Genomic DNA, 230,686 nt, shown 5'->3' on the forward strand with positions numbered 1-230,686 from the left:
AAATGATTTACCTCCAAATAGAAGTCAGTCGAAAAAATCAATCAGAGTTTACCTCCATGATTGATTTTAAAGATATCCAACAAAGAATTACCAAGCTTTTTTCCCTATTAGCCATCGCCATTTGGGGGTATTATTTCTTTGAAAGTCTTTCCTTGCTTGATACGCTTTTGGAAGCAATCGGGAATTCTCTAGCCAAACCTCGCAACATCCTCAATGCCTCTTTTACCTTTGGGCAAGTAGCGGTGTTTATTTTAGTGGTCTATATTTCCTCCTTTTTAGCCAATAACGTAGCATATTTTGCTTCTATCAAAGACCAACAATATGCCGCGGCAAAGAAAAAAAGACTGGGTTCTGCAATCCTTTTATTACGACTGGGGGTGCTTTCTGTTGGCTTTCTGATTGCTATAGCAGCATCTGGCATTCCGGTAGATAAAATAGCCATAGTCTTGGGAGCTTTGTCAGTTGGAATTGGTTTTGGTCTTCAGACTATTGTCAATAACTTAGTTTCGGGCATTATTTTAGCTTTCGAAAAACCCATAGAAATTGGCGATATCATTCAGGTAGGCACTATAGAAGGAACCGTCAGTGATATAGGGATCCGTGCATCCAAAATCAAAAATTACGATGGGGCAGAAATCATTATCCCCAACGGAGACCTACTAGCACAACAACTGACCAACTGGACGCTTTCAGATAAAAAAAGAAGGGTTGAATTAATTATTGGAGTCGCCTATCAATCAGATCCTGATTTAGTCACACAACTCATCTATGAGCAACTGACACGAGAAGGAATCTTGACACTACCTGTACCAAGGGTATATTTACAAACCTTTGCAGATAACTCAATAAATTTCCGAGTGCTATTTTGGGTTGATGACATTGATGTATGGATCATCATCCGGGATGAAGTCATGCGCGCTATATTCAAATCTTTTAAGACAAATAACATTGAAATTCCTTTCCCTCAGCGCGACCTACATATCAAATCCTATCCTGGAGTAATCAAAGAATCAGTAATCAAACCCACAGACCAAAAAGGACCATCAGAAGAAGATAGTCAATAAAAAGCATCCTCAAAATGCTTGAAATGATAGTTGTTGCGCTGATCCTTGTATACACCAACTATATCAAAGCGGATATCCCTGTGCCAATCCTTCTGATGAATGTAATGGTCGGCAGCTTTGACGAGAAGTTTACGTTTGGTGCCATCCACAAATTCTTCTGCATAGCCAAAGCCTGTCCCACTCCTGAACTTCACTTCCACAAATACTAACAATCCCTGGTATTCAAAAATCAGATCTATCTCAGCATGTCCGTGCCTGTAATTGGCATCTCTGAAAATATAGCCCTTGCCCGTCAACCATTCCTTGGTCAATTCTTCCGCAAGCTTTCCTTGTTCGTTGTGTGCTGCCATCGGTATTATTGTTACTTTTGAAAAATAGTTGAAAATAGATCCTGAAAACACATTTCAGAACCTACCTTCGTCTGTACGTGTTTCCTAACAAACTTCTACGAAATCCGTGAATCAAGTTATCAATAAAAAAGTAAAATTTCTAGACCTGGGCCTCAAGGACTACAAAGATTGTTGGGATTATCAAGAATCCATCTTTGGAAGTATTGTCACCCGAAAGATAGACAATAGAAAAGCTGCTCCAGAAGCGCAGGTAGCTACGGAAAACTATCTGCTTTTTGTGGAGCACCCACATGTCTACACCTTGGGTAAAAGCGGCGAGCTTTCCCACTTACTATTGGACGAAAAAGGTTTAGAAGAAAAACATGCTACTTTTTACAAAATCAACCGAGGGGGTGACATCACTTATCATGGGCCTGGTCAATTGGTAGGGTACCCCATTTTGGATTTGGAAAACTTTTTTACCGATATCCATAAGTATTTACGATTGCTGGAAGAAGCAATTATATTGACCTTAGCTGACTATGGCATAGCTGCTGGGAGAATCGATGGACTCACTGGTGTATGGTTAGATCATGTGGAACAAAAGAATCCACGGAAAATCTGCGCCATGGGTGTCAAATCCAGTCGCTGGGTGACCATGCACGGCTTTGCCTTCAACGTCAATGCTGACCTCACTTATTTTGGCAATATAGTCCCATGTGGCATCGCCGATAAGGCCGTAACCTCCTTACATCTGGAATTGGGAAGGCCCATGGATGAGTCAGAAGTCAAGGAAAAAGTCAAAAATCACTTGGTAGAGTTGTTTGGGATGGAGTTGATTTGAGATTTTAGATTTCAGATTTTAGGGGACCGAACGTTGAGAAAATGTTCAGTGAGCATTTTTTGTGAGGGGCCAGGCAGCAGGGGAGGAAACAATTTTTTAGTTTCATATTTATTTTTTAGTTTAGAGAAATTAAATTTTATGCTGATTCAATTTTCTCAGTTTTTAGAAGTTATTGTGAAAAATCTGTCACGTTATCTGGCTTTACTAGTGTTTGCAGCTTGTTCCTCAGGGAATAATCAAAAAACTGCGGTGGTCATCAAACTATCCCCCGAAACAATAGAAGTCCCAACTATCGACTTCGCCTCCTCTAACCCTGGAATGATTCACCTTTTTGATTCAGATTCGGGCGAACATGTAATGATTTACAATCACGTTATTAAAAAACTTCAGATTTCTTCATTTCCAGAAGGAAAACTCAAACTTACTATCCCTCTTGAATTTGACAACGAAAAACGGTCAAGGCGCTTTACTGGAGGAACCTTAATAGGAAATGATTCCATTTTTGTTACATTTTACCCTCCTGCATTAGGGATGATCAACTTTGATGGTGAATTGCTTTGGGAACAGACCTTACCCGAGGGAAACTATAGAGTTTCTCATATCGGAAATGGAAGCATGATTCCACTATTCAAGTCTCATAACAGGATATTTGGAGCCCAACCATTTCTCATGGACCATCATCGGATGAGCACAAGTGATATCCAAAAACAATCACTAGTGTACAGCGCTAGTTTAACAAGTGATGAGGCTGCATGGCATGAAGTCTACTATGCTTTAGATTACTGGGAACAGGGGAAAAAACTATCTTACTTCTCTTGGGCAAAGCGGGCTGACTTGATTTATATCGCCCCCTTTTATGACCATAGCATTCAGGTTTTTGACACCAAAACCAACCTAGTAGTGGCCACAAAAGAAGTGAAGTCCAAGCATATTGAAAAATTCAATGTTGTAAATGAACTACCTGCCAATCCCGATAAGGCCATTATCGAAACACTGGAATCCGATCAATACGAAACATTTTTGTACGATCCTTATCGAGACGTGTTTTATAGAATCTTTCTCCCGGGTTATCCCATAGAAAAAGCCTTCAACACTGATCAGCTTCGTTTGATGGAGCGATCCAGGCCATTGACAGGGATTATGGTTTTGGATAAGGAATTGAATGTCCTAGCGGAACACCTATTTGAAGCCTTTGAAGTACATTCTTCGGACAACTTCCTCGTTGGAAAAGCAGGCCTGTACGTTTCTACTAACAATATGAATCGGGATGATTTCAGTGATGACTTGATGAGCTATAAGCTTCTGACATTGGAGTTTTGAGTAAATTAGCAGATTATGAAAACCGTGGAAATAAACTTGGACGAGAGTAAGCTCAATGAAACCAATGAACTACGAAAAAGAATGGGAATGACGATGGCCGAATATGTCTCAGAAGCATTGACCCTATACAATCAATCTCAAAGCCGAAGACTATTAGAAGAAAAACTTCACTTTGAATCCAAGTTGGTATGGAAGGAATCCATCAAGGTATGTAGGGAGTTTGATGAACTTAGTTAGAATTTTCAAACCTATCCATTAATCTCACAATTGTCCTTGACCTTTCAAATCCCTAACTTTGGGGCCTGATTAAATTACTGCATGAAAAAAGATATTAACTTTCACCCGGTTACGGGGGTGAAACTTGCCATAGCCAAAGAGGAAGTTGAGGGACAGACAGAATGGGGCGTGTATATCATCAACCATAACCTGATCGAGCTACATACGGTCATGATCACCTCCAAAGGCTATGGGACCATAGACGGAGAAGAGCGTAAGACTTCTACGCTCCGACATGTCATCAAAGAACTAGGAGCCCAGTCTATCGCAAAAATCGAACCTATTGACCCTGCCTTGTTTGCTTTGACCAATGAGTTTTGGGTCAGCTACTATATCCTCGACCAAATTTTTGATAAAAAATTCGTCTTTGTCCAAGGCAGCATGGAGCCCCAACATATTCAACATATCCAAGAGCTCGGCCTGGATGGCGTGTTGCATAGCTGATAGATTAAGTACTTAAGTTACATACTCGGCTAGGAAACTTCTTCAAGTTGCGTTAATTTCAATCAATCAATAAGAGCAGCTATGAACGATTTTTTAGGACAGTTAGCAGAAATTCTTTTTTTGGACATCGAGACTGCAAGTTTGGAGGAAAGCTTTGATACACTCCCTCCAAGGTTGCAAGAGGAATGGCTCAAAAAAGAAAAACTTATACAAGCAGATCCTACACAAGAGCGAGAACCTGGCAGCTTATTCTTCCAAAAAGCGGGCATCTATGCCGAGTTTGGAAAGGTCATCTGCATAGGTGTTGGCTATTTCCATTTTGTAAAGGGTGAGGACAAACTGGAATTCCGTACCAAAAGCTTCTATGGAGATGATGAATATGAGCTACTAGCAGACTTTTGCACGCTCCTCAGCAAAAAGCGCTGGACTCTATGCGCACACAATGGAAAGGAATTTGACTTCCCCTACCTGAGCAGACGAATCCTGATCAACCGCTTACCACTGCCCGAGCCCTTGCAGTTGGCTGGGAAAAAACCTTGGGAAATCCGACATTTGGACACCCTGGAGTTATGGAAATTTGGAGATTACAAGCACTATACCCGCTTAGAGCTATTAGCTTCTGTTTTTGACATACCTACCTCCAAAGACAGCATCGATGGTTCACAAGTCAATCAGACCTATTATCAGGACAAAAACCTTCACCTCATCAAAGATTACTGTCTCAAAGATGTCCTCGTAACTGCTCAAATCTACCTGGCCTTCCAGGGCTTACCCCCCGACCTCGATATGGAAATCATCAATAGAGACGAGGATTAACTCCAGTTTTGAACTCGTTCATACTTTTTATCAAAAAAACATACCATATTGTTTTACAGCAATTTAACTCGTGATAGTTCAAAATTTAGTACGAGATATTTCAAAATAACCTAAAATACAAATCAAAATTATCTATGATATATTTCAAAGTTATATGTATGATAATTCAAAATTCAACTTGTGATATTTCAAAATTCAATGTACATTTGAAGCACAAATGACACTGATTACCAGACATATAGTCCAGACAATAAAAGATACCCTCCAGATGTATCCCATATTGGCGCTCACCGGCCCAAGACAATCCGGTAAAACAACACTTTTGAAAGAGCTATTCCCAGATTTTAGATACATAAGTTTAGAGAATCCCGACAACAGAAACTTTGCCTCCACTGATCCCAATGGTTTTTTGGAAGAGTTTCATTCTAAAGTAATTTTCGACGAAGTACAACGAGTGCCCGAACTATTTTCTTATTTGCAAAGCAGCGTTGACAATAGAAATCGAGCAATGGGACTGTATGTCCTTTCGGGCTCTCAAAACTTCCACTTGATGCACAGCATCACGCAGAGTTTGGCTGGCAGAGTCGCAATTTTCAAGCTGTTTCCCTTAGATTTCAATGAAATGAAAGGGGCACAACTCATGGAAGATGACTTAATCGACTTATCAATCAAAGGCTTCTACCCGGGCGTCTACGACCGAAATATCCCGCCAAAAGTATTCTATTCCAACTATATAGAAACCTACTTAAATAGGGACATTGGAGAATTGGTCGCCATCAGAGATTTAAAGCTATTCCAAAACTTTATTGCACTCTGCGCGACGCGGGCTGGACAGCTCTTGAACCTGAATGGATTGGCCAATGATTGCGGAATCAGTCAACCGACTGCCAAAGCATGGCTCTCTGCATTAGATCAAAGCTACATCACATTCCAATTGTACCCCTACTACAAGAATTACAGTAAGCGGGTCATTAAAACGCCCAAGCTGTACTTCTACGATACAGGATTGCTGTGCCATCTGCTAAAAATCAATTCCCGAGAAAAACTGATCAAAAACCCCATCAAAGGTGCTGTCTTTGAAAATATGATGATTGCAGAATATGTCAAACAAATGCATCACCAAAACAACGTACAGGACATTTGGTATTGGAGAGATGTATCAGGTAATGAAGTGGATCTCTTGGTCGACCATGGCGAAAACTTGGAAATCATTGAATTCAAAGCTACCCAAACGATCAAATCAGACATGTTTGATGGTCTATCCAAATTTGAAAGCATATCTCAACTCTCCAATTTGGACAAAAAGCTTGTCTACAGTGGGACAGCTTCTCAAAATAGGTCAATGGGGAAATTAATTTCTTGGAAGGATTTTGGGCCATCATACAAGTGATTACGGCACAAGCAATGACTGACTACCTTAGGGTGAAGGCTCTCATGGAACTAATTATGACAAAATTGCCTTTTGTTACTAGCCAAAAGTTTTTCAACTTTGATACGAACTACGATATTGTTCAAATGAACTGTTTTTGAAGCATGAATATCACCCAAGGCTACAAAACAGAAGAAATCACAAAAGCTTCACCTGTTTTTTTACCATCACGGTAAAACAATCCTTATATTAAACACAAAATCAAATACTCATTTTTATGGGAAGAAAATCAGACAACAAAAGCCAACGCGGAAAGAAGAATAGCGGGAAGGTTTTAGACACCGCACAGCTGGCAAAAAAAATATTGAATTTTTTAGACAACCATTACGGGCAAGAATTCAATGCAAAACAAGTAGCTAAAAAGCTAGAAATAAGAGATAGCCTCAACAAAGGTTCAGTAGAACCTATATTGCACAAACTGACAGCAGCAGGGTCGGTTTCCAAAAACCCTCGAAATTACTTCAGTTCGACCAAAGAACCTGAATTCATTGAAGGCACAGTAGATTATGTAAACCCTAGGTTTGCTTTTATTAAGCCAGACGCCAAACATAACCTTACAGAGGATATTATGGTAAAAGAGGCGGACCTCAAGCATGCGTTGGACGGAGACAGAGTTCGTATAATGGTATTTCCTGTAAGAGGAAACAGCGGTAGACAAGAAGGAAAAGTACTTGAAATTCTCGAACGTGTACGGGATGAGTTTGTCGGAAGGGTAGAAATCTCCCCCCGTTTTGCCTTTGTAGTACCCGATTTCAGAAAAATGCACCAAGATGTATTTGTGCATAAAGGTGATCTTTTAGGGGCGGAACACAATCAAAAAGTAGTAGTCAAGCTCACCGAATGGAGGGAAGATGATAAAAATCCAACAGGAAAAGTCGTTCGCGTACTAGGTAAATCCGGAGAACATGAGGTAGAAATCCACTCCATCATGGCAGAATTCGGCTTGCCATTTGAATATCCTGAGGAGCCTGTACAGGAGGCGGAAGCTATACCTGAAGCAATACCTCAATCGGAAATCGATAACCGTCGGGATATGCGAGACGTTCCGACCTTTACCATTGACCCACACGATGCCAAAGATTTTGATGACGCCATATCTTACCGTATACTGGACAATGGCAACTATGAAATCGGCGTACATATCGCAGATGTCACTCACTATGTCAAGCCCAAAACTTCCTTGGAACGCGAAGCCTATGAACGGGCAACATCCGTGTATTTGGTAGACAGAACTATCCCCATGCTTCCCGAGCGTCTAAGTAATGGATTATGTTCGCTAAGGCCAAATGAAGATAAGTTGACCTTCTCCTGTGTCTTTGAAATGAGTGAAGAAGCCAAAGTTGTGAATTCTTGGATAGGTCGTACAGTCACACATTCCAATAGGCGATTTGCTTATGAAGAAGGGCAAGAAAATATTGATAATCAATCAGGAGACTTCTATCAAGAGTTGACTATCCTGAATGACCTAGCCAAAAAACTGCGGAAGAAACGCTTTGAAACTGGAGCTGTAAATTTTGAAACGGTGGAAGTGAAATTTAAGCTAGATGAAAAAGGAACTCCCTTGGGTCTCGTAGTTAAGGAGCGAAAAGATATCCATAAGTTGATTGAGGAGTTTATGCTCTTGGCAAACCGTACGGTGGCTGAATTTATTTATCACAAGAATAAGGGGAAGGATACCTTTGTCTACAGGACTCACGATAATCCTGATATAGAGCGTCTAGAAACCTTTGCTGGATTTGCAAAGCGTTTTGGTCATGAATTGAAAGTTGCGGAGGGTTCGCAGATATCCAAAGCACTCAATAAGCTGATGGACGCTATTATTGGCAAGCCCGAACAAAATATTTTAGAGCAATTGGCGATCCGGAGTATGGCTAAAGCCAAGTATACCACCGAACCCAAAGGGCACTTTGGATTGGCTTTTAGTCACTACACTCATTTTACCTCCCCTATCCGAAGGTATCCGGATATGATGGTGCATCGCTTGTTGCAACACTATTTGGATGGGGGTAAGTCGCCACAATCAGACGACTGGGAGGATAAATGTCTGCATTCATCTGATCGAGAAAAAAGAGCAGCTGACGCAGAGCGTGCTTCTATCAAATACAAGCAGGTGGAGTACATGTCACTAGCGGAAGACAAAGACTACGAAGGGATCATTACGGGAGTGACAGAATGGGGTGTCTATGTTGAAATCACAGAAACCAAGTGTGAAGGAATGGTGAAAGTCTCTGAAATGAACGATGACTACTACGATTTTGACGAAAAAAACATGCGATTAATTGGGAGCAGAACAAAAAAAATCATCACTTTGGGAGACAAAGTGGTAGTCAAAGTTGTTGCTACCGATATTAATAGAAGAACCATAGACCTGGAATTTGCCGATAATGAACCAACCCGCAAACGACGTTAATCAGATTTTAAAGGATTTAGAACAACATATCCAACAGTACACGTACGGAACATCCCCTCAAGAGCTTTACGAACCCATCAGCTACTTGATGAGTTTGGGAGGAAAAAGGATACGCCCCTTACTCACGCTGTTGGCCTACAGCTTGTATAAAGAGGATTACCAAAAAATCCTGACCCCTGCTGCTTCGGTGGAAGTTTTTCACAATTTCACTTTGATGCACGATGACATCATGGACAATGCTCCTTTGAGAAGAGGAAAAGCTACGGTACATGAAAAATGGAATCCCAATACAGCTATTCTCTCTGGGGATGTCATGCTTGTCAAGGCTTACGATATGCTCTTAGAAATTGAGCCAAGTTTACTCCCCCTTTGCTTGCGTCTATTCAATCAGACAGCTGCCGAAGTCTGCGAAGGACAGCAGCACGATATGAATTTTGAAAGTTTGACACAGGTAGGTGAAGAAGCTTACATCGATATGATTCGCCAAAAAACAGCGGTGTTACTAGGTTTTGCTTTACAATTCGGTGCTTTACTAGCCGGTCAGTCTGAGGCAGAGAGCCAAAAACTCTACGATTTTGGAGTCAATATAGGCATAGGATTTCAGCTGAAAGATGATTTGTTGGATGTCTATGCAGATAAAGCCAAGTTTGGGAAGCAGGTAGGTGGAGACATTATCGCCAATAAGAAAACTTTCCTCCTCATCAAAGCCAAAGAACTGGCCACAGGAGCTGATGCAGTAGCATTGCAGAACTGGATAGATGCCAAGATTTTTGACAAAGAGGAGAAAGTCCAAGCAGTTACGGCAATTTATGATCGTCTAGGCATACAAGAATTGACCGAGGTCAAAATGCAGGAATACTTTGAACAGGGATTTGCCCAGCTAGATACTGTACAGGCAGATAATCCAACTGCTTTGCAAAACTTGCGTACCATTACTCAGGACCTGATTAATCGGGAAAAATAACATGGAAATCACTGCTACGCTTGTCCTGATAGGAATCACCGTATTGACCTCCTATCAGGCATGGAACAAGCCAGACTTGCTCAATCGCTGGATGTTTACGCCCTATCTGATCAAAAACAGAAATCAATGGGATCGCTTCGTCCTATCAGGATTTATCCATAAGGATGGCATGCACCTGTTTTTCAATATGTTTACCTTTTACTTTTTTGGAAGCACGATTGAATACTTTCTCACGTATCGGTTAGGATTTGGTTTAGGTATTGTGACCTATGTACTATTTTATGTAGGAGCTATAGTGATCGCAGACATCCCCACGTTCTTGAAGCATCAAGGTAATAGCTATTACAGAGCTTTAGGAGCTTCTGGCGGTGTGGCGGCAGCTGTTTTTGGCAGCATTATCCTACGCCCTTTATCGGATATTTGCTTGTTTGGATTGATTTGCCTGCCTGGGTTTGCTTTGGGAGGGATGTTTTTGATTTACACCATTGTACAAGCTAAAAAAGGTCATGATGGAGTCAATCATGATGCGCATTTGTACGGAGCCATCGCAGGTATTCTCTTCATTCTACTCATTTTCCCATCAAGTGCGGGGATGTTTTGGGAACAATTAAAAAGCTTCCGATTATTCTAACCGGAAGCTTTTTCTAGGGTCAATATCAATCAATATCCTATATCAACTAATATCAAAAGTTCTTAGAGCCTCTAGAAGGTAAATTATTTCCCCTTCTGCAATTGCCTTACATTTTTATCCACTACAGCTCTCAACATGGTGTTCCAACGATCTTTAGCCTTCTCTTCCGAGAATACATCTGGACCTGGAATACCTACGCGCATACCTAAGGTTCTTTCTGCTGTTTTGCCTGTACCCGAGATATTTAGATAAATATCTACTGCATTGATAACAGGTGTAAATCTCAATAATTTATCAATTGACTTTCTGATTTGTTCTTGTAGCCCCGCTGGCACATCTATTTGTGGCGCTTGTACATCTACCTTAATTCCTCGGTAATTTTCTGTGTAATTCATCTCGTAAAAGGATTTATTATGTGAATCAAAATTATAAATAGTATTTAACAAAATATATGACAAAGATCATATAAGGACGTATTTCTCATACTCAGGTTTCCAAATTTGATAAATAAGCCTCCACTAAAGACCAATAGAGAAAAAGAAATCTCTTCAGTAAGCGAAGGCTCTTTTTCTCTATCTATCAACATGAATATGAGAGGTTATATTACTTCACCTCCTTCATGCTGTTTTCAATCAATAATTTTAAGTGGTCCTTATGAGCTTTGGAAGAAAGATCTCCACCTGCATTCGACACTTTCGCTTTGATATAATTCAAATTATACAAAGCAGAAGATCTTGCTAAGTGATTGTAGCGAGCACTTCCCGAACCGGCAACCATACCTTTCAGGGTGTTTACATATTCTACTTGAAGATTTTGTCTGAAAGAGTTGACATTTCCACTGATATCAGCATCAAAGATGGCTTTTGTCAAATCATTCATATAGGTCGCCAAGTTGTACTTATTGCCATACAATTCAGAATCCACCATTCTTTGTAAGGTGTTGGGGTGGGTCAAGTGTGCCAACACACTTCTTTGGGCTCCTAATACTTGCAGATGGATTTTTGGATCTTCTGGACCAGAAAAGAAGTCAAAACCTCTCCGCTGTCTAGCCAAGTAGTTGATCAAATCATTGGGAATGTCAAAGGCATTGGGAGCAAACATGTATTTATTCAAGGCGTTCAACGCTCTTTTTTGATCCTGTAAGCTTACAGGAGTGTAAGGCTGTGTAGCGCCTTCCTGACCTGCCATGGCTCTATCCACATATACACCGGCAATAAAACGTGACATCACACCACCTGCTGTCGCATACTGATTCATCAAGATACCGTATGCCTGTACCAATTCTTGATACGACTGCCCATCTTTAGTGTACTTTTCTTTAATTTCCCCCATCAACTTCTTAGAGGTTTCCATCATATGGATAGAATATCCAATTTGATCGTTGGAAAGGTCGCCAATCATCACCCGAGGGTCAATCGCTTTCCCTGGAGCTCGCATATCATCCGCATCGTTACCAAAAGTCAATTCTGGACGGGTAGACTTAGCTAAGATAGCGTCCATTTCCTGTTGGGTTTTGACAGGAGTGTACCCAAACTCGATCGCCCATACATCGTAAGGACCTACAGTGGTACTGAAGTAATGGCCCTGCTTGGATTTATCTGGCGCTAAGTTGATCGCCATATAATCCATCACAGAACCTGCCAATGCTTTCCCTTGGATAAAATCCTTATCTGCCAATTGCGCAGGTGAAAATAGCTGGGAGGCTTTCATGTTATGGTTCAAGCCTAAGGTATGACCCACTTCGTGCATCAAGAGCTCTTCCATCGCTTCCTTTTTCATTCCCTCCATCTCATAATCTGAAGCACCACTTGCTCTCAAAAATGCTTGTCCAAACATCATATTATTCTGCAAATGCATCCCCACAGTACAAAAATGCCCATTATGCCAAGTACCCATGGTTTGCTCTGAAGCGGCTGTTTCCCCGAAAAGTTCATTGTATACCACTCGGTTGGTATGGTACACAAATTCCAACATGATATCAGAACCTAGGATTTGGCCTGTTCTTGGATTGACAAAGCTAGGGCCATAACCACCAAAAGGAGGATTTGGAGAACTTGTCCAACGCAAGACATTGTATCGAATATCTCCCGCATCCCAATCTGCATCATCTGGCTGAATATTTACTTGGACTGCATTCTTAAATCCAGCTTTCTCAAAAGCCTTATTCCATTCCAATACTGCATTTTTGATCGTTTCTCTCCATTCATGAGGCGTAGAGTTCTCAATCCACCATACAATTGGCTCCACAGGCTCAGAAAGAGCCGCATTAGGATCTTTCTTTCTCAAATCCCAGCGATGAATTACATCCCTGTAAGGAGTCGCTGAGCTGGATGTCATATCTGTAACCTTGGTAGTAAAATAACCCACGCGTGGGTCTTCAAACCTTGGCTCATAGCCATTGTCAGGCAATTCAATTAAACTATGGTACACTTTGATGGAAACATTCCTACCATCCGTCACCGCATCCGAACCTCCATTCAAGACCGAAGGATTGGTATACACATACTCTACTGCCAAGTCAGAGTTTTTTTCATAGGACCTGATAGCTAGTACTTTTGTTTTCTCGCCATCCAAATTCCCTAACTTAAAAGACATGGGAGACTCCCCTGGAAAAGGAGGTCTTTTGATCATCCCAAAAGTTTCTTTCAAGAATAAATTATCAGCTTTAATTATCAGAATACCAGCATCTGCATCTTCAAATTCAATTTTAGCCGAAGCCATGATAGCTGGACTTATATTGGCATCAGCAGAGCGGCTCAGTGGGTTTTCCGGATCGAAGTAAAAGGAAGTGTTTTGCTGAACAAACTCTACTCTGTTGAAATAGCGCTCAACTTTGAAAATCTTGTTGTCCCCATAAGAACCCCTGAAGGCCCCTGCTTCTGTAACACCATCACCGATTTGAGAAAAATACAGGTACTCATTGCCCAACTGATCTTTTTTAATCAGCATTTTCATTTCTCCACTCGTGGTGTCCTGATAGAAAGTAAAAAGGCCTTCAAACTTTTGATGTCCTTTGACCACATCTTCTAATTTCTTTTTCTCTGGCTTCTTCTCAGCAGCAGGAGCAGCTGTGGCCGCAGGAGCATTTTTTTTGCTCTTTTTTTGTGCAAATGCCTCATCTGTGGGCATCATCACCACTCCCATTGCTAGCATGGCAAGCAAAAGGCAGCGTTGAGTTGTTCTCATCATAAAGTATGTTCTCTGAATTGGTTGACTTTTAACTAATCCTTAAAAATACAGCGAAAAAATTTAATATTGCCTTCTCCAGCCCTCAATCCAAGGTCAATTTTTGAAATATTAACAAAAAAATCCCCTATCTCAAGCGACAGGGGATTGGAGTTAATTGATTGAATAGTCAGACCTATCGGGAACGGTCAATTTTCAATTCCTCTTTTATCGTATCTATACTCATCAAATTAGCAATTTGATTTTTTTCAATTGCTCTGAACTTTGCCAATTGCGTATCTATCTGACGAGTAATCTCTTCTCTTACTTCCTCTGCACCGTCGGTAGGTCTGTATTCACCCGTACCCACGATCACATTCAGATGGGCCAACTTGTTATTGAGGCGGATTGGATAATTCAAAGGATCCTGTCCACTGCGATTTTGTGTTTGATACAACTCTTTTTCGATATCGGAAATGGATTTCACAAGGGGTTCTAATCTGCGTTTTTGTCTCGCATCTTTTGCCATCATTTCCTCCATTACTTCCCGATACTTACGAATCAGGATAATGGTTTCATGTGTTTCGGTTAATTTATCCCTCACTTGAAGCAAGAAATCAAACTGTGCCTGCAAATCCTCTTGGGTGGATTCATACCGCAGATCGGGTAGTACTTTGAAGCCCTGCTCTTGAGTCACTCCATCTACAATCATACGAACGGTATAGTCCCCAGGTACCACCTTAGGCCCTCTCAAAGGACCTGACCACATGATCATTCCATCAAAGCCTTTGGCATCCGGTAATCGGAGATTCCAGTTAAACTCGTTGGAGCCTACTTTGTATTTTAAGGTATCTTTTTCAATTCCTTTGGAAGAATAGGCCTTCAAGACCTGCTTTTGTTTATCCAAAAACTCTATCCTTACCTCTTCTGTTGGTTCCTGATTCAACTGATAATACACCAATACTCCTCCAGGCCTATTGGTGCCTGCCGTTTTAGATGCCCGTCTCACCCCATCTAGTCTGTATGAGTCCTGGGGACGAAACAAATGGAATGGTTTGCTAGCTACCTCATTGGAAAGCTGATGCAATACTGTCAAATCATCAATAATCCAAAAACTTCTGCCCTGAGTGGCTGCAATGAGGTTGTTTTCTTTGATTGTCAAATCGGTGATTGGTACAATAGGTAAGTTCAATTGAAATGATTGCCACGATTCTCCATCGTTGAAGGAAACATACATCCCTGTCTCTGTCCCTGCATAAAGCATCCCTTTTTTGACAGGATCTGCTCTTACCACCCTTGTGAAATGTTGTTCATCGATTCCGTCTACAATTTTGATCCAAGTTTTACCAAAATCTACTGTTTTAAATAAGTATGGTGCGTAATCTCCATTTTTATAAGCGGTGGCTGCAAAATAGAGTCCTCCTTCTTCGAAAGGATGCCCTTCCATACTATTGATTTGAGTCCATTCTGGTAAATCTTTTGGGGTTACATTTTCCCAAGTTTTCCCATTGTCTTTAGACACATGCACCAAGCCATCATCGGAACCTGCCCATAAAACCCCTTTTTTCAAAGGTGATTCGGTAGCTGCAAAAATGGTTGAATAATATTCCACGGATGTATTATCCTTGGTAATCGGTCCTCCCGACGGACCTAACTTTTCTTTAGCATTTCTGGTCAAATCCGGACTAAAAGTCTCCCAAGATTGCCCTCCATTGGTAGATCGATGAAATTGATTGGAAGTAGTATATAGTACTTTGGGATCATGAGGAGAATAGAAAATAGGGAAGTTCCACTGGAACCTATACTTCATTCCTTCTGCTCCATGACCCATAGGGTTGTCGGGATACACATTTACATTTCTTTTTGCTCCAGTACGATGATTCAACATTTGAAGTAAACCTCCATAATTACCACCGTAAACAACGTCATTGTCCAAAGGATCTACAGCCAACCATCCCGATTCAGAACCTGCACTTACTTCCCAATCATTCTCTGTAATTCCTGCACCTTCGTTTCTATGTGCAATACGCATGGTAGAATTATCTTGCTGTGCACCGTAGATTCTATAGGGGAAGTGATTATCTGTCGTCACTCTATAAAACTGTGCAGTAGGCTGATTCATATAGGTAGACCACTGCTTGCCCCCATCAAATGACACTTGTGCACCGCCATCATCGGCGATGATCATGCGCTGATTATCCGAAGGATCTATCCACAAATCATGGTGATCTCCGTGCGGTGCATTGGAACTCTTAAAGGTTTTGCCTCCATCAGTAGATTTGTGATAGCTCACATTGAGTACATATACGGTATTCTCATCCTGAGTATCCGCATAAAGACGTGTATAGTACCAAGCGCGCTGTCTGAGATTACGATCTTCATTGGTTTTTTCCCAGGTATCTCCTCCATCGTCAGAGCGATATACCCCTCCATCTAAATTCTCGACAATTGCCCACAAGCGATTAGAATTTACCGGGGAAACTGTAATCCCCATAATCCCTAAAGTCCCCTCAGGTAGACCTTTGTTCCGAGAAATCTCTGTCCAGTTTTCTCCTCCATCGGTACTTTTAAACATCTTGGAGCCGGGACCACCACTTTCCAAACTGTAAGGTGTCCGCTTCAATTCCCAGGTCGATGCATACATTACTTCCGGGTTATTAGGATCTAAAATCAAATCCACCGCTCCTGACTGCGGGTCTACAAATAATTTTCTTTCCCAAGATCTACCACCATCCGTCGATTTATATACGCCCCGCATTTGAGTGGGCTTAAAAATATCTCCCAAAACCGCAGCATATACCACATCTGGATTGGTAGGATGTACACGAATTCGAGAAATAAATCTTGTTTCTTCCATCCCTAAAGACTCCCAAGATTTCCCTGCGTCGGTACTTTTCCAAAAACCGTAGCCATAGGATACATTTCCCCGAACTGTCTTTTCGCCACCTCCTACATAAATGATATTCGGATCTGAAGGAGCTACGGTAACTGCCCCGATGGAGCCACCAAAGTAGCCATCAGACACATTGGACCAAGAACTCCCTCCATCTGTAGTCTTCCAAACACCTCCACCGGTAGCGCCAAAGTAAAAGGTATTACGGTCGCCAATAACTCCAGACACAGCCGCCGAGCGACCTCCACGGTGAGGCCCCACCAGCCTCCATTGGACTGCATCGTATAGTGTTTCATCGTACGTTTGCGCTTGCACCTCTGCAAATGCACCGAGTCCTAGCAACAGGAATGCAGCACAAAAGATCTGTAAAATTCTGTTCATAGCATGTAGGTTAATGTTTTATTAGGGAAATTAATCCAAAGGAAGGGAATTATTGCATAAAAAATGATAATTGGTCAAATGAACATATAAAAAAAGCGTGGAAAAATTTCCACGCTTCAATTTTAGCCTAGCGGACTTTATCGTAGAGTTTTTCCAAATGAGGAATCCCTCTTTCCATCCATTCGGGCGCATCTTTACCCATCAAATGATAGTCAAAATATTGCTTCATACGGATTTGAAAATCCTTTTGATTGGCTTCAATCCCTAGGTGATGGCCTTCATTAGGATAAGACAAGAAAATTACCTCTTTATCCATCCTTCTAGCTGCATTGTAAAGCTCTAAGCCTTGAGCCCAATCCACAGCTCCATCCTTGGTGCCATGCAAAATCATGAATGGGGTTTTAATATTGGGCACATGGTACATAGGGTTTTCTCGGTTATAATCTTCCCGATGTGTCCAAGGAGTCACTCCTCTACCCATGCGCACCTGACCGATTTCCATGATTCCATGATGTACCGTACCCGTACTTGCATACAGATTATTATAGAAACTTTCCAAGTTGGTCGGAGGGGCACCTGTCACAATACATTTAAACATATCTGTCTGCGTCAGGATAAAAGATGTTTGATAACCTCCCCAAGAATGACCCTGCAAGCCGATATTATCTTTATCAGCGTAGCCCAACTCAATCAGCTTATTGGCTGCAGAAGTGATGGCGTCCAACGAACTTGTACCTGGTCTGCCCTCTTCGAAGATTATATCTGGCATGAAAATCATGTACCCATTGCTCGCATAAGTAGAGAAATGTGGGCGGTCATCATACACTGGCATGGAATATTGATGATGACGATCAGACATTTTTTCATAGAAATACATGATGGTAGGATACGCCTTACCTTCTTCATAATTCGCCGGTAGGGTTAGTGTCCCTTGGAGACGCTGCCCTTTGCTGTTGGTGAATTCTACCAATTTTCTTTTGCCCCAAGCAAATTCAGTTTGTTGGGGATTGGCATCTGTTAGTTTTTGGATATTTTTAAACTTTCCATCACTCACATGATAATCCGGAAATTCCTCAAAAGTCTGTCTGGTAAAGAAATAGCGGTCGGCATTTTCTGCTTTAAGCGGATTCCCAATCATCGCATCTACAAACATCACAGGTGCTGGACTACTCCCCAGCTTTAATTCATAGAATCCGTTTTGCTTTGTCCACTCTCCATAAGCCTCCAGCCATAGCGGTTTGGAAGTATCAATCCATTCTTGTGTTCTATCAGGATTGATATAGCGAAAACGTATTTCCTGAGCATCTCCGATAGTTGTAATATTTGTTGCTTTGCTTCCATCCAATGCCAACATCCATAGGTCGTACTTGTGATTAACAATTACATGCTTTCCATCTTTAGTCCAACCTGCTACGCCATAGGGTGGCTTTTCGTGCGGATACGGGTGTTCTAAATCCATGAAAACCATCGGAGCCTTGGAAGAAACATTGATTTTTGCGTTGGTCTCCAAATTATAAGCTATCAATACCGTGTCTTTTTGGTATAAATAAAACTTACCATCAGGAGAATATTGCAAAGCTCGATTGATTAATTTTTCTACCAAAACACGTTCACCGGTAGTCACATCCACTCGATACAAATCCGCTGGTGAAACTCCCCAATTGATATCACTGATGTAAGGTTTTTCATCCCTTCCAATCTTAAATCGTGCATGTTTCGACGGTAATACAGTTTTCATATCCTCATCCGCCAACTGTACAAACTTATCTTGTGCAAAGTGAAATACAGCAGGCATGGTTTCATTACGATTTCTGTTGGCACGAACAATCTGCACTGACTGCAAATAATCATCTTTCCAATGCCATACATCTACATTGGGTAGGGTATCCTTGTCAGCTTTGAAGGCAGCAGCCTGCTCTTTGATGCCAAACCAAACGGCTTTTCCATCGTGCATGAAAGACAAAGGAGCTTTCTCACTCACAACAAAACCTGTAGTCAAACCTTTGTGATTTGGATCAAGCTCATATTTGACTGGATTACTTGCCAAATTCCCAAATACCAATAAATGATTAATCCCTTGCTCTACAGAATCTACTGAAGATCCCTTCAAAAAGGCTAATTGATTGCCTCTAGCAACTGCCTCGGATTTCATCAATAGACGATCATCCCACACCAATGACTGATAGGTCATTGCATCTCCATCAAGCATTTGAGTACTTTTAGTACTCAAATTAAATAAAAATGCACCATTTCCGATTTGGTCCTGAGCATCTACTAAGTATGCGAGATGGGTACCTTTTTTATTGACAGCAAACTCGGATACACTCCCTATCACAAATGAGCTTTTCTTCTGAATATCAAAAAGCACTAAATCTGCTCCTTTATGAGAGGTTTTGTCGTCATCAGCTTTTTTTCTGTGAACCATCCAATAGCGTTCATCGCTGGAAAAGGAAGCTGCATTTGCATTTTCCACTCGGAAAAGTTCCTCCCCTTTGACCGTCTCCAATACAGCGGTTTGTGTGATAGGCTTTCGGGCCTTTCTCAATTTATCAGCCTCCGCTTTATTAGGTCTCAAAAAATAACTGAAATAGGCACTTCCATCGGAGAAAGAAAAGTTAGAAGCATAAGGAACCTTACGAATACCCTCAGTTTGTACAGATTTTACATGAAGGGTATCGTCACCTCCATTGGGGCGAAGTGCATAAGCAAACCAAGCTCCATCAGGAGATGGGGTTGGGGATACTATTCGTGACCATTGGGAGTAATCCTTGAGGCTTAATGGCTTTTGCTGTGCATAGGAAACCTGTACACATAGCAAAAGGAGCAGGATAGAGATGCTATTGAAATACTTCATTATTCGAAACTTATTATTTTCGATGAAGTTGGTTGGGAAAAGAAAAATATCAAACCTTTTTTACACGATAGGACAAAAAAAAACCCTCTTAAGCAGAGGGTTTATGAATAGTTTGAATAGATCTTAAGCTTCAGCAGGTACTACGCTAACGTAAGACTTACCATCGAATTTTTTCTTGAATTGAACTTTGCCATCGGTCAAAGCAAACAATGTATGATCTTTACCTAGACCTACGTTGTCACCTGGGTGATGCTTCGTACCTCTTTGTCTGATGATGATGTTACCGGCAATTACTGCCTCACCACCGAATTTCTTCACACCAAGTCTCTTGGAATGTGATTCTCTACCGTTCTTGGAACTACCGACACCTTTTTTGTGAGCCATAATATTAGTTGTTTATGATTTCGGAAGAAATCTTACAATGTGATATTTTCAATCAAAATTTTAGTAAACTGTTGTCTGTGACCATTTTTCTTTTTGTAACCTTTTCTTCTTTTCTTCTTGAAAACGATTACTTTGTCACCTTTAACGTGATCTACAATTTTTGCAGATACCATTGCGCCAGAGATAATTGGAGCGCCTATTGATACCGTACCGTTGTCTTCTGCCAACAATACTTGATCAAATTCCACGGAAGCGCCAGCATCGCCTTGCATTTTTGGTGCATAGACATACTGATCTTTTGTTACTTTGAACTGCTTTCCTGCGATGTTAACAATTGCGTACATATTTGTTTTAGCTAGTATAGGAAATTGGAATGCAAAGATAGATAAAATGTTCTTAATAAAAAATTTACCCTTCTCAATTATTTAAGACTGTCAAGCTCTGTGAAATTTTTTCATTGACACCAAAGCGTTCGCTTTTGTAACTTAAAGTAACCACGTATTGACCACTTGGGATTTTCTGCCCTTGAAAACTACCATCCCAAAAGCAAAAAGCCACTCTCGACTGTACATTAAAATCTTCACAGTAATAAATCAATTCCCCCTGCCTGTTATGAATCCAGATCCTAGCCTCCTCGACAGCATCATTAACAAAGACTTCAAAATGTCTCTCAGGGTCATCTATAATCATAGCAGTTGGCATTCGATATTGAAATTCACAATCTTCAAATACTGAAAATTCTTCCACATATTGGCAACCATCCAAATTAGTAACTACCAAGGTGTAGGAACCTGTAAGTTGCGGCCTGAATATAGGTGATGTCGAAACTGGATTATCTTCCAAAAACCATTGATAGGATTCAAAGATACCCGGATTGATAATTTCACTGAGGTTTATTTTTCTACAAATAGAGTAAAAGGGGGCTAGTTCAGGTCTAGTTTGATCCACACTGCGAATCATTAATAGTTGATTTCTGCCGATTTCACACAACTGACCATTGAATAATCTACGGTAGACCACTGCTTCATATAGGCCATCCTCTTCAATAAGCACCGAGCGAATATCCTCAAAAGCAGGAATGACTTCCTGTGAACCATCAGGATTAATCCTTAACCACTCAATTCGATCTACTTTATCAAAATCTGTTAATAATCCAAGCTCAGTAGTAGGTAATTCCGGACAAAAAGGATTAACTGCAAAATCCAATTCCACTTCAAATACGGGCTGAGGGACTTGAAAAACCCTTGATTGTATTTCGCATGATGAGCTTCTTCTAGGACGCACCTCTAATCGGAACTCTTCATAAGCCGTTGGGATCCAATTCACTTGCCTCCCGACAATATTCCCTTCCCCATCAAGCCAACGAATACTCACCTCATTAGGGCTTCTACCAAAAAGATTTGCTTGATAAAAAATGTTTCCAAAACAATCCTCATTCACAATGATCGGCTCAAATTCGATTGGTGTTTCCACATTGACTTCAAACTCTCTTATCCGAGGACAATTTTCTGGGTTCTCTGAGTTTTCTCTGCCTACAATCCGATAAATGCCTGGTTGTGAAATATCAAATGCTTGTCCCGATACTTGTGTAAGTGTCGTACCATCTGGATAAGTTAAGGTAAATATAAGTTCCTGATTACTCGTTGGCGTAAATGAGAAAGTATCACAAATTGATATAGTTGCAGGAACAGAAAAATTCACACGGTTCCTTCGCTGAACTTGAATTACAGACTCCCATGGAAAAATGCAACCCGCTTCATCTATAAATTCTATGGCATACAGCCCCCCTGGTAAATCTATGGAAAACTCTAAAAGATTTGGAATAGGGGCATTAACTACTTCATCCCTACCTATAGCATTAACTAAGCGATAAGTCCAGTTGGTAAGGGGGCCATTGAGAAGTCGAATAGATATACTACCTACCTCAATACCATCGCTTGTGCACACCTCAGGCAAAGCACTTATTTCCAGAAAATCTTCAATTGCTACTTCATCAATAGGAACAATTACCACACTTGTACGAAGGCATCCAATGGATTCTGCCTGTATGGTGTAGATACCACTTTGAAGCCCTGTAACGGTTACCACTTCTCCCTCTACAATATTGTCATAGATAAGGCCAATTTCCAAAATCCTGAGCTCGTCCACTGATCCCAATACTGAAAACTCCAAAACTCCATCAAAGGCATTACAAGTCGTCGCTGGAGTGACCACTGTAAATTGATAAGTTGGGCTATCTTGAATTTGAATAGAAACAGACCTTGTAGATAGACAATCAGGGTTACGTGTATTGGACACTTCAAAAATAATCTCATAATTGCCAGGTCCATCCAAAATTTGACTTGCCTCTGCATCAATATCAAATGCACGCCCTAAACTTATTTTTTCTGCGAAACCTTCTTTTCTATAAAACCAAGCGCCTTCCATTGGATTGTCAGGCGCTATTTGAAGCCGTTGATTCAAGCAAAGAGTCGTATCCTGAATAATAAGCTCAAAATCTTCGGGCGGCCCGATGTAGGTAAAACCATTAATTACACAATCAGTGGACCCATTGGGATTATTCAAAAATGCCGAAACAGTATAGGTACCCTCTTGATCAGTTACCAAAACATTTTGGTTTCCTACTAACACACCTGCTTCATTTCTCCATTCAATGGTATATGCATTCAAATTGGGAGTTGTTGGAGGTAAGGCGGTTAGGGCCGCAGGCTCTTCCCCACACAGGAGATAATCAGGTCTTACGATCAACTGTGGCCCTTGCAATACCTCTAATGCCCGCGTAGTAGCATAAATCTCAGCATTACCTCTGGTAACTGAGACGCGGATTTCATATTGACCATTACTCGTAAAATTCACGGTAACTGATTCAAATGTAGCTCCTCCAAATCGACTAAAAATCACTGTCCCAAAAGAATCTAATACCTCCCAAGTATAACGATCCTGCTCGGGATCACCCCCTACCGAAAATGTACCCAAAACACTTCCAAAAAAATTACAAAGTTGAGAAGGTCCTATAAATTCTGGAGCTTGCTCTAAAATATCTACTATTCCTGATTTCTTGTATCTCTCTTCATCATTTACAGGATTGGGATGACTCCAAAAATTCCCAAGAACGAAAATTGACAGAAAAATCAGTTGATACATGTAAATTACTTTTTATGGGATAATGAATACAGCCAAAAATAATGCCACGACTAACTCGCACTATCACAAAATTAGAAAGTAATAAAAGCTGATTTTTCAAACTAAAAAAAAGCCTCAAAATTTACTATCTTGAAGCTTATTCTTTTTCTTCTATCTCACAAATCTCCACTCCTTCTCATCCCCAGCCCATTCGTAACCCTCAATATTAAAAAGTTTTAATTGCTCAGGGTCTTGAATGCGGTTTTTGATGATGTAATCTGTCATAAGACCTCTTGCTTGTTTAGCAAAAAGCCCAATAATCCTATATTCCCCATTTCTATATTCTTGGAAAACAGGAGAGATAATTTCGGATTTGATAATCGATGTATCCACAGCTTTAAAATACTCTTGTGAGGCGAGATTCACTAATGGAGTGCCTTTGGCTGATTCATTGATAGCTTTTGCAATTCGTTTGCCCCAAAACTCATACAAGTTTTTCCCATTCTTGTTTTGTAGCTTGGTTCCCATTTCCAGTCGATAAGGCTGTATTAAATCCAACGGCTTTAGCAAGCCATACAATCCGGAGAGGATACGGAGATTTTCTTGCGCAAAATCAAAATCTTCTTGAGAGTAATTTTCTACATCCATTTTGGTGTAGACATCTCCTTTGAAAGCAAGCAATGCTTGTTTGGAATTATCTATATCAAAAGTCTTCTGGAAATTTTTATAACGGGTTGCATTCAACTCAGCTAATTTTTCACTAATTCCCATCAACTTGATTAAATCTTCTGTTTTCTGCTTTTTCATGATACCAACCAATTCAAAAGTCTCTTTTTTGAAATCAGGCTGAGTAGTCATCTCTAATTGACTGGAACTTAAATCCAATGTTTTGGCAGGTGAAATAAGTGTAATCATACTAAATTAATTTACTCAATAACTACTAAAGCGGATCGCTGGGTGCGGGTAATACCTTGTTGTATACTACTGAACCGTAGAACAACCGCATAAGTTCCTACCGGTACAACCTGCCCTCTGTACATTCCATCCCAATTGCAAACAGGCTGATTAGCCTCAATGTTATTGGATTCACAGAAAAATATCAACTCTCCCCATCGGTTATAGATATATACCTCTAAGTTGTCAACAAAATTATTAGCATAAACAAGGAACTGTCTATTACTATCACTTGGAATCATAGCATCAGGGGCTCTTACCAGTAATCTACAATCTTCCTCCACTTCAAATGTAGTGGCAAAAATACAGCCTGCATCGTCAACCACTTCTAAGCGATAGGAGCCGGCTTCAGTTGGTATAAATGTTGGTGTATCTGCCACCAATTCATCATTTAAGAACCAAGCATAGCTATCATAAACACCTGGATCTAATACATCCGAAACATTCTCTATCGCACAGATCACATACCGCTCCCGTAATTCAGGTACAATACCGGCAGATCTTCGTACCTGCACCCGCTGCCTACCCAACTCACACAATAAGTCTGAAAGTACCACTTCGTAGAAGCCTTCCTGATCCACCTCAATCACCTCAAAATTATCAAATGGAAGTAAGGTACGTGTAGTTCCTGTAACTCTAAACCACTGGATAAGAGCTGCCTGCTCATAATCTCCTACCAACTGAATGATCGCAGGAACTGCAGGATCACAGATAGCTTCTGCTTCCACTGAGAAATCCACTTGCCCCAATACAGAAGTAACAGTGAAAGAAATTTCATTGGAATCACATTGCGTTCCTAAGCGTGGTTGTACCTCCAAGGTGTAGACCCCTGCTTCTCTTGGGAAGAAAATCGGATTTCTTCCGACAATGGTCCCTGCATCATCTCTCCAGAATATCAATACATCGACAGGATTGGCTCCAAATAAATCCACCTCATAAAAAACCCCTTCTACGCAATCATCGATCGTAGGTCCAATCAAATCAAATTGAATCGGATCATTGATAGTGACAAAGAAGCGGCGCTCCCTAGGACAATCCTCACCTGCGGGATCAAAACCAAACAAGATGTATTCCCCAGACTCAGAAAGGATAAAACTACCGTCTGCTTCCTGTGTAATCGGAACAGAAGGATTATTTACTGCCCTCAAATCAAAATTTAAAGGAACAGCAGAAGTCGGTGTAAATATAAATTGTTCGCAGGCTACCGGATTGCTAGGAACTGAGAAATCCACCTGAAACTTCCGCTCCACCACAACATTGTTTTGGAAAGGAATTGGACAATCATTTTCATCTAGAAGTTCAATAGAATATTCTCCATACGGAACGTCCACTGTAAACACCAAAGGGTCTGCCGTTGCTGCTGTAGTCAACTCATTGGTAAATTCCCTGCCATCTCCCAACCGGACAATTCTGTATCGTACGCCAAGCAAAGATGCAGGAGCTGTAGAAAACGATAGTACTATCTGACCATCTAATATCCCTGAGGTACTACAAGACTCGTCTACGGCGGTTACTACATAATCTTCTAGACCAGCAGGAGCATTTCTGTTCTGAATGATGACTGTTTGCACATTCAAACAACCAAATTCATTGATCGCCTCAAACGTATAAACTCCAGGGCCCAAATCCACAAAAAGTGGCAAAACAGTACCTGCGGTTATATTATTCACAACCTGCCCTGTTTCAATCAAAGTCAACGTTTGTATATCTGTCAAGGCTGTAACCTCCAAAGTACCATCCTCCAATATACAATCAGAATCATTGAGTACCACCAGCTCCAATAATGGAAGCGGATGAACTACGATCTCGGTAACTTTCTCTATCACGCAACCCGGAATCAAAGGATCTTCTGTAACAAAGATAATATCGTAGGTACCTGGAGCAGGTAACATGAGAAGTGGATTCAATTCCAGCTCAAAAAACTCACCAATCAAGGTTCTACCGGGCACACCTTGCAACTCATAAAACCATTCTCCAACAATTGGAGTATCTGGAGCAAAAGTAACAAGCACATCCTCGTAACAGACTTCGTCTTGTGACAAGTTGATATCAAAGTCAAAAGCGGGACCCACAAAAATGGAACGTGAAGCAGGACATCTATCAAACAAATCAGGATCCACATCCTCAGGTACACGGAATGAAACCGTCACCGTGTATATATCCTCTGAATCTACCACGATGGTATTGGAGTTGATATCCCCGATTTGAAAACCTGCTGCATTTCTCCATTCAAAATCATACAATCCATCCGCAGGATCGTATCCCTCAATAGCCGTCAATTCTACCGGGCTGCCCACACAAAGAACAGCATCATCCGGTAACGTGATTTCCGGAGCTGCAACAACCAGGACCTGTATACTATCATCAAAATATTCAGGATTTCCACATCGATCCACTTCCAAGGTCACAGTATACAAGCCCGCTCTTTGGAAATTGTGGATGTAATTTTGAAAATCCTCTCCAGCACCACCAAAACGCGTGATATCTGCTGTGCCATCCTCATGAACAATCGTCCAGAAATAGGAATCAATATCGGGCTCTCCACCCCCACCAAACTCCGCCTCTGCTCCTTCGGCTGGATCCAAACACAAACGCTCAGGACCTTCCAAAGCAGGCTCAGGAATACTACTTCCCGATTGCACTGCAAAAGATGGTAAACCTAAGTTCATACTGGTTCCAGGTAAAAGGTCTACACCAACATCATCATAGGTTGAAGCAGCACAGCCAGAACCAGGAATGATAGAAGTTACTGAGTTTTGTCCAGGTCTTGCAACATAAATCTGACCATTTGGCGCTATTTGAATGGCACCAAAAGGTCCAGCTGTAGTGACGGTATTTCTAATATCAGAATTTAAAATACATTGCTCTCGCGCCTGTCTTGTAGTGGCGTTATCAAAGCATTCACCACAAGTCAAAGGATCATCCTCATCATCGTTATTATTGGTACTGGGATTTCGGATTAAAAATTCCTCTATCCTACCCGAACCAGAGCGGTAGCTTACAAACACGCGGCTTCCATCATTGGAAAACTCCACTCCATAAACATCCTCATTCGTACAACCAAGATCTAACAAGGCATATTCGGATAACCTGCCAGTTTGCAGATCAAAATCAAATATCTCCAATCGACTACATGCTCCATCATTGATGGTAACAGCCACCTGCGAACCATCTGGGCTAAACTTCATCGTACCGACACCTGCACCAAAGCCATGACGAGAGCCAACGGAGGAAAACACAGGCTGTCCTATACCAAATTGTGTCAAAGGGTAGGCTCGAAAGGTATTGGTACCCAACTCATGAAATAGGACCCAATTGGTCGCACCTGTAGCCAACGCGGCTACCTGTTCGGTTGCAGGGCTGAATAAAAAGTTATTGCTCGTAGTAACAGCACCGGCCCCTGTAGGATTTTCTGCAGTTAGATCAACTACTGAGAATCGTACCTCATTACTTCCTGTACCTGTTGCCTGTGTGGTAAATACGTAATAAATGGTCGGGTTTTGGGGGACAGGAACGGCAATTACCCCTTGGGAAGTCTGATTGCTACCTCCAATATTATCCCCATTTTCCATCACATTTCCATTCAAGTCCCAAACGGTCTGACCATCGGTGTAGAAGAGGATTTGACCAGTTTCATCTGAGATCGTTGCTGTACCTGCTGGAATATTATTCGGATGAGAAATTGCCCTTGGACTTGGTCCATCTGGATCATCAGGATCGGGATTAAAATCCAACCCGGCACCATCCCCAAAGTGCCAAACACCATTACTTTGATCATCTAAATCCCAAATCTGCACACGGATTTCAGCATACGCATAGCAACTGGAACCAGGTTCACGCACCAGCACCCAATACAAACCAGGCAAACACACCACATTGGCAGCTTCAGGCCCCCAGCCTTCATCTCTTTTGTTGGACCAGAAGTATTCAAAATTCCCTCCAGGTCCACCAGGACCACCAACCCCGGGGCCTCCAGGTCCGCCCGGGCCACCTGGACCACCTGGACCGCCAGGACCTTCTCCTCCGCCTTGCTGAGCCTCCAGCAAAGGCATCAAATTGATGCAATTTGGCGCACAGATAGTAGTATCTTGAGGTGTGAAATTCGCTTCTAAATTATTTTCCAAAAGGTTGATTGTCTTATCAACATCCAGTGTGCTTCCATCTGCAAAAGTTACCGTCAAAGTCACATTGATACTTTCACCGGCTGTAGCCTCTTCAGGGATCAACAGATGCTCTTGATTAAAATCGATCTCTACTGGCTGTCCATCTTCATTGGTCAGGGGTGGATCGAAAGTCCATTCAAAGCTTACCGGTCGATAATTGGTAGGCGTAATCTCAGAAGTCAGCTGAATAGGGTTATTGGCACATGGAAACTCTGGTTCCCACTCAAAATCTACTGTAGGGTTGATATCCTGATTAGGCGCAAATTGAGGGAAGACAGTTCCACAAAAATCAACTCCATTGAATGGGTCCTCTTCAATTTCTAATTCGTCCAGCTCCTCTTCATCTGGATTATTCACTCTTCCTATCAAAAATGGCCCACCTGCTTCCTCTTGGTAGATATAATAAAGCCTGCCATCAGGTCCTACTCGAATATCATAAATTTGGTGAGGGGTATTAGGAATGGGAACCACTTCAGGCTCAGCTGTCAAATCATTTGTAGGCACTCTTAGCAATTGATTTCCTCTAGAGAAATACAAAAACTCCCCATCCGGTGAAAGATCTGCTCCCTCAATGGCATCGGCTCCACCCGATTGCTCCACCGTGCTAATGGAACCGAGAGAACCATCTGCCGTGTCCAATTCGATCAGTACTATATCTTCCCCCGGATCAGTTGGAATTAGTATCAACTGATTAGTACTTTCATTGAAAATGATCGCTTTGGGTGTGAAGCTAAGCGGAATACTCGCAGTTTCTGTAAACTCTCCTTGGGTTGCTTCAATTCTCCTAACGACAAGATTACCCCCATCATAGTTTACCAAGTAATTGGGGCTATTAGGAGTTTTCACCACTGCAATCGCTCCGGATACTGTACCGATTGTCTGATTGAGGGTAGTCACTGCCCCAAGAGGTGGCTGATTTGGCAAGGCTCCTCCCGGTGCATTCATATCGATCACTGCAAATTGTAACTGACCTGTGGGGGTGCGGTAAAAAATATAAAACAAGCGGTCACCTTCAGGATCATAATTGAGTGTAGCAATAGCAACCCCCTGTCTTATACCTTCTGATACTCCATTTACCCCGTTAGGAGCACCTTGAATTTGAAGTTCATCATAATTATAGACTAATATACCATTAGTAAAAAAAAGCACCTGACCGGTTATCGGATCTATCATCACAGCATTATTATCAATATTGCCGGTCTCAGACCCGATAATTATTGTATTCGGGAGATCTCGGACGATGGGATCCTCCCCTCTTCCAAATGAGAGATAACTGTTGGTTGACGCTGTCGGACAGTATCCAAATATCCACTCATTCCCATTAAAGCCTTGTGAAAAACTAAATTCTGGAGACATTAAACAGAAAACTGCCAGTATGCCACTAAAAATTACTCTAAAATGTATGGAATTCAATTGCCTTTTCATAATTTACACGCTGCATTCAAAACAAGGGCCAAGTTTCAACGTTAACCCTTTGATTTGACTTTCACAATAAACGAAGTTTTCCTTGCTTAAGTCTCAAATATATCGTCTTTTTTTGATTATTGGTTTAGGGCTGAGCTACATCCATGCCCATGCCCAGGATCCTCAGTACAGTCAATATTATGCAGCGCCTTTGTATCTAAATCCAGCATTTACTGGTTCAGAGTTTTTACCAAGGGTGGGAGTAAATTACCGAAATCAGTGGCCAGGTCTCAACGCTCAATTCACAACATTTTCAGCATATTTTGACACCTTTTTAGACGACTATAACTCTGGAGTAGGCTTCTTGGTTATGAGTGATACAGAAGGGGCTGCAAGATTACGATCCACTACACTTGCCGCATTATATTCATACGAACTACAGCTTGGCGAAAGAGCCTTTTTCAGGCCTGGTTTTAGGGCTAGCTATATCCGAAGGGAAATAGGTTTCTTTGAAAATTTAATTTTCGCTAACAATATTAATCCATCTGAACCTTTTGGTGATTTAATCCCTGGCACTGATATCCCTGGCTTAGGAGACCCGGTAAACATGCTGTCCTTATCAGCGGGAGGACTATTTTATACACCCAATTTTTGGTTAGGATTTTCCGCAGACCACTTGAATCAACCGAATCAATCATTCTTGGACGGCGTTAGTCGATTGCCTGCCAAGTACTCTTTGCATGCAGGCTACAGAATATCTCTTGGCACAGGTGGTTACCGTTCTGATTTCACACATACGTTCAAGGAGCGCTACATTGTACCCACTGTGAATTACAAAAGGCAAGGACCTTTTGAGCAGTTGGACGTGGGTGCTTACTTATATGCAGAACCGATCGTTTTAGGATTGTGGTATAGAGGTTTACCTTATAGACCTATTGAAAATCAAAGCAACCGAGATGCCATCGTCATGATGGTAGGAGTTAACCTACCTTCAGGCCTAAATGTAGGATATAGCTTTGATTACACGGTTTCACAATTGGGCATCCAATCGGGAGGTGCACATGAAATCAGTATTTCAGTACTCTTGGCTGATCGCAACAGAAACAAACTTCGAAGCAGAGATACGATGCTTCCTTGCCCAAAATTCTAATCTAGCAACATGGAAGTCGAATGGATCAAATACCTGCTTGTCGGGGTGCTTTCGCTTAGCTTTTTGTTTGAAAAAACATTAAGCTACTTGAATATCCGCCAACCCGTACCTGATATCCCTTCCAACCTAAATGAATATATCAGTTCGGACAAACTAAAGGAAAGTAAAAGCTATCAAAAAGCTAATTTTAACTTTAGCCTAATTACAGCTATATTTTCATTTTTAATCACCATTGGGCTTATTTACTGGGGAGTTTTTGGAACAATTGATCTTTGGCTTAGGCAATTCATCCAAGATCCTATCTTTCTTTCCATCGTCTATTTTGCAGTGATTTTTATGGGTTCAGATTTACTTGCAATACCTTTTGATTATTACCACACCTTTGTAATTGAAGAAAAATTTGGATTCAATAAAAGCAGTATACAAACTTATATTTCGGATAAAGTCAAAGGTTACATGCTCTCTATCATCATTGGAGGGGGGCTTTTATTTGTTTTACTTTGGTTAATTCATCAAATAGGAAAGGACTTTTGGTGGCAGTTTTGGTTGATTGCCGTCATTTTTATGGTAGGCGTCAATTTGTTTTATACCGCTTGGGTGCTTCCATTATTCAATAAGTTGACTCCTTTGGAGGAAGGGGAACTGAAAAATAAAATCTTCGCATACGCGAAATCAGTGAATTTCCCCTTAAACAATATTTTTGTAATCGATGGAAGCAAACGTTCCTCTAAAGCCAATGCATTTTTCTCAGGCTTTGGCAAAAGAAAAAAAGTGGTGCTTTACGATACCTTAATAGATCAACATACGCCTGACGAACTGGTAGCTGTCTTAGCCCATGAAATTGGACATTATAAAAAGAAACACATCATCTGGGGAATGAGTACTTCGATTGTACAAGTAGGTTTGCTGCTCTATATACTTTCTGAATTTATCTTTTCCACTACTATGAGCTTAGCCTTAGGGGGGGAGCAAATGGCCATACACCTCAATATTGTAGGCTTTACCATGCTTTTCTCTCCAATTTCCATGATTATCGGAATAGGCATGAATATGCTGAGTCGTAAACATGAGTTTGAAGCGGATGCTTTTGCGAAAACCACTTTTGACGGCAGGCCCCTGGCAGAGGCATTGAAAACCCTTTCCGTAAATTCTTTAAGTAACCTCAACCCCCATCCTTGGTATGTTTTTGTGAATTATTCGCACCCTCCTTTGATGGAAAGATTAGCTAAACTAGAGAACTGATTGAAGGATTAATCCGTAACTTTCATCAAAATAAACCCTATGAGTAATCTTGCACTAGCCCAGACCCCCATGGTTTTTGACCGTAAACATTACAGTGATCAGACTTTACTGGATTTGTATAAGTCCTTGTTGATGCCTCGAAGAATCGAAGAAAAAATGCTGATTCTACTAAGGCAAGGAAAAATATCGAAATGGTTTAGCGGTTGGGGACAAGAAGCAATTTCCATAGGTGCTGTCAATGCCTTGCAAGAGGATGAATTCATCTTACCCATGCATAGAAACTTGGGGATTTTTACTGGACGCAAGATGCCATTGGAAAAGCTCTTTGCACAGTTTCAGGGGAAAAAATCAGGATTCACCAAAGGAAGAGACCGCTCATTTCACTTCGGTAGCAAAGAACATCATATTGTAGGGATGATCTCTCATCTTGGTCCACAGCTAGCCATAGCTGATGGGATTGCTCTTGCCCATAAACTTGCGGGGGAATCTAAAGTAGCTTTGGTTTTTTCTGGAGATGGGGCTACATCTGAAGGAGATTTCCACGAAGGAGTAAATGTAGCCGCTGTTTGGAAATTACCAGTGATTTTTGTGATTGAACACAATGGATATGGGCTTTCCACTCCCAACAATGAGCAGTTTGCTTTTGAATACTTCACAGATAAAGCACCTGGATATGGAATTGAAGCTATACGAATCGATGGTAATAATGTACTGGAAGTCTATGATGCGATTTTAAATCTAGCAGATGACTTGCGCAAAAACCCTAGACCTGTATTAGTGGAGGCGATCACCTTCAGAATGAGGGGACACGAAGAAGCCTCAGGCACTAAGTATGTGCCGAAAGAATTGATGGAAACTTGGACACTGAAAGACCCTGTAGATAATTTTGAACGATATTTAGAAGAAACGGGTGTTCTGAATGCCAAAATCAAAGAAAAAATCAATATTGAAATAAAAGCGGCCATCAATCAAGGGTTAGATCTTGCATTTGGAGAAGCAGCCATAGTACCTGATACGCACGAAGAGTTGGAAGATGTATATGCCCCTTTCCAACAAAAGGTGATTGAACCTACCAATGCATCCACTCATGAAAAGCGTTTTATTGATGCTATAGCAGAAGCATTAAGTCAATCCATGGAGCGATATCCCAAGCTCGTTTTGATGGGGCAGGACATTGCAGAGTATGGAGGAGCCTTTAAAATCACAGACGGTTTTGTACAGAAGTTTGGAAAAGAACGTGTACGAAACACCCCGCTTTGCGAAAGTGCAATCATAGGCACTGCTCTCGGCTTATCCATCAAGGGATACAAATCCATGGTAGAAATGCAATTTGCAGATTTTGTCACCTGTGGATTTAATCAAATCGTCAATAATCTCGCAAAAATTCATTACCGCTGGAATCAACAGGCGGATGTGGTGGTACGGATGCCTACGGGAGCAGGTGTGGCGGCAGGTCCTTTTCACTCCCAATCCAATGAAGCTTGGTTTTTTCATACTCCGGGATTGAAGATTGTCTATCCTTCCAATCCTTATGATGCCAAAGGCTTGCTGAATGCAGCTATTGAAGATCCTAATCCATACTTGTACTTTGAGCATAAAGGCATGTACCGCTCTATAAGTGCAGCAATCCCAGAAGATTATTATACTGTCCCCATTGGTAAAGCAGCGTTAGTAGCCAGAGGGGCCGAATTGAGTATCATCACGTATGGCATGGGTGTGCATTGGGCATTGCAAGCAGTGGAAGAGTTGGGCATTCAAGCGGACATTCTTGATCTAAGAACGCTCTTACCATGGGACCAAGAGGCTGTCAAAGAAACCGTAGCAAAAACCGGAAAGGTGATCTTCCTTCAGGAAGATTGTAATACGGGAGGAATAGGCGCTGAAATATGTGCCTGGATTTCAGAAAACTGTTTTGAATACCTTGACGGTCCGGTTATGCGGGAAGGGAGTTTGGATACACCTGTACCTTTTGCTCCAAGTTTGGAGAAAAACTTTCTACCCGTTCAGCGGTTCAAAGAAAAACTCATCACCTTGAAAAACTATTAAGATGCGTATTATTCCTGTGTTGATCATTGGGTGGTTGCTTTTGCCTTTTCAACTTCAGGCACAGGATCTTTTATATACTCTCCAATTCAATGGAGGCATGCCCGTCAGAGACTTACAAAACAAAGTGGGGACACTTTTTTTTCCTGAGTTGAATCTAGCCGGGTACTACCAAGCACCATTCAAGCCCATAGAAGTGGGTATCAATCTTGGGTACAGCATTTATGGAACGCAAGTGGAGCGAAGAAATGATTTATTCGCTTCCAGTAATCAGGATTTACGCATTCGTAGGAATAATAATCTTTTGACATTCATGGGAGTGTTTCGCTATACCTTTGAATTAGATGCACGGGTAATTCCATTTATTGAAGTACAGATGGGAGCCAATTATTTTTATACCCGCTATAAAATCAGAGAAACACGATTTGCTGAACCATTTGAGCAAGGTAGGGATTTTAGCGATTGGGTCTTGGGCTACCGGGGTGGTGGAGGCATAAAAATCCCTTTTAAAAATCCTCAAAAAGGATATTCTGAGATCCGATTGCTATATCACGAATCCGGACCGGTCAGTTTCCTCCGCAGACAGGACACTTCTTTTGATCCCAATACCCGCACCTTCGATTACCATCCTACCCGCTCACCCTTTCAACTCCTGCAATTAGGCTTTGGGTTGGTGATACCAATTAATCTAGAAAATTAGGCCCTTCCAAAATATATTTCTTGAAAACAAGACCTCTTGGAAAATTCCTTCGGAATTAAGAAGTAGAGCTAAAACTAAGCTCTGCTTTTTTTGGGGACCTTAAGACAATCATTCAGTGTAAATTTCAGTATGAAAAGATACAATTTAGTCTTCGGTTTTGTATTAGTTGGCCTAATAATTATATTATTGACACACTAATCCAATGAAATTGTTTTTTGGTGATTTTTATTTATTTTTTTAGAGGTGGACTTTCCTATGCTTCTCCTATTTTTACAATATATATCCGCCTACATACAAGTAGGTAAATTTTATACTTTGACAATAAGTGTCAGTAACCTTCAAGACTGAATTGTAAGTGTTTAATTGGCCTTAAATAAATAAAAAGGCCATGAATATTTTACAATTCTATGAAAGATATCCTGATGAGACAAGTTGCATCCATTACTTGAAGGAACAAAGGGTAAGAGAAGGTGTCATTTGCAAGAATTGTAATTCCAAGGATCACTACTGGCTTAATTCTCTCAATATGTTCCAATGTAAACATTGTAAATTTAGGACAGGACTGAAAAATGGTACTATTATGGAAAACAGCAAGTTGCCATTGAGGACCTGGTTGCTTGCAATGACACTTGTTAGCGCAACCAAGAAGGGATTTAGCTGCCTTGAACTACAGAGGCAGATGGGTCATAGCAGATACGAGACTGTTTTTAGACTGTATCACAAGCACCGGGAAGCAATGGGTAAACGTGACAGCCTATATAAACTAGAGGATATGGTTGAATATGATGAGGCTTTTGTAAGCAAGGCAACAAAATCTTCCGAAAAGACGAAACTGAAGAAAGGCCGTGGAAGCCAAAAACAAGCTACTGTCGCTGTTATGGCTGAATCATCTATTCTTGAAGAAAAGATGATTCAAAACTATCTCAATAAATGCTGTTATAAACTAAACCGAAAATACTTAGGTAAAAAACACTTTGATAGGCTTGTTATTGCGAGCATTTGCCCCTACTTGTATACAAGCGGATAATCATATTTTTTTACTTTGAAACTAAATAATAATCAAAATTTCTTTGAGTATTAATTTTTTTTTTTTTTTCTTTGAAAGGATTAGTTATCCGGAGAACTTTTCTACTAAAAAATCAAACCATTCTTAAACAAAAATTGAGAAAAAATGAAAAAGTTGATTAATGCAATCTTTCTAGGATTACTGTTTTTTAGTGGTCCTTCTTTAAATGTGTCAACGGTCAAATCTGAAACCATTGTAATTTGCCCAGAAGGTGATAAGTACCTTTGCTATAGCAATAAAGACGGGTTGGAAGTAAGAAAAGGAAAAGGACGATCAGAGGTAATAATTAAATAACTTAAAATTTAAATTATGAAAAAACTATTTATAACATTGAAGACTTTAGTCTTTGTAATATTGCTACTTTCTATGTCCAAAGGTAATTTATCTGCACAAAAAATTGTATTATGCCCATCAGGAGATAAATATATTTGTTTGGATTCCCACGATCAACTTGGAACAGTTTACAGGGGTAAAGGAAAAGTAATTGTAATAGAGTAATATCTATGAAAAATTTGTTTTGGGGACCGGCAATAGTTATTGTTATTGCCGGTTTAATAACATCTTGTAAAAGAAATAGTAGTGCGAGCAGGTATGGCAGAATCTTTAACCAAATTGAATTTATCGATAGTCTTTTTTTAGATTTGCCAATATACCGCATTCAGTATGACCATGGACATGTATTCGGCTATTATTTCCCAGACAAATCCATCTACAAATTGAATGAAAAATTCGAAATTTTGGACAGTTTAGGACGATGGGGCGACGGGCCGAAGGAAAATCTAATGATTAGGAATTACCAAGTTATACATGAAAACAAACTAAAAATCTTTGATTCTGAAAAAAATAGCTTTAAAATACAAGATTTTAAAGACTCAGTCTATTTTTTTCACAAATTTTCTAAAAACTTATATGGAGGATTTCATTTGGATGATCAGAGATTTTTAATTTGGTCAAAAGCAAATAAATCGAGAATTGAATTTAACTATTATGACCTCAATCAAAACCAGTACTATCCGATAAACAATATCAATAGTTATTTTGATTCGGACAACTCAGCCCTGGTTTATGAAGGTAAAGTGCTATTAAATGGAAATGAGGTTTTATACACATCTTACTTTGCCAATTTTTGGTTTAAATACAATATCAATAGTGATGAAATATCCATTGGAAAATATATACACGACTACCCTTTACCTAAGGTCCTAGAAGTTGGCGATGGAGTGATGTTGGATGACGCTGTGGAATTGATTGTGGATAGTTTTATTTATAAAGAAAAGTTAATGATCATTTCAAATTTTGGAGAACGCAAATTTCCAGAGCAGAGAATTCTTGACATTTACGATATCATGAGCATGCAGTATGAAAAATCCTATCTCTTGCCAAAATTATTCGAAACTGCTCCTGACGAAGGATTCTTGTTTAAGGATGGGCAAATTGGGATACTTTATGAAGATTTAGTAGCTATTTTTAAATTAAAAAATTGATCTAATTGTTAAAAGTATTCAGATATTAAATTTGTTTAACCTTTTTAGGACCTCTTGGAAAATTCCTTTGGAATTAGGAAGTAGAGCTAAAACAAAGCTCTGCTTTTTTTGGGACCCTTAAGACAATCATTTAGTGTCAATTTCAGTACGAAAAGATACAATTTAGTCTTCGGCTTTGTATGCATTGGCCCAAGAATTGTAATATTGTTGCAACGAGATTACCCCCCCAATTTCTTTGTGATACTTTAACCCCAACTTGGCACAGAAATTGAAAGTTAGTTTGAACAAAGCTAAACCAACTATTTTTCTATCAAGCCGTCTTTTGGGACGGCTTTACTTTTTTCCACAGAAATACCGGAAGGGCAATGAATACACCGATGATACTGAAAATCAAGCCTCCGATAGTCCCAATAGCCAGAGAAAACCAGAATATTTCATTTTGACCTTCCATAATAAAAGGAATCAAACCGAAACAGGTAGATAGGATGGTGAGCATAATCGGAATAGCTTTTCCTGCGACAGCCTTGATCACATTCCGATTGTACAGACCCTCTCTACGATTATTCAGGTCGTTGACAATAAATATGGCAGCATTCACCGCCAGGCCTCCCAGCAACACAAATGCAGCATATCCCCCTTGATCAAAATAGAAATCAAATAATGAGAAAATCAGAAACAAGCCAATAAAAGCAATCGGAATGATCACAATAATATAAAACGGTTGTCTCAAATTTTCGAAAAGCACTGAAGTAATAAAGAAAATACCTACGATTAACACTAAAATAAGAGAATACTGACGTTTTGCTTTATCCCAAGTCCAAGACCATGTTTGCTTGGAAGCAGTGTAACCAATCGGCATTGTAGCCTTCATTTCAGTCAATACTTCATCAAGATACTCATTCCCAAACTTGGCAGAGCCCATGTATTCAAATGCTACCAATCGAATGTATTGCCGATCTTCTTTATGAAGAGCATTGGTTGTAAATTCTTTGTTAAGAGATCCGAAATTGCTGACTTTAAAAATCTTATCGTTATCTTTTATCAAACTATTTTCTTGCAAATCATATCGTGAATACGTCTGCGATTCCTTTTCCTGAACAACCACTCCATAATTTTTATCATCCAGTGTGAGATAGGTCGTTGGATTAGTTGGCTTAGTCACATCCAGCAGGGCACTTACCACCTCAAATTGATTGGTTTTACCTAAAGCCATAGAATTTTGATCCAGCCTTAAAACGTATTCTTCTGTCTTCTGCTCATCCCAACCCAATCGCTCGTTGGTGTTGACCTCCTGAATCCGTTTATGTCTCAATAATTTTTCTGCCAAAATCTCCGATTGACGTTCCAGCTCATCGTAATTATAGCCTTTCATCGTCACCCGAAAGGACGGAATTCCTTCACCTCCTGCACCTGTGTAAAAACCTTGTCCGACCCCATAAATCGACCAGCGAGCTCCAGACCAATCCGTTGACTTTACAGACAAGCGCCCTTTCAATTGATAAGGCAATGCTGACTTTTCATATTCTTCTTTGAACGTGATGATTATCCTGGCTGACTGACCTGACTGTACATAAGTTACAAATTGATCAATCCCGGCAACACCTTTCAGGAACCCCTCAAATTCTTTCATGATAAAGTCCATTTGATCTAAGGTATTTCCAAAAGGTAGTCGGGCATTGACATATAAACGGGTCTTTTCAGCTTCTCTGTAGGATGATTTTTCAAAGACTCCTCTTACAAACATCCGTAAGGATCCACCAAGCCATTTATCCACGTGTGGCCGAATATCTTCTTGATATACAGTACTACCAATCGTCTTATTGTACCATTCCTGTCCCTCCCATTTGTTTGGTAGAAAAAAAATAGGGAAGCCAAAAAGCAATAAAAGTAAGAAGACAAATGTCTTACGATAATTGGCCACAAAACCGAGACTTCTATTATAAATCCTAAAAGAACGAGCTCTCTTCCTTAACTGTGCTATACTCAATTTACGACCCTCCTTTGCTTTAGACCCAAATAAGAGTTCGTACATCGCAGGAGTAAATAATAACGCTACTAACAATGATACTGCCAACATCACCGCTACCACCACTGAGAATTCGGTCAGATTCTTTCGGTCTTCCTCCGGTAGAAAAAACACAATCATCAATGCTGCTATAGTCGTCAAAGAGGCTGCCAATAAAGCCAAAAACACCTTTCGGTTTCTATGCTTGTGCAAATGGTCTATCATAATGATCGCATTATCCACGATTAGACCGAAAGAAATGGTAAGTCCAGCAATGGTATAGAGGTGTATATCAATGCCCATCATATACAGTACCAAGGCTGTAAGACTCAAATTAACTACAATTCCCAAGAATAAGGTAGTCAGGTATTTCAGGTTTCGATTGATCAAAAAGATAAAGACAATCAATATCAAAATCGACAATCCAGATCGCTTGTAAATCTTATTGAGCTCTTTTTCCAAAAACTCCGTATCATCGCTCTCTAGACGCACCTCAAAACCTGCTGGCAGCAAACTTTTTGCATCCTCCACAGCTGCTTTGATTGATTGGGCTAAGAGTACCTTATTAACTCCATCTCTATTAAAAACAGACAGTGTAACAGAGTTATTTCCATTGATTCGGTAATAAGATGTGGGTTCAGCCTCTTCGAGGGTCAACTGGGCGAGATCACGTAGATAAACTTCTTTCCCTTCCCGTAAAGTGATGAGAAGCTGCTCCAACTGCTCCAAGGAGGTCAGAGATCGGTCAAATTGGATGAAAAGTGTTTCGTTGCGAGTATTCAGTACAGCCCCGGGGTAATTAACACCAAAGGAGCCACGAATAACCGCCTCTAAATCAGATTTACTTAACTGATAGCGCTGTAGACGCTTGATATCGTAGGTGATAAATAATTGCAAATCATTGGCGCCTCTGACAGTGACTTCTTCAATTTCTTCAAATTTGTTGAGTGATGTTTTTAAAACATCCTCAGCTATTTTTTTGATTTCAAAAGAAGCAAATGGTCCATTGACCGAATATGTCAAAATAGGGTTTTTCGCAGTCGATTTACGCTCTTCAGATTGCCTGACAATTGGATAAGACACTTTGGGGTCCAAATTCGGATAAACTTGCCGAATGATGGACGCCACCTCAAATTTCTTAAACTCCATATCTGTCTGTTTGTCAAAACGCAGCGTGATTGAGCCCATGTCATAATTGGATACCGAATTGACTTTTTTCAAATCAGCCAACTGCGAAAGTGCTCCTTCCAAAGGTGAAGTAGCTAGCTTTTCTACCAAATCAGGTGAAGATCGAGGCACACTGTAGGTAACAGAAAGCACAGGCTCTCTTTCCCGAGGATTCAAATCCACAGAAAGTCTTGGCACCAAGGCAAACCCTATGATACTGATTACTACAAACGATATGATAATCCTGAATGAAGACATATTTTTTAAATGCGAGATACTCGACGCAAGAGTTTAGACTTATCAGCTTCAAGCAGCAATTAATACTTGCGAACTACACAGCTATTCGTACTTAACTTTTCTGGCATCGAAAATTGGTTTTCGCTTTTTACTTAATTATTGGATTTACATGGTTTTTACTCCAATGAAATATTCGATGTGTTTTGATTTTAAACGTTCGCTTCTACTGTATCGGCTCTGATTTTCTCTTTTTTCGTAAGTATCCAATACGCTAGAGGCACGAAATATAGCGCTGTAAATGTACCGATTGTCAAACCACCAATAACTGAAAATACAAGTGGTCGCTGAAGATCTGCACCAAGCCCTGCACTGAAAACTACTGGCAACAAAGCCAAGATGGTAGTTACTGAAGTCATCAAGATTGGTTTCAGTCGAATTTCACCAGCTTCATACAAGGCCATTTCCAGCGCTTCTTGCATTGAAAACTTATCTTGATACGTCACCCGAAGACGATTGATAGTATCAATTTTCAAAATAGCGTCATTTACCATGATCCCCAACATTACAACAAGTCCAATCGCTGACATCACATTCAAACTTGTTCCAGTAATCAGCAATACCATAAACGCTCCTGCAACTCCTAGAGGTAAGGTAAAGATGACAATCAATGGCTGAAGAAAATTTTCGAATTGTGCCGCAAGAATAAAATAGAGAAGTAGAACCGATACCAATAAAATCCCAACCAATTCTTGAATAGTCTCTCGATCTTTGAAATACTGCCCAAAGAAACTAACCCCTAAATTATTTTCATTTGCCCATTGAGAAATCGCAGTAGTGTGAACTTCGGGCTTGGAATCCTCTAACAAGACAGATTGATAAATCCCACCCTTATCGGAGGTTACAAACTTGTAGTGATTTTCATAATCAAAGCTGATAAAATTGATTAAAGCATACTCTGTCCCATCCTTCCCAATCAATGCATTGGTTCGTAACAATCGCTCAAAATCAGCATACTCAGTTCTCAACTTGATAGGAGTGATTTCACCAAAACGCTTGATATCGGTGATAGTGAAGGAACCGAATAATTGTTTTACCTTTTCCTGTAGGTCATTTGGACTTATTCCATATAAGGCTAGCTTCCCCGCATCCAATCGAAACACTACGGAGGCTTCTTTTTGCAGGCCAGGCCCCCTAGTAAATTCAGGAACAGGAAATTGCTCTAGAAATCCATCCATCTTTTCTTCTGGAACTGGTTTTTTAGAAACCATGTCTTTCCAACGGACTTCGTAATAAGGGATATTGGTATTGAATAGCTGATCAAATGCATTAGGAGCATCCGTAATATCGAAGAACGAATTGGGATACTGTGTACTCAAATAGTTTTCCAAAACCTTCATCTTCTCAGCTTTAAGCTCTTGTGTTTCAAACAAAAAATATACACTTGCTTCCTGCAAAGAACTTTCTCCATCAAATAAGAGGAATTGACGCACGCCTACATCCGCTTCTGATTTTTCATAATTCCCTTCCAACAAACCTAACAAGCGAAGCACACGCTCTTTGTTTTCATCGACACCAATCGGTTCATTCCAATTAATTTGAACCACAGCATCAAATTTTTCAATAGGAGGTAATCCACGCACGTCCAAAAGTTGGGATAAAGCAAGTCCTAATGGGATCAGAATCAAAAAGAAGAAAAAACTGACTTTACGATACGCAAAAATATGCTTGTAAAGCTTTTTATACCCTTTCAATACCCATAAAAAAAGTTTACTATCCTCTCCTTGAACACCTTTACTTTCAGTGCTTTTAAAGAATAAATGATACAACATGGGAAGGAAAATAAAGGCAACCATCAAGGAAACCCCCAAAATAGCAGCCACAGAAATCGCTTGATCCTTGAACAAGGCTCCCGAAATCCCACTCAAAAACACCAATGGTACAAATACCGCCAAGGTAGTCAATACAGAGCTGATCAAAGCTGACATTACCTCATTGACTCCTGCAACGCAAGCCTCAAACAAAGCTAATCCTTGCTTCCGCTTACGGGTGATATTATCCAAAACAATGATGGAATTATCAATCAACATCCCAAGACCCAAGGCTAAACCTGATAAGGAAATGACATTGATAGAAACCTCAAAGAAATAAAATACCAAGAAACTAATCAGTAATGAAACAGGTAGGGAGACCCCTATGATGATGGGCATACGGTAATTTCCCATAAAAATGAACAACACCCCGAATGCAAACATCCCTCCAAAAAGGAGAGAGGTCTGCAGATTGCTGATTCCCGCATTGAGTAATACTGATTGATCTTGTGTCAATGCAAATTCAACCTGTGGGTAATCTACTTTAAAAAGCTCGACTGCTTCATAAATTTTTGGAACCAGCTCATTCATTTTGGCTGCAGCTTGCTTGTGAACGGTAATTACCAAGCCCTCTTCCTGCCCAAACAAATGATGTCCCAAGACATCTCCTATTTCATACCGGACATCAGCTACTCTACTCAAAGGTACTGTAATGCCTTCGCGTGAGGTTACTGGTAATTGACTAATGTCATCGGGATTATTGACTCGGGTAGCTAAGCGCAAATAATAGCGAAACTGCCCATCTTCTACGGATATCCCAGGAAGCTCTTCGTTCCCAAATCGAATAGCACTGATTACCTCCTGAGCAGTCATACCCAATGCACGTAAAGCAGGAATGTTTGGAGTAACAGCAATGACCCGCTCTTTTCTTCCGTTGATATCGACAAGAGATACACCCTCCAATTGCTCCAATCGCTTTTTCAAAACATTTTCTGTCAGTAAGCTGACTTCTGAATAATCAAAGCCTGTTTTGGGAACCACTTGGACGCGGATGATAGGAATATCATTGGTATTGATCCGGATCACTTGCGGTCTGGGAAGATCATTGGGTAGACTGTTGGTCAATCGGTCGATTTTTTCATTCACTTCGATGTAGGCCAACTCCATTTTGGTCCCGTAATCAAAGGTCAAGCGTACATTCCCTACTTCTGAGCCCGCCTTACTTTCCATATCTTCCAACCCACCCAAAGTCATGAGTGACTCACGGATAGGATAGAGTACGTTTTGTTCAATAGCTTCAGGAGAAGCATTGGGGTAGTTGACTTTGATGACTATTTGAGGCACATCGATAGGCGGCAGCAAACTAATAGGCAACGCACGAAATACGATGACTGCAAAAACCATCAAGGCAATAAAAATCATGCTGACCGCAATTGGCCTTTGGAGTAAGAAACGTACCATGCTTAATCCTTTACAATTTGTACAGGGGCTTGGTGAGCCAACTGAAGATTATTGGTGGTAATGACTGTAGCTCCATCATCAATTCCTGAAAGAATCTCTACTTCCTGCCCATTGTCTTTACCAACTTCTACATAATTCCATTTGGACTCATTTTTGTCTATTGTAAAAACGACAGCCCGCTGGGAGCGGTACACCAAAGCTTGCTTAGGAACAACAAGTGAATTATTCTGTGGTGCGCGAATAATTGCGCGCGCATTCATCCCTGGAAGCATTTTACTAGCTGAGGTCAAGAGAATCCCAACTTGGACTAGTCCATTTTCGTCTACTTTTGGATTGATGCTTTGTACAGCGCCAGTCAGTTGATCTCCACTACCTACCGGGTAAATTTCTGCTTTCTGACCTATACTGATCAATGCGATATCAGATTCCAAAACCTTGACTTTTAATTCCAATCGGCTAGGACTGATGATTTCCAAAAGTTCATCACCTGCCTTTACCAAACTACCCCTTTTGATTTTCAGATCTGCAACTTTTCCTGTGATAGGTGCCTTGATGATTGTTTTTTCTAAGTCCAATTCAGCTTCTTTCAGGTCAATCTCAGCAGTAAACAACCCACTTTTAGCCTTTAACTGTTCTTCGATTTGGGTAATGCGTTGGGCATCTCCTGAGTTGAGTATGGTTTCAAAACTCAATAAATCAGACTGATAGACAGATTGTGCATTTTTTAAAGCGATTTTAGCTTTTTCTAGCTTAAACTTTGCTTCTGTATCATCCAGTTTGGCTAAGATTTTTCCTTTTTCTACAAGTTCACCTTCTCTAGCATTCAATTCTAACAAATAGCCTGCTCGCTCGATGACTACCATGATTTGCTCCGGAGCTTCAATTTTACCGGATGCATTGATTAAGTAATCAAATGATTTACGCTCTGCAGTAGCTACTCTTACGGGAGTGGCCGCCACTTCCCCTCTAAAAGATTCTAATGGGATTTCCTCCCCTTTTTGTTTTTCTTCTGTACAAGCAAAGGCAACTAAAAATGCAATCCAAAGAATATGCGGAAACTTGACTTTCATAAGATAGAATTAAATTGAGTGGTTTAAATAACTAAGTTTTTAACCAAAAAACAAAATAGAAATGTTAAAAATTATTTTACACACAAAAAATTAGCTCATTTTTTGCAAAAATGAGCTTCTTTCAATTAGGAAGCAATGGTGTTGGCTACCCTTGTACCTATTATTTTATCGAATGAAGCTATTGTTGAGAAGGTATCCACTTGAAGTGGAAACGTAAAAATTTCAGGTTTGTCAAATTCTAACTCTATGGGGTTTTCATAAAGCCTCAATCGCAAATCTTCTGGCTTATCATCCTGAAAATGTTCCATCAACTTTAGGACTACTTCTTCATCTGCTACCTCCACTCGAACATGAACTATACCATCGCGCACCATATCCAACTGCTCAGCAGCTCCTCTAGACAAATCAATAATTCGTTTGGAAGATTGTGGCAATCGATCGTTGATTCGTACCCACACCTCATTTCCATTTTTCAAATTGGTCACTTTCAACATAGTTCCAAAAGGGAGATATTTATGCGCAGCTGTCAGCGCTTTCATATCATAAATCTCTCCATTAGCAGTTTTTCTCATATGGAATTTCTTTCCATAGAAACTGGCAACTCCCTCTTGGATTTTTAAACGTTCCTCCAAGGTAGGCAGCGTGTCACTAGCCCAACCCACCACTGGAATTGCAAGCAAAATCACCACTATGAGGAAAATATTTTTCATTGCGAACCAATAAGCAATTCATGTACCAAAAAACATTTATAGCAAGCGTACAATCTGTTTTTTATACCAATTCTACATGCAAAATATATACAAACAGCTGAAAATAAAACTTTTAAAATATCTAAATCAAAAATAGCTCTGAAATCACCCTAGATGTCCTGCTTTGTTTCGTTTACAATGATCCAACAAAAACTCTAAAGCATCTAGCTGCTCCTCCCATATTTGGGCACTTGAACGATAAGCAGAACCAGCCTCACGAACTCTCTGTATAGCTTCTGCGGGTTCTACAGTTAAGAAAATCACCTGAGTTTCTATCCCCAAATCTTTCGCTTGATAAATCAAATCCATAAATGGACTAGTCCCTTCGGATACTACAGGACACTCCACAACAACGGTTTTGTCATCTTCGAAAGCCATAAAAGCCTCCCATGGGATTTCATTGTAAAGCTCAATAAAAGCATCATTATCCTCTACCCTAAAGCCATCCAACACTGGTTGAAGTGTTCCGAAGCGGGCCATACTTTCCTGAAACAAATCCATTACATGAAACTTTTTATGGTCCGCATAATTTTTCTCAATAAATGTGCTTTTGCCGGATCCCTGAATCCCTATTACAAAAATCATTTTTCTCATTCTTCACTTGTTTAATTGTTTACCATAACTCCACATCACTCCCCATATTTCATGATAAGCCGCCAGTTTATCCTTCTGGGATGGTACTCTAGCCACTTTACTTTTGAAATTTGGGTAATCCAAGTCAAGGATTTTTTGAGCAACAATCGCCGCCATTTCCTTTTTTGGTACCAAGACTCTGAAGCGGTAATCCGCATCTAGAATTTCCACAATTTGCTCAGACGAAAAAAGACTGAGTAAATCCTTTTGAACTCGCGCACGGACCATTAACATATCCGGGAGTTCACGGTGTTGTACGATGGAAATAAATCCATCTGTTGACGCTATCCACATATCAATAAGAATTTGTTTTTACGCAGGTATGGAGCTTAATTTTTTCGGAGCTTGACTTTAAAAAATCAAATAAATACAGAGCTCTAGCTCAACTACATTACGAATGTACTTCTCAATTTTTCAATAAAAAAATTAATGACACTAACTGTCGAAAAAAGAATGCAATTAAGGAACTATCCAAGAACCTTCCCAGGAGTCATTTTTAAGAAAAAATTGGGCTCTTTGGTGTTCTAAACCATTCAATTGTAATACCTCAAACATGATTGGTTTCAATTCTATCACAGCAAAGTAACGGGGATCATCCAATTGGTCTTCCCAGACAAATGCCGCGCTAGGCTCCACAATGGGAGTACCTGGTGCGAGTTTGGAGTTATATGCCTTTTGTGCTTCTCCCTGTACGCGAGACCAGTGCGCATGAGCCATGTCATCCCCTTGGTGAATCAGGGCATCCGCTTGGATTCGGACCTGTGCGCGCTTTTGTGGATGATAACATGTAAGCGATACCTTTGGGTTTTGTAGTATGCTTTTCACTTTTTCTGTGCGACTATCGGAATAAAAAACCAGGTTCAATGATGCATCTATCATTCGCATAACCACATATCGAGCATCTGCTGCTTGGTTACACACAGTTGACAATACTACAAATCGAAAAGGATGCTTTTTATCTAGCGTGCCTCTCCTTAACTCATGCTTGAGATCTTGGAATACAGTATCAAGTGTGGCATCTATTGAAATAAGCATCGGAAAGGAGTTAATGTATCTACTCTTGGAACCGATCGAAGTTAAAAAAGTTTGATTAAACACTCGGTAATAAAAAAAGGCCAGTTGAAAAAATCAACTGGCCTTTTTGGTATTCATAAATCACCAAGATGTCAACATCTCTTAAACCTCAACCGAATCAATATTTTTGAAATATACTTGTCTATCTGCATCCAGATCCACCAATACCGCAGAGTCATTTTTGACATAGCCTGAAAGGATTTGTTTGGACAGTTCGTTTAAAACCAAACGTTGCATAGTCCGCTTCAAGGGTCTTGCACCAAATTGCGGATCAAAGCCAACCTCGCCCAAATAATCCAATACCTCTGGAGTTGCTTCAATTTCAATAGATGCTTGTTCTAATCGTTTTTGAATTTCTCTCCATTGGATGTCAACAATTTTTCGGGTAACAGTTTTGGTCAATGGCTCAAACATAATCGTGTCATCAATTCTATTGAGGAATTCTGGTCTGACCGACTTTTTAAGCAATTCATATACCTCCTGTTTGGTTTTTTCCAATATTAAGTCTTTGTTCCATTCTTCCATTTCAGCAAATCTCTCTTGAATCAAGTGGGAGCCAATGTTAGTAGTGAGGATAATGATGGTATTTTTAAAATTCGCGATTCTCCCCTTATTATCTGTGAGCCTACCATCATCCAATACTTGCAACAAGATATTGAATACGTCTGGATGTGCTTTTTCGATTTCGTCAAGCAAGATCACTGAATAGGGCTTTCTGCGGACTGACTCAGTCAATTGTCCTCCCTCATCATAACCTACATATCCTGGAGGTGCTCCCACCAATCGCGAAACGGAATGACGTTCTTGATATTCAGACATGTCAATCCTTACCATTGCATTTTCATCATTAAAGAGGTATTCTGCTAAGGCTTTGGCTAATTCTGTTTTCCCAACTCCCGTAGTCCCCATGAAAATAAATGACCCAATAGGTCTTCTGGGATCTTGAAGGCCTGCTCTACTTCTTCGGACGGCGTCGGATAAGGCAATGATAGCTTCGGTTTGACCAGCTACCCGTTTCTCAAGCTCATCCTCTAAGTGCAGGAGTTTTTCTCGGTCACTTTGAATCATTTTGGAAAGCGGTATACCTGTCCATTTAGAAACTACAGCAGCTATATCTTCACTATCGACTTCCTCTTTCAACAAAGGAGATCCTTGCTGCATCTCCTCCAATTGCCTTTTGAAGGATTCCAGTTTTTGTTCAGCTTCGATGATTTTCCCGTAACGGATCTCAGCCACTTTCCCAAAATCTCCAGCGCGTTCGGCTTGTTCTGCCTCTACTTTAAGTTTATCAATGGCTTCTTTCTCTCGTCGAATGCCCATAATGACAGCTTTTTCAGCCTCCCATTTAGCCTTAACAGCTTGCCTTTTTTCGGTCAAATCTGCTATTTCCTTGCTGAGGACAGTCTCTTTATCCTTGTTGTTTTCTCTTCTGATCGCCTCTCGCTCAATTTCTAATTGCATTATGCGACGATTGAGCTCATCCAATTCTTGTGGTAAGGAATCGATTTCCATCCGAAGCTTAGCGGCAGCCTCATCCATCAAATCAATGGCTTTGTCAGGTAAGAATCGATCTGAAATATATCGTTGGGACAATTCTACGGCTGCTATTACTGCATCATCCTTGATGCGGACTCCATGGTGCAACTCATATTTATCCTTGATCCCTCGTAAAATGGAAATCGCATCTGCTGCATCCGGTTCGTCCACCATTACTGCTTGGAATCTACGTTCCAGAGCTTTATCCTTTTCTATGTATTTTTGGTACTCTTTGAGGGTTGTTGCGCCGATAGCATGCAATTCACCTCTCGCCAACGCCGGTTTCAGTAAGTTGGCAGCATCCATGGCTCCTTCCCCTCCACCTCCTGCGCCAATCAAGGTATGAATCTCATCGATAAATAAGATAATTTCCCCATCGGAGTCTGTCACTTCTTTGATAACCGCTTTCAAACGTTCTTCAAATTCTCCTTTATACTTGGCACCTGCTACCAATAACCCCATATCCAACGATATTAAAGTTTTGGTTTTGAGGTTTTCGGGAACATCCCCACTTACAATCCGCTGAGCAAGGCCTTCTACGATGGCAGTTTTACCCACTCCCGGCTCACCCAACAGTATGGGATTATTTTTGGTCCTTCTGGCCAAAATTTGCAAAACTCTCCGGATCTCCTCGTCTCGACCGATGACAGGGTCTATTTTACCCTTCTTGGCTAATTCGTTCAGATTTTTGGAATATTTTTCCAAAGCTCTGTACTTGGCTTCTGCATTTTGATCTGTCACTTTATTTCCTTGTCTTAATTGCTTGATTGCTTCGATTAGGGCTTTTTCTTCAAGACCTTGATCCTTTAATAATTGGGCTGTTTTATCCGAGCCAGCCAAGATTCCTAATAAGAGATGTTCAATCGCCACGAAATCATCACCAAATCGTTTCAATTGCTCTTTGGACTTTGCTAGGGCTTGTTGAGAAGCCTGAGAAAGATAGGGCTGTTGACCGCTCACCTTGGGTAAAGAAGCAAGAACTGAATCCAACTTTTCTATCAGAATGCTTTTGTTGATTGTAGATTTTTTAAACAGAAAATCCACCACATGCTCATCATCTGCCAAAATCCCTTTAAGGATATGCGCAGGCTCAATGGCTTGCTGCTGTGCAGTCATAGCCAACTCTGCTGCCTTTTGAATAGCTTCCTGAGATTTGATTGTATATTCCTTGAAATCCATATTGATCGAATTTACTAACCTGTTGACAGCTAGCAATCAAAAAATAATCCAAGGGATAAAAAATCAAAAAAACTGAAAAAATGTCTTATTTTAAAGATTTTCTGTTTTAAAACATGCCATTTAGTCATGGAAAGTAGTGGAAAATACCACTCCTTCATGGAGACAAACACTTAATTTGAGTCTTCGACTACTTTAGTTCGTTGTTTTTCTTCATCGGTCATATACCGATCTATATCGCGTTGGTATCGCTGAATGTTCATCTCTGCCTCCTGTACTGCAATTTCAGTCTTTTTAATCGCTAACTCCATCTTTGCAAAATCAGCATCTGTCTTTTTCCCCTTTTGACGGGCCTTCTCTAGTGCTAATACCTGTTTTGAAAGTTTCAATTCAGCCTTTCCCCTTTGAGTCAAGGCTTTATCATAATTTTTCCTTGCTTTCTCTAAGTTACCAAGTCTCTTTTGCTCAGCTTTTTCAAGTGCCTGCTCTTGTTTAAGGGCCGCTTGAATCTTTTTCTCTTCGGCTTTAAGTTTGGCTAATTGCTGTTTTTCTTCTTTTTCCAGGCGCTTTTGCTCGGCAATCTCTTCCTTGCTTACTTCTTGAGCAAAAACATTAACCCCTGAACTAAAAAACAGGATTAATACAAAATAAAATGCGATTCCAATTTTCATCTTAACAATAGTTTAATTTTGCTATCTTGGCAATTTAAGTGATTTTTTTCGGCGAAAGGTCTCTTAGTTATCAAAAAAAAACACTTTCTACATTAAAATTACAATTTTTTGCTAGAATGTACTAAAGAATTTAATAATTTACGCTTTGATAGCTTGTTTTAGCAAACCATGAATCCAACCCTTGCGTTTAATCCCCTATCAGTACCTGTATTTGCCACTGGAGTTTTATTCCTAGTACTTTATTTCCTTTCTGCAAGGTCTGATAATAAACAAGGAGAAAGAAATTTTTCATTTCTTATGATCACTTGTTTCTTCTACGGTCTTTTATATGGCTTAGAATTATCTGCCGTCACAGTTGAGACATTAGTTTTATTTTTCAAGTTAGAGTTTATGGCAGGTGTGTTCATTGCACCTTTTTTACTGTTATTTATTTTAAAGTATTCCGATAAATCAAAATACATCACACCTATCAATACTTCCATTCTTTTAGGAATATCTATATTTTTCTTAATTATGATATGGACGAATGAGATTCATCATTTATTCTATCGTGAAATCTCTGGAGCACAAAATGAACTTTTCTTTGCTATTAAACTAGAATATGGGCCATTACATTGGATATATGCTATCTACAACTCTATCCTTGTTTTAATTTCAAATGTCATTTTGATCAGAATGCTTTCCTCAACACCTAGCATCTACAGAAACCAAATTTGGGTCATGTTGATAGGTACTTTGGTTCCTTGGATAGCTCATTGGGTCGCAGTAACAGGGAATTCCCCCTACAATCTGGATCTGATACCGTTTGCACTTGCATTCAGTGCGTTGATAATTTTCTGGGCACTTTACAGGTATGGTTTCTTCAAAGCTGCCCCCATCGCATTTAAAACCATCTTCAACAATATTACTGAGGGTGTAATTATTTATGATCAAACCAAGCGAATGGTTGCTTTAAATTTATCAGCAGAAACTTTTTTAAGAACACTGATGGTGAAAAATTACCAACTACTAACGAGTTTATGCGCTGAAATAAACGAGCTGTCAGAGATCATAGACGGTAAGCAAACATCAATAGTTTTAGGCAATAAAGACAACAGTCAGTTTTTTGAATTATCATCACAAGTATTTGACAACAATCAACAATCCAATAACTATTTTTTCTTGACTATCAGAAATATAACTGAGCAAAAATTTGCTGAAACGAGAATCAAAAACAATGAAGAAAAACTAAAGAACTTCAATTTAACACTCTTGAGAAGTGAGAAAATGCTCACGTCGATTGCTTTTGCTACCAAAGAACTTTTGTCTAACCCCGATTTTACGTTAGCTACTCAAAAAGCTATTACCTTATTAGGAGATGGGGCTGGAGTGGATCGTGCCTATTTATTTGAGTCTAGCAAAGATGAGGATGGAGACTATTTCATTTCCCAACGATTTGAATGGAGTGCTCATGGTGTACCCCCTGAAATCGATAATCCAAATTTACAGAATATACCATTGGGTATATTTGGAGAAACTGCCTTTTCAAAATTTCTGAAAAATCAATATTTCTATTCCATTGTAGAGAAAATACAAGAAGACAGTATTCGTGAATTCCTTCAATTTCAGGGCATTAAAACCATTTTACTAATTCCAGTTTTCGTAGAAAAAGAATTTTGGGGCTTAGTAGGATTTGATGACTGTACAGAAGAAAAAGAATGGAGTGAAGCAGAAACAGCTTTATTGATCAGCTTTGCCGACTCTATCTCCAATGCTGTAGAACGTAAGAAGTTGGAAGAAAGTCTCCGCTTTTCAATGGAGCAAGCAAAAGAAGCATCAACTGCAAAATCTGAATTTCTGGCAAATATGAGTCACGAAATCCGTACACCATTAAATGGTGTGATTGGTTTTGCCGATTTATTGATCAAAACAGACCTCAAAAAAGAGCAAAGAGAATACATCGGTTCGATTATGCAATCAGGAAAATTGCTCTTGAACCTTATCAATGATATCCTTGATTTCTCGAAAATTGAAGCCGGGAAACTAGAGTTAAGCTTGACACCATGCAATGTCAATGAAATTGCTAAGGAAAGCTTGAAACTTATTCTACCTACCGCGGATGAAAAAAATCTTCAATTAGTGCTCTCTATAGACCCTCAAGTCCCTCATTATGTGATTGCAGATATGATGCGGGTGAAGCAGATTTTGATCAACTTATTGAGCAATGCGGCAAAATTTACGACAGAAGGTGAAATCGAACTCAAGGTGACATTGAAAGCGTCAAATAAAGCAGAAAACACCAGTAAGATTGAGTTCTCCGTACGAGATACAGGAATTGGTATCTCAGATGAGAAAAAACTAATCATTTTTGAAGCTTTTGCCCAAGAAGATAATTCCACTACAAGAAAATATGGAGGAACAGGGTTGGGTCTTAGCATCTGTAATAAGTTATTGGAGTTGATGAATAGTGGCTTAACGGTACAAAGCGAGGTAAATAAAGGTAGCATTTTTGCCTTTGAACTCGAATTAGAAAACTGTCAAGAGCCTGAGGCAGCAGTTGAGAAAAAGGTTATTCCAAAAAGACAGAAAAAAAGTGAAGCGCCAAACCCCACTACACCAAAAGATGAATTAAAGATTTTACTGGTAGATGATAATCCCGTCAATATGCTTTTGGCTAAAACGATTGTCAAAAACTTGGTTCCAAAAACTCATATCCTTGAAGCAAAAAATGGAATTGAAGCCGTTGAACAATTTAAAGCTAACAAACCTTCCCTGATTTTTATGGATATTCAAATGCCAGAAATGAGTGGATATGAGGCCACCAAAATCATCAGAGAACACGAAAAAAACAGTGGAGACAGGGTTCCTATCATCGCTTTGACCGCAGGCACTGTCAAGGGAGAATATGACAAATGCCTATCCATAGGAATGGATGCTTATTTAAGTAAACCTGTATTAGTATCTGATATAGAAGCTGTCATTGAAAAATACCTTGATGTATTAGATAAAACTTCTACAGAACAGAAGCCTGTACTTTCCAGATATGAAGAGTTTAGAGAAGCAGACCCTGAATTCTTCAAAGAGTTATTAGAAATTAGCTATGGCAATCTTACTAAACTACGGACTGACCTAACGATGCATTTAGAAAATGGAGACCTAAAGCTTTTAAAGCAAACAGGCCATGCACTGAAAGGATTAGGATTGAATTTAGATCTCCCCAGCCTCACCGAATTGGCTAGTCAAGTTGAAAAAGTCTCTGAGCTAGGGACGCAAGCAACTAACAAGACAGCCGCTCTCAATGATGAAATAAGCTTTATTCTTAACAATATCGATAAAGAGTTAACTCAAATCAATTGAAAGCGGCTAATCAAAATCATTTAGCCATCGCTAACACATCTTCCCATACACGGAAGAAATTCCCATGACAAATTTTAATAATGTCTTCTTTGCTATAACCTCGTTTCATTAATTCTGCAATAATATTTGGATACATAGATGCATCTTTCAACCCTTCGGGCAAGGTATCTCCCACTCCATCAAAGTCAGATCCTAATCCCACATAATCAATCCCCACTAGGTTCACCACATGATCAATATGATCCACAACCTTTGACACATGGACAACAGGCTTGTTGGCTTCCATGTATTCGGTAATGTAAGCTACTGCTTCCTCATCTCTTCTATTGAGGTTCTTTTCAGCAAGCCAGTTTTGAACATGGGCACGGTTTGCACTGTTTTTTTCTGAAAACTCCTGATCGATAAAACTTCCTCCAAAGGTGATCATAACAAGACCATTTTTTTCAGCAATCTTTTGGATGATTTCATCCGAAACATTCCGCTCAAATCCCGGAGTAAAGTGTCGAGCAGAACTGTGGGTAGCAACAATAGGAGCTTTACTAAGAGCCGCTACATCAAAGAAGGTTTTATCGGTGATATGAGAAACATCGATGATCATTCCCAAACGATTCATTTCCAATACCACTTCTTTTCCAAATTCACTTAAACCCCCATGAGTTTCGGCGGTATCATACGATGAATCTCCAACCAAATTGTCTCTTCCATGCGTCAGCGTCATATATCGGATCCCTTTATCGAAAAAATAAGCAACATTTGATAGATCATCCTCAATAGCAGCTGCATTTTCTATTCCCATGGGAAGAGACATCAAGCCTTTATTGAAATTATCACGAACCTCTCGAGGACTTTTGGCTAAGGCCAACTTATCAGGCCAAGTATTGACCATACGTTCCACCATCATGATCAGCGTATCTGCCAAATCTTTGGCACCACCCATGGTCTGAAAAGCAGCAGGAATATAAATCGCCATGAAAGGCGCATCCATTCCTCCCTCTTTTGCCCGAACATAGTCAATATTCCCTTCCTCCTGTCTCTCTATAAAGTTATATACCGAACCATTCATATGATTCCCTAAGTTGTACATACGGAATGGTAAATCCATATGTCCATCAACGATGATGGTCTCTAGTGCGAGTGTTTTGGCTGCTTCAAGTCGCTCTTCATCGCTAAGAGAAGTATAATCAATCTCGGTCTCTGCTACGGGTCCACAAGCCCAAAAGATGGCGGATCCCACAAAGGATAATAAATACTTTTTCATAGTAAATTGATTTGGTTTTAATTGTCTACACATTTGAAAATCTATATGACGCACTTTTTTAAAAATAAAGTTTCAAAAAAGCTGCATTATAATTATTCTAAAGTATAAAATTTTGAATTTTTACGTTATCATTCTGTACAGACGGCAACAATGATGGGTAAATAGCAATCTGAAAGGACCGACCAAAGACAAAAATAAGCACTTATGGAAACCCAAAATACAAATCGGGTTTTTTAGTACACATTGTCAAGTATTGTTCTTAATTTTATAAAGTAATTGTAAATCGGTTCTGTTTGCTTGTGTCATACTAATACAAGTATTACGCCGAAAAAAAGAATATGAGTAAAGTAGAAAAAATTAATTATGAGTTGGAAAAAAACTTGGAAGTTATATCCCAGCTCGATGGCTATGTGACTCACGCTGTGGAAAACATCTTGGTGGATCCAGATGAATGCTGGCAACCAACCGATTTTCTACCGGATATGTCCAAAGCGGATGCTTTTGATGAGTTAAAAAAACTCCAAGAACGATCCGCAAATATTCCAGATACAATCATTACCTCACTTGTAGGTAACATGATAACCGAGGAGGCTTTACCAAGTTATCAAACCTACTTCAACCTACTTGAAGGTATCAATGTAGAAGGCTCTTTATTGAGCAATTCGGGTTGGGTAAGATGGTCCAAAGCTTGGACTGCTGAGGAAAACAGACATGGAGATTTGCTCAATAAGTACTTATACTTATCTGGCAGATGCGATATGAAAAAAGTGGAGCAAACGATTCATCGATTGATATACAATGGTTTTGATCCCCGCTCTGAAGGAGATCCTTATCAGGCGATTATCTATACTTCTTTTCAGGAAAGAGCCACAAAAATATCTCATGTGAATACAGGAAAGCTTGCCGATAAGGCAGGAGATGATGTATTGTCAAGAATCTGCAAAACAATTGCTGGTGACGAAGCTAGACACGAAAAAGCTTATAAGAGCTTTATGTCACAAATATTTGAAATCGATCCTAATGGTGCTATCCTAGCATTTGAAAAAATGATGAGGAAACAAATTGTCATGCCTGCCATTTTAATGGGAACAGGAGGAAGCAATCCTAGCTTATTTGATCAATTCTCTGCGATTACTCAAAAAATCGGTGTTTATACTGGATGGGATTATGCAAGAATTATCGATCACTTGGTCAAACTTTGGGATATTGAAAAACTAACCGGACTCAACGGAATGGCAGCAAAAGCCCAAGACTACCTCGCAAACCTAAGTGACCGGTATATGAGAGTAGCAGACCGAATGAAAGCACCAGAGGAAATCACCCTCGCTTGGTTAAAATAACTGATAAAAGCCTGGTTAATCCAGGCTTTTTTATTTTCCATGGAACAAATCTTACCGATTTACGCTTATTACATGTATATACATCTATTTTCTTATGAGAACGATTAAAAACATACACCAAGCTGATTATCATCCCATAGCGGACCTTACCACATACAACCCATTACCTTCTCCAAGGCTCAGACAAATTGATCCTTTTATTTTCCTTAACCATCATGGTTTACAGAAATACCCAAAAAACAACAATGGGTTACCCTTTGGACCGCATCCTCATAGAGGCATGGAAACTGTCACATTCATTTTGGAAGGTGATATCATGCACAAAGATTCCGGTGGTCATGAATCAGTGATTCAGGCTGGAGGCATTCAATGGATGACGGCTGGAAGAGGTTTGATTCATGCAGAAGTTTCTTCCAGTGAATTCAAAAAAAATGGTGGGGACTTAGAAATTCTCCAACTGTGGCTGAATCTTCCTGCAAAGTATAAAATGACTGAACCTCGGTACATAGGGCTTCAAAAAGATGAAATCACACATTTTGAACTGAATGAAGGAAAAGCGAAAGTTCAATTGATCGCAGGAGAATGGAATGGACTACAAGGTTCCTTTGAAACGTTGACACCAATCTTTTTGAGTACTATCCATCTTTCAAAAGGAGCAATCATTGAAAAAACCATCCCTAGCAATGAAAATATCTTCTTCTACATCGTCAGAGGCAAAGTGAATATTTTGGGAGAGCAAATTCCATTCAGAAACCTCGTAGAATTCAATAATAATGGAGACCTTCTGAAATTTGAAGCTTCAGAAGATGCAGTAGTTATCCTAGGCCATGCAGTTCCTTTCAATGAGCCTATGGTAGCGCAAGGCCCATTTGTGATGAATACCCAACAAGAAATCATGGAAGCTTACAGAGACTATCAATTAGGAAAATTTGGCTCATGGGAGCATTAAAAAAGGATTTGATCATCCGCAATTTCACTAGATCTACAATACTAAAAAGACTATTGCAGATGATCTCGTCCACAGCCAAGGTACCACAGTCAGCAGATGCTTGAAAACATAATGAATAGATTCACCGGATTAGCTAATGGAGTGATAACTGGTAATCAAATAAAACATTTGTTCTTCAAACCTAACACCCCGAAACAAGCTTCTTTAGAATGTTTCGGGGTGTTTTTAACTTCTAGAGTAATGACAATCACTTTTCCGTTACTTTAAGCAACTCAAACTTAAACATATCTTCTTCGTTTGCAGGATTATCAGGATGATTGATGGAGATATATAATCCATCTTGATGGATGAAAAAATTGGTTGGCAAATATCTACCAGCTTCAAAATAAGATTCCCCAAGAACATTCAACTCATCATCTAAAACCATGATAACGAAAGGGCCTGGAGAGGTTCTCAATCGTTGGATTTCATTCAGGTCAGTAAGGTCAAGTGTTGGGTAAGCAAATCTATAGTACAGATTTCTGTAGGCATCGTAAATCAGGTTATCATACCTAGAACTGGTATTCATATACTGCATGGTTTCCAATCGCTCACCTCCTGAAGGAAATAGTTTTAATTGCGCATCTAAATATTGACTAGCTGCATCTTTTGACTTCAACTCTTCTTCAAATGAAGAAGCATAGAAAAGCCGATGATCACCAAATAAGGAATAAACAATTCTGTCTTTCCCCCGAGCCATACTTGCTTCAAAATGTTTCAACCCATCTGCTAAATAGTCATTGGGATAGAGATGATTTGCAAACCTCACATCGCCACTAGTTAGATTAATTGCATAAACCATATGACTTGAACTCAAAAGCTCATTAGTAAATTCGCGGTAATTTCCATTCACATGAGTTTTTATGAGTAATTCGCCCTCCAAAACTATGGGAGGAGACAGAAAATAGGAAGGATGAACAAAAGCTGAGGAATAACCATCGGGCACATCATATTTCAGTCGCTGCTTGAGTACACCACTTGTATCTGTCAAATAAATCATAGGAGCACTTTGACCAAAAAGAAATATACTGTCCAAGGTATGGACATGAAATCCAAACAAATTTCCCACTCCTTGATCTCCTTCGATTTCAAAATTCAAGCGTTTCACTAAATCCCCATTAGCTATATCGTAGACTTGGATTTCATTTTGCTGCCAAACAATATTGAATACTAATCCATCAAAAGCTGAAAAACCTAGACTTACATTAGGAGTCCTATCATCAATATCTAAAGATATCACAACTCCCGAAGCTTCAAGCTTCTTCTCAGTTTGCTTTTTTTGGGAACAAGCAAAAGCAACGACAGTGAACAAAAAAGCTAATTTCCAAAATTTCATGGTTCATTCATTTCTTCTAGACAAACAAGGAATATGCAATAATAATAATAATACAAGACAAACTTAGTTGAAATTAACTAAATAAACACCCAAATAAAATTAGTGTATAGGTGAGAGACACTCGAGTGAAAGGTTTATGAGCTAAGAAAAAACTGATGTAAAAAAACAAGCAATAATTTCCTCTAGTGCTTTTTCATATTGCTAGTGCGAATCTATAATATCCTGGGAAATCAAGCGATATATTTCCGCAACTTGTTCGTTATAGTTTAAAAAACGATAATGTTCTTCCATCGTATCAAAGTCCTCCCGTCTAGCTGGACCAGTTTGAGCTTTTTTTGCACCTAGTTCTAAACTTTTGCTGATGCTCTCGATGATGAGGGGCTTCAACATTTCAAAGTCCAAACCCTGCCTTGCCATAATCTCCTCTGACAATCGGATCATATGATTCGAAAAGTTACTGGCAAACACTGCTGCTACATGAAGGGCTTTTCGATCTTTAGAGCGGACTACATATACTAGGTCAGAAAGACTTTTTGCAAGATTTTTTAATTTCCTTAAAACCTCCGCATCATCAGCCTCCACTAAAAATGGAACCTCACTAAAATCCAATCCTCTTCCCTTAGTAAAGGTTTGTAATGGATAAAATATACCAGTGTAACTTGCCGAGCTATATCCCAATACATCTATGGGCAAGGTACCTGAGGTATGAACCAGTATACTGTTTTCCGGAAGAATGATTGAGTCTGCCACGGAGGCAACCGCATCATCAGATACTGCCAAAATAAAAATCTCCGCTTCTGATTCAGAAAAATCGAGGGAATCAATCGCTTCTGTAGTATAAAGCTTGGACGTTATTTTAATTGCTTTTTGAATATCCCGACCATATACTTCTGTAACATTGTGCCCGGCATCTTCCAATGCACTTGAAAGATGCCAAGCAATATTACCTGTACCTATGATCGCAATAGAAAAGGCCATCTTAGTATTCCAATCCTTTATCCCTCATACTTTTAAATTCAACATATCGTCGATAAATAGCGACACAGAATCCTATTAACATTATAATCGTACCTACCCAAAGTATATTGATTTGTGGCTTAATTATCGCCTTCAAGACAACATAGTCTTTTTGATAACGATTTACTGTAAATACAAACTTATTTTCTTCAGGAATAATATTTGTCAGCTCTACCTTAACACCCAATTCACTATCAATCACTGGAATTCGACCAATTTGAGCACCTCGAATGATAAATATAGGTTCGATTTTCTTCTCAACATCATAATCCTGTACAGTCAGCTTAGCTTTTACGGCAACATCCCCGTCAAAAAGCGGAACTCCATCTACTTCTGTTAAAACTTCCCCACCTTCAAAATTGGTTACGAAATCAGCAATGAAGAAGGTATCACCAGGAGCTACTTCATACGTCTCATCATCTCTCCATTCAGGGTCCTCAAAGTCATTGATGGCAGAAACAAAGGTGTATAAATCTCTATTAACAAATCTTCTAGAATCCGGGGATGAAATCAATCCCATGGAGGTGTTGAATTGAGACATTGGATTTAGAGAAAATTGAAATTCATCCTCTTTGTAATAGTCAATTCTGAAATAATCATTCTCCTCTAATACAATGGGAACAACATCGCCTTTTTCAAAATAGGTTTTTCCTCTAATTACAATATCGGCTTTAGCAATTGCTTCGTTGGTACGATCTGTTTCCTGTAGGTATTTTACCGGAACCAATTCTGGCACACCACTTACTTTTTTCTGCCGGCCCCTGTAGACAGCTGTGTACTCCTTTATCTGAGTAGGTTTATTGATCCACAACAGCACGTGCTCTTTATTGAGTTCGTCCTCCCATGAATTACTATATACCAATCCAGACATATTCTGAGAAATCACTTCGGAATAACCCGAAGAGAACATCGTACCAATTAAAATTAAACCCAATCCAATATGTGCAAGCGAGCCACCCGCCAATTTGAATGTTGATTTTTTTAACAGACGCGTTAAAATAGTGGCATTTGCAACAATAGTAAATACCGAAGCCAACACAACAATGATATAGGTAATATCAAAAACTTTACCCGCTACAATAATGACAGCAGAAATTATTACAGAAATGATGTAAGGAACTACCAAAGCTTCACGCAAAGCTTTCGCATCCATTTTATTCCACCAAAAATACTGTCCTACTGCTGTAAGCAAGGCAACAGCTACAGCAAACCATAATTGGAATTTAGTATAAAAGCCAACCTGATCTACAGGAGGAGCGATATTGGATATCCCTCCAAAACTCTCTATGATAGCATTCCAAACTGGGATCGATGTAGGAAGGATTACTTGGAATGCCATCAAAGCCAAAGTAGTGGCGCCAATGAAAATCCAAAATTCACGGGAATAAACGTCGGCTTCTTTTTCAGATGTAGGAATATGTTTCCAATGTTTGGCCGCAAAGTAGATAGCCACCGCCAAAAAGAAGAGCATGTATATCAACAATTGACCAGATAATCCCAAATCCGTAAAGGAGTGAACGGACGAATCTCCCAATACTCCAGAACGTACCAAAAAAGTAGCATACAATACCAAAATGAAAGAAGTGATGATCAAGACAATGGACGACTTGAGAGCAGTGCTGCTTTTCTTAAAGGTAATCATAGTGTGAATACCAGCCACTAAAATCAACCAGGGTACATACACGGCATTTTCAACGGGATCCCAGTTCCAATAACCTCCAAAATTTAAAGTCACATAAGCCCAATAAGCTCCCATAATAATTCCCATACCCAATATCATGGCCGAGAATTGAGCCCAAGGAAGAGCGGGTCTTACCCATTCAGTGTATTTTCTGGTTGCTAAGCCTCCGATGAGGAATGCAAAAGGCACCAAGGTAGACGCATATCCCAAAAAAAGTGTAGGAGGGTGAATTACCATCCAAATATTTTGTAACAGTGGATTAAGTCCAGTGCCATCTTCCGGAACAAACTCAGGGTTTAGCTGGAAAATAGGAGCATTCAATGCATCTCTAAGTAAAATAAATGGAGAACTACCGATTTTCAAATCGCCTATCACCACACCTAGGATCATGGAGACCAAGAAAGCCTGCACCATCATAAACACTACCATTACTGGCCCTTCCCATTTCTTATTGGTCCGTATCAGGACTAGTCCTAAGATTACATTCCAAAATATCCAGAGGATAAAAGAGCCTTCCTGACCTTCCCAGAAGCTGGAAACCATGTAATGCACAGGTAAAGCCATGGAAGAATGCGAATAGGCATAGAAATATTCAAAGCGGTGATTGTAGATGATCTCAAACAACGCAAATACGATGGCGAAACTCGCAACAGAGTGAATGTAAAAGAAAATACGGCTAAAACGACCCCAATTAGCTTTCTCTAATTCGGGGGCATTGGTATATTGGTAGTAGCCATAAGCTGTAATCAAAGAGGTCACAAATGCTAAAATAACAGCAAAGTGACCGATATTACCGATCAGGGTATTTATCATATGTTTTGTAGTTAGTTAGGAGTTACATACCCGCTTGAGCGATATCTGTCTCCTGATACTTAGATGGGCACTTCATGAGGATTTTGTCAGCGACAAACAATTCCTCATTTTTATAGGAGCCAATTACAACAACCTGTTCTGCTCTCGCAAAATCAGGTGGAACAGGCTCATTATAAAAAACTTTTTGTTCAGTCCCATCATTATCAACCATCTTAAAATAAAATGAAGTTTTATTTGGGTTCACTTCTATTCCCTCCACGGTTCCATTTTCACCTTTTTTCAACTCACCAACCACATGAATAGGCTTTTCATCCCCTTTCATCATCATGTTTTTGGCTGTTGCAAAACTTTCGTACGTACTCGCATCACCAATCATTGAAATGATGATGATAATCGCTATTGCAATTACCCCCAAACCCAACAAATGTCCCTTTTTCATATTCGTAATTTTAATATTTTTAGTTTTTCAAAAGCTCCTCCATCCGGGCGACTTTTCTGTCCGTATTTACGACATAACCAACTATGCCTACAAAGACAATTACTATAATCCCCACCAAGACATAAATTTTGCCCTCTGAGCGCATCACATCAGCCATCTCTACACGGGTATTTTGATAATCCGCCTCGTTTATCTCAATTTTCTCCTGAGCATACACTTGCATACTCAACGCCATAAAAAGGATGATTAAATATTTTCTCATGACACTTGATTGATCAGTTTATCTTCTAGTTTTCTTTCTACTCTTCTAAGCCTTACACGTACTACGCTCAACCAAGTTCCCAAAAGTGTCCATCCAATGATTGCAGGATAAAAGACCATACGTAATTTACTATCGAGATCATAGGCATTAAAGCCAGGATTTCCACCGTTACCGGGATGAAGACTATCTGTTAATCTTGGTAAAACAAAAATTAACGGAATAAAGGCTGCAAATGCAAAAATATTATAAACAGCACCAATCCTTGCGCGCTGATGCACGTCTGTCAGTGAATTTCTTAAAATGGAATACGCAAAATACATCAATAGCCCGATGGCTGAGGCATTTTGTTTGGGGTCCCCACTCCAATAATCTCCCCAAGTAAATTTGGCCCATAACATCCCTGTTACAATGCCAAGAATACCAAACAAGATCGCTGCATTTGTAAATTCAACAGCCATATCATCATGTTTGAGGTCGTTGGTACGAAGGTATTTTACACTTTGAACCACTGCGACTACCAACAAAATGATCATCCCAAACCACATGGTCACATGGAAGTAAAGGGCTCTTATTGTTTCATTTAATATAGGAAGACGTGGTACGTCCTGCAACAACCCAACGGTTATCGTATACAGGAGCAATGCAATCGTAAGGAATTTCCACCAATTTTTTTTCATCAGCGTATTTTTTGCTAATAATTGCAAAAATACGCTATAAGTTCCTGATTACTGTGCTTTTTATCATAAACTTCCCCGCTTATTCTTTCTTACCAAGTTCCTGATTGAAAAACTGAGACAGTTTTTGTTTGTAAACCATACTGTCTGTAGGATAAACAGGGACCAAATCCTTTTTCTCAGGAAAACTCTCCATATGGAGGGTCTGTGTTGGAAATGCAAATCGAACACCCAGTACCTCTGATAATTGGACGATTTGAATTAAGATCTCATGCCTACAACGCAGCTCCTCGGGCCATGTTGGAACTTCAAAAAATATATAAAACATAATATCCTTACTGTATGAAGAAAGATTATTGAAGTAGATATTAAAGGCATCCTTTCGTGTATCGGGATGATTCAAAACGATTTCTCTTAGACCTTCCACAAAGGTTTCAACCAACTCATGAGGAGTATCATAGGTAATGGTAAGCGTAGTATAAAACCTCCGATACTTTCGCAATCCATGATTATCAATCGTAGCATCCGCAATTTTACCATTGGGGATGTAGGTTACAGAATTGCGAAAGGTCCGTATACGCGTAGATCTAAAACCCACTTCCTCTACGGTTCCATCTACGTCACCTGAAGTGATCCAATCTCCTACTTGAAAGGGCTTATCAATAAAAATCATTACCGAACCAAAAAAGTTTTTGATGGTGTCTTGAGCCGCCAAAGCAAATGCCAAACCACCAATAGATAGACCCGTTAGAAAAGGTACAATATCAACATCCAAGCCTTCTTTCAAAATAAATAAAGTACCTACGACCACCACAAAAGACTTTAAAGTCTTTCGAATCAATGGCACCAATTGGTCATCTAGCGTGGACTCTGTTTTCTCTGCAAGCTTAGCAAAGTACAAGGCAATGATGTCTACTATTTTGTAAAAAACAATAGTTAAAACAAATGGCTTGGCTGCATGAAGTATTTTAAGCACAAACGAAACTACTTCTACTGGCAATTGAAGCAATCGGATCACCAACGCAGAAACCAATAAAATCAAATAAATACTAAGCACTTTTGCTACAGGTAAAATATACCGTTCACCCAAATTCCCGTAGCCCATTCGATTAAGCGTGTAGAGAATGACGCGGTCAAAAATGAATGTGAAGAGTTTATGAGCCAAAAACAGGAGTAAAATAAATCCGAAAAGCCCAACCAATTGCCAAGTTTGAAATCCAAAATAAGTGTTAGTCCCAATCTTGGGCAGTTGGTTCATGAGTTTGTCTGTTCCAAAAGGAAAAGTAGCTTGGTGCAACTCATCAATTTGACTGACTGTAAAAGCACTGAATTTCCACTCGTTTTCATACCGCTGCAGATATACCAATGGTAATACTTTACTATCAAAAAAATACTTTGCTTGATTTGTAAATACCGTGTCTATGTAGGAGGCTTCACTCGGTATTTCTGAGAATTTTACAACCACCCCATTCCCATCAAAAATCTGCTTTAACTTGAATGCCAATTCACTGAAATCTACATCTCCAGCTAATTCCTCAGTCATCAATGCCATAGCTGCTGCTTCTGGATCGAAGTTGTCTTCTCGTAGATTTAAGAAAAAAGTCAACGATGCGGTGTACGGGGATTGAAGATTATGATAATCTTCTGGATCTATCGGAACAGGACTCCCATCGATCATCACCTGAGCAGAGACTACATTCCAGCTTAAACAAATAATCACCCAAATCCAACTAAATCTTTTCATTCAACTAAAATATAATTTAATTGCAAAAGTAAGAAATTTATACTTTTCGAGCCATTTATGAAAAATACTTCTCAAAAAGGTAACCTATACTCTGCCAGCTTATTCCCAGAAATTGTATAAATCAAGTATTCATTTTGACTTCCCGCATACACTAGTTCCATCTTTTCTGCTGCAGAAATCGGCATCGCATTCAGTAAGTCTCCTTGCAAGTTATAGAGGTATAGAAATTCCTGCTCTTTGTCCAGTAAGCCTATCAAACTCTTATCTCCCCCAAAGATAAACAACTGAAGTTCGATCTGTTCCGATACAACTTCTTTGTAGAAAAGAAGCTGATAAGATTCGTCGTAAAAAGTAACTCTATTATAACTGTGCGTCGCAATCAAATAGCGATCTTCTTTTTGATCCTTGACTAACATAAAACGAGTGTCTCGATCTTCCTTTTCCAACTGATTGCGATAGGTGAGCTCTCCATTAAAATTAACCTGAACTACTTCTCCTCCTGATGTAACTGTAACCAAACGGGTATCTTTAGCATTCCCTCGCTCAATGATAGCATAATCTGCATGAAGTGCATCTCCCAATCGGAATGGGCTACCAACCTCTGGCTCTCCCCTTCTATTGAAAAAGTACAACTCCCCTCGCTTGGAAAGGGCTATCATGCGATCACCAACACCAGCTATTCTTCGATGAGCAGGCGGTACAACTGGCTCAGCACTGATTTCTTTTGGGTTCCAGCCATCCAATGGCTTTCCAACCCGATCAAGTAGCCACAAATTACCTTCTGAAGTCCCTATAAAATATCGGTAATCTCTGTCATTATTATAGTCTACCAAATTCAAATGTGTAATTGGTTCCTGGACCGGGCGTACAGGGAATCCTGCAAGGTAATTGCCCAATCGATCTACTATATGAATCTGATTGTTGGTAGCAAAAATCATTTGAAGTTTGCCGTTTTTCAAATAATCTACTTGATAAATCTCAGAAACTATCGGCCCTTCTAAGTTTTTGGAGAAAACCTGTTCCATATCTTTGGTGACAAGATACATGGTGTAGTTTTCGTCTTGAATTACAAATTCTGGACTTTTATCGTTGAAGTTTAAGATTCGCTTAGGACCATAAATCAAGGTTGCTGGCAAAGTCAATGACTTCGTTTCCGTAAGAAACACATCTTGCCTTACTTCTGATTTAGCCACAGCTGCTTGATGCCCCAACCGAATAGTAGTATTGAATTGGTTGGATGAAAAATCCTGAAAACTGATATTCAAACTTTGAAAAGACTGAAGGTTTTTCGTGTACTTTTGAAAAAATGGAGTCCAAGAAGGCGCACTTATATCAATTAATGTACTCCATGATAGGGGAATGTCTAAATAATACTGAATAACTTGTTCAGGGTTCCTGTAATATACCTGTCTACTTACATTGGTAGAGGAAAAATCATTTAAAAACAACTTCAGCGCCTTGGAAGAGTTGGCAAATACCAAGAACCCATCTAAAGATGTCACATAGGTATCAGGAAAGCCTAGATATTTTCCTCCAAACAAATGACCTGGAAACTCCTCTACAGCCAAAACAAAGATTTCTTTCCCCTCAAAAAAGTCTACTGATCCTAATGATGGATTGGATTGACCCAAAGCAGGATTAAAAGACTTCAGAAGATCTATTTGTTTGGCCTGTTCTTTAGTTTTGACCAAAAGCACTTTATCTAATGGATTGTTACCTACTTTTTCGAAATTAAGTAATAGTAGCTGACCCTCTAATTGATCCATAAAGCCATTTTCAAACAACTTTTTTTCTATATCCCCCTTCACAGTATTTTTCTCCACAAAGCCTTGATTTTCAAAAAAATTAAGGTTTGTAACTGTATTTAAATTAAAGCTGACCCAAGAAGCTACTCGATTGGAAACAAATTGATCTACTTCAAATTTTTCTGAGCTTACTTCAGGAATCACAGAAGTATCAGGAAAAAGTGTTTTTCCAATCAACACTATTTCCCCTTCTTCAAAATCAATCGCATAATTCCCCATTAATATATTTTTAGAGAAAAGCTGATCTAGCGGTTGACTTTGATTTTTAGACAATCCTTCAATTAATCTTGCAAAACCATGGGAAGAAATTCTCAAAATCCCCAATCCGTCATGGTCAACTTTGGTTTGAAAAAGAGGCTTGTAAACCATTTTAAAGCTTGATAAGGAGTTGTTTTGGGAATGTCGGATAGCTTCCTCTACCAAAAAAGAAGTGAAACTACCTACTAACACGTCTCCTACCCAAGTAAATGAAAAATTCCTATCCAAATTAAGCGATTGAAACTCCTTAATGGTAACTCCAGAATACATCCGTTCATTAATCTGACTGAGCTCTGGAAGATTGGCCTCCAGGTAGTTTAAGAAATCTTTTTCGTTTGCTTTTTTTAAATGGAGTGTAAACAATAAATCAAAATCATCCTTTCCTACAGGATGTAAAGAAACTGTCATTTTTTTCCCTCGCAAAAGATCTGGAAATGATTGAAACCCTTCCAAAAGGGAAGAAAAGGCTGATACTTGAGCGTCCGCAGCGCTGATAGATGGGATTTCTTGTAAGTTAAACCAAAAGGGCTGTGAGGTCAGATTTTGCCAAAACTCATCCCCTTTTTGTGTTTCCAGTACAAAGATTGCATCTGCCGAGATCAATTGTAGCCCATCTGCATCCTTTTTACCAACGAGCTCTTGGTATACATAAAAGCCTCCATAAAGAAGACCTGCAAAAAACAAACTTAATGAAATGAATTTTATTATTCTCACAGAACAGTTAACGCTAAATATTAATCAATAGGATGAACTCAACCCAAAAATAGTAATAAAACAAAAATCCCGACAATCTATCGGGATTCTTGAATTCTTCGTATTAGAAATGAATTATTTGGAAGATAACTTATCCAATACGTTCATTACTTCTTTTACATGACCTCTAGACACTTCCAAAAGAGCTTTTTCGTCAGCATTTAGATCTAGTTCAATGACTTTTTCAACTCCATTTTTACCAAGGATTACAGGTACACCCAAGTAGCAATCATCGATACCGTATTCGCCATCAAGCTTGATACATACAGGGAATACCCTGCGCTGGTTTTTCAAGATAGATTCTACCATTTGAGCAGCAGCAGATCCTGGCGCATACCATGCAGAAGTACCCATCAATTTTACCAACTCGCCACCACCAAATTTGGTGCGCTCAATAATTGCATCTAGCTTATCTGCAGCAATCAACTCCGTCACGGGAATACCAGCAACTGTGGTATATCTCGGAAGAGGGACCATGGTGTCACCGTGACCACCCATCAAAATAGCTTGGATTTCTTTACCAGAGATATTTAACTCTTCGGCCAAGAATGCTCTGTAACGGGCAGTATCCAAAATTCCAGCCATTCCCAAAACTTTTGTTCTTGGAAGTTTGGACGTGATATGTGCCTGATACGTCATGACGTCCAATGGATTGGAAACCACAATAATAATAGCGTTTGGAGAATATTTTACTACATTCTCTGTAACAGTTTTAACAATACCCGCATTGGTTTCGATCAAATCATCGCGGGTCATTCCTGGCTTTCTCGGAAGACCTGAAGTAATTACGACAACGTCTGAATCTGCTGTTTTTGAGTAGTCATTTGTACTACCAACAGTTCTGCTATCATATTGATTAATTGGAGCTTTTTGCCAGATATCTAGAGCTTTACCCTCAGCCATACCTTCTTTGATGTCCAATAAAACAATTTCTTCAGCTATTTCTCTGTAAGCCAAAACATCCGCACAGGTAGCACCTACGTTACCTGCTCCAACTACAGTTACTTTTGTCATGATATATGGATTTATTTTTAGTTAATATTTGATTTTTTTACGTATCCCAAAGGTATCAAAGAGTGGAGACTTTAGGAAGCTTTTGGTACTTTAACTTGATTCAGAAAAAAAAGGATTTGCTAAATACTATAGATTTTCATTCGAACCAAACATTTCTGATAAATTGAAAAAGCCAAATGAACTTTTATAAGACTTGAAAAGCCTGTGATTGTTTTTGTTATAAAACTCTGCTAATGCGGTCATCATCTTAGCTTTGATTTTGGTATTGTTATCAAAAATTTCCTGTAAGGCAAAATGTGGAATCACCAATAAATCCGCTTGATCAGATGCAACAATCGCGGTGTAGATTCTTTTTTGATTTTCAAGTAAAGAATTTTCACCAAAAGCTTCATTTTTCCGGACCTCGTGGATTTTTTCAAAATTATCTTTGATATCAATCGATAAATTGATCAGTCCCGATCGGACCATATAGAATGCCTGACTAGGATCTCCACTGAAAAACACTACCTCGTCTTTATAGTACGTACGGTAATGCAAGGCTGGTAGAAATTTAGCCATTTCCACATGCTTGAGCTTTTCAAAAAAACCCACTTGCATGAAAAACTCAAAGATTTCTAATTCAGAAACTGAAAACGTACGTGAAAATGGATTGATCATGGGTGTGCTTTTTTCTTGAAATATATAACCTCTTGGGTACTTCCCTTTAGTTTTACGAGTTCACTGATTCGAAGGCCAATAACCCAAACAATTTTTTCTCCACTAAGCATAACCTTCACATCTCTTTTTTGAATCATTGACACTTTCAAATCTACCAAAAAATCACTGATCTTTTTTTCCTTATTCATTCCCAATGGCAAAAACCGATCACCAAGCTCCCAATTTCTGACCTTCAAAGGGAAAATCAGGCTTGAAACATCCATCATGGCATTTTCAGAAGAATGATCGACGAAACTGTTTTTCTGAATGCGCAAAATATCATATCCTTGACCATGAATCGAACATGCAACATCTGTATGCTCAATTTCAAAAGGCAAAAACTCATTTTTTCGATTACCTAATAAGAGGTTTTCTCTATCTACATTGAGCGTATGAGCAAAGGAGTGAAAGAGTTTACCAACCTGATTGTCATCAACAGCCTGTAAAATATCTTCTACCTGTGCGGAAGAAAAACCTGTATCTCTCAACCAATAAAAAAGCATGCTGTGCCTTCCTGGTATTGTTTTAAAAGAGGAAATTTTTAAATATTCGTATTCACCTTCCCTGACAACTTCTTCATTTTTCCAACGCTCATACAAATGATGAAATGCTTTCCCAGTATCTTTTATTCTTCCAAAGCTCTCTGCCATCTGCTTTAAGCCTTTTGGGAACCCCTGTTCGACCTGGGCCAATACTTGGTTGCGGATAAAATTCCGTTGATATATATCCTTTTGATTGCTTCGATCTTCTCTCCATGTAAAGCCATTACTTTCCATAAAAGTCACCAAGGATTCCTTTCGGAAATTTAAAAGAGGTCTAATAATATGACCTCGCCTCTCAGCCATTCCATAAATCCCATCAATTCCACATCCTCTCAAAAGATGCAACCAAATTGTTTCTAATTGATCTTCAAAATGATGTGCAACCAACACCGCCTCATACGCATGATGAATAACTAGATCTTCTAGCCATTCGTAGCGTAAAGTACGCGCCTTCATTTGTATGCTTTCGTTGGAAAGCTTATCCCAAACCTCCAAGGGGACTACTTGACCATGAAACCCTACACCCCAGCGAGTGGCCAATCCCTGTACAAACGTAAAATCTTCTTCACTATCTGTTCCCCGAAGATTGAAATTGACTGTTGCAACATCAAAAGTAATCCCTGATAAATGTAACAAATGACCCAAAGCAACAGAGTCAACTCCACCGCTAATCGCTAGAAGGTATTTTTTTTGAGGATCCAAAAGGTTTTTTGAACGTATATAGCTGATAAAGTCTCCGAGCATAGATCAAAAATACCAATTTTAGTTAATTTTGCCACCTATTCATTCTCAAATGCGACAACTTATCCTTCTATTTGCTTTCTATTTTTGCCTCACAAGCTATCCGCTAGCTTTTGGCCAAGGGGATAATTTATTGGAAATCCAACAAGCAGAACTGCTTCAAGGTGCTAGTGGATTTGAACGATTGTTGCTAAATGTCCGCATGAAACACCAAAACTCGCTCATCTACTGTGATTCGGCACATTTTTACAGAGAAGAAAATATGGCAAAACTATTTGGAAACGTCCGCATTGTAGACACTAAAGATCCAATAGTAACTACCAGCCGCTATGCAGAATACGATGGCAACACGCGCATGGCCAAACTCCGAAACAATGTAATCCTGAAAAATGATGGCACCACTTTATATACAGAGTTTTTGGATTACGATCGGACCACTGGGATTGCCAATTACTTCAACAATGGAAAAGTGGTCGATAGTACCAATGTGCTTACAAGTAGACTGGGGACCTATGAAACAAGCATTGAAAAAATCACTTTTACCGAGGATGTAGTACTTGTCAATCCTGATTATACGCTCAAAACTAACTTTATGATTTATCGGACGGTTCCGAAAACAGCCGAGACGGTAGGGTTGACGAATATTGTTTCCAAAGAAGGTGATCTTCTAAACGCCCAAAAAGGAAGCTTTTACGATACCGAAAATAAAATCTTCCGCTTTTTTGAGGGAGACGTAGAGAATGAACGAAGCAGAGTGTATGGTGACATTCTCTATTATGATGAAAAACTTCAATATTATGAAGGACGGAATAATGTCGCTGTCCTAAATAAAGAGCGAAATGTAGAAGTCTTTGGAGATGAGGGGAAATATTGGGAAGATAGGAAATATAGCATCGTGACAGGAAATGCGATGGTACAGCGCTACTTTGAGCGAGACACGCTATACGTAATTGCAGATACTCTAATTTCCCAGGATAGTGAGTTAGCCGAAGAACGGTTTATGAATGCATTCCGAAATGTTCAGATGATTAAAGAGGATTTTAAGGGGAAGTCAGATTCCTTGTCTTACAACTTTGCAGATTCAACCGTACACCTCTACCGCGACCCCATACTATGGAATGAGAAATCACAAATCACAGCAGATAGTATTCATTTTTTAATTGCCAACGAAGATATTGATCGGGTCTTTTTGCGCAAAAACGCCTTCAACATCACCAAAGACACCATTGGTAATTTCAATCAAATCAAAGGAAGAAAGATGACGGGCTATTTCTTAGAAGGTAAAATTAACCGTTTCCACATTGAGGGAAATGGAGAGTCTTTATATTTTGATTTGATTGGAGATTCCACCTTAAGAGGGATGAACAAAATCCTTTGCTCCAGTATAATGATGTTTTTTGAAGATGGCAATATTCAAAAAATCAATTGGTTAGTAAAACCTGAAGGTTCATTTCTTCCACCTCATATGCTCAAGGAGGAAGATAGACTATTAGAAGGCTTCGTTTGGAGAGAGGAAGAAAAGCCATCCTTAGAAGAGTTTTTCATTTGGAGAACACCCAAAAGAAAGGAAAATAAAGGCAATAGTCTCTTTGATAAACCTGAAGTAATCATACCACTCCCTTCGGATGACGAAATACAAAAAGCGTTGGACGAAAAGAAAAATTAAACTTGCAAAACAACAGGATCAACCCTTCGATTTTTGAGATGAATTCTGGAAACGATAATTAATAAAAATTATTTTGCAGAGGTTAACAAAAATTAACCCGTATATTATTATTTGTATAAATCTTATTGTTAAATTTAACGTTAAACTAGTAAAGTACTTAATTTCTGACGCTTATTGAAAAACTTTACATGAGACAAATCCTTTTGATATTAGCTTGTTTGATCATGCTGCCATGGTATTCTTGGGGTCAGGTTCGTGTGTTGTCAGAAAATACCAATTTTACAGGTAAAATCGGAACCACCCAACGCAAGTCATTAATCATTCAAAATGAATCCTCTCAGGCTAAGGAATATGCCTTAAGATCATTAAAAGGGAATGTAGGAAGTTCGCAAAACCTGAAAGTTTGTTTAGGTGATAAATGTTTCGATCCTAAAAGAGAATTGGGCAAAATCAAATTCACCTTAGGCCCTGGAGAAATATACACAGATCTTTACTTAGAGTTAGATTTGGGAATATCCGAGGTAAGAGGAAGTTTTGATCTTCAATTCATTCAAGGAACTAATAGTAGAGATATGTTTACAATCGAAGCTGTATATGACGTATATGCTCCAAATGCATCAGACACTATGCATAAGGATATATCCTTAGGTGAAATTTACCCCAATCCAAGTAACCGGATTGCTCAAATCGATTATGAATACAAAAACCCAAATGCCACAGCAAAAATTGTGGTAAATAGCTTTATTGGCAACCCAATTGCAGAATATCAATTAGACCCACTACAGAAATCCTTGGCTATCAACGTGGCTAACCTCAATCCAGGTATCTATTTTTATACCCTTTTTGTGGACAACAAAAATATAGTAACAAAAAAACTCGTTGTTAAGAAGTGATCTATTCCTCCAAAGAGTTTCAGTTTGATACCAAATAATTATACCTTATATTTGCGCCTCCAAAAATTTATGAATAAGTACCTCATCCATAGCATCCTTTTTATCAGTTCTCTTTCATTCAGTTCTTGTGGCAAGTTTTATAAACTTGAGAAAAGCACTGACTGGGAAGTGTTGTATGAAGCTGCTAACAAATATTACAACGAGGGAGAGTACAACAAGGCCATTATCTTATACGATAAGGTCTTGCCTGTAATCCGTGGAAGTGAAAAGGCTGAACTAGCAGACTTCAACTATGCATACAGCCACTTTCGAACCAAACGCTACATAGAATCTGCTGGATATTTTAATACATTCTACCAAACTTACAATCGAAGCCCATTGGCAGAGGAAGCATTGTTTATGAATGCTTATTCCCTTTATCAGGACTCCCCGGACTATAATTTGGATCAAAAAAGCAGCAAAGATGCTGTAAATGCCATTCAGCTTTTTATCAATCGTTTTCCACAATCTGACTCTTACGAGCGAGCCATGACGATGATAAATGACCTGCAAGTAAGGTTTGAAGAAAAGGCTTATCAAGAAGCAATGCTTTACTTACGAATGACAGAAGGCCTTTTCCCAGGTGATTTTTACAGAGCATGTATTATTAGTTTCCAGAATTTTGCTAAAAACTATCCTGACAGTAAGTATAACGAAGAGTTAGCATACAAATTAGTAGAGGTATCACTTAAATATGGTGCCAATTCAGCTTTTGATAAAAAGGAGGATCGTTTGAAAGATGTAGCCAAATTTACAGATCAATTCAAAAGACGATATCCTGATAGTAAATACACCTCATCCGTTGAGAATTACTTCAAAAAATCTGAAGCTGAACTTATTGCACATGCAAAAGTGAAAAAAGAATTTGAAGAAAGAAGAGCGAAAGCGGAAGAAGCAGCCGCCGCAGCCACAGTACCAGAGACCGCTACTTCTGGACCAGCAACGAACAATAACTAGAAAAACTTAACAACGAATATTATGGCAGTCAATCCATCCATCATTACCAGAGATCTGGATAAGTTAGCAACTAACACTGGCAACATTTATGAATCAATTCACACTATTGGACAGCGTGCGAAGCAGATTTCTTCCACAATGAAAGAGGAATTGAATAATAAATTATCTGAATTTGCTTCCACTGTTGATAACCTTGAAGAGGTTTTTGAAAATAAAGAGCAAATTGAAATCTCTCGCTTCTATGAAAGAATGCCAAAGCCAAGTACGCTTGCTATGGAAGAATTCTTAGAGGGAAAAGTTCATTACCGTATGCCAGAAGAATCCAGCGAAGGTTAATGCATTTAGACGGTAAAAAAATTTTATTGGGAGTCACTGGAAGTATTGCTGCTTACAAAGCCGCACACTTAACAAGACTTCTTGTAAAAGAAGGAGCAGAAGTGCAAATCATTATGAGCACTTCTGCTCTTGATTTTATAACACCTTTAACTCTGGCCACTCTCTCCAAAGGCCCGGTACATCATCAGTTTGCGGATTCCGCAACCGGTGTTTGGACCAACCATGTGGAATTAGGGATGTGGGCGGATTTATTTTTAGTGGCTCCGATTTCTGCCAATACCCTTGCTAAATTTGCTCAAGGAATCTGTGATAATTTATTAACAGCAACCTATTTATCGGCAAAATGCCCTGTTATGGTAGCCCCAGCAATGGATTTGGATATGTATCTTCATCCTGCTGTCAAAGAAAACCTTCAAAGACTAGCTGACTTTGGAAATATTATTTTAGAAGCTGAATCAGGTGAATTAGCTTCTGGACTGAATGGTCAGGGACGCTTGATGGAGCCTGAACATATCCTTGAACATGTTACTCAATTTTTTCAAGAGAGTCAGACTTTTCGAGGTAAAAAAATCTTGATCACTTCAGGTCCCACGCAAGAGGCGATCGATCCCGTACGGTTTATCTCCAATCACTCTTCCGGTAAAATGGGGGCCGCTATTGCAGAAGCTTTCGCTAGTAAGGGTGCAGATGTAACCGTAATCCTTGGGCAGGGCGCCAAAAAGCCACATCATACAGGTATTAAAATACATACTGTCAGAAGTGCTCAAGAAATGTATGAGGTGACCCAAATTCACCATCACCAAGCAGACATCTGTGTGTTTGCGGCGGCAGTTGCAGACTACACTCCTAAAGATATTGCAACTGAAAAAATCAAAAAGTCAGATGATCAGATGCAAATCACGCTAGTGAAAAATGTGGATATTGCCTTCGCTCTGGGAAAGAAGAAAAAGCAAGGACAAATTCACGTAGGCTTTGCTTTGGAAACAGAAAATGAAGTGTTTCATGCAAAATCAAAATTAGAAAAGAAAAATTTTGATCTAATTGTTCTCAACTCCATGAGAGATCAAGGTGCTGGATTTCAATATGACACGAATAAAGTCAGCATCTTTTTCAAAAATGGAAAAAGCCTCACGACAGACACCTTACATAAAGATGAAGTAGCTAAACTGATAGTTGACTGCGTGAAAGACTTACCAATTGAAATTTGATTCAGAATAATTCGTTAAATTCATGAGTCCAATGAAAAGCATGAACTTTCTACGAATCTTAGCGATCCTACTTCTTGTCTGCACACATCTATCCGCGCAAGAACTCAACTTTACTGTCATCATCAACAGTGATCGAGCGCGTACAATGGAGACGAATGTCTTCCAAGACATGAAATCCAATTTTGAACAGTTTCTGAATGGGAGATCATGGACCAACGATCAATTCAGTGCTAATGAACGCATCAAAGGGAACATGCTTCTAACCATTGGAGATATGACCCAAGCTGGAAGCTATAATGCAACAGTTCAAATTCAATCTATCCGACCCGTTTTTGGCACCAATTATGAAACTATGGTCCTCAACTTTATTGATAGAAACTGGTCTTTTGATTACATCGCCTCTCAACCAATAGAGTTTAACAGATTTTCTTTTTTGAACAACATCAGTTCCTTGCTTTCGTTCTATGCCTACATTTCACTGGGCTTTGATTACGATAGCTTTTCTTTGAAAGGCGGAGATCCTTATTTTGAAATCGCCAACACTATCGTCAATAATGCCCAATCCTCTACACGGATCGGATGGACTCCTAGCAACAGTGATCGAAGAAACAGAAATGCATTAATTACAGATGTATATACTTCTTCAGTCATGGCCCCTATCAGGGAATCCATTTATTTATACCATAGAAAAGGGCTAGATCTTTTGATTACTAATCCTGAAGAAGCTTACGCAAATATAGTGGCTGCGCTCAAATTAGTGGCAGAAGCTAATCAAATACAACCCAATAGTATACTCACCATTGCATTTATGGATGCTAAAAGTGAGGAAGTCAGCAATATTTTAAAAAGGGCACCCATGGAAATCCGAACAGAAGCTGTAGCCTTATTGTTAAAAATTGACCCCACGAATGCCAAAAGATACAATGATATATTGAAAGGCTAGGGACTATTTTACTAGATTTGTTTTTCCAAACGCTTCGTTCCTGACATGCTCAAATCACTCCGTATACAAAATTATGCCTTAATCCAAAGCCTGGAGATGAATCCAAGCAAGTCACTCAACATGATTACAGGCGAAACTGGGGCAGGTAAGTCGATTATGCTTGGAGCAGTGGGTTTATTATTAGGCAATAGAGCAGATAGCAAAACCTTGCATGATCCAGAAAACAAATGTGTGGTAGAAGGTGTTTTTGAGCTCAGTACTTATCAGCTGCAGCACTTTTTTGAACAGCATGATCTTGATTATGAGCCTGAATGCATTATCCGGAGAGAAATAAGCCCCGCAGGAAAATCAAGAGCTTTTGTCAATGATACCCCCGTAGTACTTGATATTCTCAAAGACCTTGGAAAGTCTTTGATGGATGTACACTCCCAACATGACACACTGATGCTCGGGGATGGTAGCTATCAACTTTCGTTGATCGATGCCTACGCATCTACCCAAAAAGAGCTCGAATACTATCAAGAAACATTCGCCTCGTTTGAGCAAAGCAAAAAAAGATTGCGTACCCTTCAAAAAGAAGCAGCTGATCTTCAAAAAGAAGCAGACTTCAACAAATTTCAATTAGATGAATTGGCTACTCTGCGGTTAGAAGCAGGGGAACAAGCAATGCTCGAGGAAGAGCAGGAAATCCTTGAAAATGCAGAGGAGATCAAGAGCAAAATCCAAGAGGTTCTCAATCAGTTAGAAGACGAGCAATTTGGCATTTTACGCATGCTCTCTCAAACGAGTCATGGCGTCCAACACCTGAGCAAGCTCACCCATAAATTTGACTCCTTACAGGAACGCACCCAATCTGCTTGGATTGAGTTGCAAGATATTGCCGCAAGTTTAGAAGAAGAAGACCAAAAGATCGAAGTAGATTTTGAAAGGCTTGAGGAAGTCCGCGAACGATTAAGCAAAATTTACCAACTGCAAAAGAAGCACGGGCTTGATTCGGTGGAAGCTTTGATATTATTGGAAGAATCCTTGGCAGAAAAAGTATTGAAAGCAGAAAACCTTGACGAGGATCTTGAAAAGCTTGAAAAAGAACTTCAATTGCAGGAGAAAAACATGTTGGAAGCAGGGAAAAAACTAACAAAAAAACGCACTGAAAGCTTCCTCCCTTTTGCGCAGGAGTTAACGAAGTTGTTGCAGCAATTGGGGATGGAAAATGCAGACATTCAATTAGAGCAGACATCGATTGCCCCAACCAAACTTGGATTAGATCAGCTGGATATTCTATTTTCTGCCAATAAGGGTGTAAAGCCACAAGCCTTGAAGCAAGTAGCGTCTGGTGGGGAATTTTCTAGATTGATTTTCGCCATCAAATACATCATGGCCGATAAAATGGCCTTACCAACTCTGATTTTTGATGAAATTGACACAGGTGTATCAGGGGAAGTTGCACTCAAAATGGTCAAAATGATGCAAAACATCGCAGATAAACATCAAGTTATATGTATTTCGCACCTGCCTCAAGTTGCCGCCAAGGGAGACCATCATTACTTTGTCTACAAAGATCACTCTGCTGAAAAAACTATCAGCAGGATGAAATTACTTGAAAAAGATGCGCGTGTCGAAGCAATTGCCCAGATGATTGCGGGTGCCAGTCCATCTGAAGCAGCCTTTGAAAGTGCACGTGAACTGCTTAAAAACTGATAGATCAGGTTCGCTGGGTGACTCTTTTCATACAATGCCTTATCCATCCATGAATTAGCTTCCAGATTTTTTGACTATTTTTACCGATTAATCTTAGTAACCAACCAAAAAAATATACAATGGCTGAAAATTTACTAAAAGGGAAAGTAGGCATCATTACAGGTGCCTTGGACGAAAATTCCATCGCCTGGAAAACTGCTATCAAGGCCCACGAACAAGGAGCGAAATTTGTATTGACCAATGCGCCTATAGCCATGAGAATGGGAGCTATCAAGGAATTGGCTGAGCAGTGCAACACAATCGTGATTCCCGCAGATGCTACTTCATTGGAAGATATCGAGAAACTTTACTCTGAGGCTAAAGAATTTTTAGGAGGCAACTTTGACTTTATACTCCACTCCATTGGGATGTCCCCAAATATACGTAAAGGAAGGTCTTATGGTGATCTCAACTATGATTGGGCAGTCAAATCTTATGATGTATCGGCCATCTCTTTTCATAAGATGATGCAAGTGTCTGAGAAAATGGATGTCATGAATGAATGGGGTTCTATCATGGGTCTATCTTATATCGCAGCTCAGAGAGTCTATCCTTTTTACACCGATATGGCAGATGCCAAAGCCATGTTAGAAAGCATCGCTAGAGGATACGGCTACAGATACGGTAAGTTGAAAAAAGTCCGAGTAAATACCATCTCTCAATCCCCTACCAAAACTACTGCTGGAACAGGAATTGGAGGTTTCGATACCTTCTACAACTTTGCAGATAAAATGTCTCCATTGGGCAATGCATCTGCAGAAGCTTGTGCAGATTACATCATCACCATGTTCTCAGACTTGACCAGATACGTAACTATGCAGAATCTTTTCCACGATGGAGGATACTCCACTACGGGGATTTCAGAAGAATTGATGGATCAATTTAAAGATTTATAAGATGAAAAAAGTAGTTCTTGGAGCGTTAGCTCTTGCTTTTGCGGGCCTGTTTGCTTGTACTAGTCAGGAAACAAGCAATGAAGTAGAAGTTGTTGAAGAAGAGTTAAGCAACCTTGAAAAAGAACACTTGCTGGAACGTGTGGCCTATGCAGACAGTGTGAATGCGGGGCTAATCGAAGACACCTTCAAAGGTAGTGCTCGTAGAGAGGCTTCAGCAAGCATGGGAGGAACAGATATTACCATCAATTACGGTTCCCCAGGTATGCGCGGTCGTGTCATCTGGAATGGCTTAGTTTCTTATGACCAAGTATGGGTGTCCGGTTCACATTGGGCTACGGCAGTAACCTTCTCCAAAGATGTAGCCATTAATGGCGTAACGGTACCGGCTGGCATGTATGGATTTTTCACCATTCCAGGGAGAGAAGAGTGGACATTGATTTTGAACAAGGTCTATGACCAGCATTTGGCCGATGAGTATGATGAGGCAGAAGATGTGGTAAGGGTAAAGGTAACACCGGAAACACTTGACAATCCTGTGCAACGCTTAACCTATGAAATTTTAATGGCAGGTGACTCAGAAGTTGAGATTGCCCTCTCTTGGGACACCATAAAAGTTCGGATGCCCGTAAGCCTGTAAGACTTTAAAAAAAGCTACTCAAAAGAGTAGCTTTTTTTTAGAAAACGCTTTTCAAAGGTCGAGCCAAATGATAGTTTGAGGGTTTTTTAAAAAAATTTTGTGAATTTCATCATGGATAAGTTATTAAAATACACCTTGATTGAAAAATCATGGCCACTGATAATGAAAATATCTTGAATCAAATCAGAAATCTTCTTTTTGAAGATGAAATGGATTTTTGGAATTCATTAGATGAGGAAACGAAAGAATCTATCCAAAGGGGTATAAAAGATTATCAAGATGGGAAAGTTAGACCTCATAATGAGGTTATGGAAGATCTTTATCAAAAATATAAAAAATGAGTTTTGAGGTAATTTGGACGAGAGAATCTGAAATTAGCCTTTCAGAAGTCATCGATTACCTAAGTATCAAATGGTATGACAAACAAATTCTGAATTTTCTTGAAAAATTAGACTCAACTATTTCAAAGCTAAAAGAAACCCCACAGATTTATCCTGCATTTGGACCTCTAAAAATTCGAAGAGTTCTAATAAACGGACAAACTAGTTTATTTTTTTAAATTTGAAAATTAGCAAATTATCATTCTGATTGTCAAGAGTAATAAAAAATAACCTATTTACTAAGTCTTAAACTCTACTTTAAATAGTACCAATCCATTCGCCGGTGCAGCTTGAGTAATTGGGGATTTCTCTAAACTTTTCAAGGCATCCTTGAGACCTTCTTTACTTACTTTCCCAGCTCCTAAATCTACCAAAGCCTGTACCATAATCCGGATTTGATAACGCAAAAAACCAGCACCCCTAAGTTTGATTAATAGGGATTTTTTTGGAAAATCATCAATTCCCGCCAAGGGATGATGGAGGACTTCTGCATGTAAAATCTCACGCTCATAGCTATCGCTAACCTTATCTGCTGAACAAAATCGTCTAAAATCGTGCTTCCCAATAAAGATTTTAATAGCTTCTTTCATTTCCTCTACTGCTAAATCTTCTGGAAAGAAACTAAGCGTACCCGCATGAAATGGATGAAATTTTTCCCCATAAGCCACGTGATAGTGGTATTCTTTACTAGCTACATCCTGAATGATATTGAAGGAAGCATCCACTACCCTGCCTTCCCCTACTCGAATATCAGGAGGTAGATTACGATTAATCGCTTCGTGAAAACTCCCAATATTTTCAATTTCTGAGGCTACATACAAACAGAAAAAAGCTTGATTAGCCGAAACCCCAGCATCTGTCCTGCTCGCTCCCAAGGTCCGGAATTGTTCATGCCCCAATACATATCGAATACACCGTTCCAAGGTACCCTGCACTGTTTTCGCATTGTTTTGCTTGGCCCAACCTGCATATCGGAGTCCTAGGTATTGAATGGGAAAGCGGTAAATGAATGGTTTATTTTGCATCTATAAATTTCAATTCTTTGTTTCTAACAATTCTTTAACTCCGAAATTCCCCTCCCATTCCCACACAAATGCAGGGATTTGATATTTTTCTAAGGTTTTATGCACATCTTCAAGATAATTTATTCTTGAACGTTCATCAGCATTAATAGTCACCCCATACTCCGTACACCATAGCTGTACTCTGTGCCGACGAGCCCAGTCAGCTATTTGTGAAATTTTATCTTCCACAGCTAGCAAGTTACCCGTACGCTCATAATCCCTAAAATTGACTTCAGCTGCTGTATGCATGGCTTTTTTGTCCAGATCAGGCATTCTCCCTTTTTGAAATGGGTAGGGAATCCCCATAGTAGCATGCTGATTACCTGTCCACTCCGTACCTTGATGAGTAAATATGTATGGCTCATAATAATGAAATGTATAAATCAATCCCTCAAAAGGAAATGGCTCCATCCTACTCAACTCAAACATACTATTGGAATTTGTCGCTCCTACGATGATGGGAATTTGGGAATTTTCAGCTCTGATTCCTGAGATAAGCTCAATGGCTACCTGCTCCCAAGACGTTGGTGACAGGTTCGGTTCGTTGACTATTTCTAAATAGATCCCCTGTGAATTTGATCCAATTACCTGCAACACCTTTTTCCAAAAATATAGGAGTCGCTTGGAATCTTCTTTGAAAGAATGCTCAGCTAACCCATGATCAAAAAAAGATAATACTAGTACGAGGTCATTTTTTACACTGAAATCAATCACTTTCTTCAGTTTTTTCTCAAAACTAGGATCACAAGCAAACCAATACTCGAAAGCTAATGGCATCCTTACTGCTGAAATTCCCTGTTTCTGTACTGATACCAATTGCTTTTTTACATTTTTGAATCGAAAGACAGGCCGATCCCATACACGCTCTAGGCCTGTAAGATTCATCCCTTCTATCTTAGGGAGAGGTTTGTTTTCTTGGGCCTGCAAAGGGTAGTTTCCAATCAAACAAACCCAACAAAATAAGAGTCGCGACAAGGTAAAAATTTTAGTACTTAGTTTATAAATCATTTCAGATAATTAGATAAGACCAAATATTCTGCTAGTTTTGGGTAGGATTTTTGAAATTTACTCTTTATGCACTTCACCACCAAAATAAATCCACAAATCCCTCAAGATTTACAAGACCGGTTCCAAAAAAAAGCTTGGGATGCCGCGAATTATGTATACTGGGGCACTTTGAGTATTCTTCTAGGCTTATTCATCTTAGAGTTTTTCTTGCTGAAATCCATCTGGACAACCACCCTTTATATCAAAGTAATTTTAGTTGCCTTTAGCTTTATTTCATATTTCAGCATCCGGAAAGTGAGCAAAACACCCAACGCTCTGGTGTTGATATTCTTAATGCTATTTACAGTATATTGTTTTACTATTATCCATCAAGTATCCAACTTTAGTGTGACATTTTATTTTTGTCTTTTGGCCTTAGTCTTGAGTGTAGCAAATTATTTAATGCTTTGGAATTCGACTTTTTCACTCATGGAAATTTCATTTACAGTACTTGTCTTTCTCTTATTCCAGTATTTAGATGGCTTCGAACATTTTGGGGAATACATGCAGCTAGGTGGCTACACATTTTTTTCCTTCATTTTAATTACCTCCTTTATTCCAGATGCAAGGAAAAGAAATTACCTCCTAAATTTAGAACGTGAGCTTAAAAAGCAAACCGTTGTTGACAAATTAAGTATTGAAGTCAATAGTTTACAACTACAGATGGAAGAGCTTCAACAAAGTCAAAAAATCGACAATGAAAAAGAAAAGATCCTTAGACATGACCTAAAAAACAAAATTAATAACATTATAGGATTATCTCAGCTAATTGATGGCTCTGAGATGCAAGAAGAAGATCAAATGTACATTCAATTATTGAAGGATGTAAGTACCGATCTTTTAAAATATGCAGATAACCTGTATAATAATAATGAAAATAAATTAGACCTTCCTTTAAAAATAATGCTTGAGCCGGTCAATGTCTTTGCCTTATTGAAAAAGACCAAAAACGAAATTCAAGCTAAATTAGAAACCAAAGGAGTTGATTTAGTTTTACCTGAAAAAGAAATCAACACCTACATTTTAGCTGACTTTTTAGTCATGAATAATGTATTGGAAAACATTTTTAACTACTTAATTAGATGGTCTGACCCCGGGCAGCGGATTGAAATTGAAATTATGAAACCATTGGACCATATACGGATTGAGGTCCATGCACCATCCACTTCCATCACCGTGGAAGAATTGAATAATCTCTTTAAACCTATAGAAAACTTTGAATTCAAATCGAGTTTTGATGCACCAAAAGGACTCGGTTTACAAATTGCGAAAAGTATGACTGAAAAAATCGGGGGCTACTTCAAGTATCAAAAGGATTTGAAGGGTGGAGTTACTTTCAAATTAGAATTTAAATCCACACAAATCCAAGAGTTATGAAAGTAATTCCATCCATCTTCTTACTCTTAGTTTTCCTGACAATCATCCCTCATATTGGCGTATCGGAAGCAATCAAAAGGCCCCTGAGTGAGTTTGGCTATCCTAGACAAACAATCGTTTATGGTCAAAAAAATGGAGCAATATTTTTTATAAAAGAAGATCCATTGAGGGATTATTCCAAAAGTGGCATTCATTTGGAATTAATGGTTTCTCCATTAATTGATAAAAGTAAGAGTACGATCTTACTAAAACTTGCAGACTCCCCCGTAATGTCTCTTGCGCTGGAAAATTATGGAGATACTATTCATGTTTTTGTTCCATTTAAGCAAAATGCAGCACAATTTGGTTTTATCAAATTAAGTATAGAACCCAATCTCTGGTATCCAATCTTAGATTGTATGGATATTGATCAAAAAACAGTTTGGATGAAGGTTACTGAAAATTCCTTCTTAGAAGATCACACATTGCCTCCGCCAACCACACAGACAAAATGGACCTTGGGGTCTTTTATGCCAAGTGTCCAAAAACTGCTGGTTTCCAAAAAAAGCTTTCAAGAAAACCTATCCGCAATCAGTAAAATCCATTATTATTATCAAACCACCTACGGAAAAAACCTTCAACTTCAATACTTGGAAGATTCCAGTCCTTTAGATTACTACCATGCAGTAATTGTAGGGTCCTTAGCTGCGATCCAAGATGAAATACCAGAGGTCTTACAAACAGTCAAACCTCTCCAATCTTCAGGCCTTAGCATCCATACCTTTGAGTATCTTGACTCCATAAGGAAAGAGCAGGTATTTTTAAATTCCTTGATTTTTTCGGGGAACAATCCAGAAGAGCTAGAGTCATTGATATACTCATTATTTAATGATGCAGGCGAAAGCTTCCTTCTTTCTGACTCCTTTCAACTTATTGAAGAGAACATCATGAAGGAACCTTATCAATTTTTGACCAAAAGTAGCTATACATTAGGTGAGCTAGGCTTAGATGAGCAGGTAATCAGTGGCAAAGGTAGAATTCGAAAAAATCTCACATTACCCGAATTTATCTCTAAACCATCCCTCAACAAACTGGGAATGAATATTTCAGTAGTACATAAACCTATTGAAAAGGGAGAACAAGCTTATTTAAATATTTTTCTCAATAACAAGCTCATTCAAACCTATAAACTTAACGAAACAGGAAGGCTAGAAAGAAAAATAAATCCAATTAAAGCTCAATTTGGTACTGGCAATTATCTTGGATTTGAGTTTATCTACATACCTAGTGAAGGTATGTGCGATCCAGAAAGCCCTGATTTTTATGCGCATATACTTCCGTATGATACCGATATACAGCTAAATTATCATCGAAAAATCGCTGAAACACTTCATGCATTCCCAGCTAATTTTCATAATAAATCTGTTCACCTAGTCTATGATATGGAGGCCTCACTTTCGGACATTCCAAAAATTTCAAAAATTATAGGCTTACTAAATGTTCGTGATGTTAACTTGCTAGGACACTACCTACCATCAATTATTCCTTTGGACAAGGCAACACTTCAAACATCAAACAACTCCAACTATATCTTTTTATCCAATTCACCTAATAACTGGAATGAAATTAGTGGAACGTATCCACATGTTTTGTTTTCTGATCAACAACTCGTGTATAGATCGGAACAACTTGACAGGTTTTTTGAATTTTACCAAGGAAGTGCATTAGATTATGTTCAGCTCTACAATAATGGAGGCTCCAAATTCTTACAGTTTAATTTACAGAATAATCAAGATGATTCATTTGATCGACTTTTAGATGGCTTTAGGGATCAGTTTCTTACCAATACTGGAAATGTTATGACCGCCAATACGGATCAATACTTCTTTTTTGACTTAAATCAGACAGAACTCAAAAAACAACAAGCTGAAAACAGAGTCAGGTTTGAGTCTTATTGGAATACCTATCGCATTCTAATCATCAGTTTATTGATTGGGTTGAGCATCATACTCCTCATGTATATTTACAAAAAATCTCGAATCGCTCAAAAATCCATAGAAGATGCACGCAAATAAAATAATAGGAGCATTCCTACTAGTCCTGCTATTCCCGCTTCAGGACAGTTATGCCCAAAATCCATGGCAACAAGATAAAGGCGAGTTTTTACTTTCTCCATTTGTGAGCCATTACAGAGCGAGTTCTTTTCGTACCAGGAATGGTGAGCAAATCCCCTTCAATGACAACGGTCTTTTTCAAAACTACAATCCAAGACTTTACTTTTCTTTACCACTAAATGGCTATAAACTTAATCTATTTGGTTCTCTCCCACTTTTCGTAAATCAATTTGAAGACACACAGCAGAATCAGCGAAATGTAGACTTGGGGGATATCGAGTTGGGCGCTCGATTTCATGTAAAGCAAATGAAGAATCACTTCCTCATGGGGGCCTTTACTGCTTTTATACCAGCCTATCAAAACAATCGACTCCCTTATGCAGGGTTTGGAAGGTTTGGGCTAGAAGGAAGAATCATAGTAGCGGGTAATTCTCCTTGGCTTGGAGAAAGTAATAATTTTCACAAAATAGAAGCAGCTTTACGTCAATTTATCCCAAATGGACCTACACAAATTCGAGTATTTGCCTCCGAAGGTTATCGAATCAGACCTAAAATTGTGCTCCTAGGTGAAATTGATGGTTTATTTTCTTTCAGTGATGAAAGCGAGTTTTTCGAAAACAATCTCCAATTAGTCTCCGATTTCACCATGGTAAAAGCTTCTTTAAACCTCGGATACGAGTTTACTCCGGAATTTGCCCTGTATGCAGGTGTATTTCATGATATTTTAAATAGAAATTCTGGAATAGGAAGCGGGTTCCAAATTTTCTCTATTGTTCGTTTGAAGTCAAAACCATGATAAAAAAGGAATATTACAGGAAATCCTTATTTCAAGAGGGAGCTCAACTCAACTCTATTCAAATTGCTGAAATTGAGCAATTAGAAAAAAAGTTGAACCAAAGCTTTTTGAAAATCGCGCTGAATTTCGGATACCTCAGTAGGCGAAACTGGAAACAATCCTTGGTGAAGTATGGGGTAGACTTGTATCAATTTGATTATAAAAATCTATCTGCTATTCCTAAAAAAGATATTGTTACAAAACATTTACATCAGTTTTTAGACGCATTGATTTTCCCTATAGATCAGGAGGAAAACAAGCTTCATGTTGTTTTATCAGATCCATCTGATGGAATCAACATCAATCGGATAGAGATCTTATTGGGACAAAAAATCGATAGTTTTGAAATTGCCGAAGACTTGGATATTTTAAAGGCACTCCATGTGACCTATGGAGAAGAATTTCTGGATAAAGCAGTTTTTGGAATCTATGACAGCGATCGAGAAAGTTGTGCTATCGAAACATTTACAAAAAGACAGCTATTTTTTTTAGGTGGAATATTTTTGACTGGATTAGCATTATTTTTTTTCTTTCCCATTGGAACAGCCATTATCATTAATCTCATTTTAAATCTCTTATTGCTGATATCGATTTCGTTCAAGTTTCTATTGACATTGTATGGGTCAAAGTTTGAAGTTGCCCGGAAGATCAAACCAGAAGAATTAGATGGAATCACTGACGAGGAACTGCCTTTCTATACCATCCTTCTTCCTGTATTTAAGGAATCAGAAGTCATCCATAAATTGGTGTACAATCTCAAAAATTTAGATTATCCTCTAGAAAAACTAGACATCAAGTTATTGATCGAATCAGATGATGAGATGACTTACAATGCGGTGAAAAACATGAATTTCCCCTGTGTTTTTGAGCCAGTAATTATTCCCTATGCACAACCCAAAACCAAACCCAAAGCGTGTAATTATGGCTTATACTTTAGCAAAGGTAAATACTTAACCATTTACGATGCGGAAGATATTCCCGACAATAATCAGTTGAAGCTTGTTTACGCACTTTTCAAAAAGCTAAGCCCTGAATATGTAGTTGTACAATGTGCCCTCAACTATTTCAATAAAAAAGAGAATGTCCTTACACGATTATTTACACTAGAATATTCCTACTGGTTTGATTATATGCTACCAGGATTGGATAACCTAGATGTGCCTATTCCTCTTGGCGGAACCTCCAATCATTTTCGTTTTGATAAGTTAATGGAACTTGGGGGCTGGGATGGCTTTAATGTGACAGAAGATGCGGATTTAGGACTTCGTGCCTATGCCAAATCCTACAAAGTTACTGTATTGGATTCGACGACCCTCGAAGAGGCAAACAATGACTTCTTTAACTGGATTCGGCAACGTTCCCGATGGATCAAGGGCTATATGCAGACCTATTTGGTCCATATGCGCAATCCTTTACAATTGCTTAGAAAAGTAGGATTAAAAGGATTCTTAGGGTTTCAATTCTTCATTGGCGGAACATTTTTTACATTTTTAGTATATCCTATTCTATTACTTTTCCTGCTATTTATCCTGTTCCTATACTCAGGATTATTGGATACGATGGTGTTTTGGAGTGACCAACCAATCAGTGAACCGATGTTAGAATATATTCAATTATTTTTTCCAGATTGGCTCGTAGTTATCTCTGTTTTTAATTTTGCTGTTGGAAACCTCATGATGATCTATGTCAATATGATTGCAGTTTTTAGAAGAAAAGCCTATTCCTTGATGCTTTTCGCTCTCATCAATCCTTTCTATTGGCTGATGCATTCTATTTCAGCCTATAAAGGGCTCATTCAATTAATTACCAAGCCATTTTACTGGGAAAAAACCAATCACGGTCTTACCAAAGCTACTAAAGGTCCTGTCCAATGAAACATAAAAAGTTATTGTATACCTTTTGTTGGCTACTTATTAGCTCACTTTACATCCTCCTCAGCTATTGGTTGCAGACACGAGGATTTTATAACCTAGAATCATATTTTATAGAGTACAAAAAGCTAATTCTCTGGTCCTATGACGAAAGCTTGTTAAGAACGTTCTATTTCACCAAACCCTTTTTACTCTACTTAGGATCATTCTTTTTAGGCTTTCCAACGCTTATGAATAGCACTTATATTTTTTCGGCTCTGCTGATGGGGGGGCTCACTAACCATTTGTTATTCAAAGCTTTTTCCAATCCATCCATTCCTATGTTTTTGGTTATTTATTTACTTTGTAGCCCTGTAGTGATTTATGCTGGCATCTCAGGAGGAAGTCTTGCCCTCTATCTTGTATTTTATTATCTCTTTTTTAGCTTTATCATGAAGTATACCGAATCATTTTCGGTCTTTCACCTCACCTTAATTAGCATTTTAATCGGAATATTCATCTTTTTGGATATTGAATTTTTAAAGCTCTTACTTTTATTAATCCCGATTTTCTTTTTCAGTAGTTTTTATAAAGCCAAAGGAATTAATGGCACTTTTTATAACAGAGCTTCACTTATCCTTAGTAATGATTCTCAGCGGAGAAAATTCTTCTCAAGCTTTTTCTCTTCCATATTTGTTGCTGCATTTATCCCATTAATGGCTTTTCTAACTTTTCTAATTATCAATAAAGTATTTGCTGGAAACTGGTATTACTTTTTAGAAAGTTATGGAAATGAGTGGAACACCTATGCAACCACATTTCCATTTATTTATGACATCGAATATTATAGCAAGTTTATATCAGCAAATACTTCCTACTTCCTACTTCCTTTCTTACTACTGTCGCTTCTTGCGCTCTTTCAGGTGTTCAGCTATGGAGGAGTTAAAACCAAAAGCATACTTTTGATCTTAGCGATCCTTTTTCTACTATCTGAGGTGCAGGAACATAAGCTTGAAAAATTAACCGTTCAACACCTAAGCATGCTAACGGGAGCTGGAATTGTAGCGGCTTTCTTTTCTTTCGCAAAACCTACAGATAAATCCAAATTTCGAAGAATTCTTTTAGCTATTGCGATGATAGTCGGATTATTCTTAGAATGGATTTACTTCAGCAACAGCATACAAAAAAGCGAATCTCTGTTCTTTAGTTCATTTACTGAGACTCAAAACAGTACACGCTTAGCAAGCAAAGCAAATTTTAAAGAATCATTTCGAGGTCTTACCGCTGGAAGAATCCTGATAGATGATGCTATTTTTTATCCAGAATTACTTGAGTTACCTAGAAAATTTACTTGGGAAGGGCACTTTAGCTCTACATACCAGCATGCACTACAGCAACCAGAACTGTATGCCGACTACGTAGTAATGACCAAAAGTACACATCCACTGTACCTTGATGACATAGTAGCTACTGCATACAAGCGATTGGAAATGAATCAGGTACCTAAAAATCTTACACTGCTCTACGAAGACAGTCTATTCGAAATTTATCAAATCATGAGAAATCCCATTGCGCAAAAGTGAACAAATAAAAACTTTTCCAAAGTTTGAAGCTTTGGAAAAGTTTCATTCTTAGTGTACTATAAATTAGCCGCCAACCAATCCCCTACCTCAGAGGTCTTGTAGACATTGCCGCCGTCAGCAATATCTTCTGTCACTACACCGGCCTCTAGTGAAGCATTCACCACGGCAGCTATTGCATCCGCTTCTGCCTTCAATCCAAATGCATATTCAAACATCATCGCCGCTGAAAGCACCGTAGCCAATGGATTGGCAATATCTTTTCCTGCTGCTTGAGGATAAGAACCATGGATAGGTTCAAACAACTTATTCTCCGTCCCCACAGATGCTGATGGCATCAAACCCATGGAACCAGAAATCACAGAAGCTTCATCTGTCAATATGTCTCCAAAGAGATTTTCTGTAATCAATACATCGTATGCCTTTGGCCACTGAATTAAGCGCATGGCTACTGCATCCACAAACTCATATTCAACCTTTACATCTGGATATTCTGGAGCTATCTCCTGTACAGTTTCCCTCCACAAGCGGGATGTCGCCAATACATTCGCCTTATCCACACACGTTAGATGCTTTCTACGCTTCTGAGCTGCCTGAAAACCCATACGGGCCAATCGGGCAATTTCTTCTTTAGAATAGACATTGGTATCAAAAGCCTTAGTTCCTTGTTCATTTCTTCCCCTTGGCTCACCAAAATAAATCCCTCCAGTCAACTCTCTAAAAAAGACAAAGTCCACCCCCTCTACCCGCTCAAGCTTCAAAGGTGATTTATGAATGAGGGAAGGGAACGTGAATGTGGGTCGTACATTGGCAAATAAACCCAGTTTCTGACGCATGCGAAGCAAGCCTTGCTCCGGTCTCACTTTAGCCTTCGGATCATTGTCATATTTAGGGTCTCCTATAGCTCCAAACAATACTGCATCTGCTCGAAGACATACTTCATGGGTAGCATCTGGATAGGGATCCCCCACCAAATCAATGGCAGCGGCACCAACAGGCGCTTCTTCAAAACTTACTTGATGACCAAATTTCTTGGCTACTGCCTCCACTACTTTTACTGCCTGAGCAATAACTTCAGGACCGATGCCGTCACCCGGCAGTAATGCGATTTTCATTTCCATAGTCGCTTATCTTTTCTAAATTTTTATGTGCTGTTGCTTTAAATGAAGGCTTGGAATCCGCCAACTGCTCGATAATATTGAGCATTTTCTCAGTAGCTTTCAAAGCAGCTACCGTCTGATCAGGATCCAATCCTTTGGTTTTAAAAATTCTACCCATCTCCCAAGTAATGATGGTCTCCACAAATGCATCTGTTTTACCGCCCGGAGGAATACTTACCTGATAGTTGACTAATTTGGGTAATTCCTTATTCAGGGATTTATAGATTTTCTTGATGGCTTTCATAAAAGCATCAAATTGTCCATCACCCGAAGCTGACTCCTCGTATGATTCTCCATACACCTGCAATTTGACTTGTGCAGAAGGTCTTAGCCCTTTGGAATGGCTCAGATTATAACTTGCTATGTGAATATGCTGGGTAATAGAGGTGTGCTGCAACACATCTGAGATGATATAGGGTAAATCCTCTGTAGTCACTCGCTCTTTTTTATCCCCCAATTCAATGATCCGCTGGGTCACTTTTGCCAAATCTTCCTGTTCCAAAGAAATTCCAAGCTCTTGCAGATTTTTGAGGATATTAGCCTTGCCTGAGGTCTTACCTAAGGCGTACTTCCGTTGCCTTCCAAAGCGCTCTGGCATCAAATCGTTGAAATAAAGATTTTTTTTATTATCCCCATCTGCATGAATACCGGCTGTTTGGGTAAATACATTCTCCCCTACCACAGGTTTATTGGCTGGAATATGCTGCCCAGAAAACTGTTCGACCAACTTACTTACTCTGAAAATCTTGTGTTCACGTACATTGGATTTAAAGTCCGTAAAGTCCTTAATGACGGCTATCACCGATTCCAATGGTGCATTACCTGCTCGTTCACCTAGCCCATTGACGGTGGTGTGAATACCACTGATCCCGCTAAAAATAGCTTCTAATACATTAGAAACCGATAAATCATAATCGTTGTGCGCATGAAAATCAAAATGCGTATCCTGAAACTCTGAAGTGATTAGCTTGATAAAGTGAGACACTTCTTTAGGAGAAAGCAAACCCAAAGTATCTGGCAACATGACTCTTCGTACATTCAGTTTGGCCAACATACCGATTAAGTCCATGGTATATTCCATAGAATTCCGCATGCCATTGGACCAGTCTTCCAGGTAAACATTCACGGTAATTCCTTTGCTTCGAGCATATAGTACACTTCGATGAATATCTTCAAAATGCTGCTCGGGAGTTTTCCGCAGTTGATGTACCAGATGGTTCATAGAACCTTTGGTAAGCAAATTCATCACTCGGCCACCTGCTGCTACGATCCAATCCACGGAAGCTGGTGTATCTACAAATCCCAATACCTCCACACGGTCTAAAAACCCTTTATCCTTGGCCCACTGGGTGATTTTTTTGACCCCTTCCATCTCTCCGTCGGATACTTTGGCCGAAGCCACCTCAATACGATCCACATTGAGCTCCTCAAGCAGTAGCTTGGCAATCTGGAGCTTTTCCGAGGGTAAAAAGGAAACCCCCGAGGTCTGTTCCCCATCCCGAAGGGTGGTGTCCATGATTTCTATTTTTCGTTGATTTCCCATTGGTAGTTAACAGTGAACAGTGAGCAGTAAATAAATTAGGAATGTAAAATGATGAATTTTGAATTAGTGAGTAGTGAGTAGTTAATTAGGTGATTAGTGAATAGTTGATTAGTTGATAAGGTGAGCGGTGAGTAGTGTGAGTAGTGATTAATGGACAAGTTAAATACAGGCCCTATACACACAAGACTTGAGTCTTGTATCTTGAGTCTTGGCTCTTGCTTCTTGGCTCTTGCTTCTCGCCTCTCGCTTCTCGCCTCTCGCCTCTAGTCTATCGCTTCTAAGTATCATCCTTTCAACTCAAACTCCCTGATTTCTTCCTGCATATTCAAGAGGTAGTCAATGTCATCAAAGCCATTTTTCATGTTTTCCTTTTTGTAGACATTGATATCAAAAGACTCTGATGCTCCGGTCGAAGTCAGTGTAATAGTTTGTTGGTCTATATCCACTGTGACTTCTACAGAAGGGTCTGTTTCCACTGCATCAAACAAGCTTTGAGCAAAAGCAGGGCTGACCGTGACAGGAAGTACACCGATGTTGAGACAGTTGTTTTTGAAAATATCAGCAAAGAAAGAGGAAACTACACATCGAAATCCGTAATCATAGAGAGCCCATACCGCATGTTCCCGGCTGGAGCCTGAACCGAAGTTTCTACCTGCCAAGAGGATTTTTCCTGAAAAGGTAGGATCATTGAGAACAAAGTCCGGCTTAGGATTTCCCTCCACATCGTATCTCCAATCGCGGAAGAGATTATCTCCAAACCCTTCCCGCTCAGTTGCTTTCAAGAAGCGGGCGGGAATAATTTGATCCGTATCTACATTTTCAGCCGACAAAGGAACTACCCGACTGGTCAATACATTAAATTTATCGTATGCCATAATTGTTGATTGTTAGATTAAAATACATCTCGAGGATCCGAGATTACACCTGTCACTGCCACGGCTGCTACGGTCAATGGACTAGCCAGTAAGGTTCGTGCACCGGGACCTTGTCTTCCCTCAAAATTTCGATTGGAAGTAGAGACTGCATATTTACCTGAAGGGATTTTGTCATCATTCATGGCCAAGCAAGCAGAGCAACCCGGTTGTCTCAATTCAAAACCTGCGTCTTCCAAAATTTTTACAAGTCCTTCTTCGTGTGCCATCTTCTCTACTTCTCGAGAACCTGGCACAATCCAAGCAGTGATGTTGTCTGCCTTTTTCTTCCCTTTGACAAATCCTGCCACTGCACGGATATCTTCAATCCGGCCATTAGTACAACTTCCTACGAATACATAATCCACTTTTTTGCCTTTGATGGGTTCATCAGGAGCAAAGCCCATATATTCTAAGGATTTTAAAAAACTTGTTTTATTACTTCCTTCCAGTAAATCTGCATTGGGGATGCGGTCTTTGACTTTGATGCCCATCCCGGGGTTGGTTCCATAAGTGATCATCGGCTCGATATCGGCAGCATCGTAGTGATATTCCACATCAAATGCAGCACCCTCGTCCGTTTTTAGCGATTCCCAATACGCCACAGTTTGATCCCACGCTTCACCTTTCGGAGCATAGCGCTTGCCTTTAAGATAGGCATATGTTGTCTCATCTGGCGCAATCAAGCCCCCTCTAGCTCCCATCTCAATACTCATATTGCAGATAGTCATGCGGGCTTCCATGCTGAGAGCGGTAATTGCCGAACCTGCGTATTCCACAAAATATCCAGTAGCTCCAGAAGCTGAAATTTTAGAAATGATATAAAGGATGATATCCTTGGAGGTCACCCCTTTCCCTAATTCCCCATCCACCGTAATGCGCATCTTTTTAGGCTTTACCTGCATGATGCATTGAGTGGCCAACACCATCTCGACTTCTGAAGTCCCAATACCAAAAGCTATGGCTCCAAAAGCACCATGGGTAGAGGTATGGGAATCCCCACAGACGATAGTCATTCCAGGTTGGGTCACGCCCAATTCAGGACCGATCACGTGTACAATACCATGATGTGCAGACCCAAGGTCATGGAGCTCTATTCCGTGATTTTTACAATTTTCGCGCAGTTTTTCCACCTGCATGCGGGATAATTTATCTTTGATCGTTTTGTCCTGATCCACTGTAGGTACATTGTGATCAGGAGTAGCAATAGTCCGATCTGGATACATGACACCAATCCCTCTTTTTTCCAAGTTCAAAAAAGCAACAGGACTGGTCACTTCATGTATGAAATGCTTATCGATGAAAAAAACATCCGGTCCATTAGGAACGGAACGAACGACGTGTGCATCCCAAATTTTATCAAATAGTGTTTTCTTTTCCATGGTATTTATTGGGTCACTTTTTCTTTGACGGGTATTTTATTGAGTGCATCCACAAATGCCTGAGCGGAAGCCAAGACAATGTCATGATTGGAAGCAAAGCCATGATAAGGCTTTTCTCCTTGCATCAGGCGCATATGCACTTTTGCCACATCATCACTTCCGGCTGTCATAGCCTGGATGAGAAATTCTTCCAAAACATAGGTAGGTCGAACGATCTTTTCTATGGCTTTTAAGACTGCATCTACAGGACCATTGCCGGAAGAGGATGCACTGTGTGATTGCTCACCTACTTTCAATTGGACTGTTGCTTGAATATTACCATTCGATTGGTAATTCACCTCCTCCAATTCTACAAAAGAAGATTCATCCAAGTATTTTCCTACCAAGGCCAGTAAGTCTTTTGGGCCTATATCGCGCTTTTTATCAGCAAGCAACAAGAAATCCTCATATACTTCTCTCAATGCTTCTCCTTCTAAAACAACCCCCAATGAATCTAGGTGATGCTTCAAAGCCGCCCTTCCCGAGCGGGCAGTAAGAACAATGGAGGACTCATGCACGCCTACTTCCTTAGGATCCATGATTTCATAATTCTCCCGATGCTTCAATACGCCATCCTGATGAATTCCAGAGGAGTGTGCAAAGGCATTTCTTCCCACAATGGCTTTGTTGGGCTGTACAGGCATATTCATCAACTTAGAAATCAGTCTACTAGTGCCGTAAATCCGTTCAGTTTGGATATCTGTATGCACAGGGATGCTTTGATGACATTTGATAGCCATCACTACTTCTTCCAAAGAAGTATTTCCAGCCCGCTCTCCGATACCATTGATGGTTAACTCTGCCTGCCTTGCACCGTGCTGTACACCTGCAATGGTATTGGCAGTGGCCATCCCTAAGTCATTGTGACAATGAGTAGAAATGATGGCTTTGTCAATGTTGGAGACATGTTCTTTGAGGTAGCGGATGATAGCACCGTACTGCTCAGGTAAGCAATATCCCGTGGTGTCAGGAATATTCACGACTGTAGCACCTGCCTTGATGGCTTGTTCGATAATTTGTGCAAGAAAAGGCAATTCTGCCCTACCAGCATCTTCGGCATAAAACTCAACATCCTCTACAAAACGCTTGGCGAATTTTACCGCTTTTACTCCCCGCTCAATGATATCTTCGGGAGTGGAGCGCAACTTGTATTGGATGTGATAGGGAGACACACCAATGCCCGTGTGTATTCTCCCCCTTTTGGCATATTTTAATGCCGCAGCAGCTACTTCGATATCCTTCTCCACCGCACGGGAGAGCGCACAGATGATAGGATTAGAAACTGCCTTTGAAATCTCCACTACTGAATTGAAATCGCCTGGGCTGGATATGGGAAATCCTGCCTCGATGATATCAACCCCCAATGCTTCCAAAGCTTGTGCTACCACTATCTTTTCCTGGGTGTTTAGCTGACAACCAGGTACCTGCTCTCCATCTCGGAGGGTGGTATCAAATATCCATAGCTTTTCACTCATGATATTTAATTATTTTCTGGTCTTAATTGTCTGACGACGGCACCTGCCTGCCACATTTCAGACTCTCTCAATTCTTTCAATTCCTCTTCCAACTTTTCGCGATAATCAGCCTTGGAATTGGAATCAATGGATTTTTGAGCTTCCTGACCTGTTTTTACACTGTTGTACAATTCTTCAAATACCGGCTTGGTGGCATCTCTGAAAGGCTTCCACCAATCCAAAGCCCCTCTTTGCGCTGTTGTCGAACAGTTGGCATACATCCAATCCATTCCATTTTCTGCTACCAATGGCATCAAACTTTGGGTCAATTCCTCTACCGTTTCATTGAATGCTTCGGAAGGGGTATGACCATTGGCTCTCAATACTTCGTACTGTGCCGCAAAAATTCCTTGAATAGCTCCCATCAAGGTACCTCTTTCACCTGTCAGGTCAGAAGTTACCTCTCGATAGAAATCCGTTTCAAACAAATAGCCCGAACCTACACCTATCCCAAGTGCTACGACCCTATCTTTGGCCTTGCCTGTTCCATCCTGGAAGATGGCATATGAGGAGTTCAAACCTCTGCCTTCGACAAACATTCTTCTCAAAGACGTCCCTGAACCTTTAGGTGCGACCAAAATCACATCTACATCTGCAGGCGGGATGATGCCTGTTTTTTCCTTGTAGGTAATCCCAAATCCATGAGAGAAATACAAGGCTTTACCAGGGGTAAGGTATTTCTTCACCGTAGGCCAAAGGGTAATCTGACCAGCATCCGACAATAAGAACTGAATGATGGTTCCTTTTTCGCAAGCTTCCTCGATTTCAAATAAGGTCTCGCCAGGAACCCAACCATCAGCTACTGCTTTGTCCCAAGTTTTGGAGTTTTTTCGCTGACCTACAATGACATGAAAGCCGTTATCTTTGAGATTTAACGCTTGGCCTGGCCCTTGAACACCATAGCCAATGACTGCAATTACCTCGTCTTTCAATACTTCTCTGGCCTTTTCTAAAGGAAATTCTTCCCTTGTGACAACATTTTCTTCTACTGATCCGAATTTCAGTTTCATAGTGTAAGTGTTAATGATTATAGGTTTGATTATTTAAATATTCTTGAACAGAAAACTTCGGCTTGGCAATGGCCACACGGCCCGACCTACTGAATTCCAATAAATTGAAGGGTTTGAGAATCTCCAATAAGGCCTGCGTATCTTGCTTATGCCCAGTGAATTCGACTACTACAAATTCTTTTTCCGCTGCAATGATATGCGCATTGAATTGACGGATGACCTTTTCAAGCCCTGGGTCTAAACTCTCTGTGGGAACCTTGTACAAGGCAATTTCTTGATAGACCACTTCATCATCTCGGAAATAATAGGCTTTGATGACGTCCACAATCTTTTCGATTTGGCCCGCAAGGTGTACCATTTGCTGTTCCGTGACCGAAACTTCCATGGTTATTTTATGAATGCCTTCGAGCCTGCTTTCGGAGGCTGTCAGAGCATCGATATTGATCCCTCTTCGTGTGAAAATAATGGTAATCCGGTTGAGGATTCCAATAAAATTCTCTGTGTAAATGAGTATGGTATAGCGGTTCATAGTGTTGTGATTGGGGCTTAGCTTAATCTTACTTCTTCCACAGAACAGCCAGTGGCAATCATAGGAAATACATTATCCTCTTTTTCTACGACTACTTCCAGAAAATACGGGCCATCGTGCAAAAGCATTTCAGCGACCGCTGCCTGTAAATCTTCCCTTTCGGTTACTTTGCTCGCTTTGATTTTGTAAGCTTCAGCGATTTTGATAAAGTCAGGATTTTCCAATTCCGTGAATGAATAGCGCTTATCAAAAAAGAGCTGCTGCCACTGACGGACCATTCCGAGATAGTTATTGTTCAGAAGCACCACTTTTACTGGCGCCTTCGTCTGCATGATGGTGCCTAGTTCTTGGATAGTCATCTGAATACCTCCGTCACCCACTACACATATTACCTGTTTAGAATAATCGTGTAATTGTGCCCCAAGGGCAGCGGGAAGTGCAAAGCCCATGGTGCCGAGTCCACCTGAGGTCACTTGGGTTCTGGACTGTTTGTAATCAAAATACCTCCATGCGATCATCTGATGCTGTCCTACATCGGTCACTAAAATGGCATCATCTTCTTTGTATTGATTGATCAAATGAATCACCTCTCCCATATGCAAGCCACCATGAGTGCCATGTAAATCATTGATGACGACCGCTTCCTTCTCTTGCTGCTCCAATTCCCGGAATCTGGCCATCCACTCATCATGACTGCTTACTTTTACTGCTGCTGTTAGATCAGCAAGACTATCTTTACAGTCACCCTGAATGGCTACAGCGCAGGTTACATTTTTATTGATTTCACTAGGATCCAATTCCAAATGAATCACTTGTGCTTGCTTGGCATAACGCTTCAAATCTCCCGTCACCCGGTCATCAAAACGCATCCCTACGGCAATCAAAACATCGCATTGATTGGTCAGTAAATTAGGGGCGTAATTCCCATGCATCCCTAGCTTGCCTACATAGGTTGGGTGTTCTTCGGAAAGCGCTCCTGAACCCAACAATGTGCAAGCCGCAGGAATACCCGTTTTATCTAAAAAAGCTTTCAATTCCGCTTCGGCATGGGCTAAAACCACCCCTTGACCAAATAAAAGATAGGGCTGCTTGGCTGAATCAATCAAAGCGGCAGCCTGCTTGACGGCATCTTGATCAATCTTCACATAGGGTCGATACGAACGAACCCCTAAGCAAGGCACATAATTATACTCCCCAAACTCCACTTGTGCATTTTTGGTGATATCTACCAAAACTGGTCCAGGCCTACCCGAACGGGCTATCAAAAAAGCTTTGGCGATGGCAGGTGCAATGTCCTCCACTCTTCTCACTTGAATATTCCACTTGGTCCCCGGCATAGAGAGTCCCACTACATCTGTTTCCTGAAAAGCATCCGTACCTAGTAAATGCGCCGCCACCTGCCCAGTGATACAGACCAAAGGCGTACTGTCAATCTGCGCATCTGCCAATCCTGTAATCAGGTTAGTTGCTCCGGGTCCTGAGGTAGCCAGCACCACACCGACTTTCCCAGAGACTCGTGCATAGCCTTGGGCTGCGTGAATAGCACCTTGCTCGTGCCTGGTAAGCACATGTTTGATGCGGTCGCTGTAATCATACAAAGCATCATACACCGGCATGATGGCCCCTCCCGGATAACCAAAAATAAATTCGGCATGTTCCTCAATGAGGGATTTTACTACGATATCGGCTCCTCTGATCATGGTTTTTTGGAGTTTGATGAGATGGTTTTGGTATTGGGCTTCGCAACAATCCTTTTATAGGTCAGTCACACAACCCTCGGAAGCGGATGCTACCAGTTTATTGTATTTTTTGAGTGTTCCTTGCAAATCACTTAAGTCTTTATTGACCCACGATTCTTTTCGCTTGGTAAGCTCTTCATCACTGACATGCAGATGCAAGGTCAATGAATCAGCATCGATCGTGATGGTATCCCCATCCTGCACCAATGCAATCGGACCTCCACTATACGCCTCAGGAGTTACGTGACCGACTACAAAACCGTGGGTTCCACCAGAAAACCGACCATCTGTAATCAGGGCCACATCTGCGCCCAATCCTGCACCAATAATCATGGAGGTAGGTTTTAACATTTCAGGCATCCCAGGACCACCTTTCGGGCCTATGTATCGGATGACAATTACTTCACCTTTGTTGACTAGACCTTTTTTGATGCCTTCATTGGCATCCAATTCAGAATCAAATACTTTGGCTGGACCAGAAAAAGACTTCCCTTCTTTTCCTGAAATTTTAGCGACAGATCCTTCAGGCGCCAAATTCCCCCTCAAAACACATAAGTGACCGGTCTCTTTCAAAGGTTGCTCAATAGGGTGGATAACATTCACCACCGAGGGAACCACAGGGGCAATAGCTGCCAGATTCTCCGCAACAGTTTTGCCTGTCACAGTCATGCAATCTCCATGCAGCATTCCATTATCCAAGAGGTAGCGCATAAAGGCAGGCAGCCCCCCTTGCTGATACAAGTCTTCCATCAAAAATTTTCCCGATGGCTTGAAATCTCCCAATAAAGGCGTTTCGGAATTGACACGCTTAAAATCATCTAGCGTAAACGTGATGCCTGCGGTCTTGGCGATAGCCAAAATATGCAACACTGCATTGGTACTGCCGCCTAAGGCAACCGCTACACGTACGGCATTTTCCAAACTTTTATAGGTAACAATATCTTTTGGCTTGATATTTTTTTCTAACAATACTTTGATGTAGGAACTTACCTTTTGGCATTCTTCAAGTTTTTCTGGCGCCGTCGCGGGAGTAGAAGCAGAGTAAGGCAAGGACATACCCATGGCTTCGATAGCGGAAGACATGGTATTGGCTGTATACATACCCCCACAGGCACCAGCACCAGGACAAGCGTTTTGGATGACTCCTTGATAATCTAGGTCAGACAATTCTCCTTTAATCCGCTTGCCATAAGCTTCAAATGCCGATACAATATTTAATTTTTCACCTTTATAATTACCGGATCGGATGGTACCGCCATAGACCATGATGGAAGGTCGGTTGATCCGCAGCATCCCCATGACAGCACCGGGCATGTTTTTATCGCAACCAGCTACTGCAATACAGGCATCAAAGGAGTGTCCCAAGATAAAAGACTCAATGGAATCAGCAATGATTTCTCTGGAAACCAAGGAATAACGCATCCCAGAAGTCCCCATGGATATCCCGTCCGATATCCCCATGGTATTAAAAACCAAACCGGTCAAATCATCGGCCTTAGAGGCACTTTTGATTAGACCGGCAAAATCGTTGAGGTGCATGTTGCAGGGATTACTCTCATAGCCGCAACTCGCTATTCCCAAAAAGGGTTGGTTCATTTGTTTATCCGACATGCCCGTAGCATATAACATGGCTTTACCCGCCGGATGCTCTTCATTTTGGCTGATTTCCCAACTATGTTTCTTCAAACTCATGATTTATTTCAATCGGTTAAAATAGGTTTATAAAAAAAGTGCCTCATGTTATGAGGCACTTTCGAATCTATGGTTGATGTCAAATAGTCTAGCGCCTCTTCATTTATCACAAATGAGAATAAGAATAAAGCTTAGAGGAGTGACTAGTTCAAACATGTGGTATGGTTCATCTTTTTGATGACACAATATTAGGGTACATTTCTGAGACTTACAATATTTTATTTCTTTTTTGAGACCATTGAATAATACTTATTACCCCTCAAATATTTTTACACGTTATTTTATTTTGCTTATGTCAGTTTTTAGGAATATTATATAAAATTGACTTCAAGAACACGCAGTAATTCCAAACAAAATTTTATTTTCATTTTTTTTAAGCTTTGAAAACTTTTTTTGATTTTTTGTTAATGTTTTGATTGAATTGATGAATTTTATACAATAATCAACAATTTCAACGTAAATACATTTTGCGTTGTATCTCAGTGGTTTTATGGTAATAAGTTGCGATGATTCATGATTCAGGAAAGGGAAATATGTGTGAAAAGGAATAAAATAGCATCTTTACACATAGAAAAATTAAACTCCTATGATTTGCTTCCCCAATGCCAAAATCAACCTTGGCCTTCATATTACTGCCAAAAGAAAAGATGGCTATCATGAATTGGAAACCTGCATGGTACCTATACCTTGGTTGGATGCCTTGGAAATGATCCCTGCCAAAAAGACAATTTTTGAAAGTACAGGACTACCCATCCCGGGAGAAGCCAAAGATAACCTGATAGTAAAAGCTTATAAATTGCTGAAAAAGGATTTTCCCGACATTCCGGAAGTCCACATCCACTTGCATAAAAATATTCCAATGGGTGCCGGCTTAGGGGGAGGGTCTGCTGATGCAGCCTTTGCGTTGACTTTAATGAACCAACTTTTTGAGTTGTATTTGGAAGACCTATTTTTAGAAGAATACGCCGCTCAATTGGGAAGTGATTGCGCTTTATTTATAGAAAATAAGCCAAAAATTGCCACCGGAAGAGGCGAAATCTTAGCTTCAACCGATGTCAATATCCAAGGAGATTACCTGGTTTTGGTCAAACCTCCGATCCATATCGGCACCAAAGAAGCGTACGCAGGTGTCAAGCCTCAAGCGCCAACAGTTGATCTTCAAGAGATTTTGAAAGATAAGCACACCTGGAAAGAACACTTGGTCAATGATTTTGAAAAAAGTATCTTTCCCAATCATCCAACGCTTCCCCAAATCAAAACGCAGCTCTACGAGATGGGCGCCTACTATGCTGCTATGTCTGGTTCAGGTTCTACGATGTTTGGATTATTTTCGGAGAAACCAGAGCCCACCAAGTGGCCTTCAGAATATATTGTTTTTGAGTGTGTTGTGTAATTTATATGTAAATTTTATATTTACAAAAAATACATAAATTATGACCACTATCACTACTTCACTCCCCGATGAGCTCGTGCAAAGACTAGCTGAGTATGCAAAAACCCTGGGCTTGCCCAAAAACAAACTGATAGAAAAAGCGCTGAGTCTCTATCTTGATCATCTCAAAAGGGTTGCTTATGTAAAATCCTATCAAGCTGCCGGAAAGGATCAAGATATGTTGTCCTTAGCAGAAGAAGGTATGGGAGAATATTTGAAGCAATTGGAAGATGAGACAAGGTGAGATTTGGTATGCAGACTTGAATCCTGTGAAAGGTTCTGAGCAAGCTGGATTTAGACCTGTAGTCATCATCAGTGGCAATATGCTGAACAAATACCTGAATGTAGTAATTACCGTGCCATTGACTACAAAAATCAAACATTACCAAGGCAACCCAATCCTACAGCCCAACAACACAAACAACCTAAAAGCCACTTCCGAAATGATGGTTTTCCATATCCGCTCTATATCCAAGGAGCGGTTGGTAGAAAAGATTGGAGAGATCTCCGAAGAGGAAGTTATGCAGGCATTGGAGACTTTGCAGGATATTACTACGCTACACTAACCCAAAACCACAGAAAACATGCTTCATCTCAGGCTAAATAAGGAAATAGAGACAAAACTGAATCTCATAAGTGAGATAAAAGGCATTTCCAAATCACAAATCATTCAAGATGCTTTGCAAAAGTATTTAGAAAACTATGACGCTTTTCAATCCTCTGTTGAGCTTGGAAAAGATTTATTTGGGGTTGAATGCCAAGACTCACACCTCTCCGTAGAATACAAAAGGATTATTAAGGAAAAAATTGAAAGTAAATTTCGAAATACAGATAAATAAGACTATCCGATTACTTCATATTCATTGAGAAATTCCCTAAAATTCCCTCTATTCACTAATAGATTCTGGCTTTGATAAGCCTCTGTAAACGTCTTTGGAAAATTCACTTTTCGCTTAGGATTCCATTTAAATTCATAAGCATGAAATTTTCCTGTAAGCTCCTCTACATAATCAATCTCTTGTTGCTGCTTAGTTCTCCAAAAATAGGTTCTCGCCAAGCTCCTAGTGTACGAATTAGCTTTTAATCGCTCACTGATTAGAAAGTTTTCCCACAAAGCTCCCACATCTTGCCTTACTGCCATTGGGGTGAAATCCCTGATCACAGCATTTCTTATACCGTTATCATAGAAATATAGCTTTTTAGCTGTCTTAATTTCAGTACGGAGATTCCGACTGTAAGAGGATAAACTGAAGACTACAAATGCTTTCTCCAAGACATCAATGTAAGAAGCGACAGTTTTTGGATCTGCACCGACGGTTTCTCCCAGTTCCTTATATTTCACTTCATTACCCACTTGGTAAGCCAGGGCCTCTAGGATGTTTCGGACCAATTTGGGCTTTTTTAAGTTTCCGTAAATCAAGACATCTTTATATAGGTAGCTTTCGGTCAACTCTAAAAGCACCTCTTTTTCATGAGTTGCATCAGTAATGACATCCGGATAAAACCCATAAACCAGTCTGTTTTCCAAACTTTGTTCCGCTTTCAAATAGCCCACTTCTTTTTCATATTCCTGCCAAGCGATGGGCCACAAGTGAAAGGTCCACTTTCTTCCCGTAAGCGGCTCTTGAATTTTTTCATTGAGTTCAAATGCTGAAGATCCGCTCAGGACCAATTGGATATGCTTGAACTGATCCACGATAATTTTTGACTGCAACCCGATTGCATTGATACGCTGAGCTTCATCAATATACACTATTTTATGGTCCGCAATGATGGCGCGCAAAGTCTCCGTATTAGCTTGCTCAAGAATTTCCCTTACGGTAGAATCATCCCCATCTAAGTATAAAAACTTCTCCTCTCTACCTCTCAGGATGGTTTCAATCAAGGTCGTTTTCCCCACCTGCCTCGGCCCCAATAATACAATAGCCTTCCCTAAGAAAAACTTTGTCTGAATTAACTCTTGGATGGTTCGTTCAAACTTCATTCTATCAATTTTTTTAAAATCTAATTCAAACACAAATTTAAGACTTATTCCCTCAAAATCATAACTTTGGAGGATTACATTCCCTTAAAGTCATAACTTTAAAGGATCTCATTCCCGTAAAGTTATGACTTTGCAGGATTAGATCGTAAAAAAGCCATAAAAATCACGATGTTGGGTAACCCATGATTATTTCATTAAAAGTCTCCTAAAATTTATTTACATGATTATTCAAACATATACTAAAATTATTTATAACAGTAATTTCAAAAAAAAATATTAAAAACTATTTGCGCATAATAATAATAATAATAATAATATTGTAACAGCTTTTGGGTAAAAGCTAGTCCGTTATCGGACTTAATTATTTCATTAAACCATTAACAATTATACGTAAATTATTATTTTCCTCCATTTTGGCCATTTCATTTGGATTTGGCTTAAGTACTGCAAGTGGGCAAGAATCAGTCCCAGATCCAGAGACAGGTCCGAGTGGGGTATGTTGCCAAGAACAAGATTTATCTTGTTTCCATCCAGTTTATTTTATCAATTTCGCTGATTCGTATTGGAAGCTTGGAGCAAAAACATGTTCTTAAAAAAGAGGCTGTCTCATAAGTTAATGCTTTAAAATAATGCCAAAATTTTATTTGGTTTGTAATCAGTGAAACTTTGTGCCTTAGAGCCTTCGTGGCATTTCTAGCCACAAAGCCACTAAGTCACAAAGGGATTGATTCTTAAACAGAATTTTGTTTGGTTAATAAATCTGAAGAGCAATTTATGAGACAGACTCTTACCTTTACCAAAAACATCATGAAAAAACTATTTACAATTTTCTTAATATTTATTTGTCTGAGCTGCTCAAACCAAGGGCCTATTAATATTACGGATAATATTAAAACATTTTCAGAAGCTGATCTTCCTAAAGCCTTACTACTGAAGGGTGAAAAAATGGATTTCCAGGAATTTCTTCTACCAAGGCACATTCAAGTAACAAGGGATTACATTGTAGTAGCGGAAAATGCTAACAATGATATCTTTTATGTTTACTCTAAAAAAGACAAAAGCTTTGTCAAAAGTATGGGGATAAACGGCATAGGTCCTAACGAAATACTTACAGCAGATTTTATTCATCAGGGATTAGAAGATAACGATTTTTGGGTTTATGATAGCAAAAATCAAACCTTCAACAAATTTATAATCAATGAAAATAAAGACGGATTGGCAGATATTCAAATTCAACAAAGCGGAATGTTAGCCGCCGTATTGGATTTCATACCTATTTCGGATAGTTCATTCATTGGCAGAGAAATACATGCATCTACTAAGTATCAGGAATTTACCCATCAAGGTTCCAAATTAGTCTCCTATGGAGATTGGGATGAGCACCGAACGGACCAAGAATTAACCAATTTTGTACTTTACTCCTTGTATCAAGGAAGTTTAGTGAGTTCTAAAAATAAAAGATACATTGGAGCATGTGGCATACTAATCGATTATATAGAAGTTATAGATAGAAATACTGGGAAATCGCTTTTCTTAAGAGGACCTGTCAATGAGATCCCTGCTTATGAACTCATCAATATGTCGGGTCATCCATATCCTGTCATGAAAGAAACCATTATACAATATTACAGTATGTATATCGGTGAAAGTATAATATATGCTTTATACTCCGGCCTCAGCAGTGAGGCAAACAAAGACGCAACTACTTCAAGAGTTTTTACTTTCAATCTTTCTGGAGAAATAGTATCGAATTTTGAATTGGACTACAAAATTATATCCTTCACAATAGACGAATCTGAAAACAAACTTTATGGACTTACACGAGATGCCGAACCTAATGTAGTGATTTATCAATTGCCTGATTGAAGCATTATTTCTCGAAATAGCAAAGACTCCTTCACAAATAAAATCAGTATGAAATTAGGTAATATCTTACTCATATTTTGTTCAGTGCTCCTTTTTTCATGCGAAAATGTCCCAATTAAGCAATCTAAACTATTTTCTGAAAAGGATCTACCAGAAGAACAATTGCTTTCAGGTGAAAAGTTTTTGCTAGAAGAAATCCTCAACCCACGGAAAATCTTATTTAAAGAAGGTTTTTTGATTATAGCGGAATCAGTAAGTTCAAAAACCGAATCCGCCATAACTATTATTGATTCCAATACCTTAGAATTTGTATCCCATAAAGGAAAAATAGGTTTCGGACCGGGAGAACTTGGAATTGGATACCCTCTTATGGATGGATTAGAAAAAGGCTTCTTTTGGGTATATGATACGCAGCAATTCAATTTTTCAAAATTTGCTTTGCAGGACAGTTCTCAACTGGCAGTGGAGCAAATCAAAGCCCTTGACGTACCCTTTTATGCAACAAAAGCAGCTTGGCTTAGCAAAAACTCTTTTCTCGTGGAGATGGTTGACGGGTGGAAGAAGTATTATGAGGTAAGTATTGAAAAAGATACGTTGAAAAGTTTGGGAGATTGGAGAGAGATGTTCTCGCTTATAGAACTTCCTGATGGCATCAAAGAAGAGGATATTGCCCCAAATGTTGCTGCATCTATATTTTCGGGCGAAATGAAAGGAAATACTTCCAAAACCAAGTTTGTCAAAGCGGGCATCCATACAGATTTTATTAACATTATAGATTGGGAAAACCAACAAATACTAACACTAATAGGTCCGGTAAATGAAAGTCCAAAGTTCTCTATTTCGGAAAGTATGGGCTATGATATGGCATCCTTTGATATTCGCACGCTGACCAACAAATACCTAGATGTCTATGCAGGAGAAGCGTCTTTTTTTGTATTGTATTCCGGAAAAAGCTTTCGGCAAATCAGTGAATCCAGCAATCTCAACCGAATCTTCGAATTTGATTACAAAGGCAACTTACTGAATAACTTCAGACTGGATTATCCACTGTACGCTTTTACGATGAATGAGCAAAAAAGAAAGATTTTTGGGATAACAGCCGACGAAGATCCGGGGATAGTGGTGTTTGAGTTGGGGTTGTGACAACGGGATGTTACCTCAAATAAACTCACTTCAACCATGCACCTTTAAGCTACTCAAGGCTCCAATGAAGAACTCACCCTCGCCTTCCTCCTCAAATACAAATTATACACTGGATAAATCAACACCGACACCAAAATGATCAGTGTTCCTAGGTAAAACCCTCCGGTCATCTGCTCCTTTTCTCCAAAGATGATTACGGCTAAAATAATCCCGTACACCGGCTCCAAATTAATCGTCAGGTTGACGGCGAAGGCGGAGATTCGACGCATCAGTTCCACCGATACAGAGAAAGCATAGACCGTACAAACACCACTCAATAAACCCAACCATAACCAATCCATTCCTTGAGGAATCAGTTGCAAAGATTCCTTAGGAAAAACAAGCGTGTATAGAGGCAAGAGAAGCCCTGCAAACAGGCAAGCAGCTAACATTTCATAGAAGGTCAACACAAAAGGCTCATGACGCTGAGTAAGTTTGCTATTGATCACGGAAAAGACAGCACCTAGCAAGGCAGAAATAACAGCCATCAGCAATCCCAGCCAATAATCCAATTCAAATCTAAAAATCACATACAGGCCTGACAAAACCATCAAACCCAAGAAAATCTCAAATAGCTTAACCGGTTTGCGATTGGCCAAAGGCTCTATCAATGCTGTCCAAAGGGAAGTCGTGGCCATACCCGCCAAGCATACTGAAGCCGTGGAAACCCGTGCAGCCCCAAAGAATAACACCCAATGCAAGGCTACTATCACACCCGTTCCCATGATTTTCCACAACTCAGTTCGGTTAACCCGCAAAGACGACTTTTTCCAAGCAAACCCTAGTCCTATCAGTGCTGAGGCAATCAAGGTACGATAAAACACCACCTCCAATGAAGGGAGGCTAATCAATAAACCAAGAATGGCCGTAAAACCCCATATCATCACAATGAAATGGAGCATTGCATAATCTTTGACCGGATTGGCAGTGGACATTAGCGAGGAACTGTTTTGTATAAGGCTAAACCTGTAAGCGCAAAAATGATATTGGGAATCCAGATAGCTAGCAATGGCTGGGAAGTACCTGCTTCTGCAAAGGTTCTGGACAAGAGAAATAAGATGATGTAGATAAAAGCTAATAAGAAGCCCAAGGCTATCTGAAAGCCCGAACCTCCACGCGTTTTCCTTGAGGAAACAATCACACCAATAAAGGTCAAAATAATTGCTGCAAAGGGAGACATGTACCGCACATAGCGCTCGATAATGTAATAATTTACGTTATCCGCCCCCCTATCTTCCAAAATCTGAATCTGACGAGTCAAGTCCGGGAGTTTCAGCGTCTCATGGTGATTGGTGGGTAAATCAAAATCATTTGGGGTAATAGAAAGCAAGGTATCCAAAGACTCCCCTTTGGTGTAATCCTCACCATCTTCTCTCAGCACCCGCAATTTCCAATTTTTCACAGACCATGAATTGATGGCAGTATCCCAGACGATGCGGTCACCAGATAGTTTGGCAATCAGCTGTCCATCGCGTATTTGCTCCAAAGTAAAGTTGTACCCAGAATTACCTGAGGTATAATACCTTGAAATATAAGCATATGCATCAGGAGCTACTTTGATATGGATATTGCTTTGGGTAAAAAATTTATCCTCATCCAACCACCTGGACTTAAACTCGGTCACACCAGCCGTAGCACCCGGCAATACCCACCCATTGAGCAGGAAGCTAGCTGCACCAATCAACGATGCTGCGATGAAATAAGGAACTAACATCCGAATAAAACTAGTCCCACTACTCAAAATGGCAACAATCTCTGTCCGTCCTGCCATTTTGGAAGTAATAAAAATCACTGCAATGAATACTGTAATTGGAGTCAGAAGGTTATTCAAATACAGCCCATAGTTTCCTAAATAAATCAAAATCTCAGAAGCGGGCACCTGATTACGAATAAACTTATCATTCTTCTCGGTGAAATCCAGTACCAAGACAACCAAAATTAACATCATGACCACAAAGAAATAGGTCTTGAGAAAATCCTTGATGATGAGTTTATCCAATAGCTTCATTACAATCGTCTGCTTACTTTTTCTACCATCTGATTTTTCCAAGTGGCAAAATCACCGGCAATGATATGTTCACGCGCCTGCCCTACTAACCATAAATAGAAACTGAGGTTATGGATGCTCGCAATCTGGGCAGCCAATATTTCCTTTGCTATCACCAAATGTCTCAAATAGGCCTTGGAGTAAAACGAACTAACATAGGAATTAATATGTGGATCGATCGGACTAAAGTCCTCTTTCCATTTTTCATTGCGGATATTGATGATTCCTTCAGAAGTAAAAAGCATGCCATTTCGTGCATTCCTCGTAGGCATTACACAGTCAAACATATCCACTCCTAAGGCAATTCCTTCCAAAATATTAGCAGGAGTACCCACACCCATCAGGTATCTTGGCTTGTCTGCCGGTAAAATATCCGTTACCATATCAGTCATCGCATACATTTCCTCTACAGGTTCACCCACAGAAAGCCCACCAATGGCATTTCCCTCTCGCTCACAGGAAGCAATGAATTCAGCTGACTGTTTGCGCAAATCAGGAAAGACACTCCCTTGTACAATCGGAAATAAGGTTTGGCTGTAGCCATAGTTCCCTTCTGTACTATCAAATCGCTCAATGCAGCGCTTCAACCAGCGGTGTGTCAGATCCATCGACTTTCGAGCATAGCTATAGTCACAAGGATAGGGAGGACACTCGTCAAATGCCATAATGATATCCGCTCCAATGATGCGTTGGATATCCATTACCCGCTCCGGGCTAAACAAATGCTTGGAACCATCAATATGAGATTTAAATACGGCCCCTTCTTCGGTTAGTTTTCGATTATTGGCCAATGAAAAAACCTGATACCCTCCAGAGTCAGTTAGGATAGGTTTATTCCAACCATTGAATTTATGTAAGCCTCCTGCTTTTTCAAGAACATCTAAACCCGGACGAAGATACAAATGATAGGTGTTTCCTAGGATTATCTGAGCTTTGACGTCGTAGGTCAGTTCTCGTTGATGCACAGCTTTTACCGAACCTGCGGTACCCACAGGCATGAAAATAGGGGTTTGAATTTCACCGTGATCCGTTGAAACCGTCCCTGCACGTGCTTTACTCTTGGTGTCTTGATGTTCTAGCTTAAATTTCATGTATAACGTCAGTTACCAACTTGCTAATCAATATTAAATCAAGTTGGCAAAATTTAATCCCACAAAAATATAAGCTTAATTCTTAATTGAATGCTTAAATGTATTTTATATTTGCCCCATATACGCTATGAAAATGCTTACAGAGATTTTGTTGATTCTTTTTTTGGTTGCTGCCACTGTACAATTCTTTTATATTCTAGTAATTTTTGGCAGAGCGACTCTTTTTTATAGGGCCAAAGCATCCAAATCTACGACAGAAAAACTTGAAGGAGTGACCGTCGTTATCGCAGCACGAAATGAAAAAGAAAACCTGTCTAAACTGATTCCAATAATTTGTAATCAAAATTATCCGAATTTTGATATAATGGTTGTCAATGACCGCTCCAACGACGGAACCAAAGCTTTGTTGGAGCAATTGATGTCAAAGTATCCAAAGCTAAGAACGGTAACCATCCAATACACTCCTGAACATGTAACAGCTAAGAAATACGCGTTGACATTGGGAATTAAAGTAGTTAAAAATGATGTATTACTCTTAACCGATGCAGACTGCATCCCTCAATCTGAAGATTGGATTACTTTGATGACTGCCCCCGTCAGAAATGAAGGCAGAACGTTTGCACTCGGCTTCTCACCTTACGCAACCAAAGGAGGATTCCTTAATCAATGGATACAATTTGAAACTTGCTGGACAGCTCTTCTTTATGCATCATTTACGCTTTGGAAAGCCCCATTTATGGGTGTAGGCAGGAATTTGTGTTACAGAAGAAGCTTTTTCATGGAACAAAAAGCGTTCAAAGGATTATGGGAAGTTGAGGGTGGCGATGATGACCTATTAGTAAACCGCTATGCTACAAGTAAAAATACCGGAGTTGTGATAGATCCCCGTAGCATCACCTTATCAGAACCCAAGCAAACTTGGAGCGACTATTATACCCAAAAGAAAAGACACCTACATGCTGGAAAATATTACAAGGCCAAAGACAAGCAAAAAATTGGAATCTACGCACTTACTCATTTGATTTTTTGGATTTTAGGCATAGGTTTCATGTTTTATTCAGGTATTGAACAAAATTGGGAACATTTTGCCGTTATTTTAGGTATAATTACTGTCCGATCTATTTTGCTGACTTCAGTATTCACATCGGCCAGAAAAAAAATGACCGGTAAAACCAAACTGTTTTGGACAGGAGCTTTTGACCTGCTCTACATCGGGTATTTCTGGATAGTAGGAACAATTGGTTATCAATCAAGAAAAGTTAGATGGAAATAAACGAAAGAGGATTTTCAAGCAAGGCACTGGAGGATTTTGAACTGATTGACAGGGCAGTAGTCGGTAAGGATCAGCAAGCATTCGCCACCTTGATGAAGCGCTACAAAAAGGCTGTGTATTTCATGATTCTAAAAATGATCCGCGATGCAGATGATGCGGAGGATCTGACCATGGAAGCATTTGCAAAGGCCTTTAGAAATCTTCATAAGTTTAAAAAAGACTATACATTCTCTACTTGGCTATTTCGAATCGCTACGAATAACACCATTGACTTTATTCGAAAGAAAAAGCTAAAAACCATGAGCCTCAACACGACGCTGAGTGATGACGGTGGCAACGCAGTGACTATTGATGTAGAAGACGATGATAACAATCCTCAGGATGAGTATATCAAGTCTCAACGCATAGAAATGGTACGCATTTTTGTGGATAAATTACCAGCTAAATACAGAAAGCTCGTTCAGCTTCGCTATTTTGATGAACTCTCCTATGAGGAAATTGCGGTTGAACTAGAAAAACCATTGGGTACGGTAAAAGCTCAACTCCACCGATCAAGAGAACTCTTGTATGAAATTGCTTCTGGTAAAGAGGGTCATATCTAAAATTTAGCTAAACTCCTTATCAAGCATATTTCTTCGTTAGTTTTATTCTATAAAAATGGACTCCTTCAAATATTTTCCTACATTTGAAGGAGTAGCTTTATACCTTAATGGAAAAATCTCCCAAACCACGCGTTATAACAATTGCAGCATATGCAGTAGCATTTGCAATCTCCTTTTTCTTGGTTCAATATTTCTTTTTTCAAGAATCCAGTGGCGATAACTATCTTCAACAAGCAGCAACAGAGGTGAACAAATCCTGTCCTATGATGGTAGATCAGGAGACTCGTTTAGATGGTGCCGAAGCATTGCCTGGGAATGTTTTTCAATATAATTACACCCTGATAAATATGGTAGCTGAGGGGGTCAACATAGAGGGGATTAAGGAGATTTTGGAGCCTCAAATCACCCGTCAAGTGGTGAAAAATGAACAGCTACAAGTATTTCGTGATAAAGAAGTGACCATGGCTTATCGTTATCATGACAAAACAGGGGCTTTCCTTTTTGATATTCAAGTAGGGCCAGACAAATACCAATAAGCATAAATCAGCCAAATTCAATATCTTCAAAAAGAATATCCTATTTCACCCAAACCCATGAAAACCAATACATTTTGTTTTGCGTTTTTATTATTTTTAAGGTATGAAAAAGGATGAGACCCACATAAAAGTAGAAGAACCTGTAGCGGATTACGGTAGCTATTCTTATGCGGACTATCTGACATGGGAGTTTGAAGGCATGATTGAACTGATTAAGGGAAGAATATTCAAGCAAACTGTTGCTCCTAGGGTCAATCATCAACGCGTAGTTGGTAATATATTCAACAAACTTTATTTGTTCTTACAAGGAAAGCCATGCGAGGTGTTTGTTGCTCCTTTTGACGTGCGCCTACCTGTAAAATCCAAGAAACACGAAGATGTAGACACGGTTGTGCAACCTGATATCTGTGTGATATGTGATCCTGAAAAAATCGACGAGTTTGGGTGTGTAGGTCCTCCGGATTTGATTATTGAGATTCTTTCCCCAGGCAACAACAAAAAGGAAATTACTTACAAATACGAAGTCTATGAAGCGGCTGGTGTAAAAGAATACTGGCTAGTCCACCCCAATGAATGTACATTACTCGTGTATACATTAGTGAATGGCTGTTATCAAAGTTCCAAATTGCTGACCTTTGGGGAAGCCGTTAGATCAAAAGCTGTTGACGGATTTACCTTGGAGTTGGATACGGTATTTGAAGGAATAAACTAAGGATTACAAAAACAATTTCCTATCCAAAATATACGCCTCCACATCGGTTGGAAGCAAGTATTTTACCGAAAGTCCTTTTTTGATGGAATCCCGGATGAAGGTAGCGGATATATCCATTAGAGGAGCGTCTACTAATTGGATATTCGGGTGATTCCATTGCTTGGTTTCTCCTGGCCTTGGATACACATACAGCCCATAATGCTCCAAAATCTGCTCATAGTTTTTCCACTTATGAAAGTGCGTCAGATTATCCCCCCCCACAATCAAGCGAAACTCATGTTGGGGATACTTATCAGAGAGATAGGTAAGCGTATCAATCGTATAGCTAGGCTTGGGCATCCGAAACTCCACATCACTTGCCTTAAAAAAGAAATGATCGGCGATGGCGAGCTCTACCATCTTTAGCCGATCATGTTCATGAAGTAATGTTTTTTGCTTTTTAAAAGGATTTTGTGGACTGACTACAAACCACACCTCATCTAAATCTGTCCTGTTTTTCATGGCATCTGCAATAATTAGATGCCCTACATGAACAGGATTAAAAGATCCGAAAAACAATCCGATTTTCAAAGCGTTGATTATTAATTTTTTAGAAAATCTCCTACGAGCTTTTCAGCTTCTAGAAATGATTGTTCTTTGTTGTCATTGACAATAATCACATCAAACTTGTTTTCAAAAGACGTTTCAAATTTAGCTTTGAAAAGTCTTCTAGATAAACTCTCTTCTGATTCAGTGCCTCTGTCTTTGAGGCGCTCTTCCAAGATCTCTAGCGAAGGTACTTTTACGAAAATTGCCAATGCTTGTTCACCGAAATATTTTTTGAGGTTGAGACCACCTTTGACATCTACATCGAATATCACGTGTTGTCCACTGTCCCAAAGCCGCTGAATTTCTTCTTTTAAAGTCCCATAAAAATTACCTTCATATACTTCTTCCCATTCAATAAAAGCATCTTCATCGATTTTTTGCTTAAACTCTTCTGGTGTCAAAAAATAGTAGTCCTTTCCATGCTCTTCTGTTCTCCCACGTCTGTCTCTTGTAGAAGCAGATATAGAAAAACCAAGGTTGGGAAAGTGTTCCAGTAAATGTCTGACAATGGTTGTTTTGCCCGAACCGGACGGAGCTGAAAAAATGATGGCTTTGCCTGAACCCATAACGATTTATTTTATTTCCTGAATGTTTTTTCGGATGTTTTCAAATAGGTCCGTAGGCGTAATCTGATGGCAGCACTTGGTTTGTAAAAGCTCTTTAATTGCTCTTTCCAAGTGAAAATGCTTGTAACAGGGCTCACACTTCTCTAACTTTTCCTTGAGGATTTTATCGCCCTCAGGAATATTTTCTCCATCCAAAATGCTTTCCAGCAACTGAAAACACTTGCTCTGCTCAGCACAGCTAACTTTCTTGTCTCCTGCCGATGATAAATTTGACTCCATTGTAATCTTTATATTCTAATACGCTATATCCAACTGAAATTTGCTCATTCATTAGGAGTACTTATTCCTCCTCATCCGTATTGTAACCCATGGTCTGTGCATAGGAACGTAATTTTTCCTTCAATAAGTTCCTCGCTCTATGCAATCTTGATCGAACAGTCCCAATCGGGATGTCCAATATCTTGGCCATTTCCTCATACGTGAATCCTTCCAAGTCACATAAAATAATGACTGTACGGAAATCTACTGCCAAACTATTAAGGGCATTAGAGATTTCATCACCCAACATGTCTTTTACCATGTCCGCCCTCAAATCTGTGGTATGGGTGTAATCCACATCATCGGAGTTATAATAGGTTTCGACTTCCTGATAATCTACTTTGGCAGGCTGCTTGCTTTTCTTCCTGTAATCATTGATAAATGAATTTTTCAAAATTCGGAATAACCACGCCTTGGCGTTGGTTCCCTGCTCGAAGGAATTGATAAAGCGATAAGCCTTCAAATAGGTATCCTGTACCAAGTCTTTGGCATCGTCTTCATCAAAGGTTAGACGAAAAGCAAAGTTGTACATGGAATCTATGTGGGGCATAAATTCTTGGTCGAAGATGTGATTTTTCTCCTGATCGGAATATTTTTTTCTCTGTACTTCAGACATAAAGTTCAAAAGTAATCATTGGGGGAATTTATAGCTACTAATTTTGGAATAAAGTCGAGGCTTTTGGCTTATTTTGAATATTGTATCTCCTAAACTTGTCAAAAAGACATGATTATTTTCAAATTATTGTCCTTGTTGCCTTTGTCACTGCTCTACATCCTCAGTGATGCAGTATATCTATTAGGATACCATGTTTTGAAATACCGACAAAAAGTCATCCTTTCAAATATTCAATATGCTTTCCCTGAAAAGTCAGCGTATGAACATCAGCGAATAGCCAAAGCTTTCTTTAGAAACCTAACCGATTCCTTTGCTGAAATCATCAAGGCATACAGCATGAGCAAGGAAGAATTTAATAAAAGAGTCCAAATCATCCATTCGAATATTGTCAATGAACATATTGCAAAAGGAGAAGTACTCATTGGAATGACTGGTCACTTTTTTAATTGGGAATGGCACTTACTCCAAATGATGGCCAACATCAATAATCAGGTAGATGTAGTCTACACGAAAGTAAGTAATCCTTTTTTTGAAAAGCTGATGATGACCATCCGTACACGTTTTGGAGGGCAGATGGTGGAAAAAGACAGCTTCCAGCGAGACTACCTACGAAAGCGTGACCAACCTCGCATGATCGTATTAGCTGCCGACCAACGGCCAGGAAATCGGGACATTCGCTATTGGAGGGATTTTATGGGAAGAGAAACAGCCTTTTTTGAAGGAGGGGAAAAACTCACCAAACGCTTCAATCATCCAGTCCTGTACGCCCATGTATCCAAACCTAAAAGAGGGCATTACATCTTCCGCTACGAATTAATGGATAGCCCTCCCTATACAGAAAAGCAAGAACATAGCATTACCGATCGATTCATTGAACTGTTGGAAGCAAATATCCGCGAACACCCTGAAATCTACCTTTGGAGCCATAATCGTTGGAAATGGAAAAAGGGGGAATGAAATAGCAATATAAAATCTATCCGCTAAGCCCATCTTCCATTTCAAATTCCCTAAATTTGAAGCCTGTTGGAAAAAAAGAAGCATGGACTATTTAAAAGGACTTAATCCCCCACAACGAGAAGCAGTAGAACACACCGAAGGCCCCGTCATGATTATAGCCGGAGCTGGCTCGGGAAAAACACGTGTACTGACGTTTAGAATTGCACATTTGATTCATTCCAAAGGCATCGATGCCTTCAACATCCTCTCGCTAACCTTTACCAACAAAGCTGCAGCGGAAATGAAACACCGCATCGAAAAACTCATCGGTCTGGAAGCCCGAAATACCTGGATGGGTACGTTTCACTCTATTTTTGCTAAAATTCTCCGGGTAGAAGCAGACAAAATTGGTTACCCTAGTAATTTCACCATCTATGACACGGACGATAGCAAATCCCTGATTCGCACCATCGTCAAGGAGATGAAATTGGATGATAAAGTATACAAACCAAATACCGTATTGTCACGGATCTCTGGTGCTAAAAACCGATTGATTTCATGGGAAACGTATCTCAATGACCCCTATATCAAGGCAGACGACGATGCAGCCATGAAACCTCGAATGGGTGAAATCTATCGAACCTATCAAAAAAGGTTATTTAAAGCTGGAGCCATGGATTTTGATGACCTGCTTTTCAATACCAATGTACTCTTCAGAGACCATGCAGATGTACTCAACAAATACCAACAGCGCTTCAAATATGTGATGGTAGACGAGTTTCAGGATACTAACGTATCCCAATACCTGATCACTAAAAAATTGGCTGCCGTGCATCAAAACATATGTGTGGTGGGCGATGATGCCCAAAGTATTTATGCTTTCCGAGGTGCTGACATCCAAAATATTCTCAATTTTGAACGCGACTATCCTGATTTGTTCGTAGTGAAGCTGGAGCAAAACTACCGCTCTACCAAAAACATCGTGCATGCTGCCAACAGCATCATTGCTAAAAACAAAGCCCAACTCAAAAAGACAGTTTGGACCCAAAACCAGGAAGGCGACCAAATCGAATTGATGAAAGCTAGTTCGGACAACGAAGAAGGTCGTATGGTGGCGACCACCATTTTTGAAGAAAAAAACAATAAAAAACTCCACAACAGCGACTTTGCTGTTCTTTACCGTACCAACTCCCAGTCACGGTCTATAGAAGAAGCGCTGCGCAAAATGAACATCACCTATAAAATCGTGGGTGGGCTTTCCTTCTATCAGCGAAAAGAAATCAAAGACCTGATGGCCTACCTTCGGTTTGTGGTCAATCATGACGATGAAGAGGCTTTTAAGCGAGTTATCAACTATCCCAAGAGAGGGATTGGTGACACAACAGTAGAGAGAATTCTCGTCGCAGCATACGAACATGATATTCCTTTGTGGGAAGTATTGACCAATGCCAATGCCTTCCTCAGCGGCCGTGCAGCCAATTTAGTAGATGACTTCGCTACGATGGTCAAAAGTTTCCGCATAGAAATGGAGCGTAAAGACGCCTTCGAAGTTGCCTCCAGTGTAGCCAAACAGTCAGGCTTGTTGAGAGACTTGTATGAGGATAAAACCATTGAAGGACTCAACCGTTATGAGAACGTACAAGAATTGCTGAATGCCATCAAAGAGTATGTGGACAACCCAGAAAATGAAGAGAAAAGTTTGGGTGCCTTTCTGCAAGAAATTGCCTTACTGACAGATAATGATCGGGACAAAGACGAAACAGATGCTGTTACCCTCATGACCATCCACTCCTCCAAAGGTCTGGAGTTCAAGCAGGTTTTTGTGGTAGGCATGGAAGAGGACCTTTTCCCTTCTCAAATGATGATGCAAAGCAGGGAAGACCTAGAAGAAGAACGTCGACTGTTTTATGTGGCAACCACACGTGCCATGGATCGATTGTACCTCACGTATGCGCTGACTCGCTACCGATTTGGCAGACTACTCAATTGTGAACCCAGTAGATTCCTAGAGGAAGTTGACCCCAATTGCATCCGTGTCAACAAACGATTTACAGCCTCCCCTGCCGGTGCACTTCGAACAGAATCGGTTGAGCCACGTTCTGGGTTTGTAGGTATCAAAAAAAATCCTTCTGTGAGGCCACTGACTACCGCTAAGGTCCATACCCCTAGCCCTGACTTCAAGCCATCCAACACCAACAACCTTCAAGAAGGCATGAACGTAGAGCATCCAAAGTTTGGCTTTGGACTTGTTCAAAAGATTGAAACAGAAGGAATCAATAAGAAAGCGACGATTGTATTTGATAATTTTGGAGAAAAGGTATTATTACTTAGCTTTGCAAAGCTCCGAATTGTATAACGACATCCGATTGGTAAGTTTTTTACCCCTCACCAATCCTAGCCTAGGGCAAACATGGAAAATATAGAAAGCAATAAACACGCCGTGACCTTGAAGGAATACGGCAAAAACATCCAGCGACTGGCTATTCATATAGCCGGTATTGAGAATAGAGAAAAACGAACGGCAAGTATCTATACCTTGGTGGAAATCGTCAAGCAACTCAATCCTCACATGCGCAGCGAGTCCGATCAAAAAATTTGGGATGACATCCACATTATGTCTGGATTTACCTTAGATGTAGATGGCCCATTCCCATCCCCAGAGGAAGATTTACTCACCCGCAAACCACAGTCCGTGGGGTATCCCAAAGGAGAGGTGAAATTCAAACACTATGGCAGAAACATCGAAAAACTCATCGAAAAAGCCATAGAGATAGAAGATAATGAGGAACAGGAAACTGCCATCATTTACATCGGTCAATTGATGCGCTCATTCCATTCTACATGGAATCGTGATAATTTTGACGATGGCATCATTTTAGATGATATTAAAACCTTGTCCAAAGGAAAACTTCATATCGATTTAGAAAAAGTCAAAGAAATGGGACTTTTCGAAACCAACACACGAAGAGATTTCAAACTACCTTCCGACATGGAGAAAGAGAAATCCAATGGAGATCGTAGAAAGAATTTTGGGAAAGATAGAAGGAGAAACGGCGGTCACGCAAAAAAACGCAGGTAAATGTCATCATTCAAAGTGAAAGGCGGTGTACGCCTCAAAGGGGAAATAGTCCCTCAAGGAGCCAAAAATGAGGCGCTCCAAATTTTATGTGCAGTACTACTCACCCCAGAAAAAGTTACCATACATAAAATCCCCAATATCCGCGATGTCAACAAATTGATTGAACTCTTGGGTGACATGGGTGTAAAGGTGGAGCAACTGGGTCCAGAATCTTATTCCTTTCAGGCGGACAATGTCAATACTAGCTATCTGGATACCGATGAATTTTTAACTAAAGCATCTGCATTAAGAGGTTCCGTGATGATCCTAGGTCCTTTATTGGCAAGATTTGGTCATGGAAGACTTTCCAAACCAGGTGGTGACAAAATCGGAAGAAGGAGAATGGACACCCATTTTTATGGCTTCCAAAAGCTCGGTGCTGAATTCCATTACGACAGCAAAAAAGAGATTTATTACATCGACGGGAAAAATCTGAAGGGTGCATATATGTTGCTTGATGAGGCATCCGTCACAGGTACAGCGAATATTGTAATGGCCGCTGTCATGGCAGAGGGTAAAACAACCATCTACAATGCCGCTTGTGAACCCTATTTGCAGCAATTGTGTGATATGCTCAACCGAATGGGGGCTAAAATTACTGGCATCGGTTCAAACTTGCTATACATTGAAGGTGTCAAGCAATTGAAAGGTACAGAACATACCATGTTGCCAGATATGATCGAAATTGGATCATTCATAGGTATGGCTGCTATGACCCAGTCTGAAATCACGATCAAAGATGCGCATATACATCGATTAGGTATTATTCCCGACACCTTCAAACGTATGGGCATCAAAATGGAATTTAGAGGTGATGACATTTTTATCCCAGCTCAGAAACACTACGAAATTGAGACATTTATCGATGGCTCTATTTTGACAGTGGCTGATGCCATTTGGCCTGGTTTTACGCCTGACCTTTTGAGTATTGTGTTGGTGACTGCCACACAAGCTAAAGGAACAGTTTTAGTGCATCAGAAAATGTTTGAAAGCCGTCTCTTCTTTGTCGATAAGTTGATTGATATGGGAGCTCAAATCATCCTCTGTGACCCACATCGCGCCACCGTTATCGGATTGGATAGAAAGTATCCGCTAAGAGGTATTCGTATGACTTCACCTGATATCAGAGCTGGGGTGTCTCTATTAATTGCAGCCATGTCTGCTGAAGGCACATCCATCATCGACAATATCGAACAAATCGACCGAGGCTACCAATATATTGACCAACGTCTCAATGCACTTGGAGCAGATATCCAACGAGTGTAAGCTAAGGCCCTTTTCATCATTGGAAAGGGCTTTTTAATTTAAACGTTTATCTCAGGTTTTTTTTGAAGAAAGGAAAACCATTCAAAAGTTAAGGTTCATTAAAGAAGACCTTCATTCCCTTAATTCCTTAATGGTAAAAATAAAGTGGAATCTTCTTGAAGGAAGGAAAAACCATTCAGAAGTTAAGGTTCAGTAAGAAAACCCTTCATTCCCTTAATTCCTTAATGGTAAAAATAAAGCGAAATCTTTTTGAAGAAGGAAAACCATTCAAAAGTTAAGGTTCATTAAGAAAAACCTTCATTCCCTTAATCCCATAATGGTAAAAATAAAGCGGAATCTTCTTGAAGAAGGAAAACCATTCAGAAGTTAAGGTTCAGTAAGAAAACCCTTCATTCTCTTAATTCCTTAATGGTGAAAATAAAGCGGAATCTTCTTGAAGGAAGGAAAAACCATTCAGAAGTTAAGGTTCATTAAAGAAGACCTTCATTCCCTTAATTCCTTAATGGTAAAAATAAAGTGGAATCTTCTTGAAGAAGAAAAACCATTCAGAAGTTAAGGTTCATTAAGAAAAACCTTCATTCCATTAATTCCTTAATGGTGAAAATAAAGCAGAATCTTCTTGAAGAAGGAAAACCATTCAGAAGTTAAGGTTCAGTAAGAAAACCCTTCATTCCCTTAATCCCTTAATGGTAAAAATAAAGCGGAATCTTCTTGAAGAAGGAAAACCATTCAAAAGTTAAGGTTCAGTAAGAAAAACCTTCATTCCCTTAATTCCTTAATGGTGAAAATAAAGCAGAATCTTCTTGAAGAAGGAAAACCATTCAGAAGTTAAGGTTCAGTAAGAAAAACCTTCATTCCCTTAATTCCTTAATGGTAAAAATAAAGCGGAATCTTCTTGAAGAAGGAAAAAACCATTCAGAAGTTAATGTTCAGTAAGAAAACCCTTCATTCCCTTAATTCCTTAATGGTAAAAATAAAGCGGAATCTTCTTGAAGAAGGAAAACCATTCAGAAGTTAATGTTCATTAAAGAAGACCTTCATTCCCTTAATTCCTTAATGGTGAAAATTAAGCGGAATCTTCTTGAAGAAGGAAAAAACCATTCAAAAGTTAAGCTTCATTAAGAAAACCCTTCATTCCCTTAATTCCTTAATGGTAAAAATAAAGCGGAATCTTTTTGAAGAAGGAAAACCATTCAGAAGTTAAGGTTCATTAAAGAAGACCTTCATTCCATTAATTCCTTAATGGTGAAAATTAAGCGGAATCTTCTTGAAGAAGAAAAACCATTCAGAAGTTAAGGTTCATTAAGAAAACCCTTCATTCCCTTAATTCCTTAATGGTGAAAATAAAGCGGAATCTTTTTGAAGGAAGGAAAAACCATTCAGAAGTTAAGGTTCATTAAAGAAGACCTTCACTCCCTTAATTCCTTAATGGTAAAAATAAAGCGGAATCTTCTTGAAGAAGGAAAACCATTCAGAAGTTAAGGTTCATTAAGAAAACCCTTCATTCTCTTAATTCCTTAATGGTAAAAATAAAGCGGAATCTTTTTGAAGAAGGAAAACCATTCAGAAGTTAAGGTTCATTAAAGAAGACCTTCATTCCATTAATTCCTTAATGGTGAAAATTAAGCGGAATCTTCTTGAAGAAGAAAAACCATTCAGAAGTTAAGGTTCATTAAGAAAACCCTTCATTCCCTTAATTCCTTAATGGTGAAAATAAAGCGGAATCTTTTTGAAGGAAGGAAAAACCATTCAGAAGTTAAGGTTCATTAAAGAAGACCTTCACTCCCTTAATTCCTTAATGGTAAAAATAAAGCGGAATCTTCTTGAAGAAGGAAAACCATTCAGAAGTTAAGGTTCATTAAGAAAACCCTTCATTCTCTTAATTCCTTAATGGTAAAAATAAAGCGAAATCTTTTTGAAGAAGGAAAACCATTCAAAAGTTAAGGTTCATTAAAGAAGACCTTCACTCCCTTAATTCCTTAATGGTAAAAATAAAGCGGAATCTTCTTGAAGAAGGAAAACCATTCAGAAGTTAAGGTTCATTAAGAAAACCCTTCATTCTCTTAATTCCTTAATGGTAAAAATAAAGCGAAATCTTTTTGAAGAAGGAAAACCATTCAAAAGTTAAGGTTTATTAAGAAAACCCTTCATTCTCTTAATTCCTTAATGGTAAAAATAAAGCGAAATCTTTTTGAAGAAGGAAAACCATTCAAAAGTTAAGGTTCATTAAGAAAACCCTTCATTCTCTTAATTCCTTAATGGTAAAAATAAAGCGAAATCTTTTTGAAGAAGGAAAACCATTCAAAAGTTAAGGTTCATTAAGGTCCTATCTATTAAATTATGGGATGAGATACTACACTCTTAATTTGCAGACTCGAGTGCAATTATATATCTTTTATAAGATTCTGATTACATTTATATTCTATGAACACTTTTGATAATCAGCCAACATCCCATTTTGCCGCCCCTTGGAAATTAAAAGGCGAAGGGTTTATTCTGGTATACCGCTTCACCAAAAACTTCGTGTATGAATCAGGCTTTCTTAGGGAAGATCAATTAGGTAATTTCAAGGAAGGTTTCGGGTACGTTATGTTAGTTAATTATGAAGAATCTCCGGTAGGGCCATATAGAGAATTGCTGTTTATCCCCGGTAAATTTGGCCCAGAAAACAAGCAGAGTATCACCAAAATCTACGTAGACAGCGATGCAAGTACAGAAAACGGGCGCTTCAATTGGGGAATTCCCAAGGAAACCGTTCCATTTATTTGGAACAAAGAAAGTAATGTGACCACTGTTGGAGTAGGAAGTGAAGAAAACCCTATTTGGTTCAGCAAAATCAGGACTGGTTCAATTCCCCTTCCAGTCTCTACCAAAATTTTGCCCATTCATCTCTTGCAACATCTAAATGACCAAAAATACCTCACCAAGCCTGAAGGAAAAGGGTGGGGAAAGCTAGCTAAACTAGAGAAAGTTCATATTGATCCACTTGGATTCCCTGACATCAGCCAACTAAAACCATTGATGTGTGTACATGTGAACCCTTTTTGGATGTCATTCCCTCTACCAAAGCTTGTATGAAGATCATTAATAAAAAAATCTTGATTACAGGCGCTGCCTCAGGCATAGGAAAATCCCTTGTTAAGGTATTATACAAAGAAAATAAGGTCTTAGCGGTAGATAAAGACAACATCGCATTACAAAGATTAAAAGAAGAGTTTGTAACCATCTCTTGTGTACCCATCAATCTATTAGAAGAAGGAGCGGTTTTTAATTCAGTTGACTTAGCAGAACAATGGTTGGGGGGAATTGACCTTTGCTTTGCCAATGCAGGACTTGGGTATTACGATTCATGGCAACAGATTCTACCGCAGCAGGCCAAGGAGATTTTCACTTTAAATGTTCTGATTCCCATGGAATATGCACATTTATTGAAAAGAAAATATCCTGAACAAACACCCCGATTAATTATCACAGCCTCTGCTATTGCTTTTTGGGCAATTCCAGGGTATAGTTATTACAGCGCAAGCAAGGCTGCAATCAGGCAATTTGCAAAAGGTATTTGGACGGAACAAGATGGGAAATGGTTGACTCTTGTACACCCTGTAGCTACTAAAACGTCTTTTTTTGAAAAGGCAGGAAATGGAGTTCCCATGGCTTGGCCGGTACAAACAGCGGACGAGGTGGCAAAAGCAATCATTCAAGGCGTTGAAGCAGAGAAAAAAGAAATATTCCCTTCCAAGTTATTTTGGCTTTCCTTACAGCTCAACAAACTATTCCTCTTCATTAAACCTATCTACCAGAGCATAGAACTATCTAAACTTAAATTATACCAACGAAAATCTTCAACTCTTTCCAAAACCAATTAAAAACACCTTCTTCCCTCAGTAACAAATGAGTTGTAAGCTTGTATCGAGCATTGTATTTTACTTTAAAAACCATCTTATGAGAAACTTACTTATTTTAATCTCGCTGTTAATAGTGGCCAGCTGCCAATCCCCCAAAGAAGAACTTTCGCTACCCATGAAAGTAGCTGAGGCCTATGGATTTGATAAGTTTGACAAAGTGTCTTCATTAGGCTACACGTGGAATGTACAAGTTGGAGATGAAGTGCGCACCCGACGCTGGGATTGGGACGTAGTCGGGCGAATGGTTACTTATACCACTGCTGACACAAGCTATACTTACAGTTTGGACCTGCCAAAAGACGAACTACCACCTGCTGACGCTGGATTTATCAATGACAAATATTGGTTACTCTATCCTTTTCAATTAGCTTGGGATACGGGTTATACCCATGAAATTGAAGAAAACATACATTCACCTATTGTAGGGATTGAAAGAACAAAATTGACAATAGTCTACAACAATGAAGATGGTTATACTCCAGGAGATGCCTATGACTTGTATCTAGACGATCAATATATGATTAAAGAATGGACCTTTCGGAAAGGAAATGGAAGTGAAGGAAGAACATTCACCTGGGAAACTGAAAAAGACTTCAACGGGATCAAAATTACCACTGAACACCGCAATGCAGAAGGCCAGCTTTTTATTTGGTTTTCGGATATTGAGGTAAATTAAAAAAACAAAAAGCCTTCTTCAAATCAATTGAAGAAGGCTTTTTATATCAATTATAAGTTGGTTTCATTAAGATCGGTCGGGATGCTGTAATTACGTTACCTAGGGTATCAGTAGCATAAACGTAGATTCGAGACGCTTGAGAAGGTGTCAACAATTCAACAAATTGATTATCCACTTTTGAATTAATTACAGGTTTAAAACGCTTCCATTTTTTATCGTAAATCTCCCATTCATACTCGAGTTTACCTTCATATTCATTGACAATTTGAGCAGAAAACCATTGTGTTGAACCTGGTTGTAAATCAACCCAAGGTGCAACAATTACAATCTCTGGGAAATTGATTGATCCTTCCAGAAAATCTGCATTCCAAGCCTCTTTTAGTGCATAATAAGTTGGTTTAAGCCTGCCCTTGTGATCAGTCAATCCAAACCAAGTAGCAGAACCCTCATAGCGATCTTTCCAGCTAAATGCCATTCCTCCAAGATTAAGCCCTCTGTTTTTTTCAATGTAGTCAGTCCACTGATTTTTATACCAAGCAGCTTTATTGACAGAAGTACGCTCAAGTAATAATGAATCACTTCTATAATCTCCATACTCTTTATTCCAATAACCGATAGGGCCAAATTCAGTTACGACATATGGAATATCCGAAAACCTACTTTCAAAAATATTACTTAACTCGCTAATGTTTTCTTCATAATACGAATTCACACCTATCACATCGATATTTGGAGCAAAGGCTCTGTATTGGTAAATAGCTGCTAACAGTCGTTCATTATCATGTTCCTCCGAAGAAAAAACAGGTCTATCAGGGTCAATTTTTTTAATTTCAATGGCTAACTCATTCAAAAATTCAAAGTAGCTTTTCCTAACCATACTCAGGTAAGGTTCGGCATTGTGCTTTTTCAATAAGCCCCATGTTTCATTTCCAATATTCCATGCAATAATACTTTTGTCATCTTTTAACTTTCGGACTGTTTTGAGGACTTTTTTCTGATAGTGCCGAAGACTTTTATGATCCTTCAAGTAGTCAATTTTTGGATCAAACCAAAAACCATACATGACCTTAAGGTCTTGATTCTTTGCTGCTCTCAAAATATTTCTATCAAAAATACCAGGCTCATATCTTCTCACGGTATTCGCACCCATTTCTTTAATTTGATGAAAATCGATGGCTAATTGTTTGGAAGACAAAGGATGAAAACCTTCTTCCCAATCATGACCTGGGTTATAACAAACACCATGAATAAAGAAAGGCTCACCATCCACCAATAATTGATGATTTCCTTTCTCGGAATGAAGCATATTAGGCTTATGTTGGTTATTTCCCTTCTGTGTCAAGTAATTCGTGTAACTACATACATCAAAGGGCTTATAGGATAAATTGATATCATTCAAATCAAAAGTCCAGTCAATAAACTCTGCATTGGCATCAGGTCTCCAACCTGTAATCCAGTTTCTATCCCAATCACTAAAAAAATGTACGACAGCTTTGATCTCACGATGTTTTTTCCCTATTACAGATAATGACTCTTTGACCCATTGCTTGCCATCAAAGTCGTAAGAAGTAGATCCAAATTCTGCTAACATTACGGGTAGTTCCAATCCTTTTTCTTGAATCTGTTCTTTGAATGGAGCATAAATTTCCTCAAAAATTTTGACTTGCTGATTTTCAGATGCTAATCCATAGTTTAATGCAGTCAGTCCTATCCAATCAACATATTGGGTTTGCAAACTATCATTTCCATATGGGAAATACGATTCAAAACCCTCCGTAGACCAAGGGCTCCAAATCCAGGAAACATTTTGAGCACCCGCATTTTCAAATCTAAAATGTACATACTTCCATGCATCAATAAATTCTTCTGCTGTATTTCCTCCAGCTTCTGACCAAGGATACATTGGGTTTTCCATTTCATGGGCGAACCTTAAAAATACTGGGGAGTAAAGGTCTCTAATGGCTTCTGCCGTTTGGTCAATATATTCGTCAAAGTAACCATTGAGGATATATTCAAACACTTTTTGATTATTTTGTATATCCTCTATATGCTCATATTGGCTAAATCTATTTGTCCAAGGCTCCCAAGTAATCATGGGAATTGCACCATGGTCAATTATCTGCTCCCATTTGTCGATAGGCAAGGGCTCATCTCCCCACGATAAATAGGAGGACAGAATATTCCATTGCACTTGGCTTGCTGACTCCAGGTTACTAATGAGTGTGATATCTTTGGTAAAATCGAAATGAGGATCATACAAACCTGTATAAAAACCACCTAAGCGTTTTTCTAAGGGAGTTTTTAATCGAGGGTTCAAATAATCTTCAGATCCACCAATAAAGGAAGTAACTAAAAATATCCCCCCAAACAAAAAAGAAACAATTAAAAGTATATTGAATGAAATCCTGCTGATTTTTACATAAGAGTAATCAATGTAAGACTTTATCCAGCTGTTTTTAACCCCTCTCCAAACCTTTTGAAGCTTGGTCACAAAAACTGTTTGGCCTGCGATGAAGGCCATAAAAAAGATAAATGCATTGATTCCTGCAAAAAAGGCCATAAACATGCTATAGGGCTGCCAATCTTTTGACAATCCATAAACAATGGCCAATAAAGAAACCCCCGCAATTATCAAATTTGGTAAACCTAGCGCAAACTCACCTTTGGTGGAATGCTGCTTCGGCGTAGGTAAGTAGGGTACTTTTTTATTGATAAGGGTATAGAAAAAACCCAAACTAAATACCCACCAAGTTCCAACTTTTAATACCCCACCAAAAAAGTGTAATCCTTTTTCTTTCTTTTCATGCATCCATGATTGTGAATAGGCTCTATAAGCCAAAGACATTAGGATAAAAGGTGTGAAATAAGCAAAGAAAATCTTTGGCTCTAAAATCCATGGATACTCACCTGTAACTAGCGAAAAAATGGGTATCAGGATATCAATTACAGTTATCAAACCAAGTAAATAATATACCGGTATTAATCCATAATGGATCTTTTGCCTCCAAGTAAACTTTGTGAATAATTTGGGATACAAGTTAAACCAAAGATCAAAGGTACCCCGACTCCATTTCAATTGTTGCAAATAAAAAGCTGAAAGACTACTTGGCACTAAACCGCGGGATAAGATCACAGGTTCATATACTGACTCCCAACCTTTGGCATGAAGCAGCATGGATGTATGCATATCTTCCGTCAATCCAGGGGCATGTCCTCCAATGGAATCCAACGCTTCCCTTCTAAATGTACAGTTGGCACCGATAGCTTGCGCTGTCCCATACCCACTCATTGCCTGCATGAATGGACCATAAAATGCGTAGGTCTGTTCTGCTGCCGCATGAGCAACCATAGAATCTGTTTGGTTGCCATAGGCTTGCACCACTTGTACGTACCCGATTTTGGGATCATCGAAATGATGCAAAACATGATCTAAAAACTCAGGAAAAGGAGCATGGTCAGGATCCAAAATTACGCATAATTCGCCTGTACACTGCTTCAGTGCGTTATTTATATTACCAGCTTTAGCATTTTCATGTGTTTCCCTGGTTACATGAATCACCCCTAGATTTTCACACATTTTCTTCACATAAGGGTCATCACCCTCATCGCACAAGTACGTCTTATGGGGATACTTCACAGCAACTAAAGCCTTTAAAGTATTCTCCAACATGTCATACGGCTCTCCAGGACAAAAAGTGGTCAACATATCAACCGTATAGTTTTTTGACGGTTTCTTCGGAGGTAATGTTTGATCCTTTGGCTTTGGAAGACCCGCATAATGATACCACTCAAACCCCACTTTCAATAGTTTGAAAAATAAGGATACGGTCAAGAGTCCATACATAAACTTGTGCCCCACTTGTACTTCGGTAAAGAAACCGTAGATAAAAGCAACCAAAGAGACAATGCCAGCTACCAAAAGTACTTTTCCTAAAAGTTTACTTTGTTTCATGTCTGATTAAATAAGGCACAAAATACTTTATTTTATTTTTGAAATGCAATTTTTTAGATTTAAAATTTCCTGTTCAAATAATTATTTTTATTTTTACAGCAATTTGTAACCAATCTCTTATGTCATTCTTTCGTAATGCTGCATGGCTGATAATCATTTTGTCGACATGGGCTTATCTATCAAGTTGTTCTTCAAAACTGGAGACAGTGGAAAATCCAACTGTGGAAATCAAATACATTGATGGAAGAGCTATTTTATATAGACATAGTGAACCTTACATAATCAAAGGGGCTGCAGGCGCCGAATATATGGAAAAGGTCGCAGAATATGGAGGAAACTCCATTCGAACGTGGAATATAAATGATGCGGATTATATTTTAGACAAGGCTCATGAGTTAGGACTAACCGTCACATTAGGGCTTGAGATAGGGAGACCTTCTTGGGGAACTGATTTTAATTATTGGAAATTTTGGGAGGTAGATAAAAAAATTGAAGAATTGAGACCCATCATTGAAAAATATAAAGATCATCCTGCTTTGCTCATGTGGGGTGTAGGCAATGAAGTTTATCTTTTTGGCGGAGGAAAGCGAATCTTTATATCTTATGTTATCAATAAAGTAGCCAAAATGATCAAAGAAGTTGACCCTAATCACCCAACTATGACGACATTACCCGGAGGGACTACCAAGAGCAATTTTATTTCCTTTCGGCATATCATGCCTTATGTAGATGTTTTGGGTTTTAATGCCTTTGATAATATTGATAGAATCTATGATAGAGTTTATGAAAAAAAAGGCTGGGACAAAGCATTTATGCTATCTGAATGGGGACCATCCGGTCATTGGGAAACAAGCAAAACAGAATGGGGTGCTCCGAAAGAACAAACCATGCAAAAAAAGGTGCAATTGATGGAGAGCTATTGGGAAACACTTAACAAAGACGACGTATATTTTATAGGGAGCTATGCATTCTACTGGGGCCATAAATTTGAAATTACCCATTCATGGTTCAGTATGTTTTCAGAGGAAGGCTATGAATCCGATCAAATAAAATTCTTAAAATATGCTTGGTCGGGAAAAGAATCAGAAAATACCGCTCCAGTCATTACTCATATATCTATAGATCCTGGAGCTAAAAACGATAACGTTTACCTTAATGCCTCTCAAAAATATTCTGCTAAGGTATTTGCAACTGATCCTGACTTAGACTCACTTGCATACAGATGGGAATTACGACAGGAAGAATATGATTACCGTGTAACTGACATGTATCAACACAACATGAAATATTACTTTTTACAGGACAGCTTGGCTACAATCGAATTTATAGCACCAAAGGACGAAGGGGATTACAGGCTATACGTTTTTGTTTTTGACAACAAAGGGAATTACACCACTCAAAATATTCCTTTTTATGTCTATAAAAATTAACAAGACTAAATCTGTTACAGATAAGAAATAAACTGCTTGTCATTCATTCATGGAAATCATCAGAACCTAGTCACTTTACTAGGCTCTGATGAGATTCAAGTCTAATGGTTACTTCACAAAACTCAATTCCAACTGTAATCGGACCAAAACAGGCAATCCAATATCCAAAAAGTCATCACTTTCTTCTTCTACTAACTCAATTGTAAGTTGATTATTGGAAAGTGTTCTTACTTGAAAGTCTGTCGAATCGCCCGCTGCTGATAGCCTCAATAAAGTATTTCCATTGAGCAATTCGTAGGTTCCGGCTTCGTCGAGATTCCCATTTACACGAATTTCATAAGTTCCATCTGCTCGAAATTCCAAAGTAGTGCCTTCAAAATCCTCAGCAGAAAACGTATCGTCTAAAACTTCAGCTGCTGCTGCTGCCGCTTCTTGAGGAGTAGCCCCCAATGTTTGAAAAAACTGTACCAACGGCAGCCCATTGATGGATATGTTCAACTGATAATCACTGTAATTCCAAGTGCCTACAATAGGAGAAATTTCCGGTTCATCATCGTTATTACAAGAAGAAACAGCAATCGTCAGAAGGACTAATAAAAGAGGTAAAAGTTTAGATAGGTTTTTCATCCGTTTAATTTTTTGTGATTTTGGCTAAATTAATTCAATTAAGTCACAAAATCATACCAATTGTAAAAAAATTATCCTCATTGATTTTTATGAACTAATTTAAGGCCCACGGAAATTACATGCTTCCTCTTGATGATTTAGCACCCAATTTTTCTCTTCAACTATAATTCTCAATTCAAAATAACCCATTTTTGATGCCCAAAGTAGAAGCCTTAACCTTGTATATAATTATAAATGGTGCATCCGATGCAAAATCAAAATCGCCCACATCTTGACAACCAAGCGACTGACCAAAAATCGGAACCCCCAACGGAATCAAGTTAAATCCTTGGCACCTAGTTGTACTGATTGGCATGATTTTTTTCATAAATTCTAAGAATCTCAGAAAAACCAGATTAATTTTCCAATTTCTAAAAAAGCCCACTATTGCATGAATTTCAGCATATTACTCAATTTAAATAGGGAAGTTTTCAACCGATCAACCATGTAATTATAAAATTATTTTACCTGCTTGTTTGCATTGTAGGTTTAAAACACCTACTTTTGTACCACGATTTCAGCAAATGGCTGAACAAACAAAGAATCTAACAGATAAAAATATATCGCGGGATGGAGCAGTTGGTAGCTCGTCGGGCTCATAACCCGAAGGTCACAGGTTCGAGTCCTGTTCCCGCTACTATAAACCCCTTTTACAGGCTGTAAATGGGGTTTTTTATTTTTAGGGGACACTTTAGGGGACACTTTGCCGAAAATTGCCCTACTTTTACCCCCTGATGATCCTTTTTTTTAATGTAGAAAAACTCTTTTTTTATGGACTGTAAAAATTCAATTTCATCCATGGCAAAAATATTCTGCAATGATTGTAAAATCAGTATGCCTGCCAAAAAAGGCTTTATGGTATTAAACGAACTTTGGGAAAAGTTTGGAGTTGGGAAAAATCATCTTTGTATGGACTGTTTTGAAAAACGGCTAAACAGAAAGTTAACCAAAGACGATTTAACAAAATGTTTCTTAAATGAAAATGTCAATCCGGATACTATAAAAATTTTGCAGACTTGACTTAGTTAGTTAGATATGCGTATAGGGTTTTAACCAACTAACTAAGTTCAAATCCATTCAATCTTTGGGAATGTCATTCCAAAAACCCTTGATAATAATTCCCTTTTTTTATCATTGATTTTTTCTTTGCTGTCTACCCATTGAATAGGTGGTACAATAATACCATGATCAAAAAGAAACTTCATTTCTTCTTTGTCTATGGTCTTATCCAAATAGGCTTCTAAAATCTTTCTTTTGTCTTCTGCTCTCATTAATTGCATCGCTCATGTCTCTTTTGAAATTTAACCCTTAATCATGGTTTCTAGGATTCCTTTTTTAAATGCCTTCATGAAATAATAATTCTATTTATTTGGATATACTCAATACCCGCTTTGTCAAGTAAGGGGATTAATGCATGATCTACATCACCCAAACTTTCTATTTGACCATTTGGCCAAATTTGATTTTTAAATAAAGGATTATCCAAATCCGAATTGATTAAAGTCTTTGCCTCGTCTCTCGAAATATGGCCATGGCTAAAAGCCTTTAAAACCGCTTTCTTATCATCTCTATTCATTGACTATATGATTTATCAATAAATCCAAATCCTCTTCACTCATGCTGTCCAAGTCAATCCTTTGGCTGTATGTGGTGGATTGTAGCTTTGGCAGTAGATATGGCAGTAAATCAGTCATAAATTTAAGTCTGTCCTTAGGTTCCAATGATTCCAAGTCTTCTTGGATGGTATCAAAGTTTGCATCAAATAACTGCTGTATTAAATCCCTCATTTGAGTATTGACTTTGTTCTTGGCTCCTTTCGGACGTCCTGAATTCCCTTTTTCAAACTTTCCCATGATCCATCGTATTTGTACCGTAATTTACGGATAATTGATAAAATTAAGTCATCCTGTATTTTAATTGAAATAATCTATCTTTTCCTTGTGGTTCTTTAGTATGTCGGGGTTCAATCCATTCCCACTTAACAAGCGTTGAAGCCTGTACAAACAAACTTTCCATCCCCTTGATGTCAGATTGAGTTCTTTTAATTTCATCTTTAAGGTGTCGTTCTTCTGCTTCTGCTTCTGTAAGTTCTGCTTCAATGCTGTCAAACTCTGCTTTTCTTTCATCGCTGTCAGTGATTAAAGTTTTTTTTTGTGGTACCTGATAAACACAAGCAGTGTCAATCCTGAATTTCTTCCATGCGTTTTCCTGATAGGCAGGCGGTTTTGATTCTGCCATCATCAGAAAGTTTTCAGATACATAAAAGCCAAAATCCAGTATTTCAAAGACTGTGGACTTGGGGATATAAAAATGATCGTCCCCCTGCCATATCTTAAATGCTTTGTCTGAATAGTCCTGAATGTCTGTAAATGGGACAAACAAACATTTTAAGTCGGGGTGGATAGGTGCTTTCAATCCGTCTGCAATCCCTTCCCTGATCGTCCTGATTTCCCTATCTTGGACGTCCTTGGCATCATGTCCCCCATACTGTGATAAGTATGCACTGATGATGGTTTCCTTCATGGTGTGTGGCAGGTACCCCCCTGCAATCAATCCCCCTGCTAAACGTGAATATTCAAGTCTTTTTGCGTGCCGTTCCCCCTCCACTGCTTCTGATATCCTTTTTAAGATCCAGTTTTCTAACCATGCAAAGTGTCCATCAGATACGGACGTTTTAAGCGGTGGAGGTGTGACTTGGGGGACGGGGTACGTTTGTATCATCTTTGTAAATTGAACGGCCTGATGATTAAAATAAGGCTCTAAATCGTATGAATAACCCCTTAAGGATGCTATGTTTTTTGGCTGTCCGTCCAATTCAATCCCCCATCCGAGAAAGATTTTTTCAAGGCTGTCAAAATATCGTTTATGGTTTTCGGGTTCGGGTGGTATGGGGATAAGTCCCCAAAATCCCCGTCCTGATGCAGACAGTCCAAAGTATGCTATGTTTGGCAGTTTACAAAGTTCTGCTTTCAAATCATCCCAGTTTGATATCCCAAGATTGTTTTTAGACTTGTCGATATCAATTTGAATAAATCCTGAATGATTCACCAATTTTTCCATTAATGGTATCCCCTTTTTCCTGTTTTTCAAAATTGCACTTGGAGTGATGGCAGGCAGTGTGGATTTTATTGCATCCCGTTCTTTCTTATCGTCTAATGTCCGGATAAGATCCACTTTATCTTTGTACTTGGTGGAGGTTAACCAACTCAGTAAATTTACTGTCTTGGGGTGTGCTGTTTCTTCATAATCTTTAAAGCAACTTACTTCTATATCAAGGATTGATTTCATGTTTTGAACTTGTTTAAGTTGGTTAACCGAGTAACTTAACCGAGCAACCAAGTAGAGTTTTGAACTTAGTTAGTTAGATAAAACCCTATGCACGTATCTAACCAACTAAGTAGAGTTATTTAGAAATTCAAAGTATAGACTGTTTTCGGGCTGTTTAGGTGTCCGTTCCTGATTATCCATTTTTGGGACAGATAGTATGTCCTGAATTCCTTTGCCCTTGTGTCCCCGATTTCAAACAGTGTCTTGATCCTGTCTAATACTTCGCTTCCCTTGACTTCATCCCCAAGATCATTAAATATTTTCTTAAGGTTTTTTTTGTGATCGTCTTCTGATATTTCATTTGGTGCCATCGTCTTTTTGCTTTTGATGTCAGGTTTTTCCCAGTCCCCAACTAATTCAGGCAGTCCATTTTCATTGACAGTAAAAGCGAAAACATCAGGCTCCCTGTCCCTGCAAAATTCAGGTTCCACTATGGAAATTTTTCTGTCTTGGCGGTCGAGTGATACGGATAAAACTGTTTCTGCCTTATTGACTAACTCAGTCCCCAAATGTCCCCTTGCGTTTTCATCCCCTTTATTCTGATGCAGGACTGTGATGATGTGAATATTTCTTTCTTCTGTCCATCTCAGTAGGTGTGATGCAATCTTTGTGGCTTCTTCTTCATCGTTGATGGATGTGACCAAATCCCTGATCCCGTCAATTGCAACAAAACCCAAATCAGGTTCTGAATTGATGTAAAAATCAATGATTTCAAGACGTTCCTGTGGTGTATGCCTTCTTAAGCAGAAAGTTTCAAAATTGACAGGCTCTTCTATGCTTAATAGCCTGCAAACTCTGTGATAAAAACTTTGTACGTGCTTTCTTGACTGTTCTGTATCAAAGAAAACCACCTTTGTTTTTTCATTAGGCAGGTATCCTTTAAATTTCCCTGATAGGGTTTTATTTGCCACTAATGCAGACAAAAACAAAGACAGACTAAATGTCTTCTTAGACTTAGCTTTCCCGATTATCAAGGAAAAATTTCCCAGTGTTGAAATTATCCCATCATGCGTATCCCCAACCAATGACAAACAAGTGATGGAGTCTTCTATTTCTTCCTTTGGGTCGATTTTAGCCATATTAAGCCAGTCTTTTACTTTAGCTCTGTTATCTATCGGTTTTGGCGGTTCGGGCGTTCCTGATGGCTCCTTTATGGCCTCATTCATTGACTCAGCAACTTTATTCAGATCCATGGCAGGCAGACTGACTTTTCTTTCATTCAATTCCATCGTCCTGCCTCCTTTCTGCTTTTCTGAAATTCATCGCTGTCAAGGTATCCGTCAATAATGAAGTCTATTGCACTTCTTGCCATCAAGTTTCCAATTTCACATTCCATTCGTCCAATCAAGATGCCATCATGTTTGATGACAAATAAGGCTTGATTTTCAGGTTCGGACAGTCCAATTACATCAAATGAAACTATTTCACCGGATGGGGACACTTTCTCAATTTTAAACCTGCATGATTTCATACTTGGCAGGCCTCCACCCCTGTAAAAGTTGAATTTAGATATCCAGTCTTGTCTGTCAGGCCTAAAATATCCGTATATTTGAATACTGCTTTTGATTGGATACCATAAGCGGTGGTGGCATCAATGGGATTCTTTCCGATTGGTGCCATTTTCTTTTTTAGCTCCATCAGATTAATACTTTGTAGTTTGAGTTTTGTAAAGTGATGCTTCTATTTCGCTGTCTTTATACAGGACACGTCCCCCGATAAGATAAGACTGAATAAGTCCCCGCTTAGTCCAATCATTAAGCGTGACAAGTGATATTTTCAACTTGTCTGCACATTCTTTTCTTGTCAGTAGTTTTTCACTTGGGGTGGAGGTGTTGACAGGCCTGATGTCCTTGACTGCTTCTTTAATGGCAGTGTGGATGATCCCTGTAAGTTCCTCAGGGGTGTAGGTGGTTAAAATCAAATTGTCCATAACTATTGTTTTTTAGTGATGGCACAATTTTAAAAAGTAGAAAAGCGGGGAATTTTCGGGGATTCCCCAACTTGTTAAAAAAGATTAATCATCATCAAATGATGAAGTCAGTCCCAAGTTATTTAATATTTTCTTGGTGTTCTTTTTTGCTGTTTTTGACAGGTAGTCTTTATTTTTTAATGCCAGCCTGACTTTTTCACCATCATCAATATTTAGGATGGTAGCAATAAGTTTGGCCTTGTCTGTTTCCCTTGCTTTGCCTGAATAATTTTTGTTAGTAAACTTTTCCTCAATAAAATCTAATATCCCCAAGTCATCCAGTATGCAAAGTGCGTGTGGTAGGTTCTTGTATGCCTCCACTTTTTCGGGTGGTGTAAATAGTTCTTCATCAATTTTTTCACTGTATTCCTTTGCCCATTTAAGAATGATTTTTGGGTCTTTAATTAATTCAGGAATTGTTTTAAAATCTAACTCTGATCGCTCTTCTTTTGTTAATTCCTTACTTAAATACCATTCATAAAATACTTCTTTCCAGTCCCTTGGTAGAATTAATGACTTTTGTTTTAAGATATGTTTGACTGTTTTTAAGGTTTTTTTGAAAATAGCCTCATTATTACTTTCAAATTTCCTGAATGCCTCTGATAATTTGGCCATCGATTGTTTTAATTCAGGTGATGGTTCAAAATCATACCCCAATTCTTTTTTAACCCTTGAAATTTCCATATCAACTTACTTTTAAAAATGACTTATTCCAGTGATCCAGTAGCTGTTTTGCGTTTTCTTCCGGAGTGACTTTAATGTAGAGTAAAAAAGATTTCTCTGTCCGGTGTCCTGTGATTTTCATCAGACTGATGGCAGGAAAACCACTTTTATAAACGTTTGTCGCAAAGGAACGGCGGGCGGTGTGTGTTGTAACCAATTCATATTTCTGCATTTTGGTGGAGGTTTTTAGGCCTCCTTTGATGCGCTCCACTTCTACTTGGGTTTTCAGGATATCCACCCGCTGTGCTATTTCTTTTAGATAGGAATTCATCTTTTGGTTTGATATGGCAGGGGGCAGACTGTTTGAATATTTCCCCTCATATTTTGCCATGATCGCTTTTACCATCGGATGGATGGGGATGACTACTTTTTCCCCTGTCTTGAATGTCTTGATTTCAAAAAACCTGTCCTTGATATTTTCAGGCCTGATGGTGGTGAAGTCTGAAAATCTTAAACCTGTCCAACATCCCACTACAAACAAGTCCCTGACACGTTCCAAGTGTGGTTCCTTACTTAGATCCAGTTCAAAGATTTTTTGCACTTCATTTTCATTCAGATAAATGGAAAAGCCTGCCACTTTGTGAGACTTAAACTGTTTTGATTGGAAAAACATATTTGTGTTATATCCATTTTCGGTGGCATACAGTAAAAACGTCTTAAGTACTTGAATATACTTACCTACTGTATTGAGTGTAAAACTTGGCTTGATGACTACTTTTTCCCCATTGACAGTTTTAGATTTTTCTTTATTCAGATAGGCCACAAACTTTGTATAAAAGTTTTGGTTGATGGTTTCAAAATCCAAGTGATAAGTCTTGGAAAAGTCCATCAGTAGTTTTTTTGTGGTCTGATATTTTTGAATTGATCGCTTATCAAATCGTTTCCCCGAACTTGTCAGGCGTGTCCCGTCTTCTGATTCCCTGATAAATCTTTCAAACAGTTCCATGAATGATGGCAGTCTGTTTTCATCGTCCGGACTTTGGACAGGGATATCTTTAAGGACTTCATCCAGTTTTGATTTTAGCAAATCGGGTGCGGGTGGATGTCCTAATTCATTTTCGAGTTCTGATAAAATCCTTTCTGCTTCCGACCTGATAAACTTCAATCTGTCATTTAATGTCTTGGCCTGTGGGAATTCCTTGACTTGTCTTGAAAGTTGGGTGTCTTCATTCCAGTACTTGGGATGGATGCTTTTTGATGTGGAGTATTTAAAGCGGTTCCCATGATAACTGATAAATAATAAAATCGGAGTGTCCCCGTCTTTGGACTTTTCTTTTAGGTAATAGTTAAACTTTGCCATGATGACTGTCTTTTGATTGGATGCTTAAATATACGAAAAAGAAAAAGCAGGGGACACTTTAGGGGACACTTTTCCTTAATTTAATCTTATTTATTTTATCCTTATTTAATTAGGTAAAAATATAAGTTTTTGAAAATCAGTGCATTTAAATAAAATGCTATTAGTTTAAAAAAGGGGGTATTTAGCCCTGTTCCCGCTACTACGGAGGATACCTTATGGTATCCTTTTTTTGTTTTATTCATACACCTACTCAATCATTGTAAATCAAAATTTTTCAAAAAACCTTCTTTGTAGTTTCTGCCTATGGGCACTTTTAAGTTTTCTATTGTGATTTCTTGCTCGTTGAAACTTATGATTTTATTGATGTTTACACAAAAAGACCTGTGCACTCTTACAAAATGTCTATTCCGGCGATACTGGGCCACTGATTCCGGAGCATACTAGGCCACTTTTTACGGAATCTCCAGCTCGTTGACCTCCGTTTTAGACACCCCACATGAAGGAAATATATAGGATAGAAATTTAGGAAAGCTTGATGAGGAGTAAATATTAATTTTTTACTTTAAGCTTAACTCAAAATCTTTACCCCTCAAATTTATGGCAAACCATTTCAGTATTAAAAATAAGAGCAACCCATTGAGGCCAAACAAAAGCGCATTTTCAACTAAGAAGTTAACCTTTTCAAGAAAGTCTAATTTTGATTGCACTTTAAAAAAATCATAAAGACCTGAAAAGAGCCTTAACAGTCCTCCAAATAATAAGAGATAGGCAATGATAAAGAGCCCTTTCATATTCCCGAACTTAAATTGAATTTTCATTTTTTCTTATGTTTAGTTTGTTTGACAAAGGTATTGGACCATACAAACCTAAAAATTGACCTATGTTAAGTTAATGCTTATCTTAGACATCAAACTGAACATCAAGTCCCTATGGAGAGAACACTTGCCGAAGAAGAATACAAGCAACACCTTAATAAAGCTCGTAAACTACTTTATGACTATTTGCCCTTAAGGGATGAACAGTGGGAGGTTTTCAAGCAGGGTTTCAAAATCAGAAAATACCACAAAGGGGATTTTATTTTGAATGAAGGAGAAACAGAACGGTTTCTTTCAATTGTAATTTCAGGCTGTACTAGGCATTATATTATGGTCAAAGGAGAAGAAAAATCATTTGACTTTTCATTTCAACACGAATTCAACTGCTCCTATTCTAGCTTTATCCAACAGGAGCCTTCCCGATTTTTCATTCAAGCATTGGATGATTGTGTCTTGGCCTCCATTCATTATGATTTTTTGCAACAGCTTTATCAGCACTATCCTGAAAGCAACAAGTTTGGAAGGACCGCCGTAGAACAGTATTATATATGGAGAGAACAAAGGGAAATCTCACTGATGACAGATTCTGCTCAGGAAAGATATCTCAGGTTGATGGAGAAATATCCCATTTACTTAGAGCAGGTTCCCTTAAAACACCTTGCCTCCTATCTCAATATCAAACCCGAATCACTTAGCCGAATAAGAAAAAAACTTTTTGAGGAGCGCTAGGTCTCTTCTTAACATAGGTCAATTTTTGACTTGAAGCTTCATCCCAACTTTGTGGCTGTAAAACAAACAGCTACCAAAATGAAAAGGATTAAATTAACCAAAGCAGTATTGATCATCATAATCATCAATCTAAGCCAGTCTCTCATGGCTCAAAATGATGGACTCTTCTCTAAAAAACCATACAAATCTCAAACTTACTTTAGTTTTGGCGCTGGCGTGAGTTTGCTACAAGGAGTCCCTGACAATATTTATCAGGACGGGCATGGAAGTGTACAGGTAGGTTTTGTGAAAGAATTGCCCTTCACAAAAAGATTTTCTTTTATGTCTGGCATAGAATTGGAAAGATTGACATACAATCTTGACTTTTTCCCCAACTTGGATGAAAACAATGAAACATTTATTCAGGCACCCGATGGGATAAAATACACTCGCGTATTTCAAAATAGCCTCAATCTCTCAACACAAGCAAGATTCTATTTTAAAGCAAACAACAGTCAGGAGACGAGCAACGCTTTCCTTCAGACGGGCCTAAGAGCTGGATTTAACCTGAGCACCACATATTCCTTTAGAGAAAATGATCAAAATCAATCAATCAACCTATCTAAAGTGAGCGATCCCTTCCATCTTCAAGCAGAATTAATGCTCGGTTTTAAAGGGGATTATTTCAAAAAACTAGAAATATTGAATGCCTCAACGTTCGGAGTCACTTACCAATTCAATTCGCTTTTGACAGCCAAAAATATGGGTACTATCCGACCTGTGCACTTGACATGGAGATTTTTATTCTAAAAAAACAGCCTTTCAATTTTTAGGATTGAAAGGCTGTTTTTCCTCACCCCTTCTTTCTAACTTTCCTCATCAACCAGTCTCTCAGGCTTTAATACCCAAACTTTCTTTGGTTTATTCTAAAATAAGCATGTCCTGACGGAAAATTTCAGCTACCTTTGCACAAAAAACTGTAGTCATGACCGAACACACACACAAAGCAGGATTTGTAAACATCGTGGGCAAACCCAATGTTGGCAAATCTACGCTCATGAACGTGCTGGTAGGTGAAAGACTTTCGATCATCTCTTCCAAGGCCCAGACCACCCGTCACCGGATCATGGGCATCATGAATGACGACAATTATCAAATTGTATTTTCCGATACACCGGGCATGCTTAAACCCAAATATGAGCTGCATAAAAATATGATGAGTTTTGTCAACATGTCTTTGGAAGATGCAGATGTGATTCTTTTCGTAACCGATCTATTCGAAACAGACGAAGAAATAGAAGACGTAATTGAAAAGATCAACCATTCAGGTGTCCCTGTACTCCTGGTAATCAATAAAATTGATTTGTCTAAAGAAAATCAATTGGAGGAAGTTACCGCTTATTGGACACAACGAATCAAAGCTGAAACAGTCATCCCTATTTCTGCTACCGAAAGTTTCAATACCGAACGTATCCTTCAAGAGATTTTGGACAGAATTCCTGTCCACGCACCCTTTTATGATAAAGATGAATTAACGGATAAACCGGAGCGCTTTTTTGCCTCTGAAATTGTCCGGGAAAAAATTTTCCTCAACTACAAAAAGGAAATTCCCTATTCTACAGAAGTTGCTATTGAGGATTTTTACGAAGAGGAAAACATCATTCGAGTCAGAGCCGTCATATATATCGAACGAAATAGTCAAAAGGGAATCATCATCGGGGAAGGCGGCAAAGCACTCAAAAGGGTTGGAACACAAGCACGCGAGGAAATGGAAAAATTCTTTGGCAAAAAGATATTTCTAGAAACCTTCGTCAAAGTGGCCGAAAACTGGAGGAAAGACAAAAATAAATTACGAAGATTTGGTTACGACCAATAAAAATACAGCATCACATGGCTAATATAGTAGCAATCGTCGGTAGACCCAATGTGGGAAAATCTACCTTTTTCAATAGATTAGTAGAAGAGCGTAAAGCAATCGAAGACAATGTCAGCGGCGTAACCCGTGACAGACATTACGGACACGCACAATGGGGAGGAAAGTTCTTCTCAGTAATCGATACAGGTGGATATGTGACAGGATCAGATGACGTATTCGAGGCAGAGATCAGAAAACAAGTAAAATTGGCTCTCGAGGAGGCAAATGTAATTTTATTCATTGTAGACTGCCACGATGGATTGACTGACTTGGACAAAGAGTTTGCAAATGTTTTAAGAACAAGCAAAAAGCCAATTTATATCGTTGCCAACAAAGCAGATAGTCCGGAAAAATCTTTGATGGCCGCAGAATTTTATTCACTTGGACTAAGTGATCACGAAATTTTCCCAATTGCTGCTGTAAGCGGGAGCGGAACAGGTGACCTATTAGACGAGGTAATTACTCACTTTCAGGATGAGGGAGATGAAAACCCAGATGAGGGTATCCCAAAAATTGCCATTTTGGGAAGACCAAATGTAGGCAAGTCCTCTTTCTTAAATGCGCTACTAGGTAAGGAAAGATCCATTGTAACCGATGAGGCAGGAACGACACGTGATGCCATCCATACGAGATACAAATTGTATGGTAAGGACTTTATCATTACAGATACTGCCGGTATTCGCAAGAAAGCCAAAGTAAAAGAAGATATAGAATTTTACTCCGTCATGCGCTCCCTTCGCACCTTGGAAGATTCTGACGTCATCATTGTAATGATAGACGCTTCCAGAGGATTGGAAGCGCAAGACATCAATCTCATCAGCCTAGGTATCAAAAATAATAAGGGTGTGATGATCATGGTCAATAAATGGGATTTAATCGAAAAAGACCACAAGACCATGGAAAAAATCAAAAAAGACATGATGGAAAAATTAGGTGAAAACCGATGGATTCCTATCATTTTTACTTCCGTAGAAGAAAAACAACGAATCTTCCAAGCAATTGAATTAGCAGTAAAGGTCTTCGATAATAAAACCCGAAGAATTACCACATCCAAACTAAACGATTTATTGCTTCCGGAAATTGAAAAGTATCCTCCACCAGCCTTGAAAGGGAAGTATATCAAAATAAAATATATTACTCAACTCCCAACCAAAAACCCTGTTTTTGCGTTCTTTTGCAATCTTCCACAGTACATTAAAGACCCTTACACCCGGTTTTTGGAGAATAGGCTACGTGAAAACTTTGATTTTGAGGGAGTTCCTATCAAAATCACTTACAAGAAAAAGTAAAAAATATTATTTAAATAGCTTGATTTTTATTGGAATGGTCGTACATTTGCGAGCTCAAAATAGAAACAAACCAAACATCATGAAAAAGGTATTTGCAATGTTCGCTGTAGCAGGAATGTTATTCACTGCTGCTTGCGGAAACAAAACTGAAGATGCTACTGAAGAAATCGAAGTGGTAATCGAAGAAACTGAAGAAGTTATCGAAGAAGCTACTGAAGAAATCGAAGGTGCTATCGAAGAAGCTACTGAAGAAGTAGAAGAAGTTGTTGAAGGTTAATCCAAACAATTCTTTGTATAAAAGTCCGGCAATTAATTGCCGGACTTTTTTATTTTTGATCGATGAACATCGATGAGCGATTTTTAAAAGCCTTCAACAAATACCTTCCAACAGAAGCGGTACCCTATTGCTATGAGCTTTGGAAGGAAAAACCTTTTACCTTTCAAATCACCAAAGAGCGATCAACTAAGTTAGGAGACTTTCGCTATCATCAGAATCGCAGGATTCAGACAATTACCATTAATCATAACCTCAATCCTTTCCAATTTTTGATCACCTTTCTCCATGAGGTAGCCCATTTACACACCTATGAAGCGTATGGAGTGAAGGTAAAACCTCATGGAATTGAATGGAAGATAAAATTTCAAGACTTAATGCTCCCCATGTGCACCGAAAAGGTCTTTCCAAAAGATATCTTAATTCCATTGGGAAAATACATGCAAAACCCTAAAGCAAGTACAGGGACGGATCATCGATTAATCAAAGCATTGAGGGCTTATGATTCAAACAGAGACAATACCCTGATCTTTTTGATGGACCTTGATACGGGTTCAGAGTTTATCTTAAGGGAGCGTAAGTTTATAAAAAAAGAAACAAAGCGAACACGCATACTTTGTGAAGAAGTTCCTAGTGGCAATCGCTACTTGATTTCCGGAAGAGCAGAGGTTTTCCCTGTTGAATAATTAATCCTTTTCTTCGCCTATTTGATTTTCCTCCTGCGTAAAATCTTTTGGCTGAGGCAAATCCTGTAAATGATTGATTCCAAAGTATTCCATAAACTTATCACTCGTTCCGTATAAGATGGGTTTGCCTATGCTATCTGCCTTTCCTTTGATAGTTATCAACTCTTTTTCTAAAAGCTTTTGAATCGAATAATCACAGTTAACTCCTCGAATCTGCTCTACCTCTGTTTTGGTAACTGGCTGTTTGTAAGCAATAATCGATAAAGTCTCTAGTTGAGCTGTGGACAGCCGTTTTTGAGATTGTTGTTTTAATAAAATACTGATACTCGTCTGATAGGCAGGCTTGGTCAAAAATTGAAAACCTCCTCCGATAAATTCTAGAGCAAATGAGAAATCATCTGAAAGATACTTTTCTTTCAATCGCGCAATAGCTTCCGTGATATGCTCCAAAGGCACTTCAGATTCAAACATCTCCGTTAGGCAACGATGGATTTCCTCCTTGCCTAAAGGAGATGGAGAACAAAAAATTAATGCTTCAATATGTTTGTGCAAAAAGTCCAATTACTTTTTGGCTAACTTGGCTTCAATAGAATGCATAGTGTGTGGGACTGCTTTTAAGCGCTCCTTAGCGATTAACTTTCCCGTATCAATGCAAACGCCATATGTCCCATTCTTGATGCGAATCAGAGCGTTTTCTAAATTAATGATGAATTTCTGCTGTCTTGCAGCTAATTGATTGAGACTCTCACGCTCCAGCGTGTCTGCACCATCTTCTAATAGTTTAGAAGTAGAAGCAGTAAAGTCAGTGCCACTATCGTTTTTCTTACTCAACGATTCTTTCAAATTGGTGAGCTCTTCTTTAGCAATCGCTAATTTATTTAAGATAATTTCTTCAAACTCCTTCAATTCTTCAAGCGAATACGCTGTTTTGGTTTCCTGACTCATAAGCTGTTTTAGTTTTAATGTGGTCAATAAATTATCCAACTTTTGGAAAATTCCCCTAAAATAAGAGGAGCAGTTGAATTAAAAAACAAAAAGCCGCAAAGTGCGGCCATTTTTAATTCAGAGAAAGGTTATTGACTCGTTTTTCAAGCAAACTCTCATCAATATTCATTCGATATTTGATCCTCAAATAGCGGTGAATAATGGAGAGATTCTTTCCTTTTCCAATGAAATACTTTTTAAGAACTTGGCTGATGAGGTCTTTTTTCATGATTTAGTTTTTTGGGTGCAACTCTCTTATAAATATACGGAAAATTTTGATTTAAGATATGGCCCGCTAAAATCTTGTACCAACAGCAAGTGTTTTTTTATATTGTCTCAGATTTCCCACTAAATCAAATACCTCCACAAAAACAATGTAGTACCCTGGCCTAACCTTTCTACCAAAATCATCTACTCCTTCCCAAACATAAAACCCTTGTAGACCCCAAATAGCATTTTGACAAATTTCCTTCACTCTTCGGCCATCAACTCCATAGATATGGATACTCCCTACCATCCCAGCCTGCTCCATCTGGTAAGTAATCGTAGTAAATCCTTGCTCACCAGGTGCCTCTGGAACAAATATTTCTGGGAAAATACGGATATCAAGTTCAGAACTTTCAAATAAAAAGCTTTGGGAATTTTTGAATCCAGGACTTGCAAAGCCAACCGAACTTGCAGCCGAAGTCCAATTAGCAGGGTCTTGACTAGAAACTTCTGCGCTTAGCCGCTCAAGTGACACTCCCCTTGAATCCCTTAACAAACGATGATGCATTCGGTCGTGATAAGTGAAAAACTCAGCGATTGTCTCATCAGCATTGAGAAGTACTACTGTTCCGCCTGAGATAGGATAACTTGGCAGAGACGAAACTTGCACAAACCTAGTCTCTTTCCCTTTCGGATATTCCTGCTTCAAAAGTATTGCATCAGTGGTAAATACTAAAAATTCATACGGTTCAATTACAAAAGGCTCCGGAAATAAAATCCTACGATTAGCCACTTCACCTGCTGAATTCAAATTAGCCAGCTTCCAATCCTGAAGATTCAGGTATTTATCAGATGAATTATAGATCTCTACAAATCGTGGTGTACCGGTGCGTGGGTTTGCTAGCAACTCGTTTAATACAACCTCGTTTTCCAATGCTTCAAATGGCCAAATAATGACTGCTCTATTCTTGGTTTCCTCTAGAGGTCTTCCCGTACAATCCCATAATCGATCTACTTCAATCTGATAAGGCTTCCCTTGCTCCAAAGGCCTATCCAATTGGATTTCCAAAATTGTCCGACTATTACCAAAACTGACATGATCAATGGATATAGATGGTGTAATGTGAATGTTCATTCTACCCGTATCCCCCAAAATTTTAGAAAAAGTCAAGGACACACGCTGACTATCTAAAACAATGGCCCGCTCTAAAACAAACAGGGTTCGATCTGGATTCAAATCAAAAATAGCATTGGTTTTACCAGGAGTACCCCTTTTAGGTGAAGTAGAGGCCCGTAAATTAGAAGGCAGGTCACATAAGATATCGGGATTAGCTATTTCTAAACTATACCCTCCAGAAGCAAAGGCACTCCCGCCAAAGTTGGCAGTGGTGTACGATAGACTGTCCAACACTCTTCCATTCCCATCCATCAACCTTACCTGATCCGCAGAGTTAAGCAAGGCGGGCCAATTTGTTAGCCCCAAAACAGACCCAAAAGCTGTAAACTGATGTACCTGATTTCGGGGAGTCAATAAAACATATGACTTTGGAGGGAGTACAAATGCGGGAATTTGTGTCACCCTCCTAGAATTAGCCCATTGCAAACCTTCCAAGGCTAGCACCTCATCAGTTCTATTGTATAATTCAACATATTCTACATTGGGAAGTGTATTTCCTGAACGAGGTGCAGGCATCAGCTCGTTGATGATGATATCCTTAAATGCCAAAGTCTTTTGTTCACGAAAAACAAAATCAAAACTTCCTTCTTCCTGAAAATTTCCAAATAGATCAACAATTCCAGAGTAAAGCAAGGAATAAGTAGCATCGACTTGAAATGGACTAGCAAAATCCAAAATCAACTCATTTGGATTCGTAGTAAATTCTATTCGTGTAGGAAAGCGCCTGTCTACCTGAAACTGCTCCAAACCCATTGCAAAAGCTCGATCGATTGGTTCAGAAAAAATCACCAACAAACGATTAATCGAAAGTGCAAGTACTGAAGTAATCTCAGGTGGTGTCCGGTCAAAAATTACATCCATGGAAAATCCTGGAACAGGAACCGATTCGCTCGTAAATGCTAATGGCACCAGAAGCTCATATACCAAAAATTCCTCCAATGGAGTATCCAATGCCAATCGAATTGTTTTTCCATCGGATAAAATAGTATGCGTGACAGTCGTTGCATGTTCCCAAAAAGAAAATTCCCCCACAAAGCTTGTCAGTGGTTCATTGGAGTAGAGTTCTATAGTCTTATCATCTACCACCAACAGATCTACTATTGTTGGTTGATACATTACCGAAAGCTGCGAATTTGCAGTCGTCACACCTGCTGAGTTTCTAAATGGTCCCACTTGAACAGGAATTAACTCACCCAGTGAAAGCGCCTGCGTTAGGGTAATATCGACAGCATACCCACTTTCCAACAAATCAATAGCTAAGGGCTGTTGCCCTGCAATAGAAAAAATACTAGTTTGAACAATGGATGAAGGTTCAAATGGCTGCGAAAATAGCAAACGAAGACGCGTTGATGAAAGTATCCAAGCATCTCCTAATACTGCCTGACCGTTATCGACCTCGACATTGATCAATCCAGTCACTAATCCATCAGCATCTTTCATATCTACCAATTCCAAAGCATACCTATCCAAATTTAAGCCTTGGCCGATTTCTAGGAGTAGAAAGCGCTCCCGTTGTTGGACCATCTGCAAAATGGACCATCCCTCTGGCATTACTTGATCACTTACTGGAAGAATAAAAGGACGATCAAACTCCAACAAAAACTGGTAAGGACTCAGAAGTCGAGCCTGGGTGACCTGTAGGGGATTTACCTCTTCATCCATTTCAAAGACTCCAAAATCATCCATAAAAAAGCGAGCCGCTGAACCAGTTCCAAGTCCAACATTCACTTCTATTCGCACAAACACTTCTGATGCCCCATGATACTTCTCCGGAACAGATACTTCGAATAAACGAAAAGATGTTAAAGCATTAGGAAAAGTATTCGATGTACCAATCTGCAATCGGTCATCAAAAGAATCCCCTCCATTCAAGGAAAAAGCCATAAACATCTCCACTGCCCGATTGCCAGTCCCATTTACTCCTGTTCTAGCAAAAAACGCTAATTTGGGCAACTCATACGAAGTCAAGTCCAAGCGAATAAAAATCTGCCCATTAAATCCACTAATCGGCTGTACAGCCAATGCTCGGGAGCCATTTCGTCCCTGACCATTGGCTTGAAATACACGAGCAGCCGTCCCCCTCACCTCATTAGCGGACCAATTGGGAAGGAATTCCTCAGGAGCGGACACTATTCGAAAAGGAGATTCAAAATTTTGAATCTGCCCATGAGAAGTTCCATTTAAAGCACAAATGAGTAGGCATACATAGATGCATTTCCGAACATACCACATCATGCTGAAAGCTAAAAAATATCAAATCCCTAATCGGTTGATAAACGTTTAATCGGATAAAATTGAAAGAATTTCAAAAATCATCCAGTAATTTTTTGGTTTATGTAATTAAAAGGGATGCCTATATTTTTTTTGGGAATTCTTCCCGTACCTTTGCGGTTCATTAAAAAAATCAGTTTATATCATGAAACTAGCCGTTGTAGGAGCTACCGGATTGGTAGGCTCAGAAATCCTCGAAGTGCTGGATGAGCACAATTTCCCATTTGACGAATTACTCTTAGTGGCCTCTGAGCGATCAGCAGGTAAACAGATGACATACAAGGGTAAGGAATACACCATCTTGGGGCTCAAACAGGCTGTTTCTGAGAAGCCTGATATTGCTATTTTCTCCGCTGGAGGCTCTACTTCGTTGGAGTGGGCACCACAATTTGCTGCTGTCGGAACGATTGTTATCGACAATTCCTCGGCATGGAGAATGGACCCTACCAAAAAATTGGTTGTTCCAGAGATCAACGCAAAAGATCTAAGAATTGACGACCGAATCATCGCCAACCCCAACTGCTCTACCATCCAAATGGTGGTAGCCTTAAATCTCTTGAAAGAGCGCTATGGCCTCAAGAGAATCGTAGTATCTACCTATCAGTCCGTTACAGGCACAGGTAAGGCTGCAGTAGACCAAATGATGGCAGAACGTGCCGGTGAAACAGCTGAAATGGTCTATCCTCACAAAATTGACTTAAATGTATTGCCTCATATTGATGTCTTCCAACCTAATGGATACACGAAAGAGGAAATGAAGATGATCAACGAAACGAAAAAAATATTTGATGATGAAAGTATTCAAGTAACTGCCACTACTGTACGAATCCCTACCATGGGAGGCCATTCGGAGTCAGTGAACGTGGAATTTCATCAAGACTTTGACTTGGAAGAAGTAAAAGAAATCCTTAGAAAAACCCCCGGGGTTATCTTACAAGATGATCCTGCAAATAATATCTATCCAATGCCATTGACGGCACATAAAAAAGATGAAGTATTTGTGGGTCGATTAAGAAGAGATGAATCCCAACCTAACACCCTCAACATGTGGATTGTGGCTGATAACCTGAGGAAAGGTGCCGCCACCAATGCCGTACAGATCGCAAAATACTTGGTAGAACATAGCATGGCTTAATTGGATTTCAGCCAAGAACATATTGATAAAATACAGTTATTTGTGCAGGACCACCTGATGGAGGATCCTGCACAAATACTTTTACGGTATTCGGGAAAAGTAGACTTCAATCTTAAGTTTGCTGTGCAACAGATTCAAGCCCGGCAAAAAGCCAAGTCAAAAATACCTAAATGGTATGCAAACGAGTCCTTACTATTCCCTGTCAGCCTTTCTATGGAGCAGGCCTCTTCAGAAGAAACGGCTAACTATAAAGCATCCTTACTTAGCGGAGAAACATTTGCAGACCTGACAGGAGGATTGGGAATTGACAGCTATTTTATTGGCAGAAATTTCAAAAAAGCCACGTACTGCGAACGAAATGAAGAGTTATTCAAAATTTCCCAACACAACCTTGAAAAGTTATCACCTGCTCATTTTGAATGTATCAACGGTGATAGTATAGCGTGGTTAAAATCTAGACAAGATTCATTGGATTGGATTTTTATTGACCCTGCCAGAAGGGGTAATTCCAATCAAAAATTATACAAGCTATCCGACTGTGAACCAAATGTTGTAGATCATGCCAAACTCCTAGTTGAAAAAGGGGAAAATGTCATGATCAAAGCTTCCCCCATGTTGGATATCAAACAAGCTTTAAAAGAGCTCCCCTATATACAGCAGGTGATCGTTTTGGATGTAAGAAACGAAGTAAAGGAGGTTTTATTGATAGGAGGAAAAAGCTCGAATCAGCAACCCGTTTCTATATCCTGTGTAAGCCTACATCCCTCATTCGAGAACGGCTTTAGACAATTTGACTTTACTTTTGAAGAAGAGGAAGAATCTTTTGCCACTTTAGGCTCAGCTGAAAAGTATCTTATTGAGCCTCAAAGCTCCATTTTAAAAGCTGGTGGCTTTCAATTGTTTGCCCTTCGCCATAATCTCAAAAAACTAGGAAGCAATACCCATCTTTACACAAGTACTAGCATTTCTGATCAAATCCCTGGAAGAGTTTTTGAGATTCTTTGCGAGATACACCATCCAAAAAAGGAATTAAATGCTTTGGTGCCAGATGGAAAAATCAACGTCCTCACCCGCAACTACAGTATGGGAGCTGAGGAACTGAAGAAAAAATTTAGGCTAAAAGATGGTGGTAATCAGTTTTTAATCGGTGCCAAAGAAGGTGCGAATTTCAAACTTTGGATTGGAAAATTAGCCTAATACTGACTGATCTCAGAATAATAAAAAATGACCGCTCTACCTGCTAATATGCTAAAGATATTAGAGGTGAGCAGCCACTTTCACCATTTACTAAACAATAAAAAACCTAACCAAACTTTCTTAAAAACCTAAACCTACTGCCATTCCTGTTACTGCTGAACTTATTTGTCTTACCAAGGTAGCCTGTCCGGTGGAAAGATTTATAGAATAAAGTCCAGTCGTATTTCCAACGGTAAAAATACCATAAGCACTATCTGTTAGTCCGCCTATATCAAACCCATTAGAATCACCGATCATAATCCCAAGCGGACCTCTTGCCACCAAAACACCATCATTTGGTGGATCTTGTACCATCAGCATGTTGCTTTCAGAGTCAATTACATACAACAATGTACTAGTAGTTCCATCAAAATTATTTGTATAAGCTGCTCCTGTTACATTCGGATCATTGGGATTAAGCATACCATCGGTAGCTACAACCGTTCCCAAATCCGGATGCAAACGCAAATTTTGACCTGTATTGGTTACTAATCGGATACGATCAACCAATGGATTAAAGTCAAATCCAACAGCAGCACCATCAATCATCGGTGAGAGAACAGATCCTACTTGAGCGACCTGTCCATTTGCAGTATTGATGGTAATTAATCGATTCTGATTGGTTACACCATACAAGGCACCATTTCTTGGTCTAAAATCAATACCTGTCACGGTCTCTCCAGTATTCAAATTCCCAATTGCAACGGTTGACATGGCTCCAGTAGAAGGATTGATTCTGGCTAAGGAATTATTAGTAAGAGTTGCAAATACCACTGGATCAGTTTTAAATGATAGGCCAATTATCGGAAGGTTAAATGTCCCAACCCATGTTGCATTACCATTCTCAAGATTGATCGTGTACAACTTAGACTCATTGTCGACTAATGTCACAGCTAAGGAAAATTCATTGGAAGGACTGATATCAAAATTCCCTACACCCTGAAAATCGATTCCCAGAGGCCCAATCTCTCTTAAACCACCATCGTTAGGCGGATCTTGTACAAAAAGTCTGTCATTTTGAAAATCAATATCAAAGAGCAACGTAGATGTAGCTCCAGCCACCGAATTCGTGTACCCAATTGCTCCAATTCTTGGATTATTATCTCCAGAAATTTGCCCATCTGTAGCAACTACCGTCCCCAACTCTGGATGCAAACGCAAATTTTGCCCAGATTCGGTCACTAAGCGGATTCTATCTACAGTTGGATTAAAGTCAATAGATGCATTTGCTCCATTCAAGCGTGGCTCAAATGGTCCACTGCCTAATGTGGTAGCTCTTCCATTTAGCTCATTGATATGATAAAGTCTGCTGCTTGCACCCAATGCATACAATTGCCCAGTAGCTGGTCTAAAATCTATACTAATGATCTGCTCTCCGTCAGGAAGATTACTAATCATCATAACATCCGTAGGATTATTAAGAGATCTTGCATTAAACGTAGCAATCCTGTTGTCATTGGTTAGTCCAACAAATGATACATCAGGAGCTTGGCCCATTTCAGATATGTCTAAAATCGGAGCCTGTGACTGTTCATCATTACAGCTAGAAAGGAGGAGTAAGCCAACAAGCACTAACCATGCCTTGTTGACTAAGATGTTGACATGCTTCATGTGATTTAGTTTTCCCTCACATACGAAGCAAGATGCTCAACTGGATTGAGCCACTTTAAAAAACCCTTTTGAGAAAGTGATTGACTTAGGAGCTCGAAAGAGACCAAATAAAAAAAAGAACAAAAATACTTAGTCTTTTACTTCTTCATAATCTATGTAATCTCCACCTTTCAAATCTCTGTTTCTCTTTTCCTGATAAGTTGGTGGGATATGATCTACTTTCACCCCCCCTTGTTCAGGCCTTTTTCTACGCTCCTCCTCTCTTCTCAACTCATCGGCATGCGTAGCAAATTGACGGATTTTTGTTCGGACAAAGAATTTTAACAACTTGGAAAATATCCAAGACAAGGCAACAGCAATAAGAATAAATTTTAAGATAAAACCCATTGGGAGACTATTTGAATTTAGAAGCGAGAGACGAGACTTTGTTAATTCAGTCTTGTCTCTCACTCATTAAATTAATTAGAAGTATTGAGTACCTCTTGATTAACGGCTTAGATATAAATTTCGTTCGGCGTAGATTTTGAGGAAGTAGTCATCCATTAAATCTTCAATGAAGTAGATCGCTTCTCCGGTAGACTTCATTTCAGGACCTAATTCCTTGTTGACATTCGGGAATTTATGGAAGGAGAATACAGGTTCCTTGATAGCATAACCCTTTTTCACTGGATTAAATTCGAAATCTGTGACTTTTTTCTCTCCCAACATCACTTTCGTAGCATAATTCACATAAGGCTCCTGATACGCTTTACAGATAAATGGAACGGTTCTAGAAGCTCTAGGGTTGGCTTCAATTACATAAACCTTGTCATTTTTGATGGCAAACTGAATATTGATCAAGCCAACAGTTCTCAAAGCCAAAGCAATTTTCTTAGTATAGGTCTCAATCTGACGCATCACATAATCACCCAAGTTGTACGGAGGCAATACGGCATAAGAATCACCCGAATGGATACCTGCGGGTTCTATATGCTGCATGATACCAATGATGTAGACATTTTCTCCATCACAAATGGCATCAGCCTCTGCTTCAATCGCTCCTTCCAAGAAATGATCAAGTAGTATTTCATTGTTTGGAATATCACGTAATACATTGACCACATGCTCTTCCAGTTCCTTTTCATTGATTACAATTTTCATCCCCTGACCACCCAGTACGTAAGAAGGCCTAACCAACAATGGAAATCCAATTGTCTTGCAAAGCTCCAATGCCTCGTCGGTATTATGAATAGTACCAAACTCCGGATAAGGAACCTCGTTTTCCTTCAATAAGGTAGAAAAACGACCTCTGTCTTCTGCCAAATCTAGTGCCTCATAGCTGGTCCCGATGATTTTGATGCCATACTTATCCAACTTCTCAGCCAACTTCAAGGCAGTCTGACCACCCAACTGTACAATCACCCCTTCAGGCTTTTCTTGCAGGATGATCTCGTAGATGTGTTCCCAGAAAACTGGCTCAAAATATAATTTATCGGAAATATCAGGATCCGTAGAAACTGTCTCAGGATTACAGTTGATCATGATGGTCTCATAGCCACACTCTTTGGCAGCCAATACCCCATGCACACAGGAATAGTCAAATTCAATCCCTTGCCCTACACGATTTGGCCCTGAACCTAAGACTACTACCTTCTTTTTGTTGGATCTCACAGATTCATTTTCCTCTCCAAAAGTGGAGTAGTAATAAGGAGTCTGCGCTTCAAACTCAGCCGCGCAGGTGTCTACCAGTTTATAGACTCGCTTGATGCCCATTTCATGGTAACGCTTGTTGAACACATCTGACTCCAAACAATCTAGTAAATGCGCAATCTGACGGTCCGCATACCCTCTTTTCTTGGCCTTGTCCATCAACTCAGCTGGAATAGTATCGATCTTGTATTTTTCGATTTCATGCTCTAGCTGGATCAACTCTTCAATTTGCTTCAAAAACCACTTGTCAATCTTGGTAAGGTCTTGAATAGTACGGAAGGAAATACCCAATTTGAACGCATCATATACATGGAATAAACGATTCCAACTTGGATTGGCTAAACTGTATAATAACTCTTCTTGGTTTCTCAACTCCTTACCATCGGCTCCCAAGCCGTTACGCTTGATTTCCAGAGACTGACAGGCTTTTTGTAAGGCTTCTTGGAAGTTACGGCCAATACCCATCACTTCACCTACCGCCTTCATGGATAATCCCAATCTACGATCGGATCCTTTAAATTTATCAAAATTCCAACGCGGGATCTTTACAATCACATAATCAATAGCCGGTTCAAAAAATGCTGAAGTAGTACCTGTAATGGAATTCGTCAATTCATCCAAATTGTAACCAATAGCCAATTTGGCAGCAACTTTAGCAATTGGATAGCCTGTAGCTTTGGATGCCAAGGCAGAAGAACGGGAAACCCGTGGATTGATTTCAATACCGATGATTTCCGAATTATCCGGACTTACGGCAAACTGCACATTACAGCCTCCTGCAAAATTCCCGATACTATTCATCATGGTAATCGCATAATTTCGCATGCGCTGATACACTGTATCTGGAAGCGTCATCGCAGGTGCTACGGTGATGGAGTCTCCTGTATGCACACCCATTGGGTCAAAATTTTCAATCGAACAGATCACAATCATGTTCCCGATATTATCCCGCATCACCTCCAACTCATACTCCTTCCAGCCCAAGATGCTCTGCTCAATCAGTACTTCGTGAACAGGTGAAGCTTGCAAGCCAGCTGATAGCAATCTTTCAAAATCCTCAGCTTTCTCTACAAAAGCTCCACCAGCACCACCCAGGGTATAGGATGCTCTGATGATCAATGGAAAGCCTATTTCCTGTGCAATTTCTTTTCCTTGCAAAAAGGAAGTGGCTGTATCACCTTTACAAACCCCAACACCAATCTTCTCCATCAAGGCTTTGAATTTCTCACGGTTTTCAGCAGTATCAATAGCGTCAATATCTACACCGATCATGCGAACACCAAATTTTTTCCAAACGCCACCTTTTTCGCAGTCGATGGCTAAGTTCAATGCCGTCTGACCACCCATGGTAGGCAATACTGCATCGATATCAGGGTGATCTTGTAGGATTTTAACGATGGATTTCTTTTCTAACGGAAGCAAATACACGTTATCCGCAGTCACCGGATCCGTCATGATAGTCGCTGGATTCGAGTTGATCAAGGTAACTTTAATCCCTTCTTCTCTCAAAGACCTAGAGGCCTGAGAGCCAGAGTAATCAAATTCGCATGCTTGACCAATAACAATGGGACCAGAACCGATGAGTAAGACGTGTTTAATGCTGGAGTCTTTAGGCATTACAAGGAGGTTTAAGTAAGGTTAAATACTGATGGCTAAATTGGCGTAAAATTAGGCAAATAATTTAAAGTAGCCCGATGGAAAAGAAAAAAATGCAATAAACTGATAAAATGGTAAGAATTTAAGCCAAATCTGTTGTTGCGTATTTTTACGTAGAAAAAGCCTAGGGTTTGTTTAAGCTGACTTTTGGAAATTACAAGTGAAAAAATGAATTTTATGGTTCTACACATTCATTTCACTAGCTACGCAGATGAATACATTTAACCAAAAAAAGCTCTCCGATCCCAAAAGGATCATATGTTTATAGCACAAAATCAACCTAGGCCAAGGTACGACCCCGAAAGGGGTCGAATAGGGCTACTATTTAATTGGTATCTATAAACATGTGACCTCTTCGAGGTCGGTCTTCTCAGCACTTATAAAACCTAACAATCTTTGAGAAAATTCTAGAATTATCATTCTTCTTCCTGAATGCCAAAGGAAATAAAATTATTGACTAATATCATCCGAAAACTAGAACAAGTTAAAAACTGTTTCTACCCTTATTTCCACATTATTTCTACCTTATTTCAAAAAGACAAACCTCCTTCTTACACCAAGTCTTGGTTCTTGGTTCTTGTTTCTTGCCTCTAAAACCTCGTCTCCTGCTTGCAGCAGGCAAGTCTCGCATCTCCCCTACCTCCACCGAAAACTCTTCTCATCTATCGCGCGCATCGTGCACAGAACTCCATTGAGATGGTCATATTCATGCTGGATCAGTTCTGCAATCGCACCTTCAACTGTCCAATATTGTTTTTCCCAATTTTCATCCAAGTATTCCAAGGTAATAGACTGATGACGCTCGACTTTTACAAACAAATTTGGGAAGCTCATGCAGTCGTCCCATAGCTCAAACATCTCCGAACTCGCTTGGACAATCTCAGGATTGATGATGATGTATGGCTTATCCAAATTCAGATAAAACAGCCGCTTCATAATCCCCAACTGCGGGGCTGCAATGCCTCTCCCAAAACCATAAACCTTCCGGATATCCTCCATGGCCTCGTGCAGGTCCTGTACCCAAGCCTTCACCAGAGGTAATTCCGATTCCAACACCGGTTCGCACACCTCATACAAGCGCGGGTCCCCTAATTTTAAGATATCATCAACGGTCTTCATGTATTTTTCTTACTTTTTTTCCCATGCTTTCCAACCTTTTGGTAGTTTCAAGACTCTTTAGTCCGATTATGAAACATTTGTACCGCAAAGAAGAAGATTTACTCAGAGATTGCCTCCAACAAAAACAGGATGCGCAGTTTGAGTTATTTGAGCGGTACAAGTTAGCCATGTTTAATCTTGTCTATCGAATCTGCAATGACTATGATCAAGCAAATGATATTTTGCAGGAAGGCTTTATAGATGTATTCAGAAATTTAGGAAAGTTTGAACAGAAATCTACGCTAGGTGCTTGGATAAAATCCATCATGCTGAGAAAAGCCCTGAAGGTAGTTAGCAAAAAAATGGTCTTCGAAGAGATTGTCGAAAATTTAGAAGACCAAACCTATCCCTTAGAACAGTGGATTCAGGCAGAAGTGTTGGATCAGGCAATCCGAAGTTTACCAGTGGCTTCCAGGACTGTGTTTGTCATGTATGAAGTGGAAGGCTACTCTCATCAGGAAATTGCAGATACTCTACATATAAGCTTAGGTACTTCAAAGTCCCAGCTTCATTATGCAAAGAAAATCTTACAAGAACGTCTCTCAAAACATTACCAAGAAAAATGAGCGCTGAGAAACCAACTAACCTAAAAAATATGCTCCCTGAGTTTCAACCCAAAGCTAAGCTTTGGGACGAAATGATGGAAAAGCAATCATTGGATGCTCAGGTGCGCACATTGGTCAATGAACTCCCTGTCCATCAACCTAAAGCAGAGCTTTGGGCAAACATTCAGGCGGGGTTGAACCGAAAAAAGCTTGCCTTGATTTGGTATGGAGGAATAGCTGCCAGTATTATTATGCTCCTAGGGGTATCAGCTCTTTTTCTATTTTCCTCTAGAAATTCAGCACTAGATAAAAATCAGCTATCCATACTTGAAAATATAAGAAAAGAAGACCCTATTTCAACAAGCCCTCCACAATCGACTGAGATGGAAGGGGTTTTGGAAATGGAAGTTGCTATAACGACCCATTTCGACAATACCAATAACCAAGTCGTTCAATTGGAGAAATTAAGTCTGCTTGAAAAAGGGGCTAAAAAAGATCGTCTGAACTTACCTTTTCAAACACCTATAGTGCCTTTTCCAGAAAAAACAATCACCTGGGATAACCAAGATATTCTTCAAGAGCGAAAACTCATAGCTTCTTCCTCCAAAAGAGAGATTATAATCCAATGGGACACTCCCATGAGGCGCGTACGTTTAGATGGATTTATGGTAAGACTTACCGAAGAAGAATGGCAAAACTTACAGGAGTCCAATAAATCCAAAAAAGGATTTCTTAAACTTCCTGAACTAGTTGCCCGAACACCAGAAAAATAGCAGCTGTATTCATACACCTCCTCCCGATATCAGAGGAACTTCCAACAAACGCAATGAAAAAACAACTCTTAACTCTTCTGATCAGCCTGATCGGATACACAGTCTATGCACAAATCCCGGGAAACACACCCAAATACATTGTGTCTTTTAAAAATTGGATAGAGCAAAATCCAGACTACTTTACAGACACCTTAAGTTTTAAATTACCAAACAATGGAATCATCTGGACCTATTACAATGCACAAGATTATTATACAGAAGACATCCTGACCAAACTCCAACCTGTCCTCAAAAAAGCCACCAACTTTCCAGAAAAAGAAGAGCGACATTACTTCCTTCAACCAAACTTTTGGGAATCTCAATTGGATTATGTGGCTGAAGATATCAACAGAAGATACACAAGCCACCGTACCAGTTACACCTTAGGCATTCCCATTGGGCTAGACTATACGGGAGGCAGGTTTACGATTGATGCAGGATTTCGAATGATGGCAGATTTAAAAAGATTCAGCCTCGGAGCATCTCTTACCAACACAGTATTCTTTACTGACCGCAATGAAGGCGGAGTAAACGTTCACCACAATCCGTTCATCAATGCAGAGTTAGAATTCCGTCCTTATAAAAGAGCCATTAGCGGTCTCCAACTAGGCTATCTAACAAGCCCATCAGGCCCTGTATTCCAAGGTCAAACATTCCAGATAAATTATCGATATTTTGTCAAAAGTACTATTCAGCTAAAAATCGGAGCAGTTTTAACAGATGACGCAAAAACATTGATACCTACAATAGGAGTTAGATTCTTTTAAAAATAGTAGACAGGAGAGTGTGCATCTTCAATGATACAAAAAATAGTCATTTTTGCATCTTTGAAGATACACTTTTAATTATGTTTTGTATCTTTGATGATACAATGGAAGGGTTAGTAAATAGATATAGAAATTTACTCTTGTCTGTAAAGACAGATTTTAAAAGAGGCCACTACCAAACCATCAATTGGAATGGACGAGCCATATGCATTTTGGGAGCAAGAGGAACTGGTAAAACAACCTTAATGCTTCAATACCTCAAGGAAAATTTACCCTTGGATAAATCGCTATATCTAAGTTTAGATGATCTTTACTTCAAGGAAAATAACCTTGTTGATCTAGCAGAAAGATTTTACCAATTAGGCGGAAGAAATTTGCTATTGGATGAAGTACATAAATATAATGATTGGCAAAGTGCAGTAAAAAATATTTATGATTTCTATCCAGATCTCAAACTAATCATATCTGGGTCTTCTATTCTCGAACTCCAAAAATCACAAGCAGACTTGAGTAGAAGACTTGTTTACTATAATTTGCCAGAATTATCATTCAGAGAATACTTAAGCCTCAAATTCAGGATTAACCTGGTTCAATATGACTTAAATGAAGTTTTGACTACTCATCAAGCACTTGTCGATCCTATCCTTACATCTATTCCTGATATTATGCTTCATTTTGAGCATTATAAAAAAATTGGTGCTTACCCATTCTTTTTGGAGGATGAAAGAGATTATGTTTCGAAAATCAATCAATTAATCAACGTCATTATTGACTATGACCTACCCGAAGGTAAAGACATATCAAGCAATACACAGTCGAAATTGAAAAAATTACTTTATGTTATTTCAACATCCGTGCCTTTCAGTCCGAATATTAGTAAGCTAGCAGAAAAAACTGAAACAACCCGACCTAGGCTACTTGAAATGCTACATTTGTTGGAAGTTTCAAAACTTATACTAAGCCTAAGTTCTTCCTCTAAAGGTATAAGCTTCATGAATAAACCAGATAAAATTTATTTAGCAAATTCAAACTTGATATATGCACTTGCATTAGAAAATCAAAATCAAGGAAATGTTAGAGAAACATTTTTCATAAACCAACTCAAAAACTCTGGAAATACGGTTACCACTGCGAGAAATGGAGACTTCTTAGTAAACGATACTCATGAATTTGAAATTGGTGGGAAAAACAAAAGTTTCGACCAAATAGCTAACATCCCCAATTCCTTTATTGCAGCAGATGAAATACTTTATGGATTCGGAAACAAAATACCTTTGTATCTATTTGGTTTCCTCTATTAAACCAAAAAAGACCCTAATTCCTTAAGGTCTTTTTTTTAAACGATCCCCAAAGGGGATTCTTTATTACGCTTTATCTTAATTCTTGATTCTTGAGTCTTGGATATTTTTTATCTGTATTTTACATCTCTCGAAAACTATTCTTTCCTTTTAAGAATAATCTTTAATCTCACACTCCCCAATTATTTCGCCGAAGGCATATTTCAATTTATTTCGCGTCAGCATATTTCAGTCGCTACACCTCAAAATCAAACCTTCCCAAACATCTAACTATACCCAAGCCAGCCCGCTTCTCCTACACATAGTTATTCAACATCACCGGCATCACCAACATCAAAATATCCTCATTATCAGACTTATCAGATGGTACGATCAAACCAGCTCTATTTGGAGCAGAGAACTGAAGCGTAACTTCTCTGGAAGAAAGGTTATTCAACATTTCTACTAAGAATTTTGCGTTGAAGCCGATTTCGATATCCTCACCGTCATGCTCACAAGATAGACGCTCGTTTGCTTCATTGGAGAAGTCTAAGTCCTCAGCAGAGATTTGTAATTCAGAACCTGTCAATTTCAAGCGGACTTGATGCGTAGTTTTATTGGCATAGATGGCAATCCTTCTCAAGGAACTCAAGAAATCCATACGATCAATAGTCATATGGTTAGGATTGTCAATCGGAATTACATTTTCATAATCTGGGAAACGCTCATCGATCAAGCGGCAAATCATTTTGATGCTGCCAAACTTGAAGTAGGCATTGGAAGAGTTGAACTCAACGGTTACCGGAACATTTTCAGATGGTAAAGTAGATTTCAATAAGTTCAACGCTTTACGAGGGATAATCAAACTCGCTGCATCAGCAGAGGCAATATCTACTCTTCTGTAGCGCACCAATCGGTGACCATCCGTAGCAACAAACGTCGCATTGGTACTGCTCAAGTTGATGTAAACCCCAGTCATCGCCGGTCTCAATTCATCGTTGCTGGTAGCAAAGATGGTATTGCTGATAGCCGAACTCAATACCTCAGTAGACATATCTACCGCAGTAGCATTAGTGACAGTAGGTATTTTTGGGAAATCAGTTGCATTTTCCCCTGAAAGCTTGTACCGGCCATTGTCAGAACTGATCTCGATACTGTAGGTATCATGATCGATGCTGAAAGTAACTGGCTGCTCTGGTAGATTTTTCAAGGTTTCGATTAAAATCTTTGCAGGAACTGCAATATTGCCATCCTCCTTAGACTCCACATCGATTTCAGTCATCATGGATGTCTGTAAGTCGGATGCAGTAATAGTCAATTTACCTTCTTTGATTTCAAAAAGGAAATTTTCCAAAATGGGTACAACTGGGTTGGTAGTCACTACGCCATTGATAGCAGAAAGCTGCTTTAAAAGGGCAGAGGAGGAAACAATGAATTTCATATCGTTATTGCTAATTTTTTCCTAATGTTTGAATAGAGTAAATTTATAAATAAAATCTAATTTTGAGCCTTCAACTCGACAGATTTCGCAAATTTGTAGAATTCTCTCCAAAATTTAAGGGATTCACCTGTTTTTGTACTTCAATTTCCGCACAAAAAACCAAACACCTCCAAGCAGTCCCAAGAAAATCAAGGGAACGCCCACATTGAACCACTGCCAGAAACTTTTTTCTTGCCTGACCTTAGCTTTATTGAGTGGTCTGATTTTAAACTGCTTACTCCTAGATGCTATCAATCCTTCAGGTTCTGTAAGATAAGCTATCGTATTTTGTAGGAATTGTCGATTAGCAAAGGTTACTGCATTGAATGGGTCAACGCCAAGGGGAAGTGGGGTTCCGGTACCTAATTCGGACTGACTCGTGAAGACAGAACTGCCCCCAACCACTAATACTTTCCCTCCAGCTCCTTGCTCTTGAAACGTAGTTTTATCAGCTCCAGTAGGCAAAAACCGATTTTTAAAAACAGAGGTAAACTCCCCTTCCAACAAATATCCCAATGGCAAAAAAGCCTGATTGAAATCTTCTATATTGGGTTCATTGGCCATATCTTCAAAAGCAATCCGTACAGGTGCTGATAATTTTCTACTAAACTCTGATGTAAATATCAACGGTGTCTTTCGCACCCCATCAGCTTTGACAGTATCCAAGCTACTCGTGAATCGAAACAATACCTGATCAAGACCTTTGGTTATGGGATGCTTGGCCATCAAACTCGCCTTGATGAAAAATGGCCAAGGCAACGGGACCAACTGCTCCTGATTACCAAAATTACCTGCCATCACAGGATAATAGCCAAAATTAATATCCTGTATAAAATCCTTGTTCACCCGTACACCATATCTGAATAACATATTATCCAAACCATGATCAAAAGGCATCCCTACCGTACCATCTCCTCTCGCTTGGATCATATCATAAACTAATGCATCCACTAAGAATAGTACATTACCTCCATTCATGAGGTATTGATCAATCAAATAAATAGCTCGTTCATCATAGCTTTCTCGTGGCCCAGATACAATCAAAACTGCAAAAGGATCCAAATCCTCTACTTTTTTCGCTTGTTCCATAGGGATCTTGAATACCTCATAATCATCCACTAAGGCTTCTACAAAACCAAAACCATCATCTTCACTTAACTCCCCATGTCCCATGAATAAACCAATGGAATATTGCTTTTCACCCACCAACTTTCGAATGGCGTTTATGAGTTCAAACTCTAAATTTTCTATGGATTGATTCAAGATTTCTTCATTGGATGCCATTCGCTCCCCTTTCAAAATCAAGGCACCTGTTTCAAACTCCTCCGTTCTAGCAACAATTCCTGGCCAAATTAAAATGGATTTTTGTCCACCATCTTCTGTGACAAATAAATTGGTAGGATTGATACCGTATTCTGCAAGGATCACAATGTATTCCTCCTGAACATCTTTTGGAAGGGCAAGCGGATCTTGATAGATAAAAGAAATTTTCTTCGATGCATAGGCATCAAACGTACGGAGCATTTCTTCAGTAGAACGTTGCAAACGCCTCATCCCACCAGGCAAATTTCCTGTCAGAAGGATCTCCACCTCCACAGGTTCGTCCAATTGCCTTAAAAATTCAATCGTAGCTGGATTTAAACTGTATCGTTTTTCTTCCGTCAAATCAATTCTAAAAGGGACAATATACGTCAAAATGACGCTAATGGCGATCAATGCTCCCAAACCGATCAAGAAGGATATGAGGTTGTTCTTTTGCATACTACCGCCTTTTGATAAGTAAACCCGTCAATAGCAGCATCAATCCGCTAATGAAAATAAAATACGACAAGTTGCTGCTTGCAATCACTCCTCTACTCATACTCCGGTAATGAAAACTCAAACTCAACTCTTCCAAAAATAAGGCAAAAGGACTATACACATTCAACTCTACTAGAGCCGTCAAACCAAAATAGAGAAAGAAGCACAAAAACACTCCCCATACAAAGGCAACCACTTGATGCACAGTCAAGGCAGAACCAAATAATCCAATCGCTGCAAATACAGCTCCCATAAACAATAGTCCAATAAAAGATCCAAAGAAACCTGCATGATCAATATTGCCTAACGGTTGTCCAAGCTGTACAATACTCCAATAGTAAATCAAGGTTGGCATAACAGCTATCAGCACCAAGCTGATTGTCGCCAAGTACTTCGCCAAAATGATTTTTGAAATAGAAAGTGGGGAAGTCATCAATAATTCCCAAGTGCCTGATTTCCGTTCTTCTGCAATCATCTTCATGGTCATAGCAGGAATCAGAAAGGTGAAAACATAGGGAGCGTATACAAACAGTGCCTCCAAATCAGCAAATCCATATTCTAAAACCGATGTATCAGGAAAAACCCAAACGATCAAACCTAGAGAAACCAAAAACAGACTCAAAATGAGATAACCGCTCAAGTTCCCAAAGAAAGCATTGATTTCTTTTTTATACAGTGCCCACATACTCAGGATTGGGTAATTTGTTGGAAAATGGACTCTAAATTTTTACGCTCCTGTCGCAAACTGACCAAATTAAGATTTTTGTCAGCAACAACTTGAAGAATGGCTTTCCTTGCGTTACCAGCATCCATTACATGGATTTTTAAGAGGTTAGTTCGATCGGAACTGGTCATTAAACCGATTCCTTCAAACCAGTCAAGCGTGAGTTCTTCTTCAGTTTCCAAAACCAAACTTACTTGACCGCTTTCCTTGGTCAAATTGACCAATAGGTCTTCCGCTACAATTTCCCCACGATTGATGATAACAACCTTGTCACAGATAGCCTCCACCTCTTGCATGATATGCGTACTCAAAATCAGCGTCTTATTTTCACTGATGCTTTTGATTAGTTTTCTGATTTCTACCAGTTGATTAGGGTCCAGTCCAGTGGTGGGTTCATCCAAGATGATTACCTCAGGGTCATGAATCAAGGCTTTTGCCAAACCAACCCGCTGTCGGTAACCTTTGGAAAGTTGCTGAATCTGTTTGTGAGCTTCTCTTTCCAGTCCACATAGACCAACTAGTTCTTCTACTCGATTTTTAAGACTTTTTCCGGACATGCCGTACAGGCCTCCCGTAAAAGATAAAAATTCCCGCACATACATATCCACATACAAGGGATTATGCTCCGGTAGATAACCAATCAATTGACTGATTCTATGAGGCTCTTTTGCTACAGAAATTCCATTCACTAACACATCGCCTTCATCTGCCAACAGATACCCTGTAGCAATCTTCATAGTTGTAGACTTGCCTGCACCATTGGGACCAAGGAACCCTACTACCTGCCCTTTTTCTGCTGAAAAAGAGATCTGATTCAAAGCCTTTTGGCTTCCATAAAACTTACTCAGCTGCTGAATGGATAATGACATGAATAGGTATTCGTATGAAAATTCAGTTGTAAAATTACAAAAAAGCCTATAAACCAAAAAAGGCTTCTATGAAGCCCCATTTAAAGAAGTGTCAGTCAAGAACTGCCAAATCTCTTGAATATTAAACCTTACTAGCGCTAAGATAAAGGCTATAAGGAAATTAATCAACATTTTTGGACATTATTTACCAATCAATGGATTTTGCGGGTAACTATCGATCACATTACCCTCCCAATCCAATGAAATCAGCGAGTATTGACTGCCTTCAATAGTCAATAATGTAAATGCATTTACGCTCTGCGCCACTTTCAGATACCAAGTATCATCTACCGAATGAATCGGTCTAGGCTCGGTGCCCCACGAACCATCGCCCACATAGGTAATCCCTGTTTGGTCAATCTTTCCATTACGAATAGGAAACGTCCGCTTGTAGGCATGGTCATGGTTTTCAAAAGCAAGTCTGATAGGGTATTGCTCAAATATGGGTACCCAAGTATCCCTCACCAAGGTTTGTGTAGTTCCATTATAATCTCTAACAGAAGGAAAAGCCGGAACATGATAAATCGGTAATACATGTAAAAAATCTTTACGTTCTTCTAAGGTTTGTTTGAGCCATTCGGTCTGAACTCCCTCCACAGGATTGCTATGCTCGGTATCCAATATGACCAAACTCAAATATTTCCCAAAGTCCAATACATTGTATCCTGGTTGACCTGGGAAAGAAAATAAGGAATAAAAATATGGTGCAATACGGTTTCTAAACGAATTGGTCTGCTCATAGCCCGGATTACGAGAATGATAGCCACCTACAACCTCGTGATTTCCTGCAGCCACAATACACGGTAAAATACGATTTTCTGCCGTTACCAAGGTCTTGGTATAGGCATCAAACCAATCATAGATTCGTTGAAGATTTTCAGCTACGCCGTTTTCATAAGCCATATCTCCACCGATGATCACAAAATCAGGCTCATAGGAAGTAACGATCCCATTCGTTTGCTCAAACCATTCTTTTCTATGCATGGTGTCTCCACCGATAGCTATTTTGATGCTAGAAGTATTTAAGTCACCTGGCATGGTATGGAAGTGATAGACCGATTCCAAACCCGGAAACATCAACTCATACGTTGTCGCCGCTGATAGCCCTCCAATGCCAACCCTATGCACTTTCCGCTCTGAAAAAGGATAAGGCAATACTGTGCTTTCAAAATCTCTCCAAGCCTCGGTCCCTTTTTTTCGGAATTTGAGTGTAGTGCTTGCAGTAGCATCTGAATGCCAATCGATACTGATGCTACTAGTTGGATCATCCGTCCATGTCAAATAAAAGGCATGTGTAGCTTGCTGTGCTTGGGCTATTGCCGACAAAACAAAAACAAGTGCAATTGTTGCAATCCAGAAATGTTTGTAAATGCGCATGTGTAAATAAGGGTTTATGTTCTTAGAAACTCTTTCATGGCCAAATAAATTCCATTAGACCATCCAAATCCATCCTGAACAGGGTATTCTCCTCCACCTGCTTCCAAGGACAAATCTTCCACATTGTATTTTTCCATCATTTTTCCCGTCCGGGCAAACACGTTTTCATTCAATGCAGTCCATCGGGCAGCTATGTCAACAGCCAAATCCTGATACCCGTAATTCGCACAGGCCACCAATCCTATCCATTGCAAAGGCGCCCAACCATTGGGCGCATCCCACTGTTGACCTGAATAACTATTACTCGTGACCAATCCACCGGGTTTCAACAACTGCTTTTCGATATAATTTAAAACTGACTTAGCCTGATTTTCTGATGCAAAACCTGACCAAAGAGGAAATAGCGTAGCTAAGGAAGGTCGCTGCATAGACTTTTGTTGAACAAAATGATAATCCAAATACAACTCACCTTCCGATGACCACAAATACCGCTCGATTCCATTTAATCTTTTCCCCATTAAATCCTGATAATGAATAGCATGAGCCATATCTTCTTTCAATGAATAGACATAGTGCAACACCCGCTCCAATTCAAACAACAACACATTTAAATCTATGGGAATGATATGTGCCGCCTCAATGGTATTCAAATCCTGTTCATCCATCAACCATCGCGAACTAAAATCCCAGCCTGATTCACAAGCTGCCCGGATATGTCGCATACGGCTTTGATCTCCCTTGCTTAGATGCAGTAGCTCCACATCCTCCCGATAAGACTCTGCTCTTGGGGTATCCAAATCATCCCAGTACCGATTCAAAATCGTCGCCTCATCTAAACGGACCACTCTTGCATTTGCTTTCCCCACGATCAAATCTACACTCCCATCCATCCAAAACGCATATTCTCGCTCCAATTGAGGTAAATATTGAATCAAGATACTTTCGTCTTGCGTGACCTCTGCCAACAACTCTACCATCTTGACAAAAAACGGCGGCTGGGAACGGCTGATAAAATAAGAACGATTCCCATTAGGGATATGGCCAACCACATCAATCAAATGAGCAAAATTCTTTACCATCGCCTCAATCAAATCCACGCGCCCAGATCCCTTTAAGCCTAGCATGGTGAAGTAACTGTCCCAGTAATAGATTTCTCCAAATCTTCCTCCAGGAACCACATAGGCATAGGGTAATGGAATCAAAGAAGAACCTTCTTTTTCCTCATCTGCATCTTTGGTCAAAACCTTCCACTGTTGATGCAATCGCTCCTCTAAAGAATTGAACGCTGCCAGTTCTGGAAGTATCCCTGTAGTTGGCAAGGAAAAATGCCGATCTACGAAAATTTTTAGATTGAAATCCTTCAAATCTTTTTGCCGACGGTATTGGATTAGAACTTCCTCCACGGAAATCTTGGGAATCATATCTACAAATGTTTTGGAGTCGGGAAAAACTCCTTGCATTTGAACTGCTTCAAAAAGCTCTCCAAATACGTGCTCTGGACTATGCATGCTGCTGTTTGGTTACTTGCTTATGTAATAGAAATAAAATCAGGCAAAGTGCCACAATGGGAATCAATGAGAAGTAAAACGCATTGGTTCCCCCGTAGCGCTCAAAAATATTCCCTGTAATGATCGACCCTGTCGTACCTCCTAAGGCAGAAAAGACCACAATCAAGCCTGACATTGAGCTTTGCATGTATTTGGGTAAGGCACTCAAGACCACGGAATTGATAGTAGGATAAATTGGCGCCAAAAAGACTCCCAATAAAGGAAAGAGATACACTACAAAAGGAGCATTGAACCAAGTGATTGTTTCGGTTACCTCTGGAAGGTTTTGTGTCAAAGGCAAGGTAAGTAAGACACATATCCCCACCAAAACAGTACTAGTCAAGGTAAAGGTAAGCCAATGTACCCGCTTCAAAATCACTCCCGCTAATAAACGACCAACAGCCAAAGCACCTGCCAAAACTGCCCCTGCCTGTATCCCCATGCTCGCCGGAACTTTCAATACATCCTGATAAAAGGTCGGAGTCCAAGTCATAAAACTCTGCTCTATCAAGACAAACAAGAAAGCCGAGGCTGCAAATACCAGCACCAAGGGCTTCGCTACTAATTTGATCATCTCGACAAAATCATCCCAAGCCTTGCTGTTTTCACGCTTGGATGCAGATTCATTGACATCAGCTAGCAAGAGAAACAAGGCTGCCACTACACTCAAAGCGCCCAAATACCAATAGATACTCAGCCAAGCAGTGGAGCGAGGATCTGCATCATTGACAAATAGGCTGAAGAATACATTCCCTAAAAGTACGCCTATCATGAAAAATCCCTCAATGGTGCTCATCAAACTGCTATGCTCTTTGGTATCATCCGTCACTAGTCCAATCATAGCAAATACAGATACTTTAATCACTGCAAAGGATATACCCACAGTGGCAAACAACATTTTAAAATACCAAAACTCATTGGCCATCACAGGCATGATAAAGCACATACCTGCTACCAAACCCAAGGCAATCAGCATCCCTCTCTTCAAACCAATTTTGGGTAAAAAAGAGGCTACTACAAATGAAAAGATAGCAATTGGCAAATCCTTGAAGCCTTCCAAAATGGAAGCCTCTGCTTTGGTGACATCAAAAGTACGCTGTACTTGAAGGATAACTGCCCCTACTGAATTTAACAACACAGCAAATACCATGTAATTAAAAATCAAGGACAAACGAATCAATAATTTGGCATTCATACAGAATGAAGATTGGTGGTGAATGGAAATCGGGTATTAAGTTGGTAAATTTATTCCCAATTCACAAAAACCATCAATCCATGCTCATTCTCAGCTCGACTTGCAGCGGGTAATCTGAAACCAATATATTAGGCTTCCTTTTCTGTAAAAAATCAGTGTAAACAAAAATACCCTCTTCTTGAGCCTGTGCATCAATCGCCCCCAATACATCTGTAATTGTCGGAAGACCAAGGGAACGAGCTTTTTGGAATAACTCCACTGGTCCGTTCTTGTTGATATAAGCGGCTAGGTAATAGGGTTGCTCCGTTTTGCAGAGATAATAGTCAAAATCATCTTCCTCAGTAATCAATACAGACAACAAAAACCGTTCTTCTAAAGCCAAAGCTTCTGCTGTTCGCTCCTTGCTAAACGTGAGTAAGACTACCCGCTCCAACATATCAAATTTTTTTACGAGGGACATGACCTTGTCCAATGAAGCTTCTTTGACATCCAACATTAAATAAAATCCTTTCTCTTTACTAATTGCCAAAAAATCTTCCAATCGTGGTAAGCGCTCTTTAAGCCCATTCAATTTCACTCCATCCAAAAAAGCGCTAGCTAATTCTTTTACCGCTCCCTTGGACGAGGTGGTTCTGTCCAAAGTTTTATCATGCAGCACGTACAAAACCCCATCTTTACTCTCCACTACATCAATCTCGTGGAACATAAATCCCATTTCACCGGATTTCTCAAGGGAATACACACTATTTTCCACCCAAGAAGGCTCCAAGGCCACCCGATGAGAAAAAAGGACAGTTTGTTCCTCTTCAAGGAGTTTACGCAAGGACTGAGCTTCTGAAGCAAAGGAAAATACACAGAAACAAATGAACGCAAAGATAACTTTCATAGTAAAGGATATACACAAGGATGAATGAAAAGGTTTTAGATTACCATCCATTCCTAACTAGCCTACTTCTTATCCAACAAATACCAATAATTGGGATCCACTACAATAGGTCCATCACTTCTCACCAAAACAGGGTTTGAAGAAAGCACATGACGCTCCAAACCATTGCTGGTTTTGATTTCTACTGGAATAGAAAAATCAATAGTCGGCAGACTCACCGCATAGCCCCGTTTTCCCTTCTTAGAGACTTTCACTTGGGGTAAGCGGACAGATTTCAAGTACAAATCAAAGAATCCCTGCAAATCCTGTTCGGCATACTGCTGCACAAAGCTGGTGAAATCATTGGTATCTACTAAATTTTCATAGGTAAAGCGCTCATCTGAGGCAAAGGCTTTCAACATGGGAAAGAAAATTTCATCACCCAAGAAATACCGCAGCGAATGAATGATAAAAGCACCTTTGGTATAAATTTCTGGATGATAAGCAAAGTCTGAATGGGAATTGCGGGGAGATACAACGGGTCTCAGGTTTCGAATATTAACTCGAACAGAAGCGACCTTTTGATGATAGGCCTCTTCACCTCCATGCTCCAAATAAAACAGCCAATCCGCATAAGCCGTCAAGCCTTCATGAATCCAGAAGTCTGCCCAATCTTTCACAGAAACCTTATTCCCAAACCATTCATGGCCAAGTTCGTGATGCAATAACCAATCCGCCCAAACATCCCCTACCTTCTCGAATTTGAAATTATTCCCATAACCATTGATGGTCTGATGTTCCATTCCCAAATAAGGGGTTTCGACTACCGCTATTTTATCATCCCCAAAAGGATATGGCCCTAAATATTTCTCCAAAGTTTGCGTGGAGGTTTCTAAGACCTGCAACAAGTCATAAGCTTTGGATTTGTTTTGTTGCAAAACATAGACATACATGGGTATTTCCTTTCCATCGATCGACTGATATACTTTGGATGCCTCATAGAACACACCAACTGTAAAATTCACATTGTAATTATTGATGGGGTATTGGGTTGACCAGTGATACCGGTATCGGTCCCCAAGGTCCTCTTGGGCAGCAAGCCTTCCATTGGAAGCAACAAAATAAGGTTTGGGTACTGTGAAGAATAAATCCACGCCATTGATAGGTTCGGAGGAAGGATGGTCCAAGCAAGGCATAAAGATTTTGGCACCTTCATTTTGTGAAGAAAGACCCATCCAATGGTTCCCCAGCTCATCCATTTCCCAAGTAAACCCACCTGTCCAAGGAGGCCGAATGGCAATAGGCGTTTCTCCTTCGTAAAATATTTCCACTTCATTGCAAGTACAGTCGACCGGAAAAATATCCAACACATCCCCCACGTGTTCGAATCTGATTTCCTTTCCATCCATGATGACCTTACTTACCTGATATTCCTCTATCAAGTCCAGTCGTAAAGTATCCAACCGCTCATCCGCATGGAAGGTCACTTTATTGCTTCCTTTGATTTTCTGTGTTTCAGGGAAAATCTCCAAATTCAATTGATAGTGCACTACTTGAAACTGCTCTTGAAGGGGATGTATTGGTCCTCCCCAAGTCCAATTCTTTTGGATTTGGGCAAAAGATTGGTGCGCAAAAAATAGAAAAGAAAGGAAGACAAATAGCTGCTTTTTCATAGTCTGGGTAAAACTGGAAGATTATCTAGAAAAGTGATCATTCAATCACTTATTCACCACTTCAATTTCGGGGTTAATTTTCAATAAATCAGCGATCAACTCATCATTATTTTCGGGGGCAATGTAGATTTCATCAAATCGATTGAAATAAATGACAATTCCTTTGGTCGCTAAAGCAGGCTTTATACCCGTAAAATTCGTGACATCTTTACTTGCTTTTGTAATTTCTTGAATATCAATTTGCCCTTTTAAAAATGCGGAGCGATAATAAAAAACACCTTCTACTATTCGATAAGAAGTATCAATATAGAGCCAAAGGACAATAGCAAAAGGTAACGCCAATATGAAAAACCCAAGAAGCATACGTAAAAGATTTTCAGCATTATAAAAGCCTCCAATAAATGGTAAAAATGCTGTAAGGATTACTAATCCTGTAATAAGTTTTCCTTTGCGGGCTTTGTATATTTTCATAGGATAGTCTGATAAATTCAAATTAAACAGGAAATTTCCCTTAAAAACACGTATATTTACCTAACCATTAACACGTGTATTTATGAGTACTAAATTAACACTTACAATTGATAAATCAGTTATTGAATCTGCCAAATCGTATGCAAAAGATCAAGGGAAAAGTCTTTCTCAAGTGATAGAAAATTATTTAAAATCGCTGACTGATGAAAGCCAACCAAAGGAAATTTCAGCAAACGTGAAAAAATTGATTGGCTCAATCAAATTACCAGAAGATTTTGATTATAAAAAAGAATTAGAAGAAGCAGTTGCAAAAAAATATCTTAATCAATGAAAGCTGTTTTAATTGACTCTGACGTAATTCTAGACGCTTTATCCAATAGACAACCTTTTGCTAAAGACTCCATCCAAATCCTCACGCTGTGTGAAACAAAACAAATTCACGGCTACATCACTCCAGTCATTCTAAGTAATCTTTACTACTTGTTGAGGAAAATTGGCGTGTCAAATAGCCTGATTCTTGAAAATTTCAGAAATCTTTTAACCAATATTTTATTTGATGTGGTACCTATGGATAAAAAGTCTATTATGACTGCTATAGATTCCGAGTTCAATGATTTGGAAGATGCTCTACAAAATTTTTCAGCAGAAAATCATGCTGACATTTCGGTGATAATCACTAGGAATACAAGAGATTTTAAAAGAAGTAATCTCTCTATTATGACTCCCAAAGAGTTTTTAGGAACAGTGAGGGCGAAACAGTAAAAAATTAAGGCTAGCCGAATATTCAGCTAGCCTTCTTATTTTTAGGGAAGAGTAATTCCTTACCAGCTATTCTTACTTCTCAATCACAGAGTCTGTAGCATATTCTTCTACAGGGATACAGCTGCACACCAAGTTTCTGTCACCAAAGGCAGAATCAATTCTTCTGACAGTAGGCCAGAATTTATTGGTTCTCACATATGGCAATGGAAATACTGCCTTTTCTCTGCTGTAAGGGAAATCCCAAGCATCTGCCAAGGCAAGATTAGCGGTATGCGGCGCATTTTTCAAGACATTGTTTTGCTTATCAGCAACACCATCTTGGATTTCCTGAATCTCTTGACGGATGGCTATCATTGCATCACAGAATCTATCCAATTCAGGTTTGGTTTCAGATTCGGTAGGCTCAATCATCAAGGTTCCAGCTACAGGAAAGGACACTGTCGGTGCATGGAAACCATAATCCATCAATCGCTTGGCAATATCTTCTACTTCAACCCCAAAATCTTTGAAAGCTCTGCAATCCAAAATCATTTCATGTGCCGCTCTTCCATTGGCTCCTGTATACAAGATTGGATAATGTGCTTCCAATCTAGACTTCATGTAGTTGGCATTCAATATAGCTATCTTGGTAGCATTGGTCAAACCTTCTCCGCCCATCATTGCGATATAGGCATAGGATATAGGAAGAATGCTTGCACTACCAAATGGTGCTGCAGAGATGGATGTGATCGCTTCAGTACCACCTGTTTTTATCACAGGGTTTCCTGGAAGGAATGGTGCTAAGTGCTTAGCCACACAGATTGGACCCATGCCAGGACCACCACCACCGTGAGGAATACAGAAGGTTTTATGGAGGTTCAAGTGACATACATCCGCACCAATCATACCCGGGCTGGTCAAACCAACCTGCGCATTCATATTGGCACCGTCCATGTATACTTGACCACCGTTATCGTGGATAATTTGGCAAATCTCTTGAATAGCTTCTTCAAATACACCATGGGTAGATGGATAGGTAACCATCAAGGAAGCCAATTCATTTTTATGTAATTCCGCTTTTTCTTTCAAATCAGCGACATCGATATTTCCTTTTTCATCACACTTCACCAATACCACTTTCATCCCTGCCATGACAGCAGAAGCTGGGTTGGTACCGTGAGCTGAGGTAGGAATCAAAGCGATATTTCTATGATGATCACCTCTACTCATGTGATACGCACGGATGACCATCAAACCCGCATATTCGCCTTGAGCACCAGAGTTTGGTTGTAAGGATGTATCGGCAAAGCCAGTAATCTCAGTCAACCAGTTTCTTAGATTTTGGAATAACTCATAATAACCCGCTGCTTGGTCTTGTGGAGCAAATGGGTGTAACTGACCGAATTCTGGCCAAGTTACCGGAATCATTTCAGAAGTAGCATTCAATTTCATCGTACAAGAACCCAATGAAATCATGGAATGCACCAAGGAAAGGTCTTTTGCTTCCAAGCGTTTGATGTATCTCAACATCTCGTGCTCGGAGTGATTGTGATTGAATACAGGATGTGTCAAGTATTCTGACGTACGCGCAACAGAAGCTGGCAATTCCAAGGTCAAGCCAGCTACCAGTGCATCAAAGTCAATACTTGCTTTTTTGTCAGTAGACTTAGCGAATACCTCTACTACGGCTTTAACATCTTCTAATGTCTTGGCCTCATCAAAAGACAAGAAAATAGCCCCACTTTCGTACCTAAAGTTCATTTCTGCAGATACTGCAAAAGCTTTGATTTTTGATTGTTGTACATCATCCGTCTTCAGACCAATGGTGTCGAAAAATGTCTCAGAAGTCGGTTCAAAGCCCATTTGCTTCAACGCTTGTAAGGTCAATTTAGCCAATCCATGCGCTTTCAAAGCAATTTCTTTCAACCCTTTAGGACCGTGGTACACTGCATACATTCCAGCCATGACAGCTAACAATACTTGCGCAGTACAAATATTAGAAGTGGCTTTTTCTCTTTTGATATGTTGCTCTCTGGTCTGTAAAGCCATTCTGTAAGCTTTGTTGCCATCTCTGTCTACAGATACCCCAATAATCCTACCGGGTACTTGTCTTTTAAAAGCCTCTTTGGTGGCAAAAAAAGCTGCATGAGGTCCGCCATAGCCCATTGGAACACCAAATCTTTGGCTCGTACCCACGACTACATCTGCACCCATTTCACCTGGAGATTTCAATAAGGTTAAGGCTAATAAATCCGACGCAAATGCAGTGAATACATGATTGTCCTTAGCTGATGCTACAAGGTTTGTATAATCAATCACTTCACCATCCATATTTGGATACTGCAACAATACTCCGTAGATATCCGGATCCGTCAGGTCTAGCTCGGACAAAGGGGCTATATGTAAGTCAATACCGATCGGTTGAGCTCTAGTCAGCAATAAATCTTTGGTTTGAGGAAAAATTTTCTCGTCTACAAAAAATTTATTCGCATTCTTCTTTTCCCTTGGCTTGGACGCATGCAACATAGTCATAGCTTCTGCAGCTGCTGTAGCTTCATCCAGCAAAGATGCATTCGCCATTTCCATTCCAGTCAACTCCATCACAACAGTTTGGAAATTAATCAAGGCTTCCAAACGGCCCTGTGCAATTTCAGCTTGGTAAGGTGTGTAGGCAGTATACCATCCTGGATTCTCCAAGATATTTCGTAGAATCACCCCTGGTACAATGGTATCGTAATACCCCAATCCAAGGAATGATTTGAAAATCTTGTTTTTAGAGGCCATTTTTTTGAAATCCTTTAAAAATTCCGCCTCCGATTGAGCTGATGGAAGATCCATAGGCTTCTTCAACTGAATGGACTTTGGAATCGTTTGGTCGATCAACTCCTCAAGAGAAGATGCCCCGATTGCACCTAGCATAGCATTGATCTCTTCCGGTGAAGGAGCATTGTGCCTATTTTCAAAGGTGGTACTTGGATGGAGATTAATTTTCATAATCGATTGAAATGTGAGTATTTATTTGGGTTTTATCCGCTTTAAATTTTCGTAGTGCAAAGGTATAAATTATTGATATCAAATGGATTTTTGAAGCTCAAGAATTCCTCATCATAACAAGCTTCTTGATAAACGGTTTTAATGTGATGGGAATATTTTTTAAGTTTAGCCACTAAAAAATTGAAAACTAAATAAAACTATGAAAAAACGTTTTTGGTTGGTGGGTGCGATGGCATACATGCTATCATTCTCCATCAGCGCCCAAGATGCAACCGCATTGAAATATGGCGCTACAATTACTGCAGCAGACCTTGAAAAACACCTGAGATTTATTGCTTCTGATGAGCTTGCTGGAAGAGATACAGGCACTGAAGGTCAAAAGATGGCCGCTAGCTACATCAAAGATCATTTTGAAAAGTGGGGACTTGCTGGTCCAGTTGATGGTGGATATTACCAAGTTTTCAATTTGGTATCCAATAGTTATCCAGGTGTAAGCCTTCAAGTAGGGAAAAATAAAATGCAGCAGAACAAGGATTTTATCTTTGTCGGCGATGCTGATATGAAGAAAAGCCAAAAAGCTGCAATTGTATTTGTAGGCGATGGTTCTAAAGAAAGTCTAGCAAAAGTAGATGTAAAAGGAAAGCTAGCGGCAGTTTGGGCAATTGGTGCCCGTACCCAAAACATCGTCAAAGATGCAATGGAAGCTGGCGCCATAGGAGTGATTGTCACGACAATGGAAGACCAAACTGCCTTTGATCGACTAGCAGCTCGCTACGCTGCCATGACAGGTGGCCGCTTAGGTTTTGAGCGTCCCACTGTACAAGAACCAGCCTTCATGGTAAGCGGAACACAGATGGCAGCTATTTTTGGTGCTACTGTAGACCAAGTAAAAGCTGCACTAGGAAACCCAGCTTCTGTTGCACCAGCTCAGGCTACTTTCCAAGTCAAAAAACAAACTACAACAGTACCAACTGAGAATGTATTAGGCTACCTGGAAGGTACAGATAAGAAAGAGGAAGTATTGGTACTTTCTGCTCACTATGACCACGTTTCTCCAGGAGCTGACGGTAGAATAATTCCTGGCGCTGATGACAATGGATCAGGAACAGTTGCTGTAATGGAAATTGCAGAAGCATTTGCGCTAGCAGCAAAAGATGGGATCAAACCTAGAAGAAGTGTTTTGTTCATTGCTCTAACTGCTGAAGAAAAAGGGTTGCTTGGTTCTCAATATTACGTGGAAAACCCTATATTCCCATTGGAAAATACGGTCAATAACTTAAATATTGACATGTTGGGGAGAATTGACAATGTTTATAAAGATGCGGAAGATACCAATTATTTATATGCTATTGGTTCTGAGATGTTGTCTTCACACTTAAAGAAAATTTTAGATTACAATAACATCACTTATACCGGTCTTAACTTGGATTATCGCTACGATGACCCTGCGGATCCTAACAGGTTCTATTTCAGATCTGACCATTATAATTTCGCAAAGTATAACATTCCTTCTATCTTTTTCTTCTCAGGATTACACAATGACTACCACACACCTGAGGATACCATCGATAAAATTGAATTCCCTTTGATGACCACAAGAGCTCAGTTAATTTTCCACTTGGCTTGGGACTTGGCTAACAGGGAAAAACGAAATCCTGTAGATGGCTCCAATAATAGAGGAGATCGTTAAAAATTAAAAGAGGGCTACTGAATTCAGTAGCCCTCTTTTTTTAAATGAAAATCTATGAGAATATTATTCTACCTTTTAGCTTTTAAACATTCACATGTCTTTCTGCATGATAGGAAGAACGCACCAAAGGGCCAGATTCAACATATTTCAACCCTCTAGTTAATCCTTCTTCTCTGTAATGCGCAAACATGTCTGGATGAATAAATTCCGCAACCTCTATGTGCATCTTGGTAGGCTGTAAGTATTGGCCTAGTGTAAGAATATCACACCCGTGAGCTGCTAGATCATCCATTGCTTTATACACCTCTTCTTTGGTTTCACCTAGACCAAGCATAATTCCAGTCTTGGTACGCTTACCATATTCTTTGGTCAACTTGATTTGTTCCAAGGATCGCTCGTATTTGGCCTGAGGACGTACTCTTCTGTACAGTCGCTCCACCGTTTCCATATTGTGAGAAACTACTTCTTGTCCACCACTGATCATGCGATACAAGGCATCCCAATTTGATTTCACATCTGGAATAAGCGTTTCTATGGTTGTTTCCGGAGACAGTTCTTTGGTCATCACCACTGTCTGATACCAAATCTCTGCTCCCCTATCCTTTCTTTCATCCCTATTAACGGAAGTAATTACAGCATGCTTTACTCCCATTAGCTTGATAGCTTCCGCCACCCTGCGAGGTTCATCAGTATCATACTCTGGGGGTCTACCAGTAGCTACTGCACAAAACGAACAGGAACGGGTACACACATTGCCCAAAATCATGAAAGTTGCAGTACCTGCCCCCCAACATTCACCCATATTGGGACAATTACCACTTTCACAAATTGTATGTAATTTATGTTCATCTACTAATTTTCTGACCTTAGCATATTCCTTCCCCACTGGAAGTTTGACTCGCAACCAATCCGGTTTTTTTCGTTTGGTACTTTCTTCAGAAATTACTGGTAACTCTATCATTGCTTCTGAATTTAATTGATTAACAAATGTAAGGGCTAGTGATGGATTAACCCAATAGATTCCTTATTTCCTAAACCCGTAAAAAAACGTAAAATAAACCGATTGGAATAGTTGTCTGTTTTCAACAGTGGGCATCAAAGGAATCTCTCTGGTAAAACCCTCTAATTGATACCCAAGTTCCAGCCCCGTCACATTTGTACGAAATACACCAAATTCAAAAAAAACGGCCGCTTTGGCATTCCCTCCGATAGCAAACTCAGACTGACCAATACCTTCAAAAATTCTTCCTGGCCCCAGAATGTTGAATCTACTTTGATGCACTTCCGGATTATATTGTTCGCGGACCGTTTCCAAGCGATTAACTGCATACTCCACTATATAGGGCGCAATGATTCCCACAGAAGGCCCCACGGCACCCAAGAGTGAGACTTGTACTCCCTGCTGCGGCGCTTTTTTAAATAAGACCAATTCTCTACCATAATAAGGTCTTACTGAATACAGATAGTTTGATTTACCAAAAATAAAAGAATTACCTAAAATAGTATTGTAGCGGACTTCTTTAGGGTTTTTGACATTAGCTAAATCCAATCCAAAAAATTGAAATTGAGTATCATCTAGCCGTTGAGCAACCTTTACAGAAAAACCCCCAATCAATCCTCCATTGGTATTTTTATTGATCCCAAACAGTACCTCGCGGTCATATTCATAATTTCCCGCATCTTCCCGTTGAGCGTATACGCCTAGAGACAATCCTAGAAACAGTATTGAAAATATATAAATTCGATGTTTCATCATTTCACAGATGCAATATTAACGTTAACTTGCCCACTAAGTTATCTAACCAAAAATAAAAGTAAGAGTTTATGCCTACTATTAAAAGTGTGTATCAAGGAAATCTCCGAACAAACATGAAACATCTGCAATCCGGACTCGAAGTAATCACGGATGCACCTGTTGATAATAATGGTAAGGGTGAAGCATTTTCGCCAACAGACCTTGTCGCAGCTGCCCTAGGAAGCTGCATGGTCACTATTATGGGAATCGTTGCAGAAAGAGATGGAGTCTCTTTGGAAGGACTGAGTTGGGAAGTCACTAAAATCATGAACCCTCAACCTCGAAAAATAAGTGAAATCGTAATCGACTTTCACTGGGAAAATCCTGTACAAGATGCCGCTATGCTACAAAAACTGAAGAATGCAGCCAAAACCTGTCCTGTCGCTCTAAGTTTAGATCCAGAGCTCAAGCAAACGATCAATTTTAATTTTTAATTATTTTTCAGAAAGCATGTAGCAAATCGACATGCTCTTACGTCTTCAATAAAAGGAAGTAATTTAAGCGTCTTTGGAAGAATTTATAATCCAAAAAGCAAAGAAAGGTGACCCTAAAGCTGTAGAAATGCTCTATAAACATTTCTACGGCTTCGCTATGGGTGTTGCTTTACGGTATAGCTACAACAAAGAAGAAGCTTGCGAGATTGTCAATGACAGTTTCATGAAAGTATTTGATAAACTCACAACTTATGAAACGCAAAATTCTTTCAAAGGCTGGTTTCGGAGGATCATTGTGAATACCTCAATCGATTATTACAGAAAAAATAATAAATACAAAGCCGTTTTGGATATAGAGCATGCACATTTAAGCGAACAAGACGCCTCGATCATTGATGAATTATCCAAAGAAGATATCCTAAACTTATTACAAAACTTGCCCAATATGCTGCGAATAGTCTTCAATCTCTATGAAATTGAAGGGTATTCGCACAACGAAATAGCAGAAAAATTGACTATTCCTTCTAGTACTTCCCGAACGTACTTAGCAAGAGCGAAAGAAAAATTACGAGAAAAAATCATACTCCTAAACAAACAAAGTGATGAAGGAGCCATTCGATAAAAAACTGTCCCAACGAATAAAATCAGTATTCGAAAATCACCAGGAATCTCCGAGTGAGAAAGAATGGGAGAAATTTGCAGCGGCCTATTTCAATAAACCGGCTAAGAAACCTGTGCCTATTTGGATATGGTGGTTCTCTGGAATCGCAGCATCACTGGTCTTCGGAATTTGGTTGCTAAATCCAACATCCATTGACCATTCAGAAGAACAACTTTTATCCTTTGCGGATAGCTTAGCTAAAGAAAGTAAAACATTTACCTTTGAAGAATTAGGGTCTATCGAAAAACTGGAAGAAGCTAGCTCCGCAGTAGAAAAAATTACCCAATTGAATACAGGTAACAGTTCAGTTAAAAATAAGACACCTGAAACAGCACAAAAAGAGGCCATGTTGATGGAAGTAAAGGGAAGTAATCAAGTAGGACAAAACAATCCCCAGGATATTTCAATCATTGCTGAAAATGGATCTCAATCACAAGCCAACATCCTAACAAAAGACACCAATCCCTTACTTGAAGAGAAGGCATTTGCGTACATCCAAAACCTACTTTCAGAGGAAAGTAACGTCATTCCGTCATCAAAGAAAGATCCTTTTAGAATAGGCTTTCTATTGGCTCCTCAAACAGTAAGTAACACCAATCAAACAATCGGCTTATCTGCTGGTATTATGTCGGAGTTTTCTGTATCCAAAAAATTGAAAATTGATATGGGTATCGCATATGCACAGCAAAATATAAATCCCAATACAAATGGAGGTATACTAAATGCATCTGTAAATGATGCTTTGGAAGCAAATTTTGGGTCTCGAAGTCAGTACAATACAGCCGGTCTACTTTCTACAGGGAATCTTTTAAGTTTCAATGAAGAATTGCGATTTGGACAGTTAGAAATTCCCATCAATTTAAAATACAAACTATTGGAGCGTAACAAAGCGGATATTTATTTTGTCTCTGGTATATCCAATATGTTCTATTTGAATCAAGAACGCATTAGCACGTTAAAATTTGCAAATCTAAGCACAGCAGCATCGATGGGTGATGGACTTCAAAGCTTCTCTCAAAGGACTGTTCCCGATGCAACTAATCGGGATGTTATGATAGGTCAATTAGTGAATGTTGCAGTAGGATTTGAACAGAATCTTTCTAATGGAACATTTTTGTATATAGAACCATTCTATAAAATATCTGTAGGCAATCAGACATTTGCTGAGCAACAATTTTCAATAGGCGGCATCAATCTTAGAATGAATTTCCAGTTAAAAAAGTAAACAAATATGAAGAAAGTATGGACTAGTTTGGTGGCAATCATCGTATTGTCATGGATGGGTGGGTGTATCAGCTCCGAAAATGAACTTGAATTGGCTATCCAAAGAGATGTTCAATTAATCAAAGATTTCCTACAGCGAAACAATATTGATGCTGTAGAAAATCAACTTGGCTATTTTTATCGAAAAGTAGTCACTAATGAAAGTGGAAGACAAATTGTGAACAACGACATTGTTGGTGTTTACTATGAAATCCGTACAATCGATGGTCAGTTAATTGAATCTTATTTGAATGAAAGTAAGCCTGCTCGCCTTTACCTGCACGGGGATTCTGGATTGGTACCTCGGGGAATCAACTTTTCAAGTGGAATTGCAAGAGAAGGCGAAACATTAGAATTATTTATCCCATCACATTTGGCCTATGGAGGATATAGCTTTCAACAGCTGATTCAGCCTAACTCCAACCTCGTAGTAAGAATTATATTCTCGAGAGTTTACTCTTTAACAGAGGTAAATGGTATGGAAGCCGAACTCATGGAAGCATTCATTGAAGAAAAAGAGTTGGAAGGTTTTGAACAGACATCTCAAGGAATGTGGGCACGCACAGTAGTCGAAGGAAACGCTGCTGGAAGCGCATCAGAAATAGGCAATCTAGTAAGATTCACGTATACTATCCAACAAATGGATACTGATAAACCTTTTGAGGTAGCACCTAGCAGCACCAACTCTTTCCAAATTAGAGTTGGGAACCAAGAGAACCAAGCATTTTTAAACTTAGGGCTGACAGGTGTGCGAGTAGGTCAAGAAATCGATGTTATTGTGCCATCCAGGTTAGGCTTTGGGGCCACTACTCAGGTATTCCCTTTCACTATAAGGCAAGATTTATTTGCTAGGGGTTTGATCCCTGAATTGGCTCGGCCATATGAACCACTGCTTTTCAAAGCAAGAATTATTTCAATCAATTAACAAAAAAGCCCCCATTAAATGAACCAAATGGGGGCTTTTTTATTTTTTGCTATTACCAATCTTATTGGTCAATTTTACTGTCCTATAAACCCAAAAAATATGAGCTTTTTATTTGATAGCTTCAAAGGCTGGAAAAATTACTGTCTAGACAAAAACATGTCTTTGTTTGAGTCAGTCATTGAATATGAAATGACTCAAAAAAACAAAATGGAAAATGACATATGGATAGGCTTAGGCAAAGCCTACGCTGTCATGAAGGAGGCTGTTGAAACAGGCTTAAATGAAGAAATGAGTTCCCGCTCGGGAATGATCAATAATGGGGCAAAAAAAGTTTACCGCCATCCCGTCACTGTTTTGTCACCCGAATTTCAAAAATTAATATCCCGAGCACTTGCCGCCAAAGAAGTAAATTCTTGTATGGGCAGAGTGGTGGCTGCACCAACCGCTGGAGCATCTGGCATTCTCCCTGGGACTCTTTATACCCTGCAAGAAATTCATCAACTGGATGATCGAAAAATCTTAGAAGGATTATTAATTGGGGCAGGAATAGCGTTGATTATTGAAGAAAAAGCGAGTCTAGCAGGTGCTGTAGGTGGATGTCAAGCAGAAACGGGTTCTGCTGCAGCCATGGCATCGGGAGCGATTGTTTACTGCTTAGGAGGAACTATTGACCAGATTTTTAATGCAGTTGCCATTACCATTCAATGCATGCTGGGATTAGTGTGCGATCCTGTAGCGGGCCTGGTTGAGATTCCATGTGTAGTAAGGAATGCCAGTGCCGCAGCGATTGCAAACAGTTCAGCACAGATTGCATTAGCAGATGTCAGTCCTGTTATCCCAGTGGATGAATGCATTGAAGCTATGGGCGAAATTGGGGCTAGTATGGAAACCCGCTACAAAGAAACCGCCTTGGGTGGATTGGCAGCAACATTGACTGGACAAGAAATTTCCAAAAGGGTATTGATACAGGACATAGAGGTTCTACCAGACGAGGAACTACCGCAGTAGATCCCCAAGAAAAGGAATTTCTAAGATATATTGAATTGAAAAAGAAAAGATTACACCCCATACCATGGCACTAACAAACATGTAAAGGAAAATCTTTTCTTTTTTCACGTTAAAAGCATTTAGAATAATCGTACCTCCCACTGGAGTTAACAATAAAGGGGTCAAGGCTGCTACGCCAAGAAGTCCATATTTCCTCCAAACAGTGACAATTTTCCTCGTCCTTGGAGTGAATACTTTTTTCTTTTTAGTCAAACCCAGTTGCCAATTTGTACGAAACCAGTCACCTAGTAAGGTAATTGAAAAAACAGTGGTCATCATACCAGATACAGTGATAACGAGCATTTCGATACTACTCAATCCAGCGGCGAGACCAAGAACAGGACCTGCAATAAATTTAAATAATGTAGCGATGTAAATGAATACTACTTTTAGAAAATACTCTATCATACGAGCAAGTACAAATATGTTGCATAAATACCAAGCAAAACAACTCCTTCCCATCGTTTGATAACCATGCTACTTCTGATAATGGGAAACAAAAGGAGAGTAATTCCAAGCATCCACATATAATCATTGAATAAAAATGCATCAGAGACCGGTATCGGCTGAACAATACTGGTAATCCCTAAAATTGCTAAAATATTCATAATATTACTTCCCAAAACATTCCCTATAGCTATATCGGTTTTTTTATTCAGTCCAGCTATTACGGAAGTTACCAATTCGGGTAAACTTGTACCAATGGCAATAATCGTAACTCCAATCACACGCTCACTAACACCATACACTTGAGCTATTTTTACTGCATTGTCAACAAATAAATCCGATCCAACATAGAGTCCACCAATCCCTGCAAGAAGAAAAAATAAAGCTTTCCACATATTCGTTGGTGCAATAAATTCGTCCTCATCTGGCACAACTCCACTCAACTTTTTAAAGAAATACCAATTAAGAAGCAGTAAACAAACCACAAAAAATATTCCCTCCAACCGAGAAATGATTCCATTCCAACTCAATAGAATCAAAAGAACGGTGGTAACAACCGTTGCTAGATAATCCAGCTTTAATACGGATCGCATAATGGCTATCGGATATAAAATTGCACTGACTCCCAATACTAAGGCAATATTTGCAATATTAGAACCAACAACATTACCAATCGCAATGTCGCTAGTACCTTTGAGAGCGGCATTGATACTTACTAGTAACTCCGGAGCCGATGTTCCAAAAGCAACTACAGTAAGACCTATGAGACCAGGGCTTAGTCCAAACTTAGATGCGATACCAGAAGCACCATCCACCAACAACTTTCCCCCATAAAGAAGGATTGCTAAACCTAGAATCAATAAACCGTAAACCACAGATTGAATTTATAATTTTTCTCCAAAAGCCAAGTCTCCCGCATCACCAAGACCAGGTACAATGTAAGAATGCTCATTTAAATGACTGTCCAGTGCACAAGTCCACAGATTAACGGAATAATTTTGAAGTTGTTGCTTCAAAAGTGCTACCCCCTCGGGTGCTGCAATAACCGAAGCAATATGCACTGTTTTAGGAAGGCCATTTTTCAACAAATTTTCGAATGTTTTGACAAATGATTTACCTGTAGCAAGCATAGGATCCACTATGATTACGGTTTTACCTTCTAAGCTTGGGCATGCCTGATACAAGTAATCGACATCAACTCCATCATTCATTTCTTTGGATTCTATTCTATAAGCACCAACAAAACCACTCTCAGCATGGTCAAAAGCCTCTAAAAATCCATCATAAAAAGGAGCTGCAGCTCTTAAAACTGAAATGATGACTACATTTTCAGGCACCTGAATTTTAGTGGTGTCTAAAGGCGTTTGAATTAACTCTTCGTGGAAAGTTAAACTTTTAGAAATCTCATAAGCCATCAAAAACCCCAGACGTTTTAAATTATGGCGAAAGCGCATACGGTCTTTCTGACTATCAATATCTCGGAGTTCTGCCAAAAACTTATTGACAAGACTAGGTGTAGTATTTAATATAAACATAGCGTTAGGGCATAAAAAAACCCGAAACTAATTTCGGGTTTTTTTTATTAATTGTTATGATTTGATTACTTCACTTCGAAGCTTGTTCTTCTTGCAAGTTGTCTTGCATCTGCAGAACGCTTGTCTACGCTTGTATCTTCACCGTAACCTTTGTAAGAAAGTCTTCCAGCATCAACACCAGCAGCTACTAACAAGTCATATACTGATTTAGCTCTTCTTTCAGATAACTTCATGTTGTAATCCTCTGGACCTAATTCGTCAGCAAAACCTTTGATTTCAACATTTACACCTGGATTTCTCTTTAAGAAGTTAGCTACATAGTTAACAGAAGAAGAAGAATATCCTAGTGGTTTAGAACTATCAAATGCAAAGTATACGTTCACATATCCTTCATTGATTGCCTTCTTGAAGTAATCCACTTCTTTTACTTCTTCAACAGGACATCCGTTGTTAGATGCTGGACCTGGAGCAAATGGACACTTGTCTAAGTGATCAGGAATACCATCACCATCAGAATCTAAAGTTCTACCAAAAGAATCAACTCTAGCTCCAGCTGGAGTGTTAGGCTCCTTGTCTAGGTAATCAGGAATACCGTCACCATCAGAATCTTTCAACATATCTTTAATCTCACCGATTTGCTGAGCAAGTTCTTCCTTAGTAGCATACTTATCGGCTGCAATGTACCAGTCAGCATGAGTATCTTTGCTTCCTAAGTAGAATGTAAGTCCTAATGTACCTGTCCACCAAGTAGCTGCTGGACCGAAAAATCCATTATTGTTACCACCTGTCATTGTAGTAGGCAAAATAGCAGAAGCTCCATCGAAAGTAACTGTTTGTCTACCATTTGAAATGGTAGTAATGTCACCAGTTAAAGCAATTCTTTCGGATAATTTTACTTGACCAGTAAAACCAAGCTTGATGTTGTAAACTCTATCAGTGAAATCGTTGAATTGATTTTCCTGAGGTCTTACGTTTCCGAAACCACCACCAAGGTGACCAAGTAAACTTACTCTTCTTGAAAAGCTTTCCCAACCCATGATTCTACCTAGGTTAGCTACACCGGAAAGGTTAGCTCTAAAATAGTTAGTTGAGAAAGAAGGGCTGTTGCCACTTGCTTCAGAGAAAGAACCGAACCCGTAGTCCACTTTGGCTCCGAATTTTTCATTGAACATGTATCTGACACCTAAGTCAGCATGTCCAATATTTAGAGTTGGAGATAAAAAACCAGCGGTCAAAGGAGCCATTGGCTTGTTAAAACCTCCACTTACTTCAATCGACCACTTATTAAAGTCGTCTTGTGCCTGAGCACCGATTGCAAGTGTACTTGCGATTAATGTAGATAGTATTATTTTTTTCATAACAAAAAATTTTTTCAAATTTTGAGTGTTTAATTGATTTGATTACAGATTTACAAGCTTTAAACTAGATACAAATGTATAGGAATAATTTAATAATTTAAACTTTATCAGAAAACTTTTCGATTTTCGAATATAATTTGAATTTCACAAACTTTAACATAAACTATGCCAAATACCACCTTATTACACGAATTAGCTAAAATAAAATCAACATCAGGAGATGAGAGCTCTTTTACTAAATACGTCATTGATTTCATCAATAAACGAAAAGAAACATTTAAAGTTTTACCAGAAGTATATGCTGATGAAAAATTTTACGGAAACATATTGCTGAAGTTTGGAAAACCGCGCACAGCAGTATTTGCACATCTCGATACAATTGGATTTATGGTCCGATATGCAAACCAATTAGTGCCAATAGGAGGACCAGAGGCTGAGACTGGATATATTTTAGAGGGAGAAGATGATTTGGGCCCGATCAGGTGCACATTAATTGAAAATGAGGGGGCATTGTTATATGACTTCCCTAGAGCAATTCAAACAGGCACAAGGCTTTCATTCGGTGGGGAATGGAAAATAGATGCTGATTTTATTACAGGCCCTTATCTAGATAATAAGTTAGGTGTTTACAATGCTTTACAATTATGCGAGGTAATTGAAGATGGGTGGATAGTGTTTTCAACTTATGAGGAACATGGTGGCGGGAGTATTCCGGCTCTGCTTCATTTCATTCAAAAGACTTCGCCTATCAAACATGCGTTGATTTCAGATATTACCTGGGTCACCGATGGTGTCCATCATCACGAGGGCGTCGTCGTATCCATCAGAGACAAACATATCCCACGAAAAAAATTTATTGACCGGATTATGGAGTTAGCCATTGAGAGTGGTGTCCCTTTTCAACTGGAAGTTGAGGCGTCTGGTAGCTCTGATGGACGGGAGATTCAAATGTCTCCATATTTTATTGATTGGTGTTTTATAGGCGCTCCAGAAGATCATGTTCATAGCCCCCACGAAAAAGTTTCAATCAAAGATTTGGATGCAATGGTCGACTTGTATAAATATCTCGTCAAATATCTATAAGTTATTAGCAGATAAAAATTACGCAGGGCTCCATTTTTTTTTATATTTGTCAAGCCCTTCGGTTAGGGCTTTTTTATTTTAGTTATATGGTCACTATTAAAGACAAACAATTCTCACCATTTATCGATGCAGAAACCATTCAGCAAAGATTGGAAATACTTGGTGAGGAGATTACAAAAGACTTCCAAGAAAAAACACCTATTTTAATAGGCATTTTAAATGGGTCTTTTATGTTTATATCAGACCTAGTCAAGCATATAAGTTGTCCCATTGAAGTTTCGTTCATCAGAATTTCTTCTTACGAAGGAACCGAATCTACTGGTGAGGTCACTTCTATTATGGGATTAAATACCGATTTGAAAGATAGACACGTAATCATTGTAGAGGACATTGTAGATACTGGTTTGAGTATGTACAGAATCTTGGAAGAGCTCAAGATCATGCAGCCTAGCTCGCTTTCTATTTCTACACTTCTGCTCAAGCCAGATGCATTGAAGCACCCAATTGAGTGCAGATACATTGGTTTTGAGATCCCTAATAAGTTTGTGGTAGGGTATGGTTTAGACTATGATGGACTAGGCAGAAATCTTCCTGAAATATATCAGTTAAAGTAATTAGCAGCAGAAAAACAAATACGTAATGATCAATCTAGTATTATTTGGCCCTCCTGGGGCAGGAAAAGGCACTCAAAGCGAGAAGATAATTGAAAAATTCCATCTGACTCATTTATCTACAGGTGATTTGTTTAGAAAACACTTGGGAGAGGGGACTGAACTAGGCAAATTAGCCAGAACTTACATGGATAAGGGGCATTTGGTCCCAGACGAAGTTGTTATCGGTATGGTAGAAGATAAACTTGTGACGACTACTGAAACCAATGGATTTATTTTTGATGGATTCCCCAGAACTGTTGCACAGGCTGAGGCCTTGGATCAATTGATGGTTAAAATAGGTGCTCAAATATCTGGGATGGTTGCATTGGAGGTAGACGAGGAAGTTCTCAAAAATAGAATCCGCGAGCGTGGGAAAACTTCCGGTAGAGTGGACGATCAAGATGAGCAAAAGATCCAAACACGTATCAATGTTTATTTGGACGAAACACTTCCTGTAGCTGCATACTATGATAAACAAGGTAAATTAACAAAGGTGAACGGTGTGGGAAGTATTGATGACATCTTTCAAAATATCAGTAAAGTCCTTGAAAGTTATTAATCCTTAAATAATTTATATCTTTGTGTCGAATTTGGCTAAGCGTTGAAGCTTAGCCTTTTTTATTTAACTCAACAGTTGTGGCAGATTCAAACTTTATAGATTACGTAAAATTTTGTTCAAGATCAGGAGCGGGAGGCTCCGGCTCTGTGCATTTTAGACGGGAAAAGCATGTTCCTAAGGGAGGACCTGATGGAGGTGATGGTGGAAGAGGCGGACATATTATCTTGAGAGGGAATGCCCAGCATTGGACATTACTTCACCTCAAATACAAGAAGCATGTCATTGCAGAGGAAGGCAAGAATGGAGAGGGAGGCAGAAGAAAAGGACGTGATGGAAAAGACATTATCTTAGATGTTCCCTTGGGAACAGTTGCTAAAGATGCGGAAACATTTGAAGTTAGATTTGAAATAACAGAGGATGGCCAAGAAGTAATCCTTACCCCCGGAGGAAGAGGGGGACTAGGAAACGACCATTTCAAAACTGCCACCAATCAAGCTCCTCACTACGCACAGCCAGGTGAAGAAGGAATCGAAGAGTGGATTATCCTTGAATTAAAACTTTTGGCAGACGTGGGATTGGTTGGGTTTCCTAATGCTGGAAAATCAACACTATTAGCTTCTATGTCTGCTGCCAAACCTGAAATTGGAGATTATCCATTTACCACTTTGGTTCCCAATCTTGGGGTCATTTCTTACAGAGACGACAAATCCTTCGTCATGGCAGATATCCCGGGAATCATTGAAGGAGCAGCCGAAGGTAGGGGCCTTGGTTTAAGATTTTTAAGGCATATTGAAAGAAATTCAATCCTTTTATTTATGATTCCTGCCGATGCAGAAAGCATTCAAGATCAGTATGGAATTTTATTAAGCGAACTGGAACAATATAATCCAGAATTGCTCGATAAAAAACGTATCCTCGCTATAACAAAAGCTGACATGCTTGATGATGAATTGATGGATGAGATGAGACGAGATGTCCCCAAAGATATACCATCTATATTTATATCATCTGTCAGTCAATTTAATTTGGATAAACTAAAGGATATTCTGTGGCAGGCGATTACCACCGATTAAATGCCACTTTGTCAGTTAAGTCCAGATGGCAAGTGAATTGATATTAATTAATTGCATAAAAAAATAATCCGATGGAAAAAGAAATCATGAATGAAGACGGCGTAAATTCAGCTACCAAAGAAATGAACGAGCAAGAACAACTAACAACTGAAAGCGTTTCTTCTAGTGATTCTTCCACTTCAACAGAAGAAAGCACAACCATTTCAGAAGTAGAGAAGCTCCGGTTGGAGGTGTCTGAAGCAAAAGAAAAATATTTGAGACTGTACTCTGAATTTGACAATTTCAGAAGAAGAACAGCTAAAGAGAAGTTAGAGTTAACGAAGACAGCTTCAGAAGATGTTTTGAGAGAAATCATCCCCATAGTGGATGACTTTGAACGTGCCTTCAAGGCAAGCGAAAAAGAGGAGCATGCAGGCAATGTCAGGGAAGGCAATCAATTAGTTTTTCACAAACTTGTAAAAACATTAGAGTCAAAAGGCTTAACAGCAATGACTGATCTTGTTGGAAAACCATTTGATGCAGAGACACAAGAGGCAATTACCCAAATCCTCGCTCCTTCAGAGGATTTGAAAGGGAAGGTTATAGATGTGGTAGAAAAAGGTTATACCCTTGGAGACAAGGTAGTAAGGTATGCCAAAGTTGTAATTGGAGCTTAAGAAATCATGGCAAAAAGAGATTATTACGAAGTATTGGGGGTAAGCAAAGGTGCAAGCCCGGAAGAAATAAAAAAAGCTTATCGAAAGCTTGCTATCCAATTTCACCCAGATAAAAATCCAGATAATCCAGAAGCGGAGGATAAGTTTAAAGAAGCTGCCGAAGCCTATGAGGTCTTGAGTAACCCAGATAAAAAAGCCCGATATGACCAATTTGGTCACCAAGGATTGGGTGGCAATGGTGGATATGGTGGAGGAGGGATGAATATGGAAGACATATTCTCTCAATTTGGAGATATCTTCGGCGGCGGTGGATTTGATTCATTTTTTGGAGGTGGCAGATCTGGCAGACGTACAAAAAAAGGGACCAATCTTCGAGTTAAGCTCAAGCTGAATCTTAAGGAAATTGCCAATGGCGTAGAGAAAAAAATAAAGGTCAAAAGGCAGGTACTTGCAGAAGGCGTAACCTTTAAAACCTGTCAAACCTGTCAAGGATCAGGACAGATCAAAAAAGTGGTAAATACCATGCTAGGACAAATGGTATCAGCTTCTACTTGCCATTTATGTGGTGGAAATGGTCAGATCGTTGATAAAAAACCAGCCGAAGCAGATTCCAGAGGATTGATCCTCAAGGAAGAGGTTATTGCCATCAATATTCCAGCAGGTGTTGCGGATGGCATGCAGTTAAGTATGTCTGGTAAAGGAAATGAAACCGCAGGTGGAATTCCTGGAGATTTATTGATCGTAATCGAAGAACTAGAAGATGAAATCCTCCAAAGAGATGGCAACAATGTGGTGTATGATTTATACGTTAGTTTCGTAGATGCCGCGCTCGGTGAGCAAATTGAAGTTCCTACAATTGATGGGAAAGTAAAAATAAAAATCGAACCCGGTACTCAAAGCGGAAAAATTTTACGCCTAAAAGGAAAGGGTATCAAAGATTTGCAAGGGTATTCTAAGGGAGATCAATTAATCCATGTTAACGTATGGACTCCTAAACAACTGAGCAAGGAAGAAAGAAGTATTTTAGAGCAATTAAAAACCTCTGAAAACTTCAAACCTGATCCAGGAAAATCAGAAAAAAGTTTCTTTGATAAAATGAAAGAGTTTTTCTAAAATATAAGCCGGATTTATTTCCGGCTTTTTTATTAGATTTCGAGAACCTTTCCACCCAATTGCCGTTTTTAGAAGTTATGTTGAATAAGATTTGCCTGATATTTGGTTTGTTAATCGGCGTACTTTCAGATTTGCAGGCTCAGATTACTAAGGATTTTAAAATACTGGAAAATCAGGGATTTAATCTGGTAGTCTTGGACTTCAACGTTTATAAAGGTGTTTCGAATATAAAAAGAGAGGTCGGTGCAGACCCACTTCATATACATTCACATCTTTCGAAAGTCAATATACTTCCGTCTTTTTCTTATCAGATCAAAGATGAGACGATGTATGCCAATTTAGTCCATAGAAATGTGGAGTCTGAAAGTTTGGGGAAATCTCTCTCATACAAACTATTTCCAAGCAGCAATGATGATTTTGGGCATTCATGGTTTGTTGACCTCAATTCTAATTTTTTATATAACCTAAATCTAAATTTTGGTGTAGGCGTCGCTAATATTGACTTATCACAAATCCCTGTAGCCAATTGCATGATTCGGTCTGCCAGTGCAGATATTAACTTTGACTATGGCCGAAAAACTCCCAATACAGTAAGGATGGACACGTTATCCGTTCTGATAAACATGGGAAATCTTCATGCAAAAAAACTGAATTTATTCAACGCTAAAAAGATGAATTTTGAGGTCAATTATGGCACCATGGATTTGAACTTTTCAGGAGGAATGACTGAAAAAACTCACTTACATGCAGTTGTGGGTGCAGGCAAAATAAACATTACTCTTCCAGATGAAAGCCAGCCTTTCATCATTAAAATAAAGTCAACTGCCATGTGCAGGACATATATCCCCAAACACTTGAAGGATATTGGAAATAAAACCTACATCAGTAAATCTTTTCGGGAGGACGCACCCAACTTGATGGAATTAACTTTAGACGTTTCTGTTGGTTCTGTTACCTTAAAATAGTAATTTTTAGCCATCATCTAAAAACCCTCTAAGGAATTGAATATTCTCGAAATCAAAGAACTGCATAAATCCTATGCAACTACCACCGCACTCGATTCTATAAGCATAGATGTCCCACACCAAGGGATATTTGGACTATTGGGACCCAATGGTGCTGGCAAATCCACGCTGATTCGCATTATCAACCAAATCATAGAACAAGACTCTGGAGAAATCTTTTTTAATGGAGAAAAATTAAATCCTCATCATATCAGCAACATTGGCTATTTGCCAGAGGAAAGAGGCTTGTACAAGAAAATGAAAGTTTGGGATCAACTGATTTTCTTTGCAAGGCTCAAAGGTATGAGTCTTACTGAAGCAAAAAACAGGGTGAAAAGCTGGTTACAAAAATTTGAGATCGAACATTGGCGTAACAAAAGCATCGATGAGCTCTCTAAAGGAATGGCTCAGAAAATACAGTTTATTGCCACAGTAATCCATGAACCACAATTACTGATTCTCGACGAGCCTTTCTCAGGATTTGATCCTGTCAATGCAGAGCTCATCAAAAATGAAATCCTCGAATTGAGAGCAAAAGGAGTAACCATCATCTTATCCACACATAGAATGGAATCGGTAGAATTATTATGTGATACTATTGCACTCCTTCACCGATCCCGTGTGATTCTTCAAGGATCTCTTGAAAGTGTGAAGGATACTTTTGCTGGTGATAAGTACCATGTCAAATTACGGACTCATTCAGAACAAATTCCAGATACATTAATTAAAAGTAGCAATGGCAATATCCATTTATTAGAAGTTGCGCTCGATGGTAAAAAAAGTAATGAATTGCTCCATACACTCATGGAGTATGGGGAGATTTTAGAATTTTCAAAACAAATCCCCAGTATGGAACAGATATTCATCCAACAAGTAAACAATCTCAAACATGGATAAGATTTGGCTAATCATACAGCGGGAATACCTTTCGAGAGTACAGAAAAAATCTTTTCTCCTAGCTACTTTACTTACGCCGTTGATCTTCCCTGCTATCATTGGGCTTTTTCTTTGGATAGCACTTGGAGATATGGACAAACCTTCCCTACGAATTATTGAAGTAGTAGATGAAAATAACCTGTTTTTCATCGAAAGCTCTGATCAATATGCATTTTCATTTTCCAAAAGCTCTTTGGATGATGCCAAACTGATGGTTCAAAATGGCGAACGCTACGGTTTACTTCACATTCCCCCGATTGACTTATCTAAGCCCACAGGATTTGTTTTTTATTCCATGCAAAGTCCAAGCGTTGGAATCATTTCATTTGTAGAAGCAAGTCTGAAAAGAAGAATTGAAGAGCAGCGCTTATACGAAGCAGGGATTGACCCAAAGGTATTAGAGACTTACCGTACCAAGGTCTCCATACAAAACATCACCTTAGACAGTAAAGGCGAAGAAAAAATTAGCAGTGCAACAGTCAATTACGTCATCGGATTTATTGCGGGGATATTAATCTACCTGTTTATTTTTCTCTATGGAAATCAGATTATGCAAGGCGTGATTGAAGAGAAATCAAGTAGAATTGTTGAAATCTTAATTTCATCTTTAAAGCCTTTCCAGTTGATGATGGGAAAGATTGTCGGTATTGGCGCTGTTGGCTTGACTCAATTTGCCATATGGGTGATTTTAATCTCTGGACTTACCTCCATTGTAACAGGGATTTTTGGCCAAAAAATGCCGCAACAACAATTGATGGAGATTCAGATAGAAGGTAGCGGACAGGCATTGGAAAGCTCCAACGAATTTTTAGAGGTTATACAGATAATCCAAGGCATTGACTTTGTTTCCATCATCTTGCTGTTTACCTTTTATTTTATTGCAGGCTATTTATTGTACGGAGCCTTTTTTGCAGCTATCGGAGCTGCTGTAGACAGTCCATCGGAAGCTCAACAATTTGTATTCCCTATTACTATTCCTTTGATTATTTCATACATGGGGTTATTCGTATTTGTCCTCAATGACCCTGATAGCCAAGTTTCGTTTTGGCTATCGATTATCCCACTGACATCACCGATCGCCATGATGGGGAGGGTTTCATTTGGCGTGCCTTGGTGGGAACTATTGACATCTATGAGTCTACTGATTATGGGATTTATCAGTACCGCTTGGCTAGCTGGGAAAATATACAGGATAGGGATCCTGACACACGGCACCAAAGTGAATTACCGGACACTCTGGAAATGGCTAAGTTCTGCGCAATAATAAGGGGGCTCCCCCCTTATCAATCATTCTTCTTCCTCCGAGTAATTGTAACTATCAATTTGCTCTTTAACCCAATCCTTATAACGGGTCAAATGATACTCATCCCATAAACCCTTGTATTTACCAGAATTATTAATCAAAAATCGGAATCCTGTGCTAGCTTTGGGCTTGGAAAGGGCATTGACTAATTCGTCCTGAAATATCTTTTCTTTGACCATTCTATCAGCAAAACTTTCCATCACTAGGTGCTCTTGGTTGGGCTCCATTTTAGTAAATTCTGCATAATTATCCGGATTATCTTCTATCTCATCTAAGACATCTTCCTCTTCAGGGGTCAAATCATAATTGAAATAATCTTCATCATCAGGCATGGAATGAATTTTTTTGTTATCAATTTGATAAAAACAAATCATACCCTTTTGCAGCAACGCTGCCATTTTTTCCACTTCTTTTTCTGAAAGAGTTAACATGGTTTTTGTAATGATAAAATTTTAGGAAAATTAAATAAGTCCATCTAAATATCAAACATTTGCCCCCTACTTCCTTGATATTCTTTTGAAAAGACCATTTCCCTGAACACATCCATATTCAATTCATGTCCACCATCAAATGATTTGTAGTTTACATCAAGACCTAAAGTGGAAATCAATTCTTCCTGCTTTTGTTTCGATTCTTCGGTAATAAATTCATCTTGAGTGCCTTCAACACTGTAAAGCTGCATATTTTTTAGCTTGTTACTAGCAGCATGGACGTCCAAGTCGTGCGCAAATCCACCTGCCCATAACACTAATGTACGAACAGGAATATCCAACTGTGAAACCCATCGCGTGGCGGTAGCTGCACCTTGAGAAAATCCAAGAACATGAACAATGGGAGCCCTGTCCCATTTTAATAAAAGCGTATGCAACAAGGCATTCAAATAACGATGATTATTTGCAATAGCTGTTTCTCGCTCATGCTTGGTCATCCAGTTTGCACCTACTCTCCCCGTAAAACCTTGCAGGTATGTGTAATTCGTAGCTTCAGGGGCCAAAAAAAGAATGTCCTCTGAAAATACTGGTTCGAATTTCTTTAAAAAGAAATTTGCCAATTGTCCATAACCATGCAATACAACCCAAATTTCTTTTTCTTTCCTATTTACTAAATGAGATGTGTAATAGTGAGCTTGATGCTCATATCTGATACTCGCTTTCATCAATCATTCAAATTATTAAACCTAAATGGGAGAAAATTTTCTACTCCCTCGGCTTTTAATACGGTATTTTCTGGTGTAAGGATTAAAATTTCAATAGGCTTATTAAATTTGAGTTCATATTCATTGATCGCTTGCCTACACATCCCGCATGGCGTAACATTGGCAAGCCTATCTAACCCAATTTTCTTTGCTACAATTGCTATTTTTACGGGGCGATTGGTAGGAAAATTGGCCATCGCATAACCCAATGCTATCCGCTCCGCACATGTCCCTACAGGAAAGGAAACATTTTCTTGATTATTGGCGGCAAAAATTTCCCCATTATCCAACATTACAGAGGCGCCTACATAAAACTCTGAGTATGGAGCATAAGCTTTACTCATGAGCTCTTGAGCTTTTTCTAATAGCTTCATTTCATCTAATGACAATTCTGTCAATTGATACTCAACCAAGCTGACAGTCATTTCAATTTTCTTTCGCATGCTTCGCATTTAAATGGGATTGAATTAACGAAAAAAACTTAGAAAATGTTAATTTCTTGATTTATCAATCACAGTATTTTTCTCATTCGGTCTTTTTTAACATTTTGCGGGATACTTAAACCCATCGTGGCCTATGAATACCATCCTCATTTTTGGCGCAGGAAAATCTGCTACCTATTTGATCGATTATTTGCTAAAAACAGCCGCTCAAAAAAATAGGGAAATTGTAATAGCTGACTTGTCACAGTCCTTGGCTGAGGAAAAAATCAAAGGCAACCCCTGCGGGAAAGCAGTAGCTATTGATTTAAAAAATCAAGAACAAAGAAGAAACTTGATAGCAAATGCCAGCATCGTGATTTCCATGTTACCAGCACACTTGCATCCCATCATTGCCAAAGACTGTCTTGCATTAGAGAAACACTTTTTTACTGCTTCCTATGAGTCAGAGGAATTGAATGCTTTTAGAGACGAAATAGAAAAAAAAGAACTCCTTTTTCTCAATGAATGTGGTCTTGACCCCGGAATTGATCACATGTCGGCGATGAAAATCATTGATGCAGCACATGCAAAGGGATATACGATCCAAAGCTTCAAATCCTTTACTGGAGGATTGATGGCTCCAGGGTCAGACAATAATCCATGGAAGTACAAATTCACATGGAATCCAAGAAATGTAGTGCTTGCTGGACAAGGAACCGCTAAATACTTAGACCATAAAGAATACAAGTACATCCCCTACCATAAATTGTTTGAACGCTTTGAGAAAATTGACTTGGGAGATTATGGAATCTTTGAAGGGTATGCAAACAGAGATTCACTTGGATACAGGGAAGTTTATAAACTTCAAAAAATCTCTACACTACTACGGGGGACTTTAAGGAAAGAAGGATTCTGCAACGCTTGGAATGTCTTTATTCAACTGGGGATGACAGACGATTCTTACCTAGTGGATTTTGATACTCCGCAAGGGACCAAACGAGCCTTCTTAAATTCTTTTCTTCCATTTGATAAATATCAATCTATTGAGCAAAAACTCACAAATTTTCTTCCTTGGATAGACGAGGGGATTATGGAAAAAATAGCGTACCTAGGCCTATTTTCAAACGAGCCACTCCCACTCAAACATGGCAGTCCAGCTGCGATTCTTCAAGCCATCCTAGAACCCAAATGGCAACTTCAGGACAGCGACAAGGACTTGATAGTGATGCAGCACATTTTTGAAATCAAAAGCCCTCGAGGAATACAAACACTCAAATCCAGCCTTGTAGAAGAAGGACTCAACCAAACCTACACAGCCATGGCAAAAACCGTTGGACTCCCCCTGGCCATTGCTGCAGATTTGTTCCTGGATGGAAAAGTTCTATCCCGTGGACTCCTTCGACCCACTGTCCAAGAACTGTATGAGCCAATCCTTCATCAATTAGAACAACATGGTATCATATTTCATGAAGACACCCTCGATTAATTACGGGGAGGATTCCAGTTTGAGGGAGGATCTACGGTAGCCCCTTGTACAGTTCTGCAATCATCTGGAATAATCCGGGGTGTCTGCAAGAATTGAAGGTTTTGATTTTCAATGTAAATCTGTTTGGTATCCACTGATGCCGCAATAAAATATCCCAACACCGTTTCATCTGGATTACTCAAACTGATCATATTTCCGCGGATATTGGCTGGAGGCTGATCAAAAACACTCCCTGTAAGACTCACCTGTTGCTCAACCAATCTTAAAAAACGATGAGCTTCCGAAGTAATTCCCAATTGCTGAATCTCTGCCCGATAGGTTCGCTTAAAGCGAAGCCCATTATCCTCAATAAAAGCTACTGGAAGACGATTACTTAACCCATTAAAATCTTCATCGGAAGCTAAAGAAAACCCATTGATTCGTGTAGGATCCACTAAAAAGCATGTAGCACAGCAATCTTTAGGATTTGGCCCTCTTGGATTGGTCGGATGATTCGGGGGAAAAGTGTGCAATTCAGGATTAGCCACCACTACAAACGTCCCTGGAACCGTACGCCAATAATAAAAATTAGTTTGATCTACAGGATCCCTGAAGGAAGCCACGATTTGGACTCCAGACCTATCAAAAACACGGCTATCAGTTGCTACCTGTACGGATCGATAACTAAGTGAATCAATGACAGGTACAGGGTTCACCAATTCCGGTAAAGAAGTATATTCCTTCCCATCTTGTAAAGTAATTTGCAACACATAAGACTTTCCTACTTCCGCCCTAAACCCCCGAGGTGTCTCATAAGCTCCAGGCTCAATTTCCGTAAGGAAAGTAACCTCACCTTGACTATCTCTTACAGCCACTGTAGCCTGACTGACCGGTCGAATCAACCCTTCAAAAACGCTTCCATAGGTATCGGAACGGGTCAGCGTAATTCGATGTGGACCGAAATCCGTGGTTATATATCCATCTACCGTCAACAAACGCTCTCCATCTGGCAATGAAATACGATAAGGATCAATGCAAGATGCAATGGATAAAAAAGAGAGCACTATTATTAATCGTTGAAACATCATCATTAAAATTTAAGCGAGTAACTTAACGTAGGAAGAGGTACACCTAAAATCGCCAACCTGTAAGCCTGAGGGGGTGAACCAGCCTGATCTGCAAAGAATATGGAGAAAGGATTTTTCCTTCCGTAGGCATTCATCACAGCAAATGTCCAATCTCCCTCATAAAACTTTCCTTTCCCTTTCAACTGAAAATTCAAAGATAAGTCTAAGCGGTGAAAATCTGGAATTCGCTGCAGATTCCGATTTCGGAAGAAAGCTAAGGAGTTACCTGCAAAGTCAAACTTAGCCTCTGGGAACGTTACCGGACGACCTGTACTATAAAAGAAAGTCCCCGATAAAGAAACATTGGAAGCAAGCTTATAATTTCCTATTAATGTCAAATCATGTGGTTTGTCAAAGTTTGCAGGAAACCAATTTCCATCATTTATAATTTCTTCCTCAAAAGGAGTCAACACTCTTCTGAGCGCCCTCGAATAGGTATAACTTACCCAACCTGTCAATCTCCCCAAATTTTTCTTAACATACATCTCAACTCCATAGGCTTGACCTATACCAGGGATAATTTCCGTTTCCAAATTATTTTGCAGCAACAATCTTGCACCATCCTTGTAGTCCACTACATTTTGAATGTCTTTGTAGTACACTTCAAAAGAGGTTTCAAAAATATTCCCTTTGAAATTTTTGTAAAGCCCCAATGAATACTGATCGACAATCTGTGGTCGGATAAATTCATCACTCAATTTCCAAACATCGGTTGGTGCAATAGTAGCAGTATTGGATATCAAATGGATAAATTGATACATTTTATTATATCCACCTTTAATAGAAGTCTTGGGATTGATGGAGTATCGAAAAGATGCTCGCGGCCCCAGTCCGTCATAGGATTGAATCACTTCTCCATCTGCATAAGTACGTTCACCAATGACATTAGCCGAATTGATAGGAAGATTTGGACTATAGGCACGAACGGTGCGAGGACCAAAATATTGATAGGTATCATACCTCAAGCCATAAGAGAAACCCAACTTTTCACCAACTTCAAACTCATGTTGAAAATAAACACCGGATTCCCTAGCAAATTCAGGTTGAACCAATTGAGGTAAGACACTGACTTCGCCATTTTCATTCATCCCAGGAATGAGTTCCCCTGGATTGATGGTAATCGTCTTGGTATCTGCACCAAAAGAAAACTTGTTCCGATCACTCAGATTGTATGTCAAGTTAAGTCGCATCCCCACATCTTGTATACCTGATTTCAAATCGAAATTATTGACTCCCGAACGGTTAAATATGCTGAAATCATACAGCGTGTAAAAGCCAATGGCATCTACTAAAAACTTATCCGAAAACTGCCCAGTATAGCGCAGAGAATGACTCAAATTAGTCCATGAAATGGTGGTATCAGAAGCCAACGCAAAATCATCGTAACTGCGATAGAAACTATACGTTAGGTTATGATTTTCGTTAATCTCCCCATACAGTATACCATTCACATCGTTGAAATTCGCCTGACTGGTACGTAAATCAGGGTTATTCAGAGAGTTTAACAACCAATTGATGTATGAACCTCTGAAACCGACCTTGGCAGAAACCTTGTCTTTGATTACAGGGCCATTGACCGACAATTTGCCAGATATAGAACCCGCCATCAAGTCTCCTCCCCAAGTATCCAAACTCCCGGATTTGGGTGTGATATCCAAGATCGATGAACCTCTTCCCCCAAACTTAGTGGGAATTATAGCTTTGTAAAGGGTAAAATCGTTTACTACGTCAGGATTGAAGGCCGTAAATAGACCAAATAAATGAGAAGGATTATAAATCGGTGCACCGGCAAACATGATTAGGTTTTGATCAGCACCTCCTCCACGAACATTCAATCCAGAAGATGCTTCCCCCACTTGTGAAACACCTGGCAAGGTAGCAATGGACCTTATGATATCCACCTCACCCAAGAATGGAGGGAGTTCTTTCAGAGTATTCATGTTGATACTGATCGCACCCATTTCGGTACTCCGTAGATTTTTTTCAGGATCTCTCCCAAAAATCACCACGTCATCCAGCGTGAAATCTTCCTGAATCATAGTCATGCTGATTCTCCCTTCGCCTACTGCTACGATGGGGTAAATTACTGTTTCGTAACCCACATATCGAAACTCCAAGGTGTACTCTGCCCTGTCTAAAACCAAATAAAAATTTCCATTGGTATTGGTTACCTCTGTTTTATTGAGTTCTCGGATCGTCACGGTGGCACCTACCAAGGGCTCCCCAGAAATTTGATCAATCAAGCGCCCACTGATCCGAATATTCTTTAACTCTCCCACATCTCTTCCCACTACTGTCGCTTTTTGCTGAGCATACAATCCTTGGGGAAGAAGTAAAACAAGTGAAAAGATGAAAAGTAAAATCTTTTTCATAAATATCTCATTATCAATTAAAACCTTTAGGATCAAACTCCCATAATTCCATATTACCCGGGAGTTGCAAGTCAGCACTTCTGAGAAAGTATATCAATCCACTATGGACATAAACACCAACATTACTTGCTTGAATGACCCCTGGGAAATCATTCTTCAATGCCCAGTTTAAGTTGCTCATATTCAACTCCCAAATCCTATTGGAACGATTCTCCATTCCAATATATGCCCTTCCATCAATGACAGCCCCAAAACCACCTGTTCCTCCTGGTAAGCCTGGATAATTGGTGACAAATGCCCATGAATCAGTCTCGGGTGTATAGGCAAAAATCTCGCGTGTCTCTGGATTTAAGATGTAAAACTTACCTTCATATACAAAAGAACTATTCGCTTTCGTAACACGAAATGGCGTGTTATTTACCCGCATCCATGTACCAGTGGTCGGGGTGTACCGGTAAGTCTCCTGACCAAATCCATTTTCACCGCCAGCCACATACAAATTCCCGTTCAACTCAAAAGCCAATGCATTGGCTTCTACAAACGGTACATCAGGAAGCTTTAGGAAAGATCCATCTGCTTCTAACTTCCAAAAATCTCCTACTAAGAAAAATGGTAATCGATCAAGAAATAAAGAACCTGATCCAAAATACTGGCTAGAATTAAAAGCAAACCTAACTGGCCTTCCCTCAAAAGATACTTGATACCATTGTTGGGCCAATATATTGAATTTCCACATTTCAGGATTAAACGAAAGTCTCCTGTCAGTCCCTAATCCCACATAAAAATCTGTTCCTTGCTGTAAAAACACATTATCAAAATAGCGCTGTGGACGAGGGAACTCGGAAATTTTCTTGTACGTCCCAATTGTATATTCAAAGAGATCGGGGACAATCATTTCCCTCCCCTGACTAATTACTTTAATTGAAACTACAGGTGCTTCTGCAACAGGTATCCTTACCCTGATACGAGATTCAAAATCAATCCCAATAACTTGCCCCTCCGTCTCACCAAAAAAGACCCTGGAATCAGCCGTAAAATTTCTTCCCAATATATTGATAACATCTCCCTGCCTTCCATTATTCGGTTGCAGGGAGGTAGATGCAGGCTGAAGTGTAGTTAATTCCAAGGTATTGCCAAAAATCAGCTCTCCATCTACCTGAAGAAATGATTTTACAAAATAACGCTGCTCCACTTGAAGCGCTGATGTTTCTCCTATAAATCTACCCGGAGAAAGCCGCTCTCCCAGTGAGATGATCAAAGGCTGTCCAAAACTCTCATTTGTTGAAATATAAAAACCATGATCTGTAGCGCGGACCTCCTGAACAGTAATTACCCTTCCCAATAATCGAACCCGTTCTCCACTTAAGTAAATAACCTCTTCCGTTACCAATGAGGTTGTAAAATCATCAATTTCTTCACAAGAGGAAAAAATACTACCAATGAAAATAAGCATTGAAAGTAAGCCAAACGTGTACTTTTTCATCACAATTGTATTAAATGCAACGCTAAAATTAAACGAATATTTTTTTATAAAAAACAACTAATATTGCTCCAACAGATATAAATGAAATTAGATCAAAAAATCAATAAAAATTCCCTCAGCAAATGAGCATAATCCGAATTAAATTTTCCACTATCATTTTTTATGGCAATTTCATTTTGAAAAAAATTTCTTTCACTTTTTGAAAATCCACAAATCAATCGCAACACAGGTTTATTGGGCTGATCTCTCAGAACTACAGTAGAAAAATGATAAAAACCGCAAGTCTGGGAACGCTTGATTAAATCCATCATCTGCCTTTCGGGCAAAATCACCCAAAACTCCCCCACCTCATCCACTAGAAAAGCAGCAGCTTCAAGCAATTCATCAAAACTCAAGGCATCTGTGTGAAGCGCTAGACTACGCTTCGAATCTACGGACTTGAGGTGATCTGAGAAATAAGGAGGATTACTCACAAGTAAATCAACCGAAGCAGGTTGAGCATTCAAAAGAAATTCTTGAATGGCCATATGCTGAAAGTGTATGCGGCTGACAAATGGACTGGCATCAGCATTAAACTGGGCCTCTTCGAATGCATCCTTATCTATTTCAACCCCGCTGACTAGGCTTTCAGGGTATCGTTGTGCCAGCATGAGGGAAATGACCCCAGTCCCTAATCCTATTTCGAAAATTTTCCCAAACTTAGTTTTGCTCCCAGCCAAAGCACCAAGTACCACCGCATCAGTAGATACTTTCATGGCAGACTTCTCATGTCGCACCCCAAATTGCTTAAACTGAAAATATCCTTTGCGCATGAGTGAGATTATTAAAATTCCGAGGCATGCTCGTAGCCAATATCGGCCGGTAAATTAGGCCCTTCAGCGGCTTCTACCGCCAATCGATCGCATCGCTCATTCTCTGCATTCCCTGCATGACCTTTTACCCACACAAATTTGGGTTTATACTTGACATGCAGTGGAATATACACGCGCCACAAGTCTGGATTTTTTTTATCCTTAAAACCCTTCTTTTGCCAACCCCACAGCCAACCTTTTTCGATGGCATCCACTACATACTTACTATCAGAATAAATCGTCACAGGAATCCCGTGAACTTTCAGTTCTTGCAGTGCTTTGATCACAGCTAATAGCTCCATGCGATTATTAGTGGTCATCCGAAAGCCTCCTGATAACTCTTTGCGGTGTTGCTTGTACAACAATACTGCCCCATAACCACCAGGTCCGGGATTGCCTTTGGCCGCTCCGTCTGTAAAAATTGAAATCATGCACAAAGAAAACATTTAAAAACGAATAATATCCCAAAGTAAGGAGGTAGGATTTGCAAAGCTCCTAATCAAAAGAATAAAAGTACCCTTTACCTCCTTCAAAAATTGGCAAAAAATAGTTTCATATTAATCTCATTTTCAATATTTTACATTCATTTTTAAAAATTTACTCAATAAATTGAGTAAATTTACTCAATAAAACACGTAAATTTGTAAATAGCTATTATTCAACGAAATGAGCTTCTATCGTTCGGACAAAAAAGTAATTCATCATAGACTAGCTAATGAATCACGGAGATTCATCCAAGTCATCTATGGCCCTCGTCAAGTGGGTAAGACTACCCTTGTCAGGCAGGTCATGAAGGAGCTCAACTATCCTTCAAAGTTTGTTGCGGCCGATGCCGTACCTGCGGGGGACCAAGCATGGATCAATCAACAATGGGAAGCAGCAAGGCTTCAGCAATCCCAACAAACAGACAAGCCACTTCTACTGGTCATTGACGAAGTTCAGAAAATCCATAACTGGAGTGAACAGATCAAAGCTGAATGGGATAAAGACAGCTTGGAAGAACGGGATATCAGAGTTGTCCTTTTGGGCTCATCCCGTCTCATGCTCCAACAAGGCTTGACAGAGTCATTAGCTGGAAGATTTGAAGCCACCTATTTGGGGCATTGGACCTTAACAGAGATGAAGACGGCATTTGGACTAAGTGCGGAAGAATACGTATGGTTTGGAGGCTACCCCGGTGCCATTACACTACGAGAAGATGAGGATCGTTGGAAAAGCTATCTTCGGGACTCCTTATTAGAAACAAGTATTTCTAAAGATATCCTAATGCTGACAAGAGTGGACAAACCAGCTTTGATGAAAAGACTCTTTGAGTTAGGCTCCGTCTATTCAGGGCAAATCTTGAGCTTTACCAAAATCATGGGGCAACTCACCGAAGCAGGAAATACGACCACACTTGCCAATTACCTAGAATTACTAAATGATGCAGGCCTGTTGGGAGGCATTGAAAAATACAGCCCAAACATGGTCCGAAAGCGTGCTTCCAGCCCAAAATTCCAAGTTCATAACACCGCTATCATGTCAGGTATTTCCAATGAAAGCTACGAAAGCATCATCGAAGATCACAAAGTCTGGGGAAGATGGGTAGAATCTGCTGTAGGCTCTCATCTGATGAATCAGACCTTTCGAAATAAAAAGTTATCCCTATACTATTGGAAAGAAGGGAATGATGAAGTGGACTTTGTCGTTGAATATCAAAAAAAAGTCATCGGTTTAGAAGTGAAATCTGGACTCACTGGCAAACTCACTGGTATGAATGCCTTCAAAGAAAAGTTTGCCCCTGATAAGCTTTTTGTCATTGGAAACGATGGAATTCCTTGGCAAGAGTTTTTAGCGCTGGATATGACTGATTTATTCTAAAAAGAGGCTGTCTCATAAGTTAATGCTTTAAAATAATGCCAAAATTTTATTTGGTTTGTAATCAGTGAAACTTTGTGCCTTAGAGCCTTCGTGGCATTTCTAGCCACAAAGCCACTAAGTCACAAAGGGATTGATTCTTAAACAGAATTTTGTTTGGTTAATAAATCTGAAGAGCAATTTATGAGACAGCCTCTTTTTGCTTAAAAATATTTTTATAACACACTAATTTACAATTACTTAAACATGTTTTAAAAATTTTACTCAATGTACTGAGTAATTTTACTCAATACATCGAGTAAATAAAATTATTCCCCCTTCCAAAGGGACAGTTCCCCCCAACAATCTAAACAGCTACCATTTCACCAGACATCAATGCTGTCTTGAAAATCTTCACGGCAATCGACAGGAGGATAATCCCGAAAATTCTTCTCAATACATCCAAGCCCGTCTTTCCCAGTTTTCGTTCCAGCCAATTGGTGCTTTTTAATACCGCATAGACAATGGCTAAATTGATGATAATTCCTACTCCAATATTTGCTTGGGTAAACTCTGCCTTCAGTGTCAGAATAGTAGTCAAGGTTCCTGCCCCTGCAATCAAGGGAAAGGCAATCGGGACAATGGATGCCGAAGTGGTCGAGGCTTCTGGGTCAGGCTTAAACAATTCAATACCCAATATCATCTCTACCCCCAGAGCAAAAATGATCAAGGCTCCAGCAATGGCAAAATCCTCTACTCCAATGCCAAAAAGACTCAAAATAGACTTTCCAACAAAGAGAAACAGTAACATCAAAAACCCAGCAGCCAAGGTAGCTTTACCAGATTGTATATGACCTACTTTTTTTCGCAAATTGATGATGATAGGCACGGAACCCAAAATATCAATCACAGAAAATAAAATCAGCGTCACAGAGAAAATCTGCTTGAGATCAAACATGGCTATCAGTAGTTTTTAAGGAAATCCAATAATCTGTTAAACTCCTCATCCGTAATCGCAGGAAAATTGGCAATTCGGAAGCTTGTCGCTTTCAAAGGACCATAACCTCCCCCGAGTTGCATTCCCACTTTTTCGGCTGCTTTTTTGATAGAAGCGATAAAGTCTTCCTTGGCAGTCACTCCCATGACGGTGCTGCTTCTTGCTTGTTCGTTGGTGATCAACATACGCATCTGCGTGGTATTGGCAATGCAGTCTTCCAAGGCACGCATACGCTCCTTGATTTTTTGATCGACTAGCTGTATCTCAGGCATGTCCTGCAAGACTCTTTTGAGCAAGTAAATCCCAAATACATTCGGCGTATAATGGGTCTGATAATTGACAGCATTTTCCAACATAAATGAAAGGCTGTTGTACCTTCCCGACTCCCCTTTTTCCTTGACCTTGGCAATGGCTCTTGGGGAAAGTAATAGGATCCCCAAACCTGCGGGCAAACCAAAACACTTCTGAACCGATGCGTACCAGATATCTCCGTACTGCCAATCCAACGCAATGCCCCCCATGGATGATGTAGTGTCCACAGCAATCAATTTCTCAGGATATTTTGCAGCCACCGCAGCCAGGTATTCATTTCTGACTTGGGTAGCATTGGAGGTTTCATTTTGGGTAAGGCAGATGACGTCATAGGCATGGCCAACATTCAGCGAGGCAACATCTATCACCTCATTGGCATCCAACTTGAGTCCTTGGGTAGCAGGCACAATATGCTTGGCATAATCGAACCATTTTTTTCCAAACGAACCCGAATACACATGGAAGCTGGCTTCCTGTACGATGGACTGAGAAATGATTTCCCAGTTTTCTGTAGCAGAAGAAGTAAACAATAATTTAAAATCAGCTGGCACGTGCAATTTTTCCCGCATCAACTGCTCTACTTCTTGGTATAGGTCCATAAAAACAGCAGAACGGTGATTAGCACTTAAGATGCCTTGTTGGTATGCATCTTGCATATATTGAGGTAGTCCATCGTACACTTTGGACGGCCCTGGAGCAAATGTGATTTTCATGAGTGTGTGATAAAATAATGGATTCCTAATGCGTATCCTTTCAAGCCCAAACCTGAAATCATCCCTACGCAAGCTTGGGAGATGATGCTTTTATGACGAAATTCTTCCCGCTTGTAGATATTGGAGATATGCACCTCTACCGTGGGCGTTTGCACTGCCGCAATCGCATCCGAGATGGCCACCGATGTGTGCGTATATCCTCCAGCATTCAACAATATCCCATCAAAGGAAAAACCTACTTCATGGATTTTGTTGATGAGTTCTCCCTCCACATTCGATTGGTAGTAATGAAGCTCAAGCTGAGGAAATTGCTGCTGCAATTGCTCGAAAAACTCCTCAAAGGATTGACTGCCATAAATTCCCGGTTCCCGCTTGCCCAGCAGGTTGAGATTTGGACCGTTGATGATGATGATTTTCAAAGGAATCTGGTTTAGTGGTTTGAATACCCAAAAGTATCAGTAATTTGGTGCATGCCCAAAATATCCTCTAAAGTTCCTTTGCTTTTTCTGTGATTACTTGCCAATTTTAATCTTTATACAAGCCATGCTTTCCTGGGAAAATCTAACCAAACGTTTTCAGCATTACCTCAAATTAGAACGCTCTCTAAGCGAAAACTCCATTCTCGCCTACCTGCAGGATATGGAGAAGTTACAGCGGTACATGGAGCAGCAGTTTCCCGACACCCCTCCTTTACAAACTCAATTACCCCATCTTCGAAGTTTTGTCAATAGTTTGGCAGCTTTGGAAATCTCAGCTTATACTCAAGCACGGATCGTATCGGGTATCAAGGCCTTTTTTCGGTTTTTGATGTATGAGGACCTGATTACAGAAGACCCGGCCCAGCTACTGGAAACCCCCAAACTAGGAAGAAGACTACCCGACACCCTTAGCTTTCACGAAATCCAATCCATCCTAGAGAGCATCCCTTTGGGCAGTCCCGAAGGACACCGCAATCGGGCTATGTTGGAGATGCTATACAGTTCGGGACTGAGAGTGTCCGAACTCGTTGAGCTCAAACTCTCTCATGTGTATGCCGATGCAGGATTTCTTCGGATTATCGGCAAAGGAAATAAGGAGCGTCTGGTACCTGTGGGACAAGAGGCTTTGAAGTATTTGCATATTTATCTGGAAGAAATACGCGTACACATGCCACTAGTGAAAGGGCATGAGCAATACGTATTCTTAAACCGCCGAGGAAAAAGACTCACCCGAGTGATGGTATTTTTGATTATCAAAAAACAGGTAGAAGCCATTGGATTGGAAAAAAACGTGAGCCCTCACACCTTTCGGCACAGTTTTGCCACTCACTTAGTCGAAGGAGGAGCCGATTTACGTGCTGTGCAGGAAATGCTCGGTCACGAAAGCATCACGACCACAGAAATCTACACCCATCTGGACCGAGATTATTTGAGGCAAGTATTACAAGAGTTTTTGCCGAGGAAAAAATGTTGATTACTCCTATTTGGTTGAATCTTTGGATGACTACTTATTTGTGTTAAATGCCCGAACAGGTCATGTTATCTCTATATATGATTGGAAAGACTTATCATTCATCACATCAGGAATTGAATTTGGCACAGGTCCGGAGGAAATGCTCAGCCCGGTATTTTTACAAGTAGACAAACAGGACAAATCATTTTATGTATACGACCCCAGTCAAAGAAAAATAATTTTTTACGAGCTCTATAAAGTACTTGAAAATAAAATCCTCAGCCCAAAAACAATTGTTAAAACACCGGCAACAGCTGATTTTATGTTTCCTGTATTTCATCTCAAGAATCAGGAAATGATTGCCATAACTTACACCCAAGACAGCCACTTACTGACTTTTTCCAAAGAAGGTGAAGAAATCAGCCGAACAGGTTCTTTTCCTTCTCTTGATAGTAAGCAAGCAACCTTACCCCTTCTTGAAGGTATGGCTTGGGAGGGAAGGCATGCCTACAGCAAGGATAAAAATCTTCTTATAAACAATAATAGGTGTCAACTATACCTTGGATGAAGGACTGATCAAGTTTACTTATTAGTCAGAAAATGGCACATTGGTAGTGGTTGTTGGACTAACATTGTCATTAATCTACTTTTATATTTTTTTACCGGTTGCTGAAAAATGTATTACTTGTATCTGCTCAACAAGTGGAAAGCTACTTGTAAACCCGAGTAAACGAGGAGAATAAATCACTTACCCAATCCCCCTCATAACCACCAAAAAATACCCAATTTTGGGTATTTTTATTCTCAATTACCATGGTTACTTTTATTGAATGAGTTGCAGAATAAAAACGATGATTAAAATCATCCGCTTCAAAGCTGCGCTCATTAAAACAATTACGCTTTTCATTTTACCAACCAATCATTATGAGAAACTTTAAATTTACCCCCCCCTTAACCTTACAGACTTAGTTAATCTGTGCAAAAGTAAGGTTACAATCAAAGCTGTTTCGTTTGTCTTACTACTAGGCCTAGGGTTATTTGCCTCCTCCTGTCTTGAAGAGCAGGAAAAGCTGGCGGAAATCCAGAACCCTGACAAAGGAGAAATACTTCAAGTGAAGCAGTGGTTTGAACAAAGAAAAGAAACATGGATCCCTGAAAAGACAGGGAACGATACCTACCGAGAAGATTCGGGGGAGCTTCGGATGCCCTTCTTCGAAAAAGACCCTGACTGGAGTAAATTCCACTCCTACTATTTCGAGGATGGTCGCAAGGTGTATGAAATCCCTTTGAAAAATGCCGAAGTCTTTCTCCCAAGTGATGTCATGAACTCCTTAAACGTAGAAGAACACGGAACATCTATCATCCAAAACATCCTATTTGTAGAAAGCCCCAGTGTAAACGGAACCTTTTACATGCCCTTGATAGCGCGATACTATCCTTCTGCGGAACAGGATATCAAAGATTTCCAAGAGATATACTACAATAAGATCCCGGCAGACTGGAGCGGAACTTTGGATATTTGGACCTATGACGAACGGTTTTTTGTAGGATTCGGCATAGAGGATGGGCAGATACTAACGACACGGCATCCAGATATTGCTAGCTCTTTAGAAAACAGTTCGAAAAAAGACCCTTCTATCAACCACTTAGTATCATGCCAACGGTACAGAATTACCATTGTAATCCACAACATCGTATTTGCAGGCGCTAATAACTGCCATGTTACACAAGGGGAAACAGAATACCGATATGTCACGGAATGTACTGTAAGTTCAGGAGCTGGACCTTCCTTAGGTGGCATAGATCCTATTTATAATTACCCAGGATCGGGGGTGGGAGGTGCAATAGGCACAATCGGGGATTCGGGGAATATTAAAATTACTATTCCTCCTATACCTCCTGCAAGAGTTGTCATACAGCTAGATGATAGTTTCCGTCAAAATAGACGAGCGGTTTGTCTTCTAAACAAATTAAGGGATAATGGATATTTTGAAGCAATGGCAAAAAAATTTGAAGGAGTAAGTCCGGACATTGAATTAAAACTATTTTTAAATTCTTTAAACAACCCAAGTATTAATGGACAGGCTCAATGGAGAGGAAAAGACCGACCTATGTATATAACAATAAACGAACAAAATTTCCATAATAGATCTTCACTTGAAGTTGCGCGAACAATCCTTCATGAAATGCTACATGCTGACTTTTACAGGGCTCTTAATACTAATCACCCAGATGGACAAGACATGCAGTTTAGAGATACCTTTGATTCTTATGTAAAAATGTATGTGGGTACAGGCGACCAACATCATAATCAGATGGCTAACGAATATCTAGATGTAATGGCTGATATTTTGGCTGATATTCACAAGAAATTAGATTATGAAGCCTTTACCCGTACGGTGAAGGATGTTTATCCTAATGACATCCCAAAAAGCTTCTATAAATCTTTAGCATGGGAAGGATTGGATGGTACCATTGCATTTCAACTGATGAAAAACATGAAACTACCGCCACCCTTGAAAAGTGAATATGAGAAATACAATGAAGCAAAAATGTTTATTAGATACTTAGGGAGTAAATCTTGCTCACAATGAAAATTTTATCCATTATTCTAACTTTGATCTGTATTTGGGGAATTAAGTCCCCATCCCGTAACAGCTCAACACTGAATTCTGATATGTACATTATACTAGTGGACAGGTACGGAGCAAATACAAAATTCTTTCAGGAAGAAGGTAAATACAATGTTCCTGAGAATGCAAGAGCCGAAGAAATAAGGATTTATAGAGATAATTTTAACCACCCATCATTCTTTCTATACCTTGCACATCTCCCATTTCAAGGGCATCAGACAAGGCCCTATTCAAGGAAGGTGTTATCGGAAATGAAGCTTATTTATGATAAAGACTTGAGTTACGAGGATTGGGCAAACTTTGCTATTAAAGACAAGGCCTCGTTTTTTATGATCTTTCAGGACGAATATCTTCATGCTGACAGGTTTACTTTAGGATTTACCATCAATGCTTACCAAATCAATATCCATACAGGAGCCGAAGAATAAAAAACTTCATAATCCGAACGGGAACTACAGAATGAAAAAGCTACTAATAATTATCCCCTTTGCAATGGTTATCATGCTGGCTTTATACCTGCCAAAAGTTTATAAGTCTTACAAAAATGTAACTAATTCAAAATTGCTTGAATTAGGCATGGATAAAGCAGAAGTAATTAGAATTATGGGTCTTCCTGATTCCCAAGGAATTTCATACTTTAATCAATTAGACTCTCTTTATTTTTATCAGCCTCCCTTTGCCGCATCATCGGGCATAGAAATAATTTTCGGAAGTGATGGAAAAGTAACAAAAATAATCCCTTATGAATAACCATTGTATATTGTATTTGATTTTCTAACGTGTTCTAAAAAAGTAGATTGTTGGGATTTGGATAAAAAGGTGAGTAGTGAAAATCTACCACCTTCTTTCCTTCCAGAAGAATTCTTGAAAACCACCTCAAGCAATGAAATATTGTATTATTTTATTTATCTGTACCAGTATATTCAGTTGCATCTCACAGGAAGACAGAGAGACCAAGGCACTGATAGCTGCTGTTTTTGAGAATGAATTAGCCTCGGGTCAAGAAATATTCCTATTTGAAGACGCAGAAACCAATTGGAAGATTCCTTGGCTTGACTCCTGTACGGTGGAAGGAATTTGGAATTTAGAAAGTGATTTTAGGCAGAAAATTTTGATTAAAGACGTTTTTTCACGAGAGGAAACGGAAAGAATCTGCACCGAAGGAAGCGCTCCTTACAAATTTCGAAAAGAATTACTCCCTGATGGTATAAACCTGTCTTCCGAAAGAAGTCGATATGATAGCATTTTAAATGCCTTTTACACGCATATAGGAAAACCTGAAATTGTTGAACTTGATGTAGCTCTGAGAGCATACAGTACCTATAGAAGTTTTTCAAAACCAGTATTTTTCCGTGAGTTTACTTATGCATGCTTATACCAATCATATGAAGGCCCTCATCTTGCTGTGTACAAAAAAGAACATGGAAAGTGGAAAAGGTATTTTAGTGTTACCTTTTTGTTGGTGTAATTTTTCTATTTCTCATCACTTACCCCCCCTCGTACCCACCAATAAATACCCAATTTTGGGTATTTTTATCCCCGTTTCATCAGGGTACATTTGTTGTGGAACTAAAGAGTTTATTTCAATCTAAATTTCTCCACGCCTCAACAAGGCATTTTCAACTTAATAACCAAAACAAACTCCAGCTAAAGCAATCAACAAGTATGCGCCATTCTTTTGTAGTTATCTCCTGTTTTGTGCGATGGGACACCCACGCTAAATTTTCATAATAACTGAGATAAGTTCTTGCTGTTCCTCGGTTGGTTTAAGCGGTATAGTTGTATAAGTTTTTGAATCTGGAAGGAAAACTTTTATCTGATACATGTTTTTTGTCAGCTCTATTGCTCTTGTTGCAGAAAAACCCGCTTTAGATATTTTTAACATTCTTTCTAGCTCCTTGAAAACTGCATAAGACACAAAACAGATACAGATGTGTGTTTCTATTCTTCTTGGTATACGGTGATAAATAGGTCTTATTCTGATATCAGTTTTACTTATTCGGAAAGCTTTCTCGATATGCCACAGGTTTCCATATGCTGCAATGACTTCAACTGGCTTCATAGACGTGTTTGTCAGATAGCCCTTCAAACCGTCCCATCTAGCATCCATTTCATATTTAGTGTAATCGATAGCTACTTTTATTTCTGATTCCAACTTGAGGTATTTGTTATACCCTCTGTTATTGATGCTATTTTTATCTAGTTTCCCGTTTTTAACCTTTTTTCAAGCTTTTAAGGCCCTTTTCCCGATTATGAGAATCCTTCTTCCTCCGTTTTTCTGAAAAGCTCACAATAAGCCTATAACCATCCTTTTTCACTTCCCTTGGTTTGTCTTCGGTAACCTCCAGTTGTTGGATTTTATTTTTGATTTCAGCACTTTCATTCTTGATTTTACCTCCTAGGACAAACTTGTACCCATTGCTGATGAGTGCATCGATATTGGTCGATGACAGTAAACCTGCATCAGCAATCACAATAGGTTTGTCAATAGAAAACTTCTTTTCAATATTCTTCAATACAGGAATAAGTGTATGCCCTTCATAAGTGCTTCCTTCAAAAATATCATACCCCAAGGGGTAGCCATCAGGTCCTACTAGCAACCCTAATTTGATCTGGGGATGCTGATGCTTGCCGTCTTTTGAATAGCCTATTTTCCGTAAATCATCTTCATCTGGCACCTCGAAGTATAACGTAGTCATATCGTAAAAAATAAGGCCGATATTCCCCCCTAAAATATCCTTGAAGTGTTTAAATGTCAACGCTTCAATCCTATCTTTATAATTTCTATGGATCTTATCCATATACCGATAGATGGAATAAACGCTGATTTCCTTGTTCTTGAACCTGGCAAGATAATCGATGGTTTTCAGCTTGGATCCAGGATAAACAAGCCTAGACATGATCAGGTCTCTGAAAAGCTCATCTAATCCGATAGTGTGATACCCTATTGACTCATAAACCTTTCCAAGAATATTATCAGGACCAATAAGCTCTATTTCGCTATTACTTACATTGGAAAGCACAGATTTTAGGTTGGTATCCCTATCATTGGAAAACAGGGAAGCCTGACCCTTCATTTTCTCAATTTCAAGTAAGGCCTGCCTTTCAAGGAGAACAAGCTCTGATTCATCAAAAGAACTGCCTAATGACTTGACAACTTTATTGATTCTGCCTACTTTTTGGATAATCTGTACACTAAAGCTACCGCTAGAATTCCTTTTACGTCTCACAAACATAAACTAAAAATAATCCGAGACACCCAAAAACACAAAATCAATCGAAATAATCCATTAAATTTCAATGACTTAATTTTGAACTAAAGTGTGCCCGCACAAAACAGGAAACAAACTCCAGCTAAAGCAATCAACAAGTATGCGCCATTCTTTTGTAGTTATCTTATTTTTAATGCATTCGTACGCGTTTGCACAACTGAGATTCGAGTCAGCGTATGATAATGACAGAAATGTGACCATCTATGCCATTAATCCGGATATCATTCCTTTCACGGTAGTGATAGACTTTACAACACTTAATAATTTAACCTCTAATGGAGGAAAAACAGTCATTGCTATATCCAATCCCGGAAAAAATGTTGTCGCCAAACTAAAAAGAACTAATCCTGATCAAGGATAAAGGTGAAATCTCCTAAGTACAGGTTCCAGTAAAAATTTGGGGCAATAATCAGGAACTTTACAGCAGTCAGGCATACCCGGTGGTTCAGGTATCTCACCCTCAGGACCTCATAGCAAAAGAACTTAGTAAAAAAGAGCTGAAACGATTGGAAGGAAATTAATACCACAGGGGATTGCCTTTTTAAGTACTTCTTCATCAAAAAAACCCTAATTTTGCAGCTCTCATAAACCCCTCGCAGCGTGTACAAGTCTCTCATCAAACCCATTCTATTTACCAAAGACCCGGAAGCAGCTCACCACTTTACCTTCGATTGGATCAAGCGAACGTTCAGTTTACCAATTGTAAGCTCCGTATTGAAAAATAGTTTTTCTCTGGATAACCCACTATTGGAACGAGAGGTCTTCGGTCTGAAATTTAAGAATCCAGTAGGACTGGCAGCGGGCTTTGACAAAGATGCCAAGTTGATTGACGAAATGGCACTTTTGGGTTTTGGATTTATCGAAATCGGTACCCTAACACCCAAACCTCAGGGCGGAAATCCACAACCCAGACTTTTCAGGCTTCCTCAAGACGAAGCTTTAATCAATCGCATGGGCTTCAATAATGGTGGCGTAGAAGCCGCTGTGGAGCGACTGCGCAAACGTAAAACCTCCATCATCATCGGTGGCAACATTGGCAAAAACAAAGTCACTCCCAACGAAGAAGCTGTTAATGACTATCTGTATTGCCTGAAAGTTCTCCACCCCTACGTGGACTACTTTGTGGTCAACGTGAGTTCTCCCAATACCCCGAATCTCCGAGACTTACAAGAAAAAGAGCCATTGAAGGCCTTGTTGCATGCGGTCAAGACTGCCAATGATGCCTATGATAAGCCAAAACCCATCTTATTGAAAATTGCTCCTGACCTAACGAATGGGCAATTGGATGATATTATTGAGATTGTACAGGAAACACAGATTGCCGGAGTCATTGCCACCAATACCACCATTGACCGATCACGATTGAAGACAGACAAAGCTACGGTAGAAGCAATCGGTGCAGGCGGGGTAAGTGGAAAGGTACTTTCCAAGCGAAGTACTGAAGTCATCCGCTACCTATCCACACAATCCAAGCAAGCATTTCCCATTATTGGTGTAGGCGGTATCTACTCAGCAGCCGATGCTATTGAAAAGCTGGAAGCAGGGGCGAGCTTGGTGCAGGTGTACTCAGGCATGATTTATGAGGGACCGAGCTTGATTAAGCAGATCAACCAAGGATTACTCGAACATTTCAAAAAATCCAATCCATAAATCTCAAATTTTCTCTATCTTCATTTCCCATAATTCAGCAAGTACCGATGGCTTCCGAAAAACCTAAGGCAAATACTTTTAGAAAAAAACAAGAAAATGCAACCAAAGGCTCCTCCAAACCAAAGAGAGAATGGAACTTAAGCCTGTTTCAAGACAAAAGACTTCCTTTGTCGATCGGAATCTTTTTGCTATCCGCGGGTATTTTTTTATTGTTTGCCTTCACGGCACACTTATTCTCTGGCAAAGCAGATCAAAGCTTACTAGGGCCTATGGTAGATGATGACTTAATCAAAACTACTGAGCAGGCAAAAAACTGGCTTGGATTACTAGGAGCCAAAGTTTCAGACATATTTATCCGTCGTTGGTTCGGCATAGGAGCCTTTTTCATTCCACCTTTTCTCGTACTTGCTGGGATTCAATTAGTATTCCGTCAGCAGTTGTATTCGCTTACCCGATACACAATATTTGGCATGTTCTTTCTCATATGGATTGGTGCTTTTTTGGGCTTTATGGCAGTACTCAATCCTTCTTTTGCTTTTCTGAGCGAATGGAGTGGTGGATTCGGACATGAAAGTGGAATTTGGCTATTCAACCTACTTGGCTGGGGAAGCTTGATATTATTCATAGGCTGTTTATTGATTTTTCTTATCCTATTTTACAACATCCAACAAATTGGGAGTTTGGGTGAAACTGAAGAAAAAACTACCGCTGAAGCATATGCAAAAGATAAAAGTCCTGCAAAATCTCCTTTTGTATCTGACGAGGAATTGGAAGATGAAGATGATGATTTACCAGAACTTGAAGATATCAATGAGCAGGAAGATGGCTTGGGAGATGACGGGAGTTCGTGGGTTATCAAAGGAGCAGAAAATACGCCCCCAGCTTCAACCGGTCAACTAGTACTGAATATTGAAGATTCTCGTGCTCCTCAAGAAGAAAAGCAGGCAACTACTAAACCTGTTGAAGAGCAGCGTTTTTCTGTAGCAGTTAAAGAAGGTGAAGAAAAGACTGCCGATGAAGTTGAGAATTTAGACCCCTATGATCCTACTCTTGACCTTCCTCATTACAAATACCCAACATTGGATTTATTGAATGAGTATGACTTTCAAAAAGTAACCGTTACCCGTGAAGAATTAGAGGACAATAAAAATAAAATCGTAGATACCCTCATCAATTTTAAAATCGGTATTCAGGAAATCAAGGCCACTATAGGCCCTACGGTCACCTTATATGAAATTGTCCCGGAAGCGGGAATAAAAATCTCCAAAATCAAAAACTTGGAAGATGACATTGCATTAAGCTTGTCCGCCTTGGGTATACGAATCATTGCTCCTATTCCAGGTAAAGGTACTATCGGTATAGAGGTGCCGAATAAAAACAGGGAGCTTGTACCCGCAAGAGCAGTTATAGGTACTGAAAAATTCATGAAAAGCGACAAGGACCTGCCGGTGGCCTTAGGAAAGACCATTTCCAATGAGGTCTTTGTTATGGACTTGGCGAAAATGCCTCACTTACTCATGGCGGGGGCCACTGGTCAGGGTAAATCCGTAGGGTTGAATATGATTTTGGCCTCTTTAGTCTACAAGAAGCATCCTTCCCAACTCAAATTTGTCTTGGTGGATCCTAAAAAAGTGGAATTGACCTTGTTCAATAAAATTGAGCGCCATTTCTTAGCCAAACTTCCAGGGGCAGAGGAAGCCATCATTACCGATACCAAGAAAGTAATCTACACGCTCAATTCCTTGTGTATAGAAATGGATCAGCGGTATGATTTGCTGAAAGATGCAGGCTGCAGAAACCTGAAAGAATACAATGCCAAATTTGTGGCCAGAAGGTTGAATCCCGAAAAAGGCCATCGATTTATGCCCTACATCGTACTTGTAATCGATGAGTTGGCGGATTTGATGATGACAGCAGGCAAGGAAATCGAGGCTCCTATTGCACGCTTAGCCCAATTGGCCCGAGCGATTGGAATTCACCTAGTAGTCGCCACTCAGCGACCATCCGTAAATGTCATTACAGGTATCATCAAGGCCAACTTCCCTGCCCGTCTATCATTCCGTGTAACTTCCAAAATCGATAGCCGGACCATCTTGGATGCAGGTGGTGCAGACCAACTGATCGGTATGGGGGATATGTTGCTATCTACAGGTTCGGAGATGACCCGATTGCAATGCGCTTTCCTTGACACGCCCGAGGTGGATGCCATCTGTGACTGGATTGGAGAGCAAAAAGGCTATCCTGATGCATACCTCCTTCCGGAATTTGTTGGAGAAGAAGGTGAAGGCAACTTGGGAGATATAGACTTGGCGGATAGAGACCCTTTATTTGAAGATGCTGCCCGCCTGATTGTACTGCATCAGCAAGGAAGTACCTCCTTAATACAGCGGAAACTCAAACTTGGATACAACCGAGCGGGCCGAATAGTTGATCAACTCGAAGCAGCAGGCATTGTGGGACCTTTCGAAGGAAGCAAAGCGCGGGAAGTTTTGATTCAAGATGAAACAAGTTTGGAACGGTTATTGAGCAGTTTATAGTCGGAAAGTTCCAGCCTAATCAATCGTCATGAAGAGTATCTTACTCACATTAATCATAGCACTGTTCTGTATTCCATTTTCAGGAACACTTCAGGCCCAAAAAGATCCCAAAGCAAAAGCTGTATTGGATGGCATGAGCCAAAAATATCGGGGACTTAAGGGGCTCAAAGCCAGTTTTGAAGTCACTTATTTTGATGGCTTTGACAGCAAAGGACAAATGCAAAAAGGTGAAATTGCTATCAAAGGCGATAAATACCATTTAAAACTGCCAGATCAGGAAATTTTCAATAATGGCAAGACCATTTGGAATTTTATTGAGTCCGGCAATTACAAGGAAGTCACCATCAACAATGCTTCGGATTTGGAAGATGAGTTAACACCATCATCCGTCTATACTATGTATCAAAAAGGATACAATTATCGCTTGGTAGGTGAGAAAACAGAAAACGGTGTTGTATTGCAAGAAATTGAACTGACTGCAGAGCGCAGCAGTGCTCCTTTTCAACGAGTTTTATTGTGGGTAGAAAAAAGTACGAAGGATTTGAAAGCTTGGGAAATCCTTGATGACCAGGGTGGCAAATTTCGCTATGAGTTCAAGTCCGTCAATACGAATGCCGACCTACCGGATACGTTCTTTACTTTCAATCCTCAGAAGTACGGGAAGATTGAGATAATTGATTTGAGGTAGGGTTCTCGCAAGCCTGCCTGTCGGCCATAGCCGTCAGGTTAAGAGGTTAATTATATGTTCAAGAGCCAATTTTCCTTTCTTTTTTTCAAGATAAATTGCTTTTGGAGCATAATCGATCAATTTTTTAATCAAAAGTCGGAGCTGGTTTTGGTTTTTAACTGCTTTTATTAGAAAGTTTTGGATGTTTTGTATCAGTCTAAAGTATTTCCAAATACTGCATAGTATCTTATATTTACCATACATCTGCTCTTGTAAACAGTTGAATATCTTTAGATTAAGGATTACCCAAATTAGCTTTCCGTAAAGCTGACATTCAAACCTATGAATTTTTTTACTGTTAAACTCATTTATCGTAACCAAAGATTTCCAAGTCTTGAAAATGAGTTCTATTTGCCATCTCATAGCGTAAACTTTTCTTATTTCATTGGTTTTTAGTACCTCAGACGGAACATTGGTAACCATAATATTGAGTCTGGCCTTGATTTTAAACTTTTCAGAAACATTATGTCCTGTTGACCTTGCTTGTTTGGTTGTTTTTTTTAGTCTTTTTTGATAGGTTTCTTCATTGGCAAGTGAAAGAACCAAACGCGCAGGAACACGCTCCTTTTACCTAAGTATACAGAGACTTCAATATAGTCAAGATGATTTTTTTTGAGTTTGTGAAGGTGATTTTTTAAGTCTACAGGTTCCTCTGAATCCAAATCAAGATAGCAATTCACCTGTGGCCCCAAACGGTTGATAAAATAGGCTCCCGCAGAATGGACCTTTGTCATAAACTTCAGGGTAGAATATCCCAGATCTCTTAAAAAAAGATCTTTTCACATATATCATGAGTAAATTCCGCTGAGTCTGACTGATCGTTCAATACCCCAGAGGTCAGTCTCAGATCCATACTTTGACCGCTAATGAAATCGTATTCATATTGGATACTTATCATTGATGATGATTGGCTAAGGGCTCCGCCATATCCCTTATATTTTTCCGAAAAAGGGTCAGGGAGAGAAAACTTGGTTGAATCCTTGATCCTGATTCTTTTAAAATGGGATGTAAGGAGTTCTCTATTGCCCTGATATCTAATCTTTTGAAACAAAAGTATGTCAAGACATCTTTTAAAAATGATACTGCTTGAGCTGTAAATCGATCGTGTAAGGATTGCTTTGTAATATTGATACCGAACTGCTCAAACAGAAAGGAGGCCATATCCAATAAGCTGAAAAATTTTCCCCGTTGATACGAAAACATCAAACTAAGCAGGAACCCGAAACCGTCAAGTTTAGACTTCCTGATACAGAAACGAGTTTCAGAGGCGATTGAGTTAATGGTTTTTGGATTAAAGAAACTATGAAATTTTTCCCTTAAAATCTGATCTTTTTCAAGTAAATTTCCTTGATTTTCTTCCCTTTACTGTAAAAATATTGTTATATTTATAGAAGAAAAAGGCGGATAACGACCAAGTTGAGCCGCCTTTTTCAAAATAACTAAAAACTTATACAAATATGAGCAAAAGGACGAAAGATCCCAAGGGGGATCTACGTTTTGTTTGTAAATCAGCTCAGACTTCTGATTTCAGGCCCATTAGCCTGACGGCTATGGCCTGTCGGCAGACAGGGGCGCAAAGGCGCGGTTTTTTTGAGAGCCACAAAGGCACGAGGACACAAAGTAGAAACGTAAGGATGATTTTTTTGATGGCTAGATTACCGAAGTAGAGTTCTCGCAAAGGCGCAAAGGCGCGGTTTTTTTGAGAGCCACAAAGGCGCGGAGACACAAAGAGGAAATTAAGGATATTTATTTTGATGGAGGAATGAAGGAGGCCATTTCTAGCGAAGAGATGCGGATTTTTGGAGCCACAAAGGCGCTAAGGCACAAAGAGGAATTAAGGATATTTATTTTGATGGAGGAATGATGGAGGCCATTTCTCGCAAAGAGATGTGGATTTTTGGGGCCACAAAGGCGCTAAGGCACAAAGGGGATATAGGAAAGCGATTTGTTTATCGAAAGAAATTTTCCGCGAATTCAGCGCTTTCTGTGAGCACTTATTTAATTCTATCTGTGCCAAATCTGTCAAATCCGTTTTATCCGCGAGAAATTTATTTTACTTTTGACAAAATCCAGTAACCCATGACCCGCCAAGAGATTTTCCAGCAAATCCAACAAAAAGCGTCCTTCTTATGTGTTGGCCTAGATACCGATATTCATAAAATCCCTCAACACCTCCTCAAAGAAGCAGATCCTATTTTTGAATTCAACAAGCAGATCATTGATGCAACGGCGGATGTAACGGTGGCTTACAAACCTAATATCGCTTTTTATGAGTCTTTAGGAGCTAAAGGTTGGGAGTCCCTACAAAAAACGCTGGAATATATCCCAAAAAATATATTTACTGTGGCAGATGCTAAGCGGGGAGACATAGGAAATACCTCTGCTCTTTATGCCCGCGCATTCTTTGATACCATGGATTTTGACTCGATCACCGTTGCTCCTTACATGGGCGTGGATAGCGTGAGTCCATTTTTGGAATTTAAAGGTAAATGGGTCATCCTCCTGGCCTTGACTTCCAACCAAGGGAGTCAAGACTTTCAGATCATGACAGCTTCCGATGGCAGGCCTTACTTCCACCATGTGTTGGAAAAAAGCCAAACTTGGGGCACTCCTGACAACCTGATGTATGTGGTAGGTGCTACCCGGGGAGAGAAAATTGCGGAGGTTAGAAGTCTGGTTCCCGAACACTTCTTTTTGGTGCCAGGCGTAGGTGCGCAAGGGGGAAGTTTGGAGGAAGTAGCCAAGTATGGCATGAATGCCCAATGCGGATTATTGGTCAATAGCTCTCGGGGAATCATCTATGCGGATAGCTCTGAAACCTTTGCAAAAACAGCCCAAGTCGAAGCCCAAAAGTTGCAGGAAGAGATGAAAAAACTGCTGGATCAATACCTCTAATGAAATTAAGTACTTAAGTTGGGTCTTTGGAGGGGTGTGAACTTCCAAAGGCTTCTTTATTTTTGGAGGCTTGGTTATTTTTAGGTATCAACAACGGATGTTCGGATGTCAGAGGAAACTTTTTCAAAGTCTGGAATTTTGGAAAAGTTGGATCTCGGCTGAATCTGAGCACGGGATAACCCCTACAGCCATGGCCAACTTCAACGAGGATTTTTTACAAACCATCTGGAAGTATCAGTACTTCGATAAAAACAGTTTAGAAACTGTCACAGGAGAGCGTATAGAAATCAAAAAAATCGGTTTTCATAATTTTCATGAAGGCCCTGATTTCCTGGAAGCCCATATCAAAATAGGTAAGCTGGAATACCATGGGCACGTGGAAATTCACAAGTATGCCTCCGAATGGAATCAGCATGAGCACCAAGAGGACCCCCGCTACAATTCGGTCATCTTGCACGTAGTCTGGGATCATGACAAAGACATTCTGCGCCAAGACCAAACAATTATTCCTACGTTGGAGCTGAAAGGGAGGGTATTTTTGGATGTGTTGAGAAACTATGAGCGATTGATCACCAAATCTTCCGAATTACTATGTGCAGATGAGCTCCAAGAGATTCCTGATATCCTCAAATTTTCCATGATTGAAAAATCTCTCGTCGAGCGATTGGAAAAAAAGTCTTTATTACTTCTCGAAATCTTGGGACAGACCAACAATGACTGGGAAGAAACCGCCTATCGTTGGCTATTTCAATGCTTCGGTTTTAAAACTAATGCAGTCCCAATGGCTAAAGTAGGCAGTAGTGTATCTTACAAAGTATTGCAACGCTTAAGCTTTCAGCAACGCAGTTTGGAGGCTATTCTTTTCGGTCAGGCAGGGTTTTTAGAAGGTGAGACTTCAGATGAATACGCGATGGATTTACAACAAGAGTACCATTTTCAACAACAAAAATTCGGACTAAAGTTCGCTTGCCATGCTCAAGAATGGAAAATGATGGGTGTACGTCCTAGCAATTTCCCCAGCATCCGCCTCGCTCAATTGGTGCAAGTATTGCGTCAAAACCCTAATCTATTTTCAGCAGTGCTACACGACTTGGATAACTTTCATAATTTTAAAAAGATTTTTGCCATCACCCTTCCCTCCTACTGGCAAGAACATTATCGCTTTGGTAAAAAAGCAGAAAAAACCACCTCCAAAGGACTCAGCAAAGACAGTCTCTACCATTTGGCAATCAATTTTGTTGTTCCTCTTTGGTATACCTATGGCAAGTACTTGCAAGAACCTGAATGGAAAGAAAAATGCATAGATTTTTTACAAACCATACCCGCAGAAAACAATTACATTCTTCGGAAATTCAAAGCTGTCAACTGGCCTGTACAGCATGCATTTGATTCACAGGGGATGTTGGGACTTTTCCACAATTACTGTTCACAAAAAAAATGCCTCGACTGCAAGATTGGACAGAACATCATCAAGCCCCAAAAAATGGGCAGGCCAGAAAAAAAAGGAAATTTGGTTAAGAGATGGGATTGACCTAATTTTGCGAGTTGATTCACGCAAACATGGAAAAACCAGTAATAATTTTCGGAGCCAAAGGAATTGCTCATCCCGCATTGGAGATCTTCAATAGCAACAAGGTCATTGTCTATGGCTTTTTGGAGGAAGAAGCAAGCCTGCATGGTACCGAAATCAACGTGGTCCCAGTATTAGGCCATCCAGAAGATGATGGGTTCCTTAAACTGATCGGTAAAAAATGCGAGGCATTTGTAGCCGTAGATGACAATAAATACCGACAGTTTTTAGTGAAATTGCTCAATGATCGCCGCAAGGTACAACCTGTCAATGCCATTCACGAGCGTGCATACATTTCTACGGACGCAACAGTTGGACATGGAAATTTTGTGAACGCCCAAGTTACCGTTGGTGCTGGAAGTGCTGTTGGAAGTCATTGCATTTTCCATACCGGTGCCATCATTGACCATACCTGCCAAGTAGAGGATTTTGTACAAGTAGGTGCAGGTTCCATTGTCAATGCAGGCGTCACCTTAAAAGAAGGCGCCTTTGTCGGAAGTGGCGTGACCATTGTAGCAGGATTGACTATTGGAAAAAATGCACGAATCGGTGCAGGTTCGGTAGTTATCTCCGACGTAAAAGACAACGAAACCGTATTTGGAAATCCAGCGGTACCCATCAAGAAGTAATTCTTAATCAATTTATACACCTAACACCCTGCCGAAACAGGGCTGACGTTATGGAAAACAACAACTACAGTATCTTACTTTATTACTGCTATGCAGCAATTGAAGATTGTGAAGCATACAGAGAAGAACACCATCTGTTCTGCATTGAAAACAATATCCGTGGGCGAATCATCATTTCCCCGGAAGGATTGAACGGGACAGTTTCCGGTCTGAAAGAAGACTGCGAAAAGTACATGGCCTACATTCACGCGGATCCTCGATTTGCCAAGACAGAGTTCAAAATCGAATCATACGATAAGCATGCCTTTACCAAAATCCATGTGCGTGTAAAACCCGAGATTGTGCACAGTTCCCTTCGCCACATTGACCCCAATGTAAAAACAGGGAAGCACTTAGAGCCTTTGGAATTCAAAGCCATGAAGGACCAAGAGGATGTAGTAATTCTGGATGTGCGCTCCAATTATGAGCATGAACTAGGGCATTTTAAAAATGCGATGCGCTTAGATATTGACAACTTCCGTGATTTTCCTGAGAAGGTTAAGGAACTGGAGCACCTGAAAGGCAAGAAAGTATTGACTTATTGCACAGGAGGTATCAAATGTGAAAAGGCGTCCGCATTTTTGCTGGAGCAAGGATTTGAGGATGTGTATCAATTGCATGGAGGTATCATCAAATACGGCATGGAAGCGGGCGGTGAGGACTTCGAAGGCAAGTGTTATGTCTTCGACAACAGAATTGCTGTCGATGTCAATGCAATAAATCCAACCGTGATTTCTACTTGCCATGTCTGTGGGACCAACTGTGACCGCATGGTCAACTGTGCCAACCCAAGTTGCAATGCCCACTTACCTATCTGTGAGAAATGTGGGTGGGAACTGGAGGGCGCTTGCAGTACCACTTGTCAGGAACATCCAGAAAAACGTCCCTACGACGGAACAGGATACTACCAGAAAAATACGAATGGGTATAATCCCTACAAAGGCTTATTCAGAAAGCCGAATAAAGAAAACGTCAAAAATTTGATTCATGAGTAAACGAATTCCAGAGTCTGAATTGATCATTAATCCCGATGGGAGTATTTATCATCTCAACTTGAAGCCAGAGCATCTGGCTTCAACTATTATAGCCGTAGGCGATCCTGAGCGCGTAGCTAAAATTTCCAAGTATTTCGATTCCATAGAGTTTGAAATCACTAAGCGGGAATTTGTCACACACACCGGATACTATCAAGGAAAACGCATCACCGTCATTAGCACTGGGATGGGTACAGATAATATCGAGATTTTCATGACTGAGTTGGATGCCTTGGTCAATATAGACTTGGAAACCCGCTTACCAAAAGAAAAACATACCTCATTGGACATCATCCGAATTGGAACTTCAGGAAGTATGCGTCAGGAAATACCCGCTGGCTCGATGTTGGCATCTGCCTACGGTGTAGGTTTGGATACCCTGATGACATTTTACACAACGTCTTATACTTCTTTGGAGAAGCAAGTGGGGAAGGCTATACAGGAATCCTTGCAAATCGGATTTACGCCCTACTGCATCCAAGGTTCCGACAAACTTTTGAAGCTTCTAGGTGAAGGTCTGATTATTGGAAATACTGCCACCTGTCCTGGATTCTTTGGTCCACAAGGTAGAGAAGTTCGTTTGAAACCAGCTATTCCTGACATAATTGAAAAGCTAAGTACCATCAATGTGGACGGCTTTCAAATGACAAACTTTGAAATGGAAACAGCGGGCTATTACGCTATGGGGCGCTTATTGGGTCATGAAGTGTTGAGTCTAAATGCAATTGTGGCCAATCGGGTAACGCAGGAATTTGCATCCAACTCCTATGAGATAGTAGATGAGTTGATACAACATACCTTAAAAAAAATAGCGGAATAAAATTCCGCTATTTTTTAGTTTAGTCACCCTTATGCTAAGTTGTTAGTCGAAAAAAAACGCTCTTTTGGAGCCGAATGGAAATTTTCCCATTCTTTATAGTCCAATGTTTTAATCAGATGATTTAAAATTTCAGCGCATTCCTGTTTGCATAGATATACCCCAAAAGAAGTATCATCCTGATTTAATCTAAATACCCTTT

The 230,686-nt window shown here is 39.6% G+C and carries 203 protein-coding genes, 1 tRNA gene and 1 pseudogene (2 of these 205 only partly in view); 102 read left to right on the forward strand and 103 right to left on the reverse strand.

Annotation, left to right across the window (positions count from 1 at the left end):
• On the forward strand, nt 1-1,064 hold the end of the coding sequence (locus tag IPZ59_RS02040; protein ID WP_236138220.1) for a mechanosensitive ion channel family protein. 1,402 nt of this gene lie to the left of the window's left edge; the window shows 1,064 of its 2,466 coding nt (coding positions 1,403-2,466); its start codon lies off the left edge, out of view; its stop codon occupies nt 1,062-1,064.
• Here the strand turns inward: IPZ59_RS02040 and IPZ59_RS02045 are convergent.
• The gene (locus IPZ59_RS02045) at nt 1,058-1,414 is read right to left on the reverse strand and encodes a YraN family protein (RefSeq protein ID WP_236138221.1); all 357 of its coding nucleotides are present in this window, start codon (nt 1,412-1,414) and stop codon (nt 1,058-1,060) included. The genes IPZ59_RS02040 and IPZ59_RS02045 overlap by 7 nt on opposite strands.
• 106 nt (nt 1,415-1,520) lie before the next feature.
• Between IPZ59_RS02045 and lipB the strand changes: the two genes are divergently transcribed.
• The 9 genes from lipB to IPZ59_RS02090 all read left to right on the forward strand — a co-directional run bounded on the left by lipB (nt 1,521) and on the right by IPZ59_RS02090 (nt 10,527).
• A complete protein-coding gene (gene lipB / locus IPZ59_RS02050; protein ID WP_236138222.1) occupies nt 1,521-2,237 on the forward strand; it encodes a lipoyl(octanoyl) transferase LipB in 717 nt (238 codons plus the stop codon).
• A 138-nt stretch (nt 2,238-2,375) separates the two neighbouring features.
• A complete protein-coding gene (locus IPZ59_RS02055) occupies nt 2,376-3,557 on the forward strand; it encodes a DUF4221 family protein (RefSeq protein WP_236138223.1) in 1,182 nt (393 codons plus the stop codon).
• Between the two features lie 15 nt (nt 3,558-3,572).
• Nucleotides 3,573-3,794 (forward strand): hypothetical protein, encoded by a 222-nt coding sequence (locus tag IPZ59_RS02060; protein ID WP_236138224.1) that lies wholly within the window; start codon nt 3,573-3,575, stop codon nt 3,792-3,794.
• A gap of 81 nt (nt 3,795-3,875) precedes the next feature.
• Nucleotides 3,876-4,277 (forward strand): hypothetical protein, encoded by a 402-nt coding sequence (locus tag IPZ59_RS02065; RefSeq protein WP_236138225.1) that lies wholly within the window; start codon nt 3,876-3,878, stop codon nt 4,275-4,277.
• A gap of 81 nt (nt 4,278-4,358) precedes the next feature.
• Nucleotides 4,359-5,093, forward strand: a complete 735-nt coding sequence (locus IPZ59_RS02070) for a 3'-5' exonuclease (RefSeq protein WP_236138226.1) — start codon at nt 4,359-4,361, stop codon at nt 5,091-5,093.
• Between the two features lie 268 nt (nt 5,094-5,361).
• Nucleotides 5,362-6,483, forward strand: a complete 1,122-nt coding sequence (locus tag IPZ59_RS02075; protein WP_262912245.1) for an ATP-binding protein — start codon at nt 5,362-5,364, stop codon at nt 6,481-6,483.
• A gap of 256 nt (nt 6,484-6,739) precedes the next feature.
• On the forward strand, nt 6,740-8,932 hold the full coding sequence (gene rnr, locus IPZ59_RS02080) for a ribonuclease R (RefSeq protein ID WP_236138228.1): 2,193 nt from the start codon (nt 6,740-6,742) through the stop codon (nt 8,930-8,932).
• A complete protein-coding gene (locus IPZ59_RS02085) occupies nt 8,907-9,896 on the forward strand; it encodes a polyprenyl synthetase family protein (RefSeq protein WP_236138229.1) in 990 nt (329 codons plus the stop codon). The genes rnr and IPZ59_RS02085 overlap by 26 nt, the downstream gene beginning before the upstream one ends.
• 1 nt (nt 9,897) lies before the next feature.
• On the forward strand, nt 9,898-10,527 hold the full coding sequence (locus IPZ59_RS02090; protein ID WP_236138230.1) for a rhomboid family intramembrane serine protease: 630 nt from the start codon (nt 9,898-9,900) through the stop codon (nt 10,525-10,527).
• Nucleotides 10,528-10,610: 83 nt separating this feature from the next.
• Here the strand turns inward: IPZ59_RS02090 and IPZ59_RS02095 are convergent, their stop codons facing one another.
• The 9 genes from IPZ59_RS02095 to IPZ59_RS02135 all read right to left on the reverse strand — a co-directional run bounded on the left by IPZ59_RS02095 (nt 10,611) and on the right by IPZ59_RS02135 (nt 29,869).
• On the reverse strand, nt 10,611-10,922 hold the full coding sequence (locus IPZ59_RS02095) for an HPF/RaiA family ribosome-associated protein (protein ID WP_236138231.1): 312 nt from the start codon (nt 10,920-10,922) through the stop codon (nt 10,611-10,613).
• Nucleotides 10,923-11,130: 208 nt separating this feature from the next.
• Nucleotides 11,131-13,716, reverse strand: coding sequence for a zinc-dependent metalloprotease (locus tag IPZ59_RS02100; protein ID WP_236138232.1), 2,586 nt, complete (start codon nt 13,714-13,716; stop codon nt 11,131-11,133).
• A gap of 172 nt (nt 13,717-13,888) precedes the next feature.
• Nucleotides 13,889-16,966, reverse strand: a complete 3,078-nt coding sequence (locus tag IPZ59_RS02105) for a WD40/YVTN/BNR-like repeat-containing protein (protein ID WP_236138233.1) — start codon at nt 16,964-16,966, stop codon at nt 13,889-13,891.
• 127 nt (nt 16,967-17,093) lie between these two features.
• Entirely contained in the window at nt 17,094-19,820 is a 2,727-nt protein-coding gene (locus tag IPZ59_RS02110) for a S9 family peptidase (protein WP_236138234.1), read from the reverse strand.
• 123 nt (nt 19,821-19,943) lie between these two features.
• Nucleotides 19,944-20,204: a 50S ribosomal protein L27 gene (gene rpmA / locus IPZ59_RS02115; RefSeq protein WP_189579619.1), complete on the reverse strand. Its 261-nt coding sequence runs from the start codon at nt 20,202-20,204 to the stop codon at nt 19,944-19,946.
• A 32-nt stretch (nt 20,205-20,236) separates the two neighbouring features.
• Nucleotides 20,237-20,548 carry a 50S ribosomal protein L21 gene (gene rplU / locus IPZ59_RS02120; RefSeq protein ID WP_189579618.1) on the reverse strand — a complete coding sequence of 104 codons (312 nt, stop codon included), beginning with the start codon at nt 20,546-20,548 and terminating at the stop codon, nt 20,237-20,239.
• A 73-nt stretch (nt 20,549-20,621) separates the two neighbouring features.
• The gene (locus tag IPZ59_RS02125; protein ID WP_236138235.1) at nt 20,622-23,348 is read right to left on the reverse strand and encodes a hypothetical protein; all 2,727 of its coding nucleotides are present in this window, start codon (nt 23,346-23,348) and stop codon (nt 20,622-20,624) included.
• A 150-nt stretch (nt 23,349-23,498) separates the two neighbouring features.
• Nucleotides 23,499-24,242 (reverse strand): peroxide stress protein YaaA, encoded by a 744-nt coding sequence (yaaA, locus tag IPZ59_RS02130; protein WP_236138236.1) that lies wholly within the window; start codon nt 24,240-24,242, stop codon nt 23,499-23,501.
• An 11-nt stretch (nt 24,243-24,253) separates the two neighbouring features.
• Nucleotides 24,254-29,869, reverse strand: coding sequence for a T9SS type B sorting domain-containing protein (locus IPZ59_RS02135; protein WP_236138237.1), 5,616 nt, complete (start codon nt 29,867-29,869; stop codon nt 24,254-24,256).
• A gap of 82 nt (nt 29,870-29,951) precedes the next feature.
• On the opposite strand from IPZ59_RS02135, the gene IPZ59_RS02140 reads away from it, so the two are divergent.
• The 8 genes from IPZ59_RS02140 to IPZ59_RS02175 all read left to right on the forward strand — a co-directional run bounded on the left by IPZ59_RS02140 (nt 29,952) and on the right by IPZ59_RS02175 (nt 37,533).
• A complete protein-coding gene (locus tag IPZ59_RS02140; RefSeq protein WP_236138238.1) occupies nt 29,952-30,998 on the forward strand; it encodes a PorP/SprF family type IX secretion system membrane protein in 1,047 nt (348 codons plus the stop codon).
• A gap of 9 nt (nt 30,999-31,007) precedes the next feature.
• Entirely contained in the window at nt 31,008-32,240 is a 1,233-nt protein-coding gene (locus IPZ59_RS02145; RefSeq protein WP_236138239.1) for a M48 family metallopeptidase, read from the forward strand.
• A 39-nt stretch (nt 32,241-32,279) separates the two neighbouring features.
• Nucleotides 32,280-34,286, forward strand: coding sequence for an alpha-ketoacid dehydrogenase subunit alpha/beta (locus IPZ59_RS02150; protein WP_236138240.1), 2,007 nt, complete (start codon nt 32,280-32,282; stop codon nt 34,284-34,286).
• Nucleotide 34,287: 1 nt separating this feature from the next.
• Nucleotides 34,288-34,983, forward strand: coding sequence for a hypothetical protein (locus IPZ59_RS02155; RefSeq protein ID WP_236138241.1), 696 nt, complete (start codon nt 34,288-34,290; stop codon nt 34,981-34,983).
• A 388-nt stretch (nt 34,984-35,371) separates the two neighbouring features.
• Nucleotides 35,372-36,010 carry an IS1595 family transposase gene (locus tag IPZ59_RS02160; RefSeq protein ID WP_236138242.1) on the forward strand — a complete coding sequence of 213 codons (639 nt, stop codon included), beginning with the start codon at nt 35,372-35,374 and terminating at the stop codon, nt 36,008-36,010.
• A gap of 144 nt (nt 36,011-36,154) precedes the next feature.
• Nucleotides 36,155-36,343, forward strand: a complete 189-nt coding sequence (locus tag IPZ59_RS02165) for a hypothetical protein (protein ID WP_236138243.1) — start codon at nt 36,155-36,157, stop codon at nt 36,341-36,343.
• 15 nt (nt 36,344-36,358) lie between these two features.
• Nucleotides 36,359-36,547 carry a hypothetical protein gene (locus IPZ59_RS02170; protein ID WP_236138244.1) on the forward strand — a complete coding sequence of 63 codons (189 nt, stop codon included), beginning with the start codon at nt 36,359-36,361 and terminating at the stop codon, nt 36,545-36,547.
• Between the two features lie 5 nt (nt 36,548-36,552).
• Nucleotides 36,553-37,533: a hypothetical protein gene (locus IPZ59_RS02175; RefSeq protein WP_236138245.1), complete on the forward strand. Its 981-nt coding sequence runs from the start codon at nt 36,553-36,555 to the stop codon at nt 37,531-37,533.
• Nucleotides 37,534-37,843: 310 nt separating this feature from the next.
• Here IPZ59_RS02175 and IPZ59_RS02180 read toward each other — a convergent pair whose 3' ends face one another.
• The 9 genes from IPZ59_RS02180 to IPZ59_RS02220 all read right to left on the reverse strand — a co-directional run bounded on the left by IPZ59_RS02180 (nt 37,844) and on the right by IPZ59_RS02220 (nt 51,120).
• Nucleotides 37,844-40,963, reverse strand: a complete 3,120-nt coding sequence (locus IPZ59_RS02180) for an efflux RND transporter permease subunit (RefSeq protein WP_236138246.1) — start codon at nt 40,961-40,963, stop codon at nt 37,844-37,846.
• Nucleotides 40,964-41,151: 188 nt separating this feature from the next.
• A complete protein-coding gene (locus IPZ59_RS02185) occupies nt 41,152-44,211 on the reverse strand; it encodes an efflux RND transporter permease subunit (protein WP_236138247.1) in 3,060 nt (1,019 codons plus the stop codon).
• 2 nt (nt 44,212-44,213) lie between these two features.
• The gene (locus IPZ59_RS02190) at nt 44,214-45,281 is read right to left on the reverse strand and encodes an efflux RND transporter periplasmic adaptor subunit (protein WP_236138248.1); all 1,068 of its coding nucleotides are present in this window, start codon (nt 45,279-45,281) and stop codon (nt 44,214-44,216) included.
• A gap of 125 nt (nt 45,282-45,406) precedes the next feature.
• On the reverse strand, nt 45,407-45,991 hold the full coding sequence (locus tag IPZ59_RS02195; RefSeq protein ID WP_236138249.1) for a septal ring lytic transglycosylase RlpA family protein: 585 nt from the start codon (nt 45,989-45,991) through the stop codon (nt 45,407-45,409).
• Nucleotides 45,992-46,135: 144 nt separating this feature from the next.
• Entirely contained in the window at nt 46,136-46,624 is a 489-nt protein-coding gene (locus IPZ59_RS02200) for an AAA family ATPase (RefSeq protein ID WP_236138250.1), read from the reverse strand.
• Between the two features lie 3 nt (nt 46,625-46,627).
• Complete coding sequence (locus IPZ59_RS02205; protein ID WP_236138251.1) at nt 46,628-46,957, reverse strand: hypothetical protein; 330 nt, start codon at nt 46,955-46,957, stop codon at nt 46,628-46,630.
• Nucleotides 46,958-47,122: 165 nt separating this feature from the next.
• Nucleotides 47,123-47,698, reverse strand: coding sequence for a pyridoxamine 5'-phosphate oxidase family protein (locus tag IPZ59_RS02210; RefSeq protein ID WP_236138252.1), 576 nt, complete (start codon nt 47,696-47,698; stop codon nt 47,123-47,125).
• Between the two features lie 141 nt (nt 47,699-47,839).
• On the reverse strand, nt 47,840-50,452 hold the full coding sequence (gene clpB, locus IPZ59_RS02215; RefSeq protein WP_236138253.1) for an ATP-dependent chaperone ClpB: 2,613 nt from the start codon (nt 50,450-50,452) through the stop codon (nt 47,840-47,842).
• A gap of 170 nt (nt 50,453-50,622) precedes the next feature.
• Nucleotides 50,623-51,120 (reverse strand): hypothetical protein, encoded by a 498-nt coding sequence (locus tag IPZ59_RS02220; RefSeq protein ID WP_236138254.1) that lies wholly within the window; start codon nt 51,118-51,120, stop codon nt 50,623-50,625.
• Between the two features lie 168 nt (nt 51,121-51,288).
• On the opposite strand from IPZ59_RS02220, the gene IPZ59_RS02225 reads away from it, so the two are divergent.
• Nucleotides 51,289-54,456, forward strand: coding sequence for a histidine kinase N-terminal 7TM domain-containing protein (locus IPZ59_RS02225; RefSeq protein WP_236138255.1), 3,168 nt, complete (start codon nt 51,289-51,291; stop codon nt 54,454-54,456).
• Between the two features lie 16 nt (nt 54,457-54,472).
• Here IPZ59_RS02225 and IPZ59_RS02230 read toward each other — a convergent pair whose 3' ends face one another.
• Entirely contained in the window at nt 54,473-55,714 is a 1,242-nt protein-coding gene (locus tag IPZ59_RS02230) for a dipeptidase (protein ID WP_236138256.1), read from the reverse strand.
• A 338-nt stretch (nt 55,715-56,052) separates the two neighbouring features.
• On the opposite strand from IPZ59_RS02230, the gene IPZ59_RS02235 reads away from it, so the two are divergent.
• Both IPZ59_RS02235 and IPZ59_RS02240 read left to right on the forward strand, forming a co-directional pair.
• Nucleotides 56,053-57,054 carry an acyl-ACP desaturase gene (locus tag IPZ59_RS02235; protein WP_236138257.1) on the forward strand — a complete coding sequence of 334 codons (1,002 nt, stop codon included), beginning with the start codon at nt 56,053-56,055 and terminating at the stop codon, nt 57,052-57,054.
• Between the two features lie 94 nt (nt 57,055-57,148).
• Complete coding sequence (locus IPZ59_RS02240; protein WP_236138258.1) at nt 57,149-58,003, forward strand: pirin family protein; 855 nt, start codon at nt 57,149-57,151, stop codon at nt 58,001-58,003.
• Nucleotides 58,004-58,250: 247 nt separating this feature from the next.
• Here the strand turns inward: IPZ59_RS02240 and IPZ59_RS02245 are convergent, their stop codons facing one another.
• From IPZ59_RS02245 to tilS, 11 genes are all read right to left on the reverse strand, one after another.
• Nucleotides 58,251-59,378 carry a DUF4221 family protein gene (locus tag IPZ59_RS02245; RefSeq protein WP_236138259.1) on the reverse strand — a complete coding sequence of 376 codons (1,128 nt, stop codon included), beginning with the start codon at nt 59,376-59,378 and terminating at the stop codon, nt 58,251-58,253.
• A gap of 201 nt (nt 59,379-59,579) precedes the next feature.
• The gene (locus tag IPZ59_RS02250; RefSeq protein WP_236138260.1) at nt 59,580-60,356 is read right to left on the reverse strand and encodes a Rossmann-like and DUF2520 domain-containing protein; all 777 of its coding nucleotides are present in this window, start codon (nt 60,354-60,356) and stop codon (nt 59,580-59,582) included.
• 1 nt (nt 60,357) lies between these two features.
• Nucleotides 60,358-62,889: a cytochrome c biogenesis protein CcsA gene (ccsA, locus tag IPZ59_RS02255; protein ID WP_236138261.1), complete on the reverse strand. Its 2,532-nt coding sequence runs from the start codon at nt 62,887-62,889 to the stop codon at nt 60,358-60,360.
• A gap of 22 nt (nt 62,890-62,911) precedes the next feature.
• Nucleotides 62,912-63,328 carry a cytochrome c maturation protein CcmE domain-containing protein gene (locus IPZ59_RS02260; RefSeq protein ID WP_236138262.1) on the reverse strand — a complete coding sequence of 139 codons (417 nt, stop codon included), beginning with the start codon at nt 63,326-63,328 and terminating at the stop codon, nt 62,912-62,914.
• 19 nt (nt 63,329-63,347) lie between these two features.
• The gene (locus IPZ59_RS02265; RefSeq protein WP_236138263.1) at nt 63,348-63,590 is read right to left on the reverse strand and encodes a CcmD family protein; all 243 of its coding nucleotides are present in this window, start codon (nt 63,588-63,590) and stop codon (nt 63,348-63,350) included.
• On the reverse strand, nt 63,587-64,294 hold the full coding sequence (locus IPZ59_RS02270) for a cytochrome c biogenesis protein (RefSeq protein ID WP_262912246.1): 708 nt from the start codon (nt 64,292-64,294) through the stop codon (nt 63,587-63,589). Before IPZ59_RS02270 ends, IPZ59_RS02265 begins: the two co-directional genes overlap by 4 nt.
• 52 nt (nt 64,295-64,346) lie before the next feature.
• A complete protein-coding gene (locus IPZ59_RS02275) occupies nt 64,347-66,008 on the reverse strand; it encodes a mechanosensitive ion channel family protein (RefSeq protein ID WP_236138265.1) in 1,662 nt (553 codons plus the stop codon).
• 71 nt (nt 66,009-66,079) lie between these two features.
• On the reverse strand, nt 66,080-68,785 hold the full coding sequence (locus IPZ59_RS02280; RefSeq protein ID WP_236138266.1) for a hypothetical protein: 2,706 nt from the start codon (nt 68,783-68,785) through the stop codon (nt 66,080-66,082).
• A 114-nt stretch (nt 68,786-68,899) separates the two neighbouring features.
• Nucleotides 68,900-69,838 (reverse strand): malate dehydrogenase, encoded by a 939-nt coding sequence (gene mdh / locus IPZ59_RS02285; protein WP_236138267.1) that lies wholly within the window; start codon nt 69,836-69,838, stop codon nt 68,900-68,902.
• Nucleotides 69,839-69,964: 126 nt separating this feature from the next.
• The gene (locus tag IPZ59_RS02290) at nt 69,965-70,495 is read right to left on the reverse strand and encodes a Crp/Fnr family transcriptional regulator (protein WP_236138268.1); all 531 of its coding nucleotides are present in this window, start codon (nt 70,493-70,495) and stop codon (nt 69,965-69,967) included.
• Nucleotides 70,492-71,820 carry a tRNA lysidine(34) synthetase TilS gene (gene tilS, locus IPZ59_RS02295; RefSeq protein ID WP_236138269.1) on the reverse strand — a complete coding sequence of 443 codons (1,329 nt, stop codon included), beginning with the start codon at nt 71,818-71,820 and terminating at the stop codon, nt 70,492-70,494. Before tilS ends, IPZ59_RS02290 begins: the two co-directional genes overlap by 4 nt.
• A 49-nt stretch (nt 71,821-71,869) precedes the next feature.
• Between tilS and IPZ59_RS02300 the strand changes: the two genes are divergently transcribed.
• From IPZ59_RS02300 to IPZ59_RS02345, 10 genes are all read left to right on the forward strand, one after another.
• A complete protein-coding gene (locus tag IPZ59_RS02300; RefSeq protein WP_236138270.1) occupies nt 71,870-73,483 on the forward strand; it encodes an OstA-like protein in 1,614 nt (537 codons plus the stop codon).
• A gap of 188 nt (nt 73,484-73,671) precedes the next feature.
• Complete coding sequence (locus tag IPZ59_RS02305; protein ID WP_236138271.1) at nt 73,672-74,376, forward strand: T9SS type A sorting domain-containing protein; 705 nt, start codon at nt 73,672-73,674, stop codon at nt 74,374-74,376.
• Nucleotides 74,377-74,445: 69 nt separating this feature from the next.
• Nucleotides 74,446-75,372, forward strand: a complete 927-nt coding sequence (locus IPZ59_RS02310; RefSeq protein WP_236138272.1) for an outer membrane protein assembly factor BamD — start codon at nt 74,446-74,448, stop codon at nt 75,370-75,372.
• A gap of 21 nt (nt 75,373-75,393) precedes the next feature.
• Complete coding sequence (locus IPZ59_RS02315) at nt 75,394-75,708, forward strand: DNA-directed RNA polymerase subunit omega (RefSeq protein ID WP_236138273.1); 315 nt, start codon at nt 75,394-75,396, stop codon at nt 75,706-75,708.
• On the forward strand, nt 75,708-76,916 hold the full coding sequence (gene coaBC, locus IPZ59_RS02320) for a bifunctional phosphopantothenoylcysteine decarboxylase/phosphopantothenate--cysteine ligase CoaBC (RefSeq protein WP_236138274.1): 1,209 nt from the start codon (nt 75,708-75,710) through the stop codon (nt 76,914-76,916). Before IPZ59_RS02315 ends, coaBC begins: the two co-directional genes overlap by 1 nt.
• A 40-nt stretch (nt 76,917-76,956) precedes the next feature.
• A complete protein-coding gene (porD, locus tag IPZ59_RS02325) occupies nt 76,957-77,859 on the forward strand; it encodes a type IX secretion system protein PorD (protein ID WP_236139760.1) in 903 nt (300 codons plus the stop codon).
• A gap of 45 nt (nt 77,860-77,904) precedes the next feature.
• Nucleotides 77,905-79,557, forward strand: a complete 1,653-nt coding sequence (gene recN / locus IPZ59_RS02330) for a DNA repair protein RecN (protein WP_236138275.1) — start codon at nt 77,905-77,907, stop codon at nt 79,555-79,557.
• A gap of 119 nt (nt 79,558-79,676) precedes the next feature.
• Nucleotides 79,677-80,492 (forward strand): enoyl-ACP reductase FabI, encoded by an 816-nt coding sequence (locus IPZ59_RS02335; protein WP_236138276.1) that lies wholly within the window; start codon nt 79,677-79,679, stop codon nt 80,490-80,492.
• A gap of 1 nt (nt 80,493) precedes the next feature.
• The gene (locus IPZ59_RS02340; protein ID WP_236138277.1) at nt 80,494-81,129 is read left to right on the forward strand and encodes a DUF2911 domain-containing protein; all 636 of its coding nucleotides are present in this window, start codon (nt 80,494-80,496) and stop codon (nt 81,127-81,129) included.
• A gap of 149 nt (nt 81,130-81,278) precedes the next feature.
• Nucleotides 81,279-81,470 carry a hypothetical protein gene (locus IPZ59_RS02345; protein ID WP_236138278.1) on the forward strand — a complete coding sequence of 64 codons (192 nt, stop codon included), beginning with the start codon at nt 81,279-81,281 and terminating at the stop codon, nt 81,468-81,470.
• 278 nt (nt 81,471-81,748) lie between these two features.
• Here the strand turns inward: IPZ59_RS02345 and truA are convergent, their stop codons facing one another.
• Nucleotides 81,749-82,534 (reverse strand): tRNA pseudouridine(38-40) synthase TruA, encoded by a 786-nt coding sequence (gene truA, locus IPZ59_RS02350; RefSeq protein ID WP_236138279.1) that lies wholly within the window; start codon nt 82,532-82,534, stop codon nt 81,749-81,751.
• 9 nt (nt 82,535-82,543) lie between these two features.
• Nucleotides 82,544-83,548, reverse strand: a complete 1,005-nt coding sequence (locus IPZ59_RS02355) for a glycoside hydrolase family 5 protein (RefSeq protein WP_236138280.1) — start codon at nt 83,546-83,548, stop codon at nt 82,544-82,546.
• Nucleotides 83,549-83,647: 99 nt separating this feature from the next.
• Between IPZ59_RS02355 and IPZ59_RS02360 the strand changes: the two genes are divergently transcribed.
• From IPZ59_RS02360 to IPZ59_RS02380, 5 genes are read left to right on the forward strand one after another with little or no spacing between them, the layout of a single operon-like run.
• A complete protein-coding gene (locus IPZ59_RS02360; RefSeq protein WP_236138281.1) occupies nt 83,648-84,997 on the forward strand; it encodes a sensor histidine kinase in 1,350 nt (449 codons plus the stop codon).
• On the forward strand, nt 84,994-87,051 hold the full coding sequence (locus IPZ59_RS02365) for a cellulose biosynthesis cyclic di-GMP-binding regulatory protein BcsB (RefSeq protein ID WP_236138282.1): 2,058 nt from the start codon (nt 84,994-84,996) through the stop codon (nt 87,049-87,051). The genes IPZ59_RS02360 and IPZ59_RS02365 overlap by 4 nt, the downstream gene beginning before the upstream one ends.
• Entirely contained in the window at nt 87,038-87,886 is an 849-nt protein-coding gene (locus IPZ59_RS02370; protein WP_236138283.1) for a hypothetical protein, read from the forward strand. The genes IPZ59_RS02365 and IPZ59_RS02370 overlap by 14 nt, the downstream gene beginning before the upstream one ends.
• On the forward strand, nt 87,883-89,799 hold the full coding sequence (locus tag IPZ59_RS02375) for a glycosyltransferase family 2 protein (RefSeq protein WP_236138284.1): 1,917 nt from the start codon (nt 87,883-87,885) through the stop codon (nt 89,797-89,799). The genes IPZ59_RS02370 and IPZ59_RS02375 overlap by 4 nt, the downstream gene beginning before the upstream one ends.
• Nucleotides 89,796-91,358, forward strand: a complete 1,563-nt coding sequence (locus IPZ59_RS02380; RefSeq protein WP_236138285.1) for a hypothetical protein — start codon at nt 89,796-89,798, stop codon at nt 91,356-91,358. The genes IPZ59_RS02375 and IPZ59_RS02380 overlap by 4 nt, the downstream gene beginning before the upstream one ends.
• Before the next feature lie 56 nt (nt 91,359-91,414).
• On the opposite strand, the gene leuB is transcribed toward IPZ59_RS02380, so the two are convergent.
• The 9 genes from leuB to ilvD form a co-directional block, all read right to left on the reverse strand.
• The gene (gene leuB, locus IPZ59_RS02385; protein WP_236138286.1) at nt 91,415-92,476 is read right to left on the reverse strand and encodes a 3-isopropylmalate dehydrogenase; all 1,062 of its coding nucleotides are present in this window, start codon (nt 92,474-92,476) and stop codon (nt 91,415-91,417) included.
• Complete coding sequence (locus tag IPZ59_RS02390; RefSeq protein WP_236138287.1) at nt 92,445-94,058, reverse strand: alpha-isopropylmalate synthase regulatory domain-containing protein; 1,614 nt, start codon at nt 94,056-94,058, stop codon at nt 92,445-92,447. The genes leuB and IPZ59_RS02390 overlap by 32 nt, the downstream gene beginning before the upstream one ends.
• A 284-nt stretch (nt 94,059-94,342) precedes the next feature.
• Nucleotides 94,343-94,933: a 3-isopropylmalate dehydratase small subunit gene (leuD, locus tag IPZ59_RS02395; protein ID WP_236138288.1), complete on the reverse strand. Its 591-nt coding sequence runs from the start codon at nt 94,931-94,933 to the stop codon at nt 94,343-94,345.
• Between the two features lie 17 nt (nt 94,934-94,950).
• Nucleotides 94,951-96,351: a 3-isopropylmalate dehydratase large subunit gene (gene leuC / locus IPZ59_RS02400; RefSeq protein ID WP_236138289.1), complete on the reverse strand. Its 1,401-nt coding sequence runs from the start codon at nt 96,349-96,351 to the stop codon at nt 94,951-94,953.
• Between the two features lie 5 nt (nt 96,352-96,356).
• Nucleotides 96,357-97,865, reverse strand: coding sequence for a 2-isopropylmalate synthase (locus IPZ59_RS02405; protein WP_236138290.1), 1,509 nt, complete (start codon nt 97,863-97,865; stop codon nt 96,357-96,359).
• A 5-nt stretch (nt 97,866-97,870) separates the two neighbouring features.
• On the reverse strand, nt 97,871-98,914 hold the full coding sequence (gene ilvC / locus IPZ59_RS02410) for a ketol-acid reductoisomerase (protein ID WP_236138291.1): 1,044 nt from the start codon (nt 98,912-98,914) through the stop codon (nt 97,871-97,873).
• A 10-nt stretch (nt 98,915-98,924) separates the two neighbouring features.
• Nucleotides 98,925-99,443 (reverse strand): acetolactate synthase small subunit, encoded by a 519-nt coding sequence (gene ilvN, locus IPZ59_RS02415; protein WP_236138292.1) that lies wholly within the window; start codon nt 99,441-99,443, stop codon nt 98,925-98,927.
• Between the two features lie 17 nt (nt 99,444-99,460).
• Nucleotides 99,461-101,143, reverse strand: a complete 1,683-nt coding sequence (gene ilvB, locus IPZ59_RS02420) for a biosynthetic-type acetolactate synthase large subunit (protein WP_236138293.1) — start codon at nt 101,141-101,143, stop codon at nt 99,461-99,463.
• A gap of 54 nt (nt 101,144-101,197) precedes the next feature.
• Nucleotides 101,198-102,874, reverse strand: coding sequence for a dihydroxy-acid dehydratase (ilvD, locus tag IPZ59_RS02425; RefSeq protein ID WP_236138294.1), 1,677 nt, complete (start codon nt 102,872-102,874; stop codon nt 101,198-101,200).
• Nucleotides 102,875-103,460: 586 nt separating this feature from the next.
• Here ilvD and ispE point away from each other — a divergent pair.
• Genes ispE through IPZ59_RS02445 form a run of 4 tightly spaced genes read left to right on the forward strand, consistent with a single transcriptional unit; the run spans nt 103,461 to nt 105,145 of the window.
• Complete coding sequence (gene ispE / locus IPZ59_RS02430; protein ID WP_236138295.1) at nt 103,461-104,267, forward strand: 4-(cytidine 5'-diphospho)-2-C-methyl-D-erythritol kinase; 807 nt, start codon at nt 103,461-103,463, stop codon at nt 104,265-104,267.
• A gap of 40 nt (nt 104,268-104,307) precedes the next feature.
• Nucleotides 104,308-104,550 carry a ribbon-helix-helix domain-containing protein gene (locus tag IPZ59_RS02435; RefSeq protein WP_236138296.1) on the forward strand — a complete coding sequence of 81 codons (243 nt, stop codon included), beginning with the start codon at nt 104,308-104,310 and terminating at the stop codon, nt 104,548-104,550.
• Nucleotides 104,537-104,872, forward strand: coding sequence for a type II toxin-antitoxin system PemK/MazF family toxin (locus IPZ59_RS02440; protein WP_236138297.1), 336 nt, complete (start codon nt 104,537-104,539; stop codon nt 104,870-104,872). Before IPZ59_RS02435 ends, IPZ59_RS02440 begins: the two co-directional genes overlap by 14 nt.
• 18 nt (nt 104,873-104,890) lie before the next feature.
• Nucleotides 104,891-105,145, forward strand: coding sequence for a ribbon-helix-helix domain-containing protein (locus tag IPZ59_RS02445; RefSeq protein WP_189579565.1), 255 nt, complete (start codon nt 104,891-104,893; stop codon nt 105,143-105,145).
• A 2-nt stretch (nt 105,146-105,147) separates the two neighbouring features.
• On the opposite strand, the gene IPZ59_RS02450 is transcribed toward IPZ59_RS02445, so the two are convergent.
• Nucleotides 105,148-106,290, reverse strand: coding sequence for an ATP-binding protein (locus IPZ59_RS02450; protein ID WP_236138298.1), 1,143 nt, complete (start codon nt 106,288-106,290; stop codon nt 105,148-105,150).
• An 807-nt stretch (nt 106,291-107,097) separates the two neighbouring features.
• On the opposite strand from IPZ59_RS02450, the gene IPZ59_RS02455 reads away from it, so the two are divergent.
• Nucleotides 107,098-108,156: a BF3164 family lipoprotein gene (locus tag IPZ59_RS02455; protein WP_236138299.1), complete on the forward strand. Its 1,059-nt coding sequence runs from the start codon at nt 107,098-107,100 to the stop codon at nt 108,154-108,156.
• Between the two features lie 48 nt (nt 108,157-108,204).
• Nucleotides 108,205-109,299 carry a BF3164 family lipoprotein gene (locus IPZ59_RS02460; RefSeq protein WP_236138300.1) on the forward strand — a complete coding sequence of 365 codons (1,095 nt, stop codon included), beginning with the start codon at nt 108,205-108,207 and terminating at the stop codon, nt 109,297-109,299.
• Nucleotides 109,300-109,352: 53 nt separating this feature from the next.
• On the opposite strand, the gene IPZ59_RS02465 is transcribed toward IPZ59_RS02460, so the two are convergent.
• From IPZ59_RS02465 to tgt, 3 genes are read right to left on the reverse strand one after another with little or no spacing between them, the layout of a single operon-like run.
• Entirely contained in the window at nt 109,353-110,273 is a 921-nt protein-coding gene (locus tag IPZ59_RS02465; protein WP_236138301.1) for a DMT family transporter, read from the reverse strand.
• A complete protein-coding gene (locus IPZ59_RS02470; protein ID WP_236138302.1) occupies nt 110,273-111,346 on the reverse strand; it encodes an LptF/LptG family permease in 1,074 nt (357 codons plus the stop codon). Before IPZ59_RS02470 ends, IPZ59_RS02465 begins: the two co-directional genes overlap by 1 nt.
• Nucleotides 111,346-112,476, reverse strand: a complete 1,131-nt coding sequence (gene tgt / locus IPZ59_RS02475; protein ID WP_236138303.1) for a tRNA guanosine(34) transglycosylase Tgt — start codon at nt 112,474-112,476, stop codon at nt 111,346-111,348. Before tgt ends, IPZ59_RS02470 begins: the two co-directional genes overlap by 1 nt.
• Nucleotides 112,477-112,609: 133 nt before the next feature.
• Between tgt and IPZ59_RS02480 the strand changes: the two genes are divergently transcribed.
• The 4 genes from IPZ59_RS02480 to IPZ59_RS02495 all read left to right on the forward strand — a co-directional run bounded on the left by IPZ59_RS02480 (nt 112,610) and on the right by IPZ59_RS02495 (nt 115,599).
• Nucleotides 112,610-113,749, forward strand: a complete 1,140-nt coding sequence (locus tag IPZ59_RS02480; protein ID WP_236138304.1) for a glycosyltransferase — start codon at nt 112,610-112,612, stop codon at nt 113,747-113,749.
• On the forward strand, nt 113,740-114,351 hold the full coding sequence (locus IPZ59_RS02485) for an RNA polymerase sigma factor (RefSeq protein WP_236138305.1): 612 nt from the start codon (nt 113,740-113,742) through the stop codon (nt 114,349-114,351). The genes IPZ59_RS02480 and IPZ59_RS02485 overlap by 10 nt, the downstream gene beginning before the upstream one ends.
• 107 nt (nt 114,352-114,458) lie before the next feature.
• Nucleotides 114,459-114,887: a hypothetical protein gene (locus tag IPZ59_RS02490; protein WP_236138306.1), complete on the forward strand. Its 429-nt coding sequence runs from the start codon at nt 114,459-114,461 to the stop codon at nt 114,885-114,887.
• Nucleotides 114,888-114,990: 103 nt separating this feature from the next.
• Nucleotides 114,991-115,599 (forward strand): Uma2 family endonuclease, encoded by a 609-nt coding sequence (locus tag IPZ59_RS02495; protein ID WP_236138307.1) that lies wholly within the window; start codon nt 114,991-114,993, stop codon nt 115,597-115,599.
• Between the two features lie 3 nt (nt 115,600-115,602).
• Here IPZ59_RS02495 and nadD read toward each other — a convergent pair whose 3' ends face one another.
• From nadD to IPZ59_RS02515, 4 genes are all read right to left on the reverse strand, one after another.
• Nucleotides 115,603-116,169, reverse strand: a complete 567-nt coding sequence (gene nadD / locus IPZ59_RS02500; protein ID WP_236138308.1) for a nicotinate (nicotinamide) nucleotide adenylyltransferase — start codon at nt 116,167-116,169, stop codon at nt 115,603-115,605.
• 11 nt (nt 116,170-116,180) lie between these two features.
• On the reverse strand, nt 116,181-116,753 hold the full coding sequence (gmk, locus tag IPZ59_RS02505) for a guanylate kinase (protein ID WP_236138309.1): 573 nt from the start codon (nt 116,751-116,753) through the stop codon (nt 116,181-116,183).
• A 6-nt stretch (nt 116,754-116,759) separates the two neighbouring features.
• Entirely contained in the window at nt 116,760-117,032 is a 273-nt protein-coding gene (locus IPZ59_RS02510) for an anti-sigma factor (protein WP_236138310.1), read from the reverse strand.
• A 61-nt stretch (nt 117,033-117,093) separates the two neighbouring features.
• Nucleotides 117,094-117,687 (reverse strand): sigma-70 family RNA polymerase sigma factor, encoded by a 594-nt coding sequence (locus IPZ59_RS02515; protein ID WP_236138311.1) that lies wholly within the window; start codon nt 117,685-117,687, stop codon nt 117,094-117,096.
• 108 nt (nt 117,688-117,795) lie between these two features.
• Here IPZ59_RS02515 and IPZ59_RS02520 point away from each other — a divergent pair, with 108 nt between their 5' ends.
• The 7 genes from IPZ59_RS02520 (at nt 117,796) to IPZ59_RS02550 (ending at nt 127,588) form a co-directional block, all read left to right on the forward strand.
• Nucleotides 117,796-118,644: a lysophospholipid acyltransferase family protein gene (locus tag IPZ59_RS02520; protein WP_236138312.1), complete on the forward strand. Its 849-nt coding sequence runs from the start codon at nt 117,796-117,798 to the stop codon at nt 118,642-118,644.
• Nucleotides 118,645-118,726: 82 nt separating this feature from the next.
• A complete protein-coding gene (locus IPZ59_RS02525) occupies nt 118,727-120,979 on the forward strand; it encodes an ATP-dependent helicase (protein ID WP_236138313.1) in 2,253 nt (750 codons plus the stop codon).
• Nucleotides 120,980-121,033: 54 nt separating this feature from the next.
• Nucleotides 121,034-121,702 (forward strand): DUF4290 domain-containing protein, encoded by a 669-nt coding sequence (locus IPZ59_RS02530; RefSeq protein ID WP_236138314.1) that lies wholly within the window; start codon nt 121,034-121,036, stop codon nt 121,700-121,702.
• Nucleotides 121,703-123,007, forward strand: coding sequence for a UDP-N-acetylglucosamine 1-carboxyvinyltransferase (murA, locus tag IPZ59_RS02535; RefSeq protein WP_236138315.1), 1,305 nt, complete (start codon nt 121,703-121,705; stop codon nt 123,005-123,007). It abuts the gene before it with no gap.
• Nucleotides 123,008-125,431: 2,424 nt separating this feature from the next.
• The gene (locus IPZ59_RS02540; protein WP_236138316.1) at nt 125,432-126,085 is read left to right on the forward strand and encodes an acetoacetate decarboxylase family protein; all 654 of its coding nucleotides are present in this window, start codon (nt 125,432-125,434) and stop codon (nt 126,083-126,085) included.
• Nucleotides 126,082-126,873: an SDR family NAD(P)-dependent oxidoreductase gene (locus IPZ59_RS02545; protein WP_236138317.1), complete on the forward strand. Its 792-nt coding sequence runs from the start codon at nt 126,082-126,084 to the stop codon at nt 126,871-126,873. The genes IPZ59_RS02540 and IPZ59_RS02545 overlap by 4 nt, the downstream gene beginning before the upstream one ends.
• Before the next feature lie 76 nt (nt 126,874-126,949).
• The gene (locus IPZ59_RS02550) at nt 126,950-127,588 is read left to right on the forward strand and encodes a hypothetical protein (RefSeq protein ID WP_236138318.1); all 639 of its coding nucleotides are present in this window, start codon (nt 126,950-126,952) and stop codon (nt 127,586-127,588) included.
• A 46-nt stretch (nt 127,589-127,634) separates the two neighbouring features.
• On the opposite strand, the gene IPZ59_RS02555 is transcribed toward IPZ59_RS02550, so the two are convergent.
• A complete protein-coding gene (locus IPZ59_RS02555) occupies nt 127,635-131,540 on the reverse strand; it encodes a glycosyltransferase (RefSeq protein ID WP_236138319.1) in 3,906 nt (1,301 codons plus the stop codon).
• A 119-nt stretch (nt 131,541-131,659) separates the two neighbouring features.
• On the opposite strand from IPZ59_RS02555, the gene IPZ59_RS02560 reads away from it, so the two are divergent.
• A complete protein-coding gene (locus IPZ59_RS02560; RefSeq protein ID WP_236138320.1) occupies nt 131,660-132,970 on the forward strand; it encodes a glycoside hydrolase family 2 TIM barrel-domain containing protein in 1,311 nt (436 codons plus the stop codon).
• 108 nt (nt 132,971-133,078) lie between these two features.
• Here the strand turns inward: IPZ59_RS02560 and IPZ59_RS02565 are convergent, their stop codons facing one another.
• Both IPZ59_RS02565 and IPZ59_RS02570 read right to left on the reverse strand, forming a co-directional pair.
• Nucleotides 133,079-133,597 carry a lipocalin family protein gene (locus IPZ59_RS02565; protein WP_236138321.1) on the reverse strand — a complete coding sequence of 173 codons (519 nt, stop codon included), beginning with the start codon at nt 133,595-133,597 and terminating at the stop codon, nt 133,079-133,081.
• Nucleotides 133,598-133,772: 175 nt separating this feature from the next.
• On the reverse strand, nt 133,773-133,964 hold the full coding sequence (locus tag IPZ59_RS02570) for a hypothetical protein (RefSeq protein WP_236138322.1): 192 nt from the start codon (nt 133,962-133,964) through the stop codon (nt 133,773-133,775).
• Nucleotides 133,965-134,200: 236 nt separating this feature from the next.
• On the opposite strand from IPZ59_RS02570, the gene IPZ59_RS02575 reads away from it, so the two are divergent.
• Nucleotides 134,201-134,273, forward strand: a tRNA-Met gene (locus IPZ59_RS02575).
• A 161-nt stretch (nt 134,274-134,434) separates the two neighbouring features.
• Entirely contained in the window at nt 134,435-134,656 is a 222-nt protein-coding gene (locus tag IPZ59_RS02580) for a hypothetical protein (RefSeq protein ID WP_189583947.1), read from the forward strand.
• A 47-nt stretch (nt 134,657-134,703) separates the two neighbouring features.
• On the opposite strand, the gene IPZ59_RS02585 is transcribed toward IPZ59_RS02580, so the two are convergent.
• The 11 genes from IPZ59_RS02585 to IPZ59_RS20305 form a co-directional block, all read right to left on the reverse strand.
• A complete protein-coding gene (locus IPZ59_RS02585) occupies nt 134,704-134,916 on the reverse strand; it encodes a hypothetical protein (protein WP_236138323.1) in 213 nt (70 codons plus the stop codon).
• A 65-nt stretch (nt 134,917-134,981) separates the two neighbouring features.
• Nucleotides 134,982-135,212 (reverse strand): hypothetical protein, encoded by a 231-nt coding sequence (locus IPZ59_RS02590; protein WP_236138324.1) that lies wholly within the window; start codon nt 135,210-135,212, stop codon nt 134,982-134,984.
• Nucleotides 135,205-135,489, reverse strand: coding sequence for a hypothetical protein (locus IPZ59_RS02595; protein WP_236138325.1), 285 nt, complete (start codon nt 135,487-135,489; stop codon nt 135,205-135,207). The genes IPZ59_RS02590 and IPZ59_RS02595 overlap by 8 nt, the downstream gene beginning before the upstream one ends.
• 43 nt (nt 135,490-135,532) lie before the next feature.
• Nucleotides 135,533-136,924: a BT4734/BF3469 family protein gene (locus IPZ59_RS02600; RefSeq protein ID WP_236138326.1), complete on the reverse strand. Its 1,392-nt coding sequence runs from the start codon at nt 136,922-136,924 to the stop codon at nt 135,533-135,535.
• A 119-nt stretch (nt 136,925-137,043) separates the two neighbouring features.
• Complete coding sequence (locus IPZ59_RS02605; protein ID WP_236138327.1) at nt 137,044-138,192, reverse strand: AAA family ATPase; 1,149 nt, start codon at nt 138,190-138,192, stop codon at nt 137,044-137,046.
• Nucleotides 138,183-138,404, reverse strand: a complete 222-nt coding sequence (locus tag IPZ59_RS02610; protein ID WP_236138328.1) for a hypothetical protein — start codon at nt 138,402-138,404, stop codon at nt 138,183-138,185. Before IPZ59_RS02610 ends, IPZ59_RS02605 begins: the two co-directional genes overlap by 10 nt.
• 26 nt (nt 138,405-138,430) lie before the next feature.
• Complete coding sequence (locus tag IPZ59_RS02615) at nt 138,431-138,601, reverse strand: hypothetical protein (protein ID WP_236138329.1); 171 nt, start codon at nt 138,599-138,601, stop codon at nt 138,431-138,433.
• 4 nt (nt 138,602-138,605) lie between these two features.
• The gene (locus tag IPZ59_RS02620; protein ID WP_236138330.1) at nt 138,606-138,893 is read right to left on the reverse strand and encodes a helix-turn-helix transcriptional regulator; all 288 of its coding nucleotides are present in this window, start codon (nt 138,891-138,893) and stop codon (nt 138,606-138,608) included.
• A gap of 84 nt (nt 138,894-138,977) precedes the next feature.
• A complete protein-coding gene (locus IPZ59_RS02625; protein WP_236138331.1) occupies nt 138,978-139,616 on the reverse strand; it encodes a hypothetical protein in 639 nt (212 codons plus the stop codon).
• Nucleotide 139,617: 1 nt separating this feature from the next.
• The gene (locus IPZ59_RS02630; protein ID WP_236138332.1) at nt 139,618-140,955 is read right to left on the reverse strand and encodes a site-specific integrase; all 1,338 of its coding nucleotides are present in this window, start codon (nt 140,953-140,955) and stop codon (nt 139,618-139,620) included.
• Nucleotides 140,956-141,209: 254 nt separating this feature from the next.
• Nucleotides 141,210-141,380: a LytTR family transcriptional regulator DNA-binding domain-containing protein gene (locus tag IPZ59_RS20305; RefSeq protein ID WP_394800723.1), complete on the reverse strand. Its 171-nt coding sequence runs from the start codon at nt 141,378-141,380 to the stop codon at nt 141,210-141,212.
• Nucleotides 141,381-141,884: 504 nt separating this feature from the next.
• On the opposite strand from IPZ59_RS20305, the gene IPZ59_RS02635 reads away from it, so the two are divergent.
• The 6 genes from IPZ59_RS02635 (at nt 141,885) to IPZ59_RS02660 (ending at nt 146,642) form a co-directional block, all read left to right on the forward strand.
• Nucleotides 141,885-142,499 (forward strand): Crp/Fnr family transcriptional regulator, encoded by a 615-nt coding sequence (locus IPZ59_RS02635; RefSeq protein ID WP_236138333.1) that lies wholly within the window; start codon nt 141,885-141,887, stop codon nt 142,497-142,499.
• Nucleotides 142,500-142,577: 78 nt separating this feature from the next.
• Nucleotides 142,578-143,288 (forward strand): outer membrane beta-barrel protein, encoded by a 711-nt coding sequence (locus IPZ59_RS02640; protein WP_236138334.1) that lies wholly within the window; start codon nt 142,578-142,580, stop codon nt 143,286-143,288.
• Nucleotides 143,289-143,463: 175 nt separating this feature from the next.
• Nucleotides 143,464-144,354 (forward strand): GTPase Era, encoded by an 891-nt coding sequence (era, locus tag IPZ59_RS02645; RefSeq protein WP_236138335.1) that lies wholly within the window; start codon nt 143,464-143,466, stop codon nt 144,352-144,354.
• Nucleotides 144,355-144,368: 14 nt separating this feature from the next.
• A complete protein-coding gene (gene der, locus IPZ59_RS02650) occupies nt 144,369-145,682 on the forward strand; it encodes a ribosome biogenesis GTPase Der (protein WP_236138336.1) in 1,314 nt (437 codons plus the stop codon).
• Between the two features lie 79 nt (nt 145,683-145,761).
• Nucleotides 145,762-145,959, forward strand: a complete 198-nt coding sequence (locus IPZ59_RS02655; RefSeq protein WP_236138337.1) for a hypothetical protein — start codon at nt 145,762-145,764, stop codon at nt 145,957-145,959.
• Nucleotides 145,960-146,021: 62 nt separating this feature from the next.
• The gene (locus IPZ59_RS02660; protein WP_236138338.1) at nt 146,022-146,642 is read left to right on the forward strand and encodes a SprT-like domain-containing protein; all 621 of its coding nucleotides are present in this window, start codon (nt 146,022-146,024) and stop codon (nt 146,640-146,642) included.
• Here IPZ59_RS02660 and scpB read toward each other — a convergent pair whose 3' ends face one another.
• From scpB to IPZ59_RS02680, 4 genes are all read right to left on the reverse strand, one after another.
• Entirely contained in the window at nt 146,643-147,203 is a 561-nt protein-coding gene (scpB, locus tag IPZ59_RS02665) for an SMC-Scp complex subunit ScpB (RefSeq protein ID WP_236138339.1), read from the reverse strand.
• Nucleotides 147,204-147,587 (reverse strand): TraR/DksA family transcriptional regulator, encoded by a 384-nt coding sequence (locus tag IPZ59_RS02670; protein WP_236138340.1) that lies wholly within the window; start codon nt 147,585-147,587, stop codon nt 147,204-147,206. It abuts the gene before it with no gap.
• 112 nt (nt 147,588-147,699) lie between these two features.
• Nucleotides 147,700-147,855: a hypothetical protein gene (locus IPZ59_RS02675; RefSeq protein WP_236138341.1), complete on the reverse strand. Its 156-nt coding sequence runs from the start codon at nt 147,853-147,855 to the stop codon at nt 147,700-147,702.
• A gap of 66 nt (nt 147,856-147,921) precedes the next feature.
• Nucleotides 147,922-151,245, reverse strand: coding sequence for a lamin tail domain-containing protein (locus IPZ59_RS02680; RefSeq protein ID WP_236138342.1), 3,324 nt, complete (start codon nt 151,243-151,245; stop codon nt 147,922-147,924).
• A 181-nt stretch (nt 151,246-151,426) separates the two neighbouring features.
• Here IPZ59_RS02680 and IPZ59_RS02685 point away from each other — a divergent pair, with 181 nt between their 5' ends.
• Both IPZ59_RS02685 and IPZ59_RS02690 read left to right on the forward strand, forming a co-directional pair.
• Entirely contained in the window at nt 151,427-152,416 is a 990-nt protein-coding gene (locus IPZ59_RS02685; RefSeq protein WP_236138343.1) for an aspartate-semialdehyde dehydrogenase, read from the forward strand.
• Nucleotides 152,417-153,613, forward strand: coding sequence for a class I SAM-dependent methyltransferase (locus tag IPZ59_RS02690; protein WP_236138344.1), 1,197 nt, complete (start codon nt 152,417-152,419; stop codon nt 153,611-153,613).
• A 120-nt stretch (nt 153,614-153,733) separates the two neighbouring features.
• Here the strand turns inward: IPZ59_RS02690 and IPZ59_RS02695 are convergent, their stop codons facing one another.
• The 4 genes from IPZ59_RS02695 to IPZ59_RS02710 form a co-directional block, all read right to left on the reverse strand.
• Nucleotides 153,734-155,263 carry a DUF4394 domain-containing protein gene (locus tag IPZ59_RS02695; protein WP_236138345.1) on the reverse strand — a complete coding sequence of 510 codons (1,530 nt, stop codon included), beginning with the start codon at nt 155,261-155,263 and terminating at the stop codon, nt 153,734-153,736.
• 129 nt (nt 155,264-155,392) lie between these two features.
• The gene (locus IPZ59_RS02700) at nt 155,393-155,650 is read right to left on the reverse strand and encodes a DUF4834 domain-containing protein (protein ID WP_236138346.1); all 258 of its coding nucleotides are present in this window, start codon (nt 155,648-155,650) and stop codon (nt 155,393-155,395) included.
• Between the two features lie 99 nt (nt 155,651-155,749).
• Entirely contained in the window at nt 155,750-158,569 is a 2,820-nt protein-coding gene (gene carB / locus IPZ59_RS02705) for a carbamoyl-phosphate synthase large subunit (protein WP_236138347.1), read from the reverse strand.
• A gap of 675 nt (nt 158,570-159,244) precedes the next feature.
• Nucleotides 159,245-159,727 carry a peptide deformylase gene (locus IPZ59_RS02710; protein WP_236138348.1) on the reverse strand — a complete coding sequence of 161 codons (483 nt, stop codon included), beginning with the start codon at nt 159,725-159,727 and terminating at the stop codon, nt 159,245-159,247.
• 68 nt (nt 159,728-159,795) lie between these two features.
• On the opposite strand from IPZ59_RS02710, the gene IPZ59_RS02715 reads away from it, so the two are divergent.
• From IPZ59_RS02715 to IPZ59_RS02730, 4 genes are all read left to right on the forward strand, one after another.
• Nucleotides 159,796-160,332 (forward strand): RNA polymerase sigma factor, encoded by a 537-nt coding sequence (locus IPZ59_RS02715; protein ID WP_236138349.1) that lies wholly within the window; start codon nt 159,796-159,798, stop codon nt 160,330-160,332.
• Nucleotides 160,329-161,084: a hypothetical protein gene (locus IPZ59_RS02720; protein ID WP_236138350.1), complete on the forward strand. Its 756-nt coding sequence runs from the start codon at nt 160,329-160,331 to the stop codon at nt 161,082-161,084. Before IPZ59_RS02715 ends, IPZ59_RS02720 begins: the two co-directional genes overlap by 4 nt.
• Before the next feature lie 53 nt (nt 161,085-161,137).
• Complete coding sequence (locus tag IPZ59_RS02725; protein ID WP_236138351.1) at nt 161,138-161,890, forward strand: hypothetical protein; 753 nt, start codon at nt 161,138-161,140, stop codon at nt 161,888-161,890.
• A gap of 80 nt (nt 161,891-161,970) precedes the next feature.
• Complete coding sequence (locus IPZ59_RS02730) at nt 161,971-163,191, forward strand: ATP-binding protein (protein ID WP_236138352.1); 1,221 nt, start codon at nt 161,971-161,973, stop codon at nt 163,189-163,191.
• A 292-nt stretch (nt 163,192-163,483) separates the two neighbouring features.
• Here the strand turns inward: IPZ59_RS02730 and dnaN are convergent, their stop codons facing one another.
• From dnaN to IPZ59_RS02780, 10 genes are all read right to left on the reverse strand, one after another.
• Nucleotides 163,484-164,608, reverse strand: coding sequence for a DNA polymerase III subunit beta (gene dnaN, locus IPZ59_RS02735; protein WP_236138353.1), 1,125 nt, complete (start codon nt 164,606-164,608; stop codon nt 163,484-163,486).
• 123 nt (nt 164,609-164,731) lie between these two features.
• Nucleotides 164,732-166,408 carry a gliding motility-associated ABC transporter substrate-binding protein GldG gene (gene gldG / locus IPZ59_RS02740; protein WP_236138354.1) on the reverse strand — a complete coding sequence of 559 codons (1,677 nt, stop codon included), beginning with the start codon at nt 166,406-166,408 and terminating at the stop codon, nt 164,732-164,734.
• A gap of 1 nt (nt 166,409) precedes the next feature.
• Entirely contained in the window at nt 166,410-167,132 is a 723-nt protein-coding gene (gene gldF / locus IPZ59_RS02745) for a gliding motility-associated ABC transporter permease subunit GldF (RefSeq protein WP_236138355.1), read from the reverse strand.
• A 2-nt stretch (nt 167,133-167,134) separates the two neighbouring features.
• Nucleotides 167,135-168,040, reverse strand: coding sequence for a gliding motility-associated ABC transporter ATP-binding subunit GldA (gene gldA, locus IPZ59_RS02750; protein WP_236138356.1), 906 nt, complete (start codon nt 168,038-168,040; stop codon nt 167,135-167,137).
• A gap of 180 nt (nt 168,041-168,220) precedes the next feature.
• Nucleotides 168,221-169,456 carry a metallophosphoesterase gene (locus tag IPZ59_RS02755; RefSeq protein WP_236138357.1) on the reverse strand — a complete coding sequence of 412 codons (1,236 nt, stop codon included), beginning with the start codon at nt 169,454-169,456 and terminating at the stop codon, nt 168,221-168,223.
• A 14-nt stretch (nt 169,457-169,470) separates the two neighbouring features.
• Nucleotides 169,471-170,964, reverse strand: a complete 1,494-nt coding sequence (treF, locus tag IPZ59_RS02760; RefSeq protein ID WP_236138358.1) for an alpha,alpha-trehalase TreF — start codon at nt 170,962-170,964, stop codon at nt 169,471-169,473.
• Nucleotides 170,957-172,198 carry an MFS transporter gene (locus tag IPZ59_RS02765; RefSeq protein WP_236138359.1) on the reverse strand — a complete coding sequence of 414 codons (1,242 nt, stop codon included), beginning with the start codon at nt 172,196-172,198 and terminating at the stop codon, nt 170,957-170,959. The genes treF and IPZ59_RS02765 overlap by 8 nt, the downstream gene beginning before the upstream one ends.
• Before the next feature lie 73 nt (nt 172,199-172,271).
• Nucleotides 172,272-173,084 (reverse strand): glycerophosphodiester phosphodiesterase family protein, encoded by an 813-nt coding sequence (locus tag IPZ59_RS02770; RefSeq protein WP_236138360.1) that lies wholly within the window; start codon nt 173,082-173,084, stop codon nt 172,272-172,274.
• Between the two features lie 62 nt (nt 173,085-173,146).
• Nucleotides 173,147-174,736: a M1 family metallopeptidase gene (locus tag IPZ59_RS02775; RefSeq protein ID WP_236138361.1), complete on the reverse strand. Its 1,590-nt coding sequence runs from the start codon at nt 174,734-174,736 to the stop codon at nt 173,147-173,149.
• A 45-nt stretch (nt 174,737-174,781) separates the two neighbouring features.
• Nucleotides 174,782-175,207, reverse strand: coding sequence for a PH domain-containing protein (locus IPZ59_RS02780; RefSeq protein WP_236138362.1), 426 nt, complete (start codon nt 175,205-175,207; stop codon nt 174,782-174,784).
• 82 nt (nt 175,208-175,289) lie between these two features.
• Between IPZ59_RS02780 and IPZ59_RS02785 the strand changes: the two genes are divergently transcribed.
• Entirely contained in the window at nt 175,290-175,538 is a 249-nt protein-coding gene (locus tag IPZ59_RS02785) for a DUF6364 family protein (RefSeq protein WP_236138363.1), read from the forward strand.
• The gene (locus tag IPZ59_RS02790) at nt 175,535-175,969 is read left to right on the forward strand and encodes a type II toxin-antitoxin system VapC family toxin (protein WP_236138364.1); all 435 of its coding nucleotides are present in this window, start codon (nt 175,535-175,537) and stop codon (nt 175,967-175,969) included. The genes IPZ59_RS02785 and IPZ59_RS02790 overlap by 4 nt, the downstream gene beginning before the upstream one ends.
• A gap of 72 nt (nt 175,970-176,041) precedes the next feature.
• Here IPZ59_RS02790 and gcvP read toward each other — a convergent pair whose 3' ends face one another.
• Complete coding sequence (gcvP, locus tag IPZ59_RS02795; RefSeq protein ID WP_236138365.1) at nt 176,042-178,942, reverse strand: aminomethyl-transferring glycine dehydrogenase; 2,901 nt, start codon at nt 178,940-178,942, stop codon at nt 176,042-176,044.
• Between the two features lie 199 nt (nt 178,943-179,141).
• Here gcvP and IPZ59_RS02800 point away from each other — a divergent pair, with 199 nt between their 5' ends.
• Nucleotides 179,142-180,632: a M28 family peptidase gene (locus IPZ59_RS02800; protein WP_236138366.1), complete on the forward strand. Its 1,491-nt coding sequence runs from the start codon at nt 179,142-179,144 to the stop codon at nt 180,630-180,632.
• Nucleotides 180,633-180,714: 82 nt separating this feature from the next.
• On the opposite strand, the gene lipA is transcribed toward IPZ59_RS02800, so the two are convergent.
• The gene (gene lipA / locus IPZ59_RS02805; protein ID WP_236138367.1) at nt 180,715-181,593 is read right to left on the reverse strand and encodes a lipoyl synthase; all 879 of its coding nucleotides are present in this window, start codon (nt 181,591-181,593) and stop codon (nt 180,715-180,717) included.
• Between the two features lie 63 nt (nt 181,594-181,656).
• Nucleotides 181,657-182,388 (reverse strand): hypothetical protein, encoded by a 732-nt coding sequence (locus IPZ59_RS02810; RefSeq protein ID WP_394800724.1) that lies wholly within the window; start codon nt 182,386-182,388, stop codon nt 181,657-181,659.
• 68 nt (nt 182,389-182,456) lie between these two features.
• Between IPZ59_RS02810 and IPZ59_RS02815 the strand changes: the two genes are divergently transcribed.
• The 5 genes from IPZ59_RS02815 to sdaAA all read left to right on the forward strand — a co-directional run bounded on the left by IPZ59_RS02815 (nt 182,457) and on the right by sdaAA (nt 186,718).
• The gene (locus IPZ59_RS02815; RefSeq protein ID WP_236138368.1) at nt 182,457-182,861 is read left to right on the forward strand and encodes an OsmC family protein; all 405 of its coding nucleotides are present in this window, start codon (nt 182,457-182,459) and stop codon (nt 182,859-182,861) included.
• A gap of 73 nt (nt 182,862-182,934) precedes the next feature.
• A complete protein-coding gene (locus IPZ59_RS02820; protein ID WP_236138369.1) occupies nt 182,935-183,483 on the forward strand; it encodes an RNA polymerase sigma factor in 549 nt (182 codons plus the stop codon).
• Nucleotides 183,464-184,747, forward strand: a complete 1,284-nt coding sequence (locus IPZ59_RS02825; protein WP_236138370.1) for an outer membrane beta-barrel protein — start codon at nt 183,464-183,466, stop codon at nt 184,745-184,747. The genes IPZ59_RS02820 and IPZ59_RS02825 overlap by 20 nt, the downstream gene beginning before the upstream one ends.
• Nucleotides 184,748-184,753: 6 nt before the next feature.
• Complete coding sequence (locus IPZ59_RS02830) at nt 184,754-185,710, forward strand: FKBP-type peptidyl-prolyl cis-trans isomerase (protein ID WP_236138371.1); 957 nt, start codon at nt 184,754-184,756, stop codon at nt 185,708-185,710.
• Between the two features lie 99 nt (nt 185,711-185,809).
• Nucleotides 185,810-186,718: an L-serine ammonia-lyase, iron-sulfur-dependent, subunit alpha gene (gene sdaAA / locus IPZ59_RS02835; protein ID WP_236138372.1), complete on the forward strand. Its 909-nt coding sequence runs from the start codon at nt 185,810-185,812 to the stop codon at nt 186,716-186,718.
• On the opposite strand, the gene IPZ59_RS02840 is transcribed toward sdaAA, so the two are convergent.
• The 4 genes from IPZ59_RS02840 to IPZ59_RS02855 all read right to left on the reverse strand — a co-directional run bounded on the left by IPZ59_RS02840 (nt 186,707) and on the right by IPZ59_RS02855 (nt 190,097).
• Entirely contained in the window at nt 186,707-187,165 is a 459-nt protein-coding gene (locus IPZ59_RS02840) for a hypothetical protein (protein WP_236138373.1), read from the reverse strand. The genes sdaAA and IPZ59_RS02840 overlap by 12 nt on opposite strands.
• Nucleotides 187,162-188,079: a calcium/sodium antiporter gene (locus tag IPZ59_RS02845; protein WP_236138374.1), complete on the reverse strand. Its 918-nt coding sequence runs from the start codon at nt 188,077-188,079 to the stop codon at nt 187,162-187,164. Before IPZ59_RS02845 ends, IPZ59_RS02840 begins: the two co-directional genes overlap by 4 nt.
• Before the next feature lie 9 nt (nt 188,080-188,088).
• Entirely contained in the window at nt 188,089-188,739 is a 651-nt protein-coding gene (gene upp, locus IPZ59_RS02850; RefSeq protein ID WP_236138375.1) for a uracil phosphoribosyltransferase, read from the reverse strand.
• Nucleotides 188,740-188,804: 65 nt separating this feature from the next.
• Nucleotides 188,805-190,097: an OmpA family protein gene (locus tag IPZ59_RS02855; RefSeq protein ID WP_236138376.1), complete on the reverse strand. Its 1,293-nt coding sequence runs from the start codon at nt 190,095-190,097 to the stop codon at nt 188,805-188,807.
• A gap of 165 nt (nt 190,098-190,262) precedes the next feature.
• Here IPZ59_RS02855 and IPZ59_RS02860 point away from each other — a divergent pair, with 165 nt between their 5' ends.
• The 9 genes from IPZ59_RS02860 (at nt 190,263) to IPZ59_RS02900 (ending at nt 198,438) form a co-directional block, all read left to right on the forward strand.
• The gene (locus IPZ59_RS02860; RefSeq protein WP_236138377.1) at nt 190,263-191,180 is read left to right on the forward strand and encodes a M20/M25/M40 family metallo-hydrolase; all 918 of its coding nucleotides are present in this window, start codon (nt 190,263-190,265) and stop codon (nt 191,178-191,180) included.
• A gap of 86 nt (nt 191,181-191,266) precedes the next feature.
• Nucleotides 191,267-191,794 (forward strand): hypoxanthine phosphoribosyltransferase, encoded by a 528-nt coding sequence (gene hpt / locus IPZ59_RS02865; protein WP_236138378.1) that lies wholly within the window; start codon nt 191,267-191,269, stop codon nt 191,792-191,794.
• 25 nt (nt 191,795-191,819) lie between these two features.
• Nucleotides 191,820-192,392, forward strand: a complete 573-nt coding sequence (locus IPZ59_RS02870; protein ID WP_236138379.1) for an adenylate kinase — start codon at nt 191,820-191,822, stop codon at nt 192,390-192,392.
• A 77-nt stretch (nt 192,393-192,469) separates the two neighbouring features.
• Nucleotides 192,470-193,465: a GTPase ObgE gene (obgE, locus tag IPZ59_RS02875; RefSeq protein WP_236138380.1), complete on the forward strand. Its 996-nt coding sequence runs from the start codon at nt 192,470-192,472 to the stop codon at nt 193,463-193,465.
• A gap of 71 nt (nt 193,466-193,536) precedes the next feature.
• Nucleotides 193,537-194,121 carry a nucleotide exchange factor GrpE gene (locus tag IPZ59_RS02880; RefSeq protein ID WP_236138381.1) on the forward strand — a complete coding sequence of 195 codons (585 nt, stop codon included), beginning with the start codon at nt 193,537-193,539 and terminating at the stop codon, nt 194,119-194,121.
• 6 nt (nt 194,122-194,127) lie between these two features.
• Nucleotides 194,128-195,234: a molecular chaperone DnaJ gene (gene dnaJ / locus IPZ59_RS02885; RefSeq protein WP_236138382.1), complete on the forward strand. Its 1,107-nt coding sequence runs from the start codon at nt 194,128-194,130 to the stop codon at nt 195,232-195,234.
• Between the two features lie 77 nt (nt 195,235-195,311).
• Nucleotides 195,312-196,199 carry a hypothetical protein gene (locus IPZ59_RS02890; RefSeq protein WP_236138383.1) on the forward strand — a complete coding sequence of 296 codons (888 nt, stop codon included), beginning with the start codon at nt 195,312-195,314 and terminating at the stop codon, nt 196,197-196,199.
• 36 nt (nt 196,200-196,235) lie between these two features.
• Nucleotides 196,236-197,135: an ABC transporter ATP-binding protein gene (locus IPZ59_RS02895; RefSeq protein ID WP_236138384.1), complete on the forward strand. Its 900-nt coding sequence runs from the start codon at nt 196,236-196,238 to the stop codon at nt 197,133-197,135.
• Nucleotides 197,128-198,438, forward strand: coding sequence for an ABC transporter permease (locus IPZ59_RS02900; protein ID WP_236138385.1), 1,311 nt, complete (start codon nt 197,128-197,130; stop codon nt 198,436-198,438). The genes IPZ59_RS02895 and IPZ59_RS02900 overlap by 8 nt, the downstream gene beginning before the upstream one ends.
• Before the next feature lie 23 nt (nt 198,439-198,461).
• On the opposite strand, the gene IPZ59_RS02905 is transcribed toward IPZ59_RS02900, so the two are convergent.
• The 3 genes from IPZ59_RS02905 to IPZ59_RS02915 are packed head-to-tail and all read right to left on the reverse strand — an operon-like array spanning nt 198,462 to nt 200,115.
• On the reverse strand, nt 198,462-198,908 hold the full coding sequence (locus tag IPZ59_RS02905; protein WP_236138386.1) for a UPF0158 family protein: 447 nt from the start codon (nt 198,906-198,908) through the stop codon (nt 198,462-198,464).
• Between the two features lie 44 nt (nt 198,909-198,952).
• Nucleotides 198,953-199,633 carry an alpha/beta hydrolase gene (locus tag IPZ59_RS02910; protein WP_236138387.1) on the reverse strand — a complete coding sequence of 227 codons (681 nt, stop codon included), beginning with the start codon at nt 199,631-199,633 and terminating at the stop codon, nt 198,953-198,955.
• On the reverse strand, nt 199,633-200,115 hold the full coding sequence (locus IPZ59_RS02915; protein ID WP_236138388.1) for a cytidine deaminase: 483 nt from the start codon (nt 200,113-200,115) through the stop codon (nt 199,633-199,635). Before IPZ59_RS02915 ends, IPZ59_RS02910 begins: the two co-directional genes overlap by 1 nt.
• Before the next feature lie 133 nt (nt 200,116-200,248).
• Here IPZ59_RS02915 and IPZ59_RS02920 point away from each other — a divergent pair, with 133 nt between their 5' ends.
• Nucleotides 200,249-201,580, forward strand: coding sequence for a saccharopine dehydrogenase C-terminal domain-containing protein (locus tag IPZ59_RS02920; RefSeq protein WP_236138389.1), 1,332 nt, complete (start codon nt 200,249-200,251; stop codon nt 201,578-201,580).
• On the opposite strand, the gene IPZ59_RS02925 is transcribed toward IPZ59_RS02920, so the two are convergent.
• From IPZ59_RS02925 to rnhA, 5 genes are all read right to left on the reverse strand, one after another.
• Complete coding sequence (locus tag IPZ59_RS02925) at nt 201,577-202,644, reverse strand: DUF4249 domain-containing protein (RefSeq protein WP_236138390.1); 1,068 nt, start codon at nt 202,642-202,644, stop codon at nt 201,577-201,579. The genes IPZ59_RS02920 and IPZ59_RS02925 overlap by 4 nt on opposite strands.
• A gap of 5 nt (nt 202,645-202,649) precedes the next feature.
• Complete coding sequence (locus IPZ59_RS02930) at nt 202,650-205,058, reverse strand: TonB-dependent receptor (RefSeq protein ID WP_236138391.1); 2,409 nt, start codon at nt 205,056-205,058, stop codon at nt 202,650-202,652.
• Nucleotides 205,059-205,071: 13 nt separating this feature from the next.
• A complete protein-coding gene (locus tag IPZ59_RS02935) occupies nt 205,072-206,541 on the reverse strand; it encodes an IPT/TIG domain-containing protein (RefSeq protein WP_236138392.1) in 1,470 nt (489 codons plus the stop codon).
• A 92-nt stretch (nt 206,542-206,633) separates the two neighbouring features.
• A complete protein-coding gene (locus IPZ59_RS02940) occupies nt 206,634-207,353 on the reverse strand; it encodes a tRNA1(Val) (adenine(37)-N6)-methyltransferase (protein WP_236138393.1) in 720 nt (239 codons plus the stop codon).
• 11 nt (nt 207,354-207,364) lie between these two features.
• Complete coding sequence (gene rnhA / locus IPZ59_RS02945) at nt 207,365-207,823, reverse strand: ribonuclease HI (RefSeq protein ID WP_236138394.1); 459 nt, start codon at nt 207,821-207,823, stop codon at nt 207,365-207,367.
• Nucleotides 207,824-208,058: 235 nt separating this feature from the next.
• On the opposite strand from rnhA, the gene IPZ59_RS02950 reads away from it, so the two are divergent.
• A complete protein-coding gene (locus tag IPZ59_RS02950) occupies nt 208,059-209,252 on the forward strand; it encodes an ATP-binding protein (protein ID WP_236138395.1) in 1,194 nt (397 codons plus the stop codon).
• Nucleotides 209,253-209,595: 343 nt separating this feature from the next.
• Here the strand turns inward: IPZ59_RS02950 and IPZ59_RS02955 are convergent, their stop codons facing one another.
• The 3 genes from IPZ59_RS02955 to aroQ are packed head-to-tail and all read right to left on the reverse strand — an operon-like array spanning nt 209,596 to nt 211,669.
• Complete coding sequence (locus tag IPZ59_RS02955; RefSeq protein ID WP_236138396.1) at nt 209,596-210,186, reverse strand: MarC family protein; 591 nt, start codon at nt 210,184-210,186, stop codon at nt 209,596-209,598.
• 5 nt (nt 210,187-210,191) lie between these two features.
• A complete protein-coding gene (locus tag IPZ59_RS02960; RefSeq protein WP_236138397.1) occupies nt 210,192-211,250 on the reverse strand; it encodes an aminotransferase class V-fold PLP-dependent enzyme in 1,059 nt (352 codons plus the stop codon).
• Complete coding sequence (aroQ, locus tag IPZ59_RS02965) at nt 211,247-211,669, reverse strand: type II 3-dehydroquinate dehydratase (protein WP_236138398.1); 423 nt, start codon at nt 211,667-211,669, stop codon at nt 211,247-211,249. The genes IPZ59_RS02960 and aroQ overlap by 4 nt, the downstream gene beginning before the upstream one ends.
• A 124-nt stretch (nt 211,670-211,793) precedes the next feature.
• Here aroQ and xerD point away from each other — a divergent pair, with 124 nt between their 5' ends.
• The 6 genes from xerD (at nt 211,794) to IPZ59_RS02995 (ending at nt 216,782) form a co-directional block, all read left to right on the forward strand.
• The gene (xerD, locus tag IPZ59_RS02970; RefSeq protein ID WP_236138399.1) at nt 211,794-212,702 is read left to right on the forward strand and encodes a site-specific tyrosine recombinase XerD; all 909 of its coding nucleotides are present in this window, start codon (nt 211,794-211,796) and stop codon (nt 212,700-212,702) included.
• 10 nt (nt 212,703-212,712) lie between these two features.
• Nucleotides 212,713-213,249, forward strand: coding sequence for a TolB-like 6-bladed beta-propeller domain-containing protein (locus IPZ59_RS02975; protein ID WP_262912249.1), 537 nt, complete (start codon nt 212,713-212,715; stop codon nt 213,247-213,249).
• A 544-nt stretch (nt 213,250-213,793) separates the two neighbouring features.
• Nucleotides 213,794-215,275, forward strand: a complete 1,482-nt coding sequence (locus tag IPZ59_RS02980; RefSeq protein WP_236138401.1) for a hypothetical protein — start codon at nt 213,794-213,796, stop codon at nt 215,273-215,275.
• A gap of 83 nt (nt 215,276-215,358) precedes the next feature.
• A complete protein-coding gene (locus tag IPZ59_RS02985) occupies nt 215,359-215,742 on the forward strand; it encodes a hypothetical protein (RefSeq protein WP_236138402.1) in 384 nt (127 codons plus the stop codon).
• 31 nt (nt 215,743-215,773) lie between these two features.
• Nucleotides 215,774-216,064 carry a hypothetical protein gene (locus IPZ59_RS02990; protein ID WP_236138403.1) on the forward strand — a complete coding sequence of 97 codons (291 nt, stop codon included), beginning with the start codon at nt 215,774-215,776 and terminating at the stop codon, nt 216,062-216,064.
• 133 nt (nt 216,065-216,197) lie between these two features.
• Nucleotides 216,198-216,782, forward strand: a complete 585-nt coding sequence (locus tag IPZ59_RS02995; RefSeq protein ID WP_236138404.1) for a hypothetical protein — start codon at nt 216,198-216,200, stop codon at nt 216,780-216,782.
• 249 nt (nt 216,783-217,031) lie between these two features.
• Here the strand turns inward: IPZ59_RS02995 and IPZ59_RS03005 are convergent.
• A pseudogene (locus IPZ59_RS03005) lies at nt 217,032-218,550 on the reverse strand (IS1634 family transposase).
• A 169-nt stretch (nt 218,551-218,719) separates the two neighbouring features.
• On the opposite strand from IPZ59_RS03005, the gene IPZ59_RS03010 reads away from it, so the two are divergent.
• The 4 genes from IPZ59_RS03010 (at nt 218,720) to IPZ59_RS03025 (ending at nt 223,461) form a co-directional block, all read left to right on the forward strand.
• The gene (locus IPZ59_RS03010; protein WP_236138406.1) at nt 218,720-218,947 is read left to right on the forward strand and encodes a hypothetical protein; all 228 of its coding nucleotides are present in this window, start codon (nt 218,720-218,722) and stop codon (nt 218,945-218,947) included.
• A 239-nt stretch (nt 218,948-219,186) separates the two neighbouring features.
• Nucleotides 219,187-220,236 carry a quinone-dependent dihydroorotate dehydrogenase gene (locus IPZ59_RS03015; RefSeq protein WP_236138407.1) on the forward strand — a complete coding sequence of 350 codons (1,050 nt, stop codon included), beginning with the start codon at nt 219,187-219,189 and terminating at the stop codon, nt 220,234-220,236.
• 47 nt (nt 220,237-220,283) lie between these two features.
• Nucleotides 220,284-222,773, forward strand: a complete 2,490-nt coding sequence (locus tag IPZ59_RS03020) for an FtsK/SpoIIIE family DNA translocase (RefSeq protein WP_236138408.1) — start codon at nt 220,284-220,286, stop codon at nt 222,771-222,773.
• 28 nt (nt 222,774-222,801) lie between these two features.
• Nucleotides 222,802-223,461 (forward strand): LolA family protein, encoded by a 660-nt coding sequence (locus tag IPZ59_RS03025; protein ID WP_236138409.1) that lies wholly within the window; start codon nt 222,802-222,804, stop codon nt 223,459-223,461.
• A gap of 33 nt (nt 223,462-223,494) precedes the next feature.
• On the opposite strand, the gene IPZ59_RS03030 is transcribed toward IPZ59_RS03025, so the two are convergent.
• Nucleotides 223,495-224,046 (reverse strand): transposase, encoded by a 552-nt coding sequence (locus IPZ59_RS03030; RefSeq protein ID WP_236138410.1) that lies wholly within the window; start codon nt 224,044-224,046, stop codon nt 223,495-223,497.
• Nucleotides 224,047-225,579: 1,533 nt separating this feature from the next.
• Here IPZ59_RS03030 and pyrF point away from each other — a divergent pair.
• From pyrF to IPZ59_RS03055, 5 genes are all read left to right on the forward strand, one after another.
• Nucleotides 225,580-226,395 (forward strand): orotidine-5'-phosphate decarboxylase, encoded by an 816-nt coding sequence (gene pyrF, locus IPZ59_RS03035; protein ID WP_236138411.1) that lies wholly within the window; start codon nt 225,580-225,582, stop codon nt 226,393-226,395.
• A gap of 190 nt (nt 226,396-226,585) precedes the next feature.
• Entirely contained in the window at nt 226,586-227,926 is a 1,341-nt protein-coding gene (locus tag IPZ59_RS03040) for a DUF2851 family protein (RefSeq protein WP_236138412.1), read from the forward strand.
• A gap of 29 nt (nt 227,927-227,955) precedes the next feature.
• Nucleotides 227,956-228,594, forward strand: coding sequence for an acetyltransferase (locus IPZ59_RS03045; protein ID WP_236138413.1), 639 nt, complete (start codon nt 227,956-227,958; stop codon nt 228,592-228,594).
• 50 nt (nt 228,595-228,644) lie between these two features.
• Nucleotides 228,645-229,628 (forward strand): oxygen-dependent tRNA uridine(34) hydroxylase TrhO, encoded by a 984-nt coding sequence (gene trhO / locus IPZ59_RS03050; RefSeq protein ID WP_236138414.1) that lies wholly within the window; start codon nt 228,645-228,647, stop codon nt 229,626-229,628.
• The gene (locus IPZ59_RS03055; RefSeq protein ID WP_236138415.1) at nt 229,621-230,487 is read left to right on the forward strand and encodes a nucleoside phosphorylase; all 867 of its coding nucleotides are present in this window, start codon (nt 229,621-229,623) and stop codon (nt 230,485-230,487) included. Before trhO ends, IPZ59_RS03055 begins: the two co-directional genes overlap by 8 nt.
• Before the next feature lie 29 nt (nt 230,488-230,516).
• Here the strand turns inward: IPZ59_RS03055 and IPZ59_RS03060 are convergent, their stop codons facing one another.
• Nucleotides 230,517-230,686: the 3' portion of a hypothetical protein gene (locus IPZ59_RS03060; protein ID WP_236138416.1), read on the reverse strand. The gene runs 112 nt beyond the window's last position; only the last 170 of its 282 coding nucleotides appear in the window; its start codon lies off the right edge, out of view; the stop codon is at nt 230,517-230,519.

It is taken from the genome of Mongoliitalea daihaiensis, from assembly GCF_021596945.1.
In the GTDB taxonomy this organism is placed as follows: domain Bacteria; phylum Bacteroidota; class Bacteroidia; order Cytophagales; family Cyclobacteriaceae; genus Mongoliitalea; species Mongoliitalea daihaiensis.

Bases quoted from the DNA above. Each gene is read 5' to 3' on its own strand.
- IPZ59_RS02045 (WP_236138221.1), bottom strand. From the start codon at position 1,414: ATGGCAGCACACAACGAACAAGGAAAGCTTGCGGAAGAATTGACCAAG.
- IPZ59_RS02055 (WP_236138223.1), top strand. From the start codon at position 2,376: ATGCTGATTCAATTTTCTCAGTTTTTAGAAGTTATTGTGAAAAATCTG.
- IPZ59_RS02060 (WP_236138224.1), top strand. From the start codon at position 3,573: ATGAAAACCGTGGAAATAAACTTGGACGAGAGTAAGCTCAATGAAACC.
- IPZ59_RS02065 (WP_236138225.1), top strand. From the start codon at position 3,876: ATGAAAAAAGATATTAACTTTCACCCGGTTACGGGGGTGAAACTTGCC.
- IPZ59_RS02070 (WP_236138226.1), top strand. From the start codon at position 4,359: ATGAACGATTTTTTAGGACAGTTAGCAGAAATTCTTTTTTTGGACATC.
- IPZ59_RS02075 (WP_262912245.1), top strand. From the start codon at position 5,362: ATGTATCCCATATTGGCGCTCACCGGCCCAAGACAATCCGGTAAAACA.
- rnr (WP_236138228.1), top strand. From the start codon at position 6,740: ATGGGAAGAAAATCAGACAACAAAAGCCAACGCGGAAAGAAGAATAGC.
- IPZ59_RS02085 (WP_236138229.1), top strand. From the start codon at position 8,907: ATGAACCAACCCGCAAACGACGTTAATCAGATTTTAAAGGATTTAGAA.
- IPZ59_RS02090 (WP_236138230.1), top strand. From the start codon at position 9,898: ATGGAAATCACTGCTACGCTTGTCCTGATAGGAATCACCGTATTGACC.
- IPZ59_RS02095 (WP_236138231.1), bottom strand. From the start codon at position 10,922: ATGAATTACACAGAAAATTACCGAGGAATTAAGGTAGATGTACAAGCG.
- IPZ59_RS02100 (WP_236138232.1), bottom strand. From the start codon at position 13,716: ATGATGAGAACAACTCAACGCTGCCTTTTGCTTGCCATGCTAGCAATG.
- IPZ59_RS02105 (WP_236138233.1), bottom strand. From the start codon at position 16,966: ATGAACAGAATTTTACAGATCTTTTGTGCTGCATTCCTGTTGCTAGGA.
- IPZ59_RS02110 (WP_236138234.1), bottom strand. From the start codon at position 19,820: ATGAAGTATTTCAATAGCATCTCTATCCTGCTCCTTTTGCTATGTGTA.
- rpmA (WP_189579619.1), bottom strand. From the start codon at position 20,204: ATGGCTCACAAAAAAGGTGTCGGTAGTTCCAAGAACGGTAGAGAATCA.
- rplU (WP_189579618.1), bottom strand. From the start codon at position 20,548: ATGTACGCAATTGTTAACATCGCAGGAAAGCAGTTCAAAGTAACAAAA.
- IPZ59_RS02125 (WP_236138235.1), bottom strand. From the start codon at position 23,348: ATGTATCAACTGATTTTTCTGTCAATTTTCGTTCTTGGGAATTTTTGG.
- yaaA (WP_236138236.1), bottom strand. From the start codon at position 24,242: ATGATTACACTTATTTCACCTGCCAAAACATTGGATTTAAGTTCCAGT.
- IPZ59_RS02135 (WP_236138237.1), bottom strand. From the start codon at position 29,869: ATGAAAAGGCAATTGAATTCCATACATTTTAGAGTAATTTTTAGTGGC.
- IPZ59_RS02145 (WP_236138239.1), top strand. From the start codon at position 31,008: ATGGAAGTCGAATGGATCAAATACCTGCTTGTCGGGGTGCTTTCGCTT.
- IPZ59_RS02150 (WP_236138240.1), top strand. From the start codon at position 32,280: ATGAGTAATCTTGCACTAGCCCAGACCCCCATGGTTTTTGACCGTAAA.
- IPZ59_RS02155 (WP_236138241.1), top strand. From the start codon at position 34,288: ATGCGTATTATTCCTGTGTTGATCATTGGGTGGTTGCTTTTGCCTTTT.
- IPZ59_RS02160 (WP_236138242.1), top strand. From the start codon at position 35,372: ATGAATATTTTACAATTCTATGAAAGATATCCTGATGAGACAAGTTGC.
- IPZ59_RS02165 (WP_236138243.1), top strand. From the start codon at position 36,155: ATGAAAAAGTTGATTAATGCAATCTTTCTAGGATTACTGTTTTTTAGT.
- IPZ59_RS02170 (WP_236138244.1), top strand. From the start codon at position 36,359: ATGAAAAAACTATTTATAACATTGAAGACTTTAGTCTTTGTAATATTG.
- IPZ59_RS02175 (WP_236138245.1), top strand. From the start codon at position 36,553: ATGAAAAATTTGTTTTGGGGACCGGCAATAGTTATTGTTATTGCCGGT.
- IPZ59_RS02180 (WP_236138246.1), bottom strand. From the start codon at position 40,963: ATGTCTTCATTCAGGATTATCATATCGTTTGTAGTAATCAGTATCATA.
- IPZ59_RS02185 (WP_236138247.1), bottom strand. From the start codon at position 44,211: ATGGTACGTTTCTTACTCCAAAGGCCAATTGCGGTCAGCATGATTTTT.
- IPZ59_RS02190 (WP_236138248.1), bottom strand. From the start codon at position 45,281: ATGAAAGTCAAGTTTCCGCATATTCTTTGGATTGCATTTTTAGTTGCC.
- IPZ59_RS02195 (WP_236138249.1), bottom strand. From the start codon at position 45,991: ATGAAAAATATTTTCCTCATAGTGGTGATTTTGCTTGCAATTCCAGTG.
- IPZ59_RS02200 (WP_236138250.1), bottom strand. From the start codon at position 46,624: ATGAGAAAAATGATTTTTGTAATAGGGATTCAGGGATCCGGCAAAAGC.
- IPZ59_RS02205 (WP_236138251.1), bottom strand. From the start codon at position 46,957: ATGTGGATAGCGTCAACAGATGGATTTATTTCCATCGTACAACACCGT.
- IPZ59_RS02210 (WP_236138252.1), bottom strand. From the start codon at position 47,698: ATGCTTATTTCAATAGATGCCACACTTGATACTGTATTCCAAGATCTC.
- clpB (WP_236138253.1), bottom strand. From the start codon at position 50,452: ATGGATTTCAAGGAATATACAATCAAATCTCAGGAAGCTATTCAAAAG.
- IPZ59_RS02220 (WP_236138254.1), bottom strand. From the start codon at position 51,120: ATGAAAATTGGAATCGCATTTTATTTTGTATTAATCCTGTTTTTTAGT.
- IPZ59_RS02225 (WP_236138255.1), top strand. From the start codon at position 51,289: ATGAATCCAACCCTTGCGTTTAATCCCCTATCAGTACCTGTATTTGCC.
- IPZ59_RS02230 (WP_236138256.1), bottom strand. From the start codon at position 55,714: ATGAAAAAGTATTTATTATCCTTTGTGGGATCCGCCATCTTTTGGGCT.
- IPZ59_RS02235 (WP_236138257.1), top strand. From the start codon at position 56,053: ATGAGTAAAGTAGAAAAAATTAATTATGAGTTGGAAAAAAACTTGGAA.
- IPZ59_RS02240 (WP_236138258.1), top strand. From the start codon at position 57,149: ATGAGAACGATTAAAAACATACACCAAGCTGATTATCATCCCATAGCG.
- IPZ59_RS02245 (WP_236138259.1), bottom strand. From the start codon at position 59,378: ATGAAATTTTGGAAATTAGCTTTTTTGTTCACTGTCGTTGCTTTTGCT.
- IPZ59_RS02250 (WP_236138260.1), bottom strand. From the start codon at position 60,356: ATGGCCTTTTCTATTGCGATCATAGGTACAGGTAATATTGCTTGGCAT.
- ccsA (WP_236138261.1), bottom strand. From the start codon at position 62,889: ATGATAAATACCCTGATCGGTAATATCGGTCACTTTGCTGTTATTTTA.
- IPZ59_RS02260 (WP_236138262.1), bottom strand. From the start codon at position 63,328: ATGAAAAAGGGACATTTGTTGGGTTTGGGGGTAATTGCAATAGCGATT.
- IPZ59_RS02265 (WP_236138263.1), bottom strand. From the start codon at position 63,590: ATGAGAAAATATTTAATCATCCTTTTTATGGCGTTGAGTATGCAAGTG.
- IPZ59_RS02275 (WP_236138265.1), bottom strand. From the start codon at position 66,008: ATGAAAAGATTTAGTTGGATTTGGGTGATTATTTGTTTAAGCTGGAAT.
- mdh (WP_236138267.1), bottom strand. From the start codon at position 69,838: ATGACAAAAGTAACTGTAGTTGGAGCAGGTAACGTAGGTGCTACCTGT.
- IPZ59_RS02290 (WP_236138268.1), bottom strand. From the start codon at position 70,495: ATGATCAATCCATTTTCACGTACGTTTTCAGTTTCTGAATTAGAAATC.
- tilS (WP_236138269.1), bottom strand. From the start codon at position 71,820: ATGCTCGGAGACTTTATCAGCTATATACGTTCAAAAAACCTTTTGGAT.
- IPZ59_RS02300 (WP_236138270.1), top strand. From the start codon at position 71,870: ATGCGACAACTTATCCTTCTATTTGCTTTCTATTTTTGCCTCACAAGC.
- IPZ59_RS02305 (WP_236138271.1), top strand. From the start codon at position 73,672: ATGAGACAAATCCTTTTGATATTAGCTTGTTTGATCATGCTGCCATGG.
- IPZ59_RS02310 (WP_236138272.1), top strand. From the start codon at position 74,446: ATGAATAAGTACCTCATCCATAGCATCCTTTTTATCAGTTCTCTTTCA.
- IPZ59_RS02315 (WP_236138273.1), top strand. From the start codon at position 75,394: ATGGCAGTCAATCCATCCATCATTACCAGAGATCTGGATAAGTTAGCA.
- coaBC (WP_236138274.1), top strand. From the start codon at position 75,708: ATGCATTTAGACGGTAAAAAAATTTTATTGGGAGTCACTGGAAGTATT.
- porD (WP_236139760.1), top strand. From the start codon at position 76,957: ATGAACTTTCTACGAATCTTAGCGATCCTACTTCTTGTCTGCACACAT.
- recN (WP_236138275.1), top strand. From the start codon at position 77,905: ATGCTCAAATCACTCCGTATACAAAATTATGCCTTAATCCAAAGCCTG.
- IPZ59_RS02335 (WP_236138276.1), top strand. From the start codon at position 79,677: ATGGCTGAAAATTTACTAAAAGGGAAAGTAGGCATCATTACAGGTGCC.
- IPZ59_RS02340 (WP_236138277.1), top strand. From the start codon at position 80,494: ATGAAAAAAGTAGTTCTTGGAGCGTTAGCTCTTGCTTTTGCGGGCCTG.
- IPZ59_RS02345 (WP_236138278.1), top strand. From the start codon at position 81,279: ATGGCCACTGATAATGAAAATATCTTGAATCAAATCAGAAATCTTCTT.
- truA (WP_236138279.1), bottom strand. From the start codon at position 82,534: ATGCAAAATAAACCATTCATTTACCGCTTTCCCATTCAATACCTAGGA.
- IPZ59_RS02360 (WP_236138281.1), top strand. From the start codon at position 83,648: ATGCACTTCACCACCAAAATAAATCCACAAATCCCTCAAGATTTACAA.
- IPZ59_RS02365 (WP_236138282.1), top strand. From the start codon at position 84,994: ATGAAAGTAATTCCATCCATCTTCTTACTCTTAGTTTTCCTGACAATC.
- IPZ59_RS02370 (WP_236138283.1), top strand. From the start codon at position 87,038: ATGCACGCAAATAAAATAATAGGAGCATTCCTACTAGTCCTGCTATTC.
- IPZ59_RS02375 (WP_236138284.1), top strand. From the start codon at position 87,883: ATGATAAAAAAGGAATATTACAGGAAATCCTTATTTCAAGAGGGAGCT.
- IPZ59_RS02380 (WP_236138285.1), top strand. From the start codon at position 89,796: ATGAAACATAAAAAGTTATTGTATACCTTTTGTTGGCTACTTATTAGC.
- leuB (WP_236138286.1), bottom strand. From the start codon at position 92,476: ATGGAAATGAAAATCGCATTACTGCCGGGTGACGGCATCGGTCCTGAA.
- IPZ59_RS02390 (WP_236138287.1), bottom strand. From the start codon at position 94,058: ATGGGAAATCAACGAAAAATAGAAATCATGGACACCACCCTTCGGGAT.
- leuD (WP_236138288.1), bottom strand. From the start codon at position 94,933: ATGGCATACGATAAATTTAATGTATTGACCAGTCGGGTAGTTCCTTTG.
- leuC (WP_236138289.1), bottom strand. From the start codon at position 96,351: ATGGAAAAGAAAACACTATTTGATAAAATTTGGGATGCACACGTCGTT.
- IPZ59_RS02405 (WP_236138290.1), bottom strand. From the start codon at position 97,865: ATGAGTGAAAAGCTATGGATATTTGATACCACCCTCCGAGATGGAGAG.
- ilvC (WP_236138291.1), bottom strand. From the start codon at position 98,914: ATGAAACTGAAATTCGGATCAGTAGAAGAAAATGTTGTCACAAGGGAA.
- ilvN (WP_236138292.1), bottom strand. From the start codon at position 99,443: ATGAACCGCTATACCATACTCATTTACACAGAGAATTTTATTGGAATC.
- ilvB (WP_236138293.1), bottom strand. From the start codon at position 101,143: ATGATCAGAGGAGCCGATATCGTAGTAAAATCCCTCATTGAGGAACAT.
- ilvD (WP_236138294.1), bottom strand. From the start codon at position 102,874: ATGAGTTTGAAGAAACATAGTTGGGAAATCAGCCAAAATGAAGAGCAT.
- ispE (WP_236138295.1), top strand. From the start codon at position 103,461: ATGATTTGCTTCCCCAATGCCAAAATCAACCTTGGCCTTCATATTACT.
- IPZ59_RS02435 (WP_236138296.1), top strand. From the start codon at position 104,308: ATGACCACTATCACTACTTCACTCCCCGATGAGCTCGTGCAAAGACTA.
- IPZ59_RS02440 (WP_236138297.1), top strand. From the start codon at position 104,537: ATGAGACAAGGTGAGATTTGGTATGCAGACTTGAATCCTGTGAAAGGT.
- IPZ59_RS02445 (WP_189579565.1), top strand. From the start codon at position 104,891: ATGCTTCATCTCAGGCTAAATAAGGAAATAGAGACAAAACTGAATCTC.
- IPZ59_RS02450 (WP_236138298.1), bottom strand. From the start codon at position 106,290: ATGAAGTTTGAACGAACCATCCAAGAGTTAATTCAGACAAAGTTTTTC.
- IPZ59_RS02455 (WP_236138299.1), top strand. From the start codon at position 107,098: ATGAAAAAACTATTTACAATTTTCTTAATATTTATTTGTCTGAGCTGC.
- IPZ59_RS02460 (WP_236138300.1), top strand. From the start codon at position 108,205: ATGAAATTAGGTAATATCTTACTCATATTTTGTTCAGTGCTCCTTTTT.
- IPZ59_RS02465 (WP_236138301.1), bottom strand. From the start codon at position 110,273: ATGTCCACTGCCAATCCGGTCAAAGATTATGCAATGCTCCATTTCATT.
- IPZ59_RS02470 (WP_236138302.1), bottom strand. From the start codon at position 111,346: ATGAAGCTATTGGATAAACTCATCATCAAGGATTTTCTCAAGACCTAT.
- tgt (WP_236138303.1), bottom strand. From the start codon at position 112,476: ATGAAATTTAAGCTAGAACATCAAGACACCAAGAGTAAAGCACGTGCA.
- IPZ59_RS02480 (WP_236138304.1), top strand. From the start codon at position 112,610: ATGCTTACAGAGATTTTGTTGATTCTTTTTTTGGTTGCTGCCACTGTA.
- IPZ59_RS02485 (WP_236138305.1), top strand. From the start codon at position 113,740: ATGGAAATAAACGAAAGAGGATTTTCAAGCAAGGCACTGGAGGATTTT.
- IPZ59_RS02490 (WP_236138306.1), top strand. From the start codon at position 114,459: ATGGAAAAATCTCCCAAACCACGCGTTATAACAATTGCAGCATATGCA.
- IPZ59_RS02495 (WP_236138307.1), top strand. From the start codon at position 114,991: ATGAAAAAGGATGAGACCCACATAAAAGTAGAAGAACCTGTAGCGGAT.
- gmk (WP_236138309.1), bottom strand. From the start codon at position 116,753: ATGGGTTCAGGCAAAGCCATCATTTTTTCAGCTCCGTCCGGTTCGGGC.
- IPZ59_RS02510 (WP_236138310.1), bottom strand. From the start codon at position 117,032: ATGGAGTCAAATTTATCATCGGCAGGAGACAAGAAAGTTAGCTGTGCT.
- IPZ59_RS02515 (WP_236138311.1), bottom strand. From the start codon at position 117,687: ATGTCTGAAGTACAGAGAAAAAAATATTCCGATCAGGAGAAAAATCAC.
- IPZ59_RS02520 (WP_236138312.1), top strand. From the start codon at position 117,796: ATGATTATTTTCAAATTATTGTCCTTGTTGCCTTTGTCACTGCTCTAC.
- IPZ59_RS02525 (WP_236138313.1), top strand. From the start codon at position 118,727: ATGGACTATTTAAAAGGACTTAATCCCCCACAACGAGAAGCAGTAGAA.
- IPZ59_RS02530 (WP_236138314.1), top strand. From the start codon at position 121,034: ATGGAAAATATAGAAAGCAATAAACACGCCGTGACCTTGAAGGAATAC.
- murA (WP_236138315.1), top strand. From the start codon at position 121,703: ATGTCATCATTCAAAGTGAAAGGCGGTGTACGCCTCAAAGGGGAAATA.
- IPZ59_RS02540 (WP_236138316.1), top strand. From the start codon at position 125,432: ATGAACACTTTTGATAATCAGCCAACATCCCATTTTGCCGCCCCTTGG.
- IPZ59_RS02545 (WP_236138317.1), top strand. From the start codon at position 126,082: ATGAAGATCATTAATAAAAAAATCTTGATTACAGGCGCTGCCTCAGGC.
- IPZ59_RS02550 (WP_236138318.1), top strand. From the start codon at position 126,950: ATGAGAAACTTACTTATTTTAATCTCGCTGTTAATAGTGGCCAGCTGC.
- IPZ59_RS02555 (WP_236138319.1), bottom strand. From the start codon at position 131,540: ATGAAACAAAGTAAACTTTTAGGAAAAGTACTTTTGGTAGCTGGCATT.
- IPZ59_RS02560 (WP_236138320.1), top strand. From the start codon at position 131,660: ATGTCATTCTTTCGTAATGCTGCATGGCTGATAATCATTTTGTCGACA.
- IPZ59_RS02565 (WP_236138321.1), bottom strand. From the start codon at position 133,597: ATGAAAAACCTATCTAAACTTTTACCTCTTTTATTAGTCCTTCTGACG.
- IPZ59_RS02570 (WP_236138322.1), bottom strand. From the start codon at position 133,964: ATGAAAAAAATCATGCCAATCAGTACAACTAGGTGCCAAGGATTTAAC.
- IPZ59_RS02580 (WP_189583947.1), top strand. From the start codon at position 134,435: ATGGCAAAAATATTCTGCAATGATTGTAAAATCAGTATGCCTGCCAAA.
- IPZ59_RS02585 (WP_236138323.1), bottom strand. From the start codon at position 134,916: ATGCAATTAATGAGAGCAGAAGACAAAAGAAAGATTTTAGAAGCCTAT.
- IPZ59_RS02590 (WP_236138324.1), bottom strand. From the start codon at position 135,212: ATGAATAGAGATGATAAGAAAGCGGTTTTAAAGGCTTTTAGCCATGGC.
- IPZ59_RS02595 (WP_236138325.1), bottom strand. From the start codon at position 135,489: ATGGGAAAGTTTGAAAAAGGGAATTCAGGACGTCCGAAAGGAGCCAAG.
- IPZ59_RS02600 (WP_236138326.1), bottom strand. From the start codon at position 136,924: ATGAAATCAATCCTTGATATAGAAGTAAGTTGCTTTAAAGATTATGAA.
- IPZ59_RS02605 (WP_236138327.1), bottom strand. From the start codon at position 138,192: ATGGAATTGAATGAAAGAAAAGTCAGTCTGCCTGCCATGGATCTGAAT.
- IPZ59_RS02615 (WP_236138329.1), bottom strand. From the start codon at position 138,601: ATGGAGCTAAAAAAGAAAATGGCACCAATCGGAAAGAATCCCATTGAT.
- IPZ59_RS02620 (WP_236138330.1), bottom strand. From the start codon at position 138,893: ATGGACAATTTGATTTTAACCACCTACACCCCTGAGGAACTTACAGGG.
- IPZ59_RS02625 (WP_236138331.1), bottom strand. From the start codon at position 139,616: ATGGAAATTTCAAGGGTTAAAAAAGAATTGGGGTATGATTTTGAACCA.
- IPZ59_RS02630 (WP_236138332.1), bottom strand. From the start codon at position 140,955: ATGGCAAAGTTTAACTATTACCTAAAAGAAAAGTCCAAAGACGGGGAC.
- IPZ59_RS02635 (WP_236138333.1), top strand. From the start codon at position 141,885: ATGGAGAGAACACTTGCCGAAGAAGAATACAAGCAACACCTTAATAAA.
- IPZ59_RS02640 (WP_236138334.1), top strand. From the start codon at position 142,578: ATGAAAAGGATTAAATTAACCAAAGCAGTATTGATCATCATAATCATC.
- era (WP_236138335.1), top strand. From the start codon at position 143,464: ATGACCGAACACACACACAAAGCAGGATTTGTAAACATCGTGGGCAAA.
- der (WP_236138336.1), top strand. From the start codon at position 144,369: ATGGCTAATATAGTAGCAATCGTCGGTAGACCCAATGTGGGAAAATCT.
- IPZ59_RS02655 (WP_236138337.1), top strand. From the start codon at position 145,762: ATGAAAAAGGTATTTGCAATGTTCGCTGTAGCAGGAATGTTATTCACT.
- IPZ59_RS02660 (WP_236138338.1), top strand. From the start codon at position 146,022: ATGAACATCGATGAGCGATTTTTAAAAGCCTTCAACAAATACCTTCCA.
- IPZ59_RS02670 (WP_236138340.1), bottom strand. From the start codon at position 147,587: ATGAGTCAGGAAACCAAAACAGCGTATTCGCTTGAAGAATTGAAGGAG.
- IPZ59_RS02675 (WP_236138341.1), bottom strand. From the start codon at position 147,855: ATGAAAAAAGACCTCATCAGCCAAGTTCTTAAAAAGTATTTCATTGGA.
- IPZ59_RS02680 (WP_236138342.1), bottom strand. From the start codon at position 151,245: ATGATGTGGTATGTTCGGAAATGCATCTATGTATGCCTACTCATTTGT.
- IPZ59_RS02685 (WP_236138343.1), top strand. From the start codon at position 151,427: ATGAAACTAGCCGTTGTAGGAGCTACCGGATTGGTAGGCTCAGAAATC.
- IPZ59_RS02695 (WP_236138345.1), bottom strand. From the start codon at position 155,263: ATGAAGCATGTCAACATCTTAGTCAACAAGGCATGGTTAGTGCTTGTT.
- IPZ59_RS02700 (WP_236138346.1), bottom strand. From the start codon at position 155,650: ATGGGTTTTATCTTAAAATTTATTCTTATTGCTGTTGCCTTGTCTTGG.
- carB (WP_236138347.1), bottom strand. From the start codon at position 158,569: ATGCCTAAAGACTCCAGCATTAAACACGTCTTACTCATCGGTTCTGGT.
- IPZ59_RS02710 (WP_236138348.1), bottom strand. From the start codon at position 159,727: ATGAAGACCGTTGATGATATCTTAAAATTAGGGGACCCGCGCTTGTAT.
- IPZ59_RS02715 (WP_236138349.1), top strand. From the start codon at position 159,796: ATGAAACATTTGTACCGCAAAGAAGAAGATTTACTCAGAGATTGCCTC.
- IPZ59_RS02720 (WP_236138350.1), top strand. From the start codon at position 160,329: ATGAGCGCTGAGAAACCAACTAACCTAAAAAATATGCTCCCTGAGTTT.
- IPZ59_RS02725 (WP_236138351.1), top strand. From the start codon at position 161,138: ATGAAAAAACAACTCTTAACTCTTCTGATCAGCCTGATCGGATACACA.
- IPZ59_RS02730 (WP_236138352.1), top strand. From the start codon at position 161,971: ATGTTTTGTATCTTTGATGATACAATGGAAGGGTTAGTAAATAGATAT.
- dnaN (WP_236138353.1), bottom strand. From the start codon at position 164,608: ATGAAATTCATTGTTTCCTCCTCTGCCCTTTTAAAGCAGCTTTCTGCT.
- gldG (WP_236138354.1), bottom strand. From the start codon at position 166,408: ATGCAAAAGAACAACCTCATATCCTTCTTGATCGGTTTGGGAGCATTG.
- gldF (WP_236138355.1), bottom strand. From the start codon at position 167,132: ATGTGGGCACTGTATAAAAAAGAAATCAATGCTTTCTTTGGGAACTTG.
- gldA (WP_236138356.1), bottom strand. From the start codon at position 168,040: ATGTCATTATCCATTCAGCAGCTGAGTAAGTTTTATGGAAGCCAAAAG.
- IPZ59_RS02755 (WP_236138357.1), bottom strand. From the start codon at position 169,456: ATGCGCATTTACAAACATTTCTGGATTGCAACAATTGCACTTGTTTTT.
- treF (WP_236138358.1), bottom strand. From the start codon at position 170,964: ATGCATAGTCCAGAGCACGTATTTGGAGAGCTTTTTGAAGCAGTTCAA.
- IPZ59_RS02765 (WP_236138359.1), bottom strand. From the start codon at position 172,198: ATGAATGCCAAATTATTGATTCGTTTGTCCTTGATTTTTAATTACATG.
- IPZ59_RS02770 (WP_236138360.1), bottom strand. From the start codon at position 173,084: ATGAAAGTTATCTTTGCGTTCATTTGTTTCTGTGTATTTTCCTTTGCT.
- IPZ59_RS02775 (WP_236138361.1), bottom strand. From the start codon at position 174,736: ATGAAAAAGCAGCTATTTGTCTTCCTTTCTTTTCTATTTTTTGCGCAC.
- IPZ59_RS02780 (WP_236138362.1), bottom strand. From the start codon at position 175,207: ATGAAAATATACAAAGCCCGCAAAGGAAAACTTATTACAGGATTAGTA.
- IPZ59_RS02785 (WP_236138363.1), top strand. From the start codon at position 175,290: ATGAGTACTAAATTAACACTTACAATTGATAAATCAGTTATTGAATCT.
- IPZ59_RS02790 (WP_236138364.1), top strand. From the start codon at position 175,535: ATGAAAGCTGTTTTAATTGACTCTGACGTAATTCTAGACGCTTTATCC.
- gcvP (WP_236138365.1), bottom strand. From the start codon at position 178,942: ATGAAAATTAATCTCCATCCAAGTACCACCTTTGAAAATAGGCACAAT.
- IPZ59_RS02800 (WP_236138366.1), top strand. From the start codon at position 179,142: ATGAAAAAACGTTTTTGGTTGGTGGGTGCGATGGCATACATGCTATCA.
- lipA (WP_236138367.1), bottom strand. From the start codon at position 181,593: ATGATAGAGTTACCAGTAATTTCTGAAGAAAGTACCAAACGAAAAAAA.
- IPZ59_RS02810 (WP_394800724.1), bottom strand. From the start codon at position 182,388: ATGATGAAACATCGAATTTATATATTTTCAATACTGTTTCTAGGATTG.
- IPZ59_RS02815 (WP_236138368.1), top strand. From the start codon at position 182,457: ATGCCTACTATTAAAAGTGTGTATCAAGGAAATCTCCGAACAAACATG.
- IPZ59_RS02825 (WP_236138370.1), top strand. From the start codon at position 183,464: ATGAAGGAGCCATTCGATAAAAAACTGTCCCAACGAATAAAATCAGTA.
- IPZ59_RS02830 (WP_236138371.1), top strand. From the start codon at position 184,754: ATGAAGAAAGTATGGACTAGTTTGGTGGCAATCATCGTATTGTCATGG.
- sdaAA (WP_236138372.1), top strand. From the start codon at position 185,810: ATGAGCTTTTTATTTGATAGCTTCAAAGGCTGGAAAAATTACTGTCTA.
- IPZ59_RS02840 (WP_236138373.1), bottom strand. From the start codon at position 187,165: ATGATAGAGTATTTTCTAAAAGTAGTATTCATTTACATCGCTACATTA.
- upp (WP_236138375.1), bottom strand. From the start codon at position 188,739: ATGTTTATATTAAATACTACACCTAGTCTTGTCAATAAGTTTTTGGCA.
- IPZ59_RS02855 (WP_236138376.1), bottom strand. From the start codon at position 190,097: ATGAAAAAAATAATACTATCTACATTAATCGCAAGTACACTTGCAATC.
- IPZ59_RS02860 (WP_236138377.1), top strand. From the start codon at position 190,263: ATGCCAAATACCACCTTATTACACGAATTAGCTAAAATAAAATCAACA.
- hpt (WP_236138378.1), top strand. From the start codon at position 191,267: ATGGTCACTATTAAAGACAAACAATTCTCACCATTTATCGATGCAGAA.
- IPZ59_RS02870 (WP_236138379.1), top strand. From the start codon at position 191,820: ATGATCAATCTAGTATTATTTGGCCCTCCTGGGGCAGGAAAAGGCACT.
- IPZ59_RS02880 (WP_236138381.1), top strand. From the start codon at position 193,537: ATGGAAAAAGAAATCATGAATGAAGACGGCGTAAATTCAGCTACCAAA.
- dnaJ (WP_236138382.1), top strand. From the start codon at position 194,128: ATGGCAAAAAGAGATTATTACGAAGTATTGGGGGTAAGCAAAGGTGCA.
- IPZ59_RS02890 (WP_236138383.1), top strand. From the start codon at position 195,312: ATGTTGAATAAGATTTGCCTGATATTTGGTTTGTTAATCGGCGTACTT.
- IPZ59_RS02900 (WP_236138385.1), top strand. From the start codon at position 197,128: ATGGATAAGATTTGGCTAATCATACAGCGGGAATACCTTTCGAGAGTA.
- IPZ59_RS02905 (WP_236138386.1), bottom strand. From the start codon at position 198,908: ATGTTAACTCTTTCAGAAAAAGAAGTGGAAAAAATGGCAGCGTTGCTG.
- IPZ59_RS02910 (WP_236138387.1), bottom strand. From the start codon at position 199,633: ATGAAAGCGAGTATCAGATATGAGCATCAAGCTCACTATTACACATCT.
- IPZ59_RS02915 (WP_236138388.1), bottom strand. From the start codon at position 200,115: ATGCGAAAGAAAATTGAAATGACTGTCAGCTTGGTTGAGTATCAATTG.
- IPZ59_RS02920 (WP_236138389.1), top strand. From the start codon at position 200,249: ATGAATACCATCCTCATTTTTGGCGCAGGAAAATCTGCTACCTATTTG.
- IPZ59_RS02925 (WP_236138390.1), bottom strand. From the start codon at position 202,644: ATGTTTCAACGATTAATAATAGTGCTCTCTTTTTTATCCATTGCATCT.
- IPZ59_RS02930 (WP_236138391.1), bottom strand. From the start codon at position 205,058: ATGAAAAAGATTTTACTTTTCATCTTTTCACTTGTTTTACTTCTTCCC.
- IPZ59_RS02935 (WP_236138392.1), bottom strand. From the start codon at position 206,541: ATGAAAAAGTACACGTTTGGCTTACTTTCAATGCTTATTTTCATTGGT.
- IPZ59_RS02940 (WP_236138393.1), bottom strand. From the start codon at position 207,353: ATGCGCAAAGGATATTTTCAGTTTAAGCAATTTGGGGTGCGACATGAG.
- rnhA (WP_236138394.1), bottom strand. From the start codon at position 207,823: ATGATTTCAATTTTTACAGACGGAGCGGCCAAAGGCAATCCCGGACCT.
- IPZ59_RS02950 (WP_236138395.1), top strand. From the start codon at position 208,059: ATGAGCTTCTATCGTTCGGACAAAAAAGTAATTCATCATAGACTAGCT.
- IPZ59_RS02955 (WP_236138396.1), bottom strand. From the start codon at position 210,186: ATGTTTGATCTCAAGCAGATTTTCTCTGTGACGCTGATTTTATTTTCT.
- IPZ59_RS02960 (WP_236138397.1), bottom strand. From the start codon at position 211,250: ATGAAAATCACATTTGCTCCAGGGCCGTCCAAAGTGTACGATGGACTA.
- xerD (WP_236138399.1), top strand. From the start codon at position 211,794: ATGCTTTCCTGGGAAAATCTAACCAAACGTTTTCAGCATTACCTCAAA.
- IPZ59_RS02985 (WP_236138402.1), top strand. From the start codon at position 215,359: ATGTACATTATACTAGTGGACAGGTACGGAGCAAATACAAAATTCTTT.
- IPZ59_RS02990 (WP_236138403.1), top strand. From the start codon at position 215,774: ATGAAAAAGCTACTAATAATTATCCCCTTTGCAATGGTTATCATGCTG.
- IPZ59_RS02995 (WP_236138404.1), top strand. From the start codon at position 216,198: ATGAAATATTGTATTATTTTATTTATCTGTACCAGTATATTCAGTTGC.
- IPZ59_RS03010 (WP_236138406.1), top strand. From the start codon at position 218,720: ATGCATTCGTACGCGTTTGCACAACTGAGATTCGAGTCAGCGTATGAT.
- IPZ59_RS03020 (WP_236138408.1), top strand. From the start codon at position 220,284: ATGGCTTCCGAAAAACCTAAGGCAAATACTTTTAGAAAAAAACAAGAA.
- IPZ59_RS03025 (WP_236138409.1), top strand. From the start codon at position 222,802: ATGAAGAGTATCTTACTCACATTAATCATAGCACTGTTCTGTATTCCA.
- pyrF (WP_236138411.1), top strand. From the start codon at position 225,580: ATGACCCGCCAAGAGATTTTCCAGCAAATCCAACAAAAAGCGTCCTTC.
- IPZ59_RS03040 (WP_236138412.1), top strand. From the start codon at position 226,586: ATGGCCAACTTCAACGAGGATTTTTTACAAACCATCTGGAAGTATCAG.
- IPZ59_RS03045 (WP_236138413.1), top strand. From the start codon at position 227,956: ATGGAAAAACCAGTAATAATTTTCGGAGCCAAAGGAATTGCTCATCCC.
- trhO (WP_236138414.1), top strand. From the start codon at position 228,645: ATGGAAAACAACAACTACAGTATCTTACTTTATTACTGCTATGCAGCA.
- IPZ59_RS03055 (WP_236138415.1), top strand. From the start codon at position 229,621: ATGAGTAAACGAATTCCAGAGTCTGAATTGATCATTAATCCCGATGGG.